Source organism: Actinokineospora sp. NPDC004072 (assembly GCF_053604195.1).
In genome coordinates this window covers 111274-292126 of sequence record NZ_JBSGHB010000010.1, presented here as the reverse complement: position 1 = coordinate 292126, position 180853 = coordinate 111274, and the positions used below count along the sequence as shown (strand labels likewise).

The 180853-nt window shown below is 73.7% G+C and carries 167 protein-coding genes and 1 CRISPR repeat array; of the genes, 76 read left to right on the top strand and 91 right to left on the bottom strand.

Features of this window, described 5'->3' with window-relative positions; translation table 11 throughout:
- Positions 1 to 217: 217 nt before the first annotated feature.
- Positions 218 to 3103 (bottom strand): helix-turn-helix transcriptional regulator, encoded by a 2886-nt coding sequence (locus tag ACWEPX_RS18070; protein WP_451898320.1) that lies wholly within the window; start codon positions 3101 to 3103, stop codon positions 218 to 220.
- Positions 3104 to 3607: 504 nt separating this feature from the next.
- On the opposite strand from ACWEPX_RS18070, the gene ACWEPX_RS18065 reads away from it, so the two are divergent.
- A complete protein-coding gene (locus tag ACWEPX_RS18065) occupies positions 3608 to 4108 on the top strand; it encodes an acyl-CoA thioesterase (protein WP_451898319.1) in 501 nt (166 codons plus the stop codon).
- On the top strand, positions 4105 to 4566 hold the full coding sequence (locus tag ACWEPX_RS18060; protein ID WP_451898318.1) for an ester cyclase: 462 nt from the start codon (positions 4105 to 4107) through the stop codon (positions 4564 to 4566). Before ACWEPX_RS18065 ends, ACWEPX_RS18060 begins: the two co-directional genes overlap by 4 nt.
- 30 nt (positions 4567 to 4596) lie before the next feature.
- Here ACWEPX_RS18060 and ACWEPX_RS18055 read toward each other — a convergent pair whose 3' ends face one another.
- Positions 4597 to 4812: a hypothetical protein gene (locus tag ACWEPX_RS18055; RefSeq protein ID WP_451898317.1), complete on the bottom strand. Its 216-nt coding sequence runs from the start codon at positions 4810 to 4812 to the stop codon at positions 4597 to 4599.
- A 287-nt stretch (positions 4813 to 5099) separates the two neighbouring features.
- Here ACWEPX_RS18055 and ACWEPX_RS18050 point away from each other — a divergent pair, with 287 nt between their 5' ends.
- On the top strand, positions 5100 to 5858 hold the full coding sequence (locus ACWEPX_RS18050) for a thioesterase II family protein (RefSeq protein WP_451898316.1): 759 nt from the start codon (positions 5100 to 5102) through the stop codon (positions 5856 to 5858).
- On the opposite strand, the gene ACWEPX_RS18045 is transcribed toward ACWEPX_RS18050, so the two are convergent.
- On the bottom strand, positions 5842 to 6219 hold the full coding sequence (locus ACWEPX_RS18045) for a hypothetical protein (protein ID WP_451898315.1): 378 nt from the start codon (positions 6217 to 6219) through the stop codon (positions 5842 to 5844). The genes ACWEPX_RS18050 and ACWEPX_RS18045 overlap by 17 nt on opposite strands.
- Entirely contained in the window at positions 6212 to 6595 is a 384-nt protein-coding gene (locus ACWEPX_RS18040; protein ID WP_451898314.1) for a hypothetical protein, read from the bottom strand. Before ACWEPX_RS18040 ends, ACWEPX_RS18045 begins: the two co-directional genes overlap by 8 nt.
- A 77-nt stretch (positions 6596 to 6672) precedes the next feature.
- Between ACWEPX_RS18040 and ACWEPX_RS18035 the strand changes: the two genes are divergently transcribed.
- The 4 genes from ACWEPX_RS18035 (at position 6673) to ACWEPX_RS18020 (ending at position 12514) form a co-directional block, all read left to right on the top strand.
- On the top strand, positions 6673 to 8682 hold the full coding sequence (locus tag ACWEPX_RS18035; RefSeq protein ID WP_451898313.1) for a CHAT domain-containing protein: 2010 nt from the start codon (positions 6673 to 6675) through the stop codon (positions 8680 to 8682).
- Positions 8675 to 10060: an esterase/lipase family protein gene (locus ACWEPX_RS18030; protein ID WP_451898312.1), complete on the top strand. Its 1386-nt coding sequence runs from the start codon at positions 8675 to 8677 to the stop codon at positions 10058 to 10060. The genes ACWEPX_RS18035 and ACWEPX_RS18030 overlap by 8 nt, the downstream gene beginning before the upstream one ends.
- Positions 10061 to 10183: 123 nt before the next feature.
- Positions 10184 to 11164, top strand: a complete 981-nt coding sequence (locus tag ACWEPX_RS18025; RefSeq protein ID WP_451898311.1) for a polyprenyl synthetase family protein — start codon at positions 10184 to 10186, stop codon at positions 11162 to 11164.
- Between the two features lie 114 nt (positions 11165 to 11278).
- Positions 11279 to 12514: a hypothetical protein gene (locus ACWEPX_RS18020; RefSeq protein ID WP_451898310.1), complete on the top strand. Its 1236-nt coding sequence runs from the start codon at positions 11279 to 11281 to the stop codon at positions 12512 to 12514.
- 340 nt (positions 12515 to 12854) lie between these two features.
- Here the strand turns inward: ACWEPX_RS18020 and ACWEPX_RS18015 are convergent, their stop codons facing one another.
- The 6 genes from ACWEPX_RS18015 to ACWEPX_RS17990 form a co-directional block, all read right to left on the bottom strand.
- Positions 12855 to 14438 carry a class I adenylate-forming enzyme family protein gene (locus ACWEPX_RS18015; protein ID WP_451898309.1) on the bottom strand — a complete coding sequence of 528 codons (1584 nt, stop codon included), beginning with the start codon at positions 14436 to 14438 and terminating at the stop codon, positions 12855 to 12857.
- Positions 14435 to 15187, bottom strand: a complete 753-nt coding sequence (locus ACWEPX_RS18010; protein WP_451898308.1) for a class I SAM-dependent methyltransferase — start codon at positions 15185 to 15187, stop codon at positions 14435 to 14437. Before ACWEPX_RS18010 ends, ACWEPX_RS18015 begins: the two co-directional genes overlap by 4 nt.
- 110 nt (positions 15188 to 15297) lie before the next feature.
- Positions 15298 to 16614: a protoporphyrinogen/coproporphyrinogen oxidase gene (locus ACWEPX_RS18005; protein WP_451898307.1), complete on the bottom strand. Its 1317-nt coding sequence runs from the start codon at positions 16612 to 16614 to the stop codon at positions 15298 to 15300.
- A complete protein-coding gene (locus tag ACWEPX_RS18000) occupies positions 16614 to 17558 on the bottom strand; it encodes a UbiA family prenyltransferase (RefSeq protein WP_451898306.1) in 945 nt (314 codons plus the stop codon). Before ACWEPX_RS18000 ends, ACWEPX_RS18005 begins: the two co-directional genes overlap by 1 nt.
- 14 nt (positions 17559 to 17572) lie before the next feature.
- The gene (locus tag ACWEPX_RS17995) at positions 17573 to 18685 is read right to left on the bottom strand and encodes a DegT/DnrJ/EryC1/StrS family aminotransferase (RefSeq protein WP_451898305.1); all 1113 of its coding nucleotides are present in this window, start codon (positions 18683 to 18685) and stop codon (positions 17573 to 17575) included.
- Positions 18682 to 19872, bottom strand: a complete 1191-nt coding sequence (locus ACWEPX_RS17990) for a DegT/DnrJ/EryC1/StrS family aminotransferase (RefSeq protein ID WP_451898304.1) — start codon at positions 19870 to 19872, stop codon at positions 18682 to 18684. Before ACWEPX_RS17990 ends, ACWEPX_RS17995 begins: the two co-directional genes overlap by 4 nt.
- A 184-nt stretch (positions 19873 to 20056) precedes the next feature.
- Between ACWEPX_RS17990 and ACWEPX_RS17985 the strand changes: the two genes are divergently transcribed.
- From ACWEPX_RS17985 to ACWEPX_RS17955, 7 genes are all read left to right on the top strand, one after another.
- Entirely contained in the window at positions 20057 to 21031 is a 975-nt protein-coding gene (locus ACWEPX_RS17985; RefSeq protein WP_451898303.1) for an oxidoreductase, read from the top strand.
- Positions 21028 to 21843, top strand: coding sequence for a sugar phosphate isomerase/epimerase family protein (locus tag ACWEPX_RS17980; protein ID WP_451898302.1), 816 nt, complete (start codon positions 21028 to 21030; stop codon positions 21841 to 21843). Before ACWEPX_RS17985 ends, ACWEPX_RS17980 begins: the two co-directional genes overlap by 4 nt.
- Positions 21844 to 23055, top strand: coding sequence for a M20/M25/M40 family metallo-hydrolase (locus tag ACWEPX_RS17975; protein ID WP_451898301.1), 1212 nt, complete (start codon positions 21844 to 21846; stop codon positions 23053 to 23055). It abuts the gene before it with no gap.
- Between the two features lie 896 nt (positions 23056 to 23951).
- Positions 23952 to 25049 (top strand): Ldh family oxidoreductase, encoded by a 1098-nt coding sequence (locus ACWEPX_RS17970; RefSeq protein WP_451898300.1) that lies wholly within the window; start codon positions 23952 to 23954, stop codon positions 25047 to 25049.
- Positions 25049 to 26017: a Gfo/Idh/MocA family protein gene (locus tag ACWEPX_RS17965; RefSeq protein ID WP_451898299.1), complete on the top strand. Its 969-nt coding sequence runs from the start codon at positions 25049 to 25051 to the stop codon at positions 26015 to 26017. The genes ACWEPX_RS17970 and ACWEPX_RS17965 overlap by 1 nt, the downstream gene beginning before the upstream one ends.
- The gene (locus ACWEPX_RS17960) at positions 25947 to 26333 is read left to right on the top strand and encodes a DUF6917 domain-containing protein (RefSeq protein ID WP_451898298.1); all 387 of its coding nucleotides are present in this window, start codon (positions 25947 to 25949) and stop codon (positions 26331 to 26333) included. The genes ACWEPX_RS17965 and ACWEPX_RS17960 overlap by 71 nt, the downstream gene beginning before the upstream one ends.
- Entirely contained in the window at positions 26330 to 27628 is a 1299-nt protein-coding gene (locus ACWEPX_RS17955; RefSeq protein ID WP_451898297.1) for an FAD-dependent oxidoreductase, read from the top strand. The genes ACWEPX_RS17960 and ACWEPX_RS17955 overlap by 4 nt, the downstream gene beginning before the upstream one ends.
- 63 nt (positions 27629 to 27691) lie before the next feature.
- Here the strand turns inward: ACWEPX_RS17955 and ACWEPX_RS17950 are convergent, their stop codons facing one another.
- Positions 27692 to 28234, bottom strand: a complete 543-nt coding sequence (locus tag ACWEPX_RS17950; RefSeq protein ID WP_451898296.1) for an EF-hand domain-containing protein — start codon at positions 28232 to 28234, stop codon at positions 27692 to 27694.
- Positions 28235 to 28576: 342 nt separating this feature from the next.
- Here ACWEPX_RS17950 and ACWEPX_RS17945 point away from each other — a divergent pair, with 342 nt between their 5' ends.
- Positions 28577 to 28789: a hypothetical protein gene (locus tag ACWEPX_RS17945; RefSeq protein WP_451898295.1), complete on the top strand. Its 213-nt coding sequence runs from the start codon at positions 28577 to 28579 to the stop codon at positions 28787 to 28789.
- Positions 28789 to 30021, top strand: coding sequence for a nucleotide sugar dehydrogenase (locus ACWEPX_RS17940; protein ID WP_451898334.1), 1233 nt, complete (start codon positions 28789 to 28791; stop codon positions 30019 to 30021). Before ACWEPX_RS17945 ends, ACWEPX_RS17940 begins: the two co-directional genes overlap by 1 nt.
- On the opposite strand, the gene ACWEPX_RS17935 is transcribed toward ACWEPX_RS17940, so the two are convergent.
- Positions 30018 to 30488 carry a methylated-DNA--[protein]-cysteine S-methyltransferase gene (locus tag ACWEPX_RS17935; RefSeq protein WP_451898294.1) on the bottom strand — a complete coding sequence of 157 codons (471 nt, stop codon included), beginning with the start codon at positions 30486 to 30488 and terminating at the stop codon, positions 30018 to 30020. The two genes, ACWEPX_RS17940 and ACWEPX_RS17935, sit on opposite strands and share 4 nt — an antisense overlap.
- Before the next feature lie 145 nt (positions 30489 to 30633).
- Here ACWEPX_RS17935 and ACWEPX_RS17930 point away from each other — a divergent pair, with 145 nt between their 5' ends.
- A complete protein-coding gene (locus tag ACWEPX_RS17930; RefSeq protein ID WP_451898293.1) occupies positions 30634 to 30849 on the top strand; it encodes an antitoxin in 216 nt (71 codons plus the stop codon).
- Between the two features lie 125 nt (positions 30850 to 30974).
- Here the strand turns inward: ACWEPX_RS17930 and ACWEPX_RS17925 are convergent, their stop codons facing one another.
- Entirely contained in the window at positions 30975 to 31199 is a 225-nt protein-coding gene (locus tag ACWEPX_RS17925; protein ID WP_451898292.1) for a hypothetical protein, read from the bottom strand.
- Between the two features lie 248 nt (positions 31200 to 31447).
- On the opposite strand from ACWEPX_RS17925, the gene ACWEPX_RS17920 reads away from it, so the two are divergent.
- A complete protein-coding gene (locus ACWEPX_RS17920) occupies positions 31448 to 32533 on the top strand; it encodes a S1 family peptidase (protein WP_451898291.1) in 1086 nt (361 codons plus the stop codon).
- Between the two features lie 547 nt (positions 32534 to 33080).
- Here ACWEPX_RS17920 and ACWEPX_RS17915 read toward each other — a convergent pair.
- From ACWEPX_RS17915 to ACWEPX_RS17905, 3 genes are all read right to left on the bottom strand, one after another.
- Positions 33081 to 34190: a hypothetical protein gene (locus ACWEPX_RS17915; RefSeq protein ID WP_451898290.1), complete on the bottom strand. Its 1110-nt coding sequence runs from the start codon at positions 34188 to 34190 to the stop codon at positions 33081 to 33083.
- Positions 34187 to 35926 (bottom strand): dynamin family protein, encoded by a 1740-nt coding sequence (locus ACWEPX_RS17910; RefSeq protein WP_451898289.1) that lies wholly within the window; start codon positions 35924 to 35926, stop codon positions 34187 to 34189. The genes ACWEPX_RS17915 and ACWEPX_RS17910 overlap by 4 nt, the downstream gene beginning before the upstream one ends.
- A gap of 86 nt (positions 35927 to 36012) precedes the next feature.
- On the bottom strand, positions 36013 to 38022 hold the full coding sequence (locus tag ACWEPX_RS17905) for an IniB N-terminal domain-containing protein (protein ID WP_451898288.1): 2010 nt from the start codon (positions 38020 to 38022) through the stop codon (positions 36013 to 36015).
- Between the two features lie 262 nt (positions 38023 to 38284).
- Between ACWEPX_RS17905 and ACWEPX_RS17900 the strand changes: the two genes are divergently transcribed.
- On the top strand, positions 38285 to 39292 hold the full coding sequence (locus tag ACWEPX_RS17900) for a hypothetical protein (RefSeq protein ID WP_451898287.1): 1008 nt from the start codon (positions 38285 to 38287) through the stop codon (positions 39290 to 39292).
- On the top strand, positions 39289 to 41634 hold the full coding sequence (locus tag ACWEPX_RS17895) for a LuxR C-terminal-related transcriptional regulator (protein ID WP_451898286.1): 2346 nt from the start codon (positions 39289 to 39291) through the stop codon (positions 41632 to 41634). The genes ACWEPX_RS17900 and ACWEPX_RS17895 overlap by 4 nt, the downstream gene beginning before the upstream one ends.
- A 330-nt stretch (positions 41635 to 41964) precedes the next feature.
- Here the strand turns inward: ACWEPX_RS17895 and ACWEPX_RS17890 are convergent, their stop codons facing one another.
- Complete coding sequence (locus ACWEPX_RS17890; RefSeq protein WP_451898285.1) at positions 41965 to 42354, bottom strand: DUF1707 SHOCT-like domain-containing protein; 390 nt, start codon at positions 42352 to 42354, stop codon at positions 41965 to 41967.
- 90 nt (positions 42355 to 42444) lie between these two features.
- On the opposite strand from ACWEPX_RS17890, the gene ACWEPX_RS17885 reads away from it, so the two are divergent.
- Entirely contained in the window at positions 42445 to 43146 is a 702-nt protein-coding gene (locus ACWEPX_RS17885; protein WP_451898284.1) for a class I SAM-dependent DNA methyltransferase, read from the top strand.
- Here the strand turns inward: ACWEPX_RS17885 and cutA are convergent.
- Positions 43127 to 43441, bottom strand: a complete 315-nt coding sequence (gene cutA, locus ACWEPX_RS17880; protein WP_451898283.1) for a divalent-cation tolerance protein CutA — start codon at positions 43439 to 43441, stop codon at positions 43127 to 43129. The two genes, ACWEPX_RS17885 and cutA, sit on opposite strands and share 20 nt — an antisense overlap.
- A 35-nt stretch (positions 43442 to 43476) precedes the next feature.
- Here cutA and ACWEPX_RS17875 point away from each other — a divergent pair, with 35 nt between their 5' ends.
- Positions 43477 to 43917 carry a DUF2867 domain-containing protein gene (locus ACWEPX_RS17875; RefSeq protein ID WP_451898282.1) on the top strand — a complete coding sequence of 147 codons (441 nt, stop codon included), beginning with the start codon at positions 43477 to 43479 and terminating at the stop codon, positions 43915 to 43917.
- On the opposite strand, the gene ACWEPX_RS17870 is transcribed toward ACWEPX_RS17875, so the two are convergent.
- Both ACWEPX_RS17870 and ACWEPX_RS17865 read right to left on the bottom strand, forming a co-directional pair.
- On the bottom strand, positions 43883 to 44749 hold the full coding sequence (locus ACWEPX_RS17870; RefSeq protein WP_451898281.1) for a sucrase ferredoxin: 867 nt from the start codon (positions 44747 to 44749) through the stop codon (positions 43883 to 43885). The two genes, ACWEPX_RS17875 and ACWEPX_RS17870, sit on opposite strands and share 35 nt — an antisense overlap.
- The gene (locus tag ACWEPX_RS17865; RefSeq protein ID WP_451898280.1) at positions 44746 to 45954 is read right to left on the bottom strand and encodes a cupin domain-containing protein; all 1209 of its coding nucleotides are present in this window, start codon (positions 45952 to 45954) and stop codon (positions 44746 to 44748) included. The genes ACWEPX_RS17870 and ACWEPX_RS17865 overlap by 4 nt, the downstream gene beginning before the upstream one ends.
- A 209-nt stretch (positions 45955 to 46163) precedes the next feature.
- On the opposite strand from ACWEPX_RS17865, the gene ACWEPX_RS17860 reads away from it, so the two are divergent.
- From ACWEPX_RS17860 to treZ, 6 genes are all read left to right on the top strand, one after another.
- Positions 46164 to 46988 (top strand): hypothetical protein, encoded by an 825-nt coding sequence (locus ACWEPX_RS17860; RefSeq protein ID WP_451898279.1) that lies wholly within the window; start codon positions 46164 to 46166, stop codon positions 46986 to 46988.
- 27 nt (positions 46989 to 47015) lie between these two features.
- Positions 47016 to 47234, top strand: a complete 219-nt coding sequence (locus tag ACWEPX_RS17855; RefSeq protein WP_451898278.1) for a hypothetical protein — start codon at positions 47016 to 47018, stop codon at positions 47232 to 47234.
- Positions 47235 to 47389: 155 nt separating this feature from the next.
- Positions 47390 to 48250 (top strand): protein kinase domain-containing protein, encoded by an 861-nt coding sequence (locus tag ACWEPX_RS17850; protein WP_451898277.1) that lies wholly within the window; start codon positions 47390 to 47392, stop codon positions 48248 to 48250.
- 81 nt (positions 48251 to 48331) lie between these two features.
- Positions 48332 to 50446, top strand: a complete 2115-nt coding sequence (gene glgX, locus ACWEPX_RS17845) for a glycogen debranching protein GlgX (protein ID WP_451898276.1) — start codon at positions 48332 to 48334, stop codon at positions 50444 to 50446.
- Between the two features lie 8 nt (positions 50447 to 50454).
- Positions 50455 to 52650 carry a malto-oligosyltrehalose synthase gene (gene treY / locus ACWEPX_RS17840; protein WP_451898333.1) on the top strand — a complete coding sequence of 732 codons (2196 nt, stop codon included), beginning with the start codon at positions 50455 to 50457 and terminating at the stop codon, positions 52648 to 52650.
- Entirely contained in the window at positions 52650 to 54356 is a 1707-nt protein-coding gene (gene treZ / locus ACWEPX_RS17835) for a malto-oligosyltrehalose trehalohydrolase (RefSeq protein ID WP_451898275.1), read from the top strand. The genes treY and treZ overlap by 1 nt, the downstream gene beginning before the upstream one ends.
- On the opposite strand, the gene ACWEPX_RS17830 is transcribed toward treZ, so the two are convergent.
- From ACWEPX_RS17830 to ACWEPX_RS17805, 6 genes are all read right to left on the bottom strand, one after another.
- On the bottom strand, positions 54331 to 54786 hold the full coding sequence (locus ACWEPX_RS17830) for a hypothetical protein (protein WP_451898274.1): 456 nt from the start codon (positions 54784 to 54786) through the stop codon (positions 54331 to 54333). The two genes, treZ and ACWEPX_RS17830, sit on opposite strands and share 26 nt — an antisense overlap.
- Positions 54787 to 54830: 44 nt before the next feature.
- Complete coding sequence (locus tag ACWEPX_RS17825) at positions 54831 to 55268, bottom strand: SRPBCC family protein (protein ID WP_451898273.1); 438 nt, start codon at positions 55266 to 55268, stop codon at positions 54831 to 54833.
- Positions 55269 to 55290: 22 nt separating this feature from the next.
- On the bottom strand, positions 55291 to 55911 hold the full coding sequence (locus tag ACWEPX_RS17820) for a histidine phosphatase family protein (protein WP_451898332.1): 621 nt from the start codon (positions 55909 to 55911) through the stop codon (positions 55291 to 55293).
- Between the two features lie 53 nt (positions 55912 to 55964).
- Complete coding sequence (locus ACWEPX_RS17815) at positions 55965 to 56498, bottom strand: GNAT family N-acetyltransferase (protein ID WP_451898272.1); 534 nt, start codon at positions 56496 to 56498, stop codon at positions 55965 to 55967.
- Positions 56499 to 56615: 117 nt separating this feature from the next.
- Positions 56616 to 57689, bottom strand: a complete 1074-nt coding sequence (locus ACWEPX_RS17810; protein WP_451898271.1) for an MBL fold metallo-hydrolase — start codon at positions 57687 to 57689, stop codon at positions 56616 to 56618.
- 65 nt (positions 57690 to 57754) lie between these two features.
- Positions 57755 to 58213, bottom strand: coding sequence for a hypothetical protein (locus ACWEPX_RS17805; RefSeq protein ID WP_451898270.1), 459 nt, complete (start codon positions 58211 to 58213; stop codon positions 57755 to 57757).
- Between the two features lie 248 nt (positions 58214 to 58461).
- Between ACWEPX_RS17805 and ACWEPX_RS17800 the strand changes: the two genes are divergently transcribed.
- Entirely contained in the window at positions 58462 to 59076 is a 615-nt protein-coding gene (locus ACWEPX_RS17800; RefSeq protein WP_451898269.1) for an LPXTG cell wall anchor domain-containing protein, read from the top strand.
- Positions 59077 to 59122: 46 nt separating this feature from the next.
- Here the strand turns inward: ACWEPX_RS17800 and ACWEPX_RS17795 are convergent, their stop codons facing one another.
- The 3 genes from ACWEPX_RS17795 to ACWEPX_RS17785 all read right to left on the bottom strand — a co-directional run bounded on the left by ACWEPX_RS17795 (position 59123) and on the right by ACWEPX_RS17785 (position 61688).
- Positions 59123 to 59596: an Lrp/AsnC family transcriptional regulator gene (locus ACWEPX_RS17795; RefSeq protein WP_451898268.1), complete on the bottom strand. Its 474-nt coding sequence runs from the start codon at positions 59594 to 59596 to the stop codon at positions 59123 to 59125.
- A gap of 43 nt (positions 59597 to 59639) precedes the next feature.
- A complete protein-coding gene (locus tag ACWEPX_RS17790) occupies positions 59640 to 60791 on the bottom strand; it encodes a trans-sulfuration enzyme family protein (protein WP_451898267.1) in 1152 nt (383 codons plus the stop codon).
- A gap of 273 nt (positions 60792 to 61064) precedes the next feature.
- Entirely contained in the window at positions 61065 to 61688 is a 624-nt protein-coding gene (locus ACWEPX_RS17785) for a TetR/AcrR family transcriptional regulator (RefSeq protein ID WP_451898266.1), read from the bottom strand.
- 41 nt (positions 61689 to 61729) lie between these two features.
- On the opposite strand from ACWEPX_RS17785, the gene ACWEPX_RS17780 reads away from it, so the two are divergent.
- Positions 61730 to 62164: an HIT family protein gene (locus ACWEPX_RS17780; protein ID WP_451898265.1), complete on the top strand. Its 435-nt coding sequence runs from the start codon at positions 61730 to 61732 to the stop codon at positions 62162 to 62164.
- A 59-nt stretch (positions 62165 to 62223) separates the two neighbouring features.
- Positions 62224 to 62937: an SMP-30/gluconolactonase/LRE family protein gene (locus ACWEPX_RS17775; protein ID WP_451898264.1), complete on the top strand. Its 714-nt coding sequence runs from the start codon at positions 62224 to 62226 to the stop codon at positions 62935 to 62937.
- Between the two features lie 21 nt (positions 62938 to 62958).
- On the opposite strand, the gene ACWEPX_RS17770 is transcribed toward ACWEPX_RS17775, so the two are convergent.
- The 5 genes from ACWEPX_RS17770 to ACWEPX_RS17750 form a co-directional block, all read right to left on the bottom strand.
- A complete protein-coding gene (locus ACWEPX_RS17770) occupies positions 62959 to 63561 on the bottom strand; it encodes a DUF3558 family protein (protein ID WP_451898263.1) in 603 nt (200 codons plus the stop codon).
- A 223-nt stretch (positions 63562 to 63784) separates the two neighbouring features.
- Positions 63785 to 64336: a DUF3558 family protein gene (locus tag ACWEPX_RS17765; protein WP_451898262.1), complete on the bottom strand. Its 552-nt coding sequence runs from the start codon at positions 64334 to 64336 to the stop codon at positions 63785 to 63787.
- Between the two features lie 13 nt (positions 64337 to 64349).
- Complete coding sequence (locus tag ACWEPX_RS17760) at positions 64350 to 65291, bottom strand: hypothetical protein (RefSeq protein WP_451898261.1); 942 nt, start codon at positions 65289 to 65291, stop codon at positions 64350 to 64352.
- A 3-nt stretch (positions 65292 to 65294) separates the two neighbouring features.
- On the bottom strand, positions 65295 to 65585 hold the full coding sequence (locus tag ACWEPX_RS17755) for a hypothetical protein (protein ID WP_451898260.1): 291 nt from the start codon (positions 65583 to 65585) through the stop codon (positions 65295 to 65297).
- Positions 65586 to 65748: 163 nt separating this feature from the next.
- Complete coding sequence (locus ACWEPX_RS17750) at positions 65749 to 65898, bottom strand: hypothetical protein (RefSeq protein ID WP_451898259.1); 150 nt, start codon at positions 65896 to 65898, stop codon at positions 65749 to 65751.
- Positions 65899 to 66499: 601 nt separating this feature from the next.
- Between ACWEPX_RS17750 and ACWEPX_RS17745 the strand changes: the two genes are divergently transcribed.
- Complete coding sequence (locus ACWEPX_RS17745; protein WP_451898258.1) at positions 66500 to 67258, top strand: hypothetical protein; 759 nt, start codon at positions 66500 to 66502, stop codon at positions 67256 to 67258.
- A 302-nt stretch (positions 67259 to 67560) separates the two neighbouring features.
- On the opposite strand, the gene ACWEPX_RS17740 is transcribed toward ACWEPX_RS17745, so the two are convergent.
- The 4 genes from ACWEPX_RS17740 to ACWEPX_RS17725 all read right to left on the bottom strand — a co-directional run bounded on the left by ACWEPX_RS17740 (position 67561) and on the right by ACWEPX_RS17725 (position 70218).
- A complete protein-coding gene (locus ACWEPX_RS17740) occupies positions 67561 to 68214 on the bottom strand; it encodes a hypothetical protein (protein ID WP_451898257.1) in 654 nt (217 codons plus the stop codon).
- Positions 68215 to 68270: 56 nt separating this feature from the next.
- Positions 68271 to 69227, bottom strand: coding sequence for a LysR family transcriptional regulator (locus ACWEPX_RS17735; RefSeq protein ID WP_451898256.1), 957 nt, complete (start codon positions 69225 to 69227; stop codon positions 68271 to 68273).
- A 63-nt stretch (positions 69228 to 69290) separates the two neighbouring features.
- A complete protein-coding gene (locus tag ACWEPX_RS17730; RefSeq protein ID WP_451898255.1) occupies positions 69291 to 69584 on the bottom strand; it encodes a hypothetical protein in 294 nt (97 codons plus the stop codon).
- A gap of 58 nt (positions 69585 to 69642) precedes the next feature.
- Complete coding sequence (locus ACWEPX_RS17725) at positions 69643 to 70218, bottom strand: hypothetical protein (RefSeq protein ID WP_451898254.1); 576 nt, start codon at positions 70216 to 70218, stop codon at positions 69643 to 69645.
- Between ACWEPX_RS17725 and ACWEPX_RS17720 the strand changes: the two genes are divergently transcribed.
- Both ACWEPX_RS17720 and ACWEPX_RS17715 read left to right on the top strand, forming a co-directional pair.
- Positions 70217 to 70636 (top strand): SRPBCC family protein, encoded by a 420-nt coding sequence (locus ACWEPX_RS17720; protein WP_451898253.1) that lies wholly within the window; start codon positions 70217 to 70219, stop codon positions 70634 to 70636. The genes ACWEPX_RS17725 and ACWEPX_RS17720 overlap by 2 nt on opposite strands.
- Positions 70637 to 70702: 66 nt before the next feature.
- Positions 70703 to 70903: a DUF5302 domain-containing protein gene (locus tag ACWEPX_RS17715; RefSeq protein ID WP_451898252.1), complete on the top strand. Its 201-nt coding sequence runs from the start codon at positions 70703 to 70705 to the stop codon at positions 70901 to 70903.
- Between the two features lie 60 nt (positions 70904 to 70963).
- Here the strand turns inward: ACWEPX_RS17715 and ACWEPX_RS17710 are convergent, their stop codons facing one another.
- Complete coding sequence (locus tag ACWEPX_RS17710; RefSeq protein WP_451898251.1) at positions 70964 to 72331, bottom strand: WS/DGAT/MGAT family O-acyltransferase; 1368 nt, start codon at positions 72329 to 72331, stop codon at positions 70964 to 70966.
- Positions 72332 to 72370: 39 nt separating this feature from the next.
- Positions 72371 to 73897, bottom strand: coding sequence for a serine/threonine-protein kinase (locus ACWEPX_RS17705; RefSeq protein ID WP_451898250.1), 1527 nt, complete (start codon positions 73895 to 73897; stop codon positions 72371 to 72373).
- A gap of 158 nt (positions 73898 to 74055) precedes the next feature.
- Between ACWEPX_RS17705 and ACWEPX_RS17700 the strand changes: the two genes are divergently transcribed.
- On the top strand, positions 74056 to 74664 hold the full coding sequence (locus ACWEPX_RS17700; RefSeq protein ID WP_451898249.1) for a class I SAM-dependent DNA methyltransferase: 609 nt from the start codon (positions 74056 to 74058) through the stop codon (positions 74662 to 74664).
- A gap of 3 nt (positions 74665 to 74667) precedes the next feature.
- Here the strand turns inward: ACWEPX_RS17700 and shbA are convergent, their stop codons facing one another.
- Positions 74668 to 75234, bottom strand: a complete 567-nt coding sequence (gene shbA / locus ACWEPX_RS17695) for an RNA polymerase sigma factor ShbA (RefSeq protein WP_451898331.1) — start codon at positions 75232 to 75234, stop codon at positions 74668 to 74670.
- Positions 75235 to 75891: 657 nt separating this feature from the next.
- On the opposite strand from shbA, the gene ACWEPX_RS17690 reads away from it, so the two are divergent.
- From ACWEPX_RS17690 to ACWEPX_RS17670, 5 genes are all read left to right on the top strand, one after another.
- Positions 75892 to 76854 (top strand): D-2-hydroxyacid dehydrogenase, encoded by a 963-nt coding sequence (locus tag ACWEPX_RS17690; RefSeq protein ID WP_451898248.1) that lies wholly within the window; start codon positions 75892 to 75894, stop codon positions 76852 to 76854.
- 102 nt (positions 76855 to 76956) lie between these two features.
- Positions 76957 to 78252: an acyl-CoA dehydrogenase family protein gene (locus ACWEPX_RS17685; RefSeq protein WP_451898330.1), complete on the top strand. Its 1296-nt coding sequence runs from the start codon at positions 76957 to 76959 to the stop codon at positions 78250 to 78252.
- Positions 78253 to 78271: 19 nt separating this feature from the next.
- Positions 78272 to 79480: an acyl-CoA dehydrogenase family protein gene (locus ACWEPX_RS17680; RefSeq protein ID WP_451898247.1), complete on the top strand. Its 1209-nt coding sequence runs from the start codon at positions 78272 to 78274 to the stop codon at positions 79478 to 79480.
- 419 nt (positions 79481 to 79899) lie between these two features.
- Positions 79900 to 80439: a hypothetical protein gene (locus ACWEPX_RS17675; RefSeq protein ID WP_451898246.1), complete on the top strand. Its 540-nt coding sequence runs from the start codon at positions 79900 to 79902 to the stop codon at positions 80437 to 80439.
- Positions 80411 to 81013 carry a DUF3558 family protein gene (locus ACWEPX_RS17670; protein ID WP_451898245.1) on the top strand — a complete coding sequence of 201 codons (603 nt, stop codon included), beginning with the start codon at positions 80411 to 80413 and terminating at the stop codon, positions 81011 to 81013. Before ACWEPX_RS17675 ends, ACWEPX_RS17670 begins: the two co-directional genes overlap by 29 nt.
- Here ACWEPX_RS17670 and ACWEPX_RS17665 read toward each other — a convergent pair whose 3' ends face one another.
- Positions 81014 to 81646 (bottom strand): TetR/AcrR family transcriptional regulator, encoded by a 633-nt coding sequence (locus ACWEPX_RS17665; protein ID WP_451898244.1) that lies wholly within the window; start codon positions 81644 to 81646, stop codon positions 81014 to 81016.
- An 88-nt stretch (positions 81647 to 81734) separates the two neighbouring features.
- Here ACWEPX_RS17665 and ACWEPX_RS17660 point away from each other — a divergent pair, with 88 nt between their 5' ends.
- Positions 81735 to 83210 (top strand): MFS transporter, encoded by a 1476-nt coding sequence (locus ACWEPX_RS17660; RefSeq protein ID WP_451898243.1) that lies wholly within the window; start codon positions 81735 to 81737, stop codon positions 83208 to 83210.
- Positions 83211 to 83249: 39 nt separating this feature from the next.
- Here ACWEPX_RS17660 and ACWEPX_RS17655 read toward each other — a convergent pair whose 3' ends face one another.
- Entirely contained in the window at positions 83250 to 83579 is a 330-nt protein-coding gene (locus ACWEPX_RS17655; RefSeq protein WP_451898242.1) for a PLD nuclease N-terminal domain-containing protein, read from the bottom strand.
- Between the two features lie 75 nt (positions 83580 to 83654).
- Between ACWEPX_RS17655 and ACWEPX_RS17650 the strand changes: the two genes are divergently transcribed.
- Entirely contained in the window at positions 83655 to 84404 is a 750-nt protein-coding gene (locus ACWEPX_RS17650) for an SAM-dependent methyltransferase (RefSeq protein ID WP_451898241.1), read from the top strand.
- Here the strand turns inward: ACWEPX_RS17650 and ACWEPX_RS17645 are convergent.
- The 5 genes from ACWEPX_RS17645 to ACWEPX_RS17625 form a co-directional block, all read right to left on the bottom strand.
- Positions 84401 to 86323, bottom strand: a complete 1923-nt coding sequence (locus ACWEPX_RS17645; protein WP_451898240.1) for a caspase, EACC1-associated type — start codon at positions 86321 to 86323, stop codon at positions 84401 to 84403. The two genes, ACWEPX_RS17650 and ACWEPX_RS17645, sit on opposite strands and share 4 nt — an antisense overlap.
- Before the next feature lie 60 nt (positions 86324 to 86383).
- Entirely contained in the window at positions 86384 to 87541 is a 1158-nt protein-coding gene (locus tag ACWEPX_RS17640) for an acyl-CoA dehydrogenase family protein (protein WP_451898239.1), read from the bottom strand.
- Positions 87538 to 89517, bottom strand: coding sequence for an acetyl/propionyl/methylcrotonyl-CoA carboxylase subunit alpha (locus tag ACWEPX_RS17635; RefSeq protein WP_451898238.1), 1980 nt, complete (start codon positions 89515 to 89517; stop codon positions 87538 to 87540). Before ACWEPX_RS17635 ends, ACWEPX_RS17640 begins: the two co-directional genes overlap by 4 nt.
- Before the next feature lie 2 nt (positions 89518 to 89519).
- A complete protein-coding gene (locus tag ACWEPX_RS17630) occupies positions 89520 to 91124 on the bottom strand; it encodes a carboxyl transferase domain-containing protein (protein ID WP_451898237.1) in 1605 nt (534 codons plus the stop codon).
- A 132-nt stretch (positions 91125 to 91256) separates the two neighbouring features.
- On the bottom strand, positions 91257 to 92051 hold the full coding sequence (locus ACWEPX_RS17625) for an SGNH/GDSL hydrolase family protein (protein WP_451898236.1): 795 nt from the start codon (positions 92049 to 92051) through the stop codon (positions 91257 to 91259).
- 171 nt (positions 92052 to 92222) lie between these two features.
- Between ACWEPX_RS17625 and ACWEPX_RS17620 the strand changes: the two genes are divergently transcribed.
- From ACWEPX_RS17620 to ACWEPX_RS17545, 16 genes are all read left to right on the top strand, one after another.
- The gene (locus tag ACWEPX_RS17620; RefSeq protein WP_451898235.1) at positions 92223 to 92825 is read left to right on the top strand and encodes an SACE_7040 family transcriptional regulator; all 603 of its coding nucleotides are present in this window, start codon (positions 92223 to 92225) and stop codon (positions 92823 to 92825) included.
- Between the two features lie 48 nt (positions 92826 to 92873).
- Entirely contained in the window at positions 92874 to 93683 is an 810-nt protein-coding gene (locus tag ACWEPX_RS17615; protein ID WP_451898234.1) for an SAM-dependent methyltransferase, read from the top strand.
- Positions 93664 to 95754: a diguanylate cyclase domain-containing protein gene (locus ACWEPX_RS17610; protein WP_451898233.1), complete on the top strand. Its 2091-nt coding sequence runs from the start codon at positions 93664 to 93666 to the stop codon at positions 95752 to 95754. The genes ACWEPX_RS17615 and ACWEPX_RS17610 overlap by 20 nt, the downstream gene beginning before the upstream one ends.
- 57 nt (positions 95755 to 95811) lie before the next feature.
- Positions 95812 to 96309: a hypothetical protein gene (locus ACWEPX_RS17605; protein ID WP_451898232.1), complete on the top strand. Its 498-nt coding sequence runs from the start codon at positions 95812 to 95814 to the stop codon at positions 96307 to 96309.
- Between the two features lie 12 nt (positions 96310 to 96321).
- Positions 96322 to 97158, top strand: coding sequence for an SGNH/GDSL hydrolase family protein (locus ACWEPX_RS17600; protein WP_451898231.1), 837 nt, complete (start codon positions 96322 to 96324; stop codon positions 97156 to 97158).
- 42 nt (positions 97159 to 97200) lie between these two features.
- Positions 97201 to 97594: a CRISPR direct-repeat array (repeat unit 28 nt; unit sequence GGACCAGCCCCGCGCGTGCGGGGACGAC).
- A 193-nt stretch (positions 97595 to 97787) separates the two neighbouring features.
- Positions 97788 to 98624, top strand: a complete 837-nt coding sequence (locus ACWEPX_RS17595; protein ID WP_451898230.1) for an SGNH/GDSL hydrolase family protein — start codon at positions 97788 to 97790, stop codon at positions 98622 to 98624.
- A 10-nt stretch (positions 98625 to 98634) separates the two neighbouring features.
- Positions 98635 to 100098: a PucR family transcriptional regulator gene (locus ACWEPX_RS17590; RefSeq protein ID WP_451898229.1), complete on the top strand. Its 1464-nt coding sequence runs from the start codon at positions 98635 to 98637 to the stop codon at positions 100096 to 100098.
- A gap of 117 nt (positions 100099 to 100215) precedes the next feature.
- On the top strand, positions 100216 to 101331 hold the full coding sequence (gene ald / locus ACWEPX_RS17585; protein ID WP_451898228.1) for an alanine dehydrogenase: 1116 nt from the start codon (positions 100216 to 100218) through the stop codon (positions 101329 to 101331).
- Between the two features lie 207 nt (positions 101332 to 101538).
- Positions 101539 to 101736, top strand: a complete 198-nt coding sequence (locus ACWEPX_RS17580; RefSeq protein ID WP_451898227.1) for a hypothetical protein — start codon at positions 101539 to 101541, stop codon at positions 101734 to 101736.
- The gene (locus ACWEPX_RS17575; RefSeq protein ID WP_451898226.1) at positions 101736 to 102023 is read left to right on the top strand and encodes a hypothetical protein; all 288 of its coding nucleotides are present in this window, start codon (positions 101736 to 101738) and stop codon (positions 102021 to 102023) included. Before ACWEPX_RS17580 ends, ACWEPX_RS17575 begins: the two co-directional genes overlap by 1 nt.
- A gap of 78 nt (positions 102024 to 102101) precedes the next feature.
- Positions 102102 to 103307 carry an ATP-binding cassette domain-containing protein gene (locus tag ACWEPX_RS17570; protein ID WP_451898225.1) on the top strand — a complete coding sequence of 402 codons (1206 nt, stop codon included), beginning with the start codon at positions 102102 to 102104 and terminating at the stop codon, positions 103305 to 103307.
- Positions 103307 to 104209 carry a hypothetical protein gene (locus tag ACWEPX_RS17565; protein ID WP_451898224.1) on the top strand — a complete coding sequence of 301 codons (903 nt, stop codon included), beginning with the start codon at positions 103307 to 103309 and terminating at the stop codon, positions 104207 to 104209. Before ACWEPX_RS17570 ends, ACWEPX_RS17565 begins: the two co-directional genes overlap by 1 nt.
- 62 nt (positions 104210 to 104271) lie before the next feature.
- Positions 104272 to 108369 carry an ABC transporter transmembrane domain-containing protein gene (locus ACWEPX_RS17560; RefSeq protein ID WP_451898223.1) on the top strand — a complete coding sequence of 1366 codons (4098 nt, stop codon included), beginning with the start codon at positions 104272 to 104274 and terminating at the stop codon, positions 108367 to 108369.
- A gap of 429 nt (positions 108370 to 108798) precedes the next feature.
- Positions 108799 to 109881 carry a hypothetical protein gene (locus ACWEPX_RS17555; protein ID WP_451898222.1) on the top strand — a complete coding sequence of 361 codons (1083 nt, stop codon included), beginning with the start codon at positions 108799 to 108801 and terminating at the stop codon, positions 109879 to 109881.
- A gap of 742 nt (positions 109882 to 110623) precedes the next feature.
- Positions 110624 to 114601: a multifunctional oxoglutarate decarboxylase/oxoglutarate dehydrogenase thiamine pyrophosphate-binding subunit/dihydrolipoyllysine-residue succinyltransferase subunit gene (locus ACWEPX_RS17550; RefSeq protein ID WP_451898329.1), complete on the top strand. Its 3978-nt coding sequence runs from the start codon at positions 110624 to 110626 to the stop codon at positions 114599 to 114601.
- A 34-nt stretch (positions 114602 to 114635) separates the two neighbouring features.
- Positions 114636 to 114815: a DUF6104 family protein gene (locus tag ACWEPX_RS17545; RefSeq protein ID WP_451898221.1), complete on the top strand. Its 180-nt coding sequence runs from the start codon at positions 114636 to 114638 to the stop codon at positions 114813 to 114815.
- Between the two features lie 66 nt (positions 114816 to 114881).
- On the opposite strand, the gene ACWEPX_RS17540 is transcribed toward ACWEPX_RS17545, so the two are convergent.
- From ACWEPX_RS17540 to ACWEPX_RS17500, 9 genes are all read right to left on the bottom strand, one after another.
- The gene (locus tag ACWEPX_RS17540; RefSeq protein ID WP_451898220.1) at positions 114882 to 115469 is read right to left on the bottom strand and encodes a class I SAM-dependent methyltransferase; all 588 of its coding nucleotides are present in this window, start codon (positions 115467 to 115469) and stop codon (positions 114882 to 114884) included.
- A gap of 94 nt (positions 115470 to 115563) precedes the next feature.
- Positions 115564 to 116556, bottom strand: coding sequence for an aldo/keto reductase (locus ACWEPX_RS17535; RefSeq protein ID WP_451898219.1), 993 nt, complete (start codon positions 116554 to 116556; stop codon positions 115564 to 115566).
- A gap of 68 nt (positions 116557 to 116624) precedes the next feature.
- Positions 116625 to 117827 (bottom strand): imidazolonepropionase, encoded by a 1203-nt coding sequence (gene hutI, locus ACWEPX_RS17530; RefSeq protein WP_451898218.1) that lies wholly within the window; start codon positions 117825 to 117827, stop codon positions 116625 to 116627.
- Positions 117824 to 119101, bottom strand: coding sequence for a formimidoylglutamate deiminase (locus tag ACWEPX_RS17525; RefSeq protein WP_451898217.1), 1278 nt, complete (start codon positions 119099 to 119101; stop codon positions 117824 to 117826). Before ACWEPX_RS17525 ends, hutI begins: the two co-directional genes overlap by 4 nt.
- Complete coding sequence (locus tag ACWEPX_RS17520) at positions 119098 to 120297, bottom strand: allantoate amidohydrolase (protein ID WP_451898216.1); 1200 nt, start codon at positions 120295 to 120297, stop codon at positions 119098 to 119100. The genes ACWEPX_RS17525 and ACWEPX_RS17520 overlap by 4 nt, the downstream gene beginning before the upstream one ends.
- On the bottom strand, positions 120294 to 121931 hold the full coding sequence (gene hutU, locus ACWEPX_RS17515; RefSeq protein WP_451898215.1) for a urocanate hydratase: 1638 nt from the start codon (positions 121929 to 121931) through the stop codon (positions 120294 to 120296). Before hutU ends, ACWEPX_RS17520 begins: the two co-directional genes overlap by 4 nt.
- Positions 121932 to 123446 (bottom strand): histidine ammonia-lyase, encoded by a 1515-nt coding sequence (gene hutH / locus ACWEPX_RS17510; RefSeq protein WP_451898214.1) that lies wholly within the window; start codon positions 123444 to 123446, stop codon positions 121932 to 121934. It lies immediately after the preceding gene.
- A 70-nt stretch (positions 123447 to 123516) separates the two neighbouring features.
- Positions 123517 to 124530, bottom strand: a complete 1014-nt coding sequence (locus tag ACWEPX_RS17505; RefSeq protein WP_451898213.1) for a hypothetical protein — start codon at positions 124528 to 124530, stop codon at positions 123517 to 123519.
- Positions 124527 to 125018 (bottom strand): SigE family RNA polymerase sigma factor, encoded by a 492-nt coding sequence (locus tag ACWEPX_RS17500; protein WP_451898212.1) that lies wholly within the window; start codon positions 125016 to 125018, stop codon positions 124527 to 124529. Before ACWEPX_RS17500 ends, ACWEPX_RS17505 begins: the two co-directional genes overlap by 4 nt.
- Before the next feature lie 67 nt (positions 125019 to 125085).
- Here ACWEPX_RS17500 and ACWEPX_RS17495 point away from each other — a divergent pair, with 67 nt between their 5' ends.
- Together ACWEPX_RS17495 and ACWEPX_RS17490 are read left to right on the top strand one after the other, a co-directional pair.
- On the top strand, positions 125086 to 125871 hold the full coding sequence (locus ACWEPX_RS17495; RefSeq protein ID WP_451898211.1) for an IclR family transcriptional regulator: 786 nt from the start codon (positions 125086 to 125088) through the stop codon (positions 125869 to 125871).
- Between the two features lie 88 nt (positions 125872 to 125959).
- Positions 125960 to 127870 (top strand): M28 family peptidase, encoded by a 1911-nt coding sequence (locus ACWEPX_RS17490; protein ID WP_451898210.1) that lies wholly within the window; start codon positions 125960 to 125962, stop codon positions 127868 to 127870.
- Between the two features lie 49 nt (positions 127871 to 127919).
- On the opposite strand, the gene ACWEPX_RS17485 is transcribed toward ACWEPX_RS17490, so the two are convergent.
- From ACWEPX_RS17485 to ACWEPX_RS17465, 5 genes are all read right to left on the bottom strand, one after another.
- On the bottom strand, positions 127920 to 130982 hold the full coding sequence (locus ACWEPX_RS17485) for an NACHT domain-containing protein (protein ID WP_451898209.1): 3063 nt from the start codon (positions 130980 to 130982) through the stop codon (positions 127920 to 127922).
- 75 nt (positions 130983 to 131057) lie between these two features.
- The gene (locus ACWEPX_RS17480; protein WP_451898208.1) at positions 131058 to 131975 is read right to left on the bottom strand and encodes a glycine betaine ABC transporter substrate-binding protein; all 918 of its coding nucleotides are present in this window, start codon (positions 131973 to 131975) and stop codon (positions 131058 to 131060) included.
- Between the two features lie 11 nt (positions 131976 to 131986).
- Positions 131987 to 132673, bottom strand: a complete 687-nt coding sequence (locus ACWEPX_RS17475) for an ABC transporter permease (RefSeq protein ID WP_451898207.1) — start codon at positions 132671 to 132673, stop codon at positions 131987 to 131989.
- The gene (locus ACWEPX_RS17470) at positions 132670 to 133308 is read right to left on the bottom strand and encodes an ABC transporter permease (protein ID WP_451898206.1); all 639 of its coding nucleotides are present in this window, start codon (positions 133306 to 133308) and stop codon (positions 132670 to 132672) included. Before ACWEPX_RS17470 ends, ACWEPX_RS17475 begins: the two co-directional genes overlap by 4 nt.
- On the bottom strand, positions 133305 to 134444 hold the full coding sequence (locus ACWEPX_RS17465; RefSeq protein WP_451898205.1) for an ABC transporter ATP-binding protein: 1140 nt from the start codon (positions 134442 to 134444) through the stop codon (positions 133305 to 133307). Before ACWEPX_RS17465 ends, ACWEPX_RS17470 begins: the two co-directional genes overlap by 4 nt.
- Positions 134445 to 134739: 295 nt before the next feature.
- On the opposite strand from ACWEPX_RS17465, the gene ACWEPX_RS17460 reads away from it, so the two are divergent.
- Positions 134740 to 136167 (top strand): bis-aminopropyl spermidine synthase family protein, encoded by a 1428-nt coding sequence (locus ACWEPX_RS17460; RefSeq protein WP_451898204.1) that lies wholly within the window; start codon positions 134740 to 134742, stop codon positions 136165 to 136167.
- A gap of 94 nt (positions 136168 to 136261) precedes the next feature.
- Here the strand turns inward: ACWEPX_RS17460 and ACWEPX_RS17455 are convergent, their stop codons facing one another.
- From ACWEPX_RS17455 to ACWEPX_RS17445, 3 genes are all read right to left on the bottom strand, one after another.
- On the bottom strand, positions 136262 to 136744 hold the full coding sequence (locus ACWEPX_RS17455; protein ID WP_451898203.1) for an SRPBCC family protein: 483 nt from the start codon (positions 136742 to 136744) through the stop codon (positions 136262 to 136264).
- A 73-nt stretch (positions 136745 to 136817) separates the two neighbouring features.
- Complete coding sequence (locus tag ACWEPX_RS17450; protein ID WP_451898202.1) at positions 136818 to 139355, bottom strand: EAL domain-containing protein; 2538 nt, start codon at positions 139353 to 139355, stop codon at positions 136818 to 136820.
- A 63-nt stretch (positions 139356 to 139418) separates the two neighbouring features.
- Entirely contained in the window at positions 139419 to 140603 is a 1185-nt protein-coding gene (locus ACWEPX_RS17445) for an NAD(P)-dependent malic enzyme (RefSeq protein ID WP_451898201.1), read from the bottom strand.
- A 359-nt stretch (positions 140604 to 140962) separates the two neighbouring features.
- On the opposite strand from ACWEPX_RS17445, the gene ACWEPX_RS17440 reads away from it, so the two are divergent.
- The gene (locus tag ACWEPX_RS17440) at positions 140963 to 141556 is read left to right on the top strand and encodes a dTDP-4-dehydrorhamnose 3,5-epimerase family protein (RefSeq protein WP_451898200.1); all 594 of its coding nucleotides are present in this window, start codon (positions 140963 to 140965) and stop codon (positions 141554 to 141556) included.
- Here ACWEPX_RS17440 and ACWEPX_RS17435 read toward each other — a convergent pair.
- Positions 141553 to 141921, bottom strand: a complete 369-nt coding sequence (locus ACWEPX_RS17435; protein WP_451898199.1) for a S26 family signal peptidase — start codon at positions 141919 to 141921, stop codon at positions 141553 to 141555. The genes ACWEPX_RS17440 and ACWEPX_RS17435 overlap by 4 nt on opposite strands.
- Before the next feature lie 24 nt (positions 141922 to 141945).
- On the opposite strand from ACWEPX_RS17435, the gene sodN reads away from it, so the two are divergent.
- On the top strand, positions 141946 to 142353 hold the full coding sequence (gene sodN / locus ACWEPX_RS17430; RefSeq protein WP_451898198.1) for a superoxide dismutase, Ni: 408 nt from the start codon (positions 141946 to 141948) through the stop codon (positions 142351 to 142353).
- An 85-nt stretch (positions 142354 to 142438) separates the two neighbouring features.
- Here sodN and ACWEPX_RS17425 read toward each other — a convergent pair whose 3' ends face one another.
- Positions 142439 to 142900 carry a hotdog fold domain-containing protein gene (locus ACWEPX_RS17425; protein ID WP_451898197.1) on the bottom strand — a complete coding sequence of 154 codons (462 nt, stop codon included), beginning with the start codon at positions 142898 to 142900 and terminating at the stop codon, positions 142439 to 142441.
- A gap of 41 nt (positions 142901 to 142941) precedes the next feature.
- Between ACWEPX_RS17425 and ACWEPX_RS17420 the strand changes: the two genes are divergently transcribed.
- Together ACWEPX_RS17420 and ACWEPX_RS17415 are read left to right on the top strand one after the other, a co-directional pair.
- Complete coding sequence (locus ACWEPX_RS17420) at positions 142942 to 143496, top strand: histidine phosphatase family protein (RefSeq protein ID WP_451898196.1); 555 nt, start codon at positions 142942 to 142944, stop codon at positions 143494 to 143496.
- Between the two features lie 13 nt (positions 143497 to 143509).
- Entirely contained in the window at positions 143510 to 143980 is a 471-nt protein-coding gene (locus ACWEPX_RS17415) for an N-acetyltransferase family protein (protein WP_451898195.1), read from the top strand.
- On the opposite strand, the gene ACWEPX_RS17410 is transcribed toward ACWEPX_RS17415, so the two are convergent.
- Positions 143971 to 144363 carry a hypothetical protein gene (locus ACWEPX_RS17410; RefSeq protein WP_451898194.1) on the bottom strand — a complete coding sequence of 131 codons (393 nt, stop codon included), beginning with the start codon at positions 144361 to 144363 and terminating at the stop codon, positions 143971 to 143973. The two genes, ACWEPX_RS17415 and ACWEPX_RS17410, sit on opposite strands and share 10 nt — an antisense overlap.
- Before the next feature lie 289 nt (positions 144364 to 144652).
- On the opposite strand from ACWEPX_RS17410, the gene ACWEPX_RS17405 reads away from it, so the two are divergent.
- Both ACWEPX_RS17405 and ACWEPX_RS17400 read left to right on the top strand, forming a co-directional pair.
- On the top strand, positions 144653 to 145567 hold the full coding sequence (locus ACWEPX_RS17405) for a diacylglycerol/lipid kinase family protein (RefSeq protein ID WP_451898193.1): 915 nt from the start codon (positions 144653 to 144655) through the stop codon (positions 145565 to 145567).
- A gap of 222 nt (positions 145568 to 145789) precedes the next feature.
- Positions 145790 to 146044 carry a WhiB family transcriptional regulator gene (locus ACWEPX_RS17400; protein WP_258904785.1) on the top strand — a complete coding sequence of 85 codons (255 nt, stop codon included), beginning with the start codon at positions 145790 to 145792 and terminating at the stop codon, positions 146042 to 146044.
- 80 nt (positions 146045 to 146124) lie between these two features.
- Here ACWEPX_RS17400 and ACWEPX_RS17395 read toward each other — a convergent pair whose 3' ends face one another.
- On the bottom strand, positions 146125 to 147600 hold the full coding sequence (locus tag ACWEPX_RS17395; RefSeq protein ID WP_451898328.1) for a sensor histidine kinase: 1476 nt from the start codon (positions 147598 to 147600) through the stop codon (positions 146125 to 146127).
- A gap of 117 nt (positions 147601 to 147717) precedes the next feature.
- On the opposite strand from ACWEPX_RS17395, the gene ACWEPX_RS17390 reads away from it, so the two are divergent.
- Positions 147718 to 147792, top strand: coding sequence for a 50S ribosomal protein bL37 (locus ACWEPX_RS17390; protein WP_096498094.1), 75 nt, complete (start codon positions 147718 to 147720; stop codon positions 147790 to 147792).
- A gap of 44 nt (positions 147793 to 147836) precedes the next feature.
- Here ACWEPX_RS17390 and rsrA read toward each other — a convergent pair whose 3' ends face one another.
- Positions 147837 to 148082 carry a mycothiol system anti-sigma-R factor gene (gene rsrA / locus ACWEPX_RS17385; RefSeq protein ID WP_451898192.1) on the bottom strand — a complete coding sequence of 82 codons (246 nt, stop codon included), beginning with the start codon at positions 148080 to 148082 and terminating at the stop codon, positions 147837 to 147839.
- Positions 148083 to 148117: 35 nt separating this feature from the next.
- Entirely contained in the window at positions 148118 to 148726 is a 609-nt protein-coding gene (locus tag ACWEPX_RS17380) for a sigma-70 family RNA polymerase sigma factor (protein ID WP_451898191.1), read from the bottom strand.
- Between the two features lie 179 nt (positions 148727 to 148905).
- Here ACWEPX_RS17380 and ybaK point away from each other — a divergent pair, with 179 nt between their 5' ends.
- On the top strand, positions 148906 to 149382 hold the full coding sequence (ybaK, locus tag ACWEPX_RS17375; protein WP_451898190.1) for a Cys-tRNA(Pro) deacylase: 477 nt from the start codon (positions 148906 to 148908) through the stop codon (positions 149380 to 149382).
- On the opposite strand, the gene ACWEPX_RS17370 is transcribed toward ybaK, so the two are convergent.
- Both ACWEPX_RS17370 and ACWEPX_RS17365 read right to left on the bottom strand, forming a co-directional pair.
- The gene (locus ACWEPX_RS17370; protein WP_451898189.1) at positions 149379 to 149990 is read right to left on the bottom strand and encodes an alpha/beta hydrolase family protein; all 612 of its coding nucleotides are present in this window, start codon (positions 149988 to 149990) and stop codon (positions 149379 to 149381) included. The genes ybaK and ACWEPX_RS17370 overlap by 4 nt on opposite strands.
- The gene (locus ACWEPX_RS17365; protein WP_451898188.1) at positions 149987 to 150736 is read right to left on the bottom strand and encodes an SOS response-associated peptidase; all 750 of its coding nucleotides are present in this window, start codon (positions 150734 to 150736) and stop codon (positions 149987 to 149989) included. Before ACWEPX_RS17365 ends, ACWEPX_RS17370 begins: the two co-directional genes overlap by 4 nt.
- A gap of 104 nt (positions 150737 to 150840) precedes the next feature.
- On the opposite strand from ACWEPX_RS17365, the gene aroA reads away from it, so the two are divergent.
- A complete protein-coding gene (gene aroA, locus ACWEPX_RS17360; RefSeq protein ID WP_451898187.1) occupies positions 150841 to 152103 on the top strand; it encodes a 3-phosphoshikimate 1-carboxyvinyltransferase in 1263 nt (420 codons plus the stop codon).
- Positions 152104 to 152105: 2 nt separating this feature from the next.
- Positions 152106 to 153131, top strand: coding sequence for a ribosome small subunit-dependent GTPase A (gene rsgA / locus ACWEPX_RS17355; RefSeq protein WP_451898186.1), 1026 nt, complete (start codon positions 152106 to 152108; stop codon positions 153129 to 153131).
- Between the two features lie 18 nt (positions 153132 to 153149).
- On the opposite strand, the gene ACWEPX_RS17350 is transcribed toward rsgA, so the two are convergent.
- Positions 153150 to 153923: a helix-turn-helix domain-containing protein gene (locus ACWEPX_RS17350; protein WP_451898185.1), complete on the bottom strand. Its 774-nt coding sequence runs from the start codon at positions 153921 to 153923 to the stop codon at positions 153150 to 153152.
- 148 nt (positions 153924 to 154071) lie between these two features.
- On the opposite strand from ACWEPX_RS17350, the gene ACWEPX_RS17345 reads away from it, so the two are divergent.
- Entirely contained in the window at positions 154072 to 154920 is an 849-nt protein-coding gene (locus ACWEPX_RS17345) for a hypothetical protein (RefSeq protein WP_451898184.1), read from the top strand.
- A 61-nt stretch (positions 154921 to 154981) separates the two neighbouring features.
- On the opposite strand, the gene pruA is transcribed toward ACWEPX_RS17345, so the two are convergent.
- From pruA to ACWEPX_RS17330, 3 genes are read right to left on the bottom strand one after another with little or no spacing between them, the layout of a single operon-like run.
- On the bottom strand, positions 154982 to 156610 hold the full coding sequence (pruA, locus tag ACWEPX_RS17340) for an L-glutamate gamma-semialdehyde dehydrogenase (protein ID WP_451898183.1): 1629 nt from the start codon (positions 156608 to 156610) through the stop codon (positions 154982 to 154984).
- A gap of 57 nt (positions 156611 to 156667) precedes the next feature.
- The gene (locus ACWEPX_RS17335; RefSeq protein WP_451898182.1) at positions 156668 to 157171 is read right to left on the bottom strand and encodes a DUF6912 family protein; all 504 of its coding nucleotides are present in this window, start codon (positions 157169 to 157171) and stop codon (positions 156668 to 156670) included.
- Between the two features lie 4 nt (positions 157172 to 157175).
- Complete coding sequence (locus ACWEPX_RS17330) at positions 157176 to 158330, bottom strand: wax ester/triacylglycerol synthase domain-containing protein (protein WP_451898181.1); 1155 nt, start codon at positions 158328 to 158330, stop codon at positions 157176 to 157178.
- Positions 158331 to 158346: 16 nt separating this feature from the next.
- Here ACWEPX_RS17330 and ACWEPX_RS17325 point away from each other — a divergent pair, with 16 nt between their 5' ends.
- Positions 158347 to 159123 (top strand): TrmH family RNA methyltransferase, encoded by a 777-nt coding sequence (locus ACWEPX_RS17325; protein WP_451898180.1) that lies wholly within the window; start codon positions 158347 to 158349, stop codon positions 159121 to 159123.
- Here ACWEPX_RS17325 and ACWEPX_RS17320 read toward each other — a convergent pair.
- The 3 genes from ACWEPX_RS17320 to secA form a co-directional block, all read right to left on the bottom strand.
- A complete protein-coding gene (locus ACWEPX_RS17320; RefSeq protein WP_451898179.1) occupies positions 159100 to 159465 on the bottom strand; it encodes an HAD-IA family hydrolase in 366 nt (121 codons plus the stop codon). The two genes, ACWEPX_RS17325 and ACWEPX_RS17320, sit on opposite strands and share 24 nt — an antisense overlap.
- 9 nt (positions 159466 to 159474) lie before the next feature.
- Positions 159475 to 160371: an RNA polymerase sigma-70 factor gene (locus ACWEPX_RS17315; protein ID WP_451898178.1), complete on the bottom strand. Its 897-nt coding sequence runs from the start codon at positions 160369 to 160371 to the stop codon at positions 159475 to 159477.
- Between the two features lie 69 nt (positions 160372 to 160440).
- Positions 160441 to 163317 carry a preprotein translocase subunit SecA gene (gene secA, locus ACWEPX_RS17310; RefSeq protein ID WP_451898177.1) on the bottom strand — a complete coding sequence of 959 codons (2877 nt, stop codon included), beginning with the start codon at positions 163315 to 163317 and terminating at the stop codon, positions 160441 to 160443.
- 230 nt (positions 163318 to 163547) lie between these two features.
- Between secA and ACWEPX_RS17305 the strand changes: the two genes are divergently transcribed.
- A complete protein-coding gene (locus ACWEPX_RS17305) occupies positions 163548 to 164204 on the top strand; it encodes a ComF family protein (protein WP_451898176.1) in 657 nt (218 codons plus the stop codon).
- Positions 164205 to 165425: 1221 nt separating this feature from the next.
- A complete protein-coding gene (hpf, locus tag ACWEPX_RS17300) occupies positions 165426 to 166055 on the top strand; it encodes a ribosome hibernation-promoting factor, HPF/YfiA family (protein WP_451898175.1) in 630 nt (209 codons plus the stop codon).
- Between the two features lie 62 nt (positions 166056 to 166117).
- Here hpf and ACWEPX_RS17295 read toward each other — a convergent pair whose 3' ends face one another.
- From ACWEPX_RS17295 to ahcY, 6 genes are all read right to left on the bottom strand, one after another.
- Positions 166118 to 167842, bottom strand: a complete 1725-nt coding sequence (locus tag ACWEPX_RS17295; protein WP_451898174.1) for an LpqB family beta-propeller domain-containing protein — start codon at positions 167840 to 167842, stop codon at positions 166118 to 166120.
- An 86-nt stretch (positions 167843 to 167928) separates the two neighbouring features.
- Positions 167929 to 169572, bottom strand: a complete 1644-nt coding sequence (gene mtrB, locus ACWEPX_RS17290) for an MtrAB system histidine kinase MtrB (RefSeq protein WP_451898173.1) — start codon at positions 169570 to 169572, stop codon at positions 167929 to 167931.
- Positions 169573 to 169579: 7 nt separating this feature from the next.
- Positions 169580 to 170257 (bottom strand): MtrAB system response regulator MtrA, encoded by a 678-nt coding sequence (gene mtrA, locus ACWEPX_RS17285; RefSeq protein WP_451898172.1) that lies wholly within the window; start codon positions 170255 to 170257, stop codon positions 169580 to 169582.
- A gap of 49 nt (positions 170258 to 170306) precedes the next feature.
- Positions 170307 to 170936 carry a dTMP kinase gene (locus tag ACWEPX_RS17280; RefSeq protein ID WP_451898171.1) on the bottom strand — a complete coding sequence of 210 codons (630 nt, stop codon included), beginning with the start codon at positions 170934 to 170936 and terminating at the stop codon, positions 170307 to 170309.
- Positions 170937 to 170962: 26 nt separating this feature from the next.
- Complete coding sequence (locus ACWEPX_RS17275; RefSeq protein WP_451898170.1) at positions 170963 to 171715, bottom strand: lantibiotic dehydratase C-terminal domain-containing protein; 753 nt, start codon at positions 171713 to 171715, stop codon at positions 170963 to 170965.
- Between the two features lie 359 nt (positions 171716 to 172074).
- Complete coding sequence (gene ahcY / locus ACWEPX_RS17270) at positions 172075 to 173553, bottom strand: adenosylhomocysteinase (RefSeq protein WP_451898169.1); 1479 nt, start codon at positions 173551 to 173553, stop codon at positions 172075 to 172077.
- A gap of 109 nt (positions 173554 to 173662) precedes the next feature.
- Between ahcY and ACWEPX_RS17265 the strand changes: the two genes are divergently transcribed.
- Complete coding sequence (locus ACWEPX_RS17265) at positions 173663 to 175990, top strand: hypothetical protein (RefSeq protein ID WP_451898168.1); 2328 nt, start codon at positions 173663 to 173665, stop codon at positions 175988 to 175990.
- Here ACWEPX_RS17265 and ACWEPX_RS17260 read toward each other — a convergent pair.
- The 5 genes from ACWEPX_RS17260 to ACWEPX_RS17240 form a co-directional block, all read right to left on the bottom strand.
- Positions 175987 to 177264, bottom strand: coding sequence for a glutamate mutase L (locus tag ACWEPX_RS17260; RefSeq protein ID WP_451898167.1), 1278 nt, complete (start codon positions 177262 to 177264; stop codon positions 175987 to 175989). The two genes, ACWEPX_RS17265 and ACWEPX_RS17260, sit on opposite strands and share 4 nt — an antisense overlap.
- 66 nt (positions 177265 to 177330) lie before the next feature.
- On the bottom strand, positions 177331 to 178257 hold the full coding sequence (locus ACWEPX_RS17255; RefSeq protein ID WP_451898166.1) for a cation diffusion facilitator family transporter: 927 nt from the start codon (positions 178255 to 178257) through the stop codon (positions 177331 to 177333).
- Between the two features lie 71 nt (positions 178258 to 178328).
- Positions 178329 to 179537, bottom strand: a complete 1209-nt coding sequence (gene manA / locus ACWEPX_RS17250; protein WP_451898165.1) for a mannose-6-phosphate isomerase, class I — start codon at positions 179535 to 179537, stop codon at positions 178329 to 178331.
- A 16-nt stretch (positions 179538 to 179553) separates the two neighbouring features.
- A complete protein-coding gene (locus ACWEPX_RS17245) occupies positions 179554 to 180648 on the bottom strand; it encodes a hypothetical protein (RefSeq protein WP_451898164.1) in 1095 nt (364 codons plus the stop codon).
- Positions 180645 to 180842, bottom strand: a complete 198-nt coding sequence (locus ACWEPX_RS17240; RefSeq protein ID WP_451898163.1) for a Trm112 family protein — start codon at positions 180840 to 180842, stop codon at positions 180645 to 180647. The genes ACWEPX_RS17245 and ACWEPX_RS17240 overlap by 4 nt, the downstream gene beginning before the upstream one ends.
- Between the last annotated feature and the right edge of the window lie 11 nt (positions 180843 to 180853).

Sequence of the window (180853 nt, the reverse complement as noted above, 5' to 3'; positions counted from 1 at the left end):
TAAGCGAAACGCCGCTTGGGCGTGAAGGCGGTGAAGGCGGGCGGAGCCCGTTCACGCCCTCGCGAGTTTAGCGGCGTTTCGCTCCCCGCGAATGCAAGTCCACCCCATCGGACACTTGGGCGGGGGCGCGTGCGGTTGGGTGGGGTTTCGCTCCCCGCGAATGCGAGTTCACCCCATCGGACAGGCTTGGTGGGGCGCGTTGCGACAGATCCGGAGCTCAGCTGCGTAGGGAACGTGCCAGCTTTACCAGGTTTGCGCGGTCTCCGCAGCCGGTCTTGGCTATCAAGCTAGCGACGTGCTTCTCTACCGTTCGCGGGGAGATGTGTAGGCGGGCTGCCAGTGCCTTGTAGCCCTGCTGGTCTGGGAGGAGTTCGAACACCTCGTACTCGCGAATTGTCACGCCCAGTGCGCGTAGGCGGCCGGGGACGCGGTCTGTGCCGGTTCGGCGTTGCTGTACCGACTCCCCCACCGAACGCAGCAATCGTCTGCATGCGCTGGCAACTGGGGCGATCCCTACGCGGTGGAAGTGTTCTTCGGCTTCGCGCAGCCACGCTACCGGTTCGCCCCAGGCGTCTCGGTGGGCGGATTCGGCTACCAGGCGTAGTGCCAGGTTGCGGGCCATGGGGAACGGCTCCCCTGCGGCGCGGGCGGCGGCGGCCTTCTCCGAGGCCGCAGCCGGGTCACCGGAGCGTCCCAGCACTACGGCGTAGGCGAACAGGACGAACTGGCGGTTCCATCGCATTGCGGCGGAAGGCTTTTGGGCCAAGGAGTCCACTTCGGCGACGGTGAGTCGGCCGTCCAAAGCGGACAGAAGTACCCGCAAGCCGTTGGTGCCAGACAGGTGGAATGTGGTTGGGCTGCGGGCTTCTACGTCGGCGGCTACTGCCAGCTCGCGCCGTGCTGCCGTTCCGTCCTCCTCCAGCAGGGCGCACACCGCGCCCGCCAAGCCGTGCGCCAGCGGTCGTTCCTGGGCGGCCTCGGCGCCGGTGGCGCGGAAGTCGGCCAAGGCGCGTTCCATGTCCGCACGCCTGCCCTGGTGGGCGGCCAGGGCGGCCGCCACCACGTACAGGAACCGTTCCACGGCTACCAGCCGCAGGCGGCGCACCGATGCCAACGCGGCCTCGATCTGTTCGGCTGCGAGGGCGAACTCGCCTCGTAGGACCGAGTCCATCGCAATGGAGGCGGTCATGTTCTCGGCGAGGGTGATCGCGCCGACGCGCAGGGCGGCGTCGCGGGCCTTCTCGACCACCGACACGTCGCTGTCGACCAGCCAGGCGATGGAGGCGCCGCCGATGACGCCGTACACCTCCCAGATCGCCAGGTTCGCGGCCTGGGCCACGGCGCGGCAGCGGTCGAAGCACTCCTGGGCCTCGGCGAGGTCGCGGTCGCGGGCGACGAAGCCGATCATCTGCCAGGCCTGGCACAGCACGGTCGGGGTGACCTGGTCGGCTGCGGCGATCACGCGGCGGGCCAGGGACTCGGCGACGGCGTGGCGGTCCTCGCCGGGGCCGTCGACGGCCAGGTTGGCGGCGATGACGTCGACCGCCGCCGTGGTGGCCACGTCGGCGTCGGGGGGCAGCAGCGCGCGGGCGGCGGCCACCTGGGCCATGCCCTCGGCCCAGCGGCCTGCGATGTGCCCGGCCCAGGCCAGGCGCACGTGCAGGGCGACGCGGCGCTCCGGCGGCAGCCCGGCGAGCGCGTCGGCGAGGGCGAAGGCGCGGTCGAACTGGCCGTGCTCGGCCAGCGCGTAGAGCAGCTGCTCCAGCACGTCGGCGCGCTTGGCGGGCTCGCCCGCCTCGGCCAGCAGGCGTTCGGCCCGCTGCAGGAGCGCCACGGCCGAGCCAGCCGCGCCGTCGGCCAGCGCGCGGGAGCCCGCCTCGGCGAACAGCGCCGCCGCGCGCACCGGCTGCCCGGCCCCGACCCGCAGCAGCGCCGCCAGCTGGCACCACTCGCCGGGCAGGCCGGGGTGCAGCTCGGCCACCGCGTCGGCCGCGCGCCGGGACAGGTCCGCGCTCTCGACCGGGGTCAGCCGCGAGCGCAGCGCCTCGGCGGTCAGCGGGTGCTGGAAGGTGTACCAGTCGATGCCGTGCTCGTCGCGGCTGATCAGCTGCGCCTCGACGCCCGCGTGCACGTGCTCCAGCAGCGAGCGGTGGTCGATGCCGGTCACCTGCTGCACGACCGTCAGCGAGAACCGCCTGCCCACCACCGCGGCCGCCGAGCACAGCAGCCATCCCTTGGGCCCCAACCGCTCCGCGCGGTCCACGATCGCCCGGGCGACCGTCGGCGGGACGGCGGTGGCGGCGGTGGCGCGCAGCCGCCAGCCGTCCTCGCCGCGCACCAGGCTGCCGTCGTCCACCATCGCGTGCAGCAGCTCCTCGGCGACGAACGGCACGCCCGCGCTGTCGCGCCAGAGCCGCTCGGCGAGCCCGGCGGGCACCGCGGGCTCGTCCAGGCAGGAGGCGATGAACGCAGGCGCGTCGGCGATTCCGAGCCTGCCCAGCTCCACCAGCACGCCGCTCTCCCGCCGCGACACCGAGCGGACCACGTCGTAGGCGGGGCCCGGCTCGCTGCGGGCGGTGGCGATCAGCGCGGTGGGCTGGGTGCGCAGGTTGTCGCAGATGTACTCCACGACGGCCAGCGACTCGACGTCGGCGTCGTGCAGGTCGTCGAGGAAGAGCACGCAGCCGCGGCCGTCGGACACCGCGGCGGTGAGCCGCAGGATGGCCTCCCCGAGCATGATCAGCGAGCTGGGGCCGGACTCGCCGACGCTCCACTCCGGCACGAGCTTGCCCAGGATCGGCCGGTACGGGCCCAGCGCGTCCGCGGGCAGCGGCACGCCCAGGCGCACCAGCGACAGCAGGGCCTCGGTCAGCGGGCGGAACGGCACCGTCGGGCCGGTGGCGCTGGCCCGGCCGCGCAGCACGACCATGCCCGCGTCCTGGGCCCGGCGCACGGCCTCGGCGGCCAGCCGGGACTTGCCGATGCCCGGCTCGCCGACCACGAACGCCGCGCCGCCGCGCCCGGACCTGGCCTGGTCGATGAGCCCGGCCAACCGGGCCGCCTCGCCGTCCCGGCCCACCAGCGTGGAGGCCCGTGTCCGCATGGTGGCCCATCCTATCCGCGGGAATGTGCCGGTTCCGGTGATCGTCGGATTCGACCTTGCCATGCTCGCCCACCGCCTGCCCGCCCGCGCACCGCCATCCGGGTCGACTATTTCTCACGAAGTGCTGTCCAGCAGCGGCGAGAGACGTTCCCCTGTGGACTGAACCGGCTCGGGGCCGGGCCGGGCCACGCGCGGGCGGTCGCCCGACCCGGACGCCATCTCCGCCTGTTGGGGCAGGCGCCCGGCCGGACACGCCGGGGGCTACCGCTACACCGAAGCGTTCCACACGCGCATATGCCCAGCACCGGGCCGAAAGACGCTCGGATGAACATATCCGCATCCCACCCTGGGATGTCACCGCAATGAGCTAATTCGGCCCGACATCGACGCGCCGGTTCGGCAGAACGGGGGGTGATCGTTTAGTGTTGTTCCCGCGACGGTCCCCCCGCGTCTTGTCCCATTTGCTTTCAACACCTGATGGAGCACTGCCCGATGACTTCTGTCATGCGCGTTGTCGAAACCGATCTGCAGCCGAAGACGATGAATTCCTCGCGCTGCGAGCTCTCCCGTGTCGTGTGGCGGGCCGACCAGAACATGTTCGGCTCCGGCCGCGGCACCCTCGTGCTCGAACTCGTCGACGACGTCGCGTGGGCGACCGCCGCCCGGCACGCCGACGGGCACGCCGTGACCGTCACCGTGGAGCACATGATCTTCAAGAACCCGACCTGGGCAGGCGACGTCGTCACGGCGTTCGCGCAGGTCGAGGGCACCGGCCGGACCTCGATGGACATCGGCGTCTACGTCACCGCCCAGCGCGGGGCAGGCGAGCGGGTCGCCGTCGCCGAGGCCCACCTCGTCTTCGTCGCCGTGGACGCCGACGGCAACCCGCGCGCGGTGCCCGGGGTGTACCCCGAGACCGAGGCGGAGTACGCCGCCGCCCGCGCGGTCGAGATCCGCCGCGAACACCGCAAGGCGCTCTCGGGGGCGCTGGAGCAGGAGCGGTGAACCGCACCTATTCCCCGCGCATGCGCGTCGTCGTCGCCGATGCCGAGCAGGCGGCGGCAAATGTGGAGATCACCGCCGCATTCATCGCCGAAGCGGTGAACGAAGGCGACTTCACGGTCCTGCCCGAATTCGCAGAACCGGATATCCGCGATTTGTCCGAACCGCGCGTGTTCGCCGACGGCCTGGCCGGGCTGCGCACCCGCATCGCCGCGACCCGGCTGCGGATGCCGGATCTGTACGCCAGAATTCTCGACATCCGCCCGGCCGACATCGGCTCGGTCCAACTGCGCCTGGAGTTCTCCGGCACCTACGTCGGCGACCCGATGGCGCCGACCGGGCGCGACGGCCGGATCGTCCGCTGGCGCCAGCACCACCTGTGGTTCTTCCGCGGCGACCGCGCCTGCGCCCACATCGGGCGCGTGGACCGCACCGCGATCGACGCCGCCCTGCGCGGCTGACGGGCAGCCGGGCCGCGGGGGCGGCCCGGCTCAACGCACCCACAACCGGCCCGGCGGGTGCGGCCAGGCGATCGCGGGCACGTCATCGGGCTCTGCGGCGCTGTGGACCATCGCGGCGCCGCCGGCTTCGGCGGGCCCGCGCGCCTCGGCGAGGATCGCGCGCAGGCGGACCGCGGCGATGCGCAGGCGCCACGGGACCACCACCCCGACGACCACCGCGCAGCCGAGCCAGATCGGGAGGGACATGGGCAACCCCCGTTCGACGCCGAGCGCCCCTCACGACCGGGTTCGACCGGACCGGTGTCCGGCCGCCCGATGCGACGCTCGGCGTTGTTCGCTGGTGAGCTTCCGAACGGACCATCGTGCCGGTGCGCCCCCAGTTACCTCCCGTGGCGAAAGTCGACGGTCCCGCTCGAAAGAACCACCCACATGGGTCAGATTCCGCCGAATGGGTAACGCCCGGGCCCGTGTCAGCGGCCCCTGGGAGCATGGACGGCGCCGCCCTGCCCCCAAGCCGCCGAGGTGATCCCCCGATGACCGCTCCCGCCGACACGACCGACCTGTGGATCCGCCGGTTCCACCGGTCGCCGCGGGCGCGGGCCCGGCTGCTGGCCCTGCCGCACGCGGGCGGGTCGGCCAGCTACTACTTCCCCTTCTCCCGCGATCTGGCCCCCGACGTCGAGGTGCTGGCCGCGCAGTACCCCGGCCGCCAGGACCGCCGCGAGGAGCCGTTCGTCGAGACCGTCGCCGACCTGGCCGACCTGCTGGTCGACGCGGTGGAGCCGTGGGCGGACGTGCCGCTGGCGCTGTTCGGCCACAGCCTGGGCGCGTCGGTGGCCTTCGAGGTGGCGGTGCGGCTGCGCGAGTGCGGCGCGGCCCCGCTGTGCCTGATCGCCTCCGGCCGCCGCGCCCCGACCGCCGTGCGCGACGAGCGCGTCCACGAGCGCGACGACGCCGGGCTGCTGGCCGAGATCCGCTCGCTGGACGGCACCGAGGGCCCGCTGCTCAGCGACCCGGAGATGGTCGCGCTGGTGCTCCCGGCGATCCGCTCGGACTACCGCGCCGCCGAGACCTACCGCTTCACCCCCGGCACCAGGCCGCTGGACTGCCCCATCCACGTCCTGATCGGCGACCGCGACCCGAAGGTCACCCGCGCCGAGGCCGACCGCTGGGCCGAGCACACCACGGCGGCGTGCACCGTGGAGGAGTTCCCCGGCGGCCACTTCTACCTGGCCGACCACCAGCCCGCCGTGGCGGCCCGGATCGCCGCGCACGTCACCCGCGCGCTCTAGCCAGCCACCACAGCCCGAGGACCGGCAGCACGGCCGGGATGTAGCCGTAGCCCTGGCCGAAGGCCGACCACACGGTCGCGTCCGGGAAGGCGGCCGGGGCGAGCAGGCTCGCCGTGCCGACCGCGATCACGCCGACCAGCTCGACCAGGCACGCGACCACCGCGAGCCTGCGCGCGCCGCGGATCAGGGCGACGGTCGCCACCACGTACACCGCCGCGGCGAGCGCGGAGAGCAGATACGCCAGGGGCGCGGTGTCGAACCGGGTCGCCAGCTGCACCGCCGACCGCGCGCACGCGGCCAGGGCGAACACCGCGTAGACCGCGACCAGCAGCCGCCCCGGCCCGCTGCGCAGCTCAGGCACCGCCCACCGCCCAGAGTTCGTTGAGCCGCACGATGACCACCGGGATGAGCAGCGCGCCGACCACGACGACCGCCATGCCCCAGCGGCTGCGCTCCATCATCGACCAGAACACCGCCAGCGGGAGCAGCAGCAGCCCGCCGAGCAGGTACCCGCCGAAGGACAGCCCGTCGACGGGGTGGTCGGCCCCGGCGAGCCGGATGAACCCGATCACCGCCTGCACGAGCAGGGCGAGTTCGATAATGAGCAGGAACACGACCAGCAGCCCGCTGGCGGGCTTGTCCAGCAGCAGCGGCCGGTTGAGCACGACGAGCACGAGCGCCCACAGCGCGGCGGCCACCGCCGCCCAGGTCAGGACGGTGGCGAACACGGCGATCATGTGAGGGCACCCCCGGGCTCCGAGCGGTTCGCGGCGGTGACAGCCTTGCATGGCGGTGGTGAGGGGGTGACAGGACGGTGCTGACCGCGGCGGAGCGCGCCCGGCTGCTGGCCTGGCTCGGCGATCCCGCCGGGCTGGTCTACGCCCGCCAGCTCCTGGCCGGGCTCGCCAAGGCGCGCGGGCCCGCGGTGCGGCGGGTGCGCGCCGCGGCCCGCGACTGGCTGGAGCGCGGCGGCCCGCCGACGGAGGTCCCGCCGGAGCTGCTGACGTGCCTGGAGTCCCACCTGCTCTCGGCGCTGCGCGACCTGCTCTGGGACGAGCACCTGATGACCGCCGCCGCCACCCTGCTGCACGCCGCCCTGGTCGAGCGCGGCACGGGAGCGGGCGAGTGGGGCGACTACGACGCCCGCCGCGACCACCACGGGCACGACCAGGGCGGCGTGCAGCAGGGTGGCGGCCAGGGATACGACCAGGGCTACGGCCAGCAGCCCTGGGGCAGGCCGCGCGGCGGGGACTGGCTGGTCGAGGACAAGCCCAAGACCAGCCCCGCGGGCGGCGCGCCCGCCGAGGAGGCGTGGCCGCTGCTGCGCGCCCCCGCCTCGGTCACCGCGGGCGAGGTGTTCACCCTGCGCGTCGGCCTGGCCGAGCGGCGCGACCCGGCGCTGCTGAGCACCGGAACCGTCCCGCTGCCGCGCGGCCGGGTGGAGCTGGAGGTCGTGGTCGTCTACGACCCGGCGGCCTTCGCCCCGGACGGCTGGGCCAACCCGGTCCGCATCGCCTACCCCGAGCAGCACGCCGTCGACCTGCGGATGACCGCGCTCGACGGCCCGGGCCTGCGCGCCCGCAGGCAGCTCGGCGCGGCCTACCACCACGGCGGCGAGCTGCGCGGGTTCGCCTCGCGGGAGATCGAGGTCGCCGCGCGGCCGTCGGGGACGGTGCCGCTGTTCGACGGCCGGGTGCTCGACATCCGCCCGCTGCTCGACGCCGACCGGCCCGACCTGGTGATCGTGGTCGAGCGCGGCGAGGACGTGCGCGGGCAGACGCTGCTGTGGTCGGTGCGCTCGCCGCTGCCCCGGATCGCCCCGCACGCGGGCCCGTTCCGCAGCGACATCGGCGACGACCCGGCCGCGTTCGCCCGCGCGCTGCGCATCGACATCGGCGGCTACGGCGACGACGCCCGCGGCGCGGCGCTGCGGCTGATCGGCCTCGGCAGGCGCATCGGCGAGCTGGTCCCCGAGCCGGTGGCCGACGCCCTGCGCGCGCTGCGGCAGCGCACCGAGGTGCCGTCGGTGCTGCTGCTGAGCACCGAGCCGCACGTGCCGTGGGAGCTGGCCGTGCTCGACACCCCCGAGCACGGCTCGCCGTTCCTGGGCGCGACGGCCGCGATCGGCCGGTGGGTGCTGGCCCGCGGCAGGCCCGCGCCGACGCCGCCGGTCCGCGTCCGGGCGGGCACCCACGCGGTGATCACCGCCCGCTACGAGGGCGTGCCCGGGTGGTCGCGGCTGCCGCACGCCGAGGCCGAGGCGCAGTGGCTGCGCGAGCGCTACCCGCCGTGCGAGGAGATCGGCCCGCTGCACTCGGCGGTGCTCGACGCGCTCGACGCGGGCCCGCGCGCCGACGTGCTGCACTTCGCCCTGCACGGCCGCTACGACCCGGAGTCCGCCCAGGAGGGCCTGGTGCTGCTGGCCGAGTCCGGCGGCCGCACCCGGCACCGGTTCCTGCACCCGGACCAGGTGGCGGCGCTGGACTTCACCCGCAGGCCGTTCGTCTTCCTCAACGCCTGCCAGGTCGGCGCGGGCGGGGAGGTGCTGGGCGACTACTCCGGCCTGGCCAGGGCGTTCCTGGCCGCGGGCGCGGCGGGCGTGGTCGCGCCGCTGTGGAACGTCCACGACGCGGCGGCCTCGGCGGCGGCCGAGGAGTTCTACCGGCTGGCCTACGCCGGGGTGGCGCCCGCGGAGATCCTGCGCCGCTGGCGCTCGCGGGTCTCCCGGGCCACCCGCGACGGCAGGCCCGCGACGGCCCTGGCCTACCAGTTCTTCGGCCACCCCCGGCTGGCGATGGAGCGAACGGAGAGCACCTATGGCTGAGCGGCTGCGGCCCGATGGCGCGCTGGTGCGCGTCGGCGACGTGACGGTGGTGTCCCCGGGGATGACCGGGCAGGTGGCCGTGCACCTGCCCGGCGCGCCCGAGCTGCGGGGCGGCGAGCGCCCCCTGCTGGCCGACGCCCTGGACCGCGCCGACTACGACACGCAGCTGACCGTCGAGGTGACCACCCCCGACGAGGGCGAACTGGTCGTGGAGGTCCCCGGCCCGGGCACCGGGCTCGGGCAGCTCGTGCTGGCCGCCGACGAGGACGGCCTGCTGCGCTGGCACCTTCCCGTGGAGGCCGCGGACTCGCAGGACCGCGGCGGGGACCGGCGGACCTACCGCATCCCGGTGGCCGCGGTCCCGCCCGGCTCCGGCGAGCGCGGGCTGATCGGCGCGCTCGGGTCGAAGCTGCTCAAGGTGCTGGTCTTCCCGCTGGTCGACCCGGTGCTGGGCCGGGTCGGGGACTTCTTCGCCCGCCGCTGGGAGCAGCGCAACCGGCCCGAGGGCCTGGTCGGGATGACCGCGGGCGTGCCGGGCTGGTCGACGCTGGCCGAGGGCCCCGCCCTGCTGTTCCTGCACGGCACCGGCAGCTCGACGCGCACCGGGTTCGCCGGGCTGCCCACCTCCCTGCTCGGCGACCTGCACACCCGCTACGGCGGCCGGGTGTTCGCCTACGACCACCACACCCTCTCGGTCGACCCGCTGGCCAACGCCCGCGCCTTCGCCGCGCTGGTGCCGGAGTCGGCGCGGCTGCGGCTGGACGTGGTCGCCCACTCCCGCGGCGGCCTGGTCGGCCGGGCGCTGTGCGAGCTGGGCGCGGAGTTCGGGCTGACCCCGGACCGGCTCGCGGTGCGCACGCTGGTCATGGTCGGCACCCCCAACGCGGGCACGGCGCTGGCCGACCCCGAGCACCTGGGGTCCTGGATGGACCGGCTGACGAACTGGCTGCAGCTGGTCCCCGACAACGGCGTCACCGACGTGATCGACATGGTGCTGACCGTCCTCAAGCAACTGGCCGTGGGGGCGTTCCGCGGCCTGGACGGGCTGATGTCGATGAACCCCTCCGGGGAGTTCCTGGGCAAGCTGAACGCGGGCGGCCCGGTCGAGGCCGCCTACCACGCGATCGCCGCCGACTACGAGCCCCCGCCCGGCTCGCCGCTGGCGCGCGGGCTGCGCAACGGGCTGATGGACGCCGTCTTCGGCGCGGCCCCGAACGACCTGGTGGTCCCGACCGAGGGCGTGCACGCGGCCAACGGCGCGGCGGCGTTCCCGCTGCCCGAGCCGGAGGTGTTCGACAGCGGGCACGGCGTCGACCACCTGACGTACTGGTCGCAGCCGCGCGTGCACGCCGCCCTGGACCGCTGGTTGGCCGGCTGACCACCGGTTCGGGTGGTTGGCCCGCGCCCGGCGCACCGCATCCGGGCGGCGGTGTTAGCGTCATCGCCGATCAGCCACGCTTGCTGTCCACAGTGGACTGTGGGCCGGGACCTGGGGGATGCGGTGTCGGTACTCGATCTCGTCTGCGGCCAGCGGGGCGACGCCTTCGCGCACGCCCGCGCGGTGATCGATCCGGGCCTGCGCGCGGCGGTGGACACCCTGCCCTCGTCGACCAGGCACGTGGCCGGCTACCACCTGGGGTGGTGGGACGAGCACGGGCAGCCGCGCGCCGACCACGGCGGCAAGTGCGTGCGCCCGGCGCTCACCCTGGCCGCCGGGGCCGCCGTCGGCGCGGACACCACCGCCGCGGCCGTCGCCGTCGAGCTGGCGCACAACTACACCCGGCTGCACGACGACATCGTCGACGGCGACCGGGCCCGCCGCGGCAGGCCCGCCGCGTGGGCGGTGTTCGGCCGGGGCGCGGCCATGCTGGCGGGGGACGCGCTGCTGGCCCTGGCCTACGACGTGCTGGCCCCGGACGCGGCCGCCACCCGGGTGCTGACCGCCGCGGTGACCGCCTGCCAGGACGGCCAGGCCGCCGACCTGTCCTTCGAGCGGCGCACCGACGTCACCCTGGCCGACGGGCTGCGCACCGCCGAGCGCAAGACCGGCGCGCTGATCACCGCCGCGGTCGTCCTCGGCGCGCCCGGCCTGCGCCGCTTCGGCGAGCGCATCGGCCTTGCCTACCAGCTCGTGGACGACGTGCTGGGCATCTGGGGCGACCCGGACGCGACCGGCAAGCCGGTCTACGCCGACCTCGACCGGCGCAAGAAGTCCCTGCCGGTGCTGGCCGCCCTCGCCTCGGGCACCCAGGCAGGCCGCGACCTGGCCGCGCTGTACCACGCGCCGCGGCCGCTCTCGGCCGCCGACGTCGTGCGCGTCGCCGAGCTGGTCGACCGGGCCGGTGGCCGCGCGCACTGCCTGCGCCAGGCGGGCGACCTCCTCGCCGCCGCCCTCGACGAGCTGCGCCGGGCCGACCTCCCGCCGCGCGGCTACGCCGAGCTGGCAGGCCTGGCCCACCACCTGGTCCACCGCGACCGCTGAGCCCCCGGGCGCGCCGGACCGGTGAACTCAGCCCCGGTGACTGCCCCGTCGGGCATCGACCCGCCCGCCTGCCCGTCGCCACGATGGCGTCAAGTCAGCGAAGGGATGACGGCGATGGCAGCGGTGACGGTGCACCAGGTCGGGGCGGGGCGCGCGGACGGGACCTCCGGCGTGCTGGACGAGAGCACACAGGTCCAGGTGTTCGCCCAGGTCAGCAATGACGACGGCGAGCCGATCACGCTCGGGGTGAACTTCACCGTCGCCGACCGCACCGAGGCGGTCGGGCTGAGCGTGGGGGCAGGCGAGACGCAGTGGGCGCAGTACGTGGTGGGCACCCTGCCCGCCGGGACGCACCCGCTGGACGTGCTCGTCTACGCCGAGGTCGACGGCACCTCCCAGGTCCTCGGCCAGCAGCAGGGCCAGTTCACCGTGGGCGCGGCCACCGCGACCACCGGCTACGTGCAGCCGCCCGACCTGGACATCACGGTCTTCCGCTTCGACCCCAAGCCCGCGCACGGCCTGCACCCCTCGCACGGGCGCGCCTACGACAGCGAGGGCGGCAGGCTGACCGTGCAGGTCCGCAACATGGGCGCCGAGCAGTCCGGCACGGCGACGCTGACGATGGTCGCGGGCGCGGAGTTCGCCAACCACGAGATCGACCTCGCGGGCAGCGAGGAGGTCCAGTTCACCCTGGACGTCGACGAGCTGGCGGCGGGCGAGGCACAGGTCTACGCCTACATCACGATGGAGATCAACAACTCCTCGCAGAGCCTGGCCCAGAAGGAGCTGACGCTGGAGGTCGTGCCCGCGCCGGTCCGGGAGAACCCGGAGCTGGGGCACACCACCATCGACTTCAGCCTCGCCGTGCACGTCGCGGGCGAGCTGGGCGGCACGTTCCTCCTCGACGACTACGCGGTCTCCGTCCGCTTCGTCGGCGACGACCAGCAGACGACCTCGCCGTCGGAGACCGAGCACTGCGACATCATCAGCGGGGTCTTCGCCTGCGACGGGGTCATGATCCCCCGGGGCGGCTGGATCATCGTCGCCGCGAGGAACCATGAAGGGGATGAGCTGAGCGGGACGCTGCAGTACGACCCGGAGGATGTCGCCGACGGCAGGCTTTCGGTGAGCGCTACGCAGCAGGTTGCTGGGCGGGAGTTCACGGCTAGCAGCACGCAGGAGATCGCGGATGAGGTGGAGACTTCGGTGCGGGCTACTGCTTCGTATGCGTTCATTGAGGCTGAGGCGGGGCGGACGTGGAAGCGGGGGGAGACGGAGAGTTGGGGGGAGGAGCGGTCGGGGACGTTGTACTACCCGCTGGCGGATTTGGAGTTGAAGGTCGAGAACTGAAGCTGCTGCTGGGGCTCGTGGGCGGTGGTTGCGCGGGTTCCGGCGGTGATTGCTCGGCTTTGGCCCGTGGTTGCGCGGCTTGGGTGGGTGGTCCGATGGGGTGAACTTGCATTCGCGGGGACCCCTAAGCGAAGCGCCGCTGGGCGTGAAGAGCGGCGATGCGGGCGAAGCCCGTTCACGCCCCCGCAAGTTTAGCGGCACTTCGCTCCCCGCGAATGCAAGTCCACCCCATCGGACACTTGGGCGGGGGCGCGTTCCGGTTGGGCGGGTGGGCGCGTTCCCGTTCCCTGTTGTGGCGGTGGGCATCTGGGCCCGCCTTCGTGTTTGTCGTGCCCGGGGGTTAGGTCCAGTGGCCGGTGCCGAAGGTGGCTGGGCCGCAGTGGAGGAGGGCTCGGAGTTCCATTCGGCGGACTTTGCCGGTGCCGGTGCGGGGGACTCGGTCCCAGGTGAAGACGACTGGGTCGGCTAGGGCGGGGAGGTCGTGGATTGCGGTGGCCCAGTGGGCGGGGTCTAGGGAGCCGTCGACGGTGACGACTACCGGGATGGGGAGGCGGCCTGGGGTGCCCAGGACTACGCATTCCACGATTTCGGGGACGCGGTCTTCGATCACGTCCTCCAGTTCGACGCAGCTTTGGCCGGGGATGACGTCGACCTCGCGGTCCAGGAGGAGGTAGGAGCCGGTTCGGGTGCGCAGGCCGACGTCGCCGGAGTTCCACCAGCCGTCGGCGGACTTGGCGCGCCAGCGTTCGTGTTCGCCGATGTAGTCCACGCACTGGGCTGCGGTCCGGACCAGCACCAAGCCGGGGCGGCCGGTGGGCACGTCCTGGAAGGTCCTCGGGTCGACCACGCGCAGGCGGGTACGGCCGGGCATGGGCCTGCCGAGGTTGCGGGTGGTCGGGTGGCGGTCGGCGCGGGTGGCGACCGAGCGGCGGGTGAGGAAGCGGAAGGTCATCGGGCCGGTTTCGGTTTGGCCCCACACCTGCACCCACAGCGGGTGCCGTCGGCGGGACGCGCCCAGGTATGCCCGCACCGTGGGCGGGTGCATGGCGTCGAAGGTGCTCACGAACAGCCGCACGTCGCCGAAGGGGTGGTCGGGGGCTGCGGTCAGGCCCTGCCAGCGCACGAACACCGACGGCAGCGCCTCCAGCGTCGTCGGCGGGTGCTCGCGGAGGACGTCGGGTTCGTCGCCGCCGATCACGACCACCTTGGACGGGGCGAGCCACAGCACGCTCATCGTCCACGGCACGGCCCGGCCGTGGCAGTAGGCGATCGCGGAGGCGACGGTGTCCGACGGCTTGGTCGAGAGCACCGGGACCCGCTGGGCCTCCCGGGCGGCCAGCCGGTGGATCAGGGTCTCGGCGGTGTGCAGGACCAGCTTGGGTGTCCCGGTGGTGCCGGAGGTGTGGTTGATGATCAGCGGCGCGTCCGGGACGCGGCGGACCACCGCGGGTGGGCGGGTGCCCTGCACGGCGGCCAGGTCCAGCGCGCCGGGGTAGCGCCCGTCCACCACCAGCGTGCGGCGGGCGAAGCCGACCAGGTCGGTCTCGTCGTCGCGGGCGTTGTCCAGCACGCCCGTCGAGGTCACCAGCAGGGCCGGGTCCAGCCGCTTGAGGAGAACCTGCAACGTCTGCGGCGGCAGGTTGTCCGACAGCAGCGCGGGCACCGCGCCCAGCCGGGCCGCCGCGGCCGCCAGCAGGACGTAGTCCCAGTGGTTCTCCTTGACCACGGCCACCCGGTCGCCCGGGCCCACCCCCGCCGCGTGCAGCCACCCGGCCGCGTTGCGCACCAGGCCCGCGAGGTCGGCCATGGTGTAGGTCGTGCCGAAGTCCGGCGCGATGTCCAGCGGCCGGTCCAGCTCGGCCACGGTGCGCACGCCGCGGTCGACGAGGTCGTCGAACAGCGTGCCCAGGTCCTTCGGCTTCACGGTCCCACCTTCCGACCGATGACGGTCACCATCACCTGCGACAACCAGGTGTGCCGCGGGTCGAGCAGGTCGGCCACGGCCCGGTCGACGTCCACAGCGGACACCCCGGTCAGCCGCGGACGCAGGTGCTCCAGCCACAGCGCGAACCAGCGCCCGCCCGGCGATCCCCCGCGCACGACCTCGGCGCGCCCGTCGGCCCGCACGTCGGCCAGCCCGGCCGCCTCGGCCAGCTCCACGTCCAGCAGCCCGCACCGCGGGTGGTAGCCCGACTCGCGCATGACCGCGTAGGCCGCGCGCTTGACGCCCTCGTGGAAGACGCCGTCGGCGTGGCTGAACAGCGAAGCGGTGTCGGTGTCCTCCAGCACGAGATGGCCACCGGGCCGCAGCGCCTCGACCATCCGCCGCACGGCCCCCAGCCGGTCCGCGAGGTGCTGCACCACCAACCGCGCGTGCACGAGGTCGTACCCGCCGCCCGGCACGCCGTCGCACACGTCCATCTCCACCACGCGGCCACCGGGGACGTCCAACCGCGACACATCCCGGTCGACCGCGGTCACGTACGCCCCCCGGGCGGTCATCCACCGCGCCACCGACCCCCGGCCCGCCCCCACCTCAAGGCACCGCGACCCCGGACCCACCAGCCCGGCCAGGCGCGCGAAGGTCCCCGCGTCCCACAGGGCCTCCCCCAACGCCAGCCGCTCCCCCTCCCGGTCGAACCCGGTGTCGAAGCAGTACGCCGTCTCAGCCACCAGCAACCCCCCAGGCTCGATCCCGACCACGACACCCCGGCGCTGGCCCCCCTCGCCCGCGGCAGCCGCCCAGCGCGGCCCGGGCAGCGCCAGCCCCCGGCGAGAACCGCTCAGCCACCGGCCACCGCCATGCTCGGCCTGCGATCCAGGACGCGGGCGCTGACCAGTTCGGCGGAGCGGATGGCGCCCTCGGTGGCGGGGCGCAGGGTGAACCAGTCGCCCGCGTACTCCACCGCCGACGGCGGGCGGCGCAGGAAGTCCTGCCGGGCGGCCAGGGCGGCCGGGGTGGGCATGGGCATGCCGTGGCGGAAGACCGAGGGCACGGTCGCTCGGCAGCGCAGGGCGGGCAGGTAGCGGGCGGCCTCGGGGAGCAGGACCTCGGCGACGCGCTCGGGCGGGCCTGCGGCCAGCTCGGCGGACGCACCCGGGCCTGCGAACAGCGTGACCTGGCCGCGGCCCTGCGGCGCGCGGTTCGGGTGCCTGCGGTCGTCGACCACGTACCCGGCGAACATCGGGTTCTCCACCGGCGGCACGAACATCCCGAAGGTGCCCTCGACCGGGGCTACCGGCACGTCGAGCAGGCAGACGAGCTTGACCATCGGCCGGTACGGCACCGCGCGCACGTACTCGGGGGCCTCCGGGTGCAGCGCGGCGGCGACCGGCGCGGGCACGGCGAGCACGACCTGCCGGGCGGTGACGTCCGCGCCGCCGACCCGCAGCCGGGCCCCGCCCAGGGCGGTGGACACCGACTCCACCGGCGTCCCGGTCGACACCTCCAGCCGCGCCGCCAGCCGCCGCGCCGGGGTGTCCATGCCGTCGCGGTAGGTGCGGAACGTGCTCGTCGGGCCGATGGCGTTCAGGTGCGCCAGCAGCGGACCGGCGCACGCCAGCGCGGTGTCCCAGCCGTAGAAGCCGCTGGCGATCGGGGCGAACAGGTAGTCGTGCAGGTCGCGGGGGCGGTGGCGGAGCAGCTCGGCCAGGGTCTGGGCGCGCAGCGGGGTGGCCTCCGGGTGGTCGGGGTCGAACCGCTTGGCGCGCAGCCGCAGGCCGGTCAGCAGCCTGCCCAGCGCGACCCGCGCGCCGAGCGACAGCCCGGCCCCGGTGCGCAGCCCGCGCGGGTCGCCGACGTCCGGGTGCGCCCGGCCCTCCCGCCACACCGCCAGCCCCGCGCCGATGCGCGGCACGTCCTCTTCGGACATGCCCAGCTCGCCGAGCAGCCGCCAGGTCGCGGGGTAGCCGTGGGTGCCGATCATCTCCGCGCCGGTGTCGATGAGGTAGCCGTCGCGGCGCAGCGACCGCATCCGCCCGCCCACGTCGTCGGCGGACTCAAAGACGTGCACCTGCCGCCCCGCCGACCGCAGCCGGTGGGCGACCACCAGCCCCGCGATGCCCGCGCCGACGACGGCGACGTCGAGGTCGGCGCCCATCAGCGGGCCGCCAGCACGGGCAGGAAGAGGTTCACCAGGATCAGCAGCGCGACGGTCGTGCGGTGGGCGTGCAGGCCGATCAGCCGCGCGCCGAGCAGGTCGCCGAGCCCGACGCCGCGGTGCAGCTGGGCCACCCGCATGGCCATCGCGGGCAGCATGGCCAGGGCGAACCACCAGGGCGCGGCCCCGAGCCCGGCCGACAGCACGATCAGCGCGATCTCGGCGACCGAGAGCGCGGCGATGAACAGCCCGTTGCCCCGCGACCCCAGCAGCACCGCGACCGTGGGCCTGCCGACGCGCGCGTCGCCCGCGGCGTCGCGGGTGTTGGAGTACACCCCGAACAGCAGCGGCCCGAGTCCGAACAGGACGGCCTGCACCACCGCGAACGGCGTCAGCGACCCGACGCACAGGCCGACGGCGGTGAGCACCAGCCCGACGCCGAACCCGGCGAGGAACACCTCCTGCCAGCCCCGGTAGCTGATCTTGAGCCCCCACGAGTACTGCACCGCCGAGACCAGGCACAGGGCCAGCAGCAGCAGCGCCCACAGCGGGCTGAACGGGGCGAACGCCGCCGTCCACACCCACACGAGCAGGCCGAGCAGGGTGGCGGCCCAGCCGAAGGCGACCGCCTCGCGCTCGGTGATCTCGCCGGTCAGCAGCGGCTTGCGGGCCAGCCGCCGGGCCGGGGCGTCCGGGCCGTAGTTGGCCGCGTCGCTGCCGTCGCGGAAGCCGGTCACGTCGTCGAAGGCGACCGCCCCGGCGACCACCCCGACGGTCCCGAGCAGGAACAGCCCCAGCGTGACCAGCACCTCCGGCGAGCCCCACGCCCCGGGCCCGCTCAGCGCCCAGGCCAGCGGCACGGCCAGGTAGTAGTCCCACACGTCGAGCTTGGCCAGCCGGGCGAACGCGCCGATCCGGCTCGGCGCGGCGGCCGCGATGCTCATCCCGGGTCTCTCCTTCAGAACGCGCAGACGCTGTCGGCGATGTGCTCGACCTCGGCGTCGGTCAGGTGCGGGTAGATCGGCAGGGCGAGCATCCGCGCGCCCGCCAGCTCGGCGTGCGGCCAGAACCGCCTGCTCCGGGCGTACTGGGCGAAGGCGGGCTGCGCGGGCAGCGGCGTCGGGTAGTAGACGTGCGTGCCCACGCCCCGCTGGGCCAGGTGCCGCCGCAGCTCGTCGCGCCGCTCGGCGAGCAGGCAGTAGACGTAGAAGCAGCGCCCGTCGCGCCCGGGCGGCGGGGCCTGGATGCCGCGGTCGGCGAGGTCGGCGAAGCGCTCGGTGTAGTACTCGGCGATGCGCGCCCGCCGCTCCAGCCGCTCGGTCAGCCCGGAGAGCCGGTGCAGCTGGTAGTCGGCGATGATCTCGTCGAAGCGGGAGTTGTAGCCGATGGCGTGGTGGACGAACCGGGTGCGCCCGTCCTGGCCGTGGTTGCGCAGCATGCGCACGAGCTGGCCGAGCGCGGCGTCGTCGGTGACGACCGCGCCGCCCTCCCCGACCGTGCCGAACGTCTTGACCTGCACGAACGAGTACACCCCCGCGTCGCCCCAGCGGCCAGCGGGCAGCCCGCCGAGCACCCCGCCCTGGGCGACCGCGGAGTCCTCGATGAGCCGCACCTCGTGCCGCTCGGCCAGCGCGCCGAGGGTGGGCATGTCGGCCATCACCGAGAACATGTGCGCGGGCATGATCGCCGCCGTCCGGTCGGTGATGGAGGTCTCGACCTCGTAGGGCTCCACGACCATCGTCCACGGGTGCACGTCGGCGAAGACCGGCGTCGCCCCGACGTTGACCACCGAGGCCGCCAGCGGCGCGCAGCCCAGCGCGGGCACGACGACCTCGTCGCCGGGCCCGATGTCCATCGCGCGCAGCACCAGCATCAGCGCGCCCGTGCCGCTGCCGCAGGCGATCACGTCGGCCGCGCCGGTGCGGGCGCGCAGCGCGGCCTCGAAGGCGGCGGTGCGCTCGCCGAGGATGAACCGCTGCGCCGGGTCGGTGCCGATGCGGCGCACCGTGGCCAGCAGCCGCTCGCGGTCGTGGTCGAACAGGTCGGGCGGGAAGAACGGCAGCGTGCTCACGACCGGCCCGCCTTGTAGAACTCGGCGATCAGCTCGCACACCCGGTCCACCGCGGAGAGGGGCAGGTCCGGGTACAGCGGCAGGGCCAGCGCGTGCGCGCACGCCGCCTCGGCGACCGGGAACTGGCCAGCGCGGTAGCCCAGCTCGGCGAAGCACGGCTGCAGGTGCAGCGGCACCGGGTAGTAGGTCTCGGTGCCCACGCCGTGGGCGGCCAGGTGCGCGGCCAGCGCGTCGCGCCGCTCGACCTCCACCAGGTAGACGTAGAACACCGGGTCGACCGGCACGTCCCTGGGCACCACGGTGGGCGTGCGCAGCACCCCGGGGCAGCCCGCCAGCCGCTCGGTGTAGGCGGCGGCCAGCGCCGCGCGGCGGGCGATGCCCTCCTCCAGCCGGGTCAGCTTGGCCAGCAGGACCGCGGCCTGGAAGTCGTCCATCTTGGAGTTGTAGCCGGGCAGCACCGTCTCGTTGTTGATGCCCGGGAAGTGCGCCAGCGTGCGGCCGAAGCGGCCGTGGTGGCGCAGCGCGGCGGCGGCGTCGGCGACCCGGTCGTCGTCGGTGATCACCGCGCCCGCGTCGCCGAGGGCGCCCAGGGTCTTGGTCGGGAAGAACGAGAGCACCCCGCCGCTGCCGAGCAGCCCGGCGTGGCGGCCGTCCCAGCGCATGCCGATCGCCTCGGCGCTGTCCTCGACCAGGCTCAGCGCGTACCGGTCGGCGACCGCGGTCAGCGCGCCGAGGTCGGCGGGCTGGCAGAACAGGTGCACCGGCATGAGCGCGCGGGTGTGGTCGGTGACCGCGTCGGCGGCCGCGCCCGGGTCGATGGCGTAGTCGTCGGGACCGATGTCGGCGAAGGCGGGCCGCCCGCCTGCCAGCGCGACCGACGACGCGGTGGCGATGAAGCTGAACGCCGGGACGACCACCTCGTCGCCGGGTTCCAGCCCGATCGCGCGCAGCAGCAGCACCAGCGCGTCGGTGCCGGAGTTCACCCCGACCACGTGGGCCGCGCCGAGGTAGTCGGCGAGGACCCGCTCGAAGCGCTCGACCATGTGCCCGTGGGAGTACTTGCCGCGGTCGACGACCTCGGCCAGGTTGGCCTCGGCCAGCGGCCACACGGCTTCGAGGGTGGCGGCCTGGGTGAAGAACGGTACCGGCACGGCTGGCGCGCGGGTGAGCGCGGCGGCGTGCTCCATGCGTGTCCTTTCCGGACGGAGCTGGGGGACGGGCGGACGCCGGTCCGCCACCCCACGCTAGCCAGGCGGACAAGCCTTGCGCCGCAACAGCTTCAAAGATCACACGGTCGTGTGGCGCGCGTTGACAGCCCTCCCAGCCGCCGCAAGGGTGTTGGGCGATCACTTCGCGGGGAGGCGGCACTGCATGCTGGGCACGCTAGTCGTGGGACTCGGCCACGCGGGCACGCGGCTGCACCTGCCGGTGCTGCGCGCCCTGCGCCCCGCGGGCGCGGACCCGGTCGTGGTGGTCGATCCGGTTCGGAGCGTCCAGCCGGGATCGGACGTGGTGCGCGCCCGCGACCTGCGCCACGCCGCCGCGCTCACCGACCCGGCCGCCACCGTCGTCCACCTCTGCACGCCCCCGGGCGCGCGGGTGGGGCCGATGACCGAGCTGGCCGGGCTGGGCTTCCGCCGCTTCCTGGTGGAGAAGCCGCTGGCGGCCGACCCCGCCGCGCTGGCCGAGGTGGTGGCGCTGGCCGAGCTGGCCGACCTCGACGTGGTCCCGATCGCGCAGTGGCGGTGCAGCGAGCTGACCCGGCGGCTGCTCGCCCTCGCCGACGAGCTGGGGCCGCCGGTGTCCATCGCGGTCCGCCAGGCCAAGCCGCGGTTCAGCCGGACCCTGGAGGGCGACGCGCACCCGAGCGCGTTCGACGTGGAGGCCCCGCACTCGGTCGCCCTGGCCCTGCGGCTGGCAGGCCCCGCCCGGGTCGCCGCCGCGGGCTGCGCCGACATGCGGCTGGGCGCCGCGGTCTTCCCGGACCTGGGCGGGGCGTGGCTGAGCCTGGCCCACGACAGCGGCGTGCGCACCGAGATCACCACCGAGCTGACGGCCCCGGTCCGCGAGCGGCGGGTGACCGTGGAGTACGCGGGCGGCCGCGCCGTCGGGCACTTCGCGGTCAGCGCCGCCGACGACTTCGCGCAGCTGGCGGTGCAGTCGCCGGGCAAGCGCACGCACGCGGTGTTCCGCGACGACGCGCTCACCGCGTTCATCGCCCGGGCCTACCGCCACTTCGCGGGCGAGCCGATGACCGGCGAGCTGGCCGCGGGCGCCGCGGTCGTCTCGCTCATCGCCGACGCCAAGCGCCTGGCCGCCGGGCTGACGGTCGAGGCGGCGCGGTGAGGGTGCTGGCGGGCATCGGCGACGAGGCCGGGCCTGCGCTGGCCGAGCAGATCGCCGCGGTGACCGGGCTGGGCTGGTCGGCCATCGAGCTGCGCACGGTGGGCGGGACCGCGCTGGCCGACCTCGACGACGCCGCCTTCGCCGCGGTGGCCGCGGCGCTGGCCGAGGCGGGGCTGGACGTGGTGTGCGTCGACTCGCGCATCGGGGACTGGTCATCGGAGATCACCGACGACTTCAGCCGCGACCTCGACGAGCTGCGCGTGCTCGCCCGCCGCTGCCCCGAGCTGGGCGCGCGGTACGTGCGGGTGATGTCCTACCCGAACGCGGGCCTGCCCGAGGCGGAGTGGGAGCGGCGGGTCCGGCGGCGGCTGCGCGAGCTGGCCGACCGGGCCGGGCAGGCCGACCTGGTGCTGCTGCACGAGAACTGCGCTGGCTGGGCCGGGTCCGACGCCGACCGCATGCTGACCCTGGTCGGCGACGGGCTGGGCCTGCTGTTCGACACCGGCAACGGGGTCGCCTACGGCTACTCCGGGGTGGACCTGCTGGCCGAGGTGGTCGACCACGTGCAGCACGTGCACATCAAGGACGGGGTGAGCGGGCCGCGGTGGACGCTGCCCGGCCGCGGCGACGCCGACGTCGCGGGCGCGCTGGCGCTGCTGGCCGCGCACGGCTACACCGGCGCGCTGTCGCTGGAGCCGCACCTGAGCCTGCGCCCGCACGAGCGCGACGGCGGCTCCGGCGAGGCGTCCGGCTTCCACGCCGCGGGCCTGGCCCTGGAGGCGCTGCTGGCCGCCTGCCCGGCGGGGGCGTGAGTGCTCACCGCCGCCGACCACGCCCTGCTGCTCGACCTGCTCGCCCTGCCGACCGCGGGCCCGCTGGAGACGGCGGACGGCCCGGTGCGGCTGTGGGAGGCCCAGAAGCGCTACGCCGAGGCGTCCGGGTTCACCGTGGTGCACCACGCGCCCGCCGACGCCGCCGTGCTCGACCGCCCGGACGTGCCCTCGACCGTGCGCGGCCGCGGCCCGGACTTCCTGGCCTGCCAGCCGAACCTGGTGCTGCGGCTGGGGCCGCCGCTGCCGGTCGAGGCCACCGTGATGTTCAACGTCCACCTGGACACCGTCGCCGGGGAGGAGCCGGTCTCCTTCGACGGCTCGGTCTTCCGCGGCCGGGGCGCGATCGACGCCAAGGGGCCCGCGGTGGCCCTGCTGGCGGGCATCCGCGACGCCGCCCGGCGCGACCCGGCGATCGGGACCGAGGTCGCGGTCCTGGTGCAGGCGGTCTCCGGCGAGGAGGGCGGCGCGATGGGCGTCTTCGGCACCCGGCCGCTGGTCGAGGCGGGGTACGTGGGGGCGCTCAACATCTTCTGCGAGCCCACCTCCGGCCGCTACCAGCCGACCGCGACCGCAGCCGCGACGGCCGAGATCCGGGTGGCGGGCGCCGACGCCATCGACGACTCCCCGGGCGCGGGCCACAACGCGACCGTCCTGCTCGGCCACATCGCCGCCTGGCTCGGCGACCGCATGGACGACCTGTGCATCGCGGGCCTGCACACCGGCACCGCGCACAACCGCGTGCACGGGACCGGCACGCTGCTGGTCAACCTGCCCTACGCGACCGCGGAGGAGGGCGCGGCGCTGACCGACGCCCTGGAGCACCACGTCGCCGACGCGCTGGCCTGCTTCGCCCTGCGCTACACCCGCTCCCGCGCCTTGGCCCGCACCGCAGCCGACGCCGACCGGATCACCAAGGTCACCTGGCGCAAGCGCGGCCTGCCCACCCTGACCGACGCGGGCCCCGCCCTGGCCGCGCTGATGACCGCGGCGGGCATCCCCCGCGGCACCGCGACCTTCACCTGCGACGCCATCTGGCTCAACGGCACCCCCACCGCCGTCCTCGGCCCCGGCGACCTGGCCACCCACCACGCCCACGCCCCCGGCGAACACGCCCCCCTCCCCGCCCTGGACGCCTTCGCCACCCAGATCTCCCGCCTGCTCCTGACCTTCGCCGCCAGGAGACCCCGCTAATGCCCCACCCCACACCCGCGCTCCCCGACCCCGGCGAGCACGTTGGCAGCCACCGCCCGCTCCTGCCACCCGCCAACCCACCCGACAAGCCCCCCACTCGCACCCCAGCCCCCGCGACCCGCCACCCACCACGCACCCCCAGCCCCCGCGACCCGCCACCCACCACGCACCCCCAGCCCCCGCGACCCGCCACCCCGGACGCCTCCCACCACCCGCATCCCCCGCCTAGCCCTGACTTTCGCCGCCAGAGCCCGCCCGTGCCCCACACCGCCACCACCCCCAACCGCAGTCCCGACCGCACCGCCCACCGCACGAACGCCGGTCCGGACACCTCCCCACCACGCCTCTCCCCAACCCTGACCTTCGCCACCACAGCCCTCCCATGACCCACACCGCTGAACCCACCCGCAGTCCCAACCACGTCGCCCACCGCGCGAACGCCGACCCGCAGATCCACCGCCAGAACCCGCCCGTGACCCGGACATCAACCACCCGACCGCACCCCTCGGCCCCAGCGACCTGCCCCACCGCAAGCCGCCCGCTCCTGACCTGCACCACCAGAACCACCCACCGAACCGCCCCGACCCCGGCACCCTCACCACCCCCAGCGAGCACGCCCCGATCCCCCACCCACACCCCAACCACCCCGACCGCAACTCTCGATCCCAACGACCCGCCCCCACGCACACCCGCCTGCTCCTGACCTACACCACCAGAACCAACCAATGAGCCACCCCGACCCCGGCACCCTCGCCCCCGGCGAGCACGCCCCGATCCCCCACCCACCCCCAACCACCCCGACCGCGGTCCTCGGCCCAGCCGGCCTTGCCGACTGACGGCTTCGCCGGTCGGGTCTCCCGCCTGCTCCTGACGTTCGCCGCCAGAAGGGCTCCCCCATGACCCACACCGCCACCGCCCCGACCGAGACGCCTGTGCGCGTGCCTGTGGCCGCGCTGCTGGACTTCACCGCCGCCGTCTTCCGCGCCTGCGGCCTGCCGCCGGTCCGCGCGGACGCGGCGGCCGAGGCGCTGTGCCACGGCGACCTCACCGGGATGAGTTCGCACGGGCTGGCCAACCTCACCCGGATCTACCTGCCGCTGCTGGATTCCGGTCGGGCTGATCCGGCCGCGGAGCCGCGGGTGGCCGCGGACCGCGGCGCGGCGGTGCTGCTCGACGGCGCTCGGGCGCTCGGGTTGTGGCTGGCGGGGGAGGCGATGGAGCTGGCCTGCAGGCGCGCCGCGGAGTACGGGATCGGGATGGTGTCGGTGCGCGGCGGGACGCACTTCGGGTGCGCCGGGCATCCGGCGCTGCGGGCCGCGCGGCACGGGATGGTCGGGGTGGTGGCGGCCAACTGCGGGCGCCAGCGCATCGCCCGCCCGCCCGGCGGGGCCGCGCCGATGCTGGGCACCAACCCGCTGGCGGTGGCCGCGCCCGCGGGCCAGAACCCGCCGTTCCTGCTGGACATGAGCACCACCGCGGCCCCCACCGGGCGGATCCGGGCGGCCGCGCGCGAGGGGCGGGCCATCCCACCGGGCTGGCTGGCCGACGACAGCGGCGCGCCGGTCACCGACCCGGCCCGCTTCGACGCGGGCGAGGCGCACCTGAGCTGGCTGGGCGCGCCCGGTCCCGGGCAGTACAAGGGCTTCGGCCTCGGCCTGATGGTCGAGGTGCTGGCCGCGCTGGTGCCCGGGGCCGGGCTGGGCCCGCTGGCCGGGTCCGGCGCCGACGACGACATCGGCTACCTCGTGCTGGCCATCGCCCCCGGCGCGCTGCGCGAGCCCGGCGCCTTCGGCCGCGACGCCGACGCGCTGTTCACCGCGCTGCTCGGCTGCCCGCCCGCCGACCCGGCCCGGCCGGTGTCCTACCCCGGCTGCCCCGAGGCCGCCCAGGCCGCCGAGGCCGCGGCCACCGGCGTCGCGCTGCCCGCCGCGCTGGTGGCCGAGCTGGCGGGCGTCGCGGACCGCTTCGGCCTGCCGCTGCCGGAGCGCCGCTGATGCGCATCGGGATCATCGGGCTCGGCGTGATCTCCCGGTTCTACCTGGCCGCCCTCGGCGACAGCGGCCCGCTGCGGCTGGCCGCGGTGTGCGACCGCAGGCGCGCGGCGCTTGCCCCGTTCCGCGGCGAGGTGCGCTGCTACGCCGACCACCGCGACCTCATCGCCGACGGCGGCTTGGACGGGGTGGTGGTGACGGTGCCCAACGACGCCCACGCCGCCGTCTGCCGCGACCTGCTCGACGCGGGCATCCCGGTCTGCGTGGAGAAGCCGCTGGCCACCACCGTCGAGGACGGGCGCGAGCTGGTCGCGCTGGCCGCCGCGCGCGGCACGGTCCTGTTCACCTCGTTCCACCGCCGCTACAACGCCCGCGTCCGCGACCTGCTGCTCGGGCTGCCGCCGCGGTGGGCGATCGACTCGGTGCGGGTGCGCTACCTCGAACGCATCGAGGAGCACGTCGGGCAGGACCAGTGGTACCTCGACCCGCAGCGCTGCGGCGGCGGGTGCGTGGCCGACAACGGCCCCAACGCGCTCGACCTGGTGCGGATGCTGCTCGGCCCGGTCCGGCTGCGGGACGCGGAGATCCGCCGCGACGCCGCGGGCGTGGACCGCTGGGCCCGGCTGCTGCTCGACGCCGAGTGCGGGGCCGGCGCCGAGGTCGAGCTGGACTGGGCGCACCCGGGGGAGACCAAGGACATCGAGGTGCGGCTGGCCGACGGGGGCGTGCGGCAGGCGGACATGCTGGCCGGGTTCACCGGGTTCAAGCAGTCGCTGTGGCACGAGTACGCCGGGGTGCTGCGCGCCTTCACCCTGGCCGTGCACGACGGCGGCCCGGACACCGCGGGTCTGGCCGCCCTGGAACTGGTGGCCGCGGCGTATCGGGCGGAAGGAGCCCAAGGTGATCGAGGACGGCGAGAAGCGGACGGTGTCCGGCACGTTGGTGAAGGTGCTGGTGCACCGCAGGGATGACCGCGGCATGCGGCTGGAGGAGTTCGCCAGCCGGTGCGTGCGCCGCGGCGAGGTGCACGAGCTGGTGACCACCGACCACGGCGTGGCCGACGGGCGCATCGACCGGGTGGGCTTCCTCGGCTTCACCGAGATCGAGCGCGGCGGGGTCATCGACCGCGGCGACGCGGTGCACATCGGCGACGCCTTCATCGGCACCGTGCTGGGGTTCGACGCCTGCCACTTCCCCAACCACTACAACATCCTCATCCACCGGGCGGCGCCGGTGACCGGCTCGGACATCGCGCTGAGCCCGGAGTCCCCGGTGCGGTTCGGGTGAGGCGAGCGGTGGTGGCGGGGGCGGGCCCGGCTGGCCTGCTCGCCGCCCGGGTGCTGCTCGACCACGCCGACGAGGTGGTGCTCGTCGAGCCGGACGAGCTGCCGGACGCGCCGCTGAGCAGGCCGGGCACCCCGCAGGCCGAGCAGTTCCACATCCTGCTGGCGCTGGCCCGCGCCCTGCTCGACCGCTGGTTCCCCGACCTGTTCGCCGACCTGGCCGCGCACGGCGTCGCGCCGATGTCCACAGCGGACGGTCGGATGGTGGTCGACGGGCGGCCCCGGCCGACCGTGCCGGACGAGCTGCTGCCCGTGCACCGGCCGATGGTCGAGTGGCACGTGCGGCGCGCGGTGCTGCCGCAGGTGAAGCTGGTCCGCGACCGCGTGGTCGGCCTGCTGGGCGACCGCTCCCGGGTGCGCGGCGTGGTGCTGGGCGGCGGGCGCTGCGACGCGGACCTGGTCGTGGACGCCAGCGGCCGGGGCACCCGGCAGGGCGAGTGGCTGCGCGCGCTGGGCGTGACCCCCGCGCCGAAGCGGCGGGTGCACCTGGACCTGGGCTACGCGACGGCCCTGTTCCACCGCACGCCCGGCCAGCGCCTGGACGGCCTGCTCGGCGTGCACTCGCTGCGGACGCCCGACTGGCCGGACCCGGGGGTGAGCTGCGTGGCCGCGGTGTCGCCGGACCGCTGGCTGTGCACGGTGTCCGGCTACGGCGCCCGCCGCCCCGGCCGCTCGGCGGAGGCGTTCCGGGAGCGCTGCGCCGCCGAGCCCGCGCCCGCGTTCGCCGAGCTGGTCCGCACCTGCCCGATGGCCTCGCCCGTCGCCGTGCACCGCTTCCCGCACAGCGTGCGCCGGGACTTCCACCGCACCGGTGGGCAGCCCGCGGGCCTGGTGACCGTCGGCGACGCGGTGGCCTCGTTCAACCCCATCTACGGCCAGGGGGTGCCGTCGGCGGCCCTGCACGCCTCCGCGCTGCACGCCTGGCTGCTGGAGGGGTCCGCGGTGGGCGGCTACTTCGAGCGGCTGCGGGTGCTGGTGGACGCGGCGTGGCAGACCTCGGTCATCGGCGACTTCCGCCTCCCGCACGTGCGCGGCGAGCGCCCGCCGGGGCACCGGGTCATGCAGGCCGTCGGGGCCGCGGTCGACCGGGCGGCGATGGCCGACCCGGTGGTGACCCGCCAGCTCCTCGACGTGATCAACATGCGGGCGCACCCGCGCGAGCTGCTGCGCCCGGAGATCCTGGCGCGCACGGCGGCCAACGAGGCCCGGCTGCTGCTGCCCCGGCTGCTGGGGCGCTGACCGCACGGCCGCGGGCCCCGGGGGATCGCCCCGGGGCCCGCGGCCGTGGTCAACCGTGCGGGGTCAGCGGCCCAGCAGGTTGATGTCGGACGTGCCCTGGTGGTAGGCCCGGACCGCGTCCACGCATTCCTCGACCGACAGCGTGCCGCTGCCGTTGGTGTCCAGCTGGGCGAAGGCGTCGTCGGCCTGGGTGGCGTCCACGCCGATGGCCTGCATCCAGCGCTTGAACTCGGTCTTGTTGACCTCGCCGTCGCCGTCGGTGTCGCACAGGTCGACGATGGCCTCGATCGTGGGGCGCAGGTTGCGGTCGAAGCCCGCGTCGCCGCCGTCGACCAGCTCCCGCTCGGAGACCTGCAGGAACTGGTCCATCGTGACCTTGCCCTGCGCGCCGACCTTGGCCTTGGCGGCCAGCTTGTCCCACATGCCCAGGTACGCCGACATCAGCGCCCGGCCCTTGGGGTTGTTCTCCTGCTCCCCGAACGCCTGCAGGATGCGCCGGGCCTCGGTCTCGTAGTCGGACTTGTCGATGGTTCCGTCGCCGTTGGCGTCCCAGAGCTCGAACCGGCGCTTGAGGCGGCTGTCCTGGACGCTAGCGCTTGCAGTCACGACCGTGCTCCTTACGGATTTCTCTGGCGTTTCCTGTGTCCCGGGAGCGCACCGCGCATTCGGCGAAGCTCCGCGATCACGACACTAGCGCCGCTCGAAGAATCCAGCACCGACCAAGCCGACCCCTTTTCGGGTGCTTTACCCCTCCCCGATCGGTTGGCCGCAGTCACCCTGCGCCAAGCCCCAGGCCAGCGGATATGGCTCAGGCGCGGAGTTTAGCGATTCGACAGCCGCGGCGCGGTGGGCGATCGAGTGAAATACCGCCACCCGATTCGGCGACTGCCGGGGGCCGCGATTCCGGCGAATATGGGCGCAACCACTCGATCGAGCCGTGGAGGAATCATGGCATTCACCCGTGCGGTGCGGATCGGCGCGGTGGTCGACGCCGCGAGCCCGGCCCACCCCGACCCGGCGACCAGCGGCCACGCGCCCGGACCCACCCCCACCCGGGTGGTCACCGACCTGGTGGCCCGCCGCCGTCCCGGGTCGCCCGCCCGCGGCGGCACGGCCCCGCTCGACCGGATCGGGCCGGGGCGCGCCGGCTCCCGCGCGTGATGGGGCTCGACCTGGTGGTCGTCGGCCTCGGCTACGTCGGCCTGCCGCTGGCCCGCCGGGCCTGCGCGGCCGGGCTGTCGGTCGCGGGCGTCGACATCTCCCGGGAGGTGGTCGCGGGGCTGCGCGCGGGCCGCTCGCACATCGGCGGCATCCCCGACGGCGACATCGCCGCCATGCTCGACGCCGGTTTCACCGCGACGGTCAACCCGGCGCCGGTGGGCGCGGCGGACACGGTCGTGATCTGCGTGCCGACCGGGCTGGTCGACGGCGAGCCCGACCTCGGGCCGCTGCTGTCGGCGGCCCGCGCGGTCGCCCGGCACCTGCGGCCGGGGACGCTGGTCGTGCTGGAGTCCACCAGCTACCCCGGCACCACCGAGGAGGTGCTCGCCCCGGCGCTGGAGTCCGGCGGGCTGGTCGCGGGCGCGGACTTCCACCTGGCCTTCTCCCCCGAGCGCATCGACCCCGGCAACACCGAGTTCTCCTTCGAGAACACGCCCAAGATCGTCAGCGGGCTGACGCCCGTGTGCGCCAAGCGGTGCGCGGCCTTCTACGAGGACCTGGTGGACAGCGTGGTCGTCGCGGCGGGCTTGCGCGAGGCCGAGACGGCCAAGCTGCTGGAGAACAGCTACCGCCTGGTCAACATCGCCCTGGTGGACGAGCTGGCGGTGTTCTGCGCGGGGCTGGGCGTGGACGTGTGGGACGTGCTGCGCTGCGCGGCGACCAAGCCGTTCGGGTTCCAGCCGTTCACCCCCGGACCCGGCGTCGGCGGCCACTGCATCCCGGTCGACCCGCGCTACCTGGCCAGCCGGGCGCGCTCGGCCGGGCTGCCCGCGACCATGGTGGACACCGCGCTGGCGGTGACCGCGGGCATGCCCGGGTACGTGGCCCGGCGGGCGCGGGACCTGCTCGCCCGGGGCGGGCGGGTCGCCGGGGCGCGGGTGGCGCTGGTGGGCGTGGCGTACAAGGCGGACGTGGCCGACACGCGCGAGTCGCCCGCCGTCGCCGTGGTCCGCCACCTGCGGGCCCTCGGCGTCGAGGTCGGCTACCACGACCCGCACGTCGCGCAGTTCACTGTGGACGGGGTGCCGGTGCCGCGCGCCGCAGGAGCGGTGGACCTCGCCATCGTGCTCCAGGACCACCGCGCGGTCGACCTGCCTGCCGTCGTCCGCTCGGCGCGGTCCGTGCTGGACACCCGCGGGGTTGCCGCGGGCGACCACGTGGAGCGGCTCTAGCGGGTCTCGAAGTCCAGCAGGAAGCGCTTGCGCTCGACGCCGCCGCCGTAGCCGGTGAGGTCGCCGGTCGAGCCGACCACGCGGTGGCAGGGGACGATCACGCTGATCGGGTTGCGCCCGTTGGCCGCGCCGACGGCGCGGGACGCGGCGGGCCGGGCCACCCGCCGGGCGAGCTCGCCGTAGCTGATCGTCTCGCCGTAGGGGATCTCGCACAGGGCGCGCCAGACCTCCTGCTGGAACGGGGTGCCGTGCAGGCGCAGCGGGACGTCGAACTCGGTCAGCTCGCCGGTGAAGTAGGCGGCGAGCTGGGCCTTGACCTCGGGCAGGATGGTCTCGTCGCGCTCGCCGAACGTGCTCTCCACCGGGCGGTGGCGCTGGTCGACCATGTACAGGCCGGAAAGGATGCCGTCGGTGGCGACCAGGGTGAGCGGGCCGACCGGGCTGTCGATGACGGTGTGCGCACGCACTGTGGTTCCTCGCTTTCGTGTCCGGTCCAGGATGGCGCGCGGGCGGGTGGGCGCGCTGGCGGGAATCGGCCACAGCGGTTCACCGGGAACCGATCGGGGTACCTCGACGTTGACATCACGAGGGTCGCAGAGGGAAAGGACCGCTATGGCGCTGATCAAGCGACTGACCGCCCTCGCGGGGGCCGCGGCCGCCGCGAGCAGCTATGCCCGCAAGCATCCGGAGAAGGTGGACCGCTGGGCCGCCAAGGCGGGTCAGTTCGTCGACCGGCGCACGAACGGCAAGTACCACGACCGGATCGGCTCGGTGGTGCGCAAGGTGCAGGACACCGCGCACGGCCGCCGCGCTCCCCGCCCCCACTGAGGTTCCGCGGCCCCCGACGCCGATCGCCGGACGCCCCGGCCGGGTTTCGCCCCTTGCCCGGCCGGGGCTCCGCCGTGCCCGGGGCCAGTCCGCCATGCCCGAAGTCAGTCCGCCGTGCCCAGGGGTCAGGACGGCGGCAGCGCGTCGATGATGTCGGCCATCGTGATCCAGTCCGGGGTGGCAGGCGCGTCCTCGTCCAGCGGGACGACCGGCAGCCGCCACCAGTCCCCGTGCGGGTGCCGCTGCGGCGGCCCGGAGATGACCCCGAGGCCGATGTACTGGGGATGACCCGCGCGCAGGTCGTACATCCCGAAGGTGACCACGGTCCCGGGCTCCGGCCAGGTGTTCATCGCTCCCCCGATCTCGCCCCTGCTCCGCGCAATCCTGACACACCCCTCACCCGGTCGGCGTAATGACAGGCCACACGATCGTGTCTACCCGATCGGCGGGCGGTCGGTGACCGGTCCCCCAAACCGCTGATCATCGGATGTCTTAGGACTCCTGTCCGCTTCGGCGTCGGATCACCGCTCCCACCGGGCACCCCTGGAGGACCGGTCCGGGGAGCAGCGCCCCGGTCCCAGCTGAACGGAGTGGACAGATGCGCAAGGCACTAGGCATCGTCGCGGGCGCGGTCTGCCTGGCCGCGGGCTTGGCGGTCAATGCCCCCGCCGGGGCCGCGCCGCAGGGGGCGATACCCGCGCTGGAGCGGGATCTGGGGCTCACCACCGCCGAGGTGCGCGACCTGCTCGGCCGCGAGGCGGCCGCCAGGGCGCTCGTTCCCGCCGTGTCGGAGGCGGCAGGAGCGGCGTTCGGCGGCGTCTGGCTGGAGCGGGGCGCGGTGCGCGTCGCGGTGGCCGACCCGGCCGCCGTGCCCGCGGTGGCCGCGGCGGGCGGCACGGCCGAGGTGGTGGCGCACCCGGCGACCGCGCTGGCCGAGGTCAAGTCGGCCTTGGACGCCCGCGCCGCAGACGCGCCCGCCGAGATCACCGGGTGGTACGTCGACGTGCGGTCGAACGCGGTCGTGGTGAACGCGCTGTCCGATTCGGCCGCGGTGAAGTCCTTTGTGGATGATTACGCCGCGGTCCGGGTGCAGCTGGTCGACGCCCGCCCCCGCCTGTACGCCGACGTGGTCGGCGGGGACGCCTACTACATCAACAACAGCAGCCGCTGCTCCATCGGCTTCGCCGTGGAAGGCGGCTTCGTCACCGCGGGCCACTGCGGCGAGGCGGGCGCGGCCGTCGAGGGCTCCGACAAGTCGGCGATGGGCACGGTCGAGGCGTCGACCTTCCCCGGCGACGACTACGGCTGGGTCCGCACCAACGACTCGTGGACGCCCAGCCCGGTCGTCAAGGGCTACGACTCGGCCGACGTGACCGTCACCGGCGCCGAGCAGGCCGCCGTCGGCGCCAGCATCTGCCGCTCCGGCTCGACCACGGGCTGGCACTGCGGCACCGTCGAGTCCCTCGACGAGACCGTCCAGTACCCCCAGGGCACCGTCAGCGGTCTGACCAGGACCAACGTCTGCGCCGAGCCGGGCGACTCCGGCGGCTCGTGGGTCAGCGGCACCCAGGCGCAGGGCGTCACCTCCGGCGGTTCCGGGGACTGCGACACCGGCGGGACGACGTACTTCCAGCCGGTGGGCGAGATCCTGGAGGCCTACGGCCTGACCCTGGTCACCGGCTGACCACCCACGCCCGTGGCGCCCACCCTGCTGGGGTGGGCGCCACGGCTTGCGCGCGGACGGCGGCAGGGGTGGGTGGCTAGCGCTGGAGCAACCCGGCCCAGCTACGGGCCAATACGCCCGCCGCCGCGCGGATCGGGGCAAGGAGCGACCCGTCGAGGACGTGGGCAGCTAAGGCTGAGCAGCCCGACGCAACTACGGGCCAAGGCACCCGCCGCCACGCGAACCGAGGCCGAGAGCGACCCGCCGAGGACGTGGGCAACTAGCGCTGGAGCGGCCCGGCGCAACGCGAGCAAGTCACCCGGCGCAACTGCGAGCCAGGACACCCGCCACCGCGCGCACCGCGGCCCAGAGCGACCCATCGAGGGCGTGGGTGGCTAGCGCTGGACCGACCTGGCGCAACTGCGCGTCAGGACACGCGCACCGGGGGCCGGGAGCGACCCGTCAAGGGCGTGGGCGGCTAACGCTGGAGCACCGGCGCAACCGCGGGCCAGGACGCCCGACGCGGCGCGGACCGGGGCCGAGAGCGACTCGTCGAGGGGGTGGGTGGTTAGCGCTGGAGCAGTCCGGCGCAGCTGCGGGCCAGGACGCTCGCTGCGGCGCGGACTGGGGGCGGGAGGGATTCGTCGAGGGCGTGGGTGCGCCAGCGCAGGAGGGCGGTGTAGGGGTCGGCTGGGGGGCGGGCGGCGAGGAGGTCTGCGGCCTCGGCGACGGCGGCGTCGCCGAGGGGGGCGAGGGACAAGCGGCCGGAGCGGAGGGTGGCGGCGAGGCGGAGTTCGCGCAGCGGGTGGGCGGCGGCGCGGACCCGTTCGACCTCGGCGGCGACGCCTGGGCGCGGGTCGGCGGCGATCAGGGATTCCAGGGCGGTCAGCGCGGTGTGGGCGCGCAGGAGGTCCGCGTGGTCGGCGAAGGACTCGGCGATCGCGGAGCGCAGGTCGCCGATGCCGCTGGCCTTGGCCAGCTCGGCCCGCACATCCACCGCGCGCCGGGCTGCCGACAGGGCCAGCCGCAGGCCGAAGGCGCCCAGGCGCTCCACCAGGGCGGCGCGGTCGGCGGCGGAGGCGGGCAGGGGCGCTGCGGTGAAGCGGTCCACCGACAGCAGCGCGGGCTCCAGCTCGCCGCGCGGCACCGCGGCCAACGCCCGCAGCAGCGCCTCCTCAGCCGGGGTCAGCGTCACCGCGGCCACCGCGGCCAGGCCGGACACCGCGACCACGTCCTGGCAGAACGCGCCCAGCTCGCCGCGCGCGTGCCTGCGGGCCAGCAGGCGCGCCGACACCATCGCGTCCACCCGGCCGCCGCCCAGCTCGTCGGCCCGGGAGAGCACCGCGATCGCCGAGAGCGGGTGCAGCGACCGCGGGAACGGCGGCGTCGGGCGGGGCAGCAGGACCAGCGCCGCATCGTGGTCGCCGTCGCCGTCGATCAGCTCCACCGGCCCCGGCCAGTCCACCACCAGCCGCGACGCCCGCGCGGTGAACGGCTCGCCGACGACGGCGTCCAGCAGCGTCGAGCGGCCCGACCCCGGCGCGCCGACGGCGGCCACGCGCAGCGGTCCGGCCAGCGCGGCCCTGCGGGCGTCGAGGAACGCCGTGGCGCGCGCGTCGCCGCGGTAGGCGGCGCTCAGGGTGTCCACAAGGGACCATACGGCGGTGATCAGGCTCATGCGGTCAGTCCACGCGGGACGGTCAGCGGACGGCGGGCCGACTCGGCGCGCCCGCGCAGGGCGGTGAGCCGGGTCAGGTCGCGGCGCACGCCCGCGATCAGCTCCGCGCGCCGGGCGGCGGCCGCGTCGACGGCGCGCTTGACCCGCCGGGCCGACTCGGCGGCCTCGGCGTGGACCTCGCCCGCAACCTCCTCGACGCGGTCTCGCAGTGCCCGGTGGATCAGGCGGACCGCGTCGCGGGTCTGCTTGCCGTAGGCGAGGAAGAAGTCGTCGACGTGCCGCTGGGCGGCGGTCTTGGCCACCGCCTGGCGGCGCTTGAGCCGCGCGCCGCGCTCCTCGAAGACGCTGCGCGCCCCGAAGGCCACGCCAGCGCCGATGGAGATGGGGTTGATCAGCGGCAGCCCGGCCAGCGTGGTGGCCAGGCCGGACATCAGCAGGCCGCTGTAGGAGCCGCGCAGGCCGACGAACGCCTTCTGCACCGGGGTGAACGGTTCCACCTTCGGCGTGCGCAGGTCGGTGACGCCCGCGGCGTCGAGCACCGCGGGCAGGTCGCCGACCTCGGCCGCCAGCCGCCCGGCGATCCACTCGAACCGGCGCAGCAGCCAGTCGGCGTTGGTCTCGGCCACGGTGGTCAGCGTCGCGCGCATCCACTCGGCGAACTCGGGCCACACCTTGATCGGGTCGGCCTGCTCGAAGTAGTCGTCGACCTCGCGCAGGACGCGGCGGGTGCGGTCGCGCAGGTCGTAGTCGACGTCGGCGGTGAGGTCGGCGACGTCGTCGGCCAGCTGGGTCTGCATGCGGGCGGCGTCGCGGCGCACCCGCTCGGCCCGCCTGGTCGCCGCGGCCACGCCGTCCTGGGACACCGCGGGCGGCAGCGCGGCGGCGCGGGCGCGCACCGGCCCCAGGAGCTCGTCCACGACCACCGCGCAGGTCGCCGCGGCCGCGCGCCCCGCGGCGGCGGTCGGGTCGGCCAGCACGGCGGCGCGCAGGCACTCCACCAGCGCGGTGAACCCGGACTCGGCGTTGAGCGCGCGGTCGCCGGAGCGGGCGGCGGCCAGCCGCAGCGCCGAGGACACCGGGACCACGGGCGCGGGCACCCCGGCGTCGGCCAGCCGGTTGCGGTCCAGCTCGGCGACGTGCCGCCAGCGCGGCACCATGTCGATCTTGGTGAGCACGACGGCGACCGCCGGGCACAGCCGGGCGACCTGGCCGAGCAGGTCCAGCTCCAGCGGGGTGAGCGCGGCGGTGGCGTCGCTGACCAGCAGCGCGCAGTCGGCCTCGGCCAGCGCGGCCATCGCCAGCTCGGTGCGCCTGCCGGTCGGCTCGCCCACCGGCGGGGCGTCGACCAGGACCAGGCCCGCGCCGAGCAGCGCGCGGGGCAGGCCGATCTCCGCGCCCACGGCGTCGGGGTGCTGGTTGGCCCTGGCGGTCGCGGTCTCGACCGGACCGCCCGCGTCGGCCGCGCCGAGCAGGGCCGCGGTCGGGGCGTCGGCGTGCTTGACGACGGCGGGCACGGCGGTGGTGGCGTCGTCGCCCACCGCGCAGACGGGCGCGCCGAGCAGGGCGTTGACCAACTGGCTCTTGCCCTGCCCCTGGCAGCCGAACACCACAACCCGGCGCGCTGGCCCGAGCAGCCCGGCCCTGCGGTCGCGCAACCGCTGCGCCAGGTCTGGCCGGTCGAACTCGACGCAGGCGCGGATCGTGTCGTCCACCAGCTCCAACCAGGGTGCCGTCACCCGGACGAGTGTGCCGGGTCCGCGTGCGCGGGGAAACCGAAGGCGGGGCCGCCCCGACCCGACCCCGCCCCCGGCACGCGCGACGGTCAGCCCTCCAGGCCCAGCGCGCCGGTCACGCCGTCGACGTCGAGCAGGCCGCCGTCGCCGGTCACCGCGCCGGTGACGTCGCCGACCGGGGAGTCGGCGACCAGCTCGCCCGCGGTCTGCGGGAGGCTGCCCAGCTCCGGCAGCGGGTTGGCCACCGGCAGGTCCACCGGCAGGTCGGCGGGCAGGTCCGCCAGCTCGGGCACCTCGACCTCGGGAACCTCGACCGGCAGGTCGGCCAGGTCCGGGACCTCGACGGGCAGCTCGGCCAGCTCGGGGAGCTCGGCGGGCAGCTCCGGCACGGCGACCGGGAGGCTGTCCAGCTGCGGAACGTCGACGGGGGCGGCGGGCAGGAGGTCGCCGAGGCCGGCGGCGGACAGGTCGCCGCCGGAGGTGACGTAGTTGGCGACGGTCCCCACGGTGACATCCCCGGCGCGCAGGGCGTCGGCGTCGAGCAGACCGGTCACGTCATCGAGCGCGGGCTGACCACCGGGGACGAGCCCCTGCCCGAACCCGTCCGCGTCGAGCGAGGGCTGACCGCCGAGGGCGAGGTCCCGCCCGAAGACATCGGCGTCGAGCGTGGACTGACCGCCAAGGGCCAGCTCCTGCCCGAACACGTCGGCCTCCAGCGCGGGCTGACCGCCGAGGGCGAGCTTCTGTCCGAACACATCGGCCTCCAGCGCGGACTGACCGCCAAGGGCCAGCTCCTGCCCGAAGGCGTCGGCCTCCAGCGTGGACTGACCGCCGAGGGTGAGCTTCTGTCCGAAGGCATCGGCGTCGAGCGCGAGGCCGTCGGCGGTGCTGACGCTGCCGCCCAGGGGGCCGAAGCCGGTGTCCAGCGCCGCAGCGCCGCCGTCGGTGGAGACGACGGCATCCGCGTCGAGCCCGCCGAGGGCGGTCGCGCCGCTGAAGCCCGCTGCGGCGCCGTCGGTGCCAGCGGCGAGGGCGCCTTCGCCGGTGGCGAGGTTGGAGGCGAGGTCGAAGCTGCCTGCGGCGCCGCCGGTGGTGATGGCGGTGTCGCCGCCTGCGTAGACGTCGTCGTTGGCGACGGCGAAGGCCCCCGTGGCACCCCCGGTGGTCGCGGCGAACGCGGTGCCGTAGCCCACGCCACCTGCTTCGCCGACGAAGGTCCCCGCCGCCCCCTCGGTGGAGGCCGCGAACTCACCCGTCCCGCCTGCGTAGTCGGACTCCAAGCGGTAGCCACCCGCAGCGCCCTCAGTCGACGCCGCGAACTCACCCGCTCCCGCGGCATGCTCGGACGCGAAGCGGTAGCCGCCCGCAGCGCCATCGGTTGTGGCGGCGAACTCGCCCGCTCCGGTGGCGTGCTCGGACGCGAAGCGGTAGCTGCCCGCAGCGCCGTCCGTCGTGGCGGCGAACTCGCCCGTGGAAGTCGCGTAGTCGGAGGCGAAGCGATACTCGCCTGCGGTGCCGTCTGGGGTGACGGTGGCGGCGCTGGCTGCGTAGACGTCATCTCGGGCTACGGCGAAGGCACCCGCAGCGCCATCGGTGGAGGCGGTGAACTCGGTGCCGTAGCGGGCGTCGGCGGTCTGGCCTGCGAGCGAGCCCGCTGCACCGTCGGTGGAGGCTGCGAGGTCGCCGGTCGCGGCGGCGTAGTCGGAGGTGAAGCGGTATTCGCCTGCGGCTCCTTCCGTGGACAGGGCGGCGGTTCCGCCCGCGTAGGCGGCGTCGGCGTCGGTGCCGAAGTCCGCGGCGAGGCCGTTGGCCGCGGCGGTGAGGTCGGTGGCGGCGTTGGCGGTGTCGGAGTGGATGGTGAAGTCGCCCGCGGCGTCGGCGAGGGCTTGGAGTTGGCCGATGGCGGTGCCGTCGGCGGCCAGGGCGGGGGCGTAGTCGACGACCAGGGGGATGACGTCCTGGACGTCGGCTGCGGTGATGTCGTCCAGACCGGCGGCCGACAGGCAGGAGCCCGGGTCGGCGGCGAAGGCCGAGCGGGCGGCGTCGTCGGTGAGGAGGGTGAGCACGAAGTCGTGCAGGGTCTGGTCGGGGGTGATCACGGGGACCGGCTCCAAAGCTGGGGAAGGGTTCGGCCCGGCCGGGGCATCGGCGCGGGCAGCGGGGACGACGCTAGGCGCGGGGGTCCGCGGGTACATCGGGGATCACTCCCGGTCCGAACCTAGTCCCACACCACGGGGGTCGAGTTTCACCCATTAGGGGATTAGGGGGTGACGGCTTGGCCACTCGGGGTTGCCTTGCGGGGGTCACCGCCTGGTACGAACAGGGCCACCCGTGGCCCTGTCCCGTCGGAGGAGTCCTGCCATGCCGCACGTGCTCGGCGTCGACGTCGGCCGCACCAGCGGCGCGGTGGCGATGTGCGGGCGCGACGGGCGGCCGGTGGTGGTCGACGCCGACGTCCCGCCCCTGCTGGCGGTGGCAGATGGCGAGGTCGTGGTGGGTGCGCCCGCCCGCGCGCTGCCGGTGGCCGCGGTCGCGGCCGACCTGGTCGACCACGTCGGCGACGACGTCCCGATCCTGCTCGACGGCATCCCGTACACCGCCCACGACCTGCTGGCCACCCTGGTCGCCGCCCTCGCCGACCGGGCCGCGGACGGCCGGGGCGGGTCACCGGATCGGGTGGCGGTCACACATCCACCCGATTGGGGCCCCTACCGCCGCGCCCTCCTGCACGACGCCCTGGCGGGCGCGGGCTACCCGGGCGCCCTGCTGCTGCCCACCGTGCTGGCCGCCGCCGAGGCCGAGCACTCCCGCGCCCCGCTGCGCCCCGGCGAGTCCGTCGGCGTGGCGCTCCTCGGCGGCAGGCGCGTGGAGTACGCCCTGGCCCACCGCGGCCCCACCGCGTTCGAGCTGGTCGACCACACAACCCTCCCCGAGCCCGGCGTCGGCCCCGCCGCGCTCACCCGGGCCGTGGACGCCTTCCGCGCCTACCTCGCCGCCACCCCGCCCACGCGGGCGGTCATCGCGGGCGGCGCGGCCCGCGACCCCCTCGCCGCGGCCCAGGCGGCGACCCTCCCCGTGCCCACCACCGTCCCCGCCGACCCGGCGACCTTCCCTGCCCGCGGCGCGGCCCTGGCCGCCCGCCCCGCCCCGGCCCCGCCGTCGGATCCCGCCCTGCGCCCGGTCGGCCAGCCCGCCAGGCGGGCGCACCCGGCCGGCGTCCCCGCGGAGGTCGACACCGTGGTCTCGCACCCCGGCTTCCCGCCCGTGCGGGTGCCGGTGGACGCCGAGCCGCCGCCGCGGCCACCGGTGGAGATCGAGCCCCTGGTCGCCCCGCGGCGGCGCTTCGCGCGGCGAGGTGGGCGGTCGTGATCCCGGGGCACCTGCGACCCGCAGACCTGGTGCTGGACGAGCCCACGCGCCGGTTGTGCGCGGAGATCGCCGGCGGCGGGCGGGGGCCGGTGCGGCTGGCCGTCATCGCGCCCGGCGGCTACGGCAAGTCCGCGCTGCTGGACCGCCTCGCGGAGGGGCCGGGCGCCGTGCGGCACCGGCGCGGGGTCGCCCTCGACGGCGGGCTCCTGCTGGTGGACGACGCGCACCTGCTCGGCCCCGACGCGCTGGCCGAGCTGGCCGACCTGGCCGCGGACGACCGGCTCGGCGTCGTCGTCGCCGCGCGCCCGTGGCCGCGGCCCGCCGGGCTGACGGCCGTGCTTGCCCGGCTGCGCGGGCAGATCGTGCTGCGCCCCTTCGACCCCGAGCGCCTGCTGGCCTGCCTGCGGCTCGCGGGCGCCGACCCCGACCACCGCGCCGTCGCCGAGGTGCACCGGCTCACCGGCGGTGTGCCGGGGCTGGTGCACCGGCTGGCCCACCACGGACCCGGCGACGCGCTGCCGGTCGAGGAGCTGCGCTTCGACATCGACCGGCTCGACGTCGACGCGCGGCGGGTGCTGGTCGCGGCCGCGGCCGGGGTGGCCGACCTGCCGCCCGGCCTGCTCGACCGCCCCACCGCCGAGGTCGTCGCCGAGGTGCGGGCGTGCGGGCTGACCGCGCCCGACGGCGCCCTGCTGCCGGTGGCCGCCGCCGCGGTGCGGGCGCTGGTGCCCGCCGAGGAGCGCGCCGCGGCCTTCGCCGCGCTCGCCGCCGCCCGGCTGGCCGCGGGCGGCCCGGTCGCCGCCACCGCGACCGCCCTGCTCGACGCCGACGCCGCGGGCCCGGCCGTCGCCGAGCTGTTCGCCGCCGCCGCGCCGCAGTGCCCGCCGGAGACCGCGATCCGGCTCTACGCCGCCGCGTCCGCCGCGGGCCACGACTTCGACCAGGCGGGCTGGGCCGAGGCCGAGGCCCGCGCCTGCCGTCCGGCCGCCGCCCTGCGCCGCGCCGACGCGCTGATCGCCCGCGGCCCGCATGGCCGGGCCGCCGAGGTCGCTGGCGCGGCCCTCGCCCACCGCGGCCAGCTCGCCCGCAGCGCCGAGCTGTACCGGTGGAGCGGCACCGCCGTCGCCGCCGCGTTCGCCGCCATCGGCTACGTCGGCACCGGCAGGCTCGACGAGGCCGAGGCCGCGCTGGCGGCCGCGGAGGAGGCCCCGCCGACGGTGTTCGCCGGGGCGGTGGCGGCCACCGCGCGCGGCGTCATCGAGTCGGTCACCGCCCCCGCCCTGCCGACCGTGGTGCACGCGGCCGAGGCGCTGGAGCCGGTCGGGGCGGGCGCGCTGCTCCCGGACAGCCCGAACGCCCTAGCCGCGCTGCTGGCCCTGCACGCGGGCGACCCGGCCGCCGCGGAACCGGTGCTCGACCGCGCGATCGCCGCCCGGGTGGGCGGTGCGCCGCTGGCCACCCGCCACCGGCTGTTACGCGGCTGGGCGGCGATGGTCGCAGGCGACGACGCCACCGCCACCGCGGCCCTCGACGGCGAGCCCGCAGGCCGCGATGCGCTGTTCGCCGCGGGCCTGGCCGTCGGCCTCGCCCGGCGGGGCAGCGACCTGGGCGCGCTGCGCCGCTGCTGGGACCGGGCGTGCGCGGCCATCGCCCGCCAGCCGGTGGACCTGTTCACCCTGCTGCCCCTGGGCGAGCTGGCCATCGCCGCGGCCCGGCTGGGCGAGACCGACCGGCTCGCCCCGCACCTGGCCGCGGGCTGGGCGCTGCTGGCCGACCTCGACAACCCTCCACTGTGGACGACGATGCCGCACTGGCACGCCCTGCACGCCGACCTGCTCGCCGAGCGCCCCGACGCCGCCCGCGGTCACGCCGACGCCCTGCGCGCCGCCGCGGCGGGCACGCAGGCCGGTGCCGCCCTCGCCGACGCCGCCCAGGTGTGGCTGCGGGTCGTCGGCGGCGAGGTCGACCGCGACGCCGTGGAGTCGGCCGCCCGCGCCCTGCACGCCGCGGGCCTGCGCTGGGACGGCGCGCGGCTGGCGGGCCAGGCGGCCATCCGCACCCCCGACCGCGCGGCGATGGTCGGCCTGCTGGAGTGCGCCCGCGGCCTCCAAGGCCCTGCGACGACCCCGACCGCCGATGCCGCTGGCGAACCTGCGCGGCTCAGCGAGCGCGAGGTGCAGGTGGCGGGCCTGGTGCTGGCCGGGATGACCTACCGCCAGATCGGCGACCGCCTGTTCATCTCGGCGAAGACGGTGGAGCACCACATGGCCAGGATGCGCGCCCGGCTGGGCGCGGCGAGCCGGGCGGACCTGCTGGCCCGGCTGCGCGAACTGGTCGGCTAGGACGCCACCAACACCAACACCGCGACAACAACCAAGGCCGAGGCCCAGCGCCCGGCTAGGCGCGACGAACCGGGCGGACCTGCTGGCCCGCCTGCGCGAACTGGTTGGCTAAGACGCCACCAGCCAGCACCGCGGCAACGACCAAGGCCCAGCGCCCGGCTGGGCGCGGCGAGCCGGGCGGATCTGCTGGCCCGGCTGCGCGAGCTGGTCGGCTAGGACGCGACCAGCACCAGCACCAGCACCGCGACAATGACCAAGGCCGAGGCCCAGCGCCCGGCTGGGCGCGACGAACCGGGCGGACCTGCTGGCCCGGCTGTGCGAACTGGTCGGCTAGGACGCGACCAGCACCAGCACCGCGGCGACGACCAGGGCCGGGGCCAGCGCCCACCAGGAGCCGGTCACCGCGGTCACTGTGACGATCAGCGCGATTCCGCCCACGACGAAGCCGCCGATGACCCAGTTGTTCCTGCGCCGCTTCAGGGGAGCGGGAGCGGGAGCGGAAGCAGGGGCGGGGGCGGCCAGTTGGAAGCGCGGGTGCGGGGCGGGCAGGTCGTCGAAGATCGCGGCCAGGTCGCCGCGGGTGCGGGCGGCGGTGGCCGCGGCGCAGCGGTGCTCGTACTCGGCGATGTCGATGCGGCCCGCCGAAAGGTGTTCCGACAGGGCGGCGACGGCCCGCTCGCGGTCCGCCGTCCCCACCCGGATGTCCGCATCGCGCCCCATGCGACCGACTGTACGAGATCACCGCCCCACCCGCCCCGACGCGGCGAAATCCGATCGCCCCGCACGCAGGCCGCGCTCTACGGTCACCGCGTGCCTGATGCGATCTACACCCACCCCCGGCTGGTCGAGATCTACGACGCCTTCGACGGCGAGCGCGACGACCTGGTGCACTACCAGCGGATCGTCGAGGAGTTCGCGGCCGAGCTGGTGCTGGATGTCGGCTGCGGGACCGGCAACTTCGGCGCGCTCATCGCGGCCACCGGGCGCCGGGTGGTCGGGGTCGACCCGGCCGAGGCGTCGCTGGCGATGGCCAAGCGCAGGAGCCAGGCGGTCACCTGGCTGCACGGCGACGCCACCACCGTCGGCCCCATCGACGCCGACATGGCCGTCATGACGGGCAACGTGGCTCAGGTCTTCCTGGGCGACGACTGGGCCGCCACCCTCGACGGCATCCGCACGGCCCTGCGCCCCGGCGGGCACCTGGTGTTCGAGACCCGGCGGCCGCAGCGGCGGGCGTGGGAGGAGTGGACCGGCGAGACCGCCCTCGACGTCCCCGGCGTCGGGCGCGTCGAGCACCACCGGGAGGTGACCGCGGTGGACCTGCCGTTCGTCTCCTTCCGGGAGACCTACCGCTTCGCCGACGCGGAGATCACCTCCGAGTCGACCCTGCGGTTCCGCGACCGCGATGAGGTCGAGGACGACCTGGCGAAGGCGGGCTACGCCGTGGTGGACGTGCGCGAGGCCCCCGACCGGCCCGGGCGGGAGTTCGTCTTCATCGCGTCGAAGCGGTGACCCACTCCAGGTAGGCCGCGCTCCCGCCGACCACCGGCAGGGCGACCACCTCGGGCATGTCGTAGTCGTGGTGCTCGGTGATGAACGCGGTCAGCGGGTCGACCTGCTCCAGCGTCGTCTTCAGCCAGCACTGGTGCTCGGTGTCGTCCTGCAGCTCGCCCTCCCACCGGTAGATGCTGCGGATCGGCCCGACGACCTGCGCGCACGCGGCCAGCCCCCGGGCCACCGCGCCGCGGCCGAGGTCGGCGGCGGCGTCCGCGGTGGCCGTTGTGGTGATCACTACGACGTGGGTCACCAGCCGACCGTACCCGAGGGGGTTACCGTCGCCGGGTGGAGAACGTGTTCGAGCGGCCGGGCCGCTACGCCATGCGGGTCGCGGCGCCGACCGCGGGCGCGCGGCTGGACCTCGACGGCCTCGGCGGCGACCTGCGCTGGTACGGCCTGGCCTGGCTGTGGCGGCTGCGCATCCTCATCGGCAGGCCCTTCGGCGAGCACCTGCGCCTGCACCGCCCGCCGTCGATCACCACCGGCTCCACAGTGGACTGGTGGACGGTGTGCCTGGTGGACGACCAGCACCTCGTCCTGCACACCGACCAGTGGTTCACCGGCGAGGCGTGGCTGGGCTACCGCATCGAGGACGGGGTGCTCACGCAGGTCGGCGTCCTGAAGCCCAACGGCTGGATAGGCCGCGTCTACTGGTGGGCGGTCTACCCCATCCACTTCGTCGTCTTCCGCGTCATGGCGCGGCGGCAAGCTCGCCGCGCACGCTGACCAGCTCGAAGGTCCTGATCGCGGCGGGCACCGCGGCCGTGCAGGTCAGCGGCGTGTCCGAGCGGTGGAAGACGGCCCGCACCCGCGCGGTGGCCTCCGGGAAGCGCACGTCCCACACCTCGTGGCCGACCCGCTCCACGCCCAGCGGCGGGAACGAGTCCAGTTCCCTGACCCCGGTCCGCTCGCGGAGGAAGTGCTGGGCGGCCTGGGCGGGCGCGGCGAGGATCGAGCAGCCGCGCAGCAGGTCCAGGTCCACGCAGCCCTTGTCGTGGGTGTCGGCCAGCGCGCCCGCGTTCAGGGCGGTGACGTCGCCGTAGTACAGCCCCTCGGGCAGGACGACGACGTTGCCCGCGAACCGGTCGCCGCCGACGTGCGAGCACTCCCACACCCGGCCCGGCCGGGCCGCGGCTAGCGCGGCCGCGGCGGGCCGGCCGCGGATGGCGCAGCAGGCGTCGTGCCCGCCGTGCGCGCAGACGAGGTAGAGCGGCAGCGGGTCGGGCTCGCCCGCGGCGGGGTCGAGGTGGACGAGGGCGTGCGGGTCGGTGAAGGCCGTCCAGCGCAGCGTCCTGGCCACCGAGTCGGCCAGGCCGCAGCGGCGCGGGCCGACGCCTGCGCGGCCCGGGCGGCGGATCAGCAGCAGCCGGGCGCCCAGCGCGGCAGCCCGCGCGACCAGCGCCGCCTTGACCGCGGCGGGCAGCCCGGAGTCGGGGACCGCCTGCGGCCCCCACGGGCCGGGCTGCTCGACCAGCAGCCACCTGCGCACCGGCGGCGCGGAGGCCACCAGCGGGTCCCCGCGCCGAAGCCTGCCCTCCGCGCAGCGCTCACGGGTCATCCCGCGACCACCAGCACGCCCTCCCTGAGCAGCCGCCGCACGAGGACGACCTGGTCGGGGGCGGGCAGGCCGGGCAGGTCGCCGACCACCTGGCGGCCTGCGAGCAGCGCGGCCAGGGCGGGCGCGGTCTCCGCGGGCAGGTCCAGCCGGTTGCCGGGGACCTCCAGCACCGCCCGGTCGGCCACGGTCAACCGGTGCCGCAGGTTGCGGCGGAGCTCGACCGCGGTGCCCACGTCGGCGGTCGTCGCGGCGGCCGCCTGGGCCAGCGGGGCCAGCGGGGCGGGCCGCGAGCCCGACCACACCCGGTCGCGCAGCACCCGGGCCACGTCCCGCTGGTCGACGCCGCGGATGGCCTTGACCAGCGCGTCGACCACCGCGTCGACGCCGAGCTGGTCGGGGTCGGCGGCGTCGATGCCCAGCGGCAGCGAGGCGCGCAGGTCCGCGTCGTCGCCTGCCAGGGCGAGCAGCGCCTCGGCGATGGCGTAGCGGGTCAGCACGTGCACGCCGATGGTCAGGTGCGCCGAGACCTCGCCGAGGGCGCGGGCGGAGTGCAGGTAGCCGCGCGGCAGGTAGAGCGCGTCACCGGGGCCGAGGGTGGCCTCGATGGCGGGCTCCTCGCGGGCCCGGGCGGCCACGGCCTCGGCGTGGTGGTCCCAGGGCTGGGTGCGCAGGGGGGCGGGGTGCACCGGCTCGTGGACCAGCCAGTGCTTGCGCCCGGCCACCTGCAGGACGAACACGTCGTGGACGTCGTAGTGGGCGCTGAATCCCTGCGACGACGGCGGCGTGATGTAGGCGTTGACCTGGGCGGGGTGCCCCAGCTCGGCGCCGAGGTCGGCGGCGAAGTCGATCAGCGGCGGCCACAGCCGGTGCAAGCCCTGCAGCACCACGGTCGCCCCCTCGGCGAACAGCCGCGCGACGCGCTCGTCGTGCACCTGGTCCCCGACCTCCGCGCCGACCCCGCCGCCCCCGGTGAACTGCCCGGACCCGACGACGGACCCGTTGCGCGCCATGCGGATGAACGGCGTGCGCAGCCCCCGCCGCGACAGCAGCTCGTCAACGGCGTCGAGGGTGAGCAGGTCGGCGAAGTCGGAGACGCCCGTACTCAGCAGCGGCTCCCGACCCCACACCCGCTCGGCGAACTCCTCCGCGGGCACCCCGACGCACCGCGCCAGCGCACCCCGCCCGACAGCCAGACCGACCGACATCAGCCCTCCGCACGCGGGTTGTAGCCACCACCGCCCAGCGACCCCCCACCACCGGTCGCCCCATACCCACCAAGTCCCGCCTCGCCTTCCCGCATGGTCCCGCCAGCCGCCCCATCGGCCCCACCGTCAGCCCCGCCATCGGCCAACCCATCCCGACCGGCCGACCCGTCGGCCCCGCCATCCTGCGCAGCAGGCGACCCACCGGCCCCGTGATCCGCGATGCCACCGGCACCCCGATCGGCACCCCCGTCGGCCCCGCCATCAGCACCACCGTCGTGCCCGCCAGGCACCCCGGAGGCCCCATGGTCAGCGGTGCCCGCGCTGCCGTCGGCCCCACCGTCGTGCCCGCCTGGCACGCCACTGGCCCCGTGATCGGCCACCCCGGCACCGCCGTCAGCCCCGCCGTCATGCCCACCCGGCACCCCGCTGGCCCCGTGATCGGCCACGCCTGCACCGGAGTCGGCACCACCATCAGCACCACCGTCATGCCCACCCGGCACACCCGCAGCGCCGTGATCCGCGGTGCCCGCGCTGCCGTCGGCACCACCGTCGTGGCCACCCGGCACGCCGGAGGCACCGTGATCGGCTACACCGGCGCCGGAATCCGCACCACCATCGGCACCGCCGTCATGCCCACCAGGCACACCCGCAGCGCCGTGATCCGCGGTCCCCGCGCTGCCGTCGGCACCGCCGTCATGGCCACCCGGGACACCCGACGCGCCATGATCCGCCACGCCCGCACCGGAGTCCGCACCGCCATCAGCACCACCGTCATGCCCACCCGGCACGCCAGAAGCGCCGTGATCGGCCGTTCCCGCGCTGCCGTCCGCGCCGCCGTCATGGCCACCCGGGACACCCGACGCGCCATGGTCCGCCACGCCCGCGCCGGAATCCGCACCACCATCGGCGCCCCCATCAGCGCCACCGTCATGCCCGCCAGGCACGCCAGAAGCGCCGTGATCAGCCGTGCCCGCGCTGCCGTCCGCGCCGCCGTCGTGGCGGCCCGGGGAGCCTGCGGCGCCGTGGTCCGCTGAGCCGACGCCGGAGGTCACGCCGCTGGGTTGGCCCGCGCCGCCGGTGCCCAGGGACTCGCCGCCCGCGCCGCCGGAGGCGAAGCCGCCCGCACCGCCGTCGGCGCCCCCGTCGGCTCCGCCGTCGCCGCCCGCGGTGCCGTCCGCGCCGCCGTCATGGCCGCCCGGGACGCCGGTCGCGCCGTGGTCGGCCGTGCCGGGGCCGCCCGCGCCGATGTGGCCGCTGCGGATGTCGTCGTCTTCCAATGACATGGTGCCTCCCCGATTGACTGCTATCGACCACAGCCAGGTACCCCCGTTCGGGTATCCACATGCGCAGCGCCAGCGGGGCTTACCCGATTCGGGAGACGTTTGCCTAGCTCCTCCGGGTGGTAGCTCGGGGGTTGGGAGCAGAGGAGGCGGTCATGGGCGAATTGCTCGACGGGCGCTACCGGCTTGACGGGATCATCGGTCGAGGCGGCATGGCGGACGTCCACCGGGCCACCGACGTCCGCCTCAACCGGGCGGTCGCGGTGAAGCTGTTCCACAGCGCCACCGAGCGTTCCACACTCGAAGCCCGGCTGCTGGCCGGGCTCAGCCATCCGGGGCTGGTCCGGGTCTACGACGCCGCCCCGGAGAACGACCGGCCCTACCTCGTCATGCAGCTGGTCGACGGGCCGACGCTGCGCCGGTGCCTGGACACGACGGGCGCGCTGGACCTGCGGTTCGTCGCCCGGCTCGGCACCCGTCTCGCCGACGCGCTGGCCTACGTGCACGCCCACGGCGTCGTGCACCGGGACATGAAGCCCGCGAACGTCCTGCTCGACCGGGACGGCACCTGCTTCCTCACCGACTTCGGCATCGCCAGGGCGATGGGCTCGGCCCGGCTCACCAGCGCGGGCCACTGCATCGGCACCGCCGCCTACCTCGCGCCCGAGCAGCTGCGCGGGGAGAACGTGGGCCCCGCGGCCGACATCTACTCCCTGGGCCTGGTGCTGCTGGAATGCCTGACCGGCAGCCCGGAGTACGACGGCTCGGACCTGGAGGCGGCCGTGGCCCGGCTGTCCCGCCCGCCGCGGCTGCCCGCGTGGCTGCCGCCGGTGTGGACGGCGACGCTGGCCGCGATGACCGCCCGCGACGCCCGGCACCGCCCCAGCGCGGCCGAGTGCGCGCAGCGCCTGGCCACCGCGGCCGTGCTCGGCACCCGCCGCGCCCCGGTGCGCCCGCCGTGGCGGCGCGCCGTCGCCACGCAGCGGATGCAGCCCGCCGCCGCCGTCGGTTACTAGATTCAGCCAGCTGTGATCCCGCGCGATGCGTTGATCAGCCTTAGGGTTGGCCCCAGACAGCTACGGGTGTGAGGAGACGCGGTGCGGCCCTGGCCTGGTTCCCCCTATCCGCTTGGCGCCACCTACGACGGCGCAGGCACCAATTTCGCGTTGTTCTCCGAGGTCGCCACCAGGGTGGATCTGTGCTTGATCGACGAGAAGGGCGGCGAGGAGCGGGTGCGGCTGCCGGAGGTGGACGGCTACGTCCACCACGGCTACCTGCCGGGGGTGCTGCCCGGGCAGCGCTACGGCTTCCGGGTGACCGGGCCGCACGAGCCGGAGAACGGCACGCGCTGCAACCCGAACAAGCTCCTGCTCGACCCCTACGCCAAGGCGGTCACCGGGACCGTCGACTGGGACGAGTCGGTGTTCGGCTACCAGTTCGACGCCCCCGACCAGCGCAACGACGCCGATTCGGCCGCGCACACGGTGAAGGGCGTGGTGATCAACCCGTTCTTCGACTGGGCCAACGACCGCCCGCCGCGCCACCCGTACAACGAGACGGTGATCTACGAGGCGCACGTGCGCGGGCTGACCATGCGCCACCCGGATGTGCCCGAGCAGCTGCGCGGCACCTACTCCGGGCTCGCGCACCCCGCGGTGGTCGAGCACCTGACCAAGCTGGGCGTCACCGCCATCGAGCTGATGCCCGTGCACCAATTCCTGCATGACCACCGCCTGGTCGAGCGCGGGCTGCGCAACTACTGGGGCTACAACACCATCGCCTTCTTCGCCCCGCACGACGGGTACGCGGCCAACACCGCCCAGGGCGCGCAGGTGCAGGAGTTCAAGGCGATGGTCCGCACGCTGCACGAGGCCGACATCGAGGTCATCCTCGACGTGGTCTACAACCACACCGCCGAGGGCAACCACCTCGGGCCGACGCTGTCCATGCGGGGCATCGACAACCAGGCGTACTACCGCCTGGAGAAGGACGCCCGCTACTACACCGACTACACCGGCACCGGCAACTCGCTCAACGCCCGCAACCCGCACACCCTCCAGCTGATCATGGATTCGCTGCGCTACTGGGTCACCGAGATGCGGGTGGACGGCTTCCGCTTCGACCTGGCCGCGACCCTGGCCCGGGAGTTCTACGACGTGGACCGCCTCTCGGCGTTCTTCGACATCATCCAGCAGGACCCGGTGATCAGCCAGGTCAAGCTGATCGCCGAGCCGTGGGACGTCGGCCCCGGCGGCTACCAGGTCGGCAACTTCCCTCCCCTGTGGACGGAGTGGAACGGGCAGTACCGCGACACCGTGCGCGACTTCTGGCGCGGCGAGCCCGCCACGCTGGGGGAGTTCGCCTCGCGCATCACCGGCTCGTCCGACCTCTACCAGGACGACGGCCGCCGCCCGTTCGCCTCGATCAACTTCGTCACCGCGCACGACGGCTTCACCCTCAACGACCTGGTGTCCTACAACGACAAGCACAACGAGGCCAACGGCGAGGGCAACCGCGACGGGCACTCGGACAACCGGTCGTGGAACTGCGGGGCCGAGGGCCCGACCGACGACGAGAAGATCAACGACCTGCGGGCGCGGCAGCGGCGCAACCTGATCGCCACGATGGCGCTGTCGCAGGGCGTGCCGATGCTGCTGCACGGCGACGAGATCGGCCGCACCCAGGACGGCAACAACAACGCCTACTGCCAGGACAACGAGATCTCCTGGGTCGACTGGTCGCTGGCCGAGGAGAACGCCGACCTGCTGGAGTTCACCAGCGGGGTGATCGCGCTGCGGCACGCGCACCCGGTCTTCCGCCGCCGCAGGTTCTTCGCCGGGCGGCCGATCCGCCGCGGCGACGAGCTGCGCGACATCGCCTGGTTCACCCCGTCGGGGCAGGAGATGACCGATGAGGACTGGGAGTCCGGCTTCGGCCGCTGCATCGTGACCTTCCTCAACGGCGACGGCATCCCCGACGTCGACCAGCGCGGCGAGCGGGTCACCGACGACTCGTTCCTGCTGTGCTTCAACGCCCACCACGAGGACATCGAGGCGACCGTGCCGGACGGGGAGTACGGCGCGGAATGGGAGGTCGTGGTGGACACCGCCACCGGCGAGGTCTCCCCCGCCGACCCCGACCGCTACGCGGGCGGGGGCACGCTCACCCTGCCGCCGCGCTCGCTGATCGTGCTGCGGCGGGTGAAGGCGTGACCCCGGTCGTGACCCCGCCGACGTCGACGTACCGCGTGCAGGTGCGGCCCGGGTTCGGCTTCGCCGAGGCCGCCGCGCTGGCCGACTACCTGGCCGACCTCGGTGTCGGCGCGCTCTACACCTCGCCGATCCTGGCCGCCGCGCCCGGCTCCACGCACGGCTACGACGTGGTGGACCCGACCCGGGCCAACCCCGAGCTGGGCGGCGAGGCGGGCCGCAAGGCGCTGGTGGCCGCGCTGCGGGCCGCGGGGCTCTCGCTGGTGGTCGACATCGTGCCCAACCACATGTCCGTCGAGGCGCCCGAGGCCAACCCGTGGTGGTGGGACGTGCTCACCCACGGCCCCGACTCGCCGTACGCGCGGTACTTCGACATCGAGTCCTTCCCCGTGCTGATCCCCGTGCTCGGCTCGGCGGACGACGAGCTGACCGTCGAAGACGGCAAGCTGCGCTACCACGAGCACGCCTTCCCCATCGCCCCCGGAACCGAGGGCGGGACCGCCGCCGAGGTGCACGCGCGCCAGCACTACCGGGTCGTGGACTGGCGGCGGGCCTCGGCCGAGCTGAACTACCGGCGCTTCTTCGACATCACCACCCTGGCCGCGGTGCGGGTGGAGGACCCCGTCGTCTTCGAGGCCACGCACGCGGAGGTGCTGCGGTGGGTGGCCGCGGGCGAGGTGGCCGGGCTGCGGGTGGACCACCCGGACGGGCTGACCGACCCCGGCGGGTACGCCGCGCGGCTGGCCGAGCGGGCGGGCTGCTGGATCGTGCTGGAGAAGATCCTGGAGGCGGGCGAGGAGCTGCCGCCCTGGCCGGTCGCGGGCACCACCGGCTACGACGCGCTGCGCGAGGTGTGCGGGGTGTTCGTCGACCCGGCCGGGGAGACCCCGATCACCGCGCTGGCCCTGGGCCTGGGCGTGGAGACCGACTTCGCGGCGGTGCGCATGGCGGCGCGGCGGCTGATCACCTCGACCTCGCTGGCCGCCGAGGTGCGCCGGATCGCCGCGTGCGCGCCCGGGGTGGACCGGCGCGCGGTGGCCGAGCTGCTGGTGCACTTCCCGGTCTACCGCTCGTACCTGCCCGAGGGGGCCGACCACTGGGCCGCGGCGGTGGCCGCCGCCGTGGACGCCAACCCCGAGCTGGCAGGCGACCTGGCGGCGCTGGACAAGCTGGTCCGGGCCGAGCCGACCGGCGAGCTGGCCGCGCGGGTGCAGCAGACCTCGGGCATGGTCGTGGCCAAGGGCACCGAGGACACCGCCTTCTACCGCTACACCCGCTTCGCCGCGCTGACCGAGGTCGGCGGCGCGCCCGAGCGCTTCGGCGTCCCGGTCGCGGAGTTCCACGCCGCCCAGGCCCGCCGCGAGGAACGCCACCCCGCCGCGATGACGACGCTGTCCACCCACGACACCAAGCGGTCCGAGGACGTGCGCGCGCGGCTGGCGGTGCTCTCGGAGATCCCGCAGGAGTGGGCGTCGGCGGTGCGGGCGTGGACGCGCACGCACGGGCTGCCCGAGCCGTCGCTGAACCTGCTGGCCTGGCAGACGCTGGTGGGCGCGTGGCCGATCAGCGCCGAGCGGCTGGCCGACTACCTGCTCAAGGCCGCCCGCGAGGCCAAGGTCGCCACCAGCTGGACCGACCCGGACCCCGAGTTCGAGGACGCCGTGCGGGCCTGGCCCGAGCAGGTGCTCGGCGATGCCGCGCTGGTGGCCAAGGTCCAGGCCCTGGTGGACCGGATCACGCCCGCGGGCTGGTCGAACGCGCTGGGGCAGAAGCTGCTGCAGCTGGCCGGTCCCGGCGTCCCGGACGTCTACCAGGGCACCGAGCTGTGGGACCTGTCCCTGGTGGACCCGGACAACCGCAGGCCGGTGGACTACGCCGAGCGCGCCCGGCTGCTGGCCCGGCTCAAGGACGGCTGGCTGCCGCCGGTCGACGCATCCGGCGCGGCGAAGCTGCACGTGGTGCGCACGGTGCTGCGGCTGCGGCGGGAGCACCCGGAGCTGTTCGTCGGCTACCGGCCGGTGCCCGCCGACGACCACATCGTCGCCTTCGAGCGCAACGGGCTGGTGGCCGCCGCGACCCGGCTCCCGCTGTCCGCGCCCGGCGAGCTGCGGCTGGAGCTGGCGGGCCGGTGGACCGACGCGCTCACCGGCCGCCCGTTCACCGGCGCGCTCGGCCCGTACCCGGTCGCCCTGCTGGTGGGGGAGTGATGGACGCCGAGGAGTTCACCGTGTGGGCGCCCGCGGCCGAGCGGGTGCGGCTGGCGATCGGCGAGACCAGCCACGAGATGGCCAAGGCGGGCGGCGGCTGGTGGCGGGCGGTCGTGCCCGGGTGCGGTGCGGGCACCGACTACGCCTTCCAGCTCGACGACGACGACACGCCCCTGCCGGACCCGCGTTCGCAGTGGCAGCCCGAGGGCGTGCACGGCCCGTCGCGGCGCTACGAGCACCGCGCGTTCCCGTGGACCGACGGCGGCTGGCGCGGCCGCGCCCTGCCCGGGTCGGTGATCTACGAGCTGCACATCGGCACGTTCACCGAGGAGGGCACGTTCAACCAGGCCATCGAGCACCTGGACCACCTGGTCGACCTGGGCGTGGACCTGGTGGAGGTGCTGCCGGTCAACGCCTTCGACGGCGACGCGGGCTGGGGCTACGACGGCGTGCTGTGGGGCGCGGTGCACCAGCCCTACGGCGGCCCGGACGCCTTCAAGCGGTTCGTCGACGCCTGCCACGCCCGCGGGCTCGGCGTGGTGCTGGACGTGGTCTACAACCACCTCGGCCCGTCGGGGGCCTACCTCGACCGGTTCGGGCCGTACTTCAAGGGCGAGACGATCTGGGGACCGTCGCTCAACCTCGACGGACCCTTCTCCGACGAGGTGCGCCGCTACGTCATCGACAACGCGCTGACCTGGTTCCGCGAGTTCCACGTGGACGGCCTGCGGCTGGACGCCGTGCACGCCCTGCACGACGAGCGCGCGACCCACCTGCTGGAGGAGCTGGCCGCCGAGACCGACGCGCTGGCCGCCGCGCTGGGCAGGCCGCTGTTCCTGATCGCCGAGTCCGACCTCAACGACCCCAAGCACACCCGCCCGCGCGCGGCGGGCGGCTTCGGCCTGCACGCGCAGTGGTGCGACGACGTCCACCACGCCCTGCACGTCGCGCTGACCGGCGAGACCACCGGCTACTACGCCGACTTCGACGGCGCGCTGCAGCAGACGCTGGAGAACGTCTTCTTCCACGCGGGCACGTGGTCGTCGTTCCGGGAGCGCACGCACGGGCGGCCGCTGGATCTGGCCACCACGCCGGGCCACCGGTTCGTGGTGTGCCTGCAGAACCACGACCAGATCGGCAACCGCGCCGTCGGCGACCGGATGACCGCGACGATCTCCCCGGCGCGGATGCTGTGCGGGGCGGCGCTGCTGCTGTGCTCGCCGTACACGCCGATGCTGTTCATGGGCGAGGAGTGGGCGGCGACCACGCCGTGGCAGTTCTTCGCGTCCTTCCCCGACCCGGAGCTGGCCGACGCGGTGCGCACCGGCCGCCGCCGGGAGTTCGCCGCGCACGGCTGGGGCGCGGGCGACATCCCCGACCCCATGGACCCCGCGACGGTGCTGCGGTCCACTTTGCACTGGGGCGAGCTGGCCGACCCCGACCACCGCGCGGTCTACGACACGTACAAGGCGCTGATCGCCCTGCGCAAGGCCCATCCCGAGCTGAGCGACCCGCGGCTGGACCGCTTCGCCGTGGAGGTCGTCGACGGGCTGGTGACCCTGCACCGCGGACCGCTGCGGGTGCTGGCCAACCTGGGCAAGGCGCCCGCGGCGGTGGCCGGGGAGGTGCTGCTGGCCGCGCCGGGGGTGTCCGACGAGCTGCCGCCGGACACCTTCGCGGTCATCGCACCGTCCGCCGGTAGCTGACCGTGCGGTTGGGGCCGGGCATGGCGAACCTGCGCACCAGGTACGCCAGCGCGGCCCCGATCAGCAGCCAGACGAGGGCGGCGGCGCCGTGGTTGAACAGCACCGCGGCCTTCTCCGAGTCGGGCGTGAACAGCCCGTCGAAGCCCAAGGACACCGCACCGGCGAAGCCGCCGATGAACGAGGCGAAACCGTTGTCCGGGTTGGCTTCGGCGAGCACGAGGATGATGTGGATGGCCAGCACCACCGCGAACAGCCCGGTCAGGAACGTGATGACCGAGGTGGCCACGCGCACGGCGCGCACCCGCCGGGCGTAGCTGTCCTCGGTCCGCTCCTGCACGACCTCTTCCTGCGGCGGGTAGGCCGGGTCGTAGGCCGCGGGTTCGGGTCTGGCCTGGTACCTGCGAGTGGGGGGATCGGGTTCGGCGGTCATTGATCGATGGTGGCACCGCCGCGCGCACCTCGCCGGACGAGCGCTCAGGCGGGCGCGGGGAACATCGCGTCGAGGCGCTGGAGGGTGGCGCGGATGCTGGCGAGGTTCTTGGCGGGGAACCCGACGAGTTCCAGCAGCCGCCCGGCGCGCGCGGTCGACCAGTCGAAGGTCTCGGTGACCTCGGTGCGGCCGTCGCCGAGGTCGGCGAGCTGCCAGCGCCAGCGGTGGCCGAAGAAGTGCCGCCAGGCGATGAGCCGGTCCTCCTCGAACTCGACGACCGTGTTGCGGATCTTGTAGGGCAGGCCCATCCGCATGTCCATGCCGAACCGGTCGCCGAGGCGCAGCCGCCTGCCCGGGGTCCCGGTGGCGGCCAGGACCGTGCCGGAGCCGTCGATCAGCGGGTGCTTGGCCGGGTCGGCGAGCAGGTCGAAGATCGCCGCGGGCGCGGCGTTGATCACCCGGGTGGCGGAGACGTGGCGCATGCGCCGACCCTACTCGCCAGTATCACGCGCCGACCAGGTCCGGGGCCAGGTGCGCGGTGTCGTTGAACGACCGCACGTGCCACAGCGGCCCGTCCACCACGACGCGGGTGATCGAGCCGTTGTCGGAGCGGGCGAAGGCCAGCCGGGATGCGCCGGTCGCCAGGGACAGCACGCAGCCGATCACGCCGCTGTGGGTGAACACCGCGATCCTGCGGCCGGGGTTGTCGGCGTGCAGGCGCTGGACGCCCGCGCGCACGCGGGCGGTGAAGGCGGCGTCCGGCTCGGCCCCGGGGATGACGTCCCAGCGCTGCTCGGCGGCCATCCGCAGGACGATCGGATCACCCACGGCGACCCGGATGCGGAACTCGCCGCCCTCCCACTCGCCGAGGTGCACCTCGCGCAGGTCGGGCTCGACCCGCGCGGTCAGACCGAGCTTGCCGAGCAGCGGGGCGGCCGTCTCGGCGGTGCGGCGCAGGGTGGTCACGTAGACCGCGTCGATGCCCGCGTCCACCAGCCGCGAGGCCACGCACCCGGCCTGCGCCACGCCGTCGGGGGCCAGCGGCGGGTCGCCCTGCCCGTCGAGCAGGTCGAAGGGCACGCCGGGGACCGCGGGCGCGGACTCCCCGTGCCGGACCAGGATCATCTCGGTCGCCCCGGGAGGCACCGCGAACCGCGCCTGACGGTATTCCACGCGGCTCAGCCCACCGCTTGACCCGATCTTGCGTCAAGGGCCTTGACGAGCGTCACGAACCCCAGGTCGTCCCGCAGGGGGATGCCGAAGCGCTCGTCGCCGTAGGGGAAGGGCGTCTCCTCCCCGGTCAGCGCGTACCCGCGCCGGACGTACCAGCCGATCAGCTCGCTGCGCTGCTTGACAACCTTCATCCGCACCTCGCCCACGCCCCGCGCCCGCAACCGCCGCTCGGCCTCGGCCAGCACCGCCCGCCCCACACCCCCACCCTGCACCCCGGGCGCGACGGCGAACATCCCGAAGTAGCCGTCCACCTCCGACAGATGGCAGCACGCGACCAACTCCCCGTCGCGCAACGCCATCAGCACCACGCTCCCCGGCGCCGCGATCAACGCCGCCATCTCCTCCGGATCGGTCCGCTGCCCCTCCAGCAAATCAGCCTCAGTAGTCCACCCACCCCGGCTCGCCTCCCCCCGGTAAGCAGACTCCACCAACGCGACGAGGGCGGGGATGTCATCACTGGTCGCCACACGAAACTCCACGCCCGGCAGCTTAGGGTTCCCGCTCGCCCCAAGGCGACGATCGGCGCTGACCGCCCTCGCCAGCCGCCCCCTTCCGAAGCCGCCAGATCCACACAGGTGCTCCCCTCGCAGGCCGGGTCAGCGCTTGAGGAGTTGCCACCAGGGGTCGACCGGGGGTGGGGCGTTGACGTCGACCCGTTCGCCGGGGCGGGGGATGGCGAGGGGGATGCCGCGGGCCTTGGCCTCGGCCCAGAGGCGGTCGACCGGTTCGGTCCAGGCGTGCAGGGCGAGGGTGAAGGTGGCCCAGTGGACGGGGATCAGCAGGCCGCCGCGGACGTCGAGGTGGGTGGCGACGCCCTCCTCCGGGGTCATGTGGATGTCGGGCCAGCTCGGGGCGTAGGCGCCGATCTGGACCAGGGTCGCGTCGAACGGGCCGTATTCGGTGCCGATGTCGGCGTAGCCGGGGAAGTAGCCGGAGTCGCCGGTGTAGAAGACGCGGTGGTGCGGGCCGAGCAGGGCGAACGACGACCACAGCGTGCCGTCCCTGCGCAGCGCGCGGCCGGAGAAGTGCTGCGCGGGCGTCGCCACGACTCGCACCCCGCCCAGCGTGGCCGACTCCGACCAGTCCAGCTCGATGATCCGCTCCGCGGGCACCCGCCAGCGCCGCAGGTGCGCGCCCACGCCCAGCGGGACGACGAAGGGCGCCGACTGCGTCTCGACCAGCGCGAGCACGGTCGCCATGTCCAGGTGGTCGTAGTGGTCGTGGGAGATCACCACGGCATCGAGGCGGGGCAGGGCGGACAGCGGCGCGGGCGGTTCGTGCGTTCGGCGCGGGCCGAGGAACGGCACCGGCGAGACCCGCTTGCTCCACACCGGGTCGAGCAGCACCAGCGCGCCGTCGAGCTCCACCAGCGCGGTCGAGTGGCCGTACCACGTCACGTGCAGCCCGTCGCCCACCGGCGGCGGCGGCGCCACCAGCGGCACCTGGCCCGCGGGCTTGCGCTGCTGCCTGCCGAACACCAGCTCCCGCAGCAGCTTCCCGCCCTCGGCGGGCGTCGACGAGGTGTGCTCGCGGTTGCGGAAGGCGCCGTCGCGGTACTGCGGCGAGCGGGCCACGAGCTCACCGGCGGCCCGCCCGCCGAACTGGGCGGGCAGGTCGCGCAGCGCCCAGGCCAGGGCGGCGGCGATGAGGCCGAGCAGGAAGCGGGTCATACCCCGATGGTGCCCGCCCTAGGCTGTGGGCGCTCTCAGGACGGGCGCTGCCAGGACGGGCGCTCTCAGGACGGGCGCAGGCGCATCGCCCGCCGGGCGACCAGGCCCGGGCGCGGGCTGCGCACCGACACCGAGCGCAGGTACTCCCCAGGCAGGCGCAGCGCGGCCGGGGCGGGGTGGTCGTCGTCGGGGGCGTCGGGGTGGTCCGGGTGGTGCAGGTCGAGGATCGCGCGCAGGGCCCAGCGGGCGTGCCCGTGGTAGGACCAGATGACCCGGTCCGGGGCGAAGACGTCCCAGTCCGGGGTGCAGCGCGCGCGGGCGGCGGCGACGTCGTGGCGGTCCTTGATGACCACGAAGTCGACGTGGTCGGGCCAGGCGTAGGTGGCCACGATCGCCTCCGGTTCCCGCTGCCCCCCGCAGAGGTACACGGTGAACCCATCCGCGACGACGGCACGCAGCAGGTCGTCGACCTCGCCGAGATCACTGTCGGCGGCGCCGAGTGACTGCTCGCAGGGCTGAGTCATAGTCATCACCCGATCGGCCAGTGCCAGCGCGACTGGGGACGCAGCTCACGATGACACACGGTGCTTCTCCTCTTGTGTACCTCACCCGATAGGGGGATGGCGAGCAAATCGAGGCAACGACACAGAGGTGACATCACCGGTTTCTCCGGCCACCCAGGTGAATTCTCACCCTGTTGGGTGACTATCCTCGCGATCCGTCACTGATCGCCTGCGCGCGGTCACCTCGCGTCCCCCTGAAGGAGCCCCCGTTGGGCAAGCTCACCCACCTGCTGGCGGCCGCGGTCCTCGCGGCCACCGCCACCGCCGCGTTCGCGGGCACCGCCGCGGCCCACACCCCCTACATCAAGGCCGACTGCACCCCCGAGGGCACGGTCCTGTCGGTCCGCCTTGAGGCCTACAGCGCGAACGTGGTCAACACCGTCACGGTCACCGACGGCGAAGAGGTCCTGGCCGAGGAGGAGTTCGGCGTCCGCTACGAGGGCGAGTGGACCGTCTCCGCCGAGGTCGACCACACCTTCACCATCGCCGTGGTCGCGGGCGACGACGCCAGCGGCAAGCGCGGCTGGACCTTCACCAGGCACGTGGAGGAGGCGGCCTGCGTGGTCCCGACGACCACGACCACCGCGCCCGAGACGACCACCACGACCACCGCCGTCGCGCCGACGACGACCACCGAGGCCCCCGCGACGACCTCGGCGCAGGCCCCGCCGCCGTCCGCGGCCCCGACCAGCCCGGCGCCCGCCGAGGACGAGCTGGCCGACACCGGCGCGAGCATCGCCCTGCCGCTGGCCTTGGGCGCGCTGCTGCTGGTCGGCGGCGTCGCCGCGCTCGTCCTGGTCCGCCGCCGGGCCGCCGCCGAGTAGCCCGGGCGTCCCCCGCGCGGAAACCGCCCGCGCGGGGGACCCGCCGTCACTGGATCGGGGTCTGCACCGGCTGCCCGATGGCCTCGAACACCAGCAGGGTGTTGACCGAGACCACCTCCGGCCTGCTCAGCAGCCGGGTGATCAGCAGCTGCTGCAGGTGCGTGGTGTCCGGCACCGCGACCTGGATCAGGTAGTCGTCGGGCCCGGCCACGTGCAGCAGCGACACGGTCTCGGGTTGTTCGAGCACGAAGGACTTGAACGCCTCCACCACGCGCTGGCGGTGCGGGCGCACCCGCACGGATAACAGCGCGCTGATCGGCCTGCCCAGCGCCGCGAGGCTGACCGTGGCGTGGAACCCGGTCAGCACCCCGCGCCTGCGCAGGGAGCGCACACGTTCCAGCGCCGTGGACGGCGCGACCCCGACGATCGAGGCGAGCTCCTTGTTCTGCAGGCGGGCATCGCGCTGCAGCTCGCGGAGGATCGCGATGTCGATGGAGTCGAGTTCGGCTGGTTGGCCCATTCTGCTCTCTTTCCGCCCCCGGACCCGTCCGGCCGAATCTACGTCAGACGTGAGCAACCTTCAGTGAGGCCTCCAGGTCTGCGCGTAGGTCTTGCTCATCTTCCAGCCCAACCGACATCCGCAACACCCCTACCGCCGGTTTGGCGCAATCGGCCACCGGCCTGTGGGTCAGCGACGCGGGGTGTTGGATCAGGGTGTCCACGCCCCCGAGGGAGACCGCGTGTGTGATGAGCCGCACGTGCTCCACCGTACGGGCTGCTGCGGTGAATCCGCCTGCGACGGTGAAGGCCACCATCGCGCCCGGACCGGCCATCTGCGGGCCGATCAGCGGCCCGGACGGGTAGTGCACGCGCTCGACCAGCGGGTGCTCGGCCAGCCACGCCGCCAGCGACGCCGCGGTGCGCTGCTGCTCGCGCACCCGAACGGGGAGGGTCTGCAACCCCCGGTGGAGCAGGTAGGCCCCCAGCGGGTGCAGCAGCCCTCCGGTCACCGCGCGCACGCGGCGCAGCCGCGCGGCCCACTCCGCCGACGCGGCGACGACGCCGCCCATGACGTCGCCGTGGCCGCCCAGATACTTGGTCGCCGAGTGCAGCACCAGCGCCGCGCCGTGCTCGGCGGGCCGCTGGAGCACCGGGGTGGCGAAGGTGTTGTCGACCACCACCGGCACCGCCCCGGCCTGGGCGACGACGGTGGCGATGTCGACCAGCTCCAGCGTCGGGTTGGCCGGGGTCTCCAGCAGCACCAGCCCGGTGTCCTGGCGGATCGCCGCGGCGACCCCGTCGGGCTCGGCCCAGGTGACCTCGGTGCCGAGCAGGCCGCCCGCCAGCAGGTGGTCGGAGCCGCCGTAGAGCGGCCGGACGGCGACGACGTGCGGCGTGCCCTCGGCGCGGGCGGCCAGCAGGCAGGCCGACAGCGCGGCCATGCCGGAGGCGAACGCCACGGCCGCCTCGGTGTTCTCCAGGCGGGCCAGCGCGGCCTCGAAGCGGGCCACCGTGGGGTTCCAGAGCCGCTGGTAGACCAGGCCGCCCTCGGCGGGCGGGACGCCGCCGCCCGCCAGCGCGTCGTAGGCGGCGGCCCCGGCGGCCAGGTCGGGCACCGGGTTGGTGGTGGACAGGTCGATCGGGGGCACGTGCGCGCCCAGGCCAGCGAGGTCTTCGCGGCCCGCGTGCACGGCGAGCGTGGCGATCCGGCTCATCCGCGTCTCCAGTTGTGGTCGGGACGCCAGGATCACCCCAGGTCGCACGCTGCGGGCCGGTCGCTGAACCGCAGGTGCGCGGGATCGGTCGGGAAGCCGCCGCCGATTCGCCCGAAGCCCCTCCGGGAGCGCTCCCATCGAATGCTGTTCGGCATGCCACCGGAAGGCGGTACCCGCGCCGGGAACGCCCTCGCTCGCTTTGTTGCAAGCACGAACAAAGGGAGGGGCGGGGCGGCGTCCGCCGACCCTGCGGCGCCGCCCCGCCACCCGCCCCTAGTCCGGCGCGTGCTCGGCGACGAGGTCGACGATGATCCGGTGGGTCTTGGCCAGGGTGTCCTGGTGGCCCGCGTCGACCAGCCGGAAGGCCAGCCGGGTGAGCACGTCGCCGACCGTGACGCACTGCAGCAGCGCGGTGCGCAGGTCGGCGGTGTCGGCGAAGCCGAACCGGTCGACCAGCAGGTCGGAGAGCGTGTCGGCCAGCGGGTCCTCCGGGCCGCCGTTCTCGTCGAGCTCCGTCGCGGCCAGCCCCGCCTTGCTCACGGCCCGGAACCCGTCGTCGGTGCGGCACATGTCGACGTAGATGGCGAAGGACCGGTCGACCGCGGCGCGCCAGTCGCCGTCGCCGAGTTCCTTCGTCGCCTCCCGCACGAGTTCCCGGTACCGCACCGAGTTGCGGCCGTGCACCGCTTTCATGACCGCGAGCTTGTCGGGGAAGTAGCGGTAGACAGAGCCGATGGACACCTTGGCGGCTTTGGCGATGTCCGCGGTCGTGGTGCCCGAGAAGCCCTTCTCCGCGGCCACGCGGGAAGCGGCGTCGAGGATGCGCTCGATGCGGCGGCTGGCGCGGTATTGGGTGGGCGTCCGGCGCACCTCGTACGGCGTGTCTGGAACGGTCACGGGCACCATTGTGCCCAGGCGGATTCGGATGGGAGTGCCAGGTGGCGAAACAAGTGTCGGGTGCGTGCGCGTTCTGCCGAATCATCAGCGGCGATCTGGGGGCTTCGGTCGTCCATGAGGATGATCGGACGATCGCCTTCCTGGACCACCGACCGCTGTTCCGAGGCCATACGCTGCTGATTCCCAAACTCCACGTGCTCCGGATGAGCGACCTCCCGGCCGATCGGGTGGCCGACTTCTTCCTCCGTGCCCAGTGCCTGGAGCGCGCCATCGAATCGGCAACGAGTTCGGCGGGCTCGTTGGTGCTGCTCAATAATGTCGTTAGCCAGTCGGTTCCGCACATGCACTTGCATGTCATCCCGCGCAATCCGCGGGACGGACTGCGCTTCTGGCTCGGCCCCCGGGTCGGCTACGACGCCGAGCACCCCGCCGAGGACTACGCCGAGCGCATCCGGACCGCACTGGCGGCCCTTTGACCCCTTGCGCGCGGGCGGCCGGTCCTCCAGATTGGTTTGGACCAGTTGGGGGTGCCACGATGACCACGACCGCGCACTCGCTCGCCGGACCCGCCCGCGCGCCGGTGTGGTGCGGCCAGCAGGTGACCTGGCTCGACCAGACCGCCGAACGCCTGCGCGTCGGCCGCCTGACCGCGGGCGCGCTCCGCCAGGTCGCCGCCTACGCCGTCGACGGCCGCCCGCTCAGCGCCCTGCCCTGCCGCACCGGCTGGCTCGTCGCCACCCCCACCCAGGTCCTGCACCTGCGCCGGGACGGCCGCCAGACCCCCACCCCCTGGCCCGCCGCCACCCTGCTCACCTGCGACCCCGGCGGCCGCCTCTGGCTGGCCACCCCCACCGCCCTGCTCCGCGCCGACCTCACCGGCCGCCTCCACACCGCCGCCGAGGGCCCCACCCTCGCCCTGGCCTGGAACCCCGCCGCCACCACCCTCTACCGCGCCACCCCCACCGGCATCCACGCCCACCCCTACGACCTCCCCAACGGCCACCTGTCCCAGCCGGTCCCCCTCTCCCCCACCCCCGCCACCTCCCTGGCCGTCGACCGCTCCGGCCACCTCTGGGCCGCCCTCCCCACCGGCATCCACCGCATGACCGCCCCCGCCCCCACCATCCCCGTCCCCACCCCCACAGGCTGCTGCATCACCACCGACACCCTCCTGATCAGCACCCCGACCGGCCTCCACAGCCACACCGCCCCGACCGGCGGCCGCCCGGCGACCCTGTTCGCGGGGTAGCCCTGGGGAGGTTCGCTGCTGTCACCGCCTGCTTCGGACGAGCGCCTGCATGACCTCTTCCTGCACCTTGCGGTTCAACTCGCAGCGATCGTCGCTGTCGACGGGCTGCATGGGCGACTGGCGGAACTGCACCCCCTGCCGCTCCCCCACCCCGACAGTGAGTCGACACAGGACATCCGCCTCCGCGTAGCCGATGGCCGGGAAACCCCAGACCCGCATGTCAGGAATCCACACCAACCGGTCCTCAGTCGCCCGGGCGTACTCAGCCCCCAAGACGTCCTCGCCGTCGAAGAGCTCCACCTCGACCCGGTACGGCTCCCCCGGCCACGTGAACACGCAGACCGAACCCTGCGCCTGCCCGACCTCCGCAGCAGGCCCATCAAAGCCGATGCGGATCGGCGAGGTGAGCAGACCGCAGGGATCGGCGACCCACGAGCCGAGGGAGATCGGCCGGTCGACCGCTGGAGACGAGGTGAGCGGAACCGGTGGGGAGGGGCTGGGCTGCGGTGCGGGGCTCGAACAAGCGGCGAGCGCAGCCATAAGAGCCGCCACCAGGACCGACCGCTCACGCATCCCGGCCCCGCCGTTGCGCCTGCGGTCGAGGTCGGCCCGGTAGCTCGTCATGGTGACTCCCCCTTTCCCGATCTTCGTATCGGACCGGGCCAGGGTGGCGGGCGGGCTTGCAGGTGCGGCACCCGTTCGGCCCAACGGGGTGCTCGGCCGTGCGAAATGCGCAGGATGGAGCTATCCGATGGGGATGTACTGACGCGCTAACGACCGTTATCGCAGCACGCCAGTCCGCGAGGCTTCTCCGCCTCGGGCGAGGCAGCGCAGCGACCTCCTGGTGCTACCTCGGGCGCTCGACGATTGTGCGGAGGGCTTGGGCTTCGACTTGGCCGATGCGGGCGCAGGGGGAGCTGAAGCCGTAGGTGGCGGGGATGGTTTGGCGGATCTGGAGGCCCTGGGTGTCCGACAGGCCGATCGTCCACCGGCAGGTGTTCTCGTCGGATATGTGCTGGACGGCTGGGTAGCCGAAGGTGGCGGGGAAGGCCCACCAGGTGTAGGTGGTGAAGTCGGCGGCGTCGTACTCCGCGGCCAGGACGTCCGTGGTTGGGAAGACCTCCAATTCCAGCCGGCGCGGGATCTCCTTCCACTGCCAGACGCACACCGTCGGTGAGGCGCGGGTCGCGGTGGCGGTGATCATGCCGTGGTCGGCGGTCTCCATCGTCATGCGCTGCTCGGCCAGGCCGCACGGGTCGTCCGCCCAGCCGCCGAGGGCGATCGGGTCAGCCACCGCCGGGGCGGTGCTCGGCGGCTTGCTCGTCGCAGGCGGCGCAGGAGCCCCGGACGGCGGCGTGCTCCGGTCCGCGCAGCCCGCGCTGGCGACCAGGACCGCCACCACCCACACCCACCTAGCCCGCACCGTCATCACCGCCGAGAACACGTCCGATCGGGTTGTCCGTCGAGTTCTTCTCCGCGACGTAGCGCTCGCGCTCGCGGGCGACGTCGGCGCTGAAGGCCGGAGTCGGGCGGAGATCGCTGTAGAAGTTCTCGTAGCGGAAGTCCGGGCTGTCCACATCGGTCGACGAGGGCAGCGGCCGGAGGATGTGCGGGCTGCCCGACACGATCGAGCCCAGGTAGCCGTCCATCTTCATGCGCAGCGCCCGCACGGCGTCGTCGTAGCGCTCGCCCAGCTTCACGATGGCGTTGCCCGCCGAGGCGTACACCTCCTCGGGCGTCGTGCCGCCCAGCGCGGTGACGACCTCGGCAGTCGCGGTGACAGCCGCACCCGCCGCGATCCCCGCCATCGCCAGCGATCCGCCCGCGCTGGGGATCGCGAGCGCGCCCGCGATCAGCACCGCGCCGATCTTGACGGCGAGGTCGACGCGCTGCTCCTCCTCGTCGGCGCGGAACTTCCGGGACACGGACAGCCACTCGCTCATCAGCGCGTGCAGGTCGTCCCTGGCGTTGGTGGCGAGCAGGTAGGCCGCGATGAGGTACTTGAGGAGTTCGCCCGTGTGCTCGCGCTGGGCGGTGGCGAACTCGCGGACGTTGGACATGTGCTCCTTGAACGCCTGGGCGGCCGTGCCGTCCCAGTCCCCCAGCGAATCGTCGACGGCCCGCAAGGCGGCCGCGGTGATCGCGTGGGTGTCCTCGTGCGCGTTCGCCGCGATGGCGTCGAACAGCTCCACCACCACGGTCGGGGAGACGGACAGCATCGTGCTGGCCAGCCCGTAGAGCCGGTGGTCCAGGTCCATCGCCGCGCCGGGGTCGGCCATCAGCTCCCCGGCCTCGGCCGCCGTCTGCGCGATGAGGTCGAACAGCGGTTGGTCGCTGGGCCAGTCGACGTCCACGGGCTATTCCTGCCCATCGGCGCGTCGGTAGAGGGCGACGACGTCCTGCAGGGCCTCGCCGGTGGCGCGGACGGCTTCGGCGCCATCCCGGGCCCGGTCGCGCAGCGCGCCGATGAAGTGGTGGAAGCTGTTGTTCAGCAGGCCGGACCAGCCGTCGGGCGCGTTGACGCCCTCGTACCCGGTGAGGCGGTCGGCCTGGAAGTCGAACATCAGCGCCACCTGCGGCAGCCGCCAGGTCGCCACCAGGGCCAGCTCGTCGAGGTCGGCTCGGAAGCCCATCTCGGGTTGTGTCATCGCCACCCTCCCGTGATCTTGGATAGCAAGACGGCTCGGGGCCGCGGCGTGGTTTCCGACGCATTGCACTCGATCGGCTCAAGCGCGGTAGCCGGCTGCGGAAAGTCCTCCGGCGAGACGTGCGTGTCAGTCGGCAGCAGAGCCGACCAGCCCCGGCCGCCGGTCACGCTCGGCCCTTCACCAGCGAGCGCAGGACCGCTTCCTGCGCCCGTGCCGACAGCAGGCACCGGTTCCCGCCCGCAGGCAGCATGGGCGTCTGCGTGAACCGCAAGCCCTGGCCTGCCGAGACGCCCACGGTGAATCGGCGCAGCATTCGAATCGAAGGTCTCCGGGTGGTCCGGTGGGCCGAGCCGCACCGGCTCGGTGAGCAGAGCGCACGGCTTGCCCACCCATGCGTCCACGGTGATGGGCTCGTCCACGCGCGGGACCGAGGTGAGCGGGACCGGCTGCGGGGTGATCGTCTGCGCGGGAGGCGGCGGCTCGGATTCGGAGCAGGACGCCAGCACCAGCACCAGCGCCGCCAGCCCGACCAGCCCGCGCGGGCGCCGCCATCGGGCCCACAAGGACCCACGGCCGCTCATCCCCGCCCGTCGACGCGCCGGCGGCTGCCTGCCTGTTCCAGCAGGTAGGTGAGGTACGGCAGGCTCCACGCCGCCACCATCCCCAGTTGGTCGAAGCTCTCGCGCGGGCTCGTCATGGTGGGTCCCCCCTTTCCTGATCTTCGTATCGGATCGCGGTGGGGTGGGTTGGTGGGTTGCAGGTGCGGCACCCGATCGGCTCAGCGGGGTGGGGGCTGTCGGAGGGAATGGGCCGGATGGGGCTATCTGGCGGGGGTGGGGACGAGGTAGTCAGGCAGAGTGGATGACGCTGCTCGGTGGTGGGCGCCTGCGGCCGTGGTGGCTGTGGCGTTGGTGGTGCCGTTTCTCGCGTGGGCGGTGCTCGCGGTGCCCGATTGGGTGATGTTGGTGGCGTTGGCCGTCGCCGTGGCGGGGGCGGTGGGGGTGGTTCGGCAGATCGGGGTGCAGCGGGAGCAGATGGCGTTGCGGGTGGAGGCGGCGCGGGAGCGGCAGATGAAGGCGCCGCAGGCGGTGGTGGAGCCGCCGCGGGAGGAGCACCACGTGCCTGCGATCCCGGTCGACAGCGCCGAGCCGTACTACCGGTTCACGCTCTCCTGCAAGGTGTACTGGCGCCCCAACGGTCCGCTACCGCAGCACGCCAATCCGCGCGGGCTTGCGGTGCACGCGGTGTTGGAGCGGGCGCGGCAGGTGACCGTGCAGGGGTCGCCGATGGATCCCGAGGGGGTGCAGGTGCGGCTCGCCGCGGAGCTGGGGGCGCAGCTGGCGGATCGGACGGGGCAGATCACGGCGTGGGCGGAGGAGGTGGGGTTGGCGGTGCCGCACGAGGACGCCGAGCGGCTCAAGCGGTTGCAGGACCTCCGCAAGGAGAAGCAGCTCCGCGACCACGAGCGCGAGCTGGAGCAGGCCGCGCGCGCCTACCTCACCGACGAGGTGCTGGCCGACCCGGGCAAGGCCGCGGTCTGGTGGCTGGCCCGCCACCCCGAGCAGGTCCGCGAGGCCGCCGAGCTGCTGCCGACGTTCGCCCAGCTCAGCGCCGCGGCCCACGGCAGCGAGGTCATCCTGGAGCGGGTGGAGCGGCCCCAGCTTGAAGACTGACGACGGACAAACTGGACACAAGACGGCAAAGGGCCCCGGGAGCGGCATGAAGCCGACCCGGGGCCCGAACGCTCACCGTGCGAGGGCGCTGCCCGCGGTGTCCCGGCCGCGGGCGCGTTGCGGTGAGACTGGACGGTGGTGTCCCCGCGGCCGACCCTGCACGGCCTGAGGCACCGTCCGGCACCCATATTCCCCGCAACTTGCGCCTTCCGGCAACCGCTTCGGCAATAACAACTGTTAACTGCCTCGAATACGCCGCCCGACCAGCTCCGGAAGCCGGGACTGGAAACCGTGAACGACGCTCAGCCCCAGCGGAACCCGTAGCACCCGGGACCGAAGTTCAGCGCCACCCCGTGCACGGTCCGTCCCCGGTCGAGCGCAGCCGGTCTGCTGTCCTCGATGCCCCGGTCGTCGCGCGTGTACTGCTCGCAGAACTCCGGCTCCTGGTCGAAGCCGACCTCCAGGACGAACTCGCGCACCGGCAGGCGGAACTTGCGCTCGTAGGAGCCGTCCGCCATCGGCACGTCGACGACCTCGTGCTCGGTGATGACCGTCTCACCGCGCGCCAGCGGCCGGTCGAACAGCAGCTCGGCCACCATCAGCCCCGCTTCCGGGTCCGCGGCGACCCGCCCGAGCGCGCAGTTGCGCAGCGGGCGCACCTCCGGCAGGGGCCGGTCGGGCTCGTCGGCCGAGATGACCAGGACCCAGCGGTCCGGGCCGTCGGCCTCGGCGCGCAGGACCTGCCGGGACACCGCCGTCATCGTGGCGCCGACGTGCACGCGGTCGTGCTGGCTGAGCCGGGTGAGCCGCTCGTCCCAGGTGGTGTCGAGCTGGCTGAGCACGTCGTCGACCGGGGTCGGATCCGGGCCGGAGGCGCCGATCGCGGGCAGCCCGCCCGCCGTCCGCGCCCAGCGCCGCCGCTGCAGCGGTGTGCGCGGATCGGACTCGGCTCCCATGCGGACTCCCGGTGCGAAGACCGTCTATCGTGGACTGGTCGGGTGTGCGGCACGCCTCAGGTCAGCGTAACGCCGTTCTCGTCCCACCACCGGGCGTAACTGGGGTTGCGGGTGGTGAGGGCCAGGTAGGACTCGGCGATGAGCTTGCGCAGCAGGGCGGGCTCCACCGGCGACGGCCGCCGCCAGGCCAGGTCCAGCCGCACGGTGATCGGGTCGCCGCGCAGCGGGCGCACCACCAGGCCGCGGCCCTCCAGCGAGGTCGGCTGGGCCAGGCTGACGCACTGCCCGGTAACGATGAACTCCCGCGCCGAGCTGGCGTCGCTGATCTCGTGGCTGATCCGCGGCTCGAACCCCGCCTCGCCGCAGGCCCAGCGCAGCGCGGCCAGCATCCCGGCGTCGACGTGCGGGTCGACCATCCAGTTCTCGTCGGCCAGCGCGGCCAGGTCGACCTCGTCCTCGGCGGCCAGCGGGTGATCGGCGCACAGGGCGACGAACCGCGGCTCGACGGGCACGACGACCTCGCGCAGCAGCCCGTCGGGCGGGGTCACCTCGAAGCCGACGGGCTCCACCACGACCGCCGCGTCCAGCCGGGCGGCGCGCACCCTGGCCAGCAGGTCGGCCGCGCTGGGGTCGCTGTGCACGTGCACGCGCAGCGGGTCGTCGTGCGCGGCGACCAGGCGCGGGACCACGGCCGAGGCCAGCGCGCCCGGGTAGCAGCCCAGGTGCAGCTCCACCCCGCCCGCCGTGCCCGACCCGGGCGGCGCGACGGTCTGCAGGCCCGCCATCTCGCTGACCACGGCCCGCGCCTTGGACAGCACGGTGCGCCCGAAGCCGGTCGGCACCACGCCGCCGCGCCCGCGCTCGAACAGCGGCGCCCCCAGCGCCCGCTCGATGCGCTGCACCTGCGCGGTCAGCGAGGGCTGCGACATCCCGAGCGCGGCGGCGGCGCGGGTGATGCTGCCCTCGTCCGCCACCGCGATCAGGATCCGCAGATGCCGGAACTCCAGTTCCATGCGCACATGTTATGGACCGGTCCTATGGACCAAGATCCAGGTCGCCTACCGTCCGGTATGCGTTCAGTCGGTGATGACCAGCCGGGCCGTCCCGTCGGTCACCGAGCCCACCTCGACGCGCACGCCGTCGACCAGCGCCGCCTCGCCCGGATTGAGCGTCACGTCGACACCCGCGCCCGAGACGCGCACCGCCCCGCCCGCCACCACGGCCTTGATGCGCCGGTCGAGCACCTCCAGCGTCGGGGAGCCGGAGACGGTCAGCTCACAGCGGTGCTCGGTGCACGTCCCCGCGTCCCGGCCCTCCACCGCGCACGAGGCGACCAGCGCCAGCACCAGGAGAAGTGATCTTGGGGCCATGCGCTGCACATCGCGGGCGCGGGGGCGGCCGTAACAGGGCCGGATCGGTCAAGGCCGGTCAATGCGCCGTTCGGGGGCGGGCCGGTCGGGGCACCCTGGTCAGCGCCCGGACGCGGCGGGTCCGACCGTGCTCGGCCAGCAGCACCAGCAGCTCGCCGTCGACCACGGCGGCCAGCTTGCGCTGGGCCCAGTCGGAGGCGGCGAGCACGGCCGCGGAGTCGACCGGCCGCCCGGCGAAGGCGTCGAGCAGCAGGCGCCACTCGGCGAGCCTGCGGCGGACGAAGTCCACGTGCGCGCACACCGGCTCGACCCGGTCGGCCCAGTCGTGGAAGTCCAGGCTCGACCTGGCCCGCTCATCGATGCGCGCGACCACCGCCGCGATCGCCATCTCCTGGTCCGGGTCGGCCAGGACCAGCCGGAGGAAGGCGGCCTCGTCCTGCGGCACCGCGTCCCGGTACCACTCGAAGCGCAGGTGCTCGTCGGCCGCGAGCGCGGCGTGATCGTGCCAGGGGCGCCCCGCCAGCGCCGCCACGGATGCGATGTGGTCGAGCAGGTTCACCGTAAGTCCTCCGCGCAGGGAGGATAGTGGTTGCACGCCGGAGACGATCATCGCGGTCCCTATGCTGACCGGCATGGAGTTCACCGCTGACGTCCTGATCGATGCGGATCCGGCGCGCGTCTGGGCCATCTTCACCCGGGTGGAGGAGTGGCCGGACTGGACGGCGTCGGTGGTGTCGGCCACCCGGCTGGACCCCGGCCCGCTGGCGGTGGGCACGCGCGTGCGCATCAAGCAGCCGAAGCTGCCGACCACGGTGTGGACGGCGACGGAGCTGACCGAGGGCCGCTCGTGGACGTGGGTGGCGACCGGGCCGGGCGTGCGGACCACCGCGGTGCACCTGGTCGAGCCGCACGGCGAGGGCAGCAAGGTGACGCTGCGGCTGCGCCAGGAGGGGTGGCTGGGCGCGCTCGTGGGCAGGCTGACCGCGGGCCTGACCGACCGCTACCTGGCGATGGAGGCGGAGGGACTGAAGTCACGCGCCGAGCGGGCGTAAACGAGTCGACCGATCAGCGCAGCCGTGCCAGGCTGGGGCCACAGCCGCGACGCTCGGGAGGTCCCCATGGCCGAAACACCGAAAACCACAGCCGACACCGAGGTCGAGCCCCAGCCCGAGGACGTCCGCGAGCGCTTCAAGGCCGCCTTGGCCCGCAAGAACGCCCGGGCGACGGAGGGCGAGAAGCACCTCAACTCCGGCTCCAAGGTCCACGACGCCCACAGCCGGGTGGGCGGCAAGCGCCAGTTCCGCCGCAAGAGCGGCTGAGCGGGGTTTCCAGGAGGCGGCACGGCTCACGCGAGCCGTGCCGTCGGCGTTTGCGGGCCCCTACAGCACCGCCTTCTCCAGCTCGGCCAGGGCCGTGTCCAGGTGGCCGAGGAGCCGTTGCAGGTGCGGCACACTGCGGCGGCAGCCGGTGAGGCCGAACTCCAGGCTCCCGGCGTAGCTGGTGACCGTGATGTTGAGCGCCTGGCCCTCGTAGGGGATCGAGACCGGGTAGAGGCCGACCATCTTCGCGCCGTTCCAGTACAACGGCTGCTGGGGGCCGGGCACGTTGGAGATCAGCAGGTTGAACGACGGCGGGGTCAGCCGCAGCGCGCCCGGCAGCAGGGCGACGGCCAGCGGCGCGAACGGGATCGCGCTCAGCGCGGTGATCTGGAGCTGGCTCATGCCGCGGTAGAAGTCCTTGCCGCGCTGCATCGAGTCGGAGATGGTGACCAGCCGCTCGCCCGCGTCGGCGAGGTCGGTCGCCAGCGTGCACAGGATCAGCCCGAGCGCGTTGCCGCCGTCGGCGGTCTCGTCGCCGCGCAGGGACACCGGGACGGCGGCGATCAGCGGCTTGTCGGGCAGCGCGCCCTGCTCGCCGAGGTACTCGCGCAGGGCGCCCGCGCACATGGCCAGCATGACGTCGTTGACCGTCGCGTCGGCCGCCTCGCCGACGGCGCGCACCCGCTCCAGCGGCCAGCCCTGGGCGGCGAAGCGGCGGGCGCCGGTGATGGGGACGTTGAGCATCGAGCGCGGGGCCTCGAACGGCAGGGCCGCGGCCTGCTCGGCGAACGCCTGGTTCAGGTAGCGCACCACGGCCGGGCCGAGACCCACGACCTCCCGCACCACCCTGGCCGCGGCGGCCAGGCCGGTCACCGGGTCGGGCTCGGCGCGGCGGTCGGCGGGCTCGGCGCCGGGGACCTCGGCCCACGGCGGGCGCAGGCCGCGCTCGGCGGGGTCCTCCGACAGCGCCTCGCGCATCATCCGCAGCGCGGACACGCCGTCGAGCAGCGCGTGGTGGATCTTGGTGTAGACGGCGAAGCGCCCGCCCTCGACGCCCTCGACCAGGTGCGACTCCCACAGCGGGCGGTGCCGGTCCAGCAGCGAGCCGTGCAGCCGCGACACCAGCTCCAGCAGCTCGCGCACCCGCCCGGGGGAGGCCAGCCCGGACAGCCGGACGTGGTACTCCAGGTCCAGCAGGTCATCATTGGTCCAGACCATCTGGCCGACGGAGTTCACCGGGCCGCGCGGGCGCCTGCGGAACAGCGGCCGCAGCTCGTCGACCTCGATCAGCGACTTGTGCACGTCGTTGACGTAGGAGGGCTCGGCCCCCGGCGGCAGCTCGAACAGCTGCAACCCGCCCACGTGCAGCGGATGCTCGCGCGACTCGCCGAGCAGGAACATCGAGTCGGTGACAGGCATCAGCGGCATGGCACCACGCTCCCACCGCGGGCCGCCCCGCGCAATCGATCAGGCCCGCGGGTCGGAGTCGATCAGGTGCTTGCCGCCGAGGTTGACCATGCGCACGGTCTTGGGCGCGGTGCTCTGCCCGTCGCCCTTGGTCAGGGTGACCGTGGCGGTGACGTTGGCCGAGCCGTCGTCGTTGTGCCCGACGACGCGGGCGCCCTGGGAGGCCACGTACTTGTACTGCGACCAGTACGCCTCGAACTCGGCCATGCTGCCGAAGCTCGCCTGGGCGTTGGGGGTCAGCAGCGCCCAGCGCTGCTCGATCGGGGTGCTGCTGAGGTAGAAGGCGATCATCGCCCGGCCCGCGGCGGGGTAGTCGGTGACCTTGGACGCGCCCGCGATCGGCGTGGCCGTCGTGGTCGTCGGCTCCTCGGTCGGGGAGTTGCTGACCGTCACCGTGCGGGTCTCGGTGTTCGGGTTGGCGGTGGTGCCGTCGCCCTGGGAGCTGAGCACCAGCACGACGGCGGCGGCCAGCCCGGCGACGACGGCGGCCGCGCCGACCAGCACGCCGCGGCGGGGCGCGGCCGGGGCCGCGGCGACGGGCACCGGCGGCGGGGTCTGCTGCGGCGGCGGCGCGGGCCGCTGGACCGGCGGCGGGGTGCGGCGCGCGGGCACGGTCCGCTCGATCGCGGCGGGCGTGGTCGGCAGCACCAGCGGCGCGGTGGGCACGGCCAGGGTGGTGGCCGCCTCCTCCATCGTCGGCCGCTCCGCCGGGTCGGTCCGCAGCAGCGCCATCAGCGTGCTGGTGAGGTGCCCGCCGTTGCGCGGCGGCTTGACGTCGCCGTTGGCCACGGCGTGCAGCAGCGCCAGCGGGTTCGGGTTGAGGCCGAAGGGCGGGGTGCCCTCCAGCGCGTGGTACAGCGTCGAGCCCAGGGAGAACACGTCCGACGCCGTCGTCGGCTGCTGGCCGCGGGCCAGCTCGGGGGCCAGGTAGGCGGGGGTGCCCGCCAGCACGCCGGTGTCGGTGGTGATGGTGTGGTCGCCGGTGGCCTTGGAGATGCCGAAGTCGGTGATCTTCACCGTGCCCTGGTCGTCGATCAGGATGTTGCCCGGCTTGACGTCGCGGTGCACGATCCCGGCCGCGTGCGCGGCGGCGAGGGCGGCGGCGACCTGCGAGCCGATCGCGGCGACCTGCTCGGGCGGCAGCGTGCCCCGCTCGGCGATCACCGCCGAGAGACTGCGCGCGTTGACGAACTCCATGACCAGGCACGGGTCGCCGTCGTGCTCGGCGACGTCGAGAAGGGCGACGGCGTTGCGGTGGTGCAGCCGCGCGGCGATGCGCGCCTCGCGCATGGCCCGCCTGCGCGCCTCCTCGGTCTTGGCCGGGGTGAGGCCGGGGCGGATGATCAGCTGCTTGATCGCGATCACGCGCTCCAGCCGCTCGTCGCGGGCGCGCCAGACCACGCCCATCGCGCCGCTGCCGATGGTCTCCAGCAGGCGGTACCGGCCGGCGACCAGCTGACCCGTTTCGATGACCAGGCACCTCTCGTGATAGCGGTTCCCCAGGCCCCGACCTGGCCCTGCCGACATTATCGAACGCGCGTGCCACCGACCAACGAGGGCACGGGCAGCCTGCGGGGCGGGCGGCCAATCGGTCTATTTCGGACGACGCCCGCGCGACCGGCAGCCTCGGCTGCCCCGGCCCGGTCCCACTGGACCGGCGCACCCGGCCCCGGCATGCTGTCCGCGTGACGGACAACGTTCCCGCCTTCGACCTCATCGGCCGCCGCTACGACGAGTCGTTCGTCGAGCGGGACACCCAGATCGGCGAGGTGGCCTGGCTGATCGAGCAGCTGCGCCCGGGGGCGCGGGTGCTGGACCTGGGGTGCGGCAGCGGGCTGCCCACCGCGCGGCAGCTCGTCGACGCGGGCATGTCGGTGGTCGCGGTCGACGAGTCGCCGGTGATGCTGGAGCTGGCCCACGAGCAGGCCCCGGGCGCCGACTACCGCCTCGGCGACCTGCGCGACGTCTCCGACCTGGGCGCCTTCGACGCCGCGGTGGCGTTCTTCGCGCTGCTGATGCTGCCCAAGGCCGACATCGAGGCCACGCTGCGCGCCCTGCGGAACCAGCTGACCGGCCCGGGCCTGCTGCTCATCAGCATGGTCCAGGGCGACTTCGACACCTTCCCGGTGAACTTCCTCGGCGCGCCCACGACGGTCTCGGCCTACCCGCCGGAGGCCCTGCGCCAGGTGGTGGAGGACGCGGGCTTCACCGTCGACCGCCTGCACGCGGTGGAGGCCGTCGCCGAGCCCGGGCGGGTGGAGGTCCAGCTCTACCTGCGGGCCAGCGCCCGCTAGCCGCTACAGCCAGTCGGCGGCGGTCAGCGAGCCGCGCAGGCGGCTGAGGGCCCGGTGCTGGGCGACCCGCACCGCGGTCGCGGTCAGGCCGATGGCGACCGCGGTCTCCTGCGCCGAGAGGCCGACGACCAGGCGCAGCACGAGGATCTCGCGCTGGCGCGGGGCCAGGCTGTCGAGCAGGGTGCTGAGCCGGGCGCGCATCTCCCCGCGCAGGGTGAGCTGCTCGGGCCCGAGACCGGCGTCGGCGACGTCGGGGAGGTCGGCGACCGGGTCGGAGCGGTCGCGGCCGGAGCGGCGGTAGAAGTCGGCGACCTTGTGCGCGGCGATGCCGTAGACGAAGGGCAGGAAGGACTCGCGGTCGTCGGCGTAGCGCGGCAGGGCGCCGAGGATGGCCAGCATGATCTCCTGGGCCACGTCGTCGGCGGAGGAGTAGGCCGAGCCGGTGCGGCCGATGCGGGCGCGGCAGTAGCGCACGATGGCCGGGTGGATCCAGGCGAAGAGGGTCTGGCGGGCCGCGGCGTCGCCGCGCAGCGACGCCTCGACCAGCTCGTGGAAGGCCGCGGTCTTCAGGCGGGCGAACACTGCGTCGGTGCGGGCCGGTTCCGCCGAGTCCGGGCCATGCGTTGCGCTCACAGGTGCCCCCTGAAGGTCGGCGCGCGCGAGGCGGGCCGGAAGATGAACTGTCGGCGCACCGGGGCCGCAGCCGGGACGGTCGGATGCGATGGTGGCCTTGACGGAGAGTGATGGTAGCCGGGTGACCCACCTGGCACCAGAGGCATCTCCGCCGCATGGTGCCGATGGTTTCGTATTCAACGTCACACCCGACAGGGCCTAACGGCCCTAGGGAGCACGCTGCGCGCACGGCAGGCAGCTCGGGCCCAAAGACCCGGAACTCCGCGCAACCGCAACGAATCCGCAGCTCGTCGCCGACAAGGAAATCCACAGTGGAGGGCAACAGGCAAGATCGAAGACACGATCCGGCTGCACGCTCGGCACCCGCCGGTCAGATATCGCCCAAATGGGTGACGGCGGGTCACGGATGGAGCAGTGGAGATCTACGCAGACGGGAGCCGACCCGGCCGTCCGGGTTCGATTCGCCCGATCGGCCGTCGCCGCTCGCCCGTTCGCCGCGGCGATTTGTGCCGCGTTGACAGTGCCGGTTCACCATTCTTAGCGTGGCGGCGGACGCCGCCCTGCCCAACGCCACCCGAACAGGGGAATCCCCACATGGACAGCAGCGGGCGACCTGTCGTCGTCGTCCTGCACGGAACGGACCGGCCACCGCGCATGGCGGAGGTGGAGCGGCGCGCCGCCCTCCGCTTCAGCACCGGCCCCCTGCTCAGCGCCACCCTCCCGGGCGCCGACGTGCTCTTCGTCTGGGACAGCCGGGCCGGTGGGCTGGCCGAGGCGCTGCCCGCCGCCACCGCCCTGCGCTGGGCCCACGCGGCGGGCGCCTCCGCCCGGCACCTGCCGGTGCCGCGCCTGCAGGCCGCGGGCGTCACCGTCACCAGCGCGCGGGGCGTCTTCGACGAGCCGATGGCCGAGTACGTGCTCAGCCTGGTCCTGGCCTTCGCCAAGGACCTGCCCGCCACCCTGCGGCTCCAGCAGCGCCGGGTGTGGGCGCACCGGGAGACCGAGCGGCTGGCGGGCGCGCACGCCCTCGTGGTCGGATCCGGCCCGATCGGGCGGGCGATCGGGCGCAAGTTGCGGGCCGTCGGGATGACCGTCGCGGCGGTCGGCCGCGCCGCCCGCGCGCACGACCCCGACCTCGGCGAGGTCGTCGCGCAGGCGGACATGCGCGCGGCGCTGGCCGCCGCGGACTACGTGATCCTGGCCACCCCGCTGACCCCGCAGACCGCCGGGATGATCGACGAGCACGCGCTGCGGGCGATGAAGCCGACCGCGCGGCTGGTCAACATCAGCCGCGGCGGGCTCATCGTGCTGCCGGACCTGATCGATGCCCTGGACGCGGGCGCGCTGGCGGGCGCGGCGCTCAACGTCTTCGCCGACGAGCCGCTGCCGGCCTCGTCGCCGCTGTGGGACCTGCCCGACGTGGTGATCTCCCCGCACATGGCCGGGGACATCAAGGGGTGGCGGGACGAGCTGGTCCGCCTCTTCGCCGACAACCTCGACCGCTACATCGCGGGCGCCCCGCTGCTCAACGTCGTCCCGCCCGGCGCAGCGGGTTGAGCCCGATTGCTACTCTGGAGTAGGTTACGCCGGAGTCGGAAGCGATCGATCGAGGTGGGAGCACCCATGTCGGGCACCAAACCCAAGCCGCGGCGGGACGCGATGGGCGCCGCGCTCGCGGTGTTGAACAAGCTGGCGAGCGCTCCCGTGCTCGACCGGCTCAACCTCCGCAAGCCGGTGGAGAGGGGCGTCTACACCGCCACCCGCACCGGGTTCACCGCCGTCGGAGCGGCCACCCGGCAGTTCGCCGCGGTGCAGAAGCTGGCCAAGCCCGCCCGGCTGCCCGCGGCCCAGGAGCGCGGCCTGTTCGACATCACCCCCGACGACGAGCAGAAGATGATCGTCGAGACGGTGGCCGAGTTCGCCGCCGAGCAGGTGCGCCCAGCCGCCGCGGCCGCCGACGCCGCGTGCGCGACCCCCGCCGAGCTGCTGACCGCGGTCACCGAGCTGGGGGTGACGCTGGTCGGGGTGCCCGAGTCGCTGGGCGGGCTGGGCACCGAGCGCTCCGCGGTGACCGGGGTGCTGGTCGCCGAGGCGCTCGCGCACGGCGACATGGGCCTGGCCGTGGCGCTGCTGGCCCCCTCGGCGGTCAGCACGGCGCTGGTCCTCTGGGGCGACGAGACCCAGCAGGCGACCTACCTGCCCGCCTTCGTCGGCGACGACGTGCCCGCCGCGGCCCTGGCCGTGCAGGAGCCGCGCCCGCTGTTCGACCCGTTCGCCCTGCGGACCAAGGCCCACCGCGCGGGCGGCGGCTTCGTGCTCGACGGGGTGAAGTCGCTGGTGCCGCGGGCGGCGCAGGCCGAGCTGTTCGTGGTGGCCGCCGAGCTCGACGGCCGCGGACCGGCGCTGTTCATCGTCGAGTCCGGCAGCGCGGGCGTGTCCGTCGAGTCCGAGCCCGCGATGGGCCTGCGCGCGGCCGGGATGGGCAGGCTGCACCTGGACCAGGTGCGCGTGCCGGAGTCGGCGCTGCTGGGCGGGGGCGCGGCCGAGGTCTACGCCGAGTGCGTCCGGCTGTCGCGGATCGCCTGGTGCGCGCTGGCGGTGGGCACGGCGAAGGCGGTGCTGGACTACGTGATCCCGTACGTCAACGAGCGCGTGGCCTTCGGCGAGCCGGTCAGCCACCGGCAGGGCGTGGCGTTCAAGGTCGCCGACATCGGCATCGAGCTGGAGGGCATGCGGCTGCTCACCTACCGCGCGGCCAGCCGGGCCGAGCAGGGCAAGCCCTACGCCCGGGAGGCGGGCCTGGCGCGGCGGCTGTGCGCGGAGAAGGGCATGCAGATCGGCAACGACGGCGTGCAGCTGCTGGGCGGGCACGGTTTCGTCAAGGAGCACCCGGTGGAGCGCTGGTACCGCGACCTGCGCGCGGTCGGCCTGGTCGAGGGGATCGTCCTCGTCTAGGGGGCGGAAGGAGACGACGATGATCAACCTTGAGGTCCCGAAGAAGTTCGCGCAGCTGGTCGACCAGGCCCACCAGGCCGCCGCGGAGTTCTTCCGCCCCAACTCGCGCAAGTACGACCAGGCCGAGCACACCTACCCGAAGGAGCTGGACATGCTGGCCGCCCTGCTCGACGGCCTGTCGGCCGCGGGCGGCGGCGCCGGGGCGGGCGGAGTGCGGCGCAGCGGCGCGGACGGCAAGTCCGGCGGCAACCGCAACGGCAGCAACCTGCAACTGCTGCTGGGCACCATCGAGATGTGCTGGGGCGACGTCGGCCTGCTGCTGTCGATGCCGCGCCAGGGCCTCGGCAACGCCGCGATCGCCTCGGTGGCCAACGACGAGCAGCTCAAGCGCTACGAGGGCAAGTGGGCCGCGATGGCCATCACCGAGCCCGACACCGGCTCCGACTCCGGCGCCATCCGCACCACCGCGGTCCGCGACGGCGACTACTACGTGCTCAACGGCGAGAAGATCTTCGTCACCTCGGGCGAACGCGCCGACTGCGTGGTCGTCTGGGCCACTTTGGACCGCTCGCTGGGCAAGGCCGCGATCAAGAGCTTCGTCGTCGACCGCGACACGCCGGGCTTCGAGCTGGTGCGGCTGGAGCACAAGCTCGGCATCCGCGCCTCCGACACCGCGCACTTCCGCCTGGACAACGTGCGCGTGCACAAGGACAACCTGCTGGGCAGCCCGGAGATCAACACCGAGCAGGGCTTCGCGGGCGTCATGCAGACCTTCGACAACACCCGCCCCCTGGTCGCCGCCATGGCCATCGGCGTCGCCCGGGCGGCCTTGGAGGAAACCCGCCGCTTGTTGGAGGAAGCAGGCGTGGTGATCGACTACGACCGCCCCGCCTTCACGCAATCCGCGGCTTCGGCGACCTTCCTGCAGTTGGAGGCGGATTGGGAAGCCGCCTACCTGCTGGCCCTTGAGGCCGCGTGGATGGCCGACAACCGCAAGCCGAACTCCCTGCAGGCATCGATGGCCAAAGCCAAGGCGGGCCGCTCCGGCAGCGACATCACTTTGCGGTGCGTGGAACTGGCGGGCTCGGTGGGGTATGGCGAGGGGTCGCTGCTGGAGAAGTGGGCACGGGACTCGAAGATTCTGGACATCTTCGAAGGCACGCAACAGATCCAACAGTTGATCGTGGCGCGACGGTTGCTGGGGAAGTCATCGTCCGAGCTGAAGTGACGCTGTAACAGGAGATTCCGCCGAAATGACGGCACAAGAAGCGCGTTAACAGCCACGCGCACACCTCTCACGGTCTGTGCCACGCCGTGCACTGAGTGCACTCTTGATCGGTATGCTGCCGCGGGGCGATCAAGAGGGGGACGATGGCAGGCGGGTTCACGGTTCAGCTCGATGAGGCGCAGGAGGCGGCGAGCGTGCACCTGGCTCGCTGCCTCCGAACACATCCGCGCCCCGATGGGCGTGCTGATGGCGCACGAGGGGTTCGGCGGCCAGCCGGGCGGAGCGAGCACGACGGCGCACACCGCGCACGGCGGAGTCACCGACCACCTCGCTGGCCATCTGGAGTCAACGCCCGCCTCGATCACGTCACGGCCATCACCAGCCTCGACCCCGCCCGCATCGCGGAGGAGTTCGAGCGGATGCGCACCCTGTCCTCCCAACTGGCCCAAGGCGAGGGCGCCCGCGAAGAGCTGGCCAAAGCCGAATCCCGCCTCGACGGCTGGCACGGCGACGCGAAGGCCGCCCTCGTCGGCAAGATCGAGAACGTCCGCTCCCACCTCGACCGGATGGCTGATGAGGTCGACAAGGTCCACCTCATCGTCGGCGGTTTCTACGCCCTCGCCATCCACGCCCGCACCAGCCACCTGCTGCTGTGCCGGGAGACCGAGGCAGCGGCGCTGCGGGAAATCAGCAACCAGGAGAAGCGCGACGACAAGCTCGCCCTCGCGGTCGGTACGAAGGTCCTCGGCGCTGTGCTCGACTTCGACCCTAAAGCGCCGCTGAAGTCCTCCCTCGGCGCCTTCGTGGAACTGGCCGACGTGACCGGCGCGTACCTGATCGACGGCAACGACGCCGCCGATGTCGCGAACAACCACCTGATCGCGGGCAACGAGACCACTCGCCACCTCGCCCACGGGGTTCGAGGCGAAGGTGGAGAGCGAGCGGAAACGGACGGTTGAGGAGCAGGAGGGGCGGGACAGCGACATCAAGCGCAGGGTTAAGTGGTGCCTTGTGAAGCGGTTGCTGGTGGTGGCCCTCCTCGGGATCGCCGCGGGTTGTTCCGGGGGGCGGTCGGGGGCGGTTGAGCCAGCTCCGGATGTGCGGCCGCCCATCGAGCGCGCTCTGGATGTTTCGGCCTACAGCTCGGTGGATACGGTGTGCGGTCTGGTGCCGGCCGGGGTGTTGGAGGCGTTGGGGCTGCGGGTGTCCAGTTCGGGTGCGGTGGTTCCGGAGAATCCGACCTGTTCGCTGGAGGGTCGCGGCGAGGCGCAGGTTCAGGTGTTCTCCCGGACCGATCGGCTGGCCTACGCCTACGGGTTGGATCGTGGGGCGCTGCCGCGGTTTGTGGAACCGCTGGTCATCGGGGGACAGCCTGCCGCGCGGGTGCAGGTTACCGAGACCGCCATCGAGAACTGGTGCGTCGTCGTGGTCGGTTTGTCGGATAGCGCTGGGGTTGAGGTGACCAGCATGCGCAGTGAGGCCTGTGGCACCGCCGATCGGCTGGCCGAGGCCGTGGTGGATCGGCTGGGGTGATCAGCAGGGGCGTTCGCCCATCGCCTTGCGGAGGTCGTCGTAGTGGGGGGAGGCGCCTGGTAGGGGGGTTGGGGCGCCGGTGCGGAGGCCGTCGAGCAGGAGGGTGAAGTAGCGGCGCCAGAGGTCGGGGGCGATGGGGCGGGTCAGGTCGAAGATGGCGCCGAGGGCGGACATGAGCGGACCGAGGTCCGCGCCGGTGATGTCGGGGCGCAGGGTGCCCTGGGCCTGGGCTCGGGCGACGAGGGAGTCCACGGCGGGCATGAAGTGCTCGCCGATGCGGGCGGCGTGGCCGAGTTCGATGCGGTAGCAGATCTGGAAGAGCCCGCGGTCGGCGGCCTGGCGCTCGGCGAGCGCGGTGAGCAGGCCGGCCAGGCCGGTCCAGGCGTCCGGTTCGGCCGCCGCGGCGTCGATCAGGGCGTTCACTTCGGACACCACGTCGTCGAACACCGCTTCCAGCAGGGATTCCTTCGAGGAGAATCGGCGGTAGACCGTCCCGACCCCCACCCCCGCGGCGCGGGCGACCTCGTCCAGCGTCACGTCGATCCCCCGCGTCGCGTACACCTCGCGGGCGGCCGCGACGATGCGCGCCCGGTTGCGGCGGGCGTCGGCGCGCAGGGGCGTGTCCGAGGTCACGTGGGCAGCTTACCAGAAATCCGGAGACACGTTCTCCACTTCCTTGGTAGCTTGCTCTGGAATCCACAGACGGCTTCCTGGGGGACACGTGACTCTGTCCGATGTGGTGGCGACGCCACCACCCACCACCGAGCAGCCGAGCAGCAGGCGCTGGCTCGTGCTCGCCGTCATCGCGCTGGCGCAGGTCATGGTGGTGCTCGACGCCACCGTGGTGAACATCGCGCTGCCCAGCGCCCAGCTCGACCTGGGCTTCGGCGACTCGCAGCGGCAGTGGCTGATCACCGGCTACGCGCTCAGCTTCGGCAGCCTGCTGCTCATCGGCGGCCGCATCGCCGACCTCTTCGGGCGGCGGATGGCCTTCCTCGCGGGCGTCGTCGGCTTCGCGGTCGCCTCGGCGGTCGGCGGGGCGGCGGCGAACTTCGAGGTGCTGGTCGCCGCGCGCGTCGGGCAGGGCGTCTTCGCGGCGCTGCTGGCCCCGGCGGCGCTGTCGCTGCTGGCCACCACGTTCACCGACCCGGCCGAGCGGGGCAAGGCGTTCGGGATCTTCGGCGCGATCTCCGGGGCGGGCGGCGCGATCGGCCTGCTGCTCGGCGGCGTGCTGACCGAGTACCTCGACTGGCGCTGGTGCATGTACATCAACCTGGTCTTCGCGGGCGTCGCCTTCGTCGGCGGCATCGGCCTGCTGAGCAAGGGCGGGGCCACCGAGCGCCCGAAGCTGGACCTCATCGGCGTGACCACCGCGACCGCGGGCATGTTCGCCCTGGTCTACGGCCTGGCCAACGCCGAGCAGGACGGCTGGGACGCGGCCAGCACGCTGGGCTTCCTGGCCGCGGGCGTGGTCCTGCTGGCGGCCTTCGGGTACTCCCAGACCCGGGTCAGCCACCCGCTGCTGCCGCTGCGCATCCTGGCCAACCGCAACCGCGGCGGCGCGTTCGTGGCGATGTTCCTGCTGGTCGCGGGCATGTTCGTGATCTTCCTGTTCCTCACCTTCTACATGCAGCAGAACCTGCGGTTCGGCCCGGTGCAGAGCGGGTTCGCGTTCCTGCCGATGATCGGCACGCTGATGCTGTCGGCCACCACGGCGACCACGGTCCTGCTGCCGCGCGTCGGCCCGCGCGTGATGATCCCGGTCGGCATGGTCGTGGCCGCGCTGGGCACCGGGTACCTGGCGCTGCTCGACGAGACCAGCACCTACGCCTCCGGCGTGCTGCCCGGCCTGCTGGTCGCGGGCCTGGGCATCGGCCTGACGATGGCCTCGGGCATGAACGTGGCCATCGCGGGCGTCGCCCCGCAGGACTCGGGCGCGGCGTCGGCCGCGGTCAACGCCATCCAGCAGGTCGGCGGCTCGATCGGCACGGCGCTGTTCAGCACGGTCGCGGCCAACGCGGTCACCGCGGCGATGCTGGAGGGCCAGAGCCAGGTGGCGGCGACCCTCGCCGGCTACAGCGCGGCGTTCACCTGGTCGGCGGGCACCTTCGCCCTCGGCGGCCTGCTCGCCCTGCTGGTCCTGCGCTCGGGCGTGCCTGCCGAGCTCAAGAGCGCGGGCCCGGCCATCCACATGTGACAGTCCTCTTCGGCCGGTGGGCGGCTGCCGCCCACCGGCCTACTGCTCCCGGGCCTTGCGGCGCTGCTCCTCGGCGCGCTCGCGGCAGCGGCGCAGGAACTCCTCGTCGGCGCGGGGGTCGCTGGCGGCGAGGCGGCCCGGCCGGTCGTACTCGGGGAAGGCGCTCGCCCGCGGCCGGGCCGCCCGCGCGGGCTTGCCCGCCACCAGCCAGGCGAACGAGCCGACGAGCGGGAAGAGCAGCACGATCAGCAGCCAGGCGGGCTTGGGCAGGTTCCGGGCGTCGCCGTCCCCGGTGGTGATCACGTCCACCAGGCAGAACAGCCACAGGGCCAGCGCGAGCACGCCGACGAGGCCACCCAGGTAGAGCATCGAGCACATCCCCTCGCAGTCGTCGGCGCAGGGTAGCGCAGCGCACCCGGACCCCTACCCTGGACAATCGCGGGCATGGGGCAACCGGACACCGACCAGCCGCACCCGGCGCGCATCTACGACTACCTGCTCGGCGGCGCGTGCAACTTCGCCGCCGACCGGGCGTTCGCCGAACAGGTCATCGCCGCCATGCCGGGCGTGCCGCTGGCCGCGCGGATCAACCGCGACTTCCTGCGCAGAGCCGTCCGCGTGGCGCTCGACCTGGGCGTCAACCAGTTTCTCGACCTGGGCTCGGGCATCCCCACCGTCGGCAACACCCACGAGGTCGCCCCCGGCGCCCGGGTGGTCTACGTCGACCACGACGCCATCGCCGTCGCCCACAGCCGCGACGTGCTCGCCGACTACCCGCTGGCCGACATCGTGGCCGCGGATATCCGCGACGCGGGCCGGGTCCTGGACGCCGCGGCCGAGCTGATCGACTTCAGCGAGCCGGTCGCGGTGCTGGCCGTCGCGGTCCTGCACTTCATCGAGGACGCCGAAGCCGCCCTGGCCCCCTACCGCGCCGCGATGGTCCCCGGCGGGATCATCGCCGTCTCGCACGCCACCGAGGACGCCCAGACCGGCGTGGGGACGGCGCGGCAGATGTACAACAACCGGGGGATGCCGGGCTACGCCCGCACCAAGGCCGAGGTCACCGCCCTGCTCGACGGCCTCGACCTGCTCCCGCCCGGAGTGGTCTGGACCAGCCAGTGGCGCCCGGAGGCCGCCGACGACGTGGAGCCGACCGCCAGCCTGGCCTACGCCGCGGTGGGCCGGATGCCCTAGTCGGGCGCCCGCCAGACCAGCACCCGCGAGTCGCCATCGGCGGCGGAGACGAGGTTGCCGGAGAGGTCGAACGCCACCCGGCTCACCGCGCCGACGTGCCCGTCGAGCACACCCGCGGGCTTCCACCCGGGCACCTCCCACACCCGGATCGCGCCGTCGGCCGACCCGACGGCCAGCAGCGCGCCGTCCGGGGAGAAGGCCACCGCCCGCTCGTCCCCGAGGAGGCCGCTCAGCTCGTCGCCGGACGGGTGCGCCACCGGCCAGAGCAGGACGCCGCCGTCCCCGGCTGCGGCCAGCAGGGTGCTGTCCGGGCTGAACGCCAGCCCCGCCACCCGGCCGCCCCACCGCGGCGCGGTGCGCCTGCCCGCGATCTCGGTCAGCTCGACGCCCGTGCCCGCCTTCGCCATCCACCGCCCGTCCGGGCTGAACGCGATGGCCTGCAGCGCGGCGCTGCTGGAGCGGCCCGCGACCAGGATGTCCGCGCCCGTGCCCGCCTCCCACACCCGGTAGCCCGCGGCGCAGGCCGCGCCGAGCAGCGTGCCGCGCGGGTTGTACGCCAGGTCCGCCACCGCCCCGCGCCCGGTCTTGAAGGTGCGCAGCGCCCGGCCCGTCGCCACCTCGCAGATGGTCACCTTCCCTGCGGCGTCGCCCGCGGCGAGCAGCGTCCCGCCGGGGCTGAAGGTCAGCGCCGAGGCCACCGGCACCACGCGCCCGCGGCGCACGAACGCCCCCGCGTCGCGGTCGTAGAGCCGGGTAGGCGACTCCGGGCCGCCGATGGCCAGGAACCGGCCCCTCGGGCACAGGGCGAACGCGGCGATGTCCGCCGCATCGGGCAGCTGGATGGCCGCTGCCTGCTGCCATGCCTGCTCCCGCTCCGGCACGGGGGTGGCCGCCTCGCGCGCGACAGGCCGGGGCAGGACCACCGCGCCACCCGTCGTCGGCGGGGGCGACGGGTGCGCGTCGAGCAGTTCGCGGGCGGCTGCGGCGACCTTGGGGATGTCCTGGTCGGCGACGGCGGTCAAGGTCTGCCGGGCGGTCAGGCGTTCGCCGTCGTCGGCGGAGGTCAGCCAGCTGCCGAGGGTGCGGGCGGCCGCCAGGCGCAGGTCCGGGTACGGGCTCTCCAGGCCGACCCGCAGGGCCTCCGGGATCGCCGCCGGGACCACCGCGCGGCCGCGGGGGTTGCGGGCCAGGACGATCTTGCCCTCGCCCCCGTACAGCCAGCGCTGCGGCGTCTGCTCGGCGCGCCGGGCCAGCATCCACGCGGCGGCGTGGTCGAAGGCGTCCTCGACGGTGACCACGCCCGTCCGGGCGACGTCGGCCGCGCCCGTGCGCAAGCCGTCGACCAGGGCCGCGGTGAACACCGACTGGTGCGGCCCGGCCAGCGGCCTGCCCTCGAAGCTGTACTCCCCCGCCCGCGAGGCCGTCAGCACCGCGCGGCCCCGCCCGCCGCCGAGCATCCGCCGCTCCAGGTCGATCTCCGGGGCGCCCTTGGCCGAGGCGGAGAACGCGCCGCTGAAGCAGCAGTCGAGGATCAGCACCTGCCTGCGGGCCGGGCACTCGTCCAGCCGGTCGACCAGCCAGCCTGCCTCCACCGCGGTGGAGGCCAGCAAGCGCTTGCGGGTGTTCGACGCGGCGAAGTACAGCCGCCCGCGCACGTCCAGCAGCCCGTGGCAGGACAGGTAGAGCACGACGGTGTCCTCGACCGCCGCGTCGACCAGGAACGACTCGACCGCGACCCGCAGCTCGTGGTCGGGCTGGTCGAGCACCTGGTCGACGGCGAACCCGCCGACGGCCGGGTCGCCCAGCACGGCCGCGACGGCGGCGGCGTCCTGCGCGGGGGCGCGCAGCCTGCCCAGGGCCGGGTCCGCGTAGGCGGCCGTGCCCACGACCAGCGCGCGCCGCCCGCCGTCACCGTCCACCCGACTACCCCGCCGTCCGCCGACCTCTCGCGGAGCTGATCGGCGCGGGCGGTCGGATCATTACGCTGGCAGGCCCAGCTCGCGGGCGATCAGCATCTTCTGGACCTCGCTGGTGCCCTCGCCGATCTCCAGGATCTTGGCGTCGCGGTAGAAGCGGCCGACCGGGAACTCGTTCATGAAGCCGTAGCCGCCGAAGACCTGGGTGGCGTCGCGGGCGTTGTCCATCGCGGCGTTGGAGGCGACCAGCTTGGCGATGGCGGCCTCCTTCTTGAACCGCTCGCCGCGCAGCATCTTCGCCGCGGCGGCGTAGTAGGCCAGGCGGGCGGTGTGGGCGCGAGCCTCCATCTCGGCGATCTTGAACTGGATGGCCTGGTAGGTGCCGATGCGCTTGCCGAACGCCTCGCGCTCACCGGCGTAGCGCACGCTCTCGTCCACGCAGCCCTGGGCCAGGCCCACCGACAGCGCGGCGATGGCGACCCGACCTTCGTCCAATGTGGACAGGAACTGCGCGTAGCCGCGGCCCAGCTCGCCGACGAGGTTGTCCACCGGGACGCGCACGTCGGTGAAGCTCAGCTCGCGGGTGTCCGACGCGCTCCAGCCGACCTTGCTGTACTTCTTGGACACGGTGAACCCGGGCGTGCCCGAGGGCACCAGGATCGCCGAGATCTCCTTGCGGCCGTCCTCCCGCACGCCGGTCACCGCGGTGACGACGACGTGGGAGGTGATGTCGGTGCCGGAGTTGGTGATGAACGCCTTGGAGCCGTTGATGACCCACTCGTCGCCCTCGCGGCGGGCGGTGGTGCGGGTGGCGCCCGCGTCGGAGCCGCCGCCGGGCTCGGTCAGGCCGAAGGCGGCCAGCTTCTCCCCCGCGGCGACGGCGGGCAGCCAGCGCCGCTTCTGCTCCTCGCTGCCGAAGCGGTAGAGCGGCATCGCGCCCAGCGACACCCCCGCCTCCAGGGTGATCGCCACCGAGGAGTCGACTCTGGCCAGCTCCTCCAGGGCCAGGCACAGCGCGAAGTAGTCCCCGCCCATGCCGCCGTACTCCTCGGCGATCGGCAGCCCGAACAGGCCCATCGCGCCCATCTTGGCCACGATCCCGTACGGGAACTCGCCGCGCTCGTAGAACTCGCCGATGACCGGCGCTACCTCGTCGCGGGCGAACTCCTGGACGGTCTTGCGGAGCGCCTCGTGCTCCTCGCTCAGACGGGTGTCGATCATGGCTGGTCCTCCGGTGGGGTCACCACGGCAAGGGTCTGGTTCAGCCCGACCTGCTGGCCGGGGCGCACGCTCAGTTCGGAGACCACACCGTCCGCGGTTGCGGTGATGGTGTGCTCCATCTTCATGGCCTCGACGACGAGCAGCGCCTGGCCCGCGGTCACCGCCTCGCCGACGGCGACCTTCACCACCAGCACGGTGCCCGGCATCGGGCTGGTGATCGGCCCGCCCGCGCCCGCGGCCCCCGCCGCGCCCTCCAGCAGCGAGTGCTCGGCCACCGCCCAGGCGTGCCCGTCCGCGGCCAGCCACAGCGTCCCGCCGTCGAGCGCCCGCGCGTAGCGCAGCTCGCGGTCGCCGAAGCGCAGCAGCAGGCCGCCGTCGACCCGGGTCGCCGAGGCGGGCACCGGGTCGGCGTCGCCGACGCGCACGGTGCCCTCGCTCGGGTCGACCACCACGGTGACGTCGCGGTCGCCGCAGGTCAGCCGGAACGGCACGCCCGCGGCCCGGCCCAGCCGCCAGCCCGAGGGCACGTCCCACGGGTCGAACACGGGCCCGGCCGGGGCCAGCCCGATCAGCTCGTCGAGCGCCGCGGCGGCGAAGACCTCGTCGGGGACCCCGGCCGCGGCGGTCAGCCCGGCCAGCTCGCGCTCGACGAGCTGGGTGTCCAGCCGCCCGGCGCGCACGTCGGGGTGGTCCAGCAGCCCGCGCAGGAACTCCACGTTCGTCCGCACGCCGAGCACGGCGGTCTGGGCCAGGGCCAGCGACAGCCGGTCCAGCGCCTGGGCCCGGTCGTCGCCCCAGGCGATCACCTTGGCCAGCATGGGGTCGTAGTCGGAGCCGACGGCCGTGCCGACGGCCAGGCCGGAGTCCACCCTGGCCCAGGGCGCGGCGGGCAGGCGCAGGTCCAGCACGCGCCCGCCGGTCGGCAGGAACCCGGCCGCCGGGTCCTCGGCGTACACCCGGGCCTCCACGGCGTGCCCGGTCAGCGCCACGTCGGCCTGGCCGAAGCCCAGCGGCTCGCCCGCGGCCACCCGGAGCTGCTGCTCGACCAGGTCCAGCCCGGTGACCAGCTCGGTGACCGGGTGCTCGACCTGCAGCCGGGTGTTCATCTCCATGAAGAAGAACTCGTCGGGCCGGTCGGCGGAGACGATGAACTCCACGGTGCCCGCGCCGGTGTAGTCGACCGCCCGCGCCGCGTCGACGGCCGCCGCGCCCATGCGCTCGCGGGTGGCGGCGTCCAGCAGCGGCGACGGCGCCTCCTCGATGATCTTCTGGTGCCTGCGCTGCAGGCTGCACTCGCGCTCGCCCAGGTGCACCGCGGCGCCGTGGGCGTCGGCGAGCACCTGGATCTCGATGTGCCGGGGGCGGGCCACGAAGCGCTCGATGAGCAGGGTGTCGTCGCCGAAGGAGCCGCGCGCCTCGCGCCGGGCCGACTCGATGGCCGGGCGCAGCTCGGCCGCGTCCGCGACCAGCCGCATGCCCTTGCCGCCGCCGCCCGCCGAGGGCTTGAGCAGCACCGGGAAGCCGATCTCGGCGGCGGCCTCGACCAGGTCGTCGTCGCCCATCCCGGCCTCGGTGCGGCCCGGGACGACCGGCACGCCCGCGGCCATCACGGTCTGCTTGGCCCGGATCTTGTCGCCCATCGCCTCGATCGCGCCGACCGGCGGGCCGATGAACACCAGCCCGGCGCGCGCGCACGCCTGGGCGAAGGCGGCGTTCTCGGCGAGGAAGCCGTACCCGGGGTGCACGGCCTGCGCGCCGGTCTCCAGGGCGGCGGCGACCACCCGATCGATGTCGAGGTAGCTCTCGCGGGCCGCGGCGGGGCCGATGCGCACGGCGGTGTCGGCCTCGCGCACGTGCCGGGCGCCCGCGTCGGCGTCGCTGAAGACCGCGACCGAGCGGATGCCCATGCGGCGCAGCGTGGCGATGACGCGGACGGCGATCTCGCCGCGGTTGGCGATCAGAACGCTGGAGAACATGCTCACATCCGGAAGACGCCGTAGCCGACAGGGTCCAGGGGCGCGTTCGCCGCGGCCGAGAGCGCCAGGCCGAGCACCTGGCGGGTGTCGGCCGGGTCGATCACGCCGTCGTCCCACAGGCGCGCGGTCGAGTAGTACGGGTTGCCCTGCGTCTCGTACTGCTCGCGGATCGGCGCCTTGAACGCCTCCTCGTCCTCGGCGGACCAGGCGTCGCCGAGCTGGTCGCGGCGCACGGTCGCCAGCACCGACGCGGCCTGCTCGCCGCCCATCACCGAGATGCGGGCGTTGGGCCACATCCACAGGAACCGGGGCGAGTACGCCCGACCGCACATGGAGTAGTTGCCCGCACCGAAGGAGCCGCCGATGACGACGGTGAACTTCGGCACCCGCGCGCACGCGACCGCGGTGACCATCTTCGCGCCGTGCTTGGCGATGCCGCCCGCCTCGTAGTCGCGGCCGACCATGAAGCCGGTGATGTTCTGCAGGAACACCAGCGGGATGGAGCGCTGGTCGCACAGCTCGATGAAGTGCGCGCCCTTGAGGGCGGACTCGCCGAAGAGCACGCCGTTGTTGGCGATGACGCCCACCGGGTGGCCGTGGATGCGGGCGAACCCGGTGACCAGCGTGGTGCCGTACTCCTTCTTGAACTCGCGGAAGCGGCTGCCGTCGACCACGCGCGCGATGACCTCGCGGACGTCGTAGGGGGTGCGCGGGTCGGTGGGGACGACGTTGTAGAGCGTGCCCGGGTCGACCGCGGGGTCCTCGACCGGCGCGACCTCCCACGGGCGCGGGGCGCGCGGGCCCAGGGTCGAGACGATGGAGCGGACGATGCGCAGGGCGTGGGCGTCGTCGTCGGCCAGGTGGTCGGTGACCCCGGAGACGCGGGAGTGCACGTCGCCGCCGCCCAGCTCCTCGGCGGTGACGACCTCGCCGGTGGCGGCCTTCACCAGCGGCGGCCCGCCGAGGAAGATCGTGCCCTGCTCGCGGACGATGACGGCCTCGTCGCTCATCGCCGGGACGTAGGCCCCGCCTGCGGTGCACGAGCCGAGCACGGCGGCGATCTGCGGGATGCCCCGGCCCGACATGGTGGCCTGGTTGTAGAAGATCCGGCCGAAGTGCTCGCGGTCGGGGAAGACCTCGTCCTGGCGGGGCAGGAACGCCCCGCCGGAGTCGACCAGGTAGATGCAGGGCAGATGGTTCTGCAGCGCCACTTCTTGGGCGCGCAGGTGCTTCTTGACCGTCATCGGGTAGTAGGTGCCGCCCTTGACGGTCGCGTCGTTGGCGACCACGACGCACTCGCGCCCGGAGACGCGGCCGACGCCGGTGATGATCCCCGCGGCCGGGGCGTCGCCGTCGTACATGCCGGTGGCCGCCAGCGGCGAGAGCTCCAGGAACGGCGACCCGGGGTCGAGCAGGGCGTCCACCCGGTCGCGGGGCAGCAGCTTGCCCCGCGCGACGTGCCGCTGCCTGGCCTTCTCCGGCCCGCCGAGCGCGGTGTCGGCCAGCCGGGCGCGCAGGTCGCCCACCAGCTCGGCGTGCTCCTTGGCGTAGCGCTGGCCGTCGTCGCCCGCCGGGTCGGCGGCGCCGCGCAGGACGGGGGCGTCCATCGCACTCCTCGCGGGGGTTAGCAACCGTTAACAACCGAGTCGATGTTAGCGCTCGCTAACCCCACCCCGCAACGAGCCGGGGGCCGCTCCCCGGCACTGGGAGCGGCCCCCGGCCTGCCCTCGCGGGTGGCCCTATCCGGTGATGGCGCGCAACGCGGCGTAGTAGCCGCCGCTCTGGCCCGCCCGGTTCGGGTGGTAGCTCTCCTCGATCGGCCAGGTCACGCTGTTGAGCCAGCGGGCGCCGGACGCGCAGATCTCATGCCCGGCGAACGCCGACTGGCCGCTGAGGAAGGTGAAGCCGTGCGCGGCGGCCCGCTCGGAAATCACCTGATGGAGTACATCCGAGGACTGGTTGATCGCCGTCCGCTTGGTCTCACTGAGCCCGATCGAGCAGGACCCGGAGAGCTGGTAGATCCGCGGGTAACCCACGACGATCACCCGCGCGGACGGCGCCCGGCTGCGGATCGCCGAGTACACCGCGTCGAGCCTGCCCGGCAGGGTGGTGCGGGCGAACTCGCGGGCCTGGGCGTTGCGGTTGACGCAGTTGGAATCCGAGCCGAGGTTGCAGTCGACCATGACGTCGGCGAACCCGGCGTCGTTGCCGCCGATGGACACCGTGACCAGCGCGGTGTCCGCGGTGACCGCGCTGATCTGGCTGTTGAGCACGTTCGCGGTCTCCGCGCCGGAGCAGGCGGCGAAGGAGAACGCGGACGGTTGCAGGGCGTTGGCCCACAGCTGCGGGTAGGCGTAGGCGGAGCGCTTGCAGCTACCGCCGCTGTAGGAGCCCGCGCCCAGCCCGGAGGAGTAGGAGTCGCCGAGGGCGACGTACTTGCCCGCGGCGAGGGGGGCGGCTTGGGCTGGCAGGGCGAGGGCGAGCAGGGTGCCGACCGCGAGCAGGGTCGCGGCCAGAAGACGAGGGACGCGCATGGACTACCTCCGACCTCGGGAGGAGCTGGAATATCCCGACATGCCATCACTACCAGCTACAAAGCGGATACGGAACTCGTCGGTAACCGATCAACAATTGCCAGAGTGTGACAAATGATCAACAAACGCCTCTGTTAGCCGTCGCTAACCTGGCTGCCATACGATGACCGCGTGTCCACCACCGCCGACGCCAAGCCGCCCAGCCGCCGCGAGCAGATCCTGGCCGCCGCGGCCGAGCTGTTCGCCCGGCACGGGTTCCACGGGGTGGGCATCGACGACATCGGCTCGGCGGTCGGCATCTCCGGCCCGGCCCTCTACCGCCACTTCCGGTCCAAGGACGCGATGCTCGGCGAGATGCTCACCGCGATCTCCGAGGTGCTGCTGGCAGGCGGGCAGAACCGCGTCGACCACCCCGAGCCGCTGGCCGAGCTGGTGCGCTTCCACGTCGACTTCGCCCTGGACAACCCCGCGCTGATCACCGTGCAGGAGCGCAACCTGGGCAACCTCACCGACCCCGACCGGCGCAGGGTGCGCGCGTTGCAGCGCCGCTACGTCGAGCTGTGGGTCGAGGTGATCCAGGCCGCCGTCCCCGGCCTCAGCGAGCCCAGCGCCCGCGCCGCGGCGCACGCGGTGTTCGGGCTGATCAACTCCACCCCGCACAGCAGGCACCTCGACCGGGGCCAGATGGCCGACCTGCTCACCCGCATGGCCCTGGCCGCGCTCGCCGACGCCCCGGCGGCGACCCCATCGGTGTCGGATTCCCCAGCCGGGTGAGTAGCCTGTCCGTCACGGACCGGCACGAGGATGGAGCGGGTGCGCGCGGTGAGCGAACTACCCGGTTGGGTACCCAACGGCATCGACCTGGAGAGGCCCAGCGCGGCCCGGCTCTACGACTACCTCCTCGGCGGCGGGCACAACTTCGCCCACGACCGCGAGCTCGCGCACCGGTTCCTCAAGGCCCAGCCCAACGCCCGCGAGATCGCCCGGCACAACCGGTCCTTCCTGCGCCGCGCGGTGCTGCACATGGTCGAGCAGGGCATCGACCAGTTCCTCGACCTGGGCTCGGGTATCCCGACCGTCGGCAACGTGCACGAGATCGCCCAGGGCGCGCAGCCGTCGTCGCGGGTGGTGTACATCGACTACGAGGAAGTCGCCTACGCCCACTCCACGCTGATGCTCTCGGACAACCCGCTGGCCACGATCGTGCAGGCCGACCTCACCCGGCCGCGGACGATCCTGGAGCACCCCGAGACCCGCAGCCTGATCGACTTCGACCGCCCGGTCGGCCTGCTGATGGTCGGGGTGTTCCACTTCGTGCCGCCCGAGCGCGACCCCGCGGGCATCGTCGCCACCTACCGGGACGCATGCGTGCCCGGCAGCATGATGGCCTTCTCCCAGTTCACCGCCGACTTGATGCCGGATGAGATGGCCCGCATCGTGGAGGTGATGAAGAGCAGCCGCGACCCGATGTACCCGCGCTCGCACGCCGAGATCACCGCCCTGTTCGACGGCTACGAGCTCGCCGAGCCGGGCATCGTCCCGACCGCGCGGTGGCGGCCGGACCCCGGCCTCGACGACGGGTCGGACCCGGGGAGCGCGGGGATCTACGCCGGTGTCGGCCGCAAGCGCTGAGCCCGACGCCGGCCGGGCGCGCGAGCAGCGGGTCCGGGCTTGGTTGCGGGTGATCGCGCGCACGGTGTACGTCCCGCGCGCCGCCGAGGAGATCGCCGCGTTCCTCAACGACCAGCTCGACGTGCTCAACGACGCGATCTCCGCGCCCGAGCTCGACCCCGGCGCGGGCGCCGCCGTCGGCGCCGCGCTGGTCGAGTACGGCCTGACCGGCGAGGACACCCTCCAGCGCAGCGTGTCGCTGCTGGTGGAGGAGATGCTGGGCGCGGGCGCGTCCGGCGAGCGGGTGGCCCGGCTGTGCGCGGCGCTGTCCTGCGGCTACTCCGACGCGCTGCGCCGCCGCACGCTGGACCAGCAGGAGAACATGAAGCTGGCGCTGCTGACGGCCAAGCAGCGCGCCGAGCGCGACCGCAGGACCAGCGAGAACCGCTTCCGCGAGGTGTTCGCCACCGCGGCCATCGGCATTGCGATCGCCGATCCGCAGGGGCGGGTGGTGGAGGCCAACCCGGCGCTGGCGGAGATCCTGGGCCTGCACCGCGACGAGCTGCCCGGGCGCTGCCTGGAGGAGTTCCTCACCGCCGAGGACGAGGCCGAGCAGCCGCCGCTGGTGGGCCTGCTCGACCGCCGCCCCGACCGGCGGCGGCTGGTGCGCGCCAACGGCGAGACCGCGTGGGTGTACCTGGCGACGTCGGTGGTGCGCGACGCGGGCGTGCCCGCCTTCCAGGTGGCGATGGTGCAGGACCTCAGCGAGCAGGAGCTGCTGCAGGGCAGGCTCAGCCACCAGCTGCTGCACGACTCGCTGACCGGCCTGGCCAACCGCAGCCTGTTCACCTCGCGGCTGGAGGCCGTGCACGGCGGCTGCCCGCCCGCGGCGACGCTGACCCTGCTGTGCCTGGACCTCGACGCCTTCGGCGTGGTCAACACGACCCACGGGCACGCCGTCGGCGACCGGATGCTGCGCGTGGTCGCCGAGCGGCTGCAGCGGGTCTTCGCCGACGAGGACGCCGTGGTCGCCCGCATCGGCGGCGACGAGTTCGCCGTGCTGGTCATCGACCGCGCGGCCACCCCGGCCCCCGCCGAGCTGGTCGAGGCGGTGCAGCTCGAACTGGCCGAGCCGGAGTACCACGGGGACGCGGGCATCGCGGTGGGCGCGTGCGTCGGCGTCGTGCGGGCCGGGCCCGGCCGGATGTCGGCGGTGGAGCTGTTCCGGGCGGCGGAGTCGGCGCTGAGCCGGGCCAAGGCCGCCGGGGCGCGGCAGTGGGCCGAGCACGACGAGCGCCTGGACAAGCGCGACCGCCTGGTCGGCGAGGCCGCTACCGGGCTGCCCGGCGCATGGGAGAACGGCGAGCTGGTGGTGGCCTACGCCCCGGTCGCCCGGCTCGCCGACCAGCAGGTGATCCGCACCCGCGCCCTCCCGCACGCCCCGGTCGCGCGCCGGGTGGCAGGGCTGCCGGAGGTGCCGGAGCTGGCCGAGCTGACCGGGCTGTCGGCGGCGCTGGGGCCGTGGCTGCTGGCCGACGCGGGCTCGCGGCTGCCGGTGTGCCTGCGGCTGTTCGGGCAGGCGGCGGGCGCGGGCCAGCCGGTGCACCGGGTGCTGCTGACCGCGCTGCAATCGGCCGACGACAACCTGGCCGCCTGGGTCAACCGGGCCGTCGCCGAGTCCGGCCTGGCCCCGGGGCTGCTGGAGGTCGGGCTGGACACCGCGGCCGTGCTCGGCCCGGCGCAGGACAACCTGCGCACGCTGACCGACATCGGCGTGGCCACCGCGCTGCACGGCTTCGCAGGCGGCCCGCGGGAGATCGCCGCGGTCGAGCGCTTCGGGGTGCGCGCGGTGGTGCTGGCCGACCCGTTCGACGGCTGGCGGCCGGACTGGCTGCCCGCGGGCAGCGTGCCGGTGACCGCGGTGCGGGCGGTGGTGGCCGCGCTGACCGGGCTGGGCGTCTCGGTCGGGGTGCAGGGCGTGCGCGACGCCGCGGAGGCGCGCTGGTGGGCCGAGCTGGGCGCGACCACCGGCGAGGGCCCGGCCTTCGGCGAGCCCGCGGGCTTCGACGACGTGGTGGCCGCGGCCAAGTGAGCGATTCACCCGGCGCCGATCTCCCCGCGCGGGCGCGGCATATTGCAGGATGGTGATGTGGAGCCCGAACGCGACCCGGACCCGCGGCGCAGGGCGCGGCTGATCGCCGCGGCGTCGACGGCGCTGTCGGCCATGCGCGCTGGCCACGACGACGGCGCGCTGGACGCGGTCGCCGACGCGGTCGACGCCGCGCCCAACAGCCACACCGACGCCCGCGAGCTGATGCTGCTGCTGTTCAGCGAGTGCAGCTCGATGGTCTCCGCCCTGGGCTCCGGCGGCAGCGCGCCGGTGAAGATGCAGGTCTTCGACGACGAGGGCCGCGAGGTCCCCATCGACGAGGCCGACCCGCCGGTCCGCACGGCGGTGCGCACCCTGCTCGCCGAGGTCCACGGCGACACCGACGCCGCGGCCGCGCAGATCGAGATCGCCCTCTCCAGCGCCGACCCCGAGGAGATGGCCCTGCTCGTCGCCCAGGCCCTGCGCTGGACGCTGCGGCTGTCGGAGGAGTGCGTCAACCGCGACCTGCCCGTCCCGGAGTGGATCCTGGCGTCCTGAGTGGAGGCGACCGTGCGCGCAGTCCTGCTGGCCCTGCTGCTGGCCCTGGCCGCGACCCCGGCCGCGGCCGCCCCCGCCCGCCACTACGTCGCCCTCGGCGACTCCTACGCCTCCGGCCCCGGCATCCCGGTGCAGACCGGCCCGTGCGGCCGCTCCTCGCACAACTACCCGTCGTTCCTCGCCCGCTGGATCAACGCGACGACCTTCACCGACGTCAGCTGCGGCGGCGCGACGACCAGGGACCTGTTCGCCCCGCAGCCCGTCTCCGGCGGAACCGCCCCGCCCCAGCTCGACGCGGTGACCTCCCGCGCGACGCTGGTGACGGTGTCGATCGGCGGCAACGACATCGGCTTCGGCGAAATCCTCGCCACCTGCGGCCAGCTGGCTGCCCGAGACCCCCTCGGCTCCCCCTGCAAGGCCCACTACACCGCAGGCGGCGAAGACGTCCTGGCCGCCCGCATCAGGTCAACGGCCACCGAGGTGACCCGCGTCCTCACCGAAATCCACCACCGAGCCCCGCACGCGAAGGTCGTCCTGGTCGGCTACCTCCGCATCCTCCCCGACGGCCCAGGCTGCTGGCCCGCCGTCCCCTTCGCCGCAGGCGACACCCCGTACTTCAACGAAACCCAACAACTCCTCAACCGCACCCTGGCGCAGGCAGCGCGCCAAACCCACACCCTCTTCGCCAACCCCTACCCCGCCTCCACCCCCCACCACGCCTGCGCACCCCCCACAACCCGCTGGGTCGAACCCCTCCACCCCGCGTCCCCCGCCGCCCCCATCCACCCCAACGCCCGCGGCATGGCCGTAACCGCCGCGATCACCCTGGCAACCGCCCTCTTCGGCTAACCCACGCCCCACAACACCCTCTCCACGCCCCACCGCCGCAGCCGAACACCCCCGCACATGCGGGGACGACGCAACCTTGAACGCCTCGCCCATCGCACTAACAGGACCAGCCCCGCGCGTGCGGGGACGACCACCCGGTCCAGGTCCACAAGCACACCACGGCGGGACCAGCCCCGCGCGTGCAGGGACGACTGGCCCTTGGAGTCGTACGGCTCGCGGCTGGTCGGACCAGCCCCGCGCGTGCGGGGACGACCTCGCCGACGCCGCCCCCCAGGACTGGCTGACGGGACCAGCCCCGCGCGTGCGGGGACGACGACAGCGCCTCCACCGCTTCCGCGGGGATGGTGGGACCAGCCCCGCGCGTGCGGGGACGACACCGAACCCCACACCGGCGGCGCAACCCACCGGGGACCAGCCCCGCGCGTGCGGGGACGACACTTGTTGACCAGGGACGATAGCAAGCCCGTCCCCCATTCTCATTCACTTCCTCGCCCACTCACCCCCTCCCCACCCAAGCCACCCCACCGCCATCCGCCCACCCCAAACCACCGATTGACAGTGACCCAGCACACACAGCAACATCAGCAGGCTACCTACCCACAAGTAGACAGTGAGGTCGCCGCATGCGGATGTCTCGGGTTGTCCTGCCCGCCCTGCTCATCACCGCCCTCCTCACCCCCGCCCCCGCCACCGCCACCCCCACCTACCACCGCTACGTAGCCCTGGGCGACTCCTTCGCCGCCGTAGGCACCCTCACCGCCATCCGCACCGACCCCATCGGCTGCGCCCGCGCCGCTGACAACTACCCGGCGGGTGTCGCCGCGCGCATCAAGCCGGAGCAGTTCGTCGACGTCTCCTGCGGTGGCGCGCAGATCCCGGACCTCACCAGCCCGCAAGACGTCCTCGGCGGCCCCAACCCGCCCCAGTTCGACGCCCTCACCCGGGACACCGACCTGGTCACCGTCTCCATCGGCGGCAACGACGTCGGGTTCGGCGAGATCATCACCACCTGCTCGCGCCTCAGCGTCACCAACCCCTTCGGCGCCCCCTGCAAGGCGCACTTCGGTGACGAGCTCGACCAGCGCATCGCCGCGCTCGGCCCCCGCATCGCCGAGGTCGTCGCCCAGATCCGGGAACGGTCGCCGGAGGCGCGCATCGTCGTCGTCGGCTACCTGCGCATCCTGCCCCCGCGCGGCGGTTGCTGGCCCGTCGTCCCGATCGCGTACGGCGATGTGCCGCACTTCGCGGGCATCCAGGACCTCCTGAACGACACGATCGGGCGATACGCCACCCAAGCAGGCGCCACCTTCGTCAACCCGGGCGTCACCACCGGCCACGACGTCTGCCAGCTCCCGCACGTCAAGTGGGTCGAGGGCATCATCCCGACGTCCCCGTCGGTGCCGGTGCACCCGAACGCGCGCGGTCAGGCCCACGTAGCCTCCATCACCGCGGCCGCCATCGGCTGAAAGGGGATCGATGATCAGCGTTCGGGGCGTGGTGGACCGGGTCGGGCCGACGCTGCTGCGGTTGGCCGTGCCCGGGGACCGCCAGGTCGCCGACGTGGTCATCGCCGAGCGGGGCAGGCCGGTGGCGGCGGGGGACATCGTGCTCGGCGTCTCGGTCGCCGACCCGATCGAGCTGGTGCGGGCCAGCTCCGACGCCGCCGCGGTGCTGCTCAAGCCCCCGCACGCCACCCGCTCCTCGGTGCGCGCCGCGGCCGAGAAGGCGGGTGTCGCGCTGGTCGAGGTGCACACCGGCACCTCGTGGGCGCAGCTGGTGTGGCTGCTGCGCTCGGTGCTCGACGCCGCCGCCGACGAGTCCGACGCGGGCCCGGCCTTCGGCGACCTGTTCCGCCTGGCCGACGCCGCCGCAGCGGTGGTCGACGCCCCGGTCACCATCGAGGACGCCAACTCCCGCGTGCTGGCCTACTCCGCGCGCCAGGACCGCACCGACCCCGCCCGCGTGTCGACGATCATGGGCCGCCGGGTGCCCGACGACGTGCTGGCCCGCTTCCGCTCCCGCGGGGTGTTCCGCGACCTCAGCCGGGGCCGCACGACGATCTTCGTCCCGGCCCAGAAGGACGGCACGCTGCCCCGGCTGATCGTGCCGATCCGGATGGGCGGGGAGCTGCTGGGCTCGATGTGGGCGGTGGTGCCCGGCCCGGTTCCGGAGGAGCGCTCGGCCGCCTTCGCCGACGCCGCGCCGGTGGTCGCCCTGCACCTGCTGCGCCGCAGGGCCCGCGAGGACGCCGAGCGCAGGCGCAGCGCCGAGCTGGTCAGGGCGGCGCTGGAGGGCACCGGCAGCGGGCGGCTGGCCGCGGCCGAGCTCGACCTGGCCGACGTGCCGCACCGGGTGGTCGCGGTGGACGTGCCCGCGGGCGAGGGCGGGCGGCTGGCCCTGCTGGAGCGGCTGACCGACGGCATCGGCCGCCGCCCCGCCGTCGCCGACCTGCACGGCCTGCTCTACGCCGTCGTCCCCGACGCCGAGGGCTGGCCCGCGCTGCGCTCGGCGCTGCCGGAGGGGGTGCTGGTGGCGGCCGGGACGCCGGTCGAGGTGGCCGAGCTGGCCCGCTCCCGCGGCGAGGCCGACGAGGCGATGGCGCTGCTGCGCGCCGGGCTGGTGCCCGGCCCGGTCGCCGAGCACGACGACGTGTGGGCGGTGCTGGTGCTGCACCGCGCCGCCGTCGCCGCAGGCCCGGTCGCCGAGGTCGGCCCGCTGGCCCGGCTGCGCGCCGCCGACGACGGCTGGCTGGTCGACACCCTCTACGAATGGCTGCGCCACCCCGGCGACCCGCGGGCGGCCGCCGCGGCCCTGAACATCCACCCGAACACCCTGCGATACCGGATGGCGAAGGTGTCCGAGCTGGTCGGGGCCGATCTGGGCGACCCGGACGTGCGGCTGGCGCTCCTCGTCCAACTTGTCACCCTTCGGTGGCGTTGACTGTGCTGTCGGCACCAACAAAGGGCCGATGTCTCGTTTCGGGCGTACGATGACAGTCACTCCCCGCTGCGCGACCGTGGTGGAAGACACCCGTCTGGCGCAGAGAGGATGAGCCCGGTGAAGATCGCCGTTCCCCGCGAGATCAAGAACCACGAGTACCGCGTGGCGCTCACGCCCGCGGGCGCGCACGAGCTGACCAGCCGCGGCCACGAGGTCGTGGTGGAGGCCGACGCGGGCGCGGGCTCGGCGATCGCCGACGAGGAGTACCTGGCCGCGGGCGCGAAGATCCTGCCCACCGCCGACGACGTGTGGGCCGAGGGCGACCTCGTGCTCAAGGTCAAGGAGCCCATCGCCGAGGAGTACCCGCGGCTGCGCGCCGGGCAGACCCTCTTCACCTACCTGCACCTGGCCGCCGACGAGCCGCTGACCCGCGCGCTCATGGACTCCGGCGCCACCGCCATCGCCTACGAGACCGTGCAGACCGCCTCCGGCGCGCTGCCGCTGCTGGCGCCGATGTCGGAGGTCGCGGGCCGCCTCGCCCCGCAGGTCGGCGCGTTCGCGCTGATGCGCCCCTCCGGCGGCCGCGGCGTGCTGCCCGGCGGCGTGCCCGGCGTGCTGCCCGCGAAGGTCGTGGTGATCGGCGGCGGCGTCGCGGGCCTCAACGCCGCGACGATCGCCCTGGGCATGGGCGCGGACGTGCAGGTCCTCGACACCAACGTCGACCGGCTGCGCCAGATCGACGGCCAGTTCGGCGGCCGCATCCGCACCGTCACCTCCAACCGCTACGCCGTCGAGCAGGCCGCCCGCGAGGCCGACCTGGTCATCGGCGCGGTGCTGGTGCCCGGCGCGAAGGCGCCCAAGCTGATCAGCAACGCGCTGGTGGCGCAGATGAAGCCGGGCTCGGTGCTGGTGGACATCGCCATCGACCAGGGCGGCTGCTTCGAGGACTCGCACGCCACCACGCACGCCGACCCGACCTACCGCGTGCACGACTCGGTCTTCTACTGCGTGGCGAACATGCCGGGCGCGGTGCCGCGCACGTCGACCTTCGCGCTGACCAACGTGACCCTGCCGTACGCGGTGGCCCTGGCCGACAAGGGCTGGCACGCCGCCCTGAAGGCCGACCGGGCGCTCGCCCTCGGCCTCAACACCCACGCGGGCGCGCTGACCAACCAGCCGGTCGCCGAGGCCCACGGGATCGAGCACACGCCGCTGGAGTCCGCCCTGGCCTAGGCATGAGGGTGGCCCGCTCGACCAGCCTGGGGGTCACTGGGAGCGGGCCACCAGCTATAGCTTAGGCACAACGGGCGCACCGCGCCGCACCGGGGTCGTGATTTCTTTCTCACCCGTTGCGCCCCCAACGGGTGAGAAGTTCGGCTGACGAGGGAATTCACCCCGCTGCCGCTACGGATCGCGGCCCCGCCCGCCGATATCCCAGGCGTGACGGAGCCTCGGTGGAACATCGGTTGCCGCGACCCCTTCGGCCGTGACCGGGCGGTCACCGTGCTGGTCGAGGACGACCAGGTCGTGCTGGTGCCGCCGCCGGGGGCCTCCGCCGTGCTCTCCGCCCAGCAGTCGCGGTCGCTGGCCGCGCTGCTCGGCGAGGCCGCCGTCCGCGCCGCCGAGGACCGCATCTGATGGAGGACATGCGCGCGGCGGTGCTGCACCGGCTGGCGATGCTGGACGCCGCGGCGGCCAGCGCCGACGAGCGCACGCTGCTGCCGCTGGCGCGCAGCGAGATCAGCAGGCTGGTCGACGGGTGGCGGCTGCTGCTCACCGTGCACGAGCCCGACGCCGACCGCCGCTGCCCCGCCTGCCCGCCGCGGCTGCGGGCGCGGCGCTGGCCGTGCCCGGTGTGGCGGATGGCCCACCAGCACCTCATCGGGGAGGCCCCGCAGCGCGCCCGGCGCCGCTTCCGCGGCTGATCGAGGCGTCCGCCCGCGCCCGCGGCCGGTCATGGTGCAAGATGACCGCCACGACACGCCGGGCGATCGGGAGGGCGCGTGCAAGACGGTAGCGGTCGCATCGTGGTGCAGAACCTGACGAAGAACTTCGGCACGGTGGCCGCGGTGCAGAACCTGAGCTTCCACGTGGAACCCGGGTCGGTGACCGGCTTCCTCGGGCCCAACGGCGCGGGCAAGACGACCACGCTGCGGATGCTGCTCGGCCTGGTCCGCCCGACCGCCGGGTACGCGACCATCAACGGGCAGCCGTTCAGCGGCCTGGGCAACCCGGGGCGCGTCGTCGGCGCGGTGCTGGAGGCCCAAGGCTTCCACCCGTCCCGCACGGCGATCAACCACCTGCGCGTCTACTGCTCGGCGATGGGGCTGCCCGACCGCCGCGCCGACGAGGTGATCGGCCTGGTCGGCCTCGGCGCGGCCGCCGAACGCGGGGTCGGCGGGTTCTCCCTGGGCATGAAGCAGCGGCTGGCGCTGGCCACCGCGCTGCTCGGCGACCCGCAGGTGCTGGTGCTCGACGAGCCCGCCAACGGCCTGGACCCGGAGGGCATCGCCTGGCTGCGCACGTTCCTGCGGTCCTTCGCCGCGTCCGGGCGCACGGTGCTGATCTCCAGCCACCTGCTGGCCGAGGTGGAGCAGACCATCGACCAGGTGGTCATTATCAGCCGCGGGCAGACGATGTACTACGGCATGCTCGACGACCTGCGCCGCTCGCAGCAGTCGCGGGTGATCGTGCAGCCCGCCGACGCGAACGCGCTGGTCACCGCGCTGCAGGCGGCGGGGATCAGCGGCATCCAGCCGACCGGGGACGGCAAGGTGGCCATCACCGACGCGACCGCCCAGCAGATCGGCGATGTCGCGGCCAAGGCCGGGGTGGCGCTGTACGGGGTGCAGGAGGAGCGGGTCGACCTGGAGCAGCTGTTCTTCCGGCTGACCAGCGGGCAGTACGCGGCGCCGCAGCAGGGGTACGCGCAGCCCGGGTACGCCCAGCCGGGGTACGCACCGCAGGGGTACGCGCAGCCGGGCTACGCGCAGCAGTCCGGCTACCACCAGCCGGTTCCGCCGCCGGGCTACCAGCCCGCGCCTGGGCACCAGTCGGGCTACCAGCCCGCCCCGCCGCCGCCCGGCTACCACCCGGGGTCCGGCTACCACCAGCCCGTGCAGCAGCCGCCGCCGGAGCCCTCGCCCTACCAGGCGCCGCCCGCGCCGGAGTCGAAGCCGGAGTCCACCGACCAGGGGGGTAGCGCCTGATGGGCAGGCTGATCAGCGCGGAGCTGCGCAAGATCCTCACCACCAAGCTGTGGTGGGCGCTGATGATCCCGGCGTTCGCGCTGGCGCTGGGCTGGGCGTGGATCTTCTCCGGCCTGACCACCGCCGTGGTCGACGAGCTGCTGCGCGAGGACCTGATCCAGGACCTCGACATCCGGGTCGACGAGATCTCCTGGTCGGCGATCGCGCTGACCCGCGGGTTCAACATCGCCTCGATCTTCCCGATGATCTTCGGCGCGCTGGGCCTGGCCAGCGAGCTGCACCGCAAGACGATCACCACGACGTTCCTGACCGCGCCGTCGCGGCAGGCGGTGCTGGGCGCCAAGGCCGCGGTGTACTCGCTGTGGGGCCTGCTGTACGGCCTGGTCATCGCGGTCGGGGTCAGCGTGGGCACGCTGCTGGGCGCCGAGGGCGGGCTGCTGCCGGACGGGCAGACCTGGTTCCTGATCATCGTCTCCGGGCTGGTCATGTGCCTGCTGTGGACGCTGGTCGGCCTCGGCGTCGGCGCGCTGCTGGGCTCGCCGACGGCGGCGCTGGTGGTGCTGCTGGTCTACACGCTGGTGTTCGGGTTCATCGAGCTGCTGCTGATGGGCGTGCTGGAGATCGACAACCTGGCCGGGGTGCTGCCCAACGGGGCGGCCAACGGGCTGACCAGCTCCACGGCGTCGGCGCTGCTCATCGACCAGATCCAGACGGTCGTGCTGGACCGCACCGGGGCCTCGCTGGACGCGCAGGACCAGTCGGTGTTCGAGGAGCTGATCCGGGCGGCGGCAGGCGGGGCGGGCTCGCTCTCGCTGTGGGCCAGCGGCCTGGTGTTCCTCGGCTGGACGGCGCTGTTCATGGGCACCGGCCTGGCCCGCAACGCCAGGCGCGACATCACCTGAGTTATCCACAACCCGCCACTTCGCCTGGCACGCCCCCCGGTCACCCCGCCTAATCTGGAAGCGTGAGGGAATACTCCGCTTCCACAGGCTGGGTCCGCAGGCTGGCAGGCGCGTGCTGGCGCCACCGCGGGCTGGTCGTGCTGTCCGTGCTCGCCTCCGTGGTGGGCGTCGGGTTCGTCGCGGCCAGCCCGCTGCTGGTCAAGTTCGTCGTCGACGACTCGGTGGCGGGCTCGACCGAGCGGCTGCCGTGGCTGGTCGGCGCGCTGGTCGGGCTGGCGGTGCTGAGCTTCGCCAGCGCCTTCATCCGCCGGTACGTGGGCGGTCGCCTGGCCCTGGACGTGCAGCACGACCTGCGGCAGGCCGTCTTCGGCGCGGTCCAGCGCCTCGACGGCGGCAGCCAGGACGCGCTGCGCACCGGGCAGGTGGTGTCCCGCTCGATCACCGACCTGCAGCTGGTGCAGGGCCTGCTGATGATGGTGCCGCTGTCCATCGGCACGGTCGTGTTCGCCCTGGCCGCGCTGGTGTCGATGGTCTGGCTGTCCCCGCTGCTGACCCTGGTCGCGCTGGTGGTGGCGCCGGTGGTGGCGTGGGTGGCGGTGCGCATGCGGCGCACCCTGTTCCCGGCGACGTGGTCGGCCCAGCAGCGCGCCGCCGACCTGGCCCAGCACGTCGAGGAGACGGTGACGGGCGTGCGCGTGGTCAAGGGCTTCGGGCGCGAGGCCCGGGAGGTCGCGCGGCTGGAGGAGAGCGCGCGCACGCTGTACGCCGAGCGGATGCGCGCCGCCCGGCTGACCGCGCGCCCGGCGGCCACGCTGGTGGCGGTGCCGATCGCGGGCCAGGTCGCGGTGCTGGCGCTGGGCGGGTTCCTGGCGCTGCACGGCGAGGTCTCGCTGGGCACGTTCCTGGCGTTCGCGGGCTACGTGGCCAACCTGGTCGGCCCGACCCGGCTGCTGGCGGCCCTGGTGGTCAACGCCCAGCTGGCCAGGGCGGGCGTGGAGCGCGTTTACGAGTTGATCGACTCCCAGCCGACCGTCGTGGAGTCCCCCGACGCCCGGGACGTCCCCGACGGCCCGGTGGCGGTGGAGTTCACCGACGTGACCTTCGGCTACACCCGCAGCGAGCCGGTCCTCGACGGGGTGAGCCTGCGCGTGGCCCCGGGCGAGACGCTGGCCCTGGTCGGCACCGCGGGCTCGGGCAAGTCCACGGTCTCGCTGCTGCTGCCCCGCTTCTACGACGTCCACGGCGGCTCCATCACCATCGGCGGCGAGGACGTCCGCGACCTGCGCATGGAGTCCTTGCGCCAGACGGTCGGCGTCGTCTTCGAGGAGGCCTTCCTCTTCTCCGACACCATCGCCGCCAACATCGCCTACGGCCGCCCCGACGCCACCCCAGACGACATCCGCGCCGCCGCCAAGGCCGCCCAGGCCCACGACTTCATCGAAGCCCTCCCCCACGGCTACGACACCATCGTCGGCGAACGCGGCCTCACCCTCTCCGGCGGCCAACGCCAGCGCGTAGCCCTAGCCCGAGCCCTCCTCTCCAACCCCCGAGTCCTAGTCCTCGACGACGCCACCTCAGCCGTAGACCCCGCCACCGAATCCGCCATCCACGAAACCCTCCGCGAAGTAACGGCCAACCGCACCACCATCCTCATCGCCCACCGCCGCTCCACCCTCTCCCTAGCCGACAAAATCGCCGTCCTCGACGCAGGCAAACTCATCGCCACCGGCACCGACACCACCCTCCGCACCACCTGCCCCCTCTACCAATCCCTCCTCTCCACCCCCACCCTCGACGCCGCCGTCTCCACCCCCAGCACCGCCACTACCATCTCCACGCCCAGCACCACCCCACTCTCCACCGCCAGCACTGACACCTCCCTCATCCCCTCCAGCGCCACCCCCATCCCGCCTACCACTGCCCCTTCCACCGCCTCCCCCAACCCCACACCCCCTCACACCGCCACCGCCTTCCCCACCCCACCACCACAGCCGCCCCGCCCGCCTGACACCTCCTCCTCGCAGCCCACCAACACCTCCTCGACGTCCGTACCGCTCTCGCTCAACCCCACGGAGTCAGCAGTCCCGCCTATCACCAGCGACTCCAACACTCCCCCGGCCTCCGCCACAAACGGCATAACCCCTGCCCTCTGGGCAACCTCTGCCCCAACCACCCAATCCCCCGCCCTGTCCGACCCCCGCAACCTTCCCCCGACCGCCACGTCCGCGACCAACAGCACCTCCACCGCCTCCCGAAAGTCCCCTCCCACCGCCACAACCCCCCGCCGCACCGGTGGTGGGCCTGCCGACACCATCGGAGCCCTCCCCCCGACTCCCGAGCTCCTCGCCCAAGTCGAGGCGCTGCCACCCGCCACCGACCAGCCTGATCTGCGCGGCATCGACCCCACCGAGCCCGATCCCGGCTTCCGGTTGAGCCGACTCCTGCGTCCCATGCGCGCCCCGCTGGCGCTCGTCGCCCTCATGGTCATCGCCGACGCGCTCATCGCGATGGCCATGCCCGCCCTGATCCGCATCGGAGTCGATGACGGGGTGCTCACCGGGTCGGTGGCGACACTGTGGACGGTGACGGTGGCAGCTGCGACGTTGGCCGTCATCGCCTGGGTCAACACCGCGCTGACCACGATCCTGACGGCGAGGGTCGGCGAGCGGATGCTCTACCTGTTACGGGTCCGCAGCTACGCGCACTTGCAGCGCCTAGGGCTCGACTACTACGAGCGCGAACCCGCGGGTCGGATCATGACCCGGATGACCACCGACGTCGACGCGCTGTCCACCTTCCTCCAGACAGGTCTCGCCAGTGCCGTCTCCGGGGGGCTGACGGTCATCGCGGTGACGGTCGGGCTGCTTCTCACCGATCTGCCGCTGGCCCTGGTCGCGCTCGCGGTGCTGCCCGTCCTGGCTGTGGCCACGGTGATCTTCCAGCGCTTATCGTCGAACGCCTACTCCGAGGCGCGCGAGCGGGTCAGTGCGGTCAACGCGGACATGCAGGAGAACGTCTCGGGGCTGCGGGTCGCGCAGGCGTTCACGCGGGAGGGGCAGGCCGCGCGGCGGTTCGCCGAGCGCAGCGACGCCTATCGGCTGTCCCGGTTGCGGGCGCAGCGCTACGTCGCCACCTACTTCCCGTTCGTCTCCCTGCTGGCCGATCTCGCGCAGGCCGCGGTGCTGCTGGTCGGGGCGCACCGGGTGGTGACGGGGGATTTGCAGCCCGGCGTGTTGTTGGCGTTCATGCTGTACCTCGGGTTGTTCTTCGCGCCGATCCAGCAGTTGTCCAACGTGTTCGACGGGTACCAGCAGGCGCGGGTGGGGTTGCGGCGGATCGGTGACCTGCTGCGGACGCCGACGACGGTCGTGCCGCCGGAGGACCCTGTGCCCGTGCCGAAGCACCTGGTGGGAGAGATCGAGTTGCGCGGGGTGGGGTTCGCCTACCCGGGCACCGACGAGCCCGCGTTGCGGGGTGTGTCCCTGCGGATCGGGGCCGGGGAGACGGTTGCGTTCGTGGGGGCGACGGGGGCTGGGAAGTCGACCGTGGTGAAGCTGCTGGCCCGGTTCTACGACCCGACCGAGGGGGCCGTGCTGGTGGATGGGGTCGACCTGCGGGAGCTCGACCTCGCCGGGTATCGGTCGCGGTTGGGGGTCGTGCCGCAGGAGGCGCACCTGTTCACCGGGGATGTGGCGCGCAACGTCGCCTACGGAGACGACGACGCCACGGCGGCCGACGTGGAGGCGGCGGTTCGGGCGGTGGGGGCTTTGCCGATGGTCGCGTCGCTGCCTGGGGGCTTCCGGTACGAGGTCGGTGAGCGGGGGCAGGGGTTGTCGGCCGGGCAGCGGCAGCTGGTGGCGTTGGCCCGGGCCGAACTGGTCGACCCGGACATCCTGCTGCTGGACGAGGCCACGGCCGCGCTGGACCCGGCGACGGAGGCGGCCGTGCTGGAGGCGGGCGACCGGCTCAGCGCGGGGCGGTCGCGGCGGCGGACCACGGTGGTCGTGGCGCACCGGCTGGCGACGGCGGCGCGGGCGGATCGGATCGTTGTGCTGGACGGCGGGCGGGTCGTCGAGGTCGGCACCCATGCCGAGTTGCTGGCGTTGGGTGGGCGGTACTCCCGGTTGTGGGCGCATTCGTCTGGTACGGGGGTGCATTGATCGGTTCGAGTGTGGCGCTGGTCATAGCCGCTGGAATGGGGACGTGCGGCAATCCGCGGAAATGTCGCCGGGGGCTTGGGGAATGCCAATGCCGGTAGCCGCGAGCTGCACGTTCGGCCCAACCGGGTTCACCCGGGTCGGGAATACCGGTTTCGCCGCGCTGCCGCCAAGCTGTACGCCGGAAGCGAGGAGGGCTCCACCGTGCGCTACCTGCCCCGGCTGGAATGTGGTTCAACCGTCAATTTAACCGGCTGCGGCGACCCGTCCGAGGGCGAGCCCGCGATGGTCGCGTTCGACGGCTTGATCTACCTATTCCGCTGGGACGCGGATTCGGCCTCGATCCATTGGCGGACTTCCGTGGACGGGCACGTGTGGTCGGGCGAGCAGCCGGTTGGGGGGCCTGACGGGGCGCCTGCCGGGGAGCGGCCAGTGGCGGTCACGTTCGGCGGGCGACTGTTCGTGCTGGCCCGCGGGGCTGGGGACCGGGCGCACCTGCTCGTGTGCTCGACGGACGGCTGGGGGTGGACCGCGTCGGTGCGGATCGGGCGGGGGGAGTCGGTTCGGGCGTCGACTGCGCCTGCCGTGGTCGTGTTCGGCGGGCGGCTGCACGTCTTCTTCCGCGGTGAATCCGCCGCGAGCACGCTCTACACCATCTCAACCGCCAATGGCCGGGAGTGGGGCGATCGGATCAACCTGACCGAGGCCACCCGAGGCGCGCGGACGGCGGGACCGCCTTTCCCCGTCGTCTTCGGCGATCGCCTCGTCGTGCTGATGCGCGACCCGGCCAACAGCCGAATCGGCCTCTGCCGATCCATTGATGGGACGAATTGGTCGAGGTACGGGACCATCGCGGGCTCGGGAAACGAGGAGCACCCGGTCGCGGTCGTGCATGGTTCCCGGCTATTCGTGTTCTCGCAGGGCCTCGGCGGCATGGTGTGCGCCGCGTCGTGCGAGCCGGACGGGACGTGGGTGGAGCACGGAGCCTTGCCGAGGTCGGCGCACTGGCCGCCGGTGCCGGTCTCGGTGGGCGACCGACTCGTGCTGCTGACCCGGGACTACCTCGACCCCCGCGAACTGGCCGCCACCGACGTCGAGACCGGCGTCGACACCCCGATCGGCGTCGCCCGCGGCGCACCCGCCGCAGTGGCCCGGGGTGATCAGACGAGCGTCGTCTACCCGAGCGCGGACGGGTTGAACGCCGTCGACTTGGCCAGCGTGGACGCCTGCGGTGAGCGCGCGGGCGAGGTGAGGGCAGCCGGATTGGGGGCGGTTGGACCGGGGGCGGTTGGACCGGGGGCGGCTGAGCTGGGGGCGGCTGGGTTGAGGGCGGCTGAGCTGGGGGCGACTGGTTTGGGCGCAGTTGGACCGGGGGCGCGGTGCTCGGAGGGGCGTCCGGGGTCGGGGATCGGCTCCGGGCTCGCCCTGGGCGGGCGGCCTGGGCTTGCGGCCGATGTCGGGGCGGCCGCAGGCCCGGGCCGTCGGGCGGCAGGCGTTCTCCTGCCCGACCGGTGAGCAGCGGAGCGGGCACGCGGTAGGGCTGCCAGATGGAGATCTCCCCGACGCGGCCACCAGCAGCCCGAGCAGCGACGGGTTGGGTCCAGCAGAGGATCAGGTCGGCAGGAGGTCAGGTCGGCAGGAGGTCGGCTCGGCAGTGTTGGATCGGCCGGGGTTGGGTCGGCCGGGGGTGGGGTCGGCAGGGGTGGGGTCGGCAGGGGTGGGGTCGGCGCGGGTCGGTCGGTGGCGATCGGGATGGAGGGGCAGCTCGGCAGCCGGGGTGGGCCCGCAATGGGTTGGGGGCGGTTCGGCAGGCTGGATCGGTCCGGGGCGGGCCAGCTGGGGTGGGCCAGCAGGGGGGCGGGTTGCAAGGGGCGGCGCGGCGACGCGGCGGGGCGGGGCGGGGCGGCGGGGCGGGGCGGGGCGGCGGGTGGATCGATGGGGCGGGTCGGTGGGGAGCTTGGGGGTTGGGTGGGGGCTTCAGGGGGTTGAGCTGGGCGAGTTCGGGGGGAAGGGTTGGCTCGGGGTGGGCGGGGGGTGACGGCTAGCAGCGGAACCGATTCCTCGAACGATTCAGTGTGGTAGGGCACCACATGAGGTGGCTCACGGGTGTCCTGCTGGTTTAACGCGCCGGCAGGGAGAGGACTAGCCTGAGGGTCGGGTTCCGTATGAGATCGAGTATGGATAGAGGCGAGAGCCAGCCGTGTCCAGCAGCAGTCCCGCGTCACAGTTCGGTGCGAACGAGTGGCTGGTCGAGGAGATGTACGAGCAGTTCCTCGCCGACCCGTCGTCGGTAGACCCGGCGTGGCACGACTTCTTCGCCGACTACAAGCCGACACAGCGGGCGGCGAGCCAGGGGGCGGCGCAGGCCAAGGCGGCTGGGGGTGCGGCCAAGTCGGGGGGCAACGGGCAGACTGCCACCGCTGAGCGGGGGGGCAAGGGGCAGGCGGCTGACCAGGCAGGCCGGGCTGGTGCTGGGCAGGCGGGGCAGGCCGGTGCCGGGCAGACGGGCTCCGGGCGAGCGGGGACCGGGCAGGCAGGTGCCGGACAGGCGGGCGCTGGGCAGGCCGGGACTGGGCAGGCAGGTGCTGGGCAGGCCGCCGGGGCCGGGCAGACGAGTGCTGGGCAAGCCGGGGCTAGGCAGACGAGTGCTGGCCAGACGGGTGCTGGCCAGGCCGGAGCTGGCCAGGCTGGGGCAGGGCAGGCTGGAGCTGGCAAGGCCGGGGCTGGGCAGGCTGGGGCCGGGCAGGCCGGGGCCGGGCGAGCTGGGCAGACCGACGGGGCGAGCAGGCAGGGTGCTGGGGTGAAGGTCAAGCCGGAGGCGCGGCCTGCTGGTCAGGGCGCCGCGCCCGCGGGTGGGGCCAAGGCTGAGCCGAAGAAGGCCGAGCCCAAGGCCGGGGGCGAGGAGCGGACCCCGCTGCGCGGCGCGGCGATGGCGATCGCCAAGAACATGAACGCCTCGCGGGAGCTGCCGACCGCCACCAGCGTGCGGGCGGTTCCGGCGAAGCTGCTCTCCGACAACCGCATCGTCATCAACAACCACCTCAAGCGGACCCGCGGCGGCAAGGTCTCCTTCACCCACCTCATCGGCTACGCGATGGTGCGGGCGCTGGAGTCCTACCCCAACATGAACCGGCACTACGCCGAGGCCGACGGGAAGTTCTTCGCCGTCACCCCCGAGCACGTCAACCTGGGCCTGGCGATCGACCTGCCCGGCAAGGACGGCTCGCGCACCCTCGTGGTGGCCTCCATCAAGGGCTGCGAGGGCATGAGCTTCCAGCAGTTCTGGCAGGCCTACGAGGACCTCATCCGCAAGGCGCGGTCCGGCTCGCTGACCGCAGACGACTTCTCCGGCACCACGATCTCGCTGACCAACCCCGGCGGCATCGGCACCGTGCACTCGGTGCCGCGGCTGCAGGTCGGGCAGGGCGCGATCCTGGGCGTCGGGGCGATGGAGTACCCGGCGCCGTTCCAGGGCGCGTCGGAGAACACGCTCATCGACATGGGCATCAGCAAGATCATCACGCTGACGTCCACCTACGACCACCGCATCATCCAGGGCGCGGAGTCCGGGGAGTTCCTGCGCCGCATCCACCAGCTGCTGCTGGGCGAGGACGGCTTCTACGACGACATCTTCACCTCGCTGCGGATCCCCTACGAGCCGATCCGCTGGACCGAGGACATCACCGAGGGCCCGGTCGACAAGACCGCGCGCGTCATCGGCCTGATCGACGCCTACCGCACGCGCGGGCACCTGATGGCCGACACCGACCCGCTGAACTACCGGCAGCGCAAGCACGAGGACCTCGACGTGCGCAGCCACGGGCTGACGCTGTGGGACCTCGACCGCACGTTCCCGGTCGGCGGGTTCAGCGGCAAGGAGAAGATGCGGCTGCGCGACGTGCTCGGCGTGCTGCGCGACTCCTACTGCCGCACCGTCGGCGTGGAGTACACCTACATCCTGGACCCGGCCGAGCGCCGGTGGATCCAGGAGCGGGTGGAGGTGCCGCACGAGAAGCCCCCGGCCGCGGTGCAGAAGTACATCCTGAGCAAGCTCAACGCCGCCGAGGCGTTCGAGACGTTCCTGCAGACCAAGTACGTCGGGCAGAAGCGGTTCTCGCTGGAGGGCGGCGAGTCGGTCATCCCGCTGCTGGACACGCTGCTGGACAAGGCCGCCGAGTTCGAGCTCGACGAGGTCGTCATCGGCATGCCGCACCGCGGCAGGCTGAACGTGCTGGCCAACATCGTGGGCAAGCCGATATCGCAGATCTTCCAGGAGTTCGAGGGCAACCTCGACCCGGGCCAGGCGCACGGCTCCGGCGACGTGAAGTACCACCTGGGCGCGGAGGGCAAGTACTTCCGCATGTTCGGCGACGGCGAGACCAAGGTGTCGCTGACGGCGAACCCGTCGCACCTGGAGACGGTCAACCCGGTGCTGGAGGGCATCGTCCGGGCCAAGCAGGACCTGCTGGACAAGGGCGAGCAGGGCTTCACCGTGCTGCCGGTCGCGCTGCACGGCGACGCCGCGTTCGCCGGGCAGGGCGTGGTCGCCGAGACGCTGAACCTGGCGCTGCTGCGCGGCTACCGCACCGGCGGCACCGTGCACGTGATCATCAACAACCAGGTCGGCTTCACCACCGCGCCCGAGCACTCGCGGTCGAGCCAGTACGCCACCGACGTGGCGAAGATGATCCAGGCGCCGGTGTTCCACGTCAACGGCGACGACCCGGAGGCGTGCTACTGGGTGGCGCGCCTGGCGATGGACTACCGGCAGGCGTTCAACAAGGACGTCGTGATCGACCTGGTGTGCTACCGCCGCCGCGGGCACAACGAGGGCGACGACCCGTCGATGACCCAGCCGGGCATGTACGACATCATCGACGCCAAGCGCAGCGTGCGGAAGGGCTACACCGAGGCGCTGATCGGCCGCGGCGACATCTCCGTCGAGGAGGCCGAGAAGGCGCTGCGGGACTTCTCCAGCCAGCTGGAGCACGTGTTCAACGAGGTCAGGGAGCTGGAGAAGCACCCGATCGCGCCGAGCCCGTCGGTGGAGTCCGACCAGCAGATGCCCGCCAAGCTGCCCACCGGGGTCAGCGCGGACGTGCTGACCACCGTCGCCGACGCGCACCTGAACCTGCCGGAGGACTTCACCCCGCACCCGCGGGTCAAGCCGGTGCTGGAGCGGCGGGTGAAGATGGCCCGCGAGGGCGGCATCGACTGGGCCTTCGCCGAGCTGCTGGCGTTCGGCTCGCTGGTGCTGGAGGGCCGCACGGTCCGCCTGGCCGGTCAGGACTCCCGGCGCGGCACGTTCGTGCAGCGGCACGCGGCGATCATCGACCGCAAGACCGGCAAGGAGTTCCTGCCGCTGCAGCACCTGGACCCCGACCAGGGCAAGTTCATGGTGTACGACTCGGCGCTGTCGGAGTACGCGGCGCTGGGCTTCGAGTACGGCTACTCGGTGGCCGACCCGGAGGCGCTGGTGCTGTGGGAGGCGCAGTTCGGCGACTTCGTCAACGGCGCCCAGTCGGTGATCGACGAGTACATCTCCTCCAGCGAGGCCAAGTGGGGCCAGCGCTCGGACGTGGTGGTGCTGCTGCCGCACGGGCACGAGGGCCAGGGCCCGGACCACACCTCCGGCCGCATCGAGCGGTGGTTGCAGCTGTGCGCGGAGGGCTCGATGACGGTGGCGATGCCGTCGACGCCCGCCAACTACTTCCACCTGCTGCGCCGCCACGCCCTCGACGGCGTGCAGCGCCCGCTGATCGTGTTCACGCCGAAGTCCATGCTGCGCAACAAGGCCGCGGTCAGCGCGGTCGAGGACTTCACCGGCGAGTCGCGCTTCCAGACCGTCATCGATGACGCGACGGCGGACGCGGCGGCGGTGCGCAAGGTGCTGTTCGTCTCCGGCAAGCTCTACTACGAGCTGCTGGCCGAGCGGGACAAGCGCGGCGCGTCGGACGTGGCGATCGTGCGGGTCGAGCAGCTGTACCCGGTGCCGGAGAAGAAGCTGGCCGCGGTGTTCGACAAGTACGCCAACGCCACCGCGTGGCGCTGGGTGCAGGAGGAGCCTGCCAACCAGGGCAGCTGGCCGTTCTACGGCCTGCTCATCCCCGAGCTGTTCCCCGACGCCCCCCGGGTGTCGCGGGTGTCGCGGCGGCCGATGTCGGCGCCGTCGGCCGGGTCGAGCAAGGTCCACGAGCTGGAGCAGCGCGCGCTGATCGAGAAGGCATTCGACTAGCGGTCGCCGAGACCGGGGAGCGGAACGAACGGCCGTGTACTTCACCGACCGCGGGATCGAGGAGCTGGAGAGCAGGCGGGGCGAGGAGGAGGTCACGCTGGCCTGGCTGGCCGACCGCCTCCGCGCCTTCGTCGACGCGCACCCGGACTTCGAGGTGCCCATCGAGCGCCTGGCGACGTTCCTGGCGCGCGACGACGAGGACTTCGACGACTGACGAGCCCAACGGCACCATGCAGCTGGCGCACCCGCCCGGAACTCCTTCCGGGCGGGTGTCCGCCGTCTAGCGCCGGATGGCGACGAGCACGGCGTCGTGGATGGTGACCTCGTTGCCGTCGGGGTCGACCGCGGTGCGCGGGCGGTCCTCGGCGACGACGTCCCAGCCCTCGTCGACGACGGTGGCCAGTTCCTCGGCGGTGTGCAGCAGGTCGGGCAGGTTGGGCCTGCCGACGGTGGTCTCCAGGTCGCTGCGGTGGTGGCCGACGATCAGCAGTCGCCCGCCCGGGGCGACCGCGCCCGCCAGCCGGGTGAACAGCGCGTGCTGGTCGGGCAGGTGCAGGTACTGCGCGGACACCAGGTCGTAGCTGCGGTCGGGGGTCCAGGTCAGCAGGTCGGCCTGCTGCCAGCGCACCCGGTCGCCGCCGGGCTGCGCGGCGGCGCGGCGCAGCGCGGTCTCGGCGAAGTCGACCCCGGTGACCTGCCAGCCGCGGTCAGCCAGCCAGATCGCGTCGGCGCCCTCGCCGCAGCCCGCGTCCAGCGCCGTGCCGGGGGTCAGGTCGGCGGCCTCGGCCACCAGCTGCGGGTTGGGCCGCCCGCTCCAGACGGCGGTGCGGGAGCGGTAGCGCTCCTCCCAGAAGGATTCGTCGAACATGCCCTCGACTATCCGCACCCGGCCGGGCCGCCGGCAAGTTTCGTTGCTGTTCTGGCAACGGGCAGCCGCGGGGACGCCGCGGCTGCCCGGGCGGTCACCAGGCGTACGCCTCCGGGGCGGGCTTGGAGCCGTTGGGGGCGGGCGCCGGGAACAGCTCGTCCAGCGACGCCAGCGTCGCCGCGTCGAGCTTGATCTCCAGGGCGCGCAGCGAGCCGTCGAGCTGCTCGACGGTGCGCGGGCCGATGATCGGGCCGGTGACGCCCTCCTGGTGCAGCAGCCAGGCCAGGCCGACGTTGGCCGGGTCCTCGCCGAGGTCGGCGCACAGCTTCTCGTACGCCTCGATGGTCTGCTGGTGGGTGGCCAGCGCCTCCTGCGAGCGGCCGGACGCCCCGCGGCCCGCCGAGCCCTCGCGCTGCTTGCGCAGCACGCCGCCGAGCAGGCCGCCGTGCAGCGGCGACCAGGGGATCACGCCGAGGCCGTAGTGCCGGGCGGCGGGCAGCACCTCCAGCTCGATCCAGCGGGTCATCAGGTTGTAGATGGACTGCTCGCTGACCAGGCCGAGGAAGTGCCGCGCCCGGGCCGCCTCCTGCGCCTGGGCGATGTGCCAGCCCGCGAAGTTGGACGAGCCGAAGTAGAGGACCTTGCCCTGCTGGCGCAGCACGCTGAAGGCCTCCCAGATCTCCTCCCACGGGGTGTCCCGGTCCACGTGGTGCATCTGGTAGAGGTCGATGTAGTCGGTCTGCATGCGCCGCAGCGAGCCCTCGACGGCCCGGCGGATGTTGAGCGCGGACAGGAACGTCTCGTTCGGCCAGTCGCCCATGCTGCCGTAGAGCTTGGTGGCGATGACGGTCTTGTCCCGCCTGCCGCCGCCCTGGGCGAACCACCGGCCGATGATCTGCTCGGTGATCCCCTCGCCCTTCTGCCAGCCGTAGACGTTGGCGGTGTCGAAGAAGTTGATCCCGTGCTCGTGCGCCCGGTCCATGATCACGTGGCTGGCGGCCTCGTCGGTCTCCGGGCCGAAGTTCATGGTGCCGAGCACCAGCCGGGAGACGGACAGGCCGCTGCGGCCGAGGTGGGTGTACTCCATGCCTTCCAACCTAGCCCCGGAGCCGCTCCAGGTGCGGTGCTCGGTAACCCGCGGGTGAGCAGCGGGCGTCAGGACCTCCGCGCCGCGTCCGGCCTGCTGGTCGCGGTGAGCACGCCTGCTCGCCAGACGGCCCAGGTGAGGGGCACGCCCGGCCGGTAGGCGAGGTGGGTGGTGGAGGGGGCGTCGAGGAGGTGGATGTCGGCGCGCGCGCCGGGGGTGAGCACGCCGATGTCGTCGCGGCGCAGGGCGCGGGCGCCGCCGAGGGTGGCGGCGCGCACGGCCTCCTCGACCGACAGGCGCATCTGGAGCACCGCGGTGGCGACGCAGTAGGCCATCGAGGTGGTGTAGGAGGAGCCGGGGTTGCAGTTGGAGGCCAGGGCGATGGTCGCGCCCGCGTCGACGAGCGCGCGGGCGTCGGGCAGCGGCTGGCGGGTCGACAGGTCGCAGGCGGGCAGCAGGGTGGCGACGGTGCCCGACCCCGCCAGGGCGTCCACATCGGACGGGGTGAGGTAGGTGCAGTGGTCGACGCTGGCCGCGTCCAGCTCCACCGCCAGCGCGACGCCGGGGCCGGGGCCGAGCTGGTTGCCGTGCACGCGCAGGCCCAGGCCGTGCCCGGCGGCGGCGGTCAGCACCGCGCGGGACTGGTCGGCGTCGAACGCGCCGGTCTCGCAGAACACGTCGGCCCACCGCACGTGCGGGGCGACGGCGGGCAGCATCTCGGTGATGACCAGCTCGACGTAGGCGTCCGGGTCGGCGCCCGGGGGCACGAGGTGGGCGCCGAGGAAAGTGACCTCGTCGGCGCCCGCCGCGGCGATGCGGGCCGAGCGCAGCTCGTCGGCGACGGTCAGGCCGTAGCCGGTCTTGGTCTCGATGTAGGTCGTGCCCTGCGCGACCGCCTCGGCGACGTGCCGGTCGAGCACGGCGGCCAGCTCGGCGTCGCCGGCCGCCCGGGTCGCGGTGACGGTGGTGGCGATGCCGCCCGCGGTGTAGGGCTGGCCTGCCATGCGGGCGGCGAACTCGCTGGTGCGGTCGCCCGCGAAGACCAAGTGGGTGTGGCTGTCCACCCATCCGGGCAGCGCTGCCCGGCCGCCCGCGTCGTAGCGCTCGTCGGCGGCCGGGGCGTCGGCCGCGGGGCCGATCCAGGCGATCCGGTCGCCCTCGACGACCAGGGCGGCGTCGTGGAGGGTGCCGTGCTCGGTGTTGGTGGTCAGCTCACCGATGTTGGTGATCAGCGTCGTCGGGGTGGTCGGCGTGGTCGGAGTGGTGGTCACAGTGCCTCGATCGCGGTGGTGAGGAGGGCGGCGACGTCGCCGAGGACGTGGTGGCCCCCGCTGACGAGCACCCGCCCGTCGCGGACCACGGTGTCCACATCGGACGCGGTGGCGGCCAGGACGGCCTGCGCGGGGTGGCAGCCCGCGGTGCGGGGGCTGTCGGTGCGCACGGCGACGAGGTCGGCGGGCGCGCCGACGGCGATGCGGCCTGCCGACCAGCCCAGCGCGGCGTGGTTGGTCAGCGCCGCCACCAGCTCGGCCGGGCTGAACCGGCCGCGCTGGCCGGTGCGCAGCCGCTCGCCGTGCTCCAGGGCGCGGGCCTCCAGCAGCGGGTCGACGACGGCGTGCTGGTCGCTGCCCAGCGACAGCGCCGCGCCCGCGTCGGCCAGCTCGCGGGCCGGGCCGATGCCGTCGGCCAGGTCGGCCTCGGTCGTCGGGCACAGGCACACCCCGCTGCCGCCGAGCAGCGCGATGTCCCGGTCGGTCAGGTGCGTGGCGTGCACGGCGGTGAACCGCGGGCCGAGCACGCCCGCCTCGGCCAGCAGCTCCACGGGCGTGCGCCCGTAGGCCTCAAGGCAGGCGGAGTTCTCCAGGGGCTGCTCGGAGACGTGCGCGTGCACCGGTCCGTCGAAGGCGCCGACCACGGGCAGGTCCGCGGGCTCGACGGCGCGCACGGAGTGGATCGCCGCGCCCACCAGGAAGCCGTCGGCCGGGCGCAGCGCGGCCACCCGCTCGGCCCACGCCTGCGCCGAGCCGTCGGAGAACCGCAGCTGGGGCTGCGCCAGCTCCTGGCCGATGCCGCCGCGCAGGTAGCAGGTGTCCAGCAGGGTCAGGCGCACGCCCGCCTCGGCCGCGGCCGCCTGCAGGGCGTGGCCCATCGCGTTGGGGTCGGCGTAGGGGGCGCCGCCGGGGGTGTGGTGGACGTAGTGGAACTCCCCGACCGAGGTGACCCCGGCCAGCGCCATCTCCGCGTACGCCGCCCTGGCCAGCCGGAAGTAGGAGTCCGGGTCGAGCCGGGCGGCCACGGCGTACATCGCCTCGCGCCAGGTCCAGAACGTGCCGCCGCCGTCGTGGGTGCGCCCGCGCAGCGCCCGGTGGAAGGCGTGCGAGTGGGCGTTGGCGAAGCCGGGGAGGGCCACGCCGGGCAGCCGGGTGGCCTGCCCGGGCGCGGCCCCGGCCTCGACCGCGGTGAACACCCCGTCGGCCACGGTGAGCAGCACGTCGGCGGCCAGGCCGTCGGGCAGCCAGGCGTGCGGGGCCCAGTAGGCGGTCATCGGGCGAGGTGGGCGAGGACATCGGCCAGGGCGCGGGCCCCCGCCTCGCAGTCGGCGTCGGCGGCGAACTCCTCCGGCGCGTGGCTGATGCCGGTGGGGTTGCGCACGAACAGCATCGCGGTCGGCACGTGCGCGGCGAGGATGCCCGCGTCGTGGCCCGCGCCGGTCGGCAGGTCGGGGACGCCGCCGAGCAGGCCGGACAGCTCGTCGCGCAGGGCCGGGTCGAACACGACCGTGTCGCCGTAGGACTCCTCGGTGACGGTGACCGAGCAGCCCTCGTCGGCGGCCAGCTCCCTGGCCGCCGCCTCGATCTCGGCCACCACCGCGCGGGTGCCCGCGTCGTCGCCCGCCCGCGCGTCCAGCCACAGGTCCACTGTGGATGCGATGACGTTGGTGCCGCCGGGCACCGGGACGATCCGGCCGACCGTGGCCCGCGACCCGGCGACCGCGGCGGCGGCCCGGCGCGCGGCCAGCACGACCCCGGCCGCGGGCACCATCGGGTCGCGCCGGTCGGCCATCAGCGTCGCGCCCGCGTGGTTGCCCTCGCCGGTGAACCGCAGCCGCCAGCGGCCGTGCGCCAGGATCGAGTGCGCCACGCCGACGGCCGCGCCCAGGTCGACCAGCCCCCGGCCCTGCTCGACGTGCAGCTCGACGAACACCCCGATGCGGCGCAGCGCCCGCTCGTCGCGGCCGACCGCGGCCGGGTCGAGCCCGGCCGCCGCCATCGCCTCGGCCAGCGTGACCCCCTCGGGGTCCGACAGCCGCAGCGCCGCATCGACGTCCACCGCGCCGGTCATCAGCCGCGACCCGAGGCAGGCCAGCCCGAACCGGCCGCCCTCCTCCTCGGGGAACACCGCCACCGCCAGCGGGCGGCCCGGGGTGAACCCGCGCTCGCGCAGCAGGTCCACCGCCACCAGCGCGGCGGCCACGCCCAGCGGCCCGTCGTAGGCGCCGCCGCCGGGCACCGAGTCCAGGTGGCTGCCGGTGACCACCGCGCCGTCCCCGGGCTCGCCCCACCACGCCCACAGCGCGCCGTTGCGGTCGGTCTCCACCGCCAGCCCGCGCCGGGTCGCCTCCTCGGTGAACCACTCGCGCAGGTCCAGGTCGGCGCGGTCGAAGCCGTGCCGGGAGAAGCCGCCGCGGCGGGGGTCGGCGCCCACCCCGGAGATCGCGCCCAGCAGCGCGGCGACGCTCACCGCGCCATCGGGACGGCGACGCCCCGCTCCTCGGCCACCGCGGACGCCTCGGCGTAGCCCGCGTCCACGTGCCGGATGACGCCCATCGCCGGGTCGTTGGTCAGCACGCGCTCGATCTTCTCCCCCGCCAGCGGCGTCCCGTCGGCCACGGTCACCTGGCCCGCGTGGATCGAGCGGCCGATGCCGACCCCGCCGCCGTGGTGGATGGACACCCACGACGCGCCGGACGCGGTGTTGACCAGGGCGTTGAGCAGCGGCCAGTCGGCGATGGCGTCGGAGCCGTCGGCCATCGCCTCGGTCTCGCGGTAGGGCGAGGCGACCGAGCCGCAGTCGAGGTGGTCGCGGCCGATCACGACCGGCGCGGACAGCTCGCCGGAGGCGACCATCTCGTTGAACCGCAGCCCGGCCAGGTGGCGCTCGCCGTAGCCCAGCCAGCAGATGCGCGCGGGCAGGCCCTGGAACTCCACCCGCTCCCCCGCCATCCTGATCCACCTGGCCAGCGACTCGTTCTCCGGGAACAGCTCCAGGATCGCCCGGTCGGTCGCGGCGATGTCGGCCGGGTCGCCGGACAGCGCCGCCCAGCGGAACGGGCCCTTGCCCTCGCAGAACAGCGGGCGGATGTAGGCCGGGACGAAGCCGGGGAAGTCGAAGGCCCGCTCGCAGCCGCCCAGCTTGGCCTCCCCGCGCAGGGAGTTGCCGTAGTCGAACACCTCGGCGCCGCGGTCGAGGAAGCCGAGCATGGCGTCGACGTGCTCGGCCATCGAGTCCCGGGAGCGGTCGGTGAACTCGTCGGGCTTCTTGGCGGCGTAGTCGTGCCAGTCGGCCAGGTCCACCCCGCGCGGCAGGTAGGCCAGCGGGTCGTGGGCGGAGGTCTGGTCGGTGACGATGTCCACCTCGACGCCGCGGCGCAGCAGCTCGGGCAGCACCTCGGCGGCGTTGCCGATGACCCCCACCGACAGCGCCTCGCCCTCGCGCTTGGCCCGCTCGACCCGGGCGACGGCGTCGTCGAGGTCGAGGGCCAGCTCGTCGAGGTAGCGGGTCTCCACCCGGCGGCGGGCCCGGTCCGGGTCGACCTCGACCACCAGCGCGACGCCGTCGTTCATGGTGACCGCGAGCGGCTGCGCGCCGCCCATGCCGCCCAGGCCCGCGGTGAGGGTGAGCGTGCCGCGCAGGCTGCCGCCGAAGCGCTTGGCGGCGATCGCGGCGAAGGTCTCGTAGGTGCCCTGCAGGATGCCCTGGGTGCCGATGTAGATCCACGACCCGGCGGTCATCTGCCCGTACATCGTCAGGCCCTGGGCCTCCAGGCGGCGGAACTCCGGCCAGGTCGCCCAGTCGCCGACGAGGTTGGAGTTGGCGATGAGCACGCGCGGGGCCCACTCGTGGGTGCGCATGACGCCGACCGGCTTGCCCGACTGGACCAGCAGCGTCTCGTCCTGCGCCAGGTCGGTCAGCTCGCGGGTGATGGCGTGGAAGCTGGGCCAGTCCCGGGCCGCCTTGCCGGTGCCGCCGTAGACGACGAGGTCGTCGGGGCGCTCGGCGACGTCGGGGTCGAGGTTGTTGTGGAACATGCGCAGCGCGGCCTCGGTCTGCCAGGTGCGCGCGGTCAACTCGGTGCCACGGGCGGCGCGGATCATCTAGTTCCTCCTCAGCAGGGCGCCGGAGCGCACGAGGTCCTCTGCGGCGGCGATCTCCGGGGCCAGGTGGCGGTCCGGGCCGGGTCCGGGGACGCGCTCGCGCAGGGCGGCGACGGCGGCCGCGGTCGCGGGCGCCGGGGTGAGCGGGGCGCGCAGGTCCAGCGCGCGGGCGGCGGTCAGCAGCTCGATCGCCAGCACGGTGGCCAGCCCGTCGACGGCCTTGCGCAGCTTGCGGGCGGCCGCCCAGCCCATCGAGACGTGGTCTTCCTGCATGGCGCTGCTCGGGATGGAGTCGACCGAGGCGGGCACGGCCAGCCGCTTGAGCTCGGAGACGATCCCGGCCTGGGTGTACTGGGCGATCATGTGCCCGGAGTCGACGCCGGGGTCGTGGGCCAGGAACGGCGGCAGGCCGTGCGAGCGGGCCACGTCCAGCATCCGGTCGGTGCGCCGCTCGGCCATGCTGGCCACGTCGGCGACCGGGATGGCCAGGAAGTCCAGCACGTAGGCCACGGGCGCGCCGTGGAAGTTGCCGTTGGACTCCACCCGCCCGTCGGGCAGCACGACCGGGTTGTCGATGGCGGCGGCCAGCTCGCGGTCGGCGACGGTCTCGGCGTGGGCGAGGGTGTCGCGGGCCGCGCCGTGCACCTGCGGGGTGCAGCGCAGCGAGTAGGCGTCCTGCACGCGGGTGCAGTGCTCCCCGCGGTGGCTGGCCACGATCGGCGAGTCGCGCAGGTAGTCGAGGATGCGCGCCGCGGAGACGGCCTGGCCGGGATGCGGGCGCAGGGCGTGCAGCTCGGGGGCGAAGACCCGGTCGGTGCCCAGCAGCGCCTCGACGCTCATCGCGGCGGTCAGGTCCGCGGTGTCCAGGAGGGTGTGCAGGTCGTGCAGGGCGATGGCCAGCATGCCGAGCATGCCGTCGGTGCCGTTGACCAGGGCCAGGCCCTCCTTCTCGGCGAGCACGACCGGCTCGATCCCCGCCGCCCGCAGCGCCTGCTCGGCCGGGACGACGCCCGCCGCGGTCTCGACCTCGCCCTCGCCCATCAGCGCCAGCGCGACGGCCGACAGCGGGGCCAGGTCCCCCGAGCAGCCCAGCGAGCCGTACTCGGGCACGACCGGGGTGATCCCGGCGTCGAGCATGGCGGCCAGCGCCTCGACGGTCGAGGCCCGCACACCCGTGCGGGCGGTGGTCAGGGTCCGCAGGCGCAGCAGCATCAGCGCCCGCACGACCTCGGTCTCGACCCGCGGCCCGGCGCCCGCGGCGTGCGAGCGGATCAGCGACCGCTGCAGGGCCGTGCGCTGGTCGGCCGGGATGTGCCGCACGGCCAGCGCGCCGAACCCGGTGGAGACGCCGTAGGTCGGCGTGGTCGCCTCGGCGAGCCGCTCGACGTGCGCCCGCGTCGCCGCGACGGCCGCCAGCGCATCCGCCGTCACCCCCACCCCAACCCCACGCCGCGCGACCGCGACGACCTGCTCCCGGCTCAGCGGCCCACCGTCGAGGAGTACTCGTTCCTGCATGCCCCCATCCCATCCCGAGCCCGCCCCGAGCACGAGTCGGGAACCGGGGATGGTGTCTGGGATACCAGACTCAGCGAGTGCCGATCCAGGCGTTCACCGGGGTGGGCCCTGCTCGCAGCGCTTCGGCGACGGCGACGAGCATCCGCTGCGACGCGGCGTCGCCGGGCTCCCCGTACCGGGTCAGCACGAGCCAGCGCCCGTCCCCGGCGGGGACGACCAGCGTGTCGGCGAGCCCGGTCTGACCGGGTGCCAGCCTGCTGGCCACCAGATGCACGGGCTTTCCGAGCACCACGACTTCCACGCCCGCCGGGTCTGCGGCGGGTTCGACGGGGGTCAGCTCGACCCGGACCGACCCGAATCGACTGTCGGCAGCGGTTCCGTGCAGGGTCTGGACCTGCTCCTCGCCTGCGAGCGCACGCACCCCGACCTCCACCTCGTGCAGATCCCGTCCGGTGTATTCGAGGCTGGTGCCGAGCGCGGGGGCGACGCCGGGCCGCAGGCTCAGCGCCACCCGGACGACCGCGTCGCGGTCGACGAGCGGGGCCAGGCCGTCCAACTGGACGAAGTTCCCGTCGTGGTTCCACATCAGCGTGTGGATGCCTCTCCCGTCGGGCATCTGCGCGCCGATGTAGCGCGCCGTGCCCATGTCGCCGAGCGCGACGGTTTGCTCGCCGTCGCCGGGCGCCACCAGCGGGCCGTCCTGGTGGATGCTCAGGCGGATCACGGGGCGCTCCCCCGCGGGCAGCGGCCCGGTGTGCCACGAGCGGGACTGGGACCGGCCGTCCGGGCTCGCCGTGCGCGCCTGCTCGGTGACCCCATCCGGCAGCCAGGACGGGGTGAGCAGGGGTGTGGTCTCGGTGACCTGGGCGACCGGGAAGCGGGCAGGCGGCCCGCCCCCCGGCCCGCCTGCCCGCAGCAGGGGAACGGCCAGCGCGGCCACCAAGACGGCGGCCGCCACGGCGGTGAGGGCCAACCGGGGGGACCGGCGCCGGTCCAGGGCGGCGCGCACCGCCGACTCGTCGGGTGCGCGGTCGGCCAAGCGGTTCAGGGTGTCGCGCAGCAGTCGGTCGAAGTCTGTCGTCATCGGAACTGCTCCTGCTCGATCTCGATCTGGGCGCGCAAGGTGGCGACGGCGCGGGAGACGTGGGTGCGGACGGTGCCGGGGGAGCAGCCCAGCTGGGTGGCGATCTCGGCGTCGGTGCAGTCGTCGTAGTAGCGGAGGACGACGGCGGCCCGCTGCTTGCGGGGGAGGCGGGCGATGCCTGCCAGCAGGGCGTCCCGCTGGTCGATGGCCGTCGTCGGGTCGGTGACCGGTGGGGTGAGGGCGTCGAGGGTGACGGTGGGGAGCACCACGTCGGCGCGGCGGCGGCGCCAGGAGAGGAACTCGTTGGTCACCATCCGCTTGCCGTACGCGGCGGGCAGGTCCATGCGGGCGATGCGCGGCCAGCGCTGCTGGGCGCGGACCAGCACGTCCTGGACGATGTCCTGGGCCTGCACCGGGTCGCAGGTCAGCACGGTCGCGTAGCGCAGCAGCGACGCGAGCCGCTGGTTGAGGAAGTCCTCGAAGGTCACGGTGCTCCCCTCGTCGGCCCTTCAACGCCACGCGCGCCCGTTCTGTTGACACGTACCCTGCCCAATCGTGGGAACCAGCAGCGACGTGCCCGCCCTGCGCCGGGGGCTGGCCGTGCTGCGCCTGCTGGCGGGCAAGGCGGGGCCGGTGGCGGCGGCGACGGTCGCCCGCGACCTCGGGCTGCCCCGCTCCACCACCTACCACCTGCTGTCGGAGCTGGTCGACGCCGGTTTCGTGACCCACCTGCCCGAGGAGCGCCGGTACGCGCTGGGCTTGGGCGCCTTCGAGCTGGGCTCGGCCTACCTGCGGCACGACCCGCTGGAGCGGCTGGCCCGCCCGGTGCTGGCCCGGCTCATCGCGCGCACCGGGCACACCGCCCACCTCGGCGTCCTGCACGGGCGCGAGGCGCTGTACCTGCTGCGCGAGCAGCCCCCGCACGCCGGGACCGTGGTGACCGACGTGGGCGTGCGGCTGCCCGCGCACCTGCCCGCCTCCGGCAGGGCGATCCTGGCCCGGCTGCCGAACCCGCAGGTGCGGGCGCTGTTCCCGAACCGGGCGGCGTTCGTCGACCGCACCGGGCGCGGGCCTGCGCACCTGCCCGCGCTGCGGACGCTGCTGGCCGAGGAGCGCCGCCGCGGCTGGGCGGTCGAGGACGGCTTCGTCACCCCCGGGTTCGCCTCGGTCGCCGCCCCCGTGCTCGACCACGCCGACCACCCCATCGCCGCGATCAGCACGACGTTCCGGCACGAGTGCGCCGAGCCGTGCGGGCAGCTGTGGCCGGAGCTGGCCGCGGAGACGATCCGGGCGGCCGCCGAGCTGACCGGCCGGGTCGGCGGCCGCGCATTGAATAGGTAGCGGTACGGACCACCGTACGGATTGCTCCGCGCGCGGCCGCGCACGACTGTGGGCCCACCTGTCTCATCCCTGCTCAGGAGACATCCGAATGAGAATGCGCACCACGCTGGCCGCGCTCGCGGCCGCGGCTGTGCCGGTCGCGCTGGTCGCCGTCCCGTCCCAGGCGGCGACCAGCGCGGTGCCGGACATCGCCGTCGCCGACGTCAAGGCGCACCTGGCGCAGTTGCAGACGATCGCGAGCAACAACGGCGGCAACCGCGCCCACGGGCGGCCCGGCTACAAGGCGTCGGTCGACTACGTCAAGGGCAAGCTCGACGCGGCCGGCTACCAGACCCAGGTCCTGCAGTTCACCTCGAACGGCGCGACCGGCTACAACCTCATCGCCGACTGGCCCGGCGGCGACCCAAACTCGATCATCATGGCGGGCGGGCACCTGGACAGCGTGTCCTCCGGGCCGGGCATCAACGACAACGGCTCGGGCTCGGCCGGTCTGCTGGAGATCGCGCTGACGATCGCCGAGCAGGACCTCGTCCCGGACAAGCACCTCCGCTTCGGCTGGTGGGGCGCCGAGGAGCTGGGCCTGGTCGGCTCGACCAACTACGTCAACGGGCTGTCGTCGACCGAGAAGGCCAAGATCGACGCCTACCTCAACTTCGACATGACCGGCTCGCCGAACCCGGCCTACTTCGTCTACTCCGCCTCCGGGCAGCCCAGCGGCTCGCTGGCCCTGCAGGAGCTGCTGGAGCAGGGCTTCGCCGACAAGGGCGTCGACGCGGACCTGACCAGCATCGGCGGCCGCTCCGACCACGCCGCCTTCGCCCGCGCGGGCATCCCCGTCGGCGGCACGTTCTCCGGCGCGGAGGGCACCAAGACCACCGCGCAGGCCCAGAAGTGGGGCGGCACGGCAGGCCAGGCGTACGACCGCTGCTACCACAGCTCCTGCGACACCACGAGCAACATCAACGACACCTCGCTCGACCGGCACACCGACGTCGCCGCCTACGCGATCTACACCCTGGCGGGCGCCGGCCAGCAGACCGACTTCGCCGTGGCAGTCGACCCGGCCTCGCTGGACGTGGCGGTCGGCACCTCCCGCAGCGCCACCGTCCGCACGACGGCGGGCTCCGGCGGCAGCGAGCGGATCACCCTGTCGGCCACCGGCCTGCCCTCGGGCGCGACGGCGTCGTTCTCGCCGTCCGCTGTGGACACCGGCGCGAACGCGACGCTGACGGTCTCGGCGAGCCCGAGCACCGCGACGGGCAGCTACCCGGTGCGCGTCACGGGAACCAACTCGGCGGGCAAGGCCATCTCGGCCAACCTGACCGTGACCATCCGCCCCGACGACCCGCCGCCTGCCGACTTCCGCGTTGCGGTCGAGCCGAGCAGCGTCGGCGTCGCGGCGGGGTCGACCTCCTCGGCCCAGGTGATGGTGACGGGCACGGGCGGGATGATCGCCCTGTCGGCGTCCGGCCTGCCCTCCGGCGTGCAGGCCGAGTTCCAGCCGACGTCGGTTGCGGTCGGGTCGGAGGCGAAGGTGACCTTCGTGGCCAGCACGTCGGCTGCCGTCGGCACCCGCACGGTGGCGGTGACCGGCACGGACAACACGGGCAAGCAGGTCAGCGCCCAGGTGTCCCTGACCGTGGAGGGCGACGAACCGCCTGCTGACGACGTGCAGGTGACGGCCTCCCCGTCCAGCGGCACGGCGTCGCAGGGCCAGATGGCGCAGACCCGGGTGAGCGCCACGGGCGGCACCGGCTCCCTGACCCTCTCGGCCACGGGCGTCCCCGCGGGCACCCAGGTCTTCTGGAACCCCAGGACGATCGCCCAGGGCGGCGCCAGCGACGTCTGGCTGTTCACCGGCTTCCAGACCCCGACCGGCACCCACCGCATCACGATCACAGCGACCGCAGTCGACGGCACCACCGGCTCCACGACCTACACCCTGACCGTAACCCGGTTCGGCTTCTTCTCGGCGAGCATGACGCCGAGAGCGTGGTAGGCGATCGCTGACCCGGTGGGCCCGGACAGACCGTCCGGGCCCACCGCTTTCACGCTTCCCTGACCAGGCGCACCCCCGGCCCCAGGTTCTCCGTCCCCACCGCGTTCACCCCGATGCGGATCACTATCGTTAGGCGCATTCCCGCGAACGGGCTCAGATCGATTTCGCCGCTGCAATGGAAGCGGACGACCTCCAGCGGAAGCATCCGCAACGGACTGAAATCGCTCACGGCATGGTCACCGTGAATCCTCACATGCTTGAGGTTGGCAAACCGCTCCGCCACCTCAACCAGCTCGCGGTTGCCGTCCAGCCACCCCAGGGAAGCGCGCACTACCCGCTCCGGATGGGCGACGTGGTGCGCCCACAACGACACCGGACTGGCCGGGAACGCGATCTCTCGCAGTTCGGTCAGCGATCGGAGGAAGGAGAAGTCCCGCACTCCCCTCGCTTGGAGGAGCGCCAAGTCCTGCAAGCTGGTGAGATCGGCGAGGAAGGGCAGCTCGGCAGGCCAATCGCGGAACATGCTCACCCAGAGCCGGGTCAGGCCCTTCAGCGAGGCCAGCTCGACAAGCGATGCCGGCGCGGAATCGCCCCTCAGGTGCAGTTCCGTCAACTGCGAGAGCCTCCCGATTATCCGCATCCGCTCGGGAACATCGTCGGCTCGCCAGAGGCTCACCGAGCAATCGCGCAGGCTGCGCAGCAGGTGGAGGTGCGGCACTGCCTCCGGGTGGACGTTGACGGAAACCTCGGTCAAGTCCGCCTCGGCTAGGACATGGCGGGCGTAGGCTTCGGGCTCGAAGAGCGGCCAGGAGTCGACCAGTTCGCCGACCAACTCCGGTCGCCGATCGTCCGCGTATCCGCTCAGCACCTCGATCGCGCGGGGGCCGTTGACCAACGCTGCCGTGCGTGCGCACGCCACCGCTTGGGAGGTGGTCAGGTCTGTCACGCTGGTGGGAAGGTAGTCGAGGACCGACTCGCCGATCGTGGCTAGAGAGCGACTTTCGCGGACGCTGCGCGGCGGGATCAACCGCAGGACGCTGGTGGTGACTCGGGCCAGCACGTCCGGTGGGGCGAGGATCGCGGTTTCCTTGCAGGCGCCTGCGAGCAGGGTGAGGTGGCGGGATTTGCGCTTGCCTGCTTCATCGAGCAAGCCGGTGAGGAGGCGACCGCGTTGATCCTCCGAGCCTTGGGCACAGGCCATGATCACGGTCTCGCGCCAGAGGTCGGAGGTGGCGTGGCGGACCAAGAGGTCGATGCTGTCGCGGTGGATGGCTTCGCGGGCGGCGAGGAATTCCTGGAAGGTGCGGTGGACGAAGTCGACGCGGCCTTCGGCGGGTTGGCGGATGACGCCGCTGCGCTCGATGAGGTGGGTGAGGAGGGTTTCGGGGGATTCCCGGAGGTTGGGCATGCCGGGTAGGCGGTCGGCCAGGCGCGCAAGCGCTTGCTCGCGGCTCATCTCGGCGCGGCCGTTCTCGTTGAGCCACCAGGCGAGGACCTGGAGCAGCACCAGCTTCTCGTTGACCGACGCCTGGATCTCCCCGCCCGCGAGCACGTTGCGGTCGGCGTCGCGGCGTTCCAGCAGCATCTCCAGGGCCGCCGAGTAGAGGGCCACGCGGTCGCGCGGCAGCCGTGTGCGGCGGTCGAGGTTCAGGGCGCAGAGCATCGCGCACAGCAGGGGGCTGCGCGCGAGGGCCCGCAGGTGGGAGTGCGTCTGCAGCTGGGACAGCAGCGCCCGCTCGTACTGGGGGATCTCCTCGCGCGGGCACGGCAGCAGTTCGGGCGCGGGCGCGGAATCCAGCAGGGCGTCGTGCCACCGGCGCAGGAAGATCTGCACATCCCCTGGGGTCATCGGCTCCAGGATGATCGACCGGAACCCCTCCTGCGCCAGCCAGCGCGGGGTCACCGCCGTCGGGCGCGAGGTCACCACGACACGCATGTCCGGGTAGCTGTCGAGCAGCCCGCGCAGCCAGGTGCGGACCACCGGGCGGCGCTGGGCCACCAGCTCGTCTACGCCGTCAACCAGCAGCAGCGCCTTGCCGGACTCCAGTTGGCGGTGCACCCAGCCCTCGGGGACGGGACCGCACTGCGGCGAACTCGGCTGGTTGAGCAGCTCGTCGCCGCGCGGGAGGGGGCCGGTGGCGAAGTCGCGCAGCTTGACCAGGAACGGCACGCACTCGTTCCACTCCTGGAGCTGGCCGGTGAACCCCGAGCGCGCCGCGTTGACCGCCAGCCAGCGCAGCAGCGTCGACTTGCCCGCCCCGGCCTCACCGCGCACGACGGTGAGCCGGGTGTCGCCGAGGGCGGCCTCGACGCGCAGGGTGTCGCCGGAGCGGTGCTGGAGGTCGCGGTCGAGCCAGCTCTCCTCGGAGCGGGCGCGCTGCGGGCGCTTGCCGTCGGTGGAGACCGACAAGCTCAGGTAGGCGACGCTGAGGGTGGTGCGCGGCTGGAACGAGTGGGTGGTCAGGCCGATGACGTCCAGCTTGTCGTAGGACCGGGCGACCCGTTCGAGGTAGCGGGCGCGGAAGTCGTCGTCGGGGCGCTGGCGGGTCGGCGGGGCCGGGACGCGCTCCAACAGCTGTTCGAGGCCCTCCATCACCGCCCGCAGCCTGCTGAGCGTCTCCACGGCGACGGCGGAGTCGAACTCGGGCAGCTCCCGCACCAGGTGCACGAGGACGACGCAGGCCCGGTCGAGCGCGGCGTCGTAGAACCGGGCGCCTGCGGCGGACAGCCCGGCGCGGTCGACCGGCTGCTGCGCCCGCACCGCCGCCGCGAGCGCGGTCGGGTCGACGTCGACGGCGAAGAGGGCGGCGTCGGAGAGGTCGGCGTCCGCCAGCGCGTCGGAGACGGCGTGCAGGGCGGCTTCCCGCTCGTGGTCCGGCAGGCCGAAGCCGATGCGGGCCAGTTCGGGGTCGATGCGGGCGGCGACGTCGTCCTCGATGCGGTTGAGCGAGTCGAGCACGTCGCGTTGCTGCCTGCGCAGGGGGAAGCGGGCGCGGATCAGCGCCGACAGGTCGCGGCCGCGCCTGCTGTCGGCCTTCTTCTCCGCGAACCAGTGCAGCGCCACCTGCTTGGCCACCGCCTGGCCGATCTTCAGCGCACCCTCGGCGATCACCCGTCACATGATCCACCACGACACCGGCCCCGCGTCCACAGCCAGGACGCGGGGCCGGTTTCCAGGATCGTGCGGTTAGAGGCCGACCGAGGACAGCCAGTCGCGGGCGACCTTGGCGGCGTCGGGCTTGTCGGGGGCGTTGAGCTTGCTGTTCAGCTCGATCAGCGTCTCCGTGGTCAGCTTGGCCGAGATCGCGTTGAGCACCTCGGTCACCTCGGGCGTCGCCTTCGACTTGTTGATCAGCGGGACGACGTTCTGCGCGGCGAAGTTGGCCTCCGGGTCCGCCAGCACGACGAAGTCGTTGGCCTCGATGGCGGGGTCGGTGGTGAACAGGTCGGCCGCGGTGACGGCGCCGGTCTTGAGCGCGTCGACGGTCAGCGGGCCGCCGACGTCGAGGGACTTGTACTCCTTGATCTTGAGGCCGTACTTGTCCTGCAGGCCGGGGATGCCGTCCGGGCGCTGCTGGAACTCTGGGGGCCCGCCGAAGACCACGTCGTCGCGCTTGGCGAGGTCGGCGATGCTCTTGAGGCCGTGCTCGTCGGCGGTGGCCCGGGTGACGACGACGGCGTCCTTGTTCTCCGCCGCCGACTTCTCCAGCACCGTCAGCTCCGGCGGCAGCGCGGCCTTCAGCTCGGTGTAGACCTGCTCGGACTCCGTCGCGCCCGCGTTGCTGTTGACGTGGTTGAGCAGGACGCCGGTGTACTCGGGGATCAGGTCGATCGAGCCGTCCTGCAGACCCGGGTAGTAGGTCTCGCGGCTGCCGATGTTGAGCTTGCGGTTGACCGTGACGCCCTTGTCCTCCAGCGCGATGGCGTAGATCTCGGCCAGCAGCGTGCTCTCCGGGAAGTTGGCCGACCCGACGGTGATCGCCCCCGCGGGCGCGGGCGAGCCGCCGGTGGTGGTCGTGGGGTTGGACAGCGGGTCGCTCGAACCGCCGCAGGCGGACACGGTCATGGCCGTCGCCACCGCCAGGCAGGCGAGTGCGCGCTTCATGGGGGATCTCCTCACTTGGTTCTGGTGCGCAGCCCCGGTGAGACCACCAGCCACTGCACGCCGGTCAAGGCAAGTTCGACGGCCACCGCCAGCAGCGCGATGAGGATGGCGCCGCCCGCCATCTGCTCGAACTCGCGGAAGGCCAGGCCATCGATGACGTAGCGGCCGAGACCGCCGAGGGATACGAACGCCGCGATGCTGGCGGTGGCGATCACCTGCAGCGTCGCGGTCCGCAGCGCGCCGAACACCAGCGGCAGCGCGTTGGGCAGCTCCACCTTGCGCAGCACGTCCCACTCCCGCATGCCCATGCCGCGCGCAGCGTCCACAACGGACCGGTCGACGTTGCGCACCCCCGCGTACGTGCCCGCCAGCAGCGGCGGGATGGCGACGAGCACCAGGGCGATCGTCAGCGCCTCCACTGCCAGCAGCACGCCCATCGACAGCACCAGCAGGATGAGCAGCCCCAGCTCCGGCAACGCCCGGAAGGAGTTGACCAGCCCGACGACCAGCGTCACCCCGCGGTTGGTGTGCCCGATGTAGGCCCCCAGCGGCACGGCGATCACCGCGGCGATGGCGACCGCGACGGCGGTGTACTGCAGGTGCTCGGCCAACCGCTGCGGGATGCCCGGCGTGCCGAACGTGGTCGTCCAGTTGGCCGGGTCGACCAGCCAGGCCCAGACCTGCTCGAAGATGCTCACACCCGCTCCCTCGCCCACGGCGCGAGCACCCGGCCGAGCAGGCTCAGCAGGGCGTCGACGACCAGCGCCAGCGCCACGATCAGCACGATCCCGGCGATGATCTCGGCGTAGTTGTCGCGCTGGTAGCCCTCGGTGAGGAAGGCCCCCAGCCCGCCGACGCCGATCAGCGCGCCCACGCTGACCAGGCTGATGTTGGACACCGCGGCCACCCGCACCCCGGCCACCAGCACCGGCACCGCCAGCGGCAGCTCGACGGCGAAGAACCGCCCGACCCCGCGGTACCCCATCGCCGTGGCCGCCGCCGTGACCGACTCGGGCACCGCCGACAGCGCGTCGGCGACCGACCGGACCAGCAGGGCGACGGTGTAGATGGTGAGCGCGACCTGGACGTTGAGCGGGTCGAGGATCTGCGTGCCGATGATCAGCGGCATCATCACGAACAGCGCCAGCGACGGGATCGTGTAGAGCAGCCCGGCCGCGGGCACCAGCACCAGCCGGGCGACCCGCCACCGCGCCGCCGCCCAGCCCAGCGGCAGCGACACCAGCAGCCCGACGAGCACCGGGACCAGCGCCAGCCACAGGTGGGTGAGGCTGACCCGACCCAGGTCGCCGAGGTGGTCGACGACCCAGGTCACGTCGGGACCTCCCCGGAGCGCCGGGCCTGGGCCAGGGCCTCGATGACGCTCGCCGCGTCCACCCCGCCCACCACCGCGCCGCTGTGGTCCACGGCGATCCCCCACGCCGACGGCGAGCTCAACGCCGCGTCCAGCGCATTGCGCAGCGACCCGGCCGTGCCCGCCGACTCGGAGTCCACTTCGTACAGAGATCCGCCGGAGACCAGCCCGTCCGCGCCGACCGCACCGTCCATCGTGGCCAGCAGGTCAGCGGAGACCCAGCCCAGCGGCCGGTTCTCCCCGTCGACCACCACCGCCCACCCGGCCTGCGACAGCATCCCCCTGGCCTGCCCGACCGCCGTCCCCACGGGCACGGTCGACACCGGTCCGAGCGGGATCTGCGCCGCGTCGAGGAAGCCGAGCGCCCGGTACCCGCGGTCGCGGCCGACGAACGCGGCGACGAAGTCGTCCACCGGCGCGGCCAGCAGCGCCGCGGGCGTGTCGAACTGCGCCAGCCGCCCGCCGACCCGCATCACCGCGACCTTGTCGCCGAGCTTGACCGCCTCATCGATGTCGTGGGTGACGAACACGATGGTCTTGCCCAGCTCGGATTGCAGCCGCAGCAGCTCGTCCTGCAGGTCTTCGCGGACGATCGGGTCGACCGCGCTGAACGGCTCGTCCATCAGCAGCACCGGCGGGTCGGCGGCCAGCGCCCGCGCCACGCCGACGCGCTGCTGCTGCCCACCCGAGAGCTGCTTGGGGTACCGGCCCCCCAGCTCGGCAGGCAGCCCGACGGTGACGAGCAACTCCTCGGCCCGCTTGCGCGCCGCGCGCCGCGTGACGCCGGTCAGCACCGGAACGGTGGCGATGTTGTCCAGCACCGTGCGGTGCGGGAACAGCCCCGCGTGCTGGATGACGTAGCCGATCCCGCGGCGCAGCAGCGCCGGGTCCTGCTCGCGGATGTCCGCGCCCATCAGCCGGATCGTGCCGGAGGTGGCCTCGATCATCCGGTTGATCATGCGCAGCGACGTGGTCTTGCCGCACCCCGACGGTCCCACCAGGACGGTGACCCGGCCGTCCTCGGCGGTCAGGGTCAGCTCGTCCACGGCCACCGTGCCGTCCGGGAAGCGCTTGGACACGGCTTCGAACTCGATCACCCGGACCCCCAAGGGGTGTTTCGAGGACCACGTGGGCGACAGCCGTGGTCCAGGCGGACGGCAGCTCGGGCGCGGCGCGGGACGTGCGGTGGTGTTCCGGCCACGAGGCCGGGGACCATCCGGGCGCGGAGCGCACCGGTGGGTTCCACAAGACACCCCCTGGGGTCGGGACGGCACCTCGCCGGCCGTGCTCGCGACGCCCGACCCTAACGCCTGCCGGTGACAGAGGCAGGTCATCCCGGATAGCGGTAGGCCATGATCGGCCAGTCGGCGCAATCTCCGTAAGCTCGGCGGGGTGTCCCTGACCTCGTTCCTGGCCGCGCGGGGCGTCCACGCCCGGGCGCTGCGCCCCGCCGTCGAGCTGCTCGCCGCGGGCTGGCAGCCGCTGGACACCCTGGTCCGGGCCACCGCCGTCCCCCGGCGCACCGTGGAGGAGCTGCTGGCCTGCGCCGACGTCGAGCGCCGGGACCAGACCTGGCGCCTGCGGCCCGGGGTGGCGCTGCCCGACCCGGCGCCCCGGGGCAGCCTGGACGAGCTGGCCGAGGTGCTGGCGGGCGTGCCCCGGCCGCTGCGTGCGTTGGATCACGTCCAAGCCGACCTCGCCACCCTGCGCCGCCGCGCCGAGTGGCTGGATGAGACCTACGAGCTCGCGGGCGCGCACCTGGTGTGCATCGGCGACCACGACCTGACCGCGCTGGCCGCCTGCCTGGCCCGCCCGTCGCTCACCGCCACCGTCGTCGACGTGGACGAGCGCCTGCTGGCCTACGTCGACGAGGTGGCCCGCGCCCGGAAGCTGCCGGTGCGCTGCCTGCACGCCGACTTCCGGTTCGGCCTGCCCGCCGTGCAGGGCGACCTGGTGTTCACCGACCCGCCGTACACCCCGGAGGGGATGCGGCTGTTCCTGGCCCGCGCCGTGCAGGCCGTGCGCGGCGACGGCCGGATCATCGCCGCCTACGGCTACAGCCCGCTGGCCCCCGCGCTGGGGTTGAAGGTGCAGAAGGAGATCCTCGGCCTCGGCCTGGTGAGCGAGGCCGTCCTGCCCGGGTTCAACCGCTACCACGGCGCGCAGGCGGTGGGCAGCGCCGCCGACCTCTACGTCCTGCAGCCCACCAGCGGATCGCCCAACCAGGCCGCGGCGGCCGTGCGCAAGGCCGACACCGCCATCTACACCCACGGCCCCCAGTCGATCGAGTCCACCGGCGCCCCGGCCGCCGCCATCGCCGCCCTGCTCGACCGCTCGGGCGCCGCCGCGCCGACCCCGCCCGGGTGGGCCGACCCCTACCCCGCGCGCGGCCCGCTGGCCTTCGACCTGACCGCCGACCCGGGACCGTGGCTGACCCGGGTGCTCATCGCCGCCCCGCGCACGCCCGTGGCCGCGCTGGTCGCCAACAACCACCCCGACATCGCCGACCAGGCCGGGCAGCAGGCGCTGGCCGCGCTGGTCGCGGCCAAGTTCCGGGTGGCGTTCCAGCGCAGCGTCGCCGACGGCAGGCACGCCGTCGTCACCGCCACCCCGGTCGAGGCCGAGGGGGTCGCGGCGGCGCTGCTGGACCGCCCGCACGGCAAGCTGGCCAACATCTGGCGGGAAGCCCTGATCCGGGCCTCGGGCGGCGCGCTGACCAAGCGCGACGCGCGGGCCAAGGTGGCCGAACTGGCCCCGGACCTGACCGACGAACGGCTGATCGACCTGCCCCGCCACCGCATCGCGGCGCTGCTGGGCTGAGCACGAGCTAACTGGAGTCATAGCTCCATATTGCCGCTTCGAACGCCCGTTCGACAGGACACGATCGGGCGAACGATCATCACGCTGCGTGGAGTCAGCGGCCCAGCTCCAGGTGCAGCTTGAGGTTCTGGAGCGTGGTGGCGATGTTGGCCATGTTCAGGCCCACCCGGTCCGGCTCGCCGGTGATCATGATGGCGAACGGGATGAACCACTGCGGCACCAGCAGCCAGTTGGACTCGGTGACCCGGCAGCCCGCCTCGGTCTCCTCGATCTCGTACTCCCACCGCGAGATCGGCGTGCGGAACGGGGTGTGCACCTCGTAGGCGAACCGCCGGCCCGGCTCCACCTCGGTCACCGTGCAGATCGTCGTCCAGCGGCGCCAGCCGTTGCGGTTGGCCCCGGAGAACCGGGCGCCGACCTCGGCCTTCTCCACGCCGTCGAGCCACCGGCACTGCACCAGCTCGGCGGCGAAGTCGGCCATGCGGACGGGGTCGCTGACGTAGGCCCAGACCTCTTCCGCGGTGGCATCGATCGTCACCAGTCCGCGGGCGGTCGGCTCAACTGCGATAGCGGTCATGGAATAGATCACACCAGTGCGCAGACCCCGGAACAACATCCGAACGTGCGACCGGCGAAGTCAGGAGCAGCGCTCATGCGCCGTTGGGAATCCGTACCGGCCCCTGCTTGAGCAATTCACGGAACCGGTCGGCAGGCAGCGGCCGCGACATCAGCCACCCCTGGTAGGCGTCCACGCCCACCCCGCGCAGCACGTGGAACTGGGTCGCGTTCTCCACGCCCTCGGCCACGCACCGGCGGCCCATCGCCCTGGCCATGTCGACCAGCGCGCGGGCGACGGCGAAGTCGGAGGCGTCGGTGGCCACGCCGGAGACGAACCGGCGGTCGATCTTGATGATCTGCGCGGGCAGCTCCTTGAGCCGCGCCAGCGACGAGTAGCCGGTGCCGAAGTCGTCCACCGCGAACCGCACCCCGCGGTCGACCAGCTCGTCCATCGCCTCGCGGCTGCGCGAGGGCAGGTCGATCAGGCTGGTCTCGACCAGTTCGAGCACGACCCGGTCCCAGGCCAGCCCGGTGGTGGCCACCGCGTTGGCCACGGTGTCGACGAAATCCGGGTCGCCGGGCACCAGACCGCCCAGGTTGACCGCGATCCCCACCCCGCCGCCCAGCGTGCCGCCCGCCAGCTGCGGCCAGTCCGACGCCTCGGCGAAGGCCGTGCGCAGCACCCAGCGGTCCAGCTCGCCCAGCAGGTCGCCCTGCTCGGCCACCGGCAGGAAGTCCCCGGGCATGAGCAGCCCGCGCTCCGGATGCGGCCAGCGCACCAGCGCTTCGGCGCTGAGCACCGTGCCGTCGGAGCCCACGACCGGCTGGTAGTGCAGGACCAGCTGGTCGTTGGCGATGGCCTCGCGGAGCTGGCCCTCCAGCAGCATCTGGCTGTTGGCCGAGGCGATCAGCGCCGCGCTGGCCAGCGACACCCGCCCGGTGCCGCGCTCCTTGGCGGCGAACATGGCCGCGTCGGCGTAGCGCAGCAGGTCGGCCCCGGTCGTCTCCGGGCCGCTGGGCACCGCCGCGCCGATGCACGCCGAGACCCGCAGGAGCTGCCCGCGCACCGGCACCGCCGTGCGCAGCAGCCCGGCCGCGGTGTTGGCCAGCGCCTCGACCCCGCCCGCCTCGTTGACGTCCGAGCAGATGACCACGTACTCGTCGCCGGACATCCTGGCCACCGTGCACGAGGGCGGCAGCCCCCGCTCCAGCCGCCTGGCCAGCGCGGTGATCAGCTCGTCGCCCACGTCGTGGCCCAGGGAGTCGTTGACCCGCTTGAAGTTGTCGACGTCGCAGAACAGCAGGGCGATGCGGTCGTAGTCCGGGCCGCCGAGCAGCTTGCCCAGCAGCTCCTTGACCGCAGCGCGCCCGGGCAGGCCGGTCAGCTCGTCGTGGGTGGCCTGGTAGCGCAGCCGCTCCGCGGCGCGGCGGCGGTCGGTCACGTCGGCGAAGACCACCAGCCAGTACCGCTGCCCGTCGTCGGAGACCGACACCGTGGAGGTCAGCTCGCAGTACACCGGCTTGCCCGCCGCCGCCATCAGCACGCACTGGCCGCTCTGGAACGGCCTGCCCCGCCGCGGCTCGCGGTCGTCGGGGTGGGTGAGCTGGTCGGCGGTGAGCCCGCGCAGCCGGTCGAGGTCGGTGCCCAGCAGCGTGCACAGGGCCTCGTTGGCCTCGACCAGCCTGCCCGCGTCGTCGAACAGGCCGATGCCGACCGGGGTGATGGCCACCAGGTCGGTGAAGCGCTTGCTGGAGCGCTGCATGCGGGTCTCGGTCGAGCGCTGCTCGGTGACGTCCTGCGCGGTGCCGATCATCACCCGCGGGTCGCCGTCGGGGCCCGCCGCCTCGCCGCGGATGCGGAACACCCGGCGCTTGCCGTCGGGCCGGATCACCCGGTGCTCGCACTCGATCGGGCGATGCGTGGTGGCCAGCTCCTGCCAGCGCTGGTCGACCCAGCCGCGGTCGTCGGGGTGGACCAGGCGCAGGTAGTCGCCGTAGTGGATCGGCGTGCCCGGCTCGATGCCGCCCAGCTCGTAGAGCATCGATGACCACAGGCACTCGTTGGTCTCGGTGTTCCACTCCCAGGTGCCCAGCCGGGCCACCCGCTGGGCCTCGCGGAAGAGCCTGCTCTCCTGGCTCAGCAACCGCTCCAGGTGGCGCACCTTGGTGACGTCCTGAACGGTGCCGTGGATGCGCTCGTGCTCATCGCGCACCATGCGGGCGCGCACGAGGTAGACGCGCTCACCGGTGACATCGCGCAGCTCGACCTCGATCGGGTGGGTCGAGCGGTGGCCTGCGAGCTTGGCCCGGAAGTCGGCCAGCCGGTCCCGGTCTCCGGGGAAGACCATGTCGACCAGCTGGTCGAGCGAGGCGGCCCCGGTCAGCCCGGCGAGCGTGCGCAGCCCCTCGGACAGGTACAGCTCGCCGGACTCCAGGTCGAGCATCCAGGAGCCGAGCTTGGCGATGCGCTGGGCTTCGAGCAGCAGGGCGCGCTCGGCCGCGGGGTCGTCGTCGAGGTCGACGACGGCGGGCTGGACCACCTGCGGGGACTTGGCCGGGCCACCGGCGTCATACCCGGTGGCCGGGACCGCGACCCGGGGCAGTCCACCGCGCACGACATGCTCGGCCACGGCGCGTTCCCTCCACCCTCGAGTAGGCGGGTGGGGCACCGCTGCCGAGCATCCCGCCGGCCCTCAGGCTACCCCGTCTTCCTTCGCCGCCCGCGCGACCGCCGCCGCCACCTCGGGTGCGACACGCGGGTCGAGGGCGCTGGGGACGATGCGGTCGGCGGCCAGGTCCTCTTCCGCAACTCCCAGGATGGCGTCCGCCGCGGCGAGCTTCATCCGCTCGGTGATCCGCCGGGCGCCGGAGTCCAGCGCGCCGCGGAAGATGCCGGGGAAGGCGAGCACGTTGTTGATCTGGTTCGGGAAGTCGCTGCGGCCGGTCGCCACGATCGCCGCGTGCCGGGCGGCCACCGCGGGGTGGATCTCCGGGTCGGGGTTGGACAGGGCGAACACGATCGGGTCCGGGGCCATCGCGCCGACCAGCTCGACCGGCAGCTTGCCCGCCGAGAGCCCGACGAAGACGTCGGCGCCGTCGAGCGCCTCGGCCTGGCCGCCGCGCAGCCCGGCCTTGTTGGTGACCTGGGCCATCTCCTGCTTGACGGCGTTCAGCCCGTCGCGGTCGGGGTGGATGATGCCCTTGGAGTCCAGCAGCGTGACGTCGCCGACGCCCGCGGCCAGCAGGATCTTGGCGCAGGCCACGCCCGCGGCCCCCGCGCCGGAGATGACCACCCGCTGGTTGGCCAGCCCGCGGTTGAGCACGAGGTTGGCCCCGCGCAGCGCGGCGAGCAGCACGATGGCGGTGCCGTGCTGGTCGTCGTGCATGACCGGGCAGTCCAGCGCCTCGATGAGCTTGGCCTCCAGCTCGAAGCAGCGCGGCGCGGCGACGTCTTCGAGGTTGACCGCGCCGAAGGACGGACGCAGGCGCACGAGCGTCTCGACGATCTCGTCGACGTCGGTGGTGTTGAGCACCAGCGGGATCGAGTCCAGCTCGCCGAAGGTCTTGAACAGCGCGGCCTTGCCCTCCATGACCGGCAGCGACGCGGCCGCGCCGATGTCGCCCAGGCCCAGCACGGCGGTGCCGTCGGAGACCACGGCCACCAGGCGCGAGGCCCAGGTGTAGCGCTGGGCCAGCTGGGGATCGCGGGCGATGGCGCTGCTCACCTTGGCCACCCCGGGGGTGTAGGCGATCGCCAGCGAACGCGGGTCGGCGAGGGGCTTGGTCACCGCTACCCCGAGCTTGCCGCCCTCGTGCGCGGTGAAGATCTCCTCGTCGGTGACGGGTGCGGTCACGGTGTCCTCGTTCAATGCGGTCATTGGCGTCCCTCCTGCCGCGCGCCGTTGGTCCCTGACGTGCGACGGCGCGGAAACGGGGTGTCGCCGGAAAGTAGCCCTGGGTGCTGACACGGGACTGGCGTCCAGGGCGTGTTCACGGCTCTGGGGTGCTGAGAGGACCCGGGGTGTGGGCCTGGTTCAAGTGGCGCCGACCGGCGCCCGCGGTCTGCACAGTGTGGCAGCCGATGCCGGGGTTGTCTGCGGCGGGGATCACAAATGGGAGAGCTTTTTCGCAGGTCAGAGGCGGTTTCTCAAGACGTCCGTCCGGTTTGCGAGTGCTGGTTAACGTGTTCGGAGCGTGAAGGATCGATGCGTCCACACCGACGACTACCCTGCTCGGCGTGCACGCACGCGAACTTGCCATCGCCGGGGCCTTCGAGTTCACCCCGCGCACCTTCCCCGACGACCGGGGGATGTTCGTGTCCCCCTATCAGGGCGACGCCATCTACGAAGCGGTGGGCCACCGGATGGCCGTCGCGCAGACCAACCACAGCGTGTCCCGGCGCGGCACCGTGCGCGGCCTGCACTTCGCGGACGTGCCGCCGTCGCAGGCGAAGTACGTCTACTGCCCCCGCGGCGCCCTGCTCGACGTGATCGTCGACATCCGCGTCGGCTCGCCCACCTTCGGGCAGTGGGACGCGGTGCGGCTGGACGCGGTGGAGTGCAAGGCGGTGTACGTGCCCGAGGGGCTCGGGCACGCCTTCATGGCGCTGGAGGACGACACCGCGATGAACTACCTGTGCTCGACGCCGTACAACCCCGCGGCCGAGCACGGCATCAACCCGATGGACCCGGCGCTCGGGCTGCCCTGGCCCGCGTCCATCGAGCCGCTGCTCTCCCCCAAGGACCTCGCCGCGCCGACCCTGGCCGAGGCGATGGACATCCTGCCGCTGTACTCGGACTGCTTGGCCTTCTACGAGAAGCTGCGCTCCTAGAGGCGGCGCGGGTTGGGCCACAGCCGCCACCGGATGACGGCGTGCACCGTGGCCGGGCCGAGCTGGCGGGAGTCGGTGGAGCCGAAGCGGTTGTCCCCGCGCACGTGCCACCCCCCGCCCTCGGCCCGCACGGCCCGCTTGACGCTGAGCTGACGCGGCCGCGACGGCCACGACACCAGCACGACGTCCCCCTCCCGGGGCGTCCCGCGCACCGCGACGACGGTGTCGCCGTCGCTCAGCGCGGGCGACATCGACGGCCCCCGGACCCGCACCCGACGCGCGGGCCACCGCCCCAGCGGTTGCAATCGATCACCTCCACCTGCCCCACCAGCATGCCCGGAGTAGGGTCGAGCCCGTCGGAGCATCCCTCGTTTGACCCTGGAGGAACAATGCGGCTCCTGTCGCGCCTCTTCTCCCCCCGCCTGGAGGCCACCGCGCACTGCGACCTCCCCTGCGGCGTCTACGACCCGGCCCAGGCCCGCATCGAGGCCGAGTCGGTCAAGGCGATCCAGGAGAAGTACCAGCAGAACGAGGACCCGGAGTTCCGCACCCGGGCCGTCCTCATCTGCGAGCAGCGCAGCGACCTGGTCAAGCACCACCTGTGGGTGCTGTGGACCGACTACTTCAAGCCCCCGCACTTCGAGAAGTACCCCCAGCTCCACGACCTGTTCAACCGCGCCACCAAGGCCGCGGGCGCATCCGGCACCAAGGGCTCGATGGACCCGGCGACCGGCGCGGCCCTGCTGGAGCTGATCGCGGAGATCGACAAGATCTTCTGGGAGACCAAGCAGGCGTGAGCTAGGCGTTCTTTGAATCGGCGTCGGCTGCCCGTTTCGGCGGGGGTCGGCGCCGTTTCGTGTCTGGGGTCCGAACTGGACCTGGTCAGGCTGGGGAGACGTGGATGGTGATGGTGGCGGTGATTACCTCGATGCCCGACTTGTCCCTGATCGAGACTGGGACGGGGAGGTCTATGGGGGTGGTGGGGAAGGTGGGGATGGCGTCGAGGTGGGCTGTTGCGTGGAGGCTGGTGCGGGCCTTGGACAGGTAGGTGACCGTCATGGACTTGGGGATCCAGCGGTGGGTGGGTGGGACCGTGGCTTCGGCGAGCATGCCCATGGCTATTTCGGCGAGGTTGCAGGCGGCGATGGCGTGGAATGTCCTGAGGTGGTTGTGGACGCCCCACCACTTCGGGGCGGACACCTCGCAGTGGCCCGGGCGGAGGGTCTTGACCGTCGGCAGGATGGTGGCGAAGTAGGGCACGCGCAGGGACATGCCGATGGAGAAGAGGCGGTTGCCGAGCGGGAGGGCGGTCAGGCGCTGCCAGAGGCGGTGGGTCGGAGTCACAGCGGCGGAAGCTACTCGTCAGTAGGCAGGAAGGGCAACCGATGGTCCTCTACCTCCTCCGGCACGGGGAGACCGAGTGGTCGGCGAACGGGCGGCACACCTCGCGCAGCGACATCCCGCTGACCGCGGCCGGGGAGGCGGGCGCGGAGAGGGCGGGCCAGCGCCTCAAAGACCTCCTCGACGGCACCCCCTACGTCATCAGCAGCCCCAGGCAGCGAGCGCTTCGCACCGCCGAACTAGCCGGGCTGACCGTCGACGAGATCACCGAGGACGTCCGGGAGTGGGATTACGGCGAGTACGAGGGCCTCACCACCCCGCAGATCCGCCAGAGCGTCCCCGGCTGGACCGTCTGGACGCACCCGTGCCCCGGCGGGGAGAGCGCCGACGAGGTCGAGGCGCGGGCGAAGGCGGTGATCGGGCGCATCCCGGAGACGGCCGTGATCGTCGGGCACGGGCACTTCAGCCGGGTGCTCACCGCGGCGTGGATCGGGCAGCCCGCGGCGTTCGGGGTGCGGTTCGCGCTGTCGGCGGGGGCCGTTACCGTGCTCGCTGACGAACGGGGCGTGCCGCAGGTGCGCGCGCTCAACTTGACCTGAGGCGGGGAGCGGGATGATCAGGCGGATCGCGGAGTCCGATGTGGCCGCGGTCGTGGGGCTGGTGCACGAGCTGGCCGAGTACGAGCGGATGCCGCACGAGTGCCACCTCACCGACGAGCAGCTGCGCGCGGCGCTGTTCGCCGAGACGCCCGCGCTGTTCGGGCACGTGGCCGAAGTGGACGGCGAGGTCGTCGGGTTCGCCCTGTGGTTCCTCAACTTCTCCACCTGGCGCGGCACCCACGGCATCTACCTGGAGGACCTCTACGTCCGCCCGCAGCACCGCGGCTCCGGCCTGGGCAAGGCCCTGCTGACCGAGCTGGCGCGCGAGTGCGTCGCCCGCGGGTACCAGCGGCTGGAGTGGTGGGTGCTGGACTGGAACGAGCCGAGCATCGGCTTCTACAAGTCCCTCGGCGCGATCCCGATGGACGAGTGGACCGTCTTCCGCCTCACCGACGACGCGCTGGCCGCCCTCGGTCAGTCCTGATCCTGGCCCTGCCCCTGCGCCCAGGCCACCGACGGCGGCAGGAACAGCAGGACCAGCGCCGCCACGCACACCAGCGCGATCGGCACCCCGTAGGCGACCTGCCCGGACGGACCGATCACGTACCAGGAGACGCCGAGCAGCAGCAGCTGCAGCACGATCGCGGGCCCGCGCGCCCAGTGCCGACCCAGCACCAGGCCGATGCCGCAGGCCAGCACGCCGCCTGCGAGCACGGCGAAGTAGGCCGCCTGCCCGTAGACGTTGTTGCCCTCCGACGACGTGCCGCCGAGCGCCCTGACCAGCGCCACCACCGCGAACACCAGGCCGGACACGCCTTGCAGGGACACCAGCAGCCCGGCGCCGAAGACGGTCCGGGGAGACTGCACACGCACGACCGATGGCCTTCCCGAAGCGGTTTCGTGCACGTGATGACGTTCCGTGCACGGAACCCGATCGTATGCCACCCGGACGGCCGGTCGCCCCGGCGGCGACCGGCGGTAGATGATCGAACCGTCAACTTCCTCGTGGTCGACGGGTTCAGACGGTCGTCTGGGTGCGGCTCGCCGATCGGGGATTGGTCGGTCGGAAGGAGCGGGTAAGCCCAACTGCATGGATCTCACCCCCTCCGGTGGGGCGACGGCGTGGCGAGTGGACCAGGTGACATACGCTGCGGTAATGCGCGCTGTCCTCGTGGTGAACCCGCAGGCGACCGCCACCTCCCCGGCTGGCCGCGACGTGCTCGCCCACGCCCTGGCCAGCCAGGTCAAGCTCGACGTGGTGGAGACCGACTACCGGGGCCACGCGCTGATCGCCGCGGCCCAGGCCCGCACCGACGGGGTGGACCTCGTGGTCGCCCACGGCGGCGACGGCACGGTCAACGAGGTGGTCAACGGCCTGCTCCAGGACGGCCCCGGCGGGCCGATGCTCGGCGTGGTGCCGGGCGGCTCGGCCAACGTCTTCGCCCGGGCGCTCGGCCTGCCCAGGGATCCCGTGGAGGCCACCCACCAGCTGCTCACGGCCCTGGAGGAGGGCCGCAGCCGCGCCGTGGGCCTGGGCCGGGTGGAGACCGACGAGGGCGGGCGCTGGTTCACCTTCAACGCGGGCATGGGCTGGGACGCCGACGTGGTGGCCGACGTCGACCGCAAGCGCGGCAAGCGCACCGGCCCCGGCCTCTACGCGCGCACCGCGCTGGCCCGCTACCTCAAGGGCGAGCGGCACGAGCTGTCCGTGGAGTTCCCCGGCGACATCCCCGTCGACGGCCTGCGGCTGGTCTTCGTCTCCAACACCGACCCGTGGACCTACCTCGGCCCGCGCCCGGTGCGGCTCAACCCGGACGCGACCTTCGACGACGGCCTCGGCGTCTTCGCCCTGCGCAAGCTCGGCGCGGGCACGGTGCTGCGGCACGCGGCCCAGGCGCTCAGCGCCCGCGGGGTGCGGCCGGGGCGGCACCTGCTGCGCCGCGACGACGTCGACACCCTGCTGGTCAGCGCCAAGGAACCGGTCAAGCTCCAGTGTGACGGAGATCTCATCGGCGAGTTCGCTGCCGTGCGTTTCCGCGGGGTGGAGAGGGCGGTAACCGTCGTCGTGTGACGGTTGTGCCTGCTGCGATCGAAGTCCCCGGTCGCCGAGACCCGATCGTTGCGCTGCACCCCGGATACATCCGGACGTCGATCTTTCGGGTGAGTTCACTCACCGGGTCGGGATGAACCCTTGACATCCCGCCAGTTCGTGAAACCATTCACAAGCACCCCGACGACCGGATGACGAACTAGTGGCGCGTCTGCACGCGCCCGTAGCGAGGAGCAATCAGCAATGGACTGGCGCCACCGCGCGGCCTGCCGAGACGAGGACCCCGAACTGTTCTTCCCCGTGGGAACGAGCGGTCCCGCCCTGTCGCAGGTCGAACAGGCGAAAGCCGTTTGCACCCGCTGCCCCGTCGCCGCCTCTTGCCTGGCCTGGGCGCTGGAAAGCGGTCAGGACGCAGGTGTCTGGGGCGGGATGAGTGAAGACGAGCGCCGCGCTCTCAAGCGCCGCAACGCTCGCACCAGGGCACGCAGCAACGCCTGAGCCTGCAACACCGCTGAACGCGCGGAAGCCCGACGCAGAATTGCCTGCGTCGGGCTTCTGCGCGTAATGGCTGCTATTCCCTAACGCCGATGTGACAAAGGCACGCGCAGAACCGCTTCGGTGCCGCTCGCCCGGTTGCGCAGCGACAGCGACCCGCGCAACTCCGACTCCACCAGCGTCCGCACGATCTGCAATCCGAGCCCGTTGGCCCGCTCCAGCGAGAATCCGCGCGGCAGGCCCCGGCCGTCGTCGGAGACCACCACGTCCAGCCACCGCGCCGAGCGGTCCGCGCTGACGACGACCTCGCCGGAGCGGCCGGGCGGGTAGGCGTGCTCGACGGCGTTCTGCACCAGCTCTGTGAGCACCATCACCAGCGGGGTGGCGACCTCGGCCTGCACCACGCCGAACTGGCCGCTCTTGCGCACCTTCACGTGGCTCTCGGCGACGGCGACATCGCCGACGACCGGGATCACCTTGTCCACCAAGGCATCCAGGTCCACCCGCTCGTCCACCGATGTCGAGAGCGTCTCGTGCACCAGGGCGATCGCCGCGACCCGGCGCACCGACTCCGCCAGCGCCTCCTTGGCCTCCGGGCTGCTCGTGCGCCGCGATTGCAGGCGCAGCAGGGCGGCCACGGTCTGCAGGTTGTTCTTCACCCGGTGGTGGATCTCGCGGATCGTGGCGTCCTTGGACATCAGCGCCCGGTCCCGGCGGCGCACCTCGGTGACGTCGCGGCAGAGCACCAGCGCGCCCGCCGCCTTGCCGCCCGGGCGCAGCGGCAGCGCCCGGAACAGCACCGCGGCCCCGCGCCGGGACTCGGCCTCGGCGCGCATGCTGGGCTTGCCGTCGAGGGCGAGCAGGATGCGCTGGGCGATCTCGGTGGCGTCGAACGGGTCGGCGATCAGCGAGCGGGTCAGCGGGGCGAGGCGGGTGCCGACGAGGTCGGCGGCGTGGCCCATGCGGTGGTAGGCGCTCAGCGCGTTCGGGCTGGCGAAGACGACCGCGCCCGCGGTGTCCAGCCGGATCAGCCCGTCGCCGACGCGGGGGCTGGTGTGCACGTCCGGGGACGGCTCCGGGGTGGGGAACGAGCCGTCGGCGACCATCTGGCACAGGTCGCCAGCGATGCCGAGGTAGGCGATCTCCAGCCCGCTGGGCACCCGCGGCACGGCCAGGTTGGTCTCCCGGGACAGCACGGCCAGCACGTCGCCGCGGAAGGTCACCGGGATGGCCTCGCGGCGCACCGGCACCCCGAGGTACCAGCGCGGGTCCTCCTCCCGGCAGATGCGCCGCTCGGCGGCGGCCCGGCGCAGCTGCGGGTGCTCGGCGCGCTCGATGAAGGAGGAGACCACGTCGTCGGGGTGCGCGGTCGGCGCGGTCGTCGGCCGGGCCTGGGCGACGCAGACGAAGCGGTCGCCGTCGACGGGCACCCAGAGCAGGAAGTCGGCGAAGGACAGGTCGGAGAGCAGCTGCCACTCGGCGACGACCATCTGCAGGTGGTCGACGGCGGCGCCGGGCAGGTTGGTGTGCTCGGCCAGCAGGTCGGAGAGGGTGGACAGGGCGGGCTCCTCCAGACGCCGGGTGTGCTCCGGGCGGATGCAAGCATGGCAGAATCGGGGGCGAACCCGCGTTGCCGTACCTCGTGCCAACGCGCCCGACGCAAGCTGGAGGATCCGATGTCGAAGCGCGCTCGCAAGCGTCGTGACCGCAAGAAGGGCGGCGCCAACCACGGCAAGCGCCCCAACGCCTGACGTGATGGACGAAGGCCCCCGCCCAGCTGGGCGGGGGCCTTCGCTCACTCCTGGACCGGGGGGCCGCCCTTGTACTCGATCACGGTGGCCCGGATCGAGGCCCGCAGCCGCTCGCGGAACTCCGCGGTGGTGGAGTCGCCGCCGCACTTGCGGGCGAGGAGCAGCTTCAGGTGCTCCTCCAGGCCGTACTCCTCCAGGCAGGGGCTGCACTCGTCGAGGTGCTGCTGCAACGCGGCGCGGCGGTTGGGGTCGCACTCGTGGTCGAGGAACAGCCAGACTTCGTTCAGCACGTCCGAGCAGGGCGTTTCGTGGTGGTTCCCGCAGCTCACGGCCCTGCCACCTCCTGTTTCGCGCTACGTAGGAACCCGCGCTCGCGGGCCACGTCGGCCAGCAGCTCGCGCAGCTGGCGGCGTCCGCGGTGCAGGCGGGACATCACCGTACCGATCGGCGTGCCCATGATCTCGGCGATCTCTTTGTAGGCGAAGCCCTCGACGTCGGCCAGGTACACCGCCAGCCGGAACTCCTCGGGGAGCTGCTGCAGGGCGGACTTGACGTCGCTGTCCGGGAGCTGGTCGAGCGCCTCCACCTCAGCGCTGCGCAAGCCGGTCGAGGTGTGCTGCTCGGCCCGGGCGAGCTGCCAGTCGGCGATCTGGTCGGTGGGCGACTGCTGCGGCTGGCGCTGCTTCTTGCGGTAGCTGTTGATGTAGGTGTTGGTGAGGATGCGGTACATCCACGCCTTGAGGTTGGTGCCCTCGCGGAACGAGCCGAACGCCGAGTACGCCTTCAGGTAGGTCTCCTGGACCAGGTCCTCCGCGTCGGCCGGGTTGCGGGTCATCCGCAGGGCGGCGGAGTAGAGCTGGTCGAGCAGCGGCATCGCGTCGCGCTCGAACCGCTCACCCAGCTCGGCCGCGGTCTGGACCTGCGTGCGGGACACCGCGCTCCCTTCGGTGTTCAGGTGCGCATGGGGCGCACCCGAGGTTACCCGGACGCGCCCAGGCAGGCTGTGAGCCGAGCCACCGGTGCGGCGTGATGTGGGGCGCTCGGCGAGCAGTTCGGTGGACACGTCCAGCTGAACACGTGGCGGGGCACGTGCATTCCCTAGGGTGGTACCCCGTGGCAGGACGAGGCACACCGGCGACGGCCTTGCTGGTCAAGCGCAAGGTCGCGCATTCGGTGCACAGCTACGAGCACGACCCGCGCCAGCCGTTCGGCGTGGAGGCCGCCGCGGCCCTCGGCGTCGACCCGCAGCGGGTGTTCAAGACCCTGCTGGCCGAGGTGGACGGCGCGCTCGCGGTCGGGGTCGTGCCGGTGGCCGCCCAGCTGGACCTCAAGGCGCTGGCCGCGGCGCTCGGCGGGAAGAAGGCGCGGATGGCCGAGGTCGCGGTGGCCGAGCGGGTCACCGGGTACGTGGCGGGCGGGATCTCGCCGCTGGGGCAGAAGAAGCGGCTGCCGACCGTGCTCGACGCCTCCGCGCTGGAGTTCCCCACCATGTTCTGCTCCGGCGGGCGGCGCGGGCTGGAGATCGAGGTGGCCGCTGCGGACCTGGTCGCCCTGCTCTCGGCGACGGTGGCGCCGATCGCGGCGCGCTAGTCCAGCGGCCGCAGGATGCGGTGCAGCCACTCCTCCACGGCGCGGGAGATCGCGCCCAGCTCGCGCTTGAGGGAGTGGTCGCCCGCGACGCTGACGATCTCGCGGTGGTGCGCCGGGGCGGGCTGGCCGAAGGGGTCGCTCTCGCCCTGCACGACCAGGGTGGGGACCTCGACCGCGTCCAGCTCGGGCTGGCGGGTCTTCTCCGGCTTGCCCGGCGGGTGCACCGGGAAGGCCAGGCAGACCACGCCGACCGCGTCGCCCTCCGCGTAGGTGCGGCAGGCCACGCGGGCGCCGGAGGAGCGGCCGCCGAAGAGCAGGGGCAGGTCGGCGAACCACAGCTTGGCCAGGTGGTCGGCCACGGCCAGCCACGCGGTGTCGAGCTGGGCGGCCGGGGCCGGGGCGCGGCGGCCCGCGACCCGGTAGGGCTGCTCGACCAGCGCCACGTGCACCCCCGCCGCGGTGGCCCCGCGGGTGGCGGCCACCAGGTCGGGGGCGCCGATGCCGCCGCCAGCGCCGTGGCCGAGCAGCAGCGCCGCCCGGCCCTCGGCCGCGCAGTGCAGCTCCGCGCGGGCGGGCCCGTGCGGGGTGTCGATCGTGGCGCTGGTCATGTGGAGAACAGGTCCAGGTCGACGGCCGGGTCGACCCGGTTGAGCAGGTCGGGGCCGTTGTTGCGGACGCTGTTGACCGCGTCGGAGATCGGGCGCAGCTCCAGGGCGGCCACGACGTCCTCCGACACCGGGCGCAGGAACTCGCCGACGTCGGTGCGGTCGGGGTCCAGCCAGGGGTTCCACTCGTCGCGGCTGAGCAGCAGCGGCATGCGGTGGTGGATCTCGGTCAGCGGGCCGACGGAATCGGTGGTCAGCACCGAGCAGGTGATCAGCACCGGGGCGTCCGGGTCGTTCTTGTCGTGCCAGGTGGACCAGATCCCGGCCATCGCCAGGCTGGAGCCGTCCTTGGGGGTGGTGTAGAAGGGCTGCTTGACCTTGCCGTCGCGCTTCCACTCGTACCAGCCGTCGGCCGGGATGATGCACCGGTGCCTGGCCAGGGACCGCTTGAAGGAGGGCTTCTCGGCCGCGCTCTCCGAGCGGGTGTTGATCATCCGGCCCGCGCCGGAAGCGTCCTTGGCCCAGCTGGGCACCAGGCCCCACTTCATCAGGCGGAGCGTGCGCTCGGTGGTGGTCTCGTCGACGTTGCCGTCGGCGTCGCGCGGGTGGCGCTGGACGACGGTGACGATGGTCTTGGTCGGGGCGACGTTGTAGTCGGCCCGGGGGGCGTCGGCCCCGATGGCGTCGATCGCGTCGAACTCCGCTGCCAGCGCCGCCGGGTCCTTCGTGGCCGCGTACCTCCCGCACACTCCTGCTGCCCACCTTCCGCTCGCCAGTCCGCATCGTGACACGGCCCGCCTGCGGCGGCGAGCCGATGACCTGCTCGGGAGCCCGGTGCGCGAGGATGGGGCCCATGCCGCAGCCCTGGTCAGCACCCCACGCCGCGACTCCCGTCCACACCACGGTAGCGATTCCCGGATCCAAGTCGATCACCAACCGTGCGCTCATCCTGGCCGCGCTCAGCGGCGGGCCGTCCCGGATCACCAACGCGCTGCGCGGGCGGGACGCGGACCTGATGACCGGGGCGCTGCGCGCGCTGGGCGTGCCGGTGGACGCCGACGGCGACGCGATCACCCTGGGCGCGCACGGCGGGCTGCGCGGACCGGCCGTGGTGGACTGCGGCCTGGCGGGCACGGTGATGCGGTTCGTGCCGCCCGCCGCGGCGCTGGCCGACGGCGAGGTGCGCTTCGACGGCGACCCGCGGGCCCGGGAGCGGCCGATGGGCGTGATCCTGGACGCGCTGCGCGGGCTCGGCGCCGCCGTCGAGGGGGACGCGCTGCCGTTCACCCTGGCGGGCACGGGCGGGCTGCCCGGTGGCGCGGTGACCGTGGACGCCTCGGCGTCGTCGCAGTTCGTCAGCGGTCTGCTGCTGTCGGGGGCGCGCTACGACAAGGGCCTGACCGTGCGCCACGACGGCCCGCCGGTGCCGTCGATGCCGCACATCGAGATGACGGTGGCGATGCTGCGCGAGGCGGGCGTGGCCGTCGACGACACCGAGCCCGACACCTGGCGGGTGGAGCCGGGGCCGATCGCGGTGCGCGACTGGGCGGTGGAGCCGGACCTGTCCAACGCGACCCCGTTCCTGGCCGCGGCCGCGGTGACCGGCGGGACCGTCACCGTGACCGGCTGGCCCGCGACGACGACCCAGCCCGGCGACGCGATCCGCCACATCCTCACCGACATGGGCGCGGAGGTGGTGCTGGAGGACGGCGCGCTGACCGTGCGCGGTCCGGCCTCGCTGTCGGGCATCGATGTGGACCTGCACGACGAGGGCGAGCTGGCCCCGACGGTGGCCGCGCTGGCCGCCCTGGCGGACGGACCGTCGCGGCTGCGGGGCATCGCGCACCTGCGCGGGCACGAGACCGACCGGCTGGCCGCGCTGGCCGCCGAGCTGACCGGCCTGGGCGGCGACGTCGCCGAGACCGAGGACGGCCTGGCCATCCGGCCGGCGCCGCTGCGCGGCGGGCTGTGGCGGGCCTACGCCGACCACCGGATGGCGACCGCGGGGGCCATCGTCGGCCTGCGCGTGCCCGGGGTGAGCGTGGACGACATCGGCACCACGGCCAAGACCCTGCCCGACTTCCCGGACATGTGGGCGCGGATGCTGGAGCGGTAGCGATGGCCCGCGATTGGCGCAAGCTGGACGAGAGCGACGTGCGGGTGCGGCCGGGCAAGGGCACCCGGCCGCGGTCCAAGCGCAGGCCCGCCCACTCCGACGCGGTGACCGCGATGGTCGTCGGCAAGGACCGGGGCCGCTGGACGTGCGCGGTCGAGGCCGACCCCGGGCGGATCGTGGTGGCGATGCGGGCCCGCGAGCTGGGGCGCACGCCGGTGGTGGTCGGGGACACCGTCGACCTGGTGGGCGACACCTCGGGCGCGGTGGACACGCTGGCGCGGATCGTGCGGGTGGCCGAGCGCACGAGCGTGCTGCGGCGCACCGCCGACGACACCGACCCCTTCGAGCGCGTCGTGGTGGCCAACGCCGCCCAGCTGGTGATCGTGTGCGCGCTGGCCGACCCGCCGCCGCGGTCGGGGTTCATCGACCGGTGCCTGGTGGCGGCGTACGCGGGCGGGCTGGAGCCGGTGCTGTGCCTGACCAAGGCCGACCTGGCCGACCCCGGCCCGCTGCTGGCCGGGTACGCCGAGCTGGACCTGCCGGTCGAGGTGACCCGCCACGACGCCGACCCGGCGCAGCTGCGGGAGCGGCTGGCCGACCGGGTGTCGGCGCTGGTGGGGCACTCCGGCGTGGGCAAGTCGACCCTGGTCAACCGGCTGGTGCCGGACGCCTTCCGGCGCACGGGCGAGGTGAGCGCGGTCGGCAAGGGCAAGCACACGTCGGTGACGGCCGTGGCGCTGCCGCTGCCCGACGGCGGGTGGGTGGTGGACACCCCCGGCATCCGCTCGTTCGGCCTGGCCCACATCGAGCCGGACGACATCGTCGCGGCCTTCCCGGAGTTCGTGGCCGCCGCCGAGGAGTGCCCGCCCGGCTGCGGCCACCGCGGGGCCCCCGAGGACCCGGACTGCTACCTGGACACCGTGGTGGCCGCGGGCGAGGCCCGCCCCGGCCGCCTGGCCTCGCTGCGCCGCCTGCTCGCCTCCCGCGCGGGCGCCGAGGACCGCGGGCCCGAGGAGCAGGCGACCTGACCCGCCCGGGCGCCGTCCTCAGCCCGCCGGGGCGACCCGGACGGCCAGGGCGCAGTCGGCGAAGGCCAGGTGGCGGGGCAGGCGGTCGGGGGTCGGCAGGGGCCAGGTGACGACGGCGTTGAGCCTGCGGCGGGTCTGGCGGACCAGGCGGGACAGGAAGTCGTGGACGTCGTCCGGGGAGTCCGGGTCGCCCGCGAGGAAGGACAGGGCGCCGCGGTTGGAGACCGCGTGCAGCACCGGTGTGCGGGGCGCGTCGGCGCACCAGGTCGGGGCGCCGTGGCCGACCCAGACGACCTCGGCCCCCGGCAGCCACGGCTGCTCGGGCGCCGCGGCGGGCCGCGCGGCGGCGACGCGCAGCTCGCGCAGCAGGTCCAGCGGGAGCGGGAAGCCCCAGCGCACCAGGTAGTTCCCCGCCGTGGTCAGGCCCAGCGGCACGCCGAAGCGGGCGCGGGCGATGTCCATCACCGCCTGCCGGTTCCACACCAGGCCGTCCAGTCCTACGGCCTCGGGTGGCCCGGCGGCGACCGCCTTGGCGATGTCGAGCTGCTGGGCGGCGGTCAGCGCCAGCTGCTCGCCGGGCTTGCGGCCGCGCCGGTTGGGCCGGAACGCGCCCTCGCCGCGGTTGCGGTAGTCGCGCACCCACACCCCGACGGTCTGCCGGGAGACGCCGAAGCGCCGGGCCGCCTCCACCTGGGCCACCCCGGACTCCACCGACGCGACGACCCGTCTGCGCAGGTCGCCGAGGATGTCGGCGGGCAACCTGCGCGCGTCGCGTGCCTGTGCCATGGCCATCGCCTCCTCCTTTCCCTCCGCGCTGTTCAACGAGCGGCGAGGGCTGCGGGCATTCGGCCGAATGGGGTTACGTAGAGTCCCCTCCAGTGGAACCGTCCCGCCGTCCGCGGCGTCTTGGGTTCCATACACCGATTACCGAGGGGATCCCATGGGCAAGACGAAGCTGCTCGTCGCCGGGCTGGCGCTGGCGGGCCTGACCTTGGCTGGCTGCGGGGGTGAGACCACCCCCGGCGTCGCGGGCACGCCCGGCGCGAACGCGCCGACGACCAGCGCCGCAGGCGACGCGGGCACGGCCGCCTTCGACAGCATCAAGGCGCTCAGCGACGCGGTCAGCGCGAAGAGCTCCGACGCGCAGAGCGCGAAGATGAAGATGGTGACCTCGGCGGCGGGCCAGCAGATCAACGCCGAGGGCGAGTTCCGGTTCGCGGGCGCGGACACCGCGATGGCGATGACCATGGAGGTCCCCGGCTTCGGCAGCATGGAGATGCGCCTGGTCGAGGGCATCATGTACATCAAGATGCCCGCCCAGGCGGGCGTCGACCCGGCCAAGCCGTGGCTCAAGCTCGACCCGAGCGACCCGAACAACCCGATGGCCGCGCAGCTGGGCAGCCTGCTGCAGACCGCGGAGCGGTCCGACCCGCGGACCATGCTGTCGGAGTTCGCCAAGGTCGGCGAGATCAAGGACGTGCAGTCCGACACGATCGACGGCCAGGACACGCAGAAGTACACCATCGAGGTCGAGCTGGCCAAGCTGTCCGAGGACAACAACCTGGGCATCGACCCCGACTCGGCCGCCGAGCTGGAGAAGGCCGGCCTGAAGACCGTCACCTACGACGTGTGGGTCAACGACGACCAGCTCCCGGTGCGGATGGTCTCGGAGATGACCATCCAGGGCCAGAAGGTCAAGGTCCAGGTCGACTACACCGACTGGGGCAGCCCGGTCGAGGTCGAGGCCCCGGCCGCCAGCGAGGTCGGCGAGTTCCCGGGCGGCAACTGACCCCGCGAACCACACGAGAACGCCCCGCACCCGATTCCCGGGTGCGGGGCGTTCTCGCTGCTCAGCCCATGTGCGGGTAGCGGTGGTCGGTCGGCGGGACGAAGGTCTCCTTGACCGAGCGCGGGCTCACCCAGCGCTGGAGGTTGTAGATCGAGCCCGCCTTGTCGTTGGTGCCCGAGGCGCGCGAGCCGCCGAAGGGCTGCTGGCCGACGACGGCGCCGGTGGGCTTGTCGTTGACGTAGAAGTTGCCCGCGCTGAACCGCAGCGCCTGGTGGGCCTGCTCGACGGCGGCGCGGTCGGTGGCGAACACCGCGCCGGTCAGCGCGTACGGGCTGGAGGTGTCCACCAGCTCCAGCACCTTGGCGTACTCGGCGTCGTCGTAGACGTGGACGGCGAGGATGGGGCCGAAGTACTCGGTGGTGAACGGCTCCTGCAGCGGGTCGCTGCCCAGCAGGACCGTCGGCTGGACGAAGTAGCCGACCGAGTCGTCGGCCGTGCCGCCCGCCAGCACCTCGATGGAGGAGTTCGCCGCGGCCGCGTCCAGGGCGGTCTTGTGCTTGGCGAAGGCCCGCGCGTCGATGACGGCGCCGCCGAAGTTCGAGAAGTCGGTGACGTCGCCGTAGGTCAGGGTCTTCACCGTGTCGACCAGCTGCTCGCGCAGACCGCCGTCCCACAGGGAGCGGGCGATGTAGGCGCGCGAGGCCGCCGAGCACTTCTGGCCCTGGTACTCGAACGCGCCGCGGACCAGGCCGGTGACGACCGCGGCCGGGTCGGCCGACGGGTGGGCCACGACGAAGTCCTTGCCGCCGGTCTCGCCGACGATGCGCGGGTAGGACCGGTAGGTGTCGAGGTTCTCGGCGATCATCCGCCACAGCGCCTTGAAGGTGGCGGTGGAGCCGGTGAAGTGCAGGCCCGCGAACTCCGGGTCGGTCATGGCGACCTCGCTGACGGCCTTGCCGTCGCCGGTGACCAGGTTGATCACCCCGGGCGGCAGGCCCGCGGCCTCCAGCAGGCGCATCGTGTAGTGCGCGGCCAGGCCCTGGGTCGGCGAGGGCTTCCAGACCACGGTGTTGCCCATCAGCGCGGGCGCGGTGGGCAGGTTGCCCGCGATGGCGGTGAAGTTGAACGGCGTGATCGCGGTGACGAAGCCGTCGAGCGGGCGGTGGTCGAACCGGTTCCAGAAGCCGGGGGCCGACTCCGGCTGCTCCTCCAGGATGCGCCGGGCGAAGGCGACGTTGAACCGCCAGAAGTCGATCAGCTCGCACGCGCTGTCGATCTCGGCCTGCTGCACGGACTTGGACTGGCCCAGGATGGTGGCCGCGTTGAGGGTGTCCCGCCACGGCCCGGCCAGCAGGTCGGCGGCGCGCAGCAGGATCGCGGCGCGCTCGTCGAAGGGCAGGGCCCGCCAGGCGGGGGCGGCCTTCTTGGCCGCGGCCACGGCGTCGGCGACGTCGGCGTGGGTGGACTGCGCGGTGACGCCGAGCACGTGCGCGTGGTTGTGCGGCTGCACGACGTCGACCCGGTCGCCGCCCGCCATCCGCTGCTCACCGCCGATGGTCATGGTCAGCTCGGCCCGCTCGCCCGCCAGCTCGGCGACGCGCCTGCTCAGCGACTCCCGGCGGGCGCTGCCGGGCAGGTAGGGGTCGACCGGCTCGTTGGCCGGGGCGGGAACGGACGAAACGGCGTCCATCGTGTGGCTCGCCTCCTTATCGCGGGTGTGCGGCAAGTACATCCTGTCATAGGATGACTACATCAGTTCCAGCAGGAAGGGCAGCTCCTGCGGGGCGTACCAGGCCAGGTCGTGGTCCTCGGCGTCGCCCAGGGTGAACTCGGCATCGGGGTCGCCCAGGTCCGCGGCATCGATGACCGCGGCGGCGGCCCGCACGGCGTCCTCGGCGTCGGGGGTGTCCAGGTGCACGGCGGCGACGACCTTCAGCGGCACCGGCCCGGCCAGCCGCACCACGGCGTGGTCGAGGTCCGGGCGCAGCTCCGCGCCGTCGACGTCGGCGGAGACCACCGCCCGGCGCACCGCGGCGGCGGGGTCGGCCGCCAGCTCGGCGTTGATCAGGCGCAGGGAGGCCCGGGCGGCGTCGAGCATCGCCGCGTACTCCAGCTCCTCGTCGCCGCCGCTGGCGTACGACTCGCGCAGCGCCGGGGTCAGGGCGAACGCGGTGCCGCCCACGGCGCTGAGCTCCCCGTCGGCGTTGAGCGCCTTGAGCATGGCCACCGTCGCCGGGATGTAGACCCTCACCTGATCACGCTTTCCCTAGTTCCACCACGGACTCCCCCAGGTGCGCCGCCAGCGCGTCCACATCGGACCTGGCCGCGGTCAGGCCGAAGTAGACCCCGCCGCCGTAGCAGGCGGCGCCCACGGCCAGGCCGTCGGCCCCGGTTGGCGCGGGCACCGGGAACACCTCGGCCAGCCGGGCCCGCCCGGCGTACCGCGGGCCGGGCACGGCGGTGACCGCGACGGCGGCCGCGGGGCCGCGCGCGCCCGGGCTGGCGGGCCGACCCGCGCTGATCCGGCGCAGCCGGGTCACCGGGTCGGGTTCGGCCACCGGCAGGTCGACCACGCGCGCATCGGCGGGCACCTCGGCGCGCACGGCGGTCAGCGGCTCGCCGCGGGACCGCAGCCAGGCCCGCAGCGCCCCGGTCACCACCGCGAGCACCACATCGTTGACGGTACCGCCGTGCGCGGCCCCGATCGCGCGCAAGTCGCCCAGCCGGGCCCTGGCGACGGCGAAGCGGCGCGGCCCGGCCGCGGCCGCGGGCCGCAGGCCCAGCGCGCCCGCCACCCGCGCACCGGCCCCGACCAGGCCGGACACGGTCGCGCGGGTGTTATCCAGCAGTTCGGCGGGCCTGCGGAGGGTGTCGGTCACGGCGTCGGCCACCAGCCGCACCGCACCCGGCGGCGTCCGGGGCCGCCACGGCCGGGGCGCGCCCACCTCGTGCGGGGCGTCGGCGAGCAGGGCGGCGGCGAGGTCGACCGCGCGGTCGGCCAGGACCTGGTGGGTCTTGGTGATCAGCGCGATCCGCCCGCCAGCCAGGCCGTCGACCAGGTAGGCCGCCCACAGCGGCCGGTCGCGGTCCAGCGGCCGGGCCATGACCCGGGCGACCAGGTCCGCCAGCTGGGCGTCCCCGCCGGGCGGGGGCAGCGCGGTGCGCCGCACGTGGTGGGCGACGGCGAAGTCCGGGTCGTCCACCCAGACCGGCCGGGCCAGCCGCCCGGGGACGGCCGCGACCCGCTGCCGCAGGCGCGGGGCCCGGGCCAGCGCGTGCTCGACGAGAGCGGCGTGGTCGAAGCCCGACCGGGGCCGCCGGAAGACCGCCACCGACCCCGCGTGCCGCGGCGGGGCCACGTCCCCCAGAGCGAGCAGGGCCGCGTCGGCGGCGGACAGGCGGTCGGGCACGCCCCGATCCTGGCACATGCGATCCTTGACGGCTGTGGCCTCCGACACCGCATCGCCGAAAGATCGCTTCCTCACCGTCTACGGGCGCAAGCCGGTGCTGGAGGCGCTGGCCGACCGGTCCCTGTCGATCGACAAGGTGCTGCTCGCCGACAACGCCCGCGCCCCGGAGATCCTGCGCGCCGCCCGCGAGCGCGGGGTGGCGGTGCACCGCGCGACCGCGCAGCGGGTGAAGGTGCTCGCGGGCAACGGCAAGCAGGACCAGGGGGTGCTGGCCGACGTCGTGGCCCCCCGGATGCGGTCGCTGACCTCGGCCATGTCCGCACCGCCGCGCACGGTGCTGCTGCTGGACGGCATCACCACGCCCGCGAACGTCGGGATGATCCTGCGGACGGCCACCGCGGCGGGCATCGGCGGGATCGTGGTGCCCCGGCGCGGGGTCGCGGGCCTGGACCCGCTGGTGGTCAAGGCGTCGGCCGGGGTGGCCTTCACCGCGCCGGTGCTGCGCTGCTACACCGCCGCCGAGGCCGCCGAGGCGCTGCGGTCGGCGGGCTACCCGCTGGTCGGGCTGGCCGCGGATGCCCGGCGCACGGTGTTCGCCGCCGAGCTGCCCGGGCGCTGCGCGTTCGTGCTGGGCGGGGAGACGCACGGGGTCTCCCCCGAGGTCAGCGCGCTGGTCACCGACTGGGTGTCGATCCCGATGGCGGGCGGCGTCGAGTCGCTGAACGTGGCCAGCGCCGCCGCGGTGCTGTGCTTCGAGCTGGTGCGGCGCTCACAGGCCCAGCAGCACCGCTAGCTCCTCCACAGTGGATTCCGCCGCGGTGTGGTGGACGCCGGTCATGCCCGCCGCGACCGCACCGCGCACGTAGGACGCCACGTCGTCGACGTAGACGCACCGGCTCGGCGCGACCCGGATGCGGTGGGCGGCCAGCTCGTAGATGCGCCGGTCGGGCTTGCCGTAGCCGACCTCACCGGACACGACCACGGCGTCGAACAGCCCGGGCAGGCCGTGCGGGACGTGGTCTGCGTTGGACAGCAGCGCGGTGCGCAGGCCCCTGTCCCTCGCGGTGCGGACCGCGGCCTCGATCGGCGGGTCGGTGAAGGTGCCCGCGTAGTCGACCACCAGCGCCTCGTACATCGGGCCAGTCTATTCCCGGCGCAGCACCGCCCAGGCGTCGCCGACCGGGCCGAGGTGGGCCAGCTTGTCGGGGTTGACCACCGAGCGGATGCCCGCGATCCGGCCGTCGGCGAAGTCCAGCGCCATCACCCCGATCAGCCGCTCGCCGCCGTCGAGGACCAGCGCGCCCGGCCCGCCGTTCACCTCAGCGGGCCGCAGCGACACCCCGGGCAGGGCGATGACCGCGCGGAACCCGTTGACCAGCGTCCGGGCGACCCGGCTGCGCCCGCGCAGGGTGCGCGCGAAGGCCGGGACCTTGCCGCCGCCGTCGCCGGTCAGCTCCACGTCGTGGGCCAGCAGCGCCTCCAGCCCGGCCAGGTCGCCCTGCTCGGCGGCGGCGAAGAACCGCCGGGCCAGCTCGGCGGCCTGCTCGCGGGTGGTCTCGAAGCGCGGCCTGCGCTCCTTGACCCGGCGGCGGGCGCGGGTGGCGAGCTGGCGCAGGTTGTCCTCGCTCTTGCCGACGATCTCGGCGATCTCGGGGTAGCCGTAGCCGAACACGTCGTGCAGCAGCAGCACGGCCCGCTGCTCCGGCGACAGGCTCTCCAGCAGCACCAGCAGGGCCAGCGACAGCGAGTCGGCGGTCGCGGCGTGCTGGGCCGGGTCGTCGCGGCCGTCGGTGAGGATCGGCTCGGGCAGCCAGGCGCCGACGTACCGCTCCCGGCGGGCCCGCGCCGAGCGCAGCTCGTTGATCGACAGCCGGGTCGTCACCGTCGCCACGAACGCCTTGGGCGAGTCGATCCGCTCGCCCGCCGCCTGGGCCTGGTGCACGCGCAGCAGCGCCTCCTGCACCACGTCCTCGGCCTCGGACACGCTGCCGAGCATCCGGTAGGCGATGGCGAACGCGGTGGGCCGCAGGTCGTCAAGCACGGGGCCGCCTCTCGTCTGGGGTTGCCTTCCACCCCTGTAGACAAGGCAGCGGCCCCGGCTGTGACAGCGCTAGCGGCGCTTCTTGCCGCCCTTCTTGGCCTGGTCGCGCGCGGCCTGGCGGCGCTCGCGGCGGGTGCCCGCCGCGGCCGCGCCCGCCCCGTTGCCGTCCGAGCGGGAGGTGGTCACGCCACCGCCCTCGGCCGGGCCGGAGTAGCTCAGCTGCTGCGGGGCCTGCGGCGCGCCCAGGTTGCGCAGGGCGGCCGGGACCTGGTCGGCGGTGCCCAGCGCGGCGGCGCGCTGGGCGGCGGCCGCCTCGGCCGCGGCCTGGGCGCGGGCCTGGCGGGCGGCCAGCTCCTGCTGGCGGGCGGTGGCGGCCGGGTCCTGGCGGACCTGCGGCAGCGCGCTGGGCGCGGCCGTGAGCTGCACGTTCGGCGGCGGGGCCTGCTCCTGGGCCTCGACCTTGACGTTGAACAGGAGGATGACCGTCTCCTCCTTGAGGGCCTCGAGCATCGTGCCGAACATCTCGTAGCCCTCCCGCTGGTACTCGATCAGCGGGTCGCGCTGGGCCATCGCCCGCAGGCCGATGCCCTCCTTGAGGTAGTCCATCTCGTAGAGGTGCTCGCGCCACTTGCGGTCGAGCACCGAGAGCATGACCCGGCGCTCCAGCTCGCGCATCGCGCCCGGGCCGACCCGGCCGTCGATGTCGGCCTCGCGGGCGCCGTAGGCGGCCAGCGCGTCCTCGGTGAGGACCTCGTGCAGGTACTCGTGGTCGAGGTCGCGGCCATCGGCCTCGGCCTTGTCGAGCAGGCCCTCCCAGGTCAGCGAGATCGGGTAGAGCCCCTTGAGGGCGGTCCACAGCTTGCCGTGGTCCCAGTCCTCGGCGTAGCCCTCGGCCGTCGCGCCGGTCACGTACGCGCCCACCACATCGGTGATCATGTGCTGGACCTGGTCGTGCATGTCCTCGCCCTTGAGGATCCGCAGGCGCTCGGCGTAGATCACCTTGCGCTGCTTGTTCATGACCTCGTCGTACTTGAGGACGTTCTTGCGGATCTCGTAGTTCTGCTGCTCGACCTGGGTCTGCGCGCTCTTGATCGCCCGGGTGACCATCTTGGCCTCGATGGGCTGGTCGTCGGGCACGTTGAGCATGGTCATGACCCGCTCGACCATCGCGGCGTTGAACCGGCGCATCAGCTCGTCGCCCAGGGAGAGGTAGAACCGGGACTCGCCCGGGTCGCCCTGGCGGCCGGAGCGGCCGCGCAGCTGGTTGTCGATGCGGCGGGACTCGTGCCGCTCGGTGCCCAGCACGTACAGCCCGCCCGCGGCGCGCACCTCCTCGCGCTCGGCCTCGACCTCCTGCTCGGCCTTCTCCAGCGCGGCGGGCAGCGCGGCGCGCCACTCCTCGGAGTCCGGCTCCAGGCCGCGGTTGCGCAGCTCCTCCTCGGCCAGGTGCTGCGGGTTGCCGCCGAGCATGATGTCGGTGCCTCGACCGGCCATGTTGGTGGCGACGGTGACCGCGCCCTTGTGGCCCGCGAGCGCGACGATCGCCGACTCCCGCGCGTGGTGCTTGGCGTTGAGGACGTTGTGCGGGATCGACATCTTCGTCAGCAGCTTGGACAGGTACTCCGAGCGCTCGACGCTGGTGGTGCCGACCAGCACCGGCTGGCCCTTCTCGTGCCGCTCGGCGATGTCCTCGGCGACCGCGAGGAACTTCGCCTCCTCGGTCTTGTAGATCAGGTCCGGCTGGTCGACGCGGATCATCGGCTTGTTGGTGGGGATGGGCACCACGCCGAGCTTGTAGGTGTTGTGGAACTCGGCGGCCTCGGTCTCGGCCGTGCCGGTCATGCCGGAGAGCTTGTTGTAGAGGCGGAAGTAGTTCTGCAGGGTGATCGTGGCCAGGGTCTGGTTCTCGGCCTTGATCTCCACCTTCTCCTTGGCCTCGATGGCCTGGTGCATGCCCTCGTTGTAGCGGCGCCCGGCCAGGATGCGGCCGGTGAACTCGTCGACGATGAGGACCTCGCCGTCGCGCACGACGTAGTCCTTGTCGCGCTTGTAGAGCTCCTTGGCCTTGAGCGCGTTGTTGAGGTAGCCGACCAGCGGGGTGTTGGAGGCGTCGTAGAGGTTCTCGATGCCGAGCTGGTCCTCGATGAAGGCGACGCCCTTCTCGCTGACGCCGACGGTGCGCTTGCGCTCGTCGACCTCGTAGTGCACGTCGCGCTTCATCAGCGGGATGAGCCGGGCGAACTCCTGGTACCAGCGGCTGGACTGGTCGGCGGGGCCGGAGATGATCAGCGGCGTGCGGGCCTCGTCGATGAGGATGGAGTCGACCTCGTCGACGATGGCGAAGTTGTGCTCGCGCTGCACCATGTCGTCGAGGTTGTGCGCCATGTTGTCGCGCAGGTAGTCGAAGCCGAACTCGTTGTTCGTGCCGTAGGTGACGTCGCAGGCGTAGGCGGCCCGGCGCTGCTCGGGCGTCATGTCGTTGAGGATGACGCCGACCTTGAGGCCGAGGAAGCGGTGCACGCGGCCCATCCACTCCGCGTCTCGGCGGGCGAGGTAGTCGTTGGTCGTGACGACGTGCACGCCCTTGCCGGAGATGGCGTTGAGGTAGGCCGGGAGGACGCAGGTCAGCGTCTTGCCCTCACCGGTCTTCATCTCGGCGACCTGGCCCAGGTGCAGCGCGGCCCCGCCCATCAGCTGCACCTCGAAGGGCCGCTGGTTGAGCACCCGCTTGGCGGCCTCGCGGGCCACCGCGAACGCCTCGGGCAGCAGGTCGTCGAGGTCCTCGCCCGCCTCGTGGCGCTGGCGGAACTCGTCGGTCTTGCCTGCCAGCTCGTCGTCGGTCAGGTCGACGACGTCCTCCTCCAGCGAGTTGATGTGCGCTGCGATGGTGCGCAGCCGCTTGAGCATCTTGCCCTCGCCAGCGCGCAGGATTCGGGACAGCACCATCCGGTCGACCTCGCTCGTAGTCCGTTCGTGCGCCCGCTCACACGGCGCGCTCCTGTCCGCCATCGTAGGCAACCCGCAGCTCGACGCGCAGGCCGCTCTCCCGGGACCAACGGTCCACGCGCCTACATGGTTCCACGGTCCGATTACCACTCCGATTCACACACTGTGGATGGCCCGGGGCCTGTGGACAACTCGCTCGGCGGCCGTGCGGATTCGGGCAGCCTGGCCGCATGGACATCATCTACGCGCTGCTCGACCTGCTGCTCCCCCGCCGCTGCGCAGGCTGCTCCACCCCCGGGGTGACCTGGTGCGCCCGCTGCGGGGCGGCGGCGGGGCTGCTTTCCGTACACCGCACGGTCCTGGCTGGCATCCGCGCGTACGCCGCCCTGCCGTACGCCGGGCCGGCCCGCAAGCTGGTCCTGGCCTACAAGGAACGCCACCGCCGCGAGCTGGCCACCCCCATCGGCCAGATCCTCGCCGCCGCCGTCCCCCGCGTCCTGACCCGCGAGTCCCTCACCCCCCGCTGCGTGCTGGTCCCGGCCCCGTCCCGACCGGCCGCCCTCCGCAGACGCGGCGGCAACCACATGACCCTGGCCGCCACCCACGCCGCCACCACCCTCCGCACCGCAGGCGTCGACGCCTCCGTCGCCCCCCTCCTCCACCTCCACCGATCCGCCCGCGACTCCACCACCCTCTCGGCCCCCGCCCGAGCCACCAACCTCCACAACCGCGTCCACGTCACCACCCCCACCCGACCCCCCACCGCCCCCCTCCTCTTCATCGACGACGTCATCACCACCGGCACCACCGCGGCGACCTGCGTCAACGCCCTCAAATCCGCAGGCCTCCCCGTAGCCGCCGCCCTAGCCCTCACCGTCACCCTCTAGCCGCCCTCACCACCACGGAGCGCCCAACCGCCCATCCCGGCCCCCGGCGAGGTCTCTCCCACGTCCCTCAACCCGCGCCCGCAGGCCCGGCCGCCCAGCCTTCAGCGAACTCAGCCCCGCCTCCAAGCCGAGTCCCGCACCCACAAGATCCACGCGCCGACTCCGCCGAGGTCCGCCAATCTCCCGCCCCTACACCACCGCAGGTGTCCGCCCATGTCCAGTGCAACGCAGCCACGCCCACAACCACACGAGTCCGCACCGCTATCCCCGCGCGCACCCCACATCCCGCCACGGGGGCCGTCGCACGGGGTCGGGTCGCCCGCGTACCTCACCGTGCGTTCCGCGGGCGGCGTGGGCGTGGGCGTGGGGGCGCCGTTTCGGATTCCTTGCTGTGGCGAACCTTGTTGTGTTCCCTTTCTGGCCGACCTCAATCCACTACCGACCGCTTGCTGTCGGACGGATTTGCGGGCAGGTAGCGCGTTCTGGCGGGCTTGTCGGGTTCGGCGGGGGCGAACCTCGGTAGCCCACAACAACCTTCAGCATCAATCCACAACGAACACCCACCAGGGAGGTCTCATCGCGCACTGCGGGAGTTGCGGTCAACCGGTTGCCTGCGTTGGCAAGCGGAGCGGCGGGGTGCAAATTTCGGTTTGCATCGAACGAATCGGGGATGTGGGGGTGGAGCGGCGGGAAGGACGGGGTGGATCTGGATGACGGGACATCTATCCCAGGACGTGGGACGTTCGCGTGCGCCCACATGAGTGAACCGGGGAGTGGGAACCTTCCGGGCATGTCGTCCGTTGGCCGGTTATGAGCCGCCGAATGGGTCCGGGAGTGGGTAGGCCAGCGGGTGCCCGCGGGCCGTTCGGGGGCGCGCTCTACTACATCGCGGTGCACCGCGCCAGCGTCCGTCGTGGTGAACGGGGGTACACCCGTCCGGCGTCGGGGCTGGCGGCGGGGCCTTGGGGAGCTGGGGCGTTGTTGCGGCGTGTGACTTTTCCGTTTCGCGGCGTGTCCCCCGCCGAGGGGGCTGTTGCAGAACCGAAACCCGGGCTACCGTCGTGCGCTATCAGCGTTCCCGGTTGGCGGGGAGGAGGCGAGGAGCCCATGACCCTGGCGCCGGAGGCGGCCTGACCGCCCGTCTGGATCCGATCCGGAACTCGTCCGGCGCCGTCGCTACGACTATCGGCTCTGATCAATCCCCAGCAAGGGAGGTCGTGTATGGACATCGTGGTTAAAGGCCGTAACGTCGAGGTGCCCGATCACTACCGAGTGCACGTCGAGGACAAGCTCAGCCGGATGGAGCGGTACGACCGCAAGGTCATCCGCTTCGATGTCGAGCTGTACCACGAGCCCAACCGCAGGCAGCACAAGAACTGCCAGCGCGTCGAGATCACCGGCAAGGGCAGGGGCCCTGCCGTCCGGGCCGAAGCCTGCGCGGGCGACTTCTACGCCGCGCTGGACATGGCCGTCACCAAGCTGGAGAACCGGATGCGCCGCCTGCACGACCGCAGGCGCGTGCACTACGGCCGCCGCAGCCCCGCCTCCGTCGCCGAGGCGACCTCCGAGGTCAACGGCAAGCGGATCGCCGTGCTGGAAGCCGAAGCCCCGTCCTACGACAGCGCCGCCGACGTGCCCGAGCAGCGCTGGGACGCCGAGAACGAGAACCTCCCCGGGCAGGTGGTGCGGGAGAAGGAGCACCCCGCCAAGCCCATGACCGTCGACCAGGCCCTCTACGAGATGGAACTCGTGGGCCACGACTTCTACCTCTTCGCCGACGCCGACTCCGGACAGCCCAGCGTGGTCTACCGCCGCAAGGGCTTCGACTACGGCGTCATCCGACTGGTCTGACCTCCACGAGCGGATCCCGGGGTCGACCCCGACCCCGGGATTCGCGCTACCCGCAGCCGGGGTCAGCCCGGGTAGAACGGGCGGTAGTTCGCAGCGCTCGGCGGGTCGCTGAGCCAGACCTTCCCGGGCTGGGTCGTCTTCCACATGTCGACCTGGTCGGTGACGATGACCTCGCGGCTGGGCGACGCGGTGATCGAGGTGACCGGCAGGGACAGGTTGGTGCTGAGGTACGGGGTGTAGTCCACGCCGTCGATGGCCGTGGAGACGACCGGCAGCGCCGGGAGCTTGGTCGCCGCGACCAGCACCGTGCGCTCGCTCCAGTCGAGGCTGGTCACGCTGCTGATGGTGCCCTGGTGCAGCGTCCGCGAGGCGCGGATGCCCACCGACTCCTCGGTGCGGACGATCGAGGCGACGCGGATCTCGTTGTTGACCACGGCGGCCACCCGGACCCCGTCGCGGGACAGGCGCAGTTCGGTGATGTGGCCGTTGCCCCTGGTCAGGTCCGAGGCGTCGACCGGGTGGGCGCGCCAGACGTTGTCCGGGCCGCGGACCGCGCGGACCACCAGCGTCCCGTTGACGACCGTCCAGACCTCGTTGCCGCTCTCGTCGCGGGTGTTGCCGGGGGTCCACGTCGGGCGGGTGAGGGAGGTGGCGTTCTCCAGCGTCACCACCTGCAACTGCTGGTCGATCGGCCCCACCCGCAGCCGGACACCCCCGGCCACCGGCTCCACCACCGCCAGGTGGCTGCCGTCGAGGGACTGGGCGCCGCTCTGCAGCTTGTAGGCCCCCGCGCCCGCGGGTCCCTGGATCGGCCTGCCGTCGGCGAGGCTGACGATGCGGTTGTCGGCCACCGCTAGGCCCACCAGCTCGGCGCGCGGGGTGGCCAGCGAGTCGTAGGCGGGCACGTCGTCGGGCTGCCAGTCCTGGCGGTCCGGGATGAGCGCGCTGCCGGTGTCGAGGATGCGCAGCTTGTTGAGGGTGATGCCGCCGAGGGAGTTGACGAGCTGGGCGACCATCCGCTTGCGCTCGTCGAGCGACTTGCCCTCCAGCTTGGTCAGGTTGATGCGGATCGCGCCGTCGTTGTCCTGCACGACGTTCGTGTGCCGCTCGACCCCTTCCAGCGTGGAGACGACCGCGCCCTGCAGGCCCTCCGACGGGCCTGCCAGCAGCAGGTCGACCACCCGGCTGGCCAGGCTCTCCCGCGGCTCGATCGCCACCCACCGCGGGTCGGGCACCAGCACCCGCAGCGCCGGGTCGAAGAACTGCAGGTTGACCCGGCGGTAGGCGGCCTCGAACCGGTTCTTGGTGAGCAGCAGGTAGCGCGGCGCCTGGGCGATGCGCCACTGCTGGTCGGCGCCCCGGCGCAGGACGATCTTGTACTCGCGCTGCTGGACCGACGGGTAGTAGCTGCCGCCGTGCTTCAGCTCCCCGATGGCGTTGGTGCCCAGCGTGATGTGCTTGACGTCGGGGTCCTGCCCGTCCGGGGGCGAGTGGCCGAGGTCCGGGCGGGTGGTCACGTTGTTCTGGATGATCGTGATGTCGGCCTCGGCGGGCCAGGTCGCCGCGGCCTCCTCGGTGAGGTAGGTCTTGGCGGCGGCGACGTTGTCCGCGGTGTCCAGGAAGTCCTGAACCAGCGTGTAGGGGTCGACGTTGGGGCGCGGGCCGCTGATCGGGTCGGGCGCCTCGCCCGGGTTCTCCAGCATCACCCGGGGCTGGGTGTTGGCCGCGATGGTCGCGCAACTGGTCAGGAAGGCCAGGGCCAGCAGCGCCACGAGGGCACGGGTCACGCGGGAACTGGTCGCGCGGGAACGGATCACGGGGGAACGGGCCGCGCGGGAACAGGTCGCGCGAGAACAGGTCGCGGGGGAACGGGTCACGGCAGCGCCTCCTCGACGGCGGGGGCAGCGGCGGGCGGCAGCGGCAGCGGGCTGGTCCGGTACTCCTCGCCCTGGCGGCGCGGGACGGTGAGGCGGAAGCAGGCGCCCTCGCCCGGCTCGCCCCAGGCGTCCAGGCCGCCGCCGTGCAGGCGGGCGTCCTCCAGGCTGATGGCCAGGCCCAGACCGGTGCCGCCGGTCTGGCGGTTGCGGGAGGCGTCGGCGCGCCAGAACCGGTTGAACACCAGCTCGGCCTCGCCGGGGCGCAGGCCGACGCCGTGGTCGCGCACGGTGATCGCCACCGCGTCGTCGTCGGCGGCCATGCGGACCTCCACCGGCTTGCCGTCGGCGTGGTCGACGGCGTTGCCGAGCAGGTTGCGCAGGATGCGCTCGATGCGGCGCGGCTCGACCTCGGCGACCACGCGCTCGTCGGGCAGGTCCAGCACCAGCTCGGTGCCGGTGTTGCGGGCGATGACGCGCACCGAGTCCAGCGCCCTGCGCACGATGTCGCGCAGGTCGGTCTCCTCGGCGACCAGTTCCTCCACGCCCGCGTCCAGCCGGGAGATCTCCAGCAGGTCGGCCAGCAGGGTCTCGAACCGGTCCAGCTCGTCGACCAGCAGCTCGGTGGAGCGGGCCAGCCCGGCCGGGAACTGCTTGCGCGAGGCGTGCAGCACGTCGGCGGCCATGCGCACGGTGGTCAGCGGGGTGCGCAGCTCGTGCGAGACGTCGGAGGTGAACCGGCGCTGGAGCTGGCCGAACTCCTCCAGCTGGCGGATCTGGCGCTCGATGCTCTCGGCCATCTCGTTGTAGGACTGGGCCAGCCGGGCCACGTCGTCCTCGCCGACGACCACCATGCGCTCGTCGAGCTCGCCGTCGGCGAAGCGCTCGGCGGCGCGGGCGGCGCGGCGCACCGGCATGACGACCTGCCGGGTGACCAGGTTGGTGATGCCCGCCAGCAGCGCGAGCAGCACCAGGCCGCCGACGATCAGCGTGTTCTGCACGACGTTGACCGTCTTCTGCTCGCTGTCGAGCGGGTAGAGCATGTAGAGCTGCACCGACGGCGGCGATGACGTGACGGTCGTGCCCATGATCAGGTAGGTGACCTGGGCCCCGTCCCGGACCGTGGTGTGGTTCTGCCCGATGATCTGGCCCTGGGCGTTGCGCACGAATCGGCGCATCTCCTCGGGCACGTCTTCGTACGGCCCGGCCACCGCGACCGTGCCGTCGGCGCCGTGGCTGGCCAGGACGGGCTCGAACGCCCCCGCCGAGCCGGTGCCGCCGGGCTCGTCCGGGCCGGTGCTGGTGATCTTGTTCAGCGCGCTCTGCAGCTTGCCGTCGAGGTCGGCGGCGTTCGGGGTGAGCCCGGCCAGCTCGCGCTCGACGGTCTGGGCGAGGTCGCGCGTCTGCTGGGAGGCGGCGTCCTCCTTGACGGCGACCAGCTGCAGGGTGATCTGGCTCTGCAGGACCATGCCCAGCACGAAGGTCACCGCCGAGCCCAGCGCCAGCGTGCTGACCACCACCCGCAGCTGCAGCGAGCGCCGCCAGAGCACGCCGAAGGCGACCGACCGGCGCTTGGCGGCGGCCACCAGCCGGGCCACCGCGGCCGCCGCCGCCCGGCCGCGGCGCTCCAGGAAGTCGGTCACCGGCGCATCACGGCGGCCCCGCCTTGTACCCGACCCCGCGGACCGTCAGCACCACCTCGGGGTGCTCCGGGTCGCGCTCCACCTTCGAGCGCAGCCGCTGCACGTGCACGTTGACCAGCCGGGTGTCCGCGGCGTGCCGGTAGCCCCAGACCTGCTCCAGCAGGACCTCGCGGGTGAACACCTGGCGCGGCTTGCGGGCCAGGGCGACCAGCAGGTCGAACTCCAGCGGGGTGAGCTGGATGGCCTTGCCGTCGCGGGTCACCTCGTGGCCGGGCACGTCGATGGTGAGGTCGCCGATGGCCAGCACCTCGGCGGGCTCGGACTCGGTGCGGCGCAGCCGGGCGCGCACCCTGGCCACGAGCTCCTTGGGCTTGAACGGCTTGACCACGTAGTCGTCGGCGCCGGACTCCAGGCCCAGCACGATGTCGACGGTGTCGCTCTTGGCCGTCAGCATGACGATCGGCACGCCGGACTCGCCGCGGATGGCCTTGCAGACGTCGATGCCGTTCATCCCGGGCAGCATCAGGTCCAGCAGGACCAGATCCGGTTTCAACTCGCGCAGCGCGGGCAGCGCCCGCGAGCCGTCGGCCACCACCGCGGTGTCGAAGCCCTCGCCGCGCAGCACGATGGTCAGCATCTCGGCCAGGGCGGGGTCGTCGTCCACAACCAGCACACGTGCCTTCATGCGGACATATTCGCACTGGTCGGCCCGGGCGCGTCGACCGGCAGGGGCATCAGGCCAGGACAGCTGCGGCGAGCGCCACCGCGTCGCCCCCGTCGACGGGGTGCCAGGGCGAGAGCCAGTGCTCGGCGGCGAGCTGGTCGTAGACGGCGGCGCAGCGCGCCTGCAGCCCGCCGTCGACCTCCCAGGTGTCGCGCGCCTGGGCCTCGGTGCTCTCCCGGCCCCGGGTGCGCTCGGCGGCGACCTCGGGGGCCACCCGCAGCAGGACCTGCGCGTGCGGCACGGGCAGGCCGAAGCGGTCGATCTCGATCTCCCGGACCCACCGCACGAACGCCCCCGATGCGTCCTCGTGCAGGCGGGCCGCGCCGTAGGCGGCGTTGGAGGCGACGTAGCGGTCCAGCAGGACCACGTCGTGGCGGTCGAGGTCGGCGAGCAGTTCGTCACGGGCGCCGAGGCGGTCGAGGGCGTAGAGCACGCCCATGCCGTAGACCTCGTCCCCCAAGCCGCCGAGCCTGCCGTAGAGCCCGTCGCGCACCAGGTCGGCGGTGACCGAGCGGCCGTACCGGGGGAAGGCGTGCATCGCCACGCTCGCCCCGTGGTCGGCGAGGGCGGCGACGAGCTTGTCCGAGAGCGTGCGCTTGCCCGCGCCGTCCAGCCCCTCGATCACGATGAGTCGACCCACGGGCGCCACCTTAGTGGCCGCGGGCGCTAGACCGCCGCGGCCAGGTCCAGGTGCAGCGGGTCGCTGGCGAAGGGGTCCTGGATGGCCAGCGCGGCGGCCGTGCTGGCGAACAGCGCCCGGGTCTGGGCCGGGGTGATGCCGACGCGGTTGAGCAGGCGGACCAGGTGCTCGCGCCAGACCTCCCGCCACTGCCCGGCGACGGGGGCCTCGGCCTGGCCCTCGGCGGCGCGGCGGGCCCGGCGCACGGCGTTGGTCCAGCGGATCAGGTCGTGGTCGCGGGTGCGGGCCAGCCGGGTCCAGCGCACGTCCAGCGGCCTGCCGCCGGGGGCGCCGCCGCCGAGCCAGCCCGCGGTGGCCGCGCGGTCCAGGCGCAGGGCGTGCGCGGTGGCGACGACCAGCTCGGTCGCGGCGGTCTGCTTGTCCGCGCCCGCGGCCAGCGTGGCCACGGCCAGCTCGGTGCCGCGGCAGAACACGTCCTCGGCCGGGGCGGCCGGGCCGAACCCGGCGTCGACGGCGTGCTCGGCCTCGGCCACGCCCCCGGCCACCTTGGCCAGGTCGGCGCGCAGCGCCTGGGCGCTGCACCAGTCGGCCCCGCGCAGGCCGATGACCAGGACGTCGTCGGCGGCGCGCTGGAAGTACCAGTCGGCGAGCTGGCCCGCCATGCGCCTGCCGTCGAGCAGGGGGCGGACGCGGTCGACGATGAACTGGTCGAGGTCATCGGCGCGGCACTGCACGGCGGACCAGGATCGGGGGCGCAGGGGTGCTGCGGTGCGGGTCATCCGACCTCCTCCTTCACCATCCGTCCGGTTGGGACGGACGCACGGAGCGGTACCCCAGCCATGATGTCCCGGGCAGCTGACGGGCACCTGACGTGCTCACGGGACAGGGTGAAATCGTCACATCCGAGTGCCCCGCGTCACATCTCCCAGCATGCGCAAGCCCGCCGCGGGCGGCGGCTCCCCCATCCACCGCCCGCGGCGGCAGCCCACCCCCCGGGGCGGTCTGCGGTCCGGCACGCCCCTGCACGCACCGGAACTATGCAAGTTCGCCGCCGAACCCGATCTTGTTACGACCATGAGACGCAGGTCACAAAGAAACGGCCCCGCCGAAGCGGGGCCGCCTGCTCGCCGGGGAGCGCCTAGTACCGGTAGTGCTCCGGCTTGAACGGGCCCTCCGGGTCCACGCCGATGTACTCGGCCTGGTCCTTGCTCAGCTTGGTGATCGTGCCGCCGAGCGCCTCCACGTGGATGCGGGCGACCTTCTCGTCCAGCTTCTTGGGCAGCCGGTAGACCTCGTTGTCGTACTCCTCGTGCTTGGTGAACAGCTCCACCTGGGCGATGACCTGGTTGGAGAAGCTGTTCGACATCACGAAGGACGGGTGGCCGGTGGCGTTGCCCAGGTTCATCAGCCTGCCCTCGGACAGCACGATGATCGAGTGCCCGTCGGGGAACACCCACTCGTCGACCTGCGGCTTGATGTTGATGCGGCGCACGCCGGGGACCCGGGCCAGGCCCGCCATGTCCAGCTCGTTGTCGAAGTGGCCGACGTTGCCCAGGATCGCCTGGTGCTTCATCCGGGCCATGTGCTCGGCGGACACCACGTCCTTGTTGCCGGTCGTGGTGATGATGATGTCGGCCTGCTCGACGACCTCGTCCAGCGAGCGCACCTCGAAGCCGTCCATGAGCGCCTGCAGCGCGCAGATCGGGTCGATCTCGGTGACGACCACCCGCGCGCCCTGGCCGCGCAGCGACTCCGCCGAGCCCTTGCCGACGTCGCCGTAGCCGCAGACCACGGCGACCTTGCCCGCGATCAGCACGTCGGTGCCGCGGTTGATGCCGTCGATGAGCGAGTGGCGGATGCCGTAGCGGTTGTCGAACTTCGACTTGGTCACCGAGTCGTTGACGTTGATCGCCGGGAACAGCAGCTCGCCCGCGGCGGCGAGCTGGTAGAGGCGCAGCACGCCGGTGGTGGTCTCCTCGGTCACGCCGCGGATGCCCTCGGCGATCTTGGTCCACTTGCCGGAGTCGGCGGCCAGGGAGTTGCGCAGCGTCTCGAGGATGATCTTCCACTCCTCGGCGTCGCCCTCGTCGGCGGCGGGCACGACGCCCGCCTTCTCGTACTGGACGCCCTTGTGGACCAGCAGGGTGGCGTCACCGCCGTCGTCGAGGATCATGTTGGGGCCCGAGCCGTCCGGCCAGGTCATCATCTGCTCGGTGGCCCACCAGTACTCCTCGAGCGTCTCGCCCTTCCACGCGAACACCGGGACGCCCTTGGGCTCCTCCTCGGTGCCGTGCGGGCCGACGACCACCGCGGCGGCGGCGTGGTCCTGGGTGGAGAAGATGTTGCAGGAACACCAGCGGACCTCGGCGCCCAGCGCGACCAGCGTCTCGATCAGCACCGCGGTCTGCACGGTCATGTGCAGCGAGCCGGAGATGCGCGCGCCCCGCAGCGGGTAGACGTCGGCGTACTCGCGGCGCAGCGCCATCAGACCCGGCATCTCGTGCTCGGCCAGCCGGATCTCCTTGCGGCCGAACTCGGCCAGGGACAGGTCCGCCACGGCGAAGTCGATGCCGTTGCGGGTCTGCTTGAACCGCTCCCGCGTGTCTTCAGCGCTCATCAGGTGATTCCTCCAGACTGTGGTTCCCTGGGAGACAGTACCGCCGCGGATGCCCGGCTGACCCTCGCCGATCGGGCTCATTCGCCGAGGGGACACGATCGGAGATGCCGTGCTGCCGACGGGTGCGGAGACGCGCGTGGTCGAGCTGCGCGTGCACGGGATGATGGGCACGACACCGGAATCGCTGGTGTCGGCGGTCTCCGCCGTCGACGTCGCAGGCGACGGCGTGGGGCGGGTCGTGCGCCCGGCCGACCGGCTGCTGCGCCCGGCCCCCGGCCCGGTGCTGCGCGCCGAGGGCCGCTCGGTGTCGCGGGTCGTCGAGGGCTACGTGTGGGGCGCGATGACCTCCGGCGGCTGGGCGAAGGCGGCCTGGGCGCTGCTGTTCCCCTTCGCCCTGGCCAACATGGCGCACTGGATGCTGCCGCCCCCGCCGCGCGGGCACCGGCCCGCGCGCCTGCTCGGCGGGGTGCTGCGCGCGCTGCTGCGGCTGGCGGCGCTGCTGCTGACGGTGCTGTTCGTCGTGCAGGCGACCGTCGTCACCTACGACTTGCTGGCGGTGCAATGCCTCGCGCCCGGCGCGGACTGCGTCGGGTGGGTGCCGGACTGGTTGCGCCGGGCGTACCCGTTCCGCCAAGCGGTGGCCGTGGTGCCGGTGTTGCTGCTGGTCCTGGTGCTGCACCGGGTGTCGTGCGTGGCGTGGGAGACCCCGGCCGCGCCGAACCCGCCGGACGCGCCGCCGAACGTGCGGGTCGACCTGCCCGGGCGCAACCTCGTGGCCGACCCGGACACCCCGGCGCTGCGGGCGCTGCACCTGGTCGCCGCGCTGGCCGCGGTGGCGCTGGCGCTGGCCGGGCCGTTCGCCGCGCCCGACCCGGTGCGCGCGTTCGTGCCGTGGGTGCTCGCCTTGGCGCTGCTCGGGGTGTGCGCGCTGGGCGCGCTGCTGCTCGACGACCCGCGCGGGGTCCGGCCGGGGCGCGGCGGGCGGCTGCTGCGCGCGGCGGTCGGGCGCGGGCGGGTGCTGGCGGCGCTGGGCGTGCTGGCCGTGCTGGGCGCCGCGGCGGCGGTCGACCCGGTGCCCGCGGTGCCGCGCGGAACCGGGACGACGGTGGACGCGGTGGCGGCGGCGCTGATCGTGGTGATCGTGCTCTTCGGCGTGCTGCTGGCGCCCGCGGCGCGGATCGCCCGGCGCACGTGGCGGGAGCTGCCGCGCGGGCTGCGGCCGTGGGCGGGCGGGTGGATGGCCGCGCCGGTGGTCGCGGTGGCGGCGCTGCTGGGCGGCGGCTTCGGCGCGGGGTTGGCGATCACCCTGCGCACGGTGATCGGGTTCGACGGGATGCGGCTGCCGCCGGGCTACACCTCGGTGACGCTGCTCTGGGGCGCGGGCGGGGTGCTGGCCGCCGCGGTCGCCCTGCCCGCCGCGGCGATCTCGGCGGCGCGGCTGCTGCGCGGCGGGCGCACCCCGGAGGCCGACCTGCTGGCCGGGGCCGACGCGGGCGCGGCCGCCGCGGGCAGGCGGGCGTGGCGGCTGGCCGACTGGCAGCGCCGCAACCTGCACCGCGTCGTGCTCGCCGTGGCGGCGTTCCTGGCCGCGGGCACCGCGGTGGCGGTGGCGATGCGCTTCCTCGGCCACCAGGTCGCGCCGCGGCTGGAGCCGCTGGGCGCCATCGGCGTGCTCGCGCTCGGCCTGCTCGCCGGGTCGCTGCTTCGGGCGGTGCAGAACGCGGCGCGGGAGCCGGAGGCGGGCAGGCGGCTGGGCGTGCTGGCCGACCTGGCGTGCTTCTGGCCGCGCGAGGCGCACCCGGCCGTGCCGCCGAGCTACGCGCTCAAGGTCGTCCCCGAGCTGGCGACCCGCGCCGCCGAGCACCTGCGCGACCCGCACACCCGGGTGGTGCTGACCGGGCACAGCCAGGGCGGGCTGCTGGTGCTGGTCGCGGCGGCGCGGCTGCTGGACTCGGTGAACGAGCCCGAGCGCATGCGGCTGGGCCTGGTGACCGTGGGAACCCAGTTGCAGTGGGCCTACCTGCGCGCGTTCCCCTCGGTCGTGCCGTTCCCGGCGCTGGCGGCCACGGCGGCGAGCTTCGGCACCCGCTGGCGCGCGCTGTGCCGGGGCACCGACCCGATGGGCGGGGCGGTGCTGACGTGGAACCGGATGGCCGTCGACGGCAGGCTGCTGGGCACCGGCCTGCGCCCGGACGGCACCGTCGGCCCGCTGCCCGCCGCGACCCGCTCCCCGACCGGCGCCCTGGTCCTCGGCGGCGACCACTGGCTGCCGGACCCGATGCACGGCCCCTTCACCGGCCGCCGCTGGTGCCCGGGCGTGCAGGCGGGCAAGAACTACACCGCCGACCCGGAGTGGGACCGCGCGGTGGCCTTAGCCGCGGGCCTGGACCCCGACGACACCGGCGGGCTGCCCTGGCCCACCCGCGTGCTCGCCTAGCCCTCGCCGCCCGCCAGGCGGCTGACCAGGGCGTCTGCGGCGGCCCGGTGGCCAGCGTCGGCGAGCAGCCCGGCCGGGGCCAGGACGTAGTCGCGGTCGACGGAGACCACCGCGTTGCGCAGGACCGGGCGCAGCACGGGGTCGTCGCGCAGGGCCTGCTCGACGGGCGCGATGTCGCGGGCGTGCCGGAACACCCCGCCGGAGAGGACCAGCACCCCGACGCCGCGGGGGCCGAAGTCGCCGTCCACCAAGCGCAGGTGGCGGCGGACGGCGAGGACGGCGGCCAGCGCGGCCAGGCGCAGGTCGGCGTCGGCCTCGGCGGCCGAGGCGGGCACCCAGTCCACATCGGACGCGCAGCGGCGGGCGTGCTCGGCCAGGTCGGCCCCGCCGATGCGCTCGGCGGCGGCCTCCGCGACGACTCCGGGGGCCGACCAGCGCATGCCGATGTCGCCCTCCACCGTGCGCCGGTCCGAGGGCAGCGCGACCGTGCGGCCGGAGGTGTCCACATCGGACACGGCTGAGTAGACGTCGGTCGTCGCGCCGCCCACGTCGACCACGACGACCGCGCCCGCCTCCGCCGCGGCGCGCACCGCGGCCAAGCGGGTGACGCCGGACAGGACGGCGTCGGGGGTGACCGTGCGGACCAGGCGGCGGAAGCGGGGGCCGCGGGAGAGGTTCTTGCCGCCGATCACGTGGTCGAGGAACACCGAGCGGATCGCCGCCCGCGCGGGCCCGGGGGCCAGCTCGCCGACGTCGGGGAGCACGTTGCCGGTGGGCACGACGACCCGCCCGGCCAGCAGGTCGAGCGCGGCCTGCCGGGCCGCGGCGTTGCCCGCCAGCACGATCGGCACCCGGATGCGGTTGGCCCCGAGCCTGCGCGCGTTGTGCAGCAGCACCCGCTCGTCGCCGCCGTCCGTGCCGCCCACCAGCAGGACCACGTCGGGGCGGGCGGCGCGCAGCTCGCGCACCCCGGCCCCGTCGAGCGGGCCCGAGGACACGTGCACCACCTTCGCCCCGGCCGAGAGCGCCACCCGGTGCCCGGCCTCGGCGCTGACCAGCCGCTCCTGGCCGACCACGGCCAGCCGCAGCCCGCCGCCCGCCGACGAGCAGACCAGGACCGGGGCCTCGCCCAGCGCGGCGGCGACCGCCGCCACCCCGTCGAGCACCTCGGGCGGGGTCGTGCGGTGCTGGGCCGTGCCCAGCAGGGCGCCGTCCGCGGCGACCAGCGCACCCTTCGTCCAGGTGGACCCGACGTCAACGCACAGCCACGGCACGCCGAGAGGTTAACCCCCGCTCACGCGGGCGCGTGCGCCCCCACCGGCCGCGCAGCCGCGGTGGCCCTAGTCGGAGACGACCGCGGACTCCCGGTAGAGGTCGGGCTCCAGGTAGATCAGCCGCGCGGCGGGCACCGCGGCGCGCACCCTGGCCTCGGCGTCGTCGATCGCCGCCGCGACCCCGGCCACGTCCAACCCGGACACCAGCTCGACCTTGGCGGCGACGAGCAGCTCGTCCGGGCCGACGTACTGGGTGCGGATGTGGATGACCCGGGCGACCTTGCCGGTGGCCAGCTTGTCGGTGATCGTGCGCAGCTCGGCGTCGGTGGCGCCCTCGCCGATCAGCAGCGACTTCATCTCGATGATCAGGATGATCGCGATGACGCCCAGCAGCGCGCCGATGGCCAGCGTGCCGATGGAGTCCCACACCGGGTCACCGGTGATGGTCGCCATGCCGACGCCGATCAGGGCGAAGACCAGGCCGAACAGCGCGCCCGCGTCCTCCAGCAGCACGACCGGCAGCTCCGGGGTGCGGGAGTGGCGGATGAAGCCCCACCAGCTCGCGTCGCCCTTGATCTTCGAGGACTCGATGATGGCGGTGCGGAAGGAGAACGACTCCAGCACGATCGCCACCACCAGGATGACCACCGCGACCAGCGGCGAGGACAGCGGCTCGGGGTGGGTGAGCTTGTGGATGCCCTCGTACAGCGCGAACACCGAGCCGAGGCTGAACAGCAGCAGCGCGACGACGAACGACCAGAAGTAGCGGTCGCGGCCGAAGCCGAAGGGGTGCTCCTTGGTCGCCTTGCGCTGCGAGGTCTTCTGCCCGAGCAGCAGCAGCCCCTGGTTCGACGTGTCCGCGACCGAGTGCACCGACTCGGCCAGCATCGAGGACGACCCGGTGATCAGGAAGCCGATGAACTTGGACACGGCGATACCGGCGTTGGCGAACAACGCGGCGAGGATCGCCTTGGTGCTTCCCCCTGCGGCCACGGCTACTCCTAAGGACTGGGGCCGACGCAACGGACGGAAGCGAAGCCTAGAGGCTGGGGGCCGCGCGCGTGCTACGAACCTACCGTCGCGACGAAGACCTGCGACGGCGCGTCGGCGACCGGGCGCACCACCGGCTCGGGGTCGGCGGCGCACAGCCACGCCGACGACCCGCGGGTCACCACCAGCGCCCGCCCGCCGCACTCCACCTCGACCGCGCCCGCGGTGCACACCAGGATGCGCGGCGCGGCGCCGCCCAGCGCGACGGGCTCGGCCTCGCCCGCGGCCCAGTCCACCCGGGACAGCTCGAACTCGGGGGCGTCGGTGCGGTAGACGCGCGTCCGCCCGTCCGCCGTGCCGGTGTTGACCGGCATCGGGCCGCAGCGGAAGTCGAGCACGCGCAGCAGCTCCGGCACGTCCACGTGCTTGGGGGTCAGGCCGCCGCGCAGGATGTTGTCGGAGTTGGCCAGGATCTCCACGGCGGTGCCGTGCAGGTAGGCGTGCAGGTTGCCCGCGGGCAGGTAGATCGCCTCGCCCGGGCCCAGCACCAGCCGGTTGAGCAGCAGCGCGGCCAGCACCCCGGCGTCGCCGGGGTAGCGCTCGGCCAGCTCCAGCACCGTGCGGCACTCCAGGCTGAACTCGCCGCGGTCCTTGACGTGGCGCACGCAGGCTTCCAGCAGGTCGGGCATCAGGGCCTGCAGCGCCGTCGAGGGCAGCGTTATCCACGTGGTGAACAGCGCGCGCAGGCCGTCGCCATCGGGCTGGCCCGCGAGCAGGTCGATGTGCGGGGACAGGCCCGGGGTGCGCACGGCGTCGAGCAGCTCGACGGTGCGGTGCGGGTCGCGGAAGCCCGCCAGGGCGTGGAACTCCGTCAGCGCGCAGACCAGCTCGGGCTTGGCCGTGGGGTCGGGGTAGTTGCGGTGCGGGGCGTCGCGCGGGATGCCCAGCGCCTCCTCGCGCGCCCAGCCCTCCGCGGCCTGCTCGGCCGACGGGTGGGCCTGCATGCTCAGCGGCTCCTCGGCGGCGAGGATCTTGAGCAGGAACGGCAGCCTGCCGCCCCAGCGCTCGGCGGTCGCCGCGCCGAGCTGGCCCGGCGGGTCGGCGTCGATGCGCTCCAGCAGCGTGCACCCGGCGTCGATGAGCACCGACGGGTCGCCGGGGTGGCTGCCCATCCACAGCTCCGCCTGCGGGTGCGGGGCGGGCACCGGAAGGCCGAGCAGCTCGGCGATGGTCGTGCGCGACCCCCACGCATACGGACGCACCGCGTTGCGCAACAACTCCACTTGCCTACTCCCTAACTCACGCGGTCGCCGGGGCGTAGCGCCCCGATCCCCCCGTGGTACCCGCTGCCAGCCCCAGGTACAGGGCGGCCAGTTCGAAGCGCAGGGCCAGCACCGCGGCCCCGATCGGCTCGGGCACCCCCAGCTCCTGCCCGGGGGCGAGCACCTCGACCGCGGGCAGCACCTCGGCGGCCTGGTGGCGCACCGGGTCGCCGGGCAGGCTGCGCACCGCGAGCAGCAGGGTGCGCGGCGCCGGGACGGCGCCCCCGTCGAGGTCGTCGGGGTCGGCGAAGATGTCGCGGCCCGCCGCGGCGCGCACGGCGGCGCGGTGCAGGGCGGTGCGGCTGGCGGCCTGCTGGTAGTCGGCGACGTCGCAGGGCAGGTCGGTGTGGGTGGACAGCACCTGGGCCGCGTGCCGGGCGACGCCGGTGGCCACCGGGTCCAGCCCCCACAGCAGCGGGATGTGCTCGGCGACGCGCAGCGCCAGCGACTTGGCCGGGTTGACGAACGTCTCGTGCTGCAGGTGGCAGCGCTCGGCCTCCCGGTCGAGCTCGTCGGCCAGCGCGTCGATGTCGACCCGCAGCAGGCCGAGCGCGCCGAGGGCGAGCAGCCCGGCGGTGTAGGCGGCGGCGAAGGAGAACCCGGGCGGCACGGGCACCCGCGGGGTGATGTGCACGGCCTGGCCCGCGGCCGCGGCGGCGACCGGCCCCTCGGCGGGCGCGGTCAGCACGACGGCCGCGCCGCGGCGGCAGGCGCGGTCGACGGACTCGGCCAGCACGGTGTCGCCGGGGTCGTCGGTGTGGGCCACGACCACGTCCAGCGCGCCCACCCAGACCGGTGCCTGCTCGGCGACCACGACCGGCACCGGGCAGGCGGGCCCGAGCAGCGCCGACAGCAGCTCGCACACCGCGGGCGACAGGCCCGGCCTGCAGATCAGCACGATGGCCCGCGGGCGCTCCCCGGACAGCCGGGACAGCCCGGCCTCGGCCGCGGCCTCCGCGGTGGCGCGCACCTGCGCGCCCGCGCGGGCCGCGGCGCGCAGCAGCCCGTCGGGGTCGGCATCACCGAGCCGGACCGCGTCGTCCAGCAGGGTGTCGTCGGGTAGGGAGGTCACCGGTCTGCTGGCTGCTCGGCGGCGTCGAGCAGGAGCACCGGCACGCCGTCCTCGACCGGGTAGATCCGGCCGCACTCGGTGCAGGTCAGCGCGTCGGCCTCCGGGTCGTCCGGGCGGCCGACGGCCAGCGCGGCGTGGTCGTCGGACGGGCACGCCAGGATGTCCAACAGCTGCGGGTCAAGCTCGACTGCCATCGCGGTCTCCT

Bases quoted from the DNA above. Each gene is read 5' to 3' on its own strand.
- ACWEPX_RS17930 (WP_451898293.1), top strand. From the start codon at position 30,634: ATGGCGCTGATCAAGCGACTGACCGCCCTCGCGGGGGCCGCGGCCGCC.
- ACWEPX_RS17920 (WP_451898291.1), top strand. From the start codon at position 31,448: ATGCGCAAGGCACTAGGCATCGTCGCGGGCGCGGTCTGCCTGGCCGCG.
- ACWEPX_RS17925 (WP_451898292.1), bottom strand. From the start codon at position 31,199: ATGAACACCTGGCCGGAGCCCGGGACCGTGGTCACCTTCGGGATGTAC.
- ACWEPX_RS17730 (WP_451898255.1), bottom strand. From the start codon at position 69,584: ATGGCCCCAAGATCACTTCTCCTGGTGCTGGCGCTGGTCGCCTCGTGC.
- pruA (WP_451898183.1), bottom strand. From the start codon at position 156,610: ATGGACGCCGTTTCGTCCGTTCCCGCCCCGGCCAACGAGCCGGTCGAC.
- ACWEPX_RS17630 (WP_451898237.1), bottom strand. From the start codon at position 91,124: ATGGACGCCCCCGTCCTGCGCGGCGCCGCCGACCCGGCGGGCGACGAC.
- ahcY (WP_451898169.1), bottom strand. From the start codon at position 173,553: ATGAGCGCTGAAGACACGCGGGAGCGGTTCAAGCAGACCCGCAACGGC.
- ACWEPX_RS18065 (WP_451898319.1), top strand. From the start codon at position 3,608: ATGCGCGTTGTCGAAACCGATCTGCAGCCGAAGACGATGAATTCCTCG.
- ACWEPX_RS18040 (WP_451898314.1), bottom strand. From the start codon at position 6,595: ATGATCGCCGTGTTCGCCACCGTCCTGACCTGGGCGGCGGTGGCCGCC.
- ACWEPX_RS17595 (WP_451898230.1), top strand. From the start codon at position 97,788: ATGTCTCGGGTTGTCCTGCCCGCCCTGCTCATCACCGCCCTCCTCACC.
- ACWEPX_RS17725 (WP_451898254.1), bottom strand. From the start codon at position 70,218: ATGCCGGTCAGCATAGGGACCGCGATGATCGTCTCCGGCGTGCAACCA.
- ACWEPX_RS17350 (WP_451898185.1), bottom strand. From the start codon at position 153,923: ATGGCCATGGCACAGGCACGCGACGCGCGCAGGTTGCCCGCCGACATC.
- ACWEPX_RS17775 (WP_451898264.1), top strand. From the start codon at position 62,224: ATGACCACGACCGCGCACTCGCTCGCCGGACCCGCCCGCGCGCCGGTG.
- ACWEPX_RS17715 (WP_451898252.1), top strand. From the start codon at position 70,703: ATGGCCGAAACACCGAAAACCACAGCCGACACCGAGGTCGAGCCCCAG.
- ACWEPX_RS17445 (WP_451898201.1), bottom strand. From the start codon at position 140,603: ATGACCGCATTGAACGAGGACACCGTGACCGCACCCGTCACCGACGAG.
- treZ (WP_451898275.1), top strand. From the start codon at position 52,650: ATGGACGCCGAGGAGTTCACCGTGTGGGCGCCCGCGGCCGAGCGGGTG.
- ACWEPX_RS17420 (WP_451898196.1), top strand. From the start codon at position 142,942: ATGGTCCTCTACCTCCTCCGGCACGGGGAGACCGAGTGGTCGGCGAAC.
- ACWEPX_RS17650 (WP_451898241.1), top strand. From the start codon at position 83,655: ATGGGGCAACCGGACACCGACCAGCCGCACCCGGCGCGCATCTACGAC.
- ACWEPX_RS18070 (WP_451898320.1), bottom strand. From the start codon at position 3,103: ATGCGGACACGGGCCTCCACGCTGGTGGGCCGGGACGGCGAGGCGGCC.
- ACWEPX_RS17990 (WP_451898304.1), bottom strand. From the start codon at position 19,872: ATGGAGCACGCCGCCGCGCTCACCCGCGCGCCAGCCGTGCCGGTACCG.
- ACWEPX_RS17965 (WP_451898299.1), top strand. From the start codon at position 25,049: ATGCGCATCGGGATCATCGGGCTCGGCGTGATCTCCCGGTTCTACCTG.
- mtrA (WP_451898172.1), bottom strand. From the start codon at position 170,257: ATGAAGGCACGTGTGCTGGTTGTGGACGACGACCCCGCCCTGGCCGAG.
- ACWEPX_RS17640 (WP_451898239.1), bottom strand. From the start codon at position 87,541: ATGATCGACACCCGTCTGAGCGAGGAGCACGAGGCGCTCCGCAAGACC.
- secA (WP_451898177.1), bottom strand. From the start codon at position 163,317: ATGGTGCTGTCCCGAATCCTGCGCGCTGGCGAGGGCAAGATGCTCAAG.
- ACWEPX_RS17825 (WP_451898273.1), bottom strand. From the start codon at position 55,268: ATGCGCCACGTCTCCGCCACCCGGGTGATCAACGCCGCGCCCGCGGCG.
- ACWEPX_RS17865 (WP_451898280.1), bottom strand. From the start codon at position 45,954: ATGTCGGTCGGTCTGGCTGTCGGGCGGGGTGCGCTGGCGCGGTGCGTC.
- ACWEPX_RS17850 (WP_451898277.1), top strand. From the start codon at position 47,390: ATGGGCGAATTGCTCGACGGGCGCTACCGGCTTGACGGGATCATCGGT.
- hpf (WP_451898175.1), top strand. From the start codon at position 165,426: ATGGACATCGTGGTTAAAGGCCGTAACGTCGAGGTGCCCGATCACTAC.
- ACWEPX_RS17810 (WP_451898271.1), bottom strand. From the start codon at position 57,689: ATGACCCGCTTCCTGCTCGGCCTCATCGCCGCCGCCCTGGCCTGGGCG.
- ACWEPX_RS17970 (WP_451898300.1), top strand. From the start codon at position 23,952: ATGACCCACACCGCCACCGCCCCGACCGAGACGCCTGTGCGCGTGCCT.
- ACWEPX_RS17490 (WP_451898210.1), top strand. From the start codon at position 125,960: ATGAGAATGCGCACCACGCTGGCCGCGCTCGCGGCCGCGGCTGTGCCG.
- ACWEPX_RS18005 (WP_451898307.1), bottom strand. From the start codon at position 16,614: ATGGGCGCCGACCTCGACGTCGCCGTCGTCGGCGCGGGCATCGCGGGG.
- ACWEPX_RS18020 (WP_451898310.1), top strand. From the start codon at position 11,279: ATGGCAGCGGTGACGGTGCACCAGGTCGGGGCGGGGCGCGCGGACGGG.
- ACWEPX_RS17590 (WP_451898229.1), top strand. From the start codon at position 98,635: ATGATCAGCGTTCGGGGCGTGGTGGACCGGGTCGGGCCGACGCTGCTG.
- ACWEPX_RS17735 (WP_451898256.1), bottom strand. From the start codon at position 69,227: ATGGAACTGGAGTTCCGGCATCTGCGGATCCTGATCGCGGTGGCGGAC.
- hutH (WP_451898214.1), bottom strand. From the start codon at position 123,446: ATGCAGGAACGAGTACTCCTCGACGGTGGGCCGCTGAGCCGGGAGCAG.
- ACWEPX_RS18000 (WP_451898306.1), bottom strand. From the start codon at position 17,558: ATGAGCATCGCGGCCGCCGCGCCGAGCCGGATCGGCGCGTTCGCCCGG.
- ACWEPX_RS17720 (WP_451898253.1), top strand. From the start codon at position 70,217: ATGGAGTTCACCGCTGACGTCCTGATCGATGCGGATCCGGCGCGCGTC.
- ACWEPX_RS17795 (WP_451898268.1), bottom strand. From the start codon at position 59,596: ATGGGCCAACCAGCCGAACTCGACTCCATCGACATCGCGATCCTCCGC.
- ACWEPX_RS17755 (WP_451898260.1), bottom strand. From the start codon at position 65,585: ATGACACAACCCGAGATGGGCTTCCGAGCCGACCTCGACGAGCTGGCC.
- ACWEPX_RS18030 (WP_451898312.1), top strand. From the start codon at position 8,675: ATGGCTGAGCGGCTGCGGCCCGATGGCGCGCTGGTGCGCGTCGGCGAC.
- ACWEPX_RS17830 (WP_451898274.1), bottom strand. From the start codon at position 54,786: ATGACCGCCGAACCCGATCCCCCCACTCGCAGGTACCAGGCCAGACCC.
- ACWEPX_RS17575 (WP_451898226.1), top strand. From the start codon at position 101,736: ATGGAGGACATGCGCGCGGCGGTGCTGCACCGGCTGGCGATGCTGGAC.
- ACWEPX_RS17705 (WP_451898250.1), bottom strand. From the start codon at position 73,897: ATGTCGGCAGGGCCAGGTCGGGGCCTGGGGAACCGCTATCACGAGAGG.
- ACWEPX_RS17525 (WP_451898217.1), bottom strand. From the start codon at position 119,101: ATGACCGCCTACTGGGCCCCGCACGCCTGGCTGCCCGACGGCCTGGCC.
- sodN (WP_451898198.1), top strand. From the start codon at position 141,946: ATGCGGCTCCTGTCGCGCCTCTTCTCCCCCCGCCTGGAGGCCACCGCG.
- ACWEPX_RS17540 (WP_451898220.1), bottom strand. From the start codon at position 115,469: ATGTTCGACGAATCCTTCTGGGAGGAGCGCTACCGCTCCCGCACCGCC.
- ACWEPX_RS17900 (WP_451898287.1), top strand. From the start codon at position 38,285: ATGCCGCACGTGCTCGGCGTCGACGTCGGCCGCACCAGCGGCGCGGTG.
- ACWEPX_RS17240 (WP_451898163.1), bottom strand. From the start codon at position 180,842: ATGGCAGTCGAGCTTGACCCGCAGCTGTTGGACATCCTGGCGTGCCCG.
- ACWEPX_RS17635 (WP_451898238.1), bottom strand. From the start codon at position 89,517: ATGTTCTCCAGCGTTCTGATCGCCAACCGCGGCGAGATCGCCGTCCGC.
- ACWEPX_RS17870 (WP_451898281.1), bottom strand. From the start codon at position 44,749: ATGACCCGTGAGCGCTGCGCGGAGGGCAGGCTTCGGCGCGGGGACCCG.
- ACWEPX_RS17675 (WP_451898246.1), top strand. From the start codon at position 79,900: ATGCGCACCCTGTCCTCCCAACTGGCCCAAGGCGAGGGCGCCCGCGAA.
- ACWEPX_RS17305 (WP_451898176.1), top strand. From the start codon at position 163,548: ATGGACATCATCTACGCGCTGCTCGACCTGCTGCTCCCCCGCCGCTGC.
- ACWEPX_RS17710 (WP_451898251.1), bottom strand. From the start codon at position 72,331: ATGCCGCTGATGCCTGTCACCGACTCGATGTTCCTGCTCGGCGAGTCG.
- ACWEPX_RS17750 (WP_451898259.1), bottom strand. From the start codon at position 65,898: ATGCTGCGCCGATTCACCGTGGGCGTCTCGGCAGGCCAGGGCTTGCGG.
- ACWEPX_RS17680 (WP_451898247.1), top strand. From the start codon at position 78,272: ATGATCAACCTTGAGGTCCCGAAGAAGTTCGCGCAGCTGGTCGACCAG.
- ACWEPX_RS17320 (WP_451898179.1), bottom strand. From the start codon at position 159,465: ATGTACGAGGCGCTGGTGGTCGACTACGCGGGCACCTTCACCGACCCG.
- ACWEPX_RS17565 (WP_451898224.1), top strand. From the start codon at position 103,307: ATGGGCAGGCTGATCAGCGCGGAGCTGCGCAAGATCCTCACCACCAAG.
- ACWEPX_RS17685 (WP_451898330.1), top strand. From the start codon at position 76,957: ATGGGCGCCGCGCTCGCGGTGTTGAACAAGCTGGCGAGCGCTCCCGTG.
- ACWEPX_RS17275 (WP_451898170.1), bottom strand. From the start codon at position 171,715: ATGACCCGCACCGCAGCACCCCTGCGCCCCCGATCCTGGTCCGCCGTG.
- ACWEPX_RS17370 (WP_451898189.1), bottom strand. From the start codon at position 149,990: ATGACCAGCGCCACGATCGACACCCCGCACGGGCCCGCCCGCGCGGAG.
- ACWEPX_RS17405 (WP_451898193.1), top strand. From the start codon at position 144,653: ATGCGCGCTGTCCTCGTGGTGAACCCGCAGGCGACCGCCACCTCCCCG.
- ACWEPX_RS17400 (WP_258904785.1), top strand. From the start codon at position 145,790: ATGGACTGGCGCCACCGCGCGGCCTGCCGAGACGAGGACCCCGAACTG.
- ACWEPX_RS17945 (WP_451898295.1), top strand. From the start codon at position 28,577: ATGGCATTCACCCGTGCGGTGCGGATCGGCGCGGTGGTCGACGCCGCG.
- ACWEPX_RS17940 (WP_451898334.1), top strand. From the start codon at position 28,789: ATGGGGCTCGACCTGGTGGTCGTCGGCCTCGGCTACGTCGGCCTGCCG.
- ACWEPX_RS17480 (WP_451898208.1), bottom strand. From the start codon at position 131,975: ATGAAGCGCGCACTCGCCTGCCTGGCGGTGGCGACGGCCATGACCGTG.
- hutU (WP_451898215.1), bottom strand. From the start codon at position 121,931: ATGATCCGCGCCGCCCGTGGCACCGAGTTGACCGCGCGCACCTGGCAG.
- ACWEPX_RS17770 (WP_451898263.1), bottom strand. From the start codon at position 63,561: ATGACGAGCTACCGGGCCGACCTCGACCGCAGGCGCAACGGCGGGGCC.
- ACWEPX_RS17325 (WP_451898180.1), top strand. From the start codon at position 158,347: ATGCGATCCTTGACGGCTGTGGCCTCCGACACCGCATCGCCGAAAGAT.
- ACWEPX_RS17535 (WP_451898219.1), bottom strand. From the start codon at position 116,556: ATGGAGTACACCCACCTCGGCCGCAGCGGCCTGTCCGTCTCCCGGCTG.
- ACWEPX_RS18055 (WP_451898317.1), bottom strand. From the start codon at position 4,812: ATGTCCCTCCCGATCTGGCTCGGCTGCGCGGTGGTCGTCGGGGTGGTG.
- ACWEPX_RS17435 (WP_451898199.1), bottom strand. From the start codon at position 141,921: ATGCTCCGACGGGCTCGACCCTACTCCGGGCATGCTGGTGGGGCAGGT.
- ACWEPX_RS17820 (WP_451898332.1), bottom strand. From the start codon at position 55,911: ATGATCCTGGTCCGGCACGGGGAGTCCGCGCCCGCGGTCCCCGGCGTG.
- ACWEPX_RS17345 (WP_451898184.1), top strand. From the start codon at position 154,072: ATGGGCAAGACGAAGCTGCTCGTCGCCGGGCTGGCGCTGGCGGGCCTG.
- ACWEPX_RS17550 (WP_451898329.1), top strand. From the start codon at position 110,624: ATGTACGAGCAGTTCCTCGCCGACCCGTCGTCGGTAGACCCGGCGTGG.
- ACWEPX_RS17985 (WP_451898303.1), top strand. From the start codon at position 20,057: ATGCTGGGCACGCTAGTCGTGGGACTCGGCCACGCGGGCACGCGGCTG.
- ACWEPX_RS17915 (WP_451898290.1), bottom strand. From the start codon at position 34,190: ATGAGCCTGATCACCGCCGTATGGTCCCTTGTGGACACCCTGAGCGCC.
- ACWEPX_RS17890 (WP_451898285.1), bottom strand. From the start codon at position 42,354: ATGGGGCGCGATGCGGACATCCGGGTGGGGACGGCGGACCGCGAGCGG.
- rsgA (WP_451898186.1), top strand. From the start codon at position 152,106: ATGGCCCGCGATTGGCGCAAGCTGGACGAGAGCGACGTGCGGGTGCGG.
- ACWEPX_RS17740 (WP_451898257.1), bottom strand. From the start codon at position 68,214: ATGGGAGCCGAGTCCGATCCGCGCACACCGCTGCAGCGGCGGCGCTGG.
- ACWEPX_RS17805 (WP_451898270.1), bottom strand. From the start codon at position 58,213: ATGACTCAGCCCTGCGAGCAGTCACTCGGCGCCGCCGACAGTGATCTC.
- ACWEPX_RS17505 (WP_451898213.1), bottom strand. From the start codon at position 124,530: ATGACGACAGACTTCGACCGACTGCTGCGCGACACCCTGAACCGCTTG.
- ACWEPX_RS17625 (WP_451898236.1), bottom strand. From the start codon at position 92,051: ATGCGCGTCCCTCGTCTTCTGGCCGCGACCCTGCTCGCGGTCGGCACC.
- ACWEPX_RS17690 (WP_451898248.1), top strand. From the start codon at position 75,892: ATGGACAGCAGCGGGCGACCTGTCGTCGTCGTCCTGCACGGAACGGAC.
- ACWEPX_RS18050 (WP_451898316.1), top strand. From the start codon at position 5,100: ATGACCGCTCCCGCCGACACGACCGACCTGTGGATCCGCCGGTTCCAC.
- aroA (WP_451898187.1), top strand. From the start codon at position 150,841: ATGCCGCAGCCCTGGTCAGCACCCCACGCCGCGACTCCCGTCCACACC.
- ACWEPX_RS17415 (WP_451898195.1), top strand. From the start codon at position 143,510: ATGATCAGGCGGATCGCGGAGTCCGATGTGGCCGCGGTCGTGGGGCTG.
- ACWEPX_RS17790 (WP_451898267.1), bottom strand. From the start codon at position 60,791: ATGAGCCGGATCGCCACGCTCGCCGTGCACGCGGGCCGCGAAGACCTC.
- ACWEPX_RS17455 (WP_451898203.1), bottom strand. From the start codon at position 136,744: ATGACCGCTATCGCAGTTGAGCCGACCGCCCGCGGACTGGTGACGATC.
- ACWEPX_RS17655 (WP_451898242.1), bottom strand. From the start codon at position 83,579: ATGCTCTACCTGGGTGGCCTCGTCGGCGTGCTCGCGCTGGCCCTGTGG.